Raw genomic sequence first — 226,429 nt, 5'->3', positions numbered from 1 at the left:
AGCTTTCGAGCCGCGGCGACGAGCGCGCGAAGCAGAAGGCGGCCAGAATGACGAAGGGCACCGTCGGCAGCAGCGGCAGGAAGGCGCCCAGCGCCCCGAGGCCCAACGAAGCCCAGCCGCTGACAAGAAAGAAATGCCGCTTCATCGCGCGCTGGCTTAGCGGAAATCATAGGCCGCGCCAGCCGGCAATCGTCGCCCAGCGAAAGCCGGGGCCGCTATCGGCATGGCGTAACGGTTGCAAGCGGCTCCGGCTTTCGCTGGGGCGGCGTTGGTCTATCCGCGTCCGATCAGCGCCTGCGCCATACGGTCGGCGACGTCCGACGCGGGGGTGCCGCTGGTCCGGCTCTCGGCCCAGATATCCGCGAGCCGTCCCGGAATCTGCCCGATGCGGCGCTCGACTTCTTCATGGCTGCCCTGCCCCAGATATTCGAGCGCGACGTTGATGATGCCGCCGGCGTTGATCACATAGTCGGGCGCATAGACGATGCCGCGATCGTGCAGGCGCTGGCCGTCGGCCTCGGTCGCGAGCTGGTTGTTCGCGGCGCCCGCGACGATCGACACCTTCAGTTTCCCGATGCTCTCCTCGGTCAGGATCGCGCCGAGCGCATTGGGGCTCAGCACGTCGGCCTCGACCTCCATGATCGCCGCCGAATCGGCGAGGTCGGCGCCCAGTTCCTCGGCAAGCGCCTTCGCGCGGGCGAGGTCGACGTCGGCCAGCGTCAGCACCGCGCCCTCGGCCGCCAGCCGCCGCGCGACCCCGGCGCCGACGCTGCCGACGCCCTGCACCGCGACGCGGACGCCGCTGGCGCTGTCGGCGCCCAGTCTTTCGCGAATCGCCGCCTTGATGCCCAGATAGACGCCGAGCGCGGTCAGCGGACTCGGGTTGCCGCCCACCTTGTCGCCAGCCGCCGGAAGGCCGCTGACATGGCGTGTCGCGCGCGCGATCTCGACCATGTCGGCGACCGACATGCCGACATCCTCCGCCGTGACATAGGCGCCGCCGAGCGATTCGACCGCACGGCCGAAGGCCGCGAGCAGTTCGGGGCTCTTCGCCTGCCCTTCCTCGGCCAGGATCACACCCTTGCCGCCGCCCAGCGGCAGGCCCGCCATCGCATTCTTGTAGCTCATGCCGCGCGACAGCCGCAGCGCATCGACGATGGCATCGGCCTTGTCGGGATAACGCCAGTATCGCACTCCACCAGCACCGGGGCCGAGATGCGTCGAATGCACCGCAACGACCGCCGTCAGGCCGCTCGTCCGATCGCGGAACATATGGACATGTTCATGATCGTCGAAATCGGCAAAATCCCAGACGGCGGACATGGCAGAACCTCATATTCAAAAATTGCGCACACGCGTAATAAAGAAACAGAGGTGTAAAGTCACGCCGTTTTGCGCCCGAGGGCGCGCGGTCGGCTCACATATCGGCCATCGCGCGCCGGGCAGCCATGCGCCGGGCATGATCGCCGAACTTTTCGCTGCCATAGGCCAGAGCCGAGATGCCGTTGACCTTCCACGGCTTGCAAAGTTTGCAACCGGCCCGCTGGTTTCGGGATCTGCCGCGTTTGTGATGCATGCGAAGTCTCCCCGACGACCGCCGGAACACCCGTCCGCAACCGTGAAAGCGGGTTCATTTGAACCTTAGGCTTCCGGTGCTTTTCGAGCTAAGTTCTTGAAAAGCTGGGGCGACCGATGGGACTTGAACCCACGACCCCCGGTACCACAAACCGGTGCTCTAACCAACTGAGCTACGATCGCCACATGCCGGGCGTAACGCCATCGACAGCGCGCGGCGATAGGCGGGGGACCGCTGTTCGTCAAGCATTGTTCGCGGGCGCCGCGGCCGGTAAAAGCCGCGGCATGGCTGGAAACGAGCATGTCGACATGGCGACCTCCGGCGCCGACCGCACCGCCGAGCGGCTGGCCGCGGTGCCCGGCATCCGGCGCGCGCCGAGCCCGAAGCTCGCGCAGTTCATGCTGCCGCATTTCCTGGATGCCGAAACCTGCGCCGCGCTGGTCGAGCGGATCGATGCGGGGGCGCATCCCTCGACCATCGCCGACCCCAATGGCGACACGGCGTTTCGCACCAGTTCGACCTGCGACCTCAATCATCGCGACCCGCTGGTCGCCGCGGTCAACCGGCGACTCCACGATCTCACCGGCATCGCGCCCGAATATGGCGAGCCGCTGCAGGGCCAGCGCTACGACGTCGGCGAGGAGTTCAAGGCGCACACCGACTATTTCGATCCGCACGGTGCCGATTGGGAAACCTTCTGCGCGGTGCCCGGCCAGCGCAGCTGGACGCTGATGATCTACCTCAACGAACCCGCGGCGGGCGGCGCGACGCGCTTCCTCGCCACCGGCAAGCTGCACCAGCCCGAAACCGGCAAGCTGCTCGCGTGGAACAATGTCCGCGCCGACGGCACCCCGAACCCCGACACGCTCCACCACGGGATGAAGGTGCGCAAGGGACGCAAATATATCATCACCAAATGGTTCCGCGAGCGGCCGTGGCCGTGGACGGACGGGGAACTGGGCTGACCGCCGAACAGCAGGGCCCGCCCGATCCGGAACCGCTTGCCCGAACCGGCGTTGAAAGAGCGTTCGGCAATCGCCGAAAGCCTTTCGCCCGCGCAGCGTCGCGGGTGCCATGATGGGAGGGTGGAATGACCGCACGAGCAGCCGTCCGCAGCACGGCGAAACGCAAACCGGAACAGCAGGCCAAGAGCGAGGCGATCGCGAAAGCCCGGGCGGTCGCGCCCGACGTGGCGGCGCGCATCGGCAGCACGCCGCGGACGAAATTCCGCGGCGACGCCGACATATTCGGCCGCCTGGTCGAGGATCACGACCGCCACCGCGCGCTGCTGGCGATGATCGAGGAGACCGAGGGCAAGTCGCCCGACCGCCAGCGACTGTTCCGCGAATTGACCAAGGAGCTGAAGGCGCATGCGGCGGCCGAGGAGCAGGCGCTGTGGTCGAGCGTGCTGCGCGATCCCGAGACCACCGACTTCGCGCGCCACGCGATCGCCGAGCACAAGGAGATCGACGACATGCTCGCCGACCTCGCCGCGCGCGACATGGCGTCGTCCGGCTGGCTGCGGCGGTTTGCGGGATTGAAGGACGAATATCTCCACCATATCCGCGAAGAGGAGCAGGAGCAGTTCGTCGCCGCCGAGGCGCATCTGAGCGCCACCGACGTCCGCTACATGCGCCGCGTCTTCAACCGCCGGAAGCGCGAGGAAAAGGCGGCCGCCAGGATCGAGCGGAAGATCAAGCTCAAGGACTGACGCATCGCGGCGGCGTTGCGCAGGATTTTCCGGCTACGCCCCTCCCCTCGTATATCCGCCAGCAAGTGCGGTCCTGCTCCCCGGCGTAAGCCGGGGTCCACGCGGAGGTAGCGCTACCCTTTCTGGACCCCGGCTTTCGCCGGGGAACGAGGCCCTGCAGGAAAAGGGACACCCCTCCCCCGGAGGGGAGGGATCGCTTCGAGCGCTTTACCGCACCAGCCGATACTGGAAGCTCAGCGTCAGCGTGTTGCCGACCTGCCCCGGCTCGACCGGCGCCTTGGCCATCTCCGCCTGCGCGACCATGCCGCGCGCATAGGGCATCGGCGGCTGCGGGCCCGAAAAGCCGCCTTCGCCGATCGACACCAGTTCGGCGCCGCGATAACCCGCGAGCCGCGCATAGTCGGCCGCCTTCGCCTCGGCCGCCTTGATCGCCGCGCCGCGCGCGCCGACCAGCATCGCGTCGGGGTCCTTCATCGCGAACCACGGCCCGTCGATATTGGTGCCGCCCGCCGCGACGAGCGTGTCGAGCAGTTCGCCGATCCGGTCGATCCGCTCCGTCGTCGCGCGCACGCTGTTCGTGACCTGATAGCCCAGGAAACGCGGCGGCTGGCCGTCGGTGCGATTGCTGTAATCATATTGCGGCGACAGGTTGATGCCGCTTGTCTGAATGTCCTCGGCCTTGATCCCGGCCTTCTTCGCCGCCGCGATCAGCTTGTCCATCGCCGCCGCATTCGTGCGCATCGCCTCGACCGCGGTCGGCGCGGTCGTCTGGACGCCGGCGCCGATCGTCGCCTGGTCGGGACGCGCCCGCACCTCTTCGTTGACGCTGAAGGAAAGAATGGGGCCCTGCGCCGTCGCTGTCGTCACCGTCGAACCTCCTGCCCCTTGCTGCGCGATCGCGGGCGCCGCGGCCGCCAGCATCCATCCGGCAGCCATAGCGGTGAGCATCTGCTTCGTCATTTCATTCTCCTGTTCACCGGAGGTCCGGTTCCTGATGATCGTCCCCCCCGTAACGCCGACGGAGCGAACCCGTTCCGGCCTTTGACCGCGCGGCGCTTGCATGAGGCTGAACGGACCGGTAGCGAGCCGTTCATCATGGCGGCTCCTATCTTATCCTACGAAGGACTCGGCCTGGTGCAGGGCACCGGCTGGCTGTTCCAGGATCTCGACATCTATATCGGCGCGCGCGACCGGCTGGCGCTGATCGGCCGCAACGGCGCCGGCAAGACGACGCTGCTCAAGCTGCTCGCCGGCTACATCGAACCCGACAAGGGCAAGCGCACCATCGTCCCCGGCACCCATGTCGTGCTGCTGGAGCAGGAACCCGACTTCACCGGCCATGCAACGCTGATGGACTATGCGACCAGCGGCGACCACGCGCCCGAGGCGCATGAAGTCGCGGCGATCGCCGACCAGCTCGGCATCGACATGGACCGCGCCGCCGCCAGCGCCTCGGGCGGCGAGCGCCGCCGCGCCGCCATCGCCCGCGCGCTCGCGCAGAACCCGGACGTGCTGCTGCTCGACGAGCCGACGAACCATCTCGACCTTGCGGCGATCGACTGGCTCGAATCCTGGCTGTCGCGCTTCACCGGCGCCTTCGTCGCGATCAGCCACGACCGTACCTTCCTGACCCGTCTGACGCGCCAGACGCTGTGGCTCGACCGCGGCAGCATCCGCCGCAAGGAAATCGGCTTCGGCGGTTTCGACGAATGGACCGAGGCGGTGTTTGCCGAGGAAGCCCGCGCCGCGCAAAAGCTGGATTCCAAGCTTCGGCTGGAGGCGCACTGGCTGGAGCGCGGAGTCACCGCGCGGCGCAAGCGCAACCAGGGCCGACTGGAAAAGCTCAAGGAAATGCGCGCGACGCGCGCCGCGATGATCGGCGGCCCCGGCGTCGCCAAGCTGGGCCTCGCCAACGACGACGTGCGGTCCAAGTCGGTGATCGTCGCGGAGAATATCTCCAAGACGTTCGGCGGCCGCACGATCATCAGGGATTTCACCTTTCGCGTCCAGCGCGGCGACCGCATCGGCATCGTCGGCGCGAACGGCGCGGGCAAGTCGACCCTGCTCAAGCTGCTGACCGGCGAGATCCGGCCCGACGAGGGCACGGTTACGCTTGCGCCGACGCTGGACGGCATCGTCATCGACCAGCAGCGCAGCCTGCTGTCGCCCGAAAAGAGCGTGCGCGACATCCTCGCCGACGGCGGCGACTGGGTCGACGTGCGCGGGGCGCGCAAGCATGTGCAGGGCTATCTGAAGGATTTCCTTTTCGACCCCTCGGTCGCCGAGGCGAGCGTCGGCGCGCTGTCGGGCGGCGAGCGCTCGCGTCTGCTGCTCGCGCGCGAATTCGCCCGCGAATCGAACCTGCTCGTCCTCGACGAGCCGACCAACGACCTCGACCTCGAAACGCTCGACCTGTTGCAGGAGGTGATCGCCGATTATCAGGGAACGGTGCTGCTCGTCAGCCACGACCGCGATTTCCTCGACCGCACGGTGACGGTGACGCTGGGTCTAGACGGATCGGGCAAGGTCGACATCGTCGCGGGCGGCTATGCCGACTGGGAGGCGAAGCGCAGCAAGCCGGCGGCCGCGAAGGCCCGAACCGCGACGGCCGACACGGCTCCGCCGCCACCGCCGCAGGCGCGCAAGAAACTGAGCTACAAGGACCAGCGCGACTACGACCTCCTGCCGGCCCGCATCGAGGAGATCGAAGCGGAAATGGCAAGCATCGAGACCGAACTGTCCGACGGCAGCCTGTTCACGCGCGACAATGCACGCTTCACCGCGCTGACGACGAAACTCGACACGTTGCGCGACGAAAAGGCGGCGGCGGAGGATCGCTGGCTGGCGCTCGCCGAGGAAGTCGAGGCACTGGGATAACGTCGACTTAGGGGTGGTAAGCGGCCATGGCCTTCTTGCGTCATCCCGGACTTGATCAGGGATGACGATCAGAGAGGTTCGCTTGCAGCCGCCCCCATCCGGAATCACCCTATCCCGTAAAACCGCGCCAGCCGGTCGAGCGCCAGCCCCAGCACCAGCTTGCCCGACCGCGCCGGCCAGCCGAGCGCCTTTTCCGCGCCGCCGATCCCCTCGCCCGCGCAGATCACGCGCCAGCAGATGTCGGCGAGCCCCGGCCCGACATGGTCGATCGCCGCGTGAAAGCGCCGGTGCGCATCGATCCGGGCGAGCGAGGCGTCCGATGCCCGCGCGCCGCCGCGGCTTTTCGCAGGCGGCGCCGCATCCCAGCGCATCGTCACCCGCGCCGCCAGCCCCGCGCGCTCATAATCGGCGCGCAGCCGTTCGCCCGCGGCAAGCTGCGGCGCGGTCAGCAACCCGCGCGCGGCGAGCCAGGCGATCGGGCTTTCGGCGACATTGACCGTGACATGCCGCATCACCTGCGGCCCCGTCTTGCCAGGATCGATCCGGTCGTCGGGATGGAGGCGGGTTTCGAGGCGGCGTGCGGTCATCGGCTTCTCCTTTGGGGTGTCCGGAAAGATTCGCGTTCAAACCGCGCTTGACATCTGGATATTTTGTAGGAAAGAAAAAACCGATTTGGTTATCGGAGCCGCACCATGATCAACAGCATCCGCACCGTCCGCCGCGCAAAGGGCCTGACGCTGGAAGAGGTCGCGCAGCGATGCGACCCGCCGACGACCGCGCAGACGATCGGCCGGCTCGAAACCGGCACGCGCACCCTTTCGCTCGGCTGGATGAACCGGATCGCGAAAGCGCTCGGCGTCGAGGCGGCCGAACTCGTCCGGCTTCCGCAGGACGCGCAGCTTACGATCACCGCGCTGCTCGGCGCCGACGGCGCGCAGGCACCGACGCGGGTCGAGCAGGCGCTGACCGCGCGGCCGGGCGAGGACATGGTCGCGGTGCGCGTCACCTCGTCGATCGGCGACTATCGCGCGGGCGACGAAATCTGGTGCCGGCGGATCGAGGGCGACTGGACGGCTGCGCTCAACCGCGACCTGCTCGTGCCGCGCCCCGCCGGGCGCTACATCTTCGCCCGCCTGCTCAACGTCGACGGCGAAAAGCTTCATCTGCTGCCGCTCGGGGTCGGGCAGCGGCAGCAGGTGGTGAGCAATCCGCTCTGGGCCGCGGTCGCGGTGCGGCTGATCCGCACGCTGTGAGGTTCGCTCCCATGTTCCAGCCTCTCGCCCTTGCGACCCCGGACCCGATCGGCAATTATTCCTTTTCCACAGGTAACCGTTCCCCGGCGAAAGCCGGGGTCCAGATGGCACAGCGCTGCCCCGTTTGGACCCCGGCTTTCGCCGGGGCACAGGCCCTTACTTGCCTGAAGGCTATGTACGCCGACCCGATCCGGGGGAAGCAATCCAGGGCGGTTCGCGCACGCTTGGGATTGCCGCGTCGCCTTCGGCTCCTCGCAATGACGCATTCCGTCTATCCGTCGCCGTGACGCTCCGTATCCTCTCGATCGCCACGCTGTTTCCCGACGCGGCGCGGCCGAACTTCGGGCTGTTCGTCGAAAGGAGCCTGCGCGCGCTGGCGCAGCAGCCGGGCATCGCCCTGACCGTCGTCGCGCCGGTCGGCCTGCCGCCCTTCCCGCTGTCGCTCCACCCGCGCTATCGCGCGCTGCGCAGCCTGCCGCGAACCGAGACGTGGAACGGCATCGCCGTGCATCGTCCGCACTTCCCGCTGATCCCGCGCCATGGCGCACGCTTCAACCCCGCGCTGGTGGCGCGCGCGGTGCTGTCGGCGGTGCGCGGCGCGGCGTTCGACGTCGTCGACGCGCAATTCTTCTATCCCGACGGCCCCGCCGCGATGCGGGTCGCGGCGGCGCTCGGCCTGCCCTTCTCGGTCAAGGCGCGCGGCGCCGACATCAGCCATTTCGGCCATGCCGCAGCGACGAAGGCCCAGCTGCTCGCCGCCGCCGACGGGGCCGCCGGGCTACTCGCCGTCTCCGAAGCGATGCGCCGCGACATGGCGGCGATCGGAATCGATCCCGGCAAGGTCGCGATCCATTACACCGGCATCGACGGCGAGCGCTTCCGCCCCGGCGACCGCGCCGCCGCGCGCGCGGCGCTCGGCATCGGGACCGATCCCGTCATCGCCACCGTCGGCGCGCTGATCCCGCGCAAAGGCCAGGCACTGGTGATCGAGGCGCTGCCCATGCTGCCGGGGGTGCACTATTGGCTTGCCGGCGCGGGGGAAGAAGAAGGCCGCTATCGCGCGCTTGCCGAGCGGCTCGGCGTCGCCGGGCGGGTCCACATGATGGGCCCGGTCGCCAACGCCGACCTGCCGACGCTCTATCGCGCCGCCGATGCGGTGGTGATGCCGTCGGTCAGCGAAGGGCTGGCCAATGCCTGGGTCGAGGCGCTCGCCTGCGGTACGCCGATCGTGATCAGCGACGCGGGCGGCGCGGCCGAACTCGTCGCTTCACCGGCCGCCGGGCGCATTGTCGAGCGCACGCCCGACGCCATCGCCGCGGCGGTGCGCGCAATCCTCGCGGCGCCGACCGGGCAAGCGGAGGTCGCGGCCAGCCTCGCCGGCCGCTTCGACTGGGACCGCAACGGCCGCGAACTCGCCGACCATCTGCGTCGCTGCGCGGGACGATAGGCCCCGCCGGGTATCAGACCACCGCGCCGTCGTCCGAGCGCGCGACACGCTCGGCGCCGCTGGTCGCGGCCGAGGTGCGCGGCACGAAGCTGTGCGGGCCGACCTTCAGCCAGACCAGCACCGGCGTCGACATCAGCACCGACGAATAGGTGCCGACGAACACGCCGAGCAGCATCGCGGCGGTGAAGCCGAAGATCACGTCCGGCCCGAAGACGAGCAGCACGCCCAGCGCCAGGAACATCGCGACGCTGGTCATCACCGTGCGCGACAGCGTTTCGTTGATGCTGAGGTTGAGCAGCGGAATAATTTCCATCTTGCGGTATTTCTTCAGATTCTCGCGAATCCGGTCATAGACGACGATCGTGTCGTTGAGCGAATAGCCGACGATCGTCAGCAGCGCCGCGACGCTGTTGAGATCGAACTGCAACTGCGTCACCGCAAAGAAGCCGAAGGTCAGCGACACCTCGTGGAACAGGCGGCCGAGCGCCCCGACGCCGAACTGCCATTCGAAGCGGATCCAGATGTAGATGGAGATGCCCAGCACCGCGAGCGCCAGGCTGATCGCGCCGGTTCGCAGCAGTTCGTCCGATACCTTGCCCGAAACGGTTTCAACCGCGCCCGTTTTCGCGTTGGGGAAAGCCTTGTGAATCCCGGCGACCAATTGCTCGCCGGCACGATCGGCGCTTTCCTTGTCGCCTTCGGGCAATCCCGTGCGGATGGACACCGCGCTGTCCGAACCGAATTGCTGGATCGTCGGTTCGCCGAGTCCGATCTTGTCCACCTCGCTCCGGATCTCTTCGATCGGCGGCATCGTGCCCACGAAATCGACGCGGACCGACTGGCCGCCGACGAAATCGACGCCCAGGTTCAACCCGCGCACCGCGACGAGCGCGATCGAGATGACCACGAGCAGGAAGCTCATGGTCGAGGCGACCTTCCGCCAGCGCAGAAAGTCGATGTTCGTATCGTCGGGGACGAGTTTCAGCAGGCGCATCGTTCAGCTCCCTCAGATATGGATCGCCGTCGGGCGCTTGGCGCGAAGCCAGTGCGCGACGAACATGCGCGTAACGGTGACGGCGGTGAAGACGCTGGTCACGATACCGATGGTCAGCACCACCGCGAACCCCTTGATCGGGCCCGACCCGAACCAGAACATCAGCGCCGCCGCGATGACGTTGGTGACGTTGGCGTCGAAGATCGCGCGGCTCGCCTCGGTATAGCCCAGCTCCACCGCCTGGAACGGCCGGCGTCCGCGTTTCAACTCCTCGCGAAGCCGCTCGTTGATCAGCACGTTCGCATCGACCGCGGCACCGATGGTCAGCACGAAGCCCGCGATGCCCGGCAGGGTCAGCGTCGCGTTGAACGCCGCCATGGTCGCGATAATCAGGAAGACGTTGAAGATCAGCGCGATGTTCGCATAAACGCCGAAGCGGCCATAGACGACGAGCATCAGCACCAGCACCGCGACGGTCGCGATGATCCCGGCGATCACGCCCTTCTCGATCGAATCGGCGCCGAGTTCGGGGGTCACCGTCCGTTCCTCGACCACCGTCATCTTCACCGGCAGCGCGCCCGAGCGCAGCGAGATGGCGAGCGCATTGGCGCTGGCGACCGAGAAGCTGCCCGAAATCTGCGCGCTGCCGCCTAGGATCGGCTCGTTGATCGAGGGCGCCGAAAGCACCTGGCCGTCGAGTACCATCGCGAAGCGCTTGCCGACATTCTGCGCGGTGACGCGCGCGAAAGTGCTCGAGCCCGCGGCGTCGAACCGGATCGTCACCACAGGCTGGTTCGACTGCGGATCATAGCTTTGCCGCGCGTCGATGAGCTGCTCGCCGCTGATCATCACCTGTCGGCTCAACACCTCGAAAGGCGCCCCGCCGCCTTCGCCCTTGGCATAAGGCACGATCTCGCTGCCGACCGGCACGCGGCCCTGCATCGCCTCGTTCGGGTCGGCGTTGGCGTCGACCATGCGGAATTCGAGCCGCGCGGTCTTGCCGATCAGGTCCTTCAGCGCCTTCGGGTCCTGAAGCCCCGGCACCTGGACGACGACCCGGTCGTCACCCTGGCGGATGATCGTCGGCTCGCGCGTGCCGAGCGCGTTGACGCGGCGGTCGATGATGTCGCGCGCGGTATCCATCGCGCGGCTGACCGCCTGTGCCTGCCCGGCGCGGGTCGGGGTCAGCACGATGCGCGTCGTGTCGACGACGTCGATGTTCCAGTCGCGCTGGCCGGTCAGCCCGGCGCCCTGCGTCTCGGCAAACAGCCGCTCGCGCGCGGCATCGAGCTTCGTCTGGTCGCGGACGAGGAAACTGATCTTGCCGCCCGCATTCGACAGTTCGCCGATCGCGATGTCGTCGTCGGCGCCGCGTTCGCCGCGCATCGCGGTACGCACCGTCTTTTCCATGTTGGCCAGCTGCGTCTTCTGCAGGTCGGCGACGTCGGCCTCGAGCAGAAGGTGGCTGCCGCCCGCAAGGTCGAGGCCGAGGTTGACCTTGATCTGGGCAAAGCCGGGAAGGCTTTCGAATGCCTTCGTCGGCAGGAAGCTGGGAATGGAAAAGAGGATGCCGGCCAGCAGGATGAGGCTGATGCCGAGGGTCTTCCAGCGCGGGAAATCGAGCATGACTGGGATTCCGTTGGTCTGGGCGGAAGCGGCGGTCGCCGCCGCCGCATCAGTCGTTGGCGGGCTTGCCGCCGGGCTGGAGAACGTCCGACAGGGTCGATTTGACGACCTTGATCTTCACGCCCTGCGCGATTTCGACATCGGCGAAATCATCGTCGACGCGCGTCACCTTGCCGACGATGCCGCCGCCGGTAACGACCTGGTCGCGCGGCTTCACCGCCGCGATCTTGGCGCGATGTTCCTTCATCCGCACCTGCTGCGGGCGGATCAGGAAGAACCAGAACACAACGAAGATCAGGACATAGGGCGCCAGCATCAGCAGGCTGGCGGCCCCGCCCCCCGATCCGGCCGCCTGGGTCAGAAGCAGTGTCGTCGACATGGATGAAAACTTTCCGTTCGAAAGCGCCGCCGCCCGCAGGAAGGGCCGGCGCATAGAAATCTGGCGCGGCGCCTATCACGCAGGGGCGGCGCGCGCAACCGGCGGCTTGAGCCCTCCCCGCGACAGGCCGCGGCAAGATGGGGACCGGACAGCGCCGATCAAGGGTCGCCATCCGTCCGTCGCATATCGCCTCCGGCTCTCCTCAGGAGAGCCTTGCATCGCCGGCCAAGCCGCGCTAGGGGCCTCGCCTGCCCAATCGGGCCGGTCGGGACGTAGCGCAGCCTGGTAGCGCATCACACTGGGGGTGTGGGGGTCGGAGGTTCGAATCCTCTCGTCCCGACCAATTTTCTTCGATTATATTCAATCGCTTATGCGAGTCCGCTTGGCGGCTGGACTTCGATTCGCGCCTATTCGCCACCCGCTGGTGGTGCACTGGTGGTGCGGTCAATCCAGAACACCTGGCCGCTCGGGAAGGCTCGTAAGCGCTCCCTTGTCGTCCGAATCCCGGAGGCCATCAACGGGGATCAATCCCCGGAAACAGGCATGTCCTGCCGCGCCGAAACGTAGAATAATATGGCGGCGCCCGGCGCGCAGAGGGCCACCAGCGCCGCAAGCGACCACCGCAAACCATCCGCGCCGAACAACAGGTCCGACATCAAGGCCACGCCAAGCGGCCCGAACGTCATGCCGATCAATCCGATAAGCAGATAATAGAGCGCCGCGGCCATGCCCCGTTGATGAGGCGGAATAGCCGCCTGAAAAGCCGCGATGCCGAGGCCGGAAGGCACGGTATAGGCGAACAGGCCCGCCGCCAGCCACGCGAGGGCCGCCGAGGCAGTGCTGCTGGCAAAGCCGAGCGCCATCAACGGAGCGACCAACGCCGCAGCGCCGGCGCATGCGATCAGCGAGGGCGTCCCCCACCGCGCCGGAATCCTGCCGGCGAGCCAGGCACCGAACAGCCCGCCGGCGCCGCCGAAAAGCAACAGCACCAGCCCGTATTGCAGACCGACCTCGCCCGGGGACATGCCGTAGCTCCGCATGAAGAAGGCGGGAATCCAGCCCAGAAGCCCATAGGCGAGAACGGCATAGAGCGTCATCGCCATCAGGAGCGGCCCCAGCGACCGGCGGTGCAGCCGCAGATGAGCGTAGAGCGATGGTCCGCCCTGCGGCTTGAGCGAAGCGCCGGATCCACGGCGCGGTTCGGTCATCGTCAGCGCCGCCGCCGTGACGATGAATCCGCCCGCTCCGACGATGATGAAGACAGCTTTCCAGGATGCGATGTCGCCGACGAACGGCATGGCGAAGCTTGGGGTCGATGCGACTAGAGCGACCACCAGGCCCCCGACAATCAGGGACGCGCCTGCGCCCATGCTCGATGCCGCGGTATAGACACTCATCGCCAGGGCACGCTTCTCCGGCGGAAAGGAGTCGGAAATCAGCGAGATGGCGGAAGGCGGCAAGGCAGCCTCTCCCGCGCCCACGCCCAGGCGCGCCGCCAGAAGCTGCCCAAAGCTATGCGAAAATCCGCACGCAACCGTGGAGGCGCACCAGATGGCGCTGCCGGCGGCGACGAGCATAGGGCGCGAGAAACGATCCGCCAGCCATCCGAAAGGCAGGCCGAGCAGCGTGTAGAGGAGCGCGAAGGCCACCCCCTGCAACAAGGCGAATTCGGTGTCGCTGAGATCGAGGTCCGCCTGGATCGGTTCGACGAGCAGCCCGATGAGCACCCGATCGACAAAGGAAATCAGATAGGCGGCAAACAGCACGGCGACCGTCCACCACGCCGTTCGACCGGGCGGATAGAGCGGAAGGGGTGCAGTGGGTGCGCCGTCGCCTTTCGTCATATGATGCCGCGCTCCAATGCGTCCCTGTGCCGCGGATCGGCGATCGCGATCAGACGCCGCCGCCGCTCGGCCTCATCGCATCCCTGCAGTTCCGTCGCACCGAATTGCGTCGCCACGACGTCGACGTCGGTGCGCGGCGTGGAAACGCGCGCGAGGGGCCGCGCCGTGATCCCGCTTGCGGACCCGTCGCCGGGACTCGCGTTGAGCGCGATTATGCTGCGTCCTCCAGGAGCTTGCGCCGCGGCCCGCGCGAAGTCGGGCTGTCCCCCGATCGCGCCGACGAAGCGTGATCCCGCCATCTCTCCATTCACCTGTCCCTGCAAATCGACGGACAAGGCACCGTTCACCGCGACCATATTGTCTTGTTCGATCGCCCCGAGGTGCGTTTCATCCACACCGGCCAGTTCGATGGCGGCATTACGTTCCACGAACCTGTAAAGGGCGGCATCGCCCATCACCGAACCGATCGTCGCGATTCCGGGCTTGCGGCTTTTCCGTGCGCCCGTGGCCGCGCCGCGCTCGATCAGGCCCGCCAATCCCTTGCTCAAAAGGCCGCTGTGAATGCCAAGGTCGCGGCGATCCCCGATAAGGTAGGTCAAGGCTTCGGGTACGCTGCCGACGCCCAGTTGCAAGGTCGCGCCATCCTCGACGTAAGGGGCAATATGGCCGGCGATCCTGCGTGCGACATCGTCGGGCGGATGTACCGCGAGTTCCGGCGGCGCGCGATCAGTCGGAACGATCACGTCGATATCCTCCGGCCCCACGGAGATGCCGTGCAGCGTAGGCAGCGCGCTGCTGACCTCTGCAATGACCACGCGCGCGTGACGAATGGCATCACGCAAATAAAGAGCCGTCAGCCCGAGCGAATATCTTCCGTCCGGTCGCGGCGGCGGCAAAGCGATCATCACGACATCGAAAACCATGCGGCGCGCGGCGAGCAATCGCGGAATGCGCCCCATGGAAACGGGTACGATGTCCAGCACCGCCGCGTCCGCGAGCCGCCGCGTCGTGCCCAACGCCCCATAGCTGCGAAAGCGGATGGCGTCGGCATGCTCGGCCCGAAACGTGCCGGCAAGGCCCATGCCGACGAAAACCGAGACGTCCGTCAGCGCGTATCGCTGCGCCAGAAAGGCTTCCGCAAGGGACCGGGGCTCGGACGCGCATTCGGCAAAGAGGACTGTATCGCCCGGACGTACGAGCGCCGCGAAATCAATCGCTCCAGGCGCGACGCGCCTCACCCCCGGTCACTCGCTCCGGTCGGCACAGCTTCGGCTTGCCTTACCGCAGGCCCGTCGATCACGAAGCGATCGGCCGACCTCCGCGCCAACTTGTCGATGACATCGAGGCCGTTCGCCGGCGCGGAGATGAGCAAATGGAGCGAGGGGGCGATCATGCCGCGGGCATACGGTGCATCAGCGCGGCCCGCTCACACACGGCCACCAGTTCATCGGCCTGATTATAAGCCTCGTGAACGAAGGTCACGATGCCCTGATCGGGGCGCGAGCCACTCTCCCGCTTGTCCTTGACGATCGTGACGACGCGAATCGTGTCGCCGTGAAAGACCGGCTTGGGAAAGCGCACGTCGGACATCCCGAGATTGGCGACCGTCGTGCCGAGGGTGGTATCATTCACGGTCATCCCGATCATCAGACCGAGCGTGAAGAGCGAGTTCACAAGAGGTCTTCCGAATTCGGTCGTCTTCGCGAATTCAAAGTCGATATGCAGCGGCTGAACATTCAGCGTCAGATTCGAAAAGAGCATGTTGTCATATTCGGTCACGCTACGCCGCCACGGATGCTCGAACCGCTGGCCGACCTCGAACTGCTCGAACCACAGGCCGCTCACAGGAGCGAATCCGCAAGGCGCAGCGCGATCGCGTCCTCCGACGCACCCAGTCCAGCCGCGGCATCGCCAAGCGTCGCGGTCGAGACCCGGCTGCCGGTGCGCTGAATGTCGCCCGCCAGCGTCCGCGCCGCGGCCAGCGCCAGCCACATGCGCGCATCGCCGTCCGCGACCGTTTCCGCCGCTTCGATCGCCATCGCACTCTCGGCCAGGCGAACATGGAAGGCGGGATCGTCCGACTGCCCCCCCGCAGCACTGGCAAGCCAGGCTTCATAGCTCGCCCGTACTGCCCCCAGCAGATCGCCGAGCTTTCCGGGCGGGGGTGCGGTCAGCCCGCGAGCGCCGCCCGCCTCGCCCCGCCTGGCTTCCGCACGGCCGATGATCGATCGCTGCACCTCGGACGCCCCCTCATAAATCGTCGTGGGCCGGGCGGCGCGAACGAGCGCCTCGATCTCCTGACCCACGATCACGCCGCGTCCGCCGTGGATCTGCTGGGAATCGTGGATCACCTCGAGCGCGGCTTCGGTCGCGAAAGCCTTGGCGATCGCGCCTTCGACGACCGTGCGCTGACCCGCATCGCGAAGCTGCGCGGCGCGTGCGACCAGGGCGGCCCCGCCGGCGACGAGCGCCGCCATGCGCCCCAGCTTGAGTCGGATGCCAGGCAGCGCCGCGAGAGGCGCGCCAAAGGCCTGGCGGCTTTTCGCCACGTCGAGCGCGAGATCCAGCGCGCGCCGCGCCATGCCGACGGTTGCCGCGCCAACCGACGGCCGGAAGATCTCCAGCGTGCCGAGGGAAGCCCGAAGCCCGTCGCCCGATTCCCCGAGCCGTTGCCTGTCGGACACCCTGCATTCGTCAAAATCGAGGTAGCCGATCGCGTGCGGAGCCTGGAGGTGGATATCGCCGCGCGCGGTGAAACCGGGAGTATCCTTTTCGATGAGAAAGGCCGTCACCGCGCGCCGGTCCTCTTCGCCGCCGGTCCGGGCGAAGGTGATATAGACATCGGCGTCGGGTGCGCCGGAAATGAACATCTTCGAGCCATTGATGATCCAGTCCTCGCCGTCCCGGCGGGCACGGGTCTTCATTCCGAGAACGTCGGATCCGCTGTGAGGTTCGGTCAGCGCAAAGGAAAAGAGCATGCTGCCCGACGTCAGACCCGGCAGATAGCGCGCATGCTGGTCATCGCTGCCCATGCGAAGGATGGCGCTGGTGCCAAGGCCCTGGATGGCAAAATGCGTATCTATCAGCGGCTCATGATAGCCGAAGCGTTCGCGCAGCAGGCACAACAGATGCGAATAGCGGTCGAGCTGGCCGGCACCGCCATAGGCCTCCGGGAGGGCCAGTCCGAACAGATTTTCCCTCGCCAGCGCTTCGATCAGCGGGCGACAGGTGCGGTCGTGTTCGGGCCATGAACGCACGATAGGCACAAGCGTGTCGCGACACAGCCGATCGACCCGATCGATAAGGGCTTGATCGTCCATATAAGCGGAAGCACCTGTTCGCGCAGTGGAATTCATGGGTTTCACCTCATTTGGCTTCGGGCGCGACGAGACCGGAACGCCCTGCCGCTTGACAGTGGATATCTACACATACTACTCAGTAGGTCAATAGCGATGCGGGGCTTGGTCGGGCATCGTGACAGCGACATTCGCGGCGCGAATGCCGGCAGCAAAGGGAGTAGAACGCTTGGCCCAAATGTCTGACGAACGGCTCTTGCATGCCTATCGGATCATGGAGCGTTCGATATTGCTCGAGCGCGCCGTGCTTCGCCTCATCGAGGATGGCACGGCTCGCATCTTGCTGCATTCGGGACGCGGGCAGGAAGCGATCGGCACTGGAACATGCGCTGCGCTGCGGCCGGACGACATGCTGTTCTACAGCCACCGCGGCGTAACCCAGCTGCTTGCGAAGGGCATGCAGGTCGGGCCGCTGCTGGGGGATTTCCTCGGCAGGGTGGACGGCGCGACGGGCGGCCTCGGGGCGGGCATCGTGCACGCCGTCGACCCCTCGCTTGGCCTGATGGGATCGAGCGGGACGCTCGGCGGCGGCTTCGTTCTCTCGGCGGGTGCGGCCCTTGGGGCTCGCAAGCTTGGCGACGACCGGGTCTCCGTCCACATTTTCGGCGAGGGGTCCGCAAATCGGGGGACCTTCCATGAAGCGGCCAATGCCGCAGCGCTTTGGAAGCTGCCGATGGTATGGCTTTGCGAGAACAACGGTTATTCGGTCTCGGTCGCGCATCGGGACGCGACATCCGTCGAAAATGTGGCGGACCGGGCGCTGGCATATGGAATGCCAAGCAAAATCGTCGACGGACAGGATGTAGAGGCGGTGCATGATGCCGTGGAGGAAGCGGTGGGCCGCGCACGGGCCGGCGATGGCCCCACGTTGATCGAGGCGAAAACCCTCCGCTTTCGCGGGCATTATGAAGGCGATCCCCAGACTTACCGCGACAAAGCGGAGTTGGAAGCGATGAAAACGCGCGATCCTCAGGCGATCGCGGCGCAGAGGCTTCTCGAAAGAGGTGTGGAACAGCATCGTCTCGACCAGATCCGGGCCGAGGAGGCAGAGGCGATGGAACGCGCTGTCGAGCATGCGCTATCGGCCGCCAAGCCCGGGCCCGAGCGAATTTTCGAAGGACTGTTGAGCGCGGGAGGCGCCGCATGAGCGAAGAGCCGGCCAATGGCGTGCGTACGCTGAGCTACCGCGCGGCGCTGCGCGAGGCGCTGATCGAGGAGATGCAGCGCGACGAGCGCGTTTTCATGATGGGGCAAGACGCCGGCCCATTCGGAGGCGTGTTCGGCGTCTCGAAGGGATTGTCCGACATGTTCGGAACCGATCGCGTCTTCGATACGCCGATTTCCGAAGCCTTCATCGTCGGCGGCGGCGTGGGCGCAGCGCTCGCCGGGGCGCGCCCGATCGTGGAACTGCAATATGCGGATTTCGCCCTGATCGCGATGGACGAAATCGTCAACAAGGCCGCAAAGTGGCGCTACATGCATGGCGGCAAGCAAACCGTGCCGCTCGTCATTCGCGCGCCCGAGGGCGTCGTCGGGGGACTTGGTCCCGAACATTCCCAATCGCTGGCACAATATTTCTGGCACAGCTTCGGCCTGAAGGTCGCGATGCCGGCGACGCCCGCCGATGCGAAGGGAATGCTGAAGGCGGCGATCCGGGACGACGACCCCGTGCTGTTTCTCGAAAACAAGTCCCTCTACAATCGACGCGGTCCGGTGCCCGATGGCGATTATATCGTGCCGCTCGGCGTTGCCGCGACGCTGCGCAAGGGCGATGCCGTGACCATCGTTGCCTGGTCGCGCATGGCCACCATCGCGCTCGAAGCGGCCGGGCTGCTGAACGATCGGGGCATTTCCTGCGAAGTGATCGATCCGCGGGGTATTCGTCCTTTGGATCTGGACGCCATCCTGGCATCGGTGAAACGCACCGGACGCCTCGTCGTCGTGCACGAGGGGCCGGTCACGGGCGGCCTGGCGGGCGAACTGGTCGCCAAGGTCGTGGAAAACTGCTTTGCGTCGCTTCACGCCGCCCCCGTGCGCGTGGGCGGAGTCGATACCTATGTGCCACAGAATCTCGATCTAGAAGGCTTGCTGACTCCGCCCGTCGCGGCGGTGGTCGATGCAGTCGAAACCGTGCTGGGCGCCTCTCGGATAAAGGGATGAACATGTTCGACATCAAACTGACCAAGCTCGGCCAAACCATGGAAGAAGGCACGGTGACGGCCTGGTTCAGAACCGTCGGCGAGCGATTCGAGGTGGGAGACCCGCTCTATGAATGCGAGACCGAGAAGGCGCTGACCGAAGTCGAGGCGACACGGGCGGGTATATTGCGCGAGATACTGGTGTCCGACGGGGATGTCGTCGAAGTGGGAACGGTGATCGCACGCGCCGACGAGGTGGACTAACATGGGCACCACGCTCGAAACGCTGGCGGGCGTACCCAAGGCCATGGCGGGCGCGATGGCGCGAAGCTGGTCGGAGATACCGCATTTTGCCGAAATCATCCTGATCGATGCCGCCCCGATGCAGGCACGCCTCGCGGCGGAACGCGCGCGGCTTGCGGACGATCCCGTCGCGCCGCGCATCTCGATCAACGATATCGTCGTCCATGCCGCCATAGCGGCGCTGGTCGAGGAGCCGGCCCTCAACGGCATATTCGCCAACGGCAAGATCGAAAGGCCCGACACGATTTCAGTCGCCGTCGCGGTCGCCACCGACCATGGGTTGATGACTCCCGTCCTGCGGGACGCGAACGACCTCACATTGCCCGAAATATCCGCCCGGATCGTCGAATTGCGAGCGGCCGCAGCCGCGCGGCGGCTGGCACCCGATCAATTCGAAGGCGCCGTGATGACGATTTCGAATCTCGGCGCTTATGGCATCGATACGGGCTTCCCCACCATCAACCAGCGCCAAAGCGCCTTGCTGTTCGTCGGCTCTCTGGCGCAGCGTCCCTTCGTGATCGATGGCGCCGTCGTCGCGCGGCCGACGATGTATCTGACACTCGCGTGTGATCATCGCATGGTCGATGGCCTTACGGCGGCGCGTTATCTCGCTTCGCTGCGCGGGCTTTTGACGGGAGCGGCCGAATGATGGGACATCTTGCGGGACGCGTCGCGGTGGTAACCGGCGCCGGACAGGGTCTGGGACGCAGCTACGCGATTGGTCTGGCGCGCGCGGGCGCGCGCGTCGTGGTCAACGACATCGGCCGCGCGGAAACCGATACGGGACCCGCGTCGACGGCGCATCTGGTGGCTAAGGAGATTTGCAACAAAGGCGGCGAGGCTGTCGCCAACACCGACAGCGTCGCCACCGCCGCCGGGGGACAAGCCATCGTCGATGCGGCAACAGAGGCTTTCGGGCGGATCGACATCCTCGTTTCCAATGCGGGGATCGAGCGCAATCAAAGCTATGCGAAATCCACCGCAAGCCAGTGGGACGACGTGATCGACGTCCACCTTCATGGCACGCACCATCTGTGCCGGGCCGCCTGGCCGAAGATGATCGAACAGCGTCACGGGCGGCTGATACTCGTGACGTCCCCCTCCGGCTTGTGGGGCAATTTCTCCCAGGCATCCTATGCGGCGGCGAAGATGGGCATTATCGGGCTCGCGAACGTCCTCGCGATCGAAGGCAGGCGCTACGGGATTCTCGTCAACAGCCTGGCGCCCATTGCGACGACTCCGATGTCGGAGCATCTCCTTTCGCCCGAATTGGCCGCGAACCTGTCGCCGGACAAGGTGACGCCCGCCGTTTTGAAGCTGGCGTCGGACGACCTCGAGACCAGCGGAGCCATCATCGTCGCGGGAGGCGACTGGTTCGCGTCGGCTCATATAGCCGTCTCTCCGGGCGCGCGGATCACTGGCGGCGACAGCCTGGAGGCGGTGTGGGACAAGGTCGTCTCGAGCGACGGCCTGCGTCCCGGCGCCCCGCTCGATCCCGATACGTTGCACCGGATGTTCGTCGGATAGCGACAGCCATCCCCTTCCCGCATGCGGCCGCGGCCGTCCGGACCGACCTTTTTGAACAGCGACAGGCGGATTGACCATGAATTTTGAGCTTAGCGATACCCAGAAAGAAGTGCAGTCGGCGGTACGAGCGCTCGCCGGAACATTCGATGATGCCTATTGGCGCGAGCGCGACGAGAAACACGAGTTCCCCTGGGATTTCTACAATGCCTTTGCCGAGAAAGGCTGGCTCGGAATTGCGATTCCGGAAGCCTATGGCGGCAGCGGCCTCGGCATCACGGAAGCCGCGATCCTGCTGCAGGAAGTCGCGGCCTCCGGCGCAGCCATGAATGGCTGCAGCCCCATGCATCTGAGCATCTTTGGCGTCAATGTCGTGGCCAAACATGGCTCTGAGGAGTTGCGGCGCTCGCTCCTTCCCCGCGTTGCGAGCGGCGAATGCCATGTCTGTTTCGCCGTGACCGAGGCCGATGCCGGCACGGACACCACACGCATCCGGACCTTCGCCCGGCGAACGGACAACGGCTATGTCATCAACGGCCGCAAGATCTGGATCACCAAGGCCCTCGATTCCGAAAAGATGATCCTCGTCACCCGGACGAAACCACGAGAAGAATGCGCGAAGCCCACCGATGGCATCACGCTGTTCCTGATCGATATCGACCGTTCGAAGATTTCGATCCGGCCGATCGAAAAAATGGGCCGCAATGCCGTGGCCTCGACCGAAGTCTTTATCGACGATCTCGAAGTACCTGCGTCGGCCCGCATCGGGAAAGAGGGAGAAGGGTTCCGCTATCTTCTCGACGGGCTCAATCCCGAGCGGATCCTGCTCGCGCATGAATCTCTCGGCATCGGTTACGCGGCGCTGCGCCGCGCTGTCCGCTATGCCAATGAGCGCGTCGTCTTCAACAGGCCGATCGGCGCCAACCAGGCCATCCAGCACCCGCTAGCCCAGGCCCATGCGAACTTGCAGGCCGCCGAACTGCTGGCGCGCAAGGCGGCATGGCTTTATGATCGCGGAGAGTCGTGCGGAGCCGAAGCCAATATGGCAAAGCTCCTTTGCGCCGATGCGGCCTTTTACGCCGCCGACCGGGCCGTCCAGACGCTTGGAGGTCTGGGCTATGCCGCGGAATATGACGTGGAGCGATATTTCCGTGAAGCGCGTCTGATGCGTATCGCGCCCATCAGCCAGGAAATGGCGCTGAACTATATCGCCCAGCAAGTGGTCGGCTTGCCGCGATCCTATTGAGGAGGCAGGCGTGCGCGAAGGGCTGTTTGACCGCATCGAGCAACAAGATTCCGAGCGCGTGGCCCTCATCGTCACGCACGACACAGGCGACGAGCCCGTCCGCTACGGCACGTTGATCGAAGCGGCGCGCTGCTGGGCCGCGCTATTTGCCGCCAGGGGACTCGAACAGGGCGATCGGGTCGCGCTGTGGCTTCCGAATATTGCCGCATGGCCGGCAATCGAGCTGGCCGCGGCCTATAGCGGAGTGGTCGTCGTCCCGATCAATACGCGGTGGCGCGCGACAGAAATCGGTCATCTGCTTCGTCGAACGCGACCAGCGTTGATCATCCGCCCGATGGACTTCTGCGACGTCGATTTCGACGGAATTCTGGCCGAAGCGGCTGGGGATGGTCCGCATGCGCCGGTTCTGAAGCTGCCCTTGACCGGTGCCGCGCCGCCACACGCCGACTTCGCCAAGGGGACCGCCCGGCGCCTGACCGCCGACGCCCCCATCAACCTGCTTGCAACGAGCGGTTCCACGGGACAGCCCAAATTCGCCGTCCACCGCCAGTCCGCGCTTGCCATACGCTTTTCCGCCGCAGGCCGCCGGTTCGACATCGAAGGAGGCGATCTCGTCCTTTGTGCGCTGCCTCTATGCGGGATCTGGGGCCTGGGCATTACCCTCGCCACGCTCATGGCGGGCGGAACCGCGGTGCTCATGCCCGTCTTCGACGCGGAAAAGGCCGGGAAGACGATAGAACGCCTCGCCGTGGCCCATGTGCACGGCGGCGACAACCTCATCCTTGCCATCATCGACGCCCTCGCCCCGTCGGCGTTACCCCTGCGATCCTGGCGCAGCTGCTATTTCGGCGCCTTCACCGGGCGATCGCCCGCGGACGTCATCGATGCCGTGGAGCGTTGCGGTCCCGGTCTGCGGGCCGCCCAAGCCTATGGATCCTCCGAAGCGCTGGCCTTCGTGGCGGGCTGCGGCCCCGAAGCCCCCCGCGCGCTTCGCGAACTGGCTGGCGGACCATTGCTCGACAGCGCGACCAGATTTCGTGTCGTCGACCCGGATTCGGGCGAGCCGGCCCGGATCGGCGGGCAAGGAGAAATCCAGTTGGCGGGGCCCACCGTGACCCAGGGCTATTTTGACGACTGCGACGCGTCCCGTGCGGCATTCACGCAAGACGGCTGGTTTCGCACGGGCGATCTCGGCGAGCGCGCTAGCGACGGCTTTCATTTCATCGCCAGGATGGGAGACGCCCTGCGCCTGCGCGGCACATTGGTCGACCCGTCCGAAATCGAGGCCGCCCTTTGCCTTCACCCAGCGGTCGACGAGGCCCATGTCGTCGGCGCGAAGCGGCCGAACGAAGGCGATGTCGCGGTGGCCTTCGCGCGTCTTCGTCCGGGCGCCGATGTCGCGGAAGCCGATCTGCGGTCGTTCGTCGCCTCCACACTCGCACGCTACAAGGTACCCGAGCGTATCGTGATGGATTTCGACATCCCGGTCACCGTCAGTGCGAACGCCACAAAGGTTCGCAAGGACATTTTGCGGGATGTCGCGGCCGGCTATCTCGCCGTGACGCCTTCCAGAATATAATCCACGATGATGTCGGCGATTTTGGCGCGCCCCTCATCGGTCGTCTGCTCACGATCAATGTACCACATCGTGGTCCAGTTGAGCGACCCCAGCAGCGGCTTGGCCAGCAGCTTTGCGTCGGTCTGGCGAAACACGCCGGTTTCCATCCCGCGTTCCAGCGTGGCGACGAACAGCATTTCGTAATTGCGCCTGATCTTCGCGATATCGCTTACGAAATCCTGCTGCTTCTCGTTCACGAACAAATCGGTCGTGGACAACAGCGTGACGCGCGTGAAGGCGAGATTCTCCATCACGATCAATGCGTGGCGCCGCGCCATCGCGCGAAGCGCTTCGACCGGGTTACCGGCTGCATCGCGTTCGGCCTGGACGGCGTCGAACATCATCTCCAGCACATGGCGATGGATGTCCATGAGGATATCCGCCTTGCTGCGATAATAATGATAGACGCGGCCCTTCGTCGCACCCATCTGATCGGCGATTTCGTCAATCGATGCCCGCGCATATCCAAGGCGCATGAAGGCGTCGGTGGCGGCGACCAGAATCTCCTGCCGTCCCTCTTCATTCCTGTTCGGCCGTGCTCTGGTCGCAACGCGTTTTCCGGACGGCTTGGGTTCTGTCATGTCAGTCAGCTTCGGTTCCCCCTCATGCTTATCTAGCGAGCGCTACTCCATCCCGCAAAGTCTTGTCGAGCAGGCTGACCACAAGACCAGCCTGCCCGCTTCAGAATTGGAACGAGATTTCCGCGCCATAGGTGCGCGGGGCGGCAAAGCGCGACACTTCGTCGTTCAGCGCATAGTTGACGTTGACGCGATAGGCCTCGTTCGTGAGGTTCCGGCCCCACAGGGCCGCCGTCCATCCATCCGCAGACTTGAAGGAGATGCGCGCGTCGAGAAGGCCGTAAGGCTTCTCATATTGGGCATTGGTCGGGAACCAGTAGGATTTGCCCTTGTGCGTATAGTTGGCGCGCAGGCTGATTTCATCCCCGTTCGCGCCGACCGGCAGGTCATACTGGAATCCAACATTATATTGCGATTTGGGAGTGCGCTGCAGGAATTTTCCGGTGTTGTCGTTGCCGAGCGAGTCGGTGAAATCGATATATTTCGTATCGAGCACCGTCAGGCTGCCGAACAGCTGCAATCCGGTGATCGGGATCAGCTGAGCCTCAAGCTCGATTCCCCGAATACGCGCATCGGCCGCGTTGTCGGTCACGCTGCAAAGGCAATTGCTGTCGGTCTGCGTCACCTGAAGGTCGCGGTAATCCATCTGGAACAGCGCGACGTTGAGGCGAGCGCGTCGGTCGAGAAAATCCCATTTGGCGCCAAGCTCGTAATTCTGGACGGTTTCAGGATCGTAGCTGATGCGCGCGGCGATGGCGTTTGCAGGCGTATCTTCAAATCCACCGCCCTTGTAGCCGGCAGAATAGGTCGCATAGACGAGGAAACGGGGCGTCGGCGTGAACTCCAGCGTGAACTGGGGCGTCAGCTTGCTCCAGCTGTCGCTATAGTCGGCATCGAAGGATTCTCCAGTAGCCAGCCCGACCCCGAGCGGCGACAGGGGCACCGTTCCGCCGGGATTGAAGCGGTCACCCGTCTCGACCGCCGTTCCGGCCACCCTTCCCCGCTTCTTGTCGTGCGAATAGCGAAGGCCCGCGACCGCGCGCAACGAAGGCGAGAAACGATAGCCAAGTTGGCCGAACGCCGCCCAGGTCTCGCTGATCGCATGGTTATGCCAGAGCGATTCGCCGGAAAGCTGATCGAGCGCCACCATCGGCACTTCGCCCCAGAAATGGTCGATCTTGGTGACATTGTCGCGCTGATGATAGGCGCCCACAATCCAGTCGAAACCGACATCCACCGGCTTGGAAACGATCCGCAGTTCCTGGGAGAACTGGCGCGCATCTTCGCTTTCGCCGACCGGCGTGGTGAACAGCGTGGGCGAAATAACGCCATATCCGTTGATGGGTCCGAGACCGGTCTGGTCATATTGGCTGTTGGCCTTGCCGTCCCGGTAGCCGATCACCGCTTCGATCGTGGCGATGTCGCCGAGGCCCTTGCTGATCTGCGCATTGACGCCGATGGCGTCGCGCACCATGCCCTGGGGCGTGGCGGCCGCATCGCCCGCGAAGATCGGATGCTGCGGCAACGCCTCACGGATCGTGAGCGGCCTGCCGCGCAGAGCCCCGATTTGCTCCCGTGCCGCGCTCCACGGTCCACGGCCCGCATCGGGCCCGTCGATAGCGATCTGCGCGATTCCGTTCGATTCGTCGTGGGTCACGTCAACGATCAGGCGTGCCCGAAAGTCTGAATCCTGCGGTTCGAACAGCAATTGTCCGCGAGCCTGGAGGCTGCGGACATCATCGAGGTTCCGATTGTTGAGGAGGTCGCGTGAATAACCGCTGTTGCGATGAGTCTGAAACGAGAACCGCGCCGCGACGGTATCGGACAGGCCCCCGGTCACATGCCCGCGAACCAGCAGGTCGTCCAGATTGCCATAGGATATGCTGAAGCTGCCGGACGGCGTGAAGCTGGGGCTGGCGGTGATGATGTTGATCGCACCGCCCACCACATTTCTGCCAAGCAGCACGCCTTGCGGGCCGCGCACCACCTCGACGCGTTCGACGTCATAAAGGTCGAAATTGAACAGCCCGGGGCGCCCGACGTAAACATCGTCGATGAAAATGCCGATTGACTGGTCGGCCGACGGCGAATCGAGCCGGGTGTTTGTGATGCCGCGAATGTTGAATTCCTGGTCGAGGCCGGAGATCGCGGTGAAAGACAGCGACGTCGTTCGTTTGGCGACGTCCTCAAAGCTCAGAATCCGGTCTTCCGCGAGCGTCTCGCCACCCAGGGCGCTCACTGCGATCGCCGACCGTTGCAGGCCGACCTCACGCTTCTGGGCCGTAACGACGATGTCCTGGAGCTGGTTGCCCGATCGATCGCGCTGAGCAGCCGGAGAGGATGCGTCCGCCGCGGAATCCTGCGCGACCGCAGGCACCGAAATCAGCCCCGCCGACAGAGCCAGGAGCGATGGTATGAGATGCTTCTGCATGTAAATTTCCTCCCACAATTGATTTCCGGACCCCATTATCTTCAGGATCAATTTTTATGACCTACTCAGTAGTATGTATTTTAAGCTACCCCTGTCAAGAGGGGTTGACGGACATTCCTGCGTCATACTACCCAGTAGGTCGTTATGAACAGCCGCACAGCCACTCCTGATAGCCCGCTTGCAGGGATTCGGGTCATCGACCTCGGCATGCTGCTCCCGGGCCCGGTTTGCGCTCTGCACCTGGCTTGGCTGGGGGCCGATGTCCTGAAAGTGGAGCCGCCCGGCGGAGAACCGGGCCGACATCTTTATGACGGCGCTTTTTTCGACAGCTACAATCGCGGCAAACGGTCCGTGGAGCTCGATCTGAAGCGGGACGAAGGGCGAGAGCGACTGCTCGATATCGCCCGCTCGGCCGACGTGGTCGTCGAAAACTTCCGGCCCGGTGTCGCCGACCGGCTCGGTGTCGGTGCGGATATGCTGCGGACATTGAACCCGCGGCTCGTCTATTGCGCGATCAGCGGGTTCGGACGAGGATCGCGTGAGACGGCTCCGGCCCATGACCTCAATTTTCTGGCGCGGTCGGGAGCACTCGCTCTCCCGACGACATGGTCGGGACAAGGGCGGCGATCGACCCGGCCCGCCATGCCTGTCGCCGACCTCGGCGGTGCCGCCATGGCGGTCCAGGCCATTCTCGCTGCGCTGATACAGCGGTCGCGGACGGGCGTCGGCGCCACGCTGGAAATCGCGATGCAGGAAGTCATGCTGCACTGGCTGACATGGCGGGCGTCAGCGCAAGAGCGTGGCGACGACGCGGCCTGGACGCGTTATCTGGAGCCCGCCAACGACATATATGAAACCGGCGACGGGCGCGCGATCGCGATCGGCGCCATCGAGCCGCGGCTGTGGCGCGCGCTGGTCAACGCCTTGAGCGAGGAAGGTTTCGTCTTTCCTGCGGGAAGCGAAGAATGGGACTGGCGCAAGCGCCGGGCCCAGGCCGCCGTTTTGGCCGATATCCTTTCGCGCGCCTTCGCCAGCCGCGGCATGGCGCAATGGATCGAGCGGCTAGAGCAAGCCGGCGTCCCGGCGGACCCCCTGCTCACCCCTTCGGAAGCGCTTGCGGACCCCTGGCTCAGCGAGCGCAGAATAGTCGCGGCCGATGGATGGCTCCGCCCCCCGCTGCCCGGTGTCGGGGATCTGGCGCCCGCTCCCGTGCTCAACAGCGAGCATATGGCGGTGCAGTCGGGCAAGGTCTGGCTGTAGAATGGATATCATGCAGACCATTGACGACATCGTGCGCCACTTCGCAGTTGCCACGCCCGACCACCCCGCGCTCAGCTTCGAAGGGCGCACACGCAGCTTCGCGCAACTCGAGCGCGACAGCAATCGCACCGCCGATCTGCTCGCCCGGCTGGGTGTCGCACAAGGCGATCGCGTCGCCTTTCTCGGCCGCAACCGTGCCGAGCATTTCGACGTTATATTCGCAGTCGCGAAGCTGGGAGCGATCTCGGTCGGCATGAATTGGCGGCTGAGCGCGGCTGAACTCGCCGCGCAACTGGAGGATTGCTCGCCGCGTGTCGCGCTGGCGTCGCGGGCGGCCATGGGGCTGCTCGACGACGCGTGCCGCGGGCTCAACGAACCTCCGATCCGTCTCGACTTCGACGACCCCTCTGCCGACGGCTACGCCCGCCGGATGCGATCCGCCGACGACGCTCCGCGGGCGCGTGTTTCCCGTCAGGGCGACATCTGCATGATCTGCTACACGTCGGGAACGACCGGCCATGCCAAGGGCGTCGCCTTCACCCATCAAAGCCTCTGGTCGATCATGCCCGGTGCCGCCGAGGCGTGGGCCTTTGACGAGCATAGCGTCAGCCTTGTCTGCATGCCGACCTTCCACACCGCCGGCGCCTGCTGGGGACTGCTCGCCCTCTCGTGCGGAGGGCATGACATACTGGTCTCGGAGTTCGAAGCGAATGCGGTCGCCGATCTGCTGGCATCGGAGCAGGTGACCAATGCAATGATGGCGCCCATCATGCTCGAGCAGGTGATCGGAGCCATCGAGAACAGTCCGCCACGCGACCTGTCGCGACTGCGCAAGATACTCTATGGCGCGGCGCCGATAACCGAACCGGTGTTGGCGCGGGCGCTGACCGTGCTGCCGTGCGGCCTCGTGCAAGGCTATGGCCTCACCGAAATCAACGGCACGATCACGATTCTCCGGTCCGAGGATCATGCGCTCGACGACGAACATCGCGGGCGCCTTCGTTCCGCCGGCACGGCGGTCCCGTGGGGCGACGTGCGGGTCGTGGACCCCGAAACCGACCGCGATTGCCCGAGGCACGTCGTCGGCGAGGTGTGGGGCCGCAGCCCCGGCATGATGGAAGGCTATTGGCGAAAACCCGAGGAAACGGCCGCGGTGATAACCGGCGACGGCTGGCTCCGGACCGGAGACGCCGGGTTTCTCGACGACGACGGCTATCTGTTCCTCACCGACCGCATCAAGGACATGATCGTGACGGGCGGCGAGAATGTCTATCCGATCGAGATCGAACATGTCCTGGCCGCGCATCCGTCCGTGGATGCCGTCGCCGTCATCGGCGTCCCCGACGCGCGGTGGGGCGAAGCGGTAAAGGCCATCGTGCTGCCGCGCGGCGAACGGCCCGACGAGGCGGAGCTGATCGCGTGGGCGCGCGAACGCATTGCCGCCTACAAATGCCCGAAATCCATCGATTTTGTTGAGGAAATGCCGCGCAACGCGTCCGGAAAAATCCTCAAGCGAACCCTTCGAGATATCTATTGGAGCGGCCATGAGCGGCGGATCAGCTGAGGTTCTCGCCGATGCATGCCTCGCCGGGCGGCGTTGTCTGGTCACAGGTGCCGGGAGCGGTATCGGTCGGGCCATTACGCTTCGTCTTGCTGCGCTCGGAGCGCATGTGACGGGGGTCGGGAGGCATCTTGAAACGCTCGAGGAAACGGCGAAGCAAGCCGGGGAGCGAGGCGGTTGCGTCGCGGCCGTCGCATGTGACGTGCGAAACGCGGACATGGCGGCCGAGATGATCTCGCAAGTGGCGGGGGATCATGGAATCGACCTGCTGGTGAACAATGCCGGTGGCCAGTTCTATGCTCCGGCGACGCAGATTTCGCGACGCGGCTGGGATGCCGTGATCGATCTCAATCTGTCCGCCGTCTTCAGCCTTATCCTTGCGGCGCACCCGCATCTGGCCAGACGCCGCGGCGCCGTCGTCAATATGTCGCTCACCGGCATAGATCGGGGCATCATGGGCGCCGCCCACGGCGTTGCAGCCCGCGCGGGCGTTCTCGGCCTGACGAGAACGCTCGCGCTCGAATGGGGTAGCCAGGGAATCCGCCTCAACTGCATCGGCCCCGGAATCGTCTTTACCGAGAATCTGGATCCGACGGCGCGGGAACGCGCGCTCGAAAGAATGGACGCCATCCCGCTCGGTCGCGGCACCGACACGCAAGCCATTGCAGAGCTCGTGGCCTTTCTCGCCAGCGACGCGGCGCAACTGATCACCGGACAGTTGCTGCAAATCGACGGTGGCGCGCATCTGGGTGCAGGCATTCACGCATGGGCGCCTGAAAAGGTCAGGGCATGACAGGACGTTTTGAAGGGAAAGTGGCGTTCGTCACCGGGGCGGCGCGAGGGCAAGGCCGGGCGGTCGCGGTCGCATTCGCCCGCGAAGGAGCGGATATTATCGCCCTCGACATATGCGGCGCGGTCGCACCGGATTCACCTTCCTCGATACCCGCCGATTTCGAAGAAACCGTCGCCGCCGTTCAGGCGCAAGGCCGGCAGATCGTCGCAAAGCACGGAGACATCCGGGATCTGGCGGCGATCGAGCATGCCATCGACTGCGGTGTCAAAACATTCAGCCGGCTCGACTTCGTGATCGCCAACGCCGGAATTTCCGGAATGGGTGCTTCCGACCAGTTGACGACAGAGCAATGGGACCGAATGATCGAGGTCAATCTTTCGGGGGCCTGGCGGACCTGCCGCGCCGCCATCCCCCATCTGCGCGCGACAGAAAATGGCGTGATCATTTTCACCGCCTCTGCCACCGGCATCAAGGCGCTTCCCGGCGTTTCGCATTATTCGGCGGCGAAGCACGGTGTCATCGGCCTGATGCAATCCCTGGCCGCAGAGTTGGGACCGAAATGGATACGCGTGAACGCGGTGTGTTCGACGACCGTCCGGACCCCGATGATAGAGCATGAGGCTCATTTCCGGCTGTTCAGACCGGATCTTGAGCATCCGACCGCTGCGGACATCGAGAAAGCTGCCGCGCGCATCAATATTCTGCCGACTCCATGGGTGGAAGCGGAGGATGTGGCGAATGCGATACTCTGGCTGTGTTCCGACGAGGCGCGTTTCATAACCGGCGTGGCGCTTCCGGTCGATGCCGGTTTCCTGATCAAGTGAGGATATGAAGGTGGGTCCAGTAGATATCCACGTGAGCGACGGGCTCGCATTCATTTCGGTCGACCATCCGCCGGTCAATGCCTTGAGCCTGACCGTTAGGCAGGGGCTGGCCCGGGCGATTGCGGCCGCCAATGCCGACCCTCTCGTGGACGGACTCATACTTCGGACGATCGGCAAGACCTTCATAGCGGGTGCCGACATCAAGGAACTTCAGCAAGGCATGCACCTGCAATCCCCGACCGTGCGGGATATCCAAGACATGATCGAGGCAGGCAAGCCCAGCGTCGCTGCCATACATGGAAGCGCTTTGGGCGGCGGCCTCGAACTCGCGCTGACCTGCACGTTTCGTGTCGGGCTCCCCGATGCAACGGTCGGTTTGCCCGAGGTCAAGCTCGGCCTGTTGCCGGGCGCGGGGGGCACGCAGCGCCTTACCCGGCTCTGCGGGCCACGGGTCGCGCTCGACGTCATACTTTCCGGCCGGCGCCTGGATGCAAAGGAAGCGTCCGATCTCGGCATATTCGACGCGATCGTGACCGACACCCACGAAGCACCCGCCCGCTTTCTGCGCGACCGGCTTGCCGCTGGCGACGTTCCGCCGCCGATTCTGGAAAGGAGCCACGCCATCGCAAACGTCGATGCCGCGATCTTCACGGATGCCCGGACGAACAATCGCAAGCGTGCTCGCGGGCGTCTGGCGCCGGATGCCATCGTCGATTGCATCGAGGCCGCATGCCGCTTGCCTGGGGCGGAGGGCGTGGCATTTGAACGAGCGCAGTTCGACGCGTTGCAGGGGGGCGAGCAGAACAGAGCGCTCGCCTACGCGTTTTTTGCCGAGCGCGACGCCGCCAAGGCGCTCGGAAGCAACCCTGCTCCGGCCTTGGAGGTGGCGCGGGCAGGAATCGTTGGCGGCGGACTGATGGGATCGGGCATTGCGGTCGCCCTTGCCAATGCCGGTATCGATGTCATTCTTGTCGACGTCGATCAGGATGCCACGTCGGCCGCGCAGCAACGGATCGCACAAATTCATGCGGGTGCGGTGGCACGCGGCGCGATGAGCGATGCGGCGCGCCACGCCGCGCAGAATCATATTCATTTTCATACCGACTATCGGAGCTTCTCTTCCTGCGATCTTGTGATCGAGGCCGCCCCCGAAAGGATGGCGATCAAGGAAAGCATTTTCGCGCGCCTTGGCGAGGTGACTCCCGCCCATGCCATCCTTGCAAGCAACACCAGTTCGCTGGACATCGACCGGATGGCAGCCGCGTCGAACCACCCGTCGCGGGTTATCGGCCTGCATTTCTTCTCGCCCGCGCACGTCATGAAGCTGGTTGAGGTCGTGCGGTCGGGCGCCAGCAGCCCGGAGGCGCTTTCCACGGGAATGGCGCTTGCCAGGCGGTTGGGAAAGGTTGCCGTGCTTGCGGGGAATTGCGATGGCTTCATCGCCAACCGCTCCCTTCAATTTTATACCGGCCAGGCCGAATTTCTGATGGAGCAGGGCGCCAGCCCGGAACAGATCGATCATGTGGCGGAAGCGTTCGGCATGCCTATGGGCCCGGTGGCCATGCGCGACATGGCGGGGCTAGACGTGGCCGCATTGGTACGATCCGTGAGAGCCAGGACGCTGCCGCCCGAGGAGCGGCTGTCCCCGCTGATCGAAAAGATGGTCGAGGCCGGGCGCCTGGGGCAAAAAAGCGGGGCCGGATTCTATCGATATGAAGGCCGAAAACGCATCACCGACCCCGAAGCCCTCGCCATTATCCAGGCAGCCGCGCGCGAGCTGGGGATCCGGCAACGAAGCTTCACCGACGAAGAGATTCGCGACCGTCTGTTCCTGCCGATTATCAACGAAGGCGCGCGCGAGATCGAGGAAGACATAGCGCTGCGCGCCAGCGATATCGATGTAGCGTGGGTCAACGGCTATGGCTTCCCGGCGCATCGCGGAGGACCGATGTACTGGGGCGAACAGACCGGGCTGGACCGCGTGGTTGCGATGGCGGAGCGCCTGGGTGCCGAGTTGGGCCCCCGATGGCAGCCGTCAGCGTTGCTCCGCCATGTCGCGGCAAGCGGCGGAGAATGGTCCCGAACCCTAGGCGGAAAGGATTGAGTCTTGCGTGAAGTAGCCATCGTCGCAACCGCCCGTACTGCAATCGGCAAGGCACACAAGGGCGCCTTCAACATCACCGAAGCCCCGGTGCTGGCCAGCCATGTGCTGAAAGCCGCGGTCGAACGTTCCGGCATCGATCCCGCGCGGATAGACGATGTCTATTTCGGCACGGCCCTTCAGCACGGCTCCCAAGGATCCAATCTTGGCCGGATGTCGATTTTCGCATCCGGTCTGCCGATCAGCATTCCCGCGATGACGCTCGATCGCAAATGCGGGTCCGGCCTGTCCGCAATCGCACTGGCGGCGCGGTCCATTATCGCCGACGATATCGACATAGCTCTGGCGGGTGGCATGGAGAGCGTCAGCCTCGCCATTCCGCAGGCGCCGCCCCCGATCCAGAACCGATCGGTCATTTCGGGACAACCGCACGCCTATATGGCCATGATCGAAACGGCCGAACTCGTCGCCGAGCGCTATGGCATTTCGCGGGACGCACAGGACGGCTTCGCGGCGGAGAGCCATCGCCGCGCCACGGAAGCAATCGAGCGCAACCTGTTCGCCGACGAGATTGTGCCCATAACCGTGGAACGCGCGCTTCGCTCCAGGGAAGGAATGGTTTCGGGTGTCGAGGAGGTCCGGATCGATCGCGACGAGGGTGTTCGTGGCGATACAACGAAAGAGGCGCTCGCCGGACTGAAGCCCGTGTTCCAGGGCGGTGAGTTGATCGCACAGGGACAGCATGTCACGGCAGGAAACGCCAGCCAGTTGTCCGATGGCGCATCGGCGCAATTGTTGATGGAGCGGTCGACCGCAGAGGCGGAGGCCAAAGAGATATTGGGCTTTTATCGGGGCTTTCAGGCGGCGGGCTGCGCTCCGGAGGAGATGGGCGTCGGTCCGATCCATGCCATCCCCAAGCTGCTGCAACGTGCGGGGCTCGGGATCGATGACATCGGATTATGGGAGATAAACGAGGCGTTCGCCAGCCAATGCCTCTATTGCCGCGACTTTCTGGGCATCAACGATGCTCGATTGAACGTCAACGGCGGCGCGATCGCAGTGGGGCATCCGTTCGGGATGACGGGAAGCAGGCTGGTGGGCCACGCCCTGCTCGAAGGTCGCCGCCGCGGCATACGCTGGGTCGTCGTATCCATGTGCACGGCAGGAGGGATGGGCGCGGCCGGCCTGTTCGAGGTGGCCGACTGAGGTTCGCGCCATGAGACAGGCTTCAGCGGAACGGCGAATCAGGACGCGAGAGAAGTTCGGATATGTCGTCGGCACTGAACGCCTGGCCGTTTTCCAGCACGAGCGTGAAATGTTCGCGGTCCTGCGGCGATGCCCGATGGAACGCGACAAGAATTTCGCGAAGCGGCCTCGCCGCTGGCAGATCATCTTCCAGCAGCGGCAATTCGATGCCGCTCTCTTCGTCATGCGCGCGCGTCAGCGTGCCGCGCAAATCCCAGATATGCCGATTATCCGTCATGCCCGATCCCTGATCTGAGTGCCGCCGCTCTGTCCGGCGCAGTGTGCGCAGCAGAAGATATCGTCGCCCTCTTCCACGCCATGTCCGATGATTCGACAGTCGCAATGGACGCAGCGCGGCGCCAGCGCTTCGATCGCGCATTCGAAACTGTCGAAGGTCGAGGTCTTCCCGCCGAGTTCGACGGTGAAGCTCTTGTCATAATCGTTGCCGCATTGATCGCAGATCGCCATCACAACCTCCTCTAATCGCTCCGGTTCGACTTCGCACGCGGCGTCGCCGGCCTGCCCTTTTCGCCGCGGTCCCGTCCGAGGCCAGCGGTCTCGGCCGACGCGCGCTGATCGGGCGGATAGTCCCCGGCCTTCACGATGCCGACATTATCGCGATCCTCGACATCCTCCCGCGGAAGTCCGCCCGGCGTCGGAGCGCCCTCGGCCTGCTCGGACCGGGCATCGCCGTCGGCGCGTTTGTCCTTTTCCGCCATCTTCGAGCTCCTGCGGGCGTTCCAAGATGCAGGAGAGACGCGCCCCTCGATGGGGGAGTTCCCCATGGAGCAAGGGGAGCGCCGCAAAAATCGGCAAAACTTCAAATGGATCAACTTGTGCGGACGCGCATTCGGTGCCGCCGATCAAGAATGAAAGGAAACCGAGGCCGACAAGACCCTCAACCGAACGAAACACATTGTCCGATATTCCGGTCGGCAGCGCGGGCCAGCACATGATGTCCCGCCGCAATGTCCTGCGCGGCGATGCCCAGCGATTTGTAGATCGTGATGTCGTCGTCGCTGCAGCGTCCCGCCACCTTGCCCAACGCGACCTCACCGATCTCGCCGAGGATATGATCGGGACCAATCAGACCCGCGGCGATCGCGCGCAGATATTCGCCGGCCTGGTTGAGCGCGGAATCCCGATAATCAACGAAGAAGCGCGACTTCGCGACCAGATCGCCATCGATCTCGGCGGTGCTCGGAATGCTTGAGCCCACGATGTTGAGGTGCGTGCCCGGTTCGATCCACGCTCCCGGCAGGATCGGTTCGGAGGCATGGGTCGTGGTGCAGACGATGTCGGCGCCCGCCACGGCATCGGCCACCTGTTCGACGGCGCGACAGCCGACATCATAGGTGGCGGCACAGGATGCGGCGAGAGCCTGCGCCTTCGCGGGATTGCGGCCCCAGATGCGGATGTCCGCGATCGGCCGGACGGCAATCATCGCCTCGACATGTCGCCTTGCCTGTTCGCCGGTGCCCAATATGGCCAGTCGCGTCGCTTCCCTGCGGGCGAGAAGGCGCGTCGCCATGCCGCTGGCGGCGGCCGTCCGGATCGCCGTGATCTCGGCGGCGTCGAGCAGTCCGACCGGGTGGCCGTGGCCGGTTTCGAACAGCACCAGCATCCCGAGATGCGACGAAAGGCCGGTGCCGGCATTGCGGGGGAAGAGGCTGAGCAGCTTGACCGCGTACATATCGGCGGTCGCCAGATAGCCCGGCATGATCCCGAGCGCACCGATGTCGCCGGGCATCGTCATGATGCTGCGCAGCGGCAGCAGCGATTGCCCTTCTGACACCGCGACCATCGTGGTTTCCATCAGCTCGATGCACGCCGACATCGGCAGCATTTCGCGGATTTCGGGACCGGACAAGACGCGCAGTTCGATGCTCATTCCACCCCCCGGTTCGTCGTCAAAGCGAAGCAACCGGAGTTCCGCCGGCATGCTGCTGGTCGGTTTGCCCTATACCAGCGCAACAAAAGCCCGCCAGCCATGCGAGCCCGACAATTCGCAAGGCACGCCGACAGCCAGGCTCGGGAGGGCGGAGGTCCCCGACGCACGACGACGTTGCTTGTCCAGGAGGAAAGGCTCGCTCACCGGACTGCCGGCTAGCCATCGGGACGGAAGCGGCGGCGTTCGGGGTCGCGCTCGCAGCGAAACCGGTCCCTGATCCGATCGTTGAAGAAGGTCCCCGCCGACGCCGCCCGACACAAGTCGTCGAACAGTTCCTCCGGAACGTCGAAATAGAAATAGATGCCGCTATTGCGAAAGCGGATGCAAAGGATGGACGTATCCGGATCGAACGCCGCGCGATCGATCATCGAGGATTGGTCGATCCGGCAGGTGCGCATTGCAGTCCCTATCCTTGCCCTACCCTGTCGAAATGAAGCCCTGCCCGAAAAGTTGCGATCGGGGTGCGGGCCGTCCGCGTCGAGCAACCGGGAGACGCGGCTTGCGTTGGTTGATCATGCAAATCGATATTTCGCGAACATGACGCCGCGCTGTTCCTCGACACTGTGGGGTGTTCGCCGCGGTCAGAGCGCGGGCAATGACGCGCGCGATGCCGCGCACGCCGCGGGCGCGGCGCGCATCCCGCTCGTCCCCGGGCTCATGCGGGGGGTCGGTTAGGCCATGGACATGCTCAGCCCCGATCTCCTCTGACCGATCGCCGGTGCCGTCGTCGCCGGTGCGGTGATCGGGGGCGAGCGCGAATATCGCGCGAGCCCGGCCGGACTGCGCACGCATATCCCCGTCTCGCTGTCGTGACGGCTTCGAGGAAGAGAAAGCCGAAGCCCTCGTCGCCGCGATCCGCGGGGACGCGGGCATCACCGGTTTCGACATCCACCCCCAGCAAGCTTGACGCACGACGGCGACGCCACACGCTCGTTAGACGGCCCCGACCCCGAGCCGTTCGGGCGCAAGATGGGCGGGTGCGATGCCCCAGTCGGTCAGACCCGCGGGCCATGCGCCGCCGGTGATGAGCACCTCGGCAATCGCGCTCATCGCCGGGGCGGTCTGAAGGCCATATCCGCCCTGACCCGCAAGCCAGAAGAAGCCGTCGGCGTCGGGGGCGAAGCCCGCGACCGGAACGCGGTCGTGCGTGAAGGTGCGCAGCCCCGCCCAGCTATGGCCGATCCGCCGGACGGCAAGCGACGTATAATGTTCGACCTTCGCCGCCGCGAGCGCGATGTCATATTCCTCCGGCTGGGCGTCGGTCGGCTCGCTCGGCACTTCGTCGACGGGGCACGCCAGCAGGCGCCCCGATTCGGGCAGCATGTAGAAATCGTCGACCGCGGTCTTGGTGAACGGCCAGTCGCGAACCTCCTGACCGGGCGGCGCGTCGAAGGCGATGATCGTGCGGCGCAGCGGTTGCAGGCCCAACGGCGCGACGCCCGCCAGCCGCGCGACCTCGTCACACCAGGCGCCCGCCGCGTTGACGAGGACGGGGGCGGCGAACCGATCGCCGGCCGCGGTGGTCGCGACCCAGGCCGCGCCGTCGCGGGCGATCGCGACGACGCGGGCGCCCGCGATCGACCGGCCGCCTTCGCGCTTGATCGCGGCGCGGTAATCCTGTTGCAGCGCCTCGCTGTCGAGGCGGCGCGCGGTCCGGTCGAGCACTGTGGCGACGATCCCGTCGCCGCCGCAACGCAGGACCGGCATGACGGCGCGCACGGCATCGGCGTCGAGGCGCTCGAGCCCGTCGCTATAGGGCCGCATCTCCGCCTCCAGCGCGTCGAGCCCGGCAAGCATCTCCGGCGGCGCGATGAACAGCGCGGAGGAAGGACGCGACAGCGCGGTGCCGTTGGCGCCCACGGTTTCGAAATGCGCGCGGCTGAACGCCGTCATCCCGCGCACCACCGATTTGCCGATGCCGAAATGATAATAGGTCGCGCTGCGGCCGCTCGAATGATAGCCAAAACCGTCCTCGGCCTCGAGCAGGATGGTCCGGCCGTGCGGGGCGAGCCGCGCCGCCGCGGACACGCCGGCGATGCCGCCGCCCACAATCAGGAAATCGGCGGTCTGCAAGTCTCACTCCTATGAAACGGTGGCCGGCGGCGGGCGCGGCACGGGTCTCGCCCGGCCTAGTTCGCGACGCGGATGATGCCGACGCCCTTCACGATGTCGATCCGCGTGCCGAAAGGCGCCGACAGCCGCTGGAGCCGTTCGAGGATGCGGGCGCCGGTTGCCGCGTCGGCCATGTTCGGCACGCCGCGCGCCGCGCCCGTCGCGGTGACGCCGAGGTCGATCGGATACAGGCGCACCTCGGTCAGCCGTCCGTCGCGGAAATGCGTAGTCGCGATCACCGATTCATAGAGGTTGGGATCGGAAAAGCTCTTCGCGTTGCGCGCCTGGAGCAGTTCGGGGGTCGTAACGCTGCCCGGCGTGACGCCGAACTGGTCGAACATGTCGGCGGGCACCTCGTCGAGCGAATTGTTCATCATCGCGAAGTTGCCGAGCGAATAGAAGATCGGCTTGCCCTTATAGATCTCGATACCGCGAAGCTGGTGCGGCCCGTGCCCCATATAGACGTCCGCGCCCGCATCGATGATCTGGCGGGCAAGACCGGGCGCGAAATCGGCAGGGGTCTGGCTGGCGTTGCCGGGTTCGTGATTGTGCAGCGAAAAGACGACGAAATTGCCGTTCTGCTTCGCCTGCCGCACCGCGAGCAGATTGGCGTCCAGATCCTTCCGGTTGAGATCGTAGCCGATCGTCATCGGGGTCGTCGGAGCATCGACCGCGCGAAAGTCGCGGCCCTTGATCCGCACCGTCGCGCCCGCCTTCGTTCCGGTGATGCGCGCCAGCACCGCAAGGTCGGCTTCGGACACCTGCCCGATCTCGGTGCTGCGGATCGTGTTGGCGCCGGGACGGCCCGGCACCCGGCCCAGCGGGTCGGCGGCGGGGGTCATGGGGGTGAAGGTCGTCGTCGCCGAAACGAGCGCGACGCGCCCCTGCGGCCCGTCATAATAGGCGGGCGCGCGCGCCTCTGCCATCGTCCGTCCGGTTCCGGCGCGCACCAGCTTCGCGGCGTCGAGCAGCTTCAGCGTCTCGATCATCCCCTCAACGCCCCAGTCGGTCGCATGGTTGTTGGCATGGCCGACGATATCGATGCCCATGGCGGCGACGTCCTTGGGCACTGCCGGATCAGCGAGCATCCAGGTCCCGCCCGATTCGGCCTGCGGCGACCCCTTGAAGGTCGCGAGGTCGAGCGCGGTGGTCTCGAAATTGCCGAAGGTCACGTCGGCACCGCGCAGGATGCGCAGCATTTCGGGTGCCTGCTTCTCCAGCGTCGCCAGCATCGGGCGCAGATAGATGAGGTCGCCGACGGCGGCGAGGCTGAAATCGCCCGCGATCGGCGTGCTGGGGACCGGCACGGTTTCGAGCGTCTGGCCGCCGCGCTGCTGGGCATGGACCGAAAGCCCGGTCAGCGCCGCCGCGGCCGATCCGGCCAGCAACAGGATGCGCAGGACCTTGGGGCAGGCAAAGGGACGGGCGAAATTGGTCGACATGCGGATGCTCCCCTGATGTGAAGCATAGCGAATAGGCGGCGGCGCTGACACCAACCTGTCACCGGTCAATCGGCGCGCAGAAAACGCACCGTCACGCACAATCCCCGGCCGCTCCGGCCGTCCGCCAGTTCGATCTGCGCGCCCATGCGCTGCGCCAGCGCGCGCGCGATCGGCAGGCCCAGACCGGTCCCCGTCGGCTGCCCGCGTCCCTGGATGCGGTAAAAGCGATCCCAAACCTTCTCACGCTCCGCCTCGGGAATGCCGGGGCCGTCGTCGTCGATCTCGACCAGCGGCCCGCGCGCGTCGTTCGTCAGGCAGACCGAGACCATCCCCCCGGGGCGGCTGTAGCGTATCGCATTGTCGAGCAGATTGCCGATCAACTCGGCGGCAAGCGTGGGCTGGCCCATTGCCATCACCGGACCCTCGCCCTCCTTTTCATAGCTGATGAGCCGGTCGGCCGAGGCCTGCGCGGCGCGCTCGCCCGTCACGCCGGCGGCGATGTCGGCGAGGTCGAACGGCTGCACCGATATCATCCCCTGATCCTCGCTCCGCGCGAGCGCGATCAACTGGCGCAGCAATTGTTCGAGCGTGTCGATGGCGTGCGGAATGTCGGTCAACGCCGCCTGCCCCTGCCGCGATTGCGGGCCATAGCGTTCGAGCACGTCGAGCTGCACGCGCACGACCGCAAGCGGCGTGCGCATCTGGTGCGAGGCGTTCGAGGTGAACTGGCGCAGCGATTCGCTCGCGCGTTCCAGCCGCGCCATCAGTCCGTTGAACGCGGCGACAAAGGGACGGATTTCGGTCGGGGTCGCCTCGTCCGCATCGAGCCGGACCGAGGGAGAGGCGGCGCGCCGTGCCGCCTCGACCTGTTCGGTCAGCGTGCCGAGCGGGCGCAGACCCCAGCGGATCGCCAGCCAGAACAGCAGGCCGGTCACGAACAGCGCCGTCAATCCGATCATCAGGACCTGCCGCAGGAAGGCGCGCTCGTGCGCCAGGCGGTCGTCGACATAATCGGCGATCTGGATCGCGATCAGCCGGTCGTCGCCGTGCGCGCGGCGAATTTCCATCGCGATCCGCGCGGGCTTTCCGTGCAATGTGCCATCGCGCAGATAGGCGGCCTGCGTCACCGCGCGCGCATCGGCGGGGTCGAGATAGCCGCGCACCAGCCGGGTCTGGCGATAGGCGTTGGTGAAGACCGTCGGGGGATGGCGGTCGATCGTGCCGTCGTCGGTCGGACTATAGTCGGCGGGCGGGCGCAGCGCCGCGTCGCCGGCGATCAGCCGCTCGCCGCGCCAGACGCTGTAATGCACGACCGGACGCGCGCGTCGCTTGAGCAGGTGAACCGCGAGCGGGATCAGCCGTTCGCGGTCGGCCGCCGGGCTGTTGTACGCGAGACTCAGGGTGCGCACCGAACCGATCAACACCCGGTCGACGGTATCGGCCTCGTTGTTGCGCGCGACCAGCGTCGTGATGATGCCGAAGAACAGCACGAGCCCCGTGAGCGGCAGGAGAACGGCGGCGGTCAGGCGAAAGCGCAGCGAGGGGGGAAGACGGCGCATCGGTCAATCGGTCTCGATCATATATCCGAGGCCGCGCACGGTGCGGATCGCGGGGCCCGACGGTTGCAGCTTGCGGCGCAGGCGCCCGACATAGACTTCGAGCGCGTTGGGCGTCACGGCATCGTCGAAATTGAAGACTTCCGCCGCCAGCCTTTCCTTCGGGATCACCTTGCCCGGCCGCCCCATCAGCGTTTCGAGCACCGCGAGTTCGCGGCGGCGCAGATTGATCGCCCGGCCGTCGAGCGTCACCGTCCGGCTCGAACGGTCGAACGACAGCGCGCCGATCCGCAGCACCGGGTCGGCGGTGCCCTGGCTGCGGCGGACTAGCGCGCGCAGGCGCGATTCGAGTTCGCGCGGACTGAACGGCTTGGCCATATAATCGTCGGCGCCGCGATCGAGGCCGGTGACCCGGTCGTCGATCATGTCGCGCGCGGTCAGGATCAGGATCGGCGTCGTCACCCCGCGTGTGCGCAGCGCCCCCAGCACGTCGAGCCCGTCCATGTCGGGAAGTCCCAGATCGAGGATGATCGCGCTGTAGGGCTCGCTTTCGGCGAGATGCAGCGCGTCTTCGCCATTGGCCAGGCAATCGACCGCGAAGCCGGCCGCCTCCAGCGAGGCGGCCATGCCGCGCGACAGGCGCTCGTCATCCTCCACCAACAGCACGCGCATGATCCGATTCCGCTTCGCCTCCTGCCCTGTTGCGATAGAAATTACGGCCAGCCTCTATCTCCGCATACGGAAATGTCACGCCCGGCTCCGATAATTTTCCATTCATTACCCGAAAGCCGGGCCGCCGTCGTTGGTGTCAGCTTCGTGACAGCGACCTCGATTAGGGAGGCGCGCTCGAACCTTGTCCGTAGCGCCACGGGAGAATCGGATATGAAGACCAGCCTGCCTCTGCTTGCGGGGGCGACCTTGGCCTTGTGCGGCGCGACGCCGGCCGTGGCTCAGGCGCCCGCGCCCGGCGACGCCGCCACCATTGCGCAGCTCGATGGACTGTTCGCACGCTGGGCGCGCGACGATACGCCGGGCTGCGCGATCGCCATCTCGCGGGGCGGACAGCCGATCGCGATGCGAAGCTATGGCATGGCCAGCCTCGAACTCGGGGTGCCTGCCACCGTCGACAGCATCTACGAAGCCGGTTCGGATTCGAAGCAATTCACCTCCGCCGCGATCCTGATGCTGGCGCGCGAGGGCAAATTGTCGCTCGACGACGATATTCGCAAATATCTTCCCGAAATGCCGGCCTATGCCGCACCGGTCACGATCGCGCACATGCTGCACCACACCAGCGGCCTGCGCGACTGGGGATCGGTTTCAGCGATCGAGGGCTGGCCGCGCAATTCGCGCACCGCGAACAACGATGACGTGCTGCGGATCGCCGCGCGTCAGGCCGAACTCAATTTCGCGCCGGGCAGCCACTATCTTTACAGCAACAGCAACTACAACCTGCTGGCGATCATCGTCGACCGGGTCAGCGGGCAGTCGCTCGCCGATTTCACCCGCGACCGCATCTTCGTCCCGCTGGGCATGACCAGCACGCGCTGGCGCGACGACCATGGCGATATCGTGCCCGGCCGCACCGGCGCCTATGAGTTCGAAGACGGCGTCTGGCGCAACGAACAGGTGATCGAGGACGCCTATGGCAATGGCGGCCTGCTCACCACCGTCGGCGACCTCGTCAAATGGCAGGCGGCGCTCGACAGCGATTTCTTCGGGCCGGGTTTCACCGCCCAGATGCAGCAGACGACGAAGCTCAACGACGGAACGCCGATCGCCTATGCGCTCGCGCTGGTGAATCTCGACCATCGCGGGCAGCAGGAGGTCGGCCATTCGGGGTCGACCGGCGGCTATCGGGCCTGGATGGCGCGCTATCCGGCGCAGCGGCTCGCCGTATCGCTGCTCTGCAACGCGGGCGATGCCGATGCGCCGGCGCTGGGGCGCGCGGCCGCCGATATCTTCCTGCCGCCCGACAACGCCAGGACCTATGTGCCGCGCGGCGCCGCCCCGACCGGTCTCTATGCCGACAGCGTGAGCGGCGCGCCGCTGCGTTTCGAGGTCGACGACAAGGGCGGCCTGCGCGCCGACGGCCGCGCACTCGTTCCGTTCGGGCCGGGGCGCTGGATGCTGCGCGAGGATATCTTCGCCTTCGGCGCGAAGGGCAGCCTGGTCCGCGAAACGCGCGAGGGGGAAAAGATTCCCTATCGCAAGGTCGACGCCGTGACCGCGCTCGATCCCGCGCCTTATGTCGGCCGCTTCTGCTCGGTCGAAACCGGAACCTGCCTCAGCTTCCAGGCCAGCGGCGGCCAGCTTGTCTACAGCGGTCCGCGCTGGACCGGCCAGCCGCTCGCACCGGCCTATCGCGACGTGTTCACCGGCGCCGCCACGCCGCGCGCCTCGCGCATTATCGTCAAGTTCCAGCGCGATGCCGCGGGTGCCGTCACCGCGCTCCGCTTCGGCGAGAACCGCGCCTTCGACCTGCTTTTCACGCGCGCGGACTGACCGCCGCTTTCATTCAACGACATTCAAAAAAGGGGAATATCTATGCGTAACGATCGGACCGGGTTGAAAACCCTGTTGATGGGCGGCAGCGCCGCGGCGGGGCTGATGCTCGCGCTGGCCTGCGGCGGCACGGCCGCGGCGCAGGAAGCCGGCGACGAGGGCGCCGCCGCCGATTCGGCGATCGTCGTCACCGGCTCGCGTATCGACCGCAAGGGCTTCGACGCACCGACCCCGACGACCGTCGTCGGCGAATCCGAACTGGCGCAGGGCGCGCGGCCCAGCATCGCGCAGGTGCTGAACGACCTGCCGCAGTTCCGCGCCACCGTGTCGCCGAACAGCACCAACGCCAACACCAATTCCAGCACTTCGGCGATGGACCTTCGCGGCCTGGGCGCCACGCGCACGCTGACCCTGCTCAACAACCGCCGCTTCAACGGCGCGTCGGACCTCAACAGCATTCCGCAGGACATGGTCAAGCGCGTCGAGATCGTCACCGGCGGCGCCAGCGCGGCCTGGGGTTCGGGCGCGATCGGCGGGGTCGTCAACATCATCCTCGACGACAATCTGTCGGGCCTGAAGCTGGGCGTCCAGAACGGCCTGTCGACGCGCGGCGACGGCTATCGCTACAGCATCAACGGCAGCTTCGGCACCGAGTTCGCGGGCGGCAGCGGCCATTTCATGATCGGCGGCGAATATCAGAACGACGAGGGCATCCTCAGCCGCAACGCGCGCAAGAATGTCGGCAGCGCCGACCTGTTCACGCCCGCCGGCAGCACCGAACAGATATTGATCCGCGACGTCAATCCGGCGAATACCGGCCTCGACGGCCTGATCACCACCGGTGCGCTCAAGGGCATGACCTTCGCGGCCGACGGCTCGCTGCGCCCCTATCAGTACGGCAGCATGATCAACGGCGACGGCACGCTGATGGTTGGCGGCGAAGGGCGCGGGATCGGCGACCAGAAGTCGCTCGCCAACCCCTATCAGCGCGTCAACGGCTATGCCCGCGCCAGCTTCGAGGTCGGCGACGCGACCTTCTGGATCGACGGGCTCTACAGCCGCATCTGGGCCAAATATCCCTTCTATGCCGAATATGGCAATTACACGCTGAAAGCTTCGAACCCCTATCTCGACGGCATCCGCAGCCAGCTCGGCGCGGGCGAGACGACGGTCAGGATCGGCCGCGTGTTCGAAGATTACGGCATGCGCACCTTCGATTACTACCGCCAGAACGTCGAGGGCGGCATCGGCGTCGACGGCAGCTTCGCCGACGGCGCGTGGCGCTATTCCGCCTACTACAACCATGGCGAACTGCGCAACATGCAGAGCTATCACAACCAGATCGTCGGCGCGAAGATGACGGAAGCGCTCGATGCGGTCCGCGTCGGCAGCGACATCGTCTGCGCGGTCGCGCTGACCGACCCGAACACCGCGTGCCGCCCGCTCAACATCCTGGGTGCCGGTCGCGCCGATCCGGCCGCGATCGACTATGTGTTCGGCGACCTCGCCAAGGTCGTCTACACGACCAAGCTCGACAGCATGGGCGCCAGCCTGCGCGGCGACCCCTTCTCGACCTGGGCCGGCCCGGTCTCGATCGCGTTCGGCGGCGAGGCGCGCTGGGAAAAGCAGGTGACGAACAGCATCGATCCCATCTCGACGGCGCGCGGGTTCAGCCGCTTCAACTTCTCGCCGCTCGACGGCGGGTTCAACGTGCAGGAAGGGTTCGGCGAAGTCGCGATACCGCTGCTCGACCAGCCGTTCAGCAAGCTCGATTTCAGCGCCGCCGCGCGCTACAGCCACTATAGCACCAGCGGCGGCATCTGGTCGTGGAAGATCGGCGCCACCGATCGCATCCTCGACAATCTGCTGCTGCGCGTCTCACGCTCGCGCGACATCCGCTCGGGCAGCCTTGCCGAACTGTTCACGACGCGCACGACCACCTTCTCGACGGTGTCCGAGAACGGCCAGTCGTACAGCGTCACGCGCTACGGCGGCGGCAACCCGAACCTGAAGCCCGAGATCGGCAGCACGCTGACGCTCGGCGCGGTCTTTACCCCGACCTTCCTGCCGGGCTTCAACCTCGCGGTCGATTATTTCGACATCAAGCTGCGCGATGCGATCACCTCGCCGAACGCCCAGGACGTCATCACCGCCTGCGGCAACGGCAACCAGAACGCCTGCTCGCAGATCACGCGCGACGGCCAGGGCCGCCCGACCGAGATCAACTCGACCTATCTGAACCTTGCACAGTACAAGACCAGCGGCGTCGATATCGAGGCGAGCTATCAGCAGCCGGTCGGCGGCGGGACGCTTCGCCTGCGGGCGCTGGCGACCTATGTGTCGAAGGTCGTGATCGACGACGGCATCTCGGTCATCGACCGCGCCGGCGACGTCGGCGACGTCACCTTCGGCACGCCGCACTGGCGCGGGACCGGCAGCGTCACCTATGGCGACGATCATGCGACCTTTACCGCACGCGTCCGCTACGTCGGCGGCGGGCAGTACAACCATCTGCTGAACATCTCGAACAACGACACCTCCGCCCGGGTCTATGTCGACCTCAATGCGCAGGCGAATATCGACGAGCGGTTCACGCTCTTCGCCAACGTCAACAACCTGTTCGATCGCGATCCGCCGCTGAGCCCCGCCGGATCGGTCCACTACGACTCGATCGGCACCTATGTGACGGTCGGCGCCAAGCTTCGCCTCTGACCCCCGATAGCATCGAGGCGAAGGGAAAGGTGGGCATCCCATGGGGTGCCCACCTTTTTGCCGTTCCGGCGCCGGGGCGAACGGGGGGCGGAGGTCTCGTCCCGCCACTCTGCCGCTTGGCTGCGCTAAGACCGCAACCACAAGCCCACGCGAACCCGCGTCATTCGTCCTGTGCGCGGTCGATCATGTCCATGAAATCGCGCGCCGAATCGCGGTCGGCCGCATCGGGAAAGGCGACTTCCAGATCGGGCGCTGCGCCCAGCATATAGAGCAGCGCCCACAGCGCAAAGCGGCGGCCCGCATGCGTCTCCAGCGCCAGATCAACGCGCATCCGCTCAGTCCCCGCCGCCAGCGCCGCGGGCGGAATCGCGCCCATGTCGCGGGTGCCGAAATAGCGAAAGAGCTGGTCGTCGAAATCCATGGCCGCGCCCTTGTGGCAGACCGCGCGCGATATTCCAACGCCGCGGCCGCCGCTCGGTTGTCTTCGGACGGGCCGCGGATTAGGGGCAGCGGGGTGAACAACAGCATCGAAATCGGAATCGACGAGCGCGGTCAGGGTGTGCGCATCGAGGTGCAGGAACTGCTCGCCACGCGCCTGCTCGTCCAGGGCAATTCGGGGTCGGGCAAGTCGCACCTGCTGCGCCGCCTGCTCGAACAGAGCGCGGGCCTCGTCCAGCAGGTGGTGATCGATCCGGAGGGCGATTTCGTCACCCTCGCCGACGCCTACAGCCATGTCGCGATCGACGCCGGCGACTATAACGAGCGCGAGATCGCGACGATGGGCGCACGCATCCGCGAGCATCGCGCCTCGGTCGTCCTCAACCTCGAAGCGCTCGATATCGAGGCGCAGATGGGCTGCGCCGCCGCCTTTCTGAACGCGTTGTTCGACGCGCCGCGCGAGCATTGGTTTCCCGCGCTCGTCGTCGTCGACGAGGCGCAGATGTTCGCGCCGAGCGCGTCGGGCGACGTGTCCGACGCGGTGCGCCGCGCCAGCCTGTCGGCGATGACCAACCTGATGTGCCGCGGCCGCAAGCGCGGCCTGGCCGGCGCCATCGCGACCCAGCGCCTCGCCAAGCTCGCCAAGAATGTCGCGGCGGAGGCAAGCAACTTCCTGATGGGGCGCACGTTCCTCGACATCGACATGGCGCGCGCCGCCGACCTGCTCGGCATGGAGCGGCGGCAGGCGGAGGCGATCCGCGACCTCGAACGCGGGCATTTCCTGGGCCTCGGTCCCGCGATCGCGCGGCGCCCGGTCGCGATCCGCATCGGCGCAACCGAGACGCGCAGCCGAGCGGGAACTCATAGCCTGCTGCCGCTGCCCGACGCCGAGCCGCAGGACATGCGCACGATGCTGTTCGCCGAGATGGAGAGCGCGGCGCCCCCGCCGGCGCCCCTGCGTCCCGTCCCGGTCGCCGCGGCCGAGGTGATCGAGCGCATCGCCCATCACGAAGCCGACGCGTCCGCCGCGGACGACATATCGGCGCCCGCGGCCGCCGACAGCATCGATGCCGGCGCGGTGGTCGAGGCGGTGCTGCGCGACATGCTCGGCGATGCCGAAAGCGCCTATCAGCCGGAGACGATCCTCTATCAGGATTTCTCGGTGCGTTGCCGGATGCAGCGCCTGCGCGCCGCGCCGTTCGACCTAGCCGAGTTCCGCCGTCGCTTCGCGCTGGCGAAGGGCGGCATCCTCGACCCGGCCGATCCGCACTGGCGCGACCTGCTCGGCGCGGCGGCGCGGCTGCCCGACGACATGCTCGCGCCCTTCCTGCTCATCGCCCGCGCGGCGATGGACGGGGCGCCCTGCCCCGACGAGGAAGCGCTCGGCCGCGCCTATGGGACGCGGTCGCAGGGGCGCGTGCGGCGGCTGCTCGACTATATGGAGAAACAGGGCGTCATCGTGGTGCGGTCGAGCTTCGGCGGCCAGCGCTCGGTCCACATTCCCGAACTCGGGCTGGCGACCGAAGCGGCCTGACCCGCCGTCCCTTCACGGCCGCAGCACGACCTTTCCGATCACCTCGCGCCGTTCGAGCATCGCGAAAGCCTCGCGCCAGTCGGCAAGGTCGAGGGCGGCGTGGACGTGCGGGCGGATCGTCCCCTCGGCCGCCAGCCGGTCGACCGCCGCGATATTCTCGACCCCTCGCGCGGGAAAGCGTCGGCCATATTCGCCAGCGCGCACGCCGACGACCGAAAACCCCTTGATCAGCGGGATGTTCGCCGAAACCGCGGGAATGCGGCCCGACGCGAAACCGACCACCAACAGGCGCCCGCCAAAGGCGATGCAGCGCGTCGATTCGTCGAACACGTCGCCGCCCACCGGGTCGAAGATTACATCGGCGCCGGCCCCGCCGGTCAGTGCCTTCACCGTGTCGCGGAACCCCGGATCGGCGGCGATCAGCGCATCGGGGGCGTAGAGGCGCGCGATTGCCGCGCGCTTGGCTTCGCTGCTCGCCGCCGCGATCACGCGCGCGCCGAGCGCCTTCGCAAGGTCGACCGTCGCCAGCCCGACACCGCCCGCAGCACCGTGCACCAGCACCCAGTCGCCGGGCTCGACGCGCGCGCAGCGAACGAGCGCGACATAGGCGGTCAGATAGGCGACCGGACAGGCGGCGGCGGCCTCCCATCCCAGCCGGTCGGGCTTCGGCCGCAGCGCGGCGGCCGGGGTGACGATATGTTCGGCCATCGCGCCAAAGCGGTTGCCGCCGACCACCGCGTCGCCCTTGTGCCAAGCCGTCACCCCCTCGCCGACGGCATCGACCTCGCCCGCGAATTCGAGCCCCGGAACGAAGGGCAGGTCGGGTTTGAGCTGATAGGCGCCGCGCGTCATCAGCAGGTCGGGGAAATTGACCGCCGCCGCGCGCACCCGCACTCGCACCTCGCCCGGTCCCGGCTGCGGCACCGGCAGGTCGGCAAGCGCGACGCCGGCATGATCGGGCAGCAGTTCGCGAACCTGCAACGCACGCATCAAAAAAGCCTTTCCTATATTATCCCTATATGGTTCGTTTTATGACTTCTAAAAACCACAGGAGTGAAACATGCCGAATGCCGATCCATCGACCTGCGATGCCGACACCCTGATCGATGCCGTCATCGACCGCGAGGGCCGATATGTAAACCACCCGGCCGACCGCGGCGGCCCGACCTGCTGGGGAATCACCGAAGCGGTCGCGCGCGCCGAGGGCTATGCCGGGGACATGCGCGCGCTGCCGCGCACGGTGGCCGCCGCCATCTATCGCCGCCGCTATTGGCTGCAACCGCGTTTCGACCGGGTCGCGCTGCGTGCACCGCGGATCGCGGCCGAACTGTTCGACACCGGCGTCAACATGGGCACCGCGACCGCGACGGGCTTTCTCCAGCGCGCGCTCAACGCGCTCAACCGCGGCGCGCGCGACTATCCCGATATCGCGGTCGACCGGCTGATCGGCCCGCGCACCCTGTCGGCGCTCGACGGCTTTCTCGCCGCGCGCGGCAAGGGCGGCGAGACCATCCTGCTCCGCGCGATGGAGGCGCTGCAGGGCGAACGCTACATCGCGCTCGCCGAACGCCGCCCGAGCCAGGAAGCCTTTCTCTACGGCTGGCTCGCCAACCGCATCGGGCAGAACTGACCCGATGCGATTCACAGTGAAGTTGCACGGATTCTCTTACGGAAAGGAACAATCGACATGAGCATCTTCGAAGGGCTGATCGGTCCCGTCGCGGGCCTGATCGACAAGATCATTCCCGATCCGGAGGCGCGCGACCGCGCCAAGCTCGAACTGCTGAAACTCGAAGGCAGCCAGGAACTGGAAACGATCCGCACCCGGATGAGCGCGATCATCGCCGAGGCCAACAGCGCCGACCCGTGGACCAGCCGCGCGCGGCCCAGCTTCCTCTACGTCATGTATGCGCTGCTGCTGTGGGCGATCCCGATGGGGCTGATCGCCGCAGCACGGCCGGAGATGGCCCAAGGCATCGCCGACGGCATGAACGCCTATCTCGCCGGCATCCCCGAATCGCTCTACGCGCTCTTCGGCACGGGCTACCTCGGCTACACCGCCGCAAGGGCATGGGGCAAAGCCAAGGGGATCGAAGGCTGATCGCCTGCGGGTAGGCTGCCTCCTCTCCCGCCTGCGGGAGGGGAGATCAGGCGCATGACTACCCCGCCAGCGCGGCCTTGACCGCCGCGACCGCGGCTTCGGCCGCGGCGCCGTCGGGGCCGCCGCCCTGCGCCATGTCGGGACGGCCGCCGCCGCCCTGCCCGCCGAGCGCCGCCACCGCCGCCTTGACGAGGTCGACCGCGCTACGGCTGCCCGCCTGATCGTCGGTCACGCCGACCGCGACCGAGGCGCGTCCGTCGTTGACCGCGACGAGCATCGCGACGCCGCTGCCGACCTGCTTCTTCATGTCATCGACCGCGCCGCGCAGCCCCTTGGGGTCGAGCCCATCGACGACCTGTGCCAGGAACTTCGTGCCGCCGACCTCGTCGACCGCCGGGCCGCCGCTTGCCGCGCCGCCGCCCCCGCTACCGCCGAGCGCGAGCGCCTTCTTCGCCTCAGCCAGTTCGCGCTCCGCCTTCCGGAGCGCCTCGGCCATCGCCGCGGCGCGCGCGGGCACTTCGTCGGGCGCGGTCTTGAGCGCCGCCGCCGCCGCCTTCAGCGCCTCGTCGCGCCCGATCAGCCACTGGCGCGCCGCTTCGCCGGTCAGCGCCTCGATGCGCCGCACGCCGGAGGACACCGCGCTTTCGCTGACGATCTTGAACAGGGCGATGTCGCCGAGCGCGCGGACGTGGGTGCCGCCGCACAGTTCGACCGAATAGCTGCGGTCGTCGGCCTTGCCCATGCTGAGCACGCGCACCTCGTCGCCATATTTTTCGCCGAACAGCGCCATCGCACCCGCCGCGATCGCATCGTCGGGGGTCATCAGGCGCGTCGACACCGGCTCGTTGGCGCGGATATGCGCATTCACCTGCGCCTCGACGTCGGCGATCTCCTCGGCGGTCAGCGCCTTGGGGTGCGAGAAGTCGAAGCGGAAGCGGTCCTCGGCGACGAGGCTGCCCTTCTGCGTGACGTGCGCGCCCAGCCGGTTGCGGAGCGCCGCGTGCAGCAGGTGCGTCGCGCTGTGATTGGCGCGGATGCGGTCGCGGCGCGCGGCATCGACGCTCAGCCGCACCGTGTCGCCGACCTTGAGACTGCCCGCCTCGAGCGTCGCCTGATGCGCGTGCAGCCGGCCGAGCGGCTTGCTCGTGTCGCGCACCGTCGCCTTCGCGCCGCCCAGCGTGTCGATCGTTCCGGCGTCGCCCATCTGGCCGCCGCTTTCGCCATAGAAGGGCGTCTGGTTGGTGAGCACGACGACGGTGTCGCCCGCCTTCGCCTCTTCGACCGGAACGCCGTCGCGAACGAGCGCGATCACCTCGCCCTCGCCCTCGGTCGAGGTGTAGCCGGTGAATTCAGTGCCGCCGTTCGCTTCGGCGAGGTCGAACCAGATTTCGTCCGACGCCTTTTCGCCGCTGCCCTTCCACGCCGCGCGCGCCGCTGCCTTCTGCTGCGCCATCGCGGCGTCGAAACCCGCGCGGTCGACCGCGATGCCCTCTGCGCGCAGCGCATCCTCGGTCAGGTCGTAGGGAAAGCCGTAGGTGTCATAGAGCTTGAAGGCGACGTCGCCGGGCAGCGTCGCGCCCTTGGCCATTCCCACCGTCGCCTCGTCGAGCAGCCGCAGCCCCTTGTCGAGCGTCTGGCGGAACTTGATCTCCTCGCGCTCGAGCGTTTCGGAGATCAGCGCCTGCGCGCGGATCAGCTCGGGATAGGCGGCGCCCATCTCGGTGGTCAGCGCCGGCAGCAGCCGGTGCATCAGCGGGTCCCGCGCGCCGAGCAGGTGCGCGTGGCGCATCGCGCGGCGCATGATACGCCGCAGCACGTAGCCGCGCCCCTCGTTCGACGGCAGCACGCCGTCGGCGATCAGGAAACTCGACGCGCGCAGGTGATCGGCGATCACGCGGTGGCTGGCCTGCGTCGCGCCCTCGGCCGGAACGCCGGTCAGGTCGACCGACGCGGCGATCAGCGCCCGGAAGGTGTCGATGTCGTAATTGTCGTGGACGCCCTGCAGCACCGCCGCAAGACGTTCCAGTCCCATGCCGGTGTCGATGCTGGGCCGCGGCAGGTCGACGCGCTCGCCGCCGGGCAGCTGCTCATATTGCATGAACACCAGGTTCCAGATCTCGATGAAACGGTCGCCGTCCTCTTCGGCCGATCCCGGCGGGCCGCCCCAGATATGATCGCCATGATCATAGAAGATTTCGCTGCACGGCCCGCACGGACCGGTATCGCCCATCGACCAGAAATTGTCGCTGGTCGGGATGCGGATGATCCGTTCCTCGGGCAGCCCCGAAATCTTGCGCCACAGGTCGAACGCCTCGTCGTCGGTGTGGTAGACGGTGGCGGTCAGCTTGTCGGCGGGCAGGCCCCACGTCTTGTGGACGAGGGTCCAGGCATGGTGGATCGCCTGTTCCTTGAAATAGTCGCCGAACGAGAAATTCCCCAGCATCTCGAAGAAAGTGTGATGGCGCGCGGTATAGCCGACATTGTCGAGGTCGTTGTGCTTGCCGCCCGCGCGGACGCACTTCTGCGACGAAGCCGCGGTGCTGTAGGGCTTCTTCTCCAGCCCCGTGAAGACATTCTTGAACGGCACCATCCCCGCGTTGACGAACATCAGCGTCGGGTCGTTGAACGGCACCAGCGGCGCCGACGGTTCGATATGGTGCCCTTCGCCCGCGAAATAGTCGAGGAAGGAGCGGCGGATGTCGTTGGTCGATGTCATGCGCGCGAATTAGGGATTTTGGCGCGGTGCGACAAGGTGATTAGTGGTCCGCACGATTATCGGCCTTCCATCCGTTCAGCGGCAGGCGCCTCCGCATCAGAAAGCCGTCGCGATCCCCTTGCCCAGATAGCAGGGAAGCTGGTGCAGCACGTCGGCCTTGGGCACGCCCTCCTCGATCAGTTCGGGCGGCACTTCGGAGGTATCGGTGCGCACGATGGTGAAGCCGGCGCCCGGCGCGGCGCGATGGACGACGACATAGCCGCAGTCCATCGTTCCATCCGCCCGGTCGCCCCGGAAATCGAACGCGGCATAGACGCCGGGCGGCTGCCCTGCGGGGTCGAGATACCAGCTCAGCCGCAGGATGCGCAGCCTCCCGTCGGCCCACAATGTGCCGCGCTTGCGCAGGTTCATCTCCCATTCGAGCCGCGGGCTCGACGCCTGCAGCGACAGGCGCAGCATCGCATAGGCCGCATCGTAATCGCGCTTCGCCAGCGCCGCGACATAGGCGGCGAAGCGGTCGATCGCCCCTTCCTCGTCGGCCGCGGCGGGCGCGAAGGCGACGCCTTCGGGCGCGACGACATCGCGCTCGACCTCCGGGCCGAGCTGCGGCGGCGCCGCCATCGCGGGGCCGGCCGCGAACAGCGCCGCGCCGATCGCCAATGCGATGCGCCGGACGGGAGCAGTATCAATAGCCATAATAGGCGCCGCCCTTGTCGCGCGCGCGGCGCCACGCCGGACGGTCGTGGCAGGCGTTCACGAACGCCGCCAGCTTCGGGTAGCGCGGCGCCATGCCCTGCATGATCGCGATCTCGGCGGGAAAGCTCAGCATGATGTCGGCGGCCGACAGGCTGTCGCCGATGAAATGGCCGTTCGTGCCGAGACGGCTTTCCATATAGGCGAAATGCGCATCGAGTTGCTGCACGATCCGCGGTTCGAGGACCGCCGCCGCCTCGCCGAGCCGCGCGGTGTAGATGCGCAGCAGGATCGGCGTCATCGCCGATCCCTCGGCGAAATGCAGCCATTCGAGATGGCGGACATGATCGTCGGTGCCGTGCGCGGGAACCAGATGCCCGCCGCCGTGCCGCTCGCACAGATATTCGACGATCGCCCCCGACTCGGTGATCACGCGGCCGTCGTCCTCGATCACCGGCGACTTGCCGAGCGGATGGACCGCCAGCAGTTCGGGCGGCGCGAGGTTGGTCGCCGGGTCGCGGTCATAGAAGCGGATGTCATATGGCGCGCCGATTTCCTCGAGCAGCCAGAGGATGCGCTGCGAACGGCTGTTGTTGAGGTGGTGGACGATCAGGCTCATCGATTCTCCTTTCGCGGCACGGTTTGTCCCTTTCGTCACCCTGAACTTGTTTCAGGGTCCATGGTCTGCCCCTCACCTGAAAGGCGGCGCAAAAGGAGGGGTCCGGCCATGGATGCTGAAACAAGTTCAGCATGACGAACGGATGAGGCAGCGCGCCGAACGCCAAATCCCAACCGACCATAGAACGCAATCGGGCTCGGATGGAAGCAATGTCGGGTCTGCGATGGGAAAACCTGCGAGGGATCGAGATCGGCAAAGCGGCGAAAGATCGAAGGTTACGCTCATCGGCTTTCGAAGCCGCGCGCGCGAACGAACCTTTCGGCCGCTCCCAGCCCCGTTTCGCCCGACCAGCCCGCAAGTGGCATCGCTCATCCGACATGATTTGACACAAAGGAGTGTTGCTAATGCGACTAATTCCTATTAGCGGACAGGAAGCCGCCGATGGGAGCGGCATTCACAGGAGCCCATTATGCGTGCCCGCCTTACCGGCCTGACCATTGCCGCGCTCGTCCCCTCTGCGCTCGCCGCCCAGACGAATGCCGGCGACGGCAGCGACGCCATGTCGAACGAGATCGTCGTGATCGCCACCGGCCAGAGCACCGCGTCGGCCAGCACCAAGACCGACACGCCGCTGATCGAAAATCCGCAGACGATCACCGTCGTCAATCGCGCCGAGATGGATATTCGCGCGGTCGATACGGTGTCCGACGCGCTTTCCTATGTCGCGGGGGTGCAGGCGCAGCCGCAGGGCAACGACAACCGGGTCGACGAGATCACGGTCCGCGGCTTCGGCGCCGGCGGCTTCGGCAGCAACAACAATTTCGTCGACGGTCTGCGCCTTCCCGCGGGGGGACAGTGGACGCGCCCCGCCTTCGACCCGTTCGGGTTGCAACAGGTCGATGTGCTGAAGGGTCCGTCGAGCGTCCTGTACGGCCAGACCGCGCCCGGCGGGATCGTCAACCTCGTTACCAAGAAGCCGACCTTCCGCGCGCATGGCGAGGTGCTGTTCCAGGGCCAGGCCTTCGGAGACCTCGACCGTGCGCGCCTGCTGGCGGGCGCCGATGTCGGCGCACCGTTGTCGGACAATGTCGCGGTGCGGTTCGTCGGCCTCGCCTCGCATGGCGAAACGCGCGCGAAGGACATGCCGAACTCGCGCTATTACATCGCGCCGAGCGTGACCTTCCGCCTCGGCGCCGACACGACATGGACGCTGCTCGGCCAGTATCAGCGCGACGAGGGCGCTTCGACCTTCCAGTTCCTGCCGATGCGCGGCACGCTCAACGCGTCGAACGGCAAGTATATCCCGCTCGACGCCAATCTCGGCGAGCCCGGCTGGAACGATTTCGACCGCGACCAGTATCTGGTCGCCTCCTTCTTCGAGCATCGCTTCGGCGACGGCTTCGCGATCCGCAACAACACGCGCTATACGAAGATCGACAGCTTCTATCGCGCGGTGGTGATGGGCGGCGACACGCTGACCGCCTGTCCCGCCAACATCCCCGGCTGCATTCCCGGCCAGACGATTCAGCGGCGCGCGGTGCAGGGGCGCGGCGAATCCGAAGGCTGGGCGACCGATACGCAGATCGAGGCGCGCTTCGCGACCGGCGCGATCGAACATGTCGTGCTGGGCGGCGTCGATTATTTCCACACCGACTGGTCGCACGACCGCGATGGCGTCGCGCCGGCGCTGGTGCTGCCGCTCCTCGACATTTTCGACCCCGTTCCGCGCGGTGCCTCGGGCTATGCCACGGCGCTGAGTCCGCAGATCTATGGCGGCGCCGTGTCGAAACAGACCGGCCTCTATCTGCAGGACCAGCTTTCGGTCGGCAATCTGCGCCTTTCGATCGGTGCACGCAACGACTGGGCGACCGACAATCTGTCGAACAGCTTGAACAACACGGGTTCTCGCCTGAAGGCGGAGGCCTTCACCTGGAACATCGGCGGCGTCTACCTCTTCGATTTCGGTCTCGCCCCCTACGCCAGCTATTCGGAATCCTTCCTGCCGCTGCAGAACGATCCGGTGACCAATGCCACCGGCCGCCCTTTCGTGCCGACGACGGGGCAGCAATATGAGTTCGGCCTGCGCTATCAGCCGCCCGGGCAGAACATCTATCTGACGCTTTCGGCTTTCCAGATCACGCAGCAGAACCTGCTGACGGCCGATCCGGCGGGGACCCGCTGCGGCCCGACCCTGACGCCCTGTCAGGTCCAGCTTGGCGAAGGACGCTATCGCGGGCTCGAATTCGAAGGCCGCGCGACGCCGACCGACGCGCTCACGCTGATCGCCACGGCGACGCGGATCAAGGCGAAGGTGACCGAAGGCGCGGCGGCGCAGATCGGCAATGCCCTGCCGCAGATTCCCGACTGGCAGGCATCGCTCTTTGCCGATTATCGCATCAAGGCCGGACCGCTCGACGGCTTCGGTTTCGGCGGCGGCGTGCGCTACACCGGGGACAGCTGGGGGCTCGTCAGCAACGACCCGCTCTTCGCGATCCCTTCCTACACGCTCTTCGACGCGTTCCTCCGCTACGACGTACCCGATTCGGGCCTGTCGCTCGCGGTCAACGTCCGCAACCTCGCCGACAAGCGCTATGTCGCGACCTGCACCGCGACGCAGGCCTGCTATTACGGCCAGGGCCGCACCGCGACCGCGCGCCTGCAATATCGCTGGTGACGATGGAGATTCATCGGATGCAAATCGAACGATCGATCCCGTCGCGGCGCGCGGCGCTGACGCTGCTCGGCGCCCTGCCGCTGGTGCTTGCCGGCTGCGGCAAGGCCGACGACAGGCGCAAGGCGGGCGCGGATGCCCCGCTCACCGACCTGCGCGACCGCCCGCTCGACCTGACGCTGCCTGCGACGCCGCTGACGATCGACGACGGCCGCTACCTGATCGCGCTGTCGCTGATCCATCCCGATCCGGTCAGCCTGCTGTCGGGGTGGTCGGGCGACGTCAACCGGATCAGCCCCGAACAGTATAAAGCCTATGTCGCGCGCTTTCCGAAGCTCGCCACGCTGCCCAGGACGCCCAACTCGTCCGACGAGTTCAGCGTCGAGGCGGTGCTCGCCGCGGCGCCGAAAGCGGCGGTCGTCTCGCTGGGTTCCGGCCCGACCGACGCGCAGGTCGCGCAACTGACCGGCGCCGGCGTCGATGTCGTCTTCATCGACTTTTTCTCGCACCCCTTCGAAAACCAGGCGCGCAGCCTGACCCTGCTCGGGCGCCTGATCGGTCGCGAGGAGCAGGCGGCGGCCTACAACAAATTCCGTCAGGACAAGCTCGACGTCATCAGCAAGCGCGTCGCCGCCATCCCCGCCGACAAGCGCCCGACGGTGTTTCTGGAGGCGCATGCCGGCAACGGCCCCGATTGCTGCAATTCGCCCGGCAAGGGCAACGTCGGCGACTATATCAGCTTCGTCGGCGGCAGGAATATCGGCGAGGATGTGATCAAGGCGCCGTTCGGCAAGCTCAACCTCGAATATGTCATCGACCGCAATCCGGACGTCTACATCGCCACCGGCGGCCCGCATCTGGAAAAGGCCGGCGGCTTCGTCGTCGGCCCGCAATATGACGAGGCGCGGTCGCGCGCGTCGCTGCGGAAGGTGACCGAACGCCGCGGGATCGCCAGCCTGTCGGCGGTGCGCGCCGGACGCGTCCACGGCCTGTCGCACCAGATGATCAATTCGCCCATCGACATCGTCGCGACCGAGGCGCTCGCCAGGTGGATACATCCCGACCTGTTCGGCGATCTCGATCCGCAGGCGACGCTCGACACAATCAACAGGCGGTTTCTCGCGGTCCCCTACACCGGAAGCTACTGGACCGATCTCCAGCCCTCCCCCGCTTCAACAGGAGAATGACATGGTTATGCGCAATGCCTTCAAACTGTCGGTGGCTCTCGTCACGCTAGCTGGTGCAACGGCCGCATGGGCGGAGCCGGCGGTCGACCGCTCGGTCAAGGTCGCTCCGGGCGGGCTCTACGAGATCGTGCAGAACGGCGCCGACAACGACATCTATATCGCAGCGGTCGGCCCGCGCGGCGAAGACAAGGGCGCGATCGTCCGCCTCGACGGCAAGACTCTGCAGCCGAAGGGGTCGATCGACGTCTCGACCAGCCCGCTCTACGGCCTCGCGATCAACCAGACCACGCAGACCCTTTACGGCACCGATACGCGCAACGGATCGGTATCGGCAGTCGACCTCGCAACGGGCAAGGTCGTCGGAACCGTCAAGGTCGGCGAAAAGGCCCACGTCCGTCAGGTCGCCGTCGATGAGGGCGCGAACAAGGTCTATGTCACCGTCGTCGGCGCGATGCGCGGCAGCGACACGCCCAGCGCCATCTGGGTGATCGACGGCAAGAGCAACACGCTCGACCGCGTCATCGCGGTGCCGGGCATTTCGCTCACCGGACTGGCGCTCGATCCGGCGAAAAAGCGGATCTTCTCGACCGGCATGAGCAGCAACGACGTGATCGTCCTCGACAGCGACAGCGGCGCGGTGAAGGCCCGCTGGCCGAGCGGCGGCGAGAATGCCATCAACGTTGCCTATGACGGCACGGCACAGCGCCTGTTCGTCGCCAACCAGGGCAACGGCGTGCTCGGCGTGATCAACGCAAGGGACGGCTCGCTGATCAAGGCGGTCCCCACCGGGGAAGGCGCGCTCAGCGTCGCCTACAACGGCGCCGTGGACCAGATCTATGTCGCGAACCGCCGCGCCGGGACGGTTAGCGTCGTCGATGCGAAAACCTATGAGAAGCTCGCCGATCTGGAAACGGGTACCTTCCCGCAGACGATCGCGATCAATCGCGCCGACAACAGCGTCTATGTGACGAACAAGGCGCGCGGCCTGCCGCGCGACGCCGCACCGGGGACGCCGCCGGTCGACGATCCGAAGGGCGACACGGTCACGCTGATCCGCCCCTGACCGGCCGCGGAAAGAATCGAAAGCCGCCCGATCCCAAGCGGAACGGGCGGCTTCCTTACAATATATCGTCGATCACCATGCGCAGCGACCCGCGCTCGCAATGATCGATGCGCGCCCGCACTCGCCAGACGTCGGCCAGCACCGCGGGCGTGATCGCTTCTTCGGGCGGCCCCGCGGCGGCCACCTGCCCTTCGGACAACACCACGACGCGGTCGGCGATCCGCGCCGCCGCCTGCAGGTCGTGAAGCACGAGCACGGCGATCATGTCCTGCTCGCGCGCCAGCGAACGCACCAGATCGAGCACGCGCACCTGGTGATTGAGGTCGAGCGCACTCGTCGGTTCATCGAGCAGCAGCAGGCGCGGTGCGCGCACGAGCGCCTGCGCGAGCGCCGCGAGTTGCCGCTGCCCGCCCGACAGCTGATCGATTCCGCGCATCGCCAGCGCTTCGATCCCGACCCGCCCGAGCACGGCCATCGCGCGCTCCGCCGCATCGCCACCATGGCCCTGCCCGGTGGGCGACGCTTCGAGCGCGCCGATCACCGTTTCGAGCACGGTGAGCGCGATTCCCTGCGGCAGCGTCTGCGGCATGTAAGTCACCGCTTTCGCACGGTCGGCGAGCGGCAGGCCGTTGAGTTCGTCCCCGTCGAGCCGGATCGAGCCGCGCGCGGGCGTCAGGCCGGCGAGCGCACGAAGCAGCGTGCTCTTCCCCGCCGCATTGGGGCCCAGCAGCGCGACCGTTTCGCCGCGCGCGATCGGCGGCAGCGACAGATGCTCGATCACCGCGCGGTCGCGATATCCCGCCGACAGGTCGGTGACCTGGATGCCGGCGCTCATGCCCCCTGCCTTCCGCTGCGAAAGATCAGGAACAGGAAGATCGGGACGCCGATCATCGCGGTCACGATGCCGACCGGCATCAGCACCCCCGGCACCAGCAGCTTCGACAGCGCCGACGCGACCGACATGATCGCGGCACCGGTGAACAGGCTGGCCGGCAGCAGATAGCGATGATCCTCACCCAGCAGCATGCGCGCGATATGCGGGCCGACGAGACCGATGAACCCGATCGCGCCGACGAAGGCCACCGCGGTCGCGGCCAGCAGGCTGATGCGAAAGAGCGACAGGAAACGCAGCCGCCCGACGTCGACCCCGAAACTCTGCGCCCGGTCCTCGCCGAGCCGGAGCGCGGTGAGCGCCCTGGCCGATGCCAGCGAAAAGGGCGCGACGGCGAGCAGGACGAGCGCGAGCACGCTGACATTGCTCCACGTCGCACGCGACAGCGACCCCATCGTCCAGAAGACGAGCTGCTGCAACGCTTCCTGCGACGAGAGGAACTGCACGAGCGAGGTCAGCGCGTTGAAGGCGAAGACGAGCGCGATGCCGAGCAGGACGAGCGTCTGTGCGCCCGCCGCGCGCTGCCGCGCGACCGCCTGAAGCAGCAGCATCGCGAGGAAAGCGAAGAGAAAGGCGTTGAGCGACACCATCCAGTCGGCCGCCCAGCTTCCCGCGAACGGCAGACCGATCCCCAGCACGATCGCCAGCGACGCACCGAAGGAAGCGGCCGACGACACGCCGAGCGTAAAGGGACTCGCCATCGGATTGTCGAGGATCGTCTGCATTTCGGCGCCCGCGAGCGACAGCGATGCGCCGACCATCACCGCCATCATAGCATAAGGCAATCGCACGTCCCAGATGATCGCCCGCTGTCCCGGCGTGATCCGGTCGGGATAGGCGATGCCGTACAGCACGTCGCGCGCCCCCATCCCCGACGGGCCGGTCACCAGATCGGCGACGAAAGCCGCCACCGCGATTGCCGCGATCAGCGCGATGACCATCACGCGCCGCCGCACCGTGCGCCGATAATCGACCAGCATGGCTTTCATCGTCGGAGAGGGTCCGGCTAACCGGATCATGACATTTTGTTTCCCTTGGATTGGCATGGGTTGATCGAACGGCGCATCGATGCCATCCGCCTTATTGAAAACCGCTCGCAATTCCAGCCCTAATCGGACCATGACCGCTTCCGCCACCCCCGCCACCGATCCACGCATCGCCGAATGCCTGTCGCTGAGCCTGCCGCGCGGGGATGCGGCCTATCGCGTCGACCTCCACGTCCCGGCGGGCGAAGCACCCGTCGGGGGCTGGCCCGCGATGCTGATGCTCGACGGCGAAGGCTGCTTCGCGACCGCGGTGGAAGCCTTGCGGCGGATGAGTCGCCGTCCCGACGCAACGGGAACCGGACCGATGATCCTGATCGGCCTGTCGTCGCCCGACCGCGACCCGCAGGACCGTCATCGCGAACGCGATTTCGGCGCGCGCGGCGGGGCGTCGGATTTCGCGCGTTTCGTCGAGGCCGATGTGTTCGCCGCCGTCGCGGCACACGCGCGGCTCGATCCGCGACGCCTGACCCTCTTCGGCCATTCGCTCGGCGGCTATCATGCGCTGTGGATGCTGGCGCATCGCCCGCATCTGTTCGCCGCGATCGCCGCGATCAGCCCGTCGATCTGGTGGGACCCCGAAGGCCTGCGCGACGCCTTGCGGAACGCACCGCTCGGCGGCCAGCGCGTCCTGCTCTGCGTCGGCGAGTGGGAGGAGGAACTGCCGCCCTGGCAGGCCGCGCGGCAGGACAGCGATGCGGTCCGCAACCGGCGGGCCGAGCGGCAGATGGTGGCGCGCGCCCGCGACATGGCGGCGCTACTCGCGGACCGTCTCGGCCCCGCGAACATCCAGTACCGGATGCTTGCCGAAGAAGATCATGCGTCGATCATATCCGCCGCCATCCCGCGCGCATTGCGGCTTGCGTCAGCGGCCGGGCGCTAGGCGACGTTTACATTCACGCGGCACATTTGATGGCTGCGACGAGATTGAGGAAGCCAGCGTAGTTTCTGGCGAGCTTGTCGTATCGGGTTGCGATGCGTCGGAAGTGTTTGATCTTGTTGAAGAAGCGTTCGATGAGATTACGTTCTTTGTAGAGATGGGAGTCGAAGCTGCGCCATTGCGCGGTTGTTCGGCGCCGCGGGACGACTGGTTTTGCGCCGCTGGCGGCGATGGCGTCCATGGCGCGCTGCCCGTCATATCCCTTGTCCGCGAGAACATGTCTGGCCTGCAATCCGTCGAGCAGGCCTTCGATCTGGGTGATGTCGTTGCGCTCTCCGCCTGTCAGGAGGAAGCGGATCGGGTTACCCAAAGCGTCGGTAGCAGCATGGATTTTGGTGCTCAGGCCGCCTTTTGATCGGCCCAGCGCGTGAGCTTCAAACCGATCTTCGGATCGATCGCTTTTTTTGGGGCACCGGCACTATGCTGATGCGCCCGCACGATGGTGCTGTCGACGAGGATGTACTCGAAGTCGGCATCATCGCTCAGCGCCGCAAAAAGCCGTTCCCAGACCCCATTGCGGCACCAGCGGTTGAACCGCTGATACACCGTGTGCCAGCGCCCGAACTCCTTCGGCAGAACGCGCCAATGCGCTCCCGACCGCGCCAGCCACAAGACCGCCTCGACAAACAGCCGATTGTCTCGGCCCGTCCGGCCAGGATCGCCTGCCTTGCCCGGCAAATGAGGTTCAATCCGCTCCCAAAGCGCGTCGCTTACTTCCTGTCGATCCATCCATGCCGACCTCCAAACAGCCAGCAGCTTGAATCACAATCCTGCGCCAATGGAAATCCTGAATGTAAACGAAACCTAGGGTCAGGACCCATTAATTTGCGGTTCGAGGTTTGAAGCGATTTCGTTCAGGGCGAGGAGGCAAGGCGTAGGAATATGTCGATATTTCAAGACTTGCCGACGAAGCCATGGACGAAATCGGTCAAATCCCGCAGGGACGCCGAAATGGCTTCGATCTCAGGCCCGCGCGGCCTTGCGGGTAGCGATGCTACCCGCTGCATCCGCCCGAACCCGATATCTTCGCCATTTCGACGCCTCGAACCGCAAATTAAGGGGTCCTGACCCTAAGGAACGGAGAACCGACATGCTGCTGCGCGACACGCCCAACCATTATGGATCGGTGACACGGCTGCTGCATTGGACGATGGCGCTGCTGCTGTTCTGGCAGCTCGGCGGCATGATCATGAAGAGCGTGCTCGGCCGCGTCCCGCTGATGAAATTCTGGGTCGGCACGCACGCATCGATCGGCGCCCTCATCCTCGCGCTCGTCGTCGTCCGCGCGCTTTGGGCGCTTCGCAACCGGCGGCGGCGCCCCACCTATTCATCGAATGCGATCGGCCAGGCGGCGCGCATCGGCCATATCCTCCTCTATCTGCTGATGATCGTCGTGCCCGCGCTCGCGCTGTTCCGCATGGCCGGAAGCGGCAAGGGGGTGACGCTGTTCGGCATCGAGTTCGCAGCACCGACGGGACAGGAGATCGCGTGGATGACCGCCCCCGCCAATGCGGTGCACGGCTTGCTGGCCTGGACGCTGCTTGCGCTGATCGCAGGGCACGTCGCGATGGTTCTGGTGCATCGCTTCGGGTGGCGGGACGACACGCTCTCCCGCATGATCGGCCGCCGCGTGGACGCCGCAGCGCCGCTGCAATCGAGTATGGACTAGCTCGCGGGGTCGTACATGAATTCGCGAAGCTCCTGCGCGCATCGACAGGCCGCCGCGATCTTGCTCGCCCACTCGACCGCATCCTCGCGGGACGGCAGTTCCAGCACCGTGAAGCCGCCCGTGAGCCCGCTGCCGGGATAGATTTCGGCCGACACCGATCCGTCGGCGGAGACCAGTACGGGCGCAACCTGCTCCGCTATCCCTCCGCCGAACACATAGACGCCGGCGGCCCTGGCTTCCTCGATCACCGCGTGCGCGTCGGCGGACACGATCGGGAACTCTGCGTCGGTGAGGACCAGGGCGTCGCTCGGAAAGGAGATGAGATATTTGGTCATCGCTTGAAGATGCATCGTGGGGGCCGCGACGGCAAGGGGCCCGGGGAGCGCGCGGACGGGAAACGAATGATCGGTGTAGACGCCGCCGCTTTTTTTCATCATCCTGTCTCCCGTCGCAACCTTTCGCCACGCGCCGACGAAGAGGAGAGCGGAAGAGAGTCCGGACGAGGCGCGCGCCCACCGTTCGAGTTGGAGAAGCCAGATGAAAATCCGGAACAAGATCGCGACGTCGTTCGGCCTCGGCCTGTTGCTGGCCGTCCTCCCCGTACAGGGCATCGCGGCCCTCCAGCAGGGCGCGAAGGCGCCCGACTTCACGCTGAACGCCGCGCAGGGCGGCAAATCCTTCAGCCTGACGCTGAAACAGACGCTGCGGAACGGGCCGGTCGTGCTCTATTTCTTCCCCGCCGCATTCACCCCCGGCTGCACGATGGAAGCCCATCTGTTCGCGGAAGCGAACAGCCAGTTCAATCAGTTAGGTGCCCGCATCATCGGCGTGACCGCAGGCAACATCGATCGCGTGGCGGAATTCTCCAAGTCGGAATGCCGCGACAAATTCGCCGTCGCGGCCGATCCGGGCGCCAAGGTCGCGGTCAAATACGACACCGCCATGCCGGGCCCCAACCAGACGCTCATCTCCAACCGGACGTCGTTCGTCATCGCACCCGACGGAACCATCCTGCTGAGCTACACCGACCGCAACCCGCAGGCGCATATAGAAAAGACGCTGGCTGCGGTCCGCGCATGGAACGCCAAGCGCGGCTGACCGCCGATCTTAAGCCGTGAGAACCGCGGTTTCTCAAGCGATATGGAGGGAGGCCGACAGCTTCGCCAGATCGGTTTTACGAATGTCGTATGAAAGATCGAGGACCTCGCGAACGCGTGCCGCGCCGATCAAGGGTGTCGCCAATACGGAAAATTTCCGGTCCAGCCTGTCATCGAGATCATTCGGTCCGATGTCCGCTTCGGACACGTCCCAAACCGCCTCGAGCATCGTATCATCGCCGATCCTGATGGTCGCCCTCGCGCCGAATATGCTGTCGAGATCGCCCACCACGCCGATTTTGCCGCGCAGGCGTCCGAGCGCCTCGTCGCCGGCGAGCATGTCGTTGAAAACGCCGATATCCGCCGTGTCATAACCGCCGAGCGTCAACGCGACGACCTGCCGCAGGCTGAATTTGGATTCGAGGCCGGTCGCCGGATTTTCGATATTGCAGACCTTGAGATGGCCGGCCGGAACCCGAAGTACGACGCTCTCCAAAGCGTCCGGGATCAGCCCCCGTTCGATCACCAACTGCCGGACCGCCTCGATGCTCGAATGCGTCAGGTAGCAGGAGGCGTGATATTTGAAGAGCAGGTGGTCGAGGCTCTCCCCGAATCGCGGCGCCCGCCAGTCGGCCGGAACCGGCTGGTGCGCCTGAGTGGCGAGAAAGCCCTGATCGGTTTCCAGACTTTCGCGATTTGCGGTCATTCCGCGCGCGGCAAGCCGGGCGGCAATGACGCCGGCCGACGCCGCACGGCCTGCGTGAAAGGGCTTGGCCATGGTCCCGAACATCGATTTCAGCCCCGCCGCCTGCGTCGCCGCCAGCCCGATCGCGTTTTCGGTTTCTTCCGGCGCGAGGCCCATCAGCACGGCGGATGCCGCCATCGCCCCGAACGCGCCGATCGTCGCCGTCGAATGGAAGCCATGGTCGTAATGGCCCGGCATGGCGAGCGTCCCGACGAAGCGCGCGGCGTCATAACCGGCGATGATCGCGCGGGCGAGTTCCTCGCCCCCCGCGTCCACCGTCTCCGCCACCGCCAGCGCGGCCGGGACCACGACTGTCGCCGGATGCCCGATGAACTGCTGAACATCGTCATAATCGAGAGCGTGACCGGTGGTGCCGTTGACCAGCGCCGCATCGGCGGCCGACGCCCGGCCGCCGCCCAGCACCGACGCCGCGCCTTCGGCGGATGCAAACTCGGCGCGGAGGATTTTCGCGACCGGCTCGGTCGTCCCCGCCAGCGCGACGCCCAGCCAATCGACAAGGATGCGGCGGGCGGCGGCATATTGCTCGTCCGTGGGACGCGCGTTCCCCGACGCCGTAATCGACCGAGCGAGCAAGGCAGTGAACGGTTGCGCGCCTGCCATCCGGCTTTCCGCGCTCATATGCGGATCGTTACGCATTTGAGCTGGGTATAATGGGTCAGCGCCTCGATCCCCTTCTCTCGCCCATAGCCGCTGTTCTTGTATCCGCCGAAGGGCGTCTCGATCCCACCAGCCATATATTCGTTGACGAAGACCTGGCCCGCCTCCAGCGCCGCGGCCATGCGGAGCGCGCGGCCGATGTCGCGGGTCCAGACGCCCGCGCCGAGCCCGAAATCGCTGTCGTTGGCGATCGCGACCGCCTGATCCTCGTCCTCGAACGTCAGCACGGTCAGGATGGGGGCGAATGCCTCCTCGCGCGCGATCCGCATATCAGGCGTCACGCCCGCATAGACTGCCGGTGCCGGGAAGAGCCCCTTGCCCGCCGCCGGTTCCGGCGGCTCGCGCGTCAGCCGCACCGCGCCCTCGGCCTTCGCCAGATCGTGGAACCGGCGCACGCGCTCGAACTGCGCGGCCGTGGTCGTCGCGCCGAAGACCGCGCCGTCCTGATCGCCATATCTGAGCGCATCGACCGCGGGGACGAGCCGGTCGAGAAAGGCATCATATATCGACGACTGGAGCAGCAGCCGCGTTCCCGCGACGCAGACCTGTCCCGCATTCATCGTGAAGGCGCGCACCGCGCCCGCCACCGCCGCGTCGAGGTCGGCGTCCGCGAAGACGATGTTCGGCGACTTGCCGCCCAGTTCCAGCGTCAGCGGGATGATCCGTTCCGCGGCGACGCGGCCGATCTCGCGGCCCGCCCGCACGCTGCCCGTGAACATGACCTTGCGAATGCGCTCGTGCGCGACCAGCGGTTCGCCCACCTCGCGCCCCGTGCCCAGCACGACGTTGACGACACCGGGCGGCAGGCCGCATTCCTCGACCGCAAGGCGCGCGACCTCGACCAGCGTCGACGGCGTTTCCTCCGACGGCTTGGCCACCACCGTATTGCCGACCGCCAGCGCCGGCGCGATCGCGCGCGCCGCCTGATTCAGCGGCGCGTTCCACGGCAGGATCGTCGCGACGACGCCAAAAGGCTCGCGGCGCGTGTAGCTGTGATAGGGCGCACCGATATTGATGACTTCGCCGTAGAAGATGTTCGCAAGGCCGCCGTAATATTCGAAATACTGGGCGGACATCTCGATCTCGCCGATCGCCTGCGCCATGACCTTGCCGGTTTCGCGCGCCTCCATCTCCGCCAGTCGCGCGGCATGGGCGCGGATCGCGCGGCCGATGTCGACGAGGATACGGCCGCGCTCCATCGGCCGCATGTCGCGCCACGCCGGAAAGGCGGCGCGCGCCGACTGGACCGCCCGGTCGACGATCTCCGCGCCGCCGAGCGCGACACGTCCGATCACTTCGCCCGTCGCCGGCGCCAGATTGTCGAGATAGCGCGCGCCCGGTTCGACGACCTCGCGACCGTCAATGAAATGGTGGCAATCCATCGTGCGATCCTTTCCCTTCGCATGACCCTATCGCTTTCGGCGGCGGCGCAAAACGGCCCGCGCGCTTCATCGCATATGCAATGGATCGTCCGGACGCATTCGGGCACGGACCTTTCTCCGCTATCCTCGCGCGACCGGGTCCGGACGGGCCCTATTCGATCGGGTGAGGGATGAACCAATGCAAAGCTGGACAATCGGCAAGGTCAGGATCAGTCAGGTCATCGAACAGATCGTGCCCGAAGGCATACCGGGCCTGATGCCCGATGCGACGCCGGAGGCGCTGCTGGCGATCCCGTGGCTCTACCCCGAATTCATCACCGAAAAGGGCGAGCCGAGCCTCAGCCTGCACGCCTTCATCCTCGACACACCCACGAAGCGGATCATGGTCGATACCTGCATCGGCAACGACAAGGACCTGAAGATCGCGCCGATCTGGGATCAAATGCAGACCGATTTCCTGGAGAAGATGAAGGCCGCGGGGTTCCCGCCGGAATCGATCGACGTCGTCGTCTGCACCCACCTGCACCTCGACCATGTCGGCTGGAACACGATCCGGGTCGACGGGCGCTGGGTGCCGACTTTCCCCAACGCGCGCTATCTGTTCGGGCGGGTCGAATATGATTTCATGCAGGCGACCCACCACAGTCCCGACGTCGACGAAGCCTGGCGCGAATGCAACGCCTCGGTCGAGCGGGAGTCGGTCCAGCCGGTGATCGATGCCGGGCTCGTCGATCTGGTCGAGGTCGATCACCGGATCACCGACGAAGTGTTTCTGACGCCGACCATCGGCCATACGCCGGGCCACGTCTCGATCGTCGTCCGCTCCGAAGACGAAAGCGCGATCATCACCGGCGACTGCGTTCATCATCCCTGCCAGCTCGCGCATCCCGACTGGGGCACCAACGTCGATGCCGACCCCGAAATGAGCAAAAGGACGCGCTGGAAGCTGTTCACCGACGCGACCGAGGACGGCTGCCTCGTCCTCGGCACGCATTGGACGGGCGCGGGCGGCGGCACGGTCGTGCGCGACGGCGATGCGTTCCGGCTGGAGTTCGAGCCGACCGTCCGGCTGCCCTGACGCCGTATCGCTTCGGCGCCCCGCACGGCCGCCGCCTTCGGTTCCACCGATGGCGGCGGCCTTTTTTCTGGCCCCGGACGAGGCAAAAAACGGGCGCAGCCACGCATGCGGCTGCGCCCGATCAGGCTGAGAGAAGGCGACAGGCGTCAGAAGTTGAAGCGCACCATCGCCCCCCAGGTGCGCGGATCGGCAGGCGCGAAGAAATCGAGCCCGAAGAAGGTCCGGAGGTCGAGACCGTAGAGATAATAATGCTTCTGGAACAGGTTCTTGACATAGAGACCGGCGGTGATCCGATCGTTGCTCCACAGCAGTTGGGCATCGACCTTCGCATAGCCGTCCTGGTGCAGACGCTCGTTGCCGATCGGGTCGCCAGGGAAGGATTCGCGGTCGTTGAACGGCGAGAACCACTGATGTCCGGTATAGGAGACACGCGGCAGGAATTTGAGGTCGCCGTCGCCGATCCGCGCCATCGTCCAGTCGATGCCGGCCTGGGCGGTCACGTGCGGCGCGAACGGCAGCTCATTACCCGCCAGATCGACGCCGACCGTCCCGCTCGCGACATCGCGGCCGAGCACGAGCTGATCGTATTTGCTGTGCAGTAATCCCAGCGACGCGTTGAACGACAGCGCGGGCGACACGCGGCCGTTGAGCTCCAGTTCCCCGCCATAGACGGTCGCCGAACCGGCATTGCGGAGGAAGCCCGTGAAGTTGATGACTGAACCGCCCCGGGACTGCCGGAGGCCATTTGGTTTAAGTTACGCAGCCATGGAGACGTCGTCCAGCATGGCGTAGTATCGTTCTTCGGCTTCAGCGGGCGGCATATTGCCGATGGGTTCCAGCAGCCGCCTGTTGTTGAACCAGTCGACCCACTCGAGCGTGGCATATTCGACAGCTTCAAAGGATCGCCACGGACCTCGCCGGTGGATCACCTCGGCCTTGTAAAGACCATTGATCGTCTCCGCCAAGGCGTTGTCATAACTGTCGCCAACACTCCCGACCGACGGCTCGATCCCGGCCTCGGCGAGGCGCTCGGTATATTTGATCGACACATATTGGCTACCGCGATCGCTGTGGTGGATCAGCCCGCCACGGTGGGCAGGACGGCGATCATGGATGGCCTGCTCGAGCGCATCCAGGACGAAGCTCGCATGCGCCGTCCTGCTGACCCGCCAACCGACGATATAGCGGGCATAAACGTCGATGACGAAGGCCACATAAACGAAGCCTGCCCATGTCGCGACATAGGTAAAGTCCGACACCCAGAGCATGTTGGGCGCCGGCGCATGGAACTGACGGTTCACCTGATCGAGCGGGCAAGGCGCGGCTTTGTCGCTGATCGTCGTACGCGCCGGCTTGCCCCGGATTACACCCTGCAAGCCCAGGTCGCGCATCAGCCGCTCGATGGTGCATCGCGCGACGGCGAAGCCCTCGCGGTTCATCTGTCGCCAGACCTTGCGCACCCCGTAAACGCCGAAGTTCTCGGCAAAAACACGGACCACCTCGGGCTTCAGATCCCGATCGCGCCGGGCACGATCTGATAGCCTTTCAGGATCTCGTCGCTGAGCGACCCGCTCGTGGTAAGTGGATGGGGCGATCGGCAGAACCCGGCAGATCGGCTCGACCCCATAAACCTCACGATGCTCATCAATGAAGGCAGTCATCGCCTGAACGGGCGGTCGAGCTCCGCCTGGGCAAAATATGCCGACGCCTTGCGCAGTATCTCGTTGGCCTGGCGCAGCTCGCGGTTCTCGCGCTCAAGGGACTTGAGGCGATCAGCCATCTCGGTCGGCACACCGGCGCGCTTGCCGCTGTCGACCTCGACCTTCTTCACCCACTCATGAAGCGTCTGCGGAACGCAGCCGATCTTCGCCGCGATCGACACGATGGCTGCCCACCGTGATGGATGATCGCCTTCGTGATCCAGGACCATCCGTACCGCACGTGCGCGAACCTCAGGCGCAAATTTGTTCGTTGTCTTACTCATCGTAGGCCCTTCCTCTCAGGAGTTAGGGCCTCCGGCAATCCCGGGGCGGTTCAGACCTCGTTGGTCTGCTGGTTCTTGTAATCATAATAGAAAGCCGCGAGCGAATAGCTGATCGCGCCGTCGAACAGCCGTCCCTTGCTGCCCACTTCATAGGCGTTGACCGTCTCCGGCTTGATATAGTCGAGCTGTGCGACGCTGGCGTAGGCGCCGCCGTTGAACGTCCCTCCGCGATAGCCGCGATTGTAGCTGGCATAGAGGATCGCCCCGCTGTCGAACTCGTAATTGAGCGCGAGGCGGCCGGTCAGCGCGCCGTCCTTGCCATATTGGGTCGGCACCGGCTGACCGTAATTTGCCGGGTCGGTGACGGTATAGACGATCGGCTCATAGTCATAGTCGCCGAAATAGGAGAGCGCATTGCGCAGCTTCGACTTGTCCCATGTATAGCGCAGCCCCGCCGTCAGCGTGAGCTGGTCGGTCAGCTTGTAGTCGGCCTGCGCGAAGATCGCAGTCGAACGGCGATCCTGGGTATAGCGCTGGTTGATCGAGAAGCCGCCCGTCGCACCCGTCACATCGGGCGGCGCACCGAGGTCGCGCAGGAAGAAATAGAGGCCGAGATTGTTGTTGGTCCGCGTCGTATCGGTCCCGTAATAGGCACCAAGCACCAGATCGAGGCGATCGGTCGACAGGTTCGCCCGCAATTCCTGATTGAACTGGTGGGTCTTCGACGACGGCGTATAATCGAGCAGGCTGAGCGGCTGCGCGTCGGCATCATTGTCGACGAGGAAATAGCCGCCATCGTAGCTGGTCAGCGAGTGAAGCGTGAGACTGTCGCTCGCCTCGTAGGAAATCTTGCCGAGGAAGCCATAGCTGTTGGTCCGGCGCTTGCCGGCATAGCCATATTCGACCTCGTAGAAACCCAGCCCGTCGCGCGTATAGCCGGTGATCGGATTGGCTCCCGACGGCGTCGCGCCGACCGAATGGAGCGCGCCCTGGGTCAGCTTGTCCTTTGATCCATAGGCCTTCAGCAACACGTCGAGTTCGGGCACCGGCTTCCAGCGGAGCTGGACGCGGCCCGAATAGCTCGTTCCGCCGTTCGGACTGGGTTTGCCGGGAATCAGATTCCTGAATGTCGGGTCGTTGCGATCGTAGTTGGCGGCGATGCGGATGCCGAGCTGGTCTTCGACCAGCGTCGTTTCCAGCGCGGCCTGTCCATGGAGGGTGTCATAATTGCCATAGCTCGCCTCGACATAGCCGCTGCTGCCCGACAGGTCCGGCTTGCGCGTGATCATGTTGATCGCGCCGCCCGTGGTGTTGCGGCCGAACAGCGTCCCCTGGGGACCGCGAAGCACCTCGATGCGTTCGAGATCGTAGAGCTGGGCGCCCTGGCTGGTACGTGACGCGATATAGGCATCGTCGATATAGACGCCGATCGGCGATGCCTGATTGGCGGAATATTCGTTGCCGACGCCGATACCGCGCAGCGAGAAATTGGGCTGCGTCTTGCCGTAGGCGCTGTTGATCTGGAGGTTCGGAACGACCGTCGCAAGCTGGCTGCTGTCGCTGACCCCCGCGTTGGCGAGCGCGGCGCCCGTTACCGCGGTAATCGCGATCGGGACCGAGAGCATCGATTGCTCGCGGCGCTGCGCGGTGACGACGATGTCGTCACTCGAGGTCGCACGAGCGACTTCGCTCTCGTCCGAAGACGTCTGGGCATGGGCAGGTGCCGCCATGATGAGCCCCAGTGCGGCCGATTGAAGCATTATGCTTTTGGTAAGCATCGCAAAACTCCCTCCCAAATCTCATGCTTCGCGCATGGAATATCTTGTGAATGATGGAACTTCATTTTCAGAAATTCAGAGAAACGGAGCCTGAAAAGGCGAAACAACTCCTCCTCCCGCAGCGCAGGATTATTTGGAAAACAGGATGAAGAGGTTGAAAATCAGTAGGAGTCGGCAGCCCTTTTCCAACCTTCTCCACTACGAAAGCACAATCGCCTCCGATGTGCGAGTATTCGGTGCCATCCGACGCGAACTCATCACAGACGTGATGAGATGGCGCTCTCAATCGACCGATTCATCGCGTCGGCGTGCTATCGCGGCCGCTGTAGCCTGCACACGTCGCGCATCGTCGAGGTGAAGCCGTTCGACCATCTGCCCGTCGATCTGCACCACCCCCTTCCCCGCATGGTCGGGCGCATCGAAAGCGGTGATGATGCGCTCCGCCCATCGCACCTCGTCGGGGGTCGGCGAATAGACGGCATTGCACGGATCGACCTGTCGCGGATGGATGATGGTCTTGCCGTCGAAGCCCAATACCAGACCCTGCCGACACTCCGCCTCGAAGCGGTCGATATCCTGAAAATCGTTGCAGACTCCGTCGAGTACGATCAGCCCATGCGCGCGCGCCGCGATGACGGCGGAGGTCAGGATCGGCAGGAAAGCGAGCCGGTCAGGCGTGAGCGCCGCGCGCATTTCCTTCGCAAGATCGTTGGTGCCCAGAACCATTGCCGCAAGGCGCGAGCCCTCCGCGGCGGCCGCGATGGCAGGCAATGCAACAACGGCCGCGCAAGTCTCGATCATCGCCCACAGCGACAGTCCCGCCGGCGCATCGCGGAGCAGTTCCCCACAGCGCGCGATGTCGGCGGCGCTGCCAACCTTGGGCACCAACACGCCGTCCGCGCCCGAGCGCGCAGCCGCGACCAGATCGTCGCGCCACCAGGGCGTGTCGAGTCCGTTGGCGCGGATGATCAGCTCGCGGTCCCCGAAACCGCCCTCCTGCGCCGCCGCCACGGCGGCGTTACGCGCTTCTTCCTTTCGCTCCGGCGCGACCGCGTCTTCCAGATCGAGGATGACGATATCGACCGGCAGTGTCCGCGCCTTGGCAACGGCCCTGGCATTGATCGCGGGCAGGTAGAGCGCGGTGCGGCGCGGCTTGAAAGGCAATCGCATGAAAGCGTCTCCGAACGGAAGTCAGCCGGCGTCGGCCAGAATCAGGTCAGCGGCGCGTTCGGCGATCATGATCGTCGGGGCGTTGGTGTTGCCGCTGACGACATAGGGCATGATCGACGCATCGATGACGCGCACGCCCGGTATGCCATGGACGCGAAGCCGGGGATCGACGACCGCGTCGGGGCCGGTCCCCATCTTGCAGGTACCGACAGGATGCATCACGCTTTGCGCATATTCGCGGACGTAGGACAGGATTTCGTCGTCGCTCTGGAGCTGTTCGCCCGGCCCGCATTCGCGCACGACCGCATCGCCGAACGCGCCGGTAGAGGCGATGCGGCGCATCCATCGGATGCCCCGCAGCAGGGTGGCGCGATCATATTCCTCGGTCAGATAGTTGAAGCGCAGCACCGGCGCCTGCCGCGGATCCTGCGGATTGAGAGTCAGCGTTCCGCGCGATTCGGGACGAAGCAGGATCGCCACCGCCTGTACCCCCGGATAGCTGTGCATCTTGAGTTGGCCTCTCGCGTTGAAATCGAAGCTCCAGGCGCGGAAGCTGATCTGGATGTCGGGCGCCGCCGCTTCGGGATCGGTGCGGATGAATGCCGCCGCCTGCGACGTTCCGAGCGACAGCGGTCCCGACCTCGTCAGCAGGTAGCGCACGCCGTTGAGATATTTGCGCACCCCCGACAGGGTCTTGTTGAGCGACATGCCCTCGCGCGTCTCGTAGTTGACCGGGGCGCTGATATGGTCCTGAAGATTGCGGCCGACGCCCGGCAGATCGTGGACGACCGCGATGCCGTTTTCGGCGAGATGCGCCGCCGGGCCGATCCCCGACAGCATCAGAAGCTGGGGCGAATTGATCGATCCGCCGCTCAGCAACGTCTCGCGCGCATAGGCGCGGTGCTCCTGACCACCCCGGACATAGCAAACGCCCCGCACCCGCCCGTCCTCGATGATCAGGCGGCTGACCGGCGCACGATCGAGCAGTTCGAGGTTGGGACGGCGCCGCGCCGGCCGGAGGAAGGAGTGGGCCGTCGAATTGCGCCGCCCCTCGCTGATCGTGAACTGATAGAGCTGGGCGCCCTCCTGCTGCGCGCCGTTGAAATCCTCCGTCGGCGGCAGCCCGGCCGCGCGGCCGGAATCGACGAAGGCGTCGACCACCGGGATGTCATAGGAAGCACGCGCGACGCGCATCGGCCCCGTCGATCCGTGATACTGGTCGACGAAATCGAGATTGGTTTCGGCGCGCCGGAAATAGGGCAGAACGTCGGCGGCCGACCATCCCGCATTGCCCTCCGCCGCCCACCGGTCGTAATCGAACCGATTGCCGCGGATATAGACCATGCCGTTGATCGCGCTCGATCCCCCCATCAGCATGCCGCGCGGGTGATAGACGCGCCGGCCGTCCAGCGTCGGCTCCTCTTCCGAATGATACATCCAGTTGAGCCTGGGATCGGTGTAGAGGAACGGAACTCCCGCCGGGGTGCGGACCCAGAAGCTTTCCTTGTCCGGCCCCGCCTCCAGCAACAGCACCCGGTGCTTTCCGCTCTCGCTCAGCCGATTGGCGAGCACGCAGCCGGCCGAGCCGGCGCCGACGATGATATAGTCATAGTGCTGCATGATCCGTCCGCCGGACCTGTCCGGCGCCTCCCGTCATTTCGTTCGCCGGCCATGATCATCGCCGCGGGGTCCCGCGCAAGCCGGGCACCCATCTCATTACATCTGCGATGGAATGGCGCCCCGCCGCCCGCCGCTCAGCGTCCCAGCAGATGGTCGGAAATGATCCGCAGCTGGATTTCCGACGTGCCCTCGAAAATCTTGGTCAGCCGCGCGTCGCGCCAATAGCGCTCGACGGCATAATGGGTGGTATAGCCGGCGCCGCCCAATATCTGCAGCGCGTCGCTGGTGACGCGCTCTGCCATTTCGGAGGCGAGATATTTGACCATCGACGCCTCGGCATCGCAGCGCCGCCCCGTGTCGATCTGATCGCAGACATGATACATGAGCTGGCGGCATGCCTCGATCTCGGTCGCCATCCGCGCCAGCTTGAACCTTATGTCCTGAAATTCGGCGATGGGTCGGCCGAACTGCTGTCGCTCCTTGGCGTAAGCGAGCGCATCCTCCAGCGCGCCGCGCGCGAGACCGATCGAGCGCGCCGCGGTGTGCGCCCGCGCGCGTTCGAGGCCGTGCGCGATCATGTAGAAGGCCTTGCCTTCCTCGCCCAGCAATGCCGAAGCGGGAACGCGCACGCCGTCGAACGCCAGTTCCCATGTCTTCCAGCCGAAATAACCGATCTTCGGGATCGGCGACCCCTGCACGCCCGCGGGCAATTCGCCGCGCGGCTTTTCGAGAACGAAGGCCGACAGCCCCGCATGGCGGCGCTTCGGGTCGGGATCGGTTCCGGTGCGCGCGATGACGGTGACGAAGTCGGCTCCATCGGCGAAGGTGCACCAATATTTGTTGCCGGTGATGATATAATCGTCGCCGTCGCGGACCGCGCGCGTGCTGATGTTGGCGACATCGCTGCCGGCGTTCGGTTCCGACATGGCGAAGGCACCGAGATATTCGCCGCGCGCGACGCGTGGCAGCACGTCGGCGCGCCATTCCTCGCTCATGCTTTCCATGCCGATCATGCTGTTGCCGCGCGCGATCAGGCTGCCGACGCTCATCCACGCGCGCGCCAGTTCCTCGGCGACAAGGCAATATTCGAACGCGCCCAATCCCAGGCCGCCGTATTTTTCCGGCACGACGATGCCGAAATAGCCAAGCTCGCCCATCTTGCGGATCAGATCGTCGGGGATGATCCCCTGGACGGGATCGAGCCGGTTCGCGATCGGCAGCACTTCGTTCATCGCGAAATCGCGCGCGCTTTCCTGAATCATCAGGCGTTCTTCGGTCATCCACCCCATTGCCAAGCTCCCGATCTCATGTCGTGCGGCGCTGCACCGGCGCCCTCGCTTCCCGTCTATGCGGATCGGCGTCCGGGCGCCACGCGACCACCCGCTTCATCGCATGTGTAATGGAAGGGTGCACGCAGCAGGTGCGAACTCGACAGCGAGGACAAAGCGCGCAAGACAAGGGGCATCGGACAGGACGGGCGCGAACCGCCGTCGCAGGGAGAGTGTAGCCATGCCTTCGACCGAGATATTGGACGCCTTGAACGCGGACCCGTCGGTCCAGCGAAGATTGCGATTCGCAAACTGCGTCTTGCGCATCGAGACCGGCGACCGGCGTTGGCTGCTGGCGCTGCGCGACGGAAAGGTCGCATCGGCGGCGGCCGACGAGACTGCCGACGTCACGATCCGGATCGCGCCGGAGGCCTGGGCCGCGTTCCAGCAACCGGTGCCGCCGCCGGGATGCCACGACATCTATGCGATGGCGGAAACGGGCCGCGCCGACGTGACGGGCGACTTCCTGACGCTGTTTCGCTATTCCTATGTCCTCAAGGACATTCTCCAGCAACTCGCAACCGGAAGGATGTTCGGATGACCACCGTCGCACCCTGTTTCGAACCGGCCGTCGGCCGCTACATCACCATCGACGTCGAGGGGCGCCGCAACCGCGTCTATGTCGAGCAGGCCGGCGAAGGCATTCCCCTGCTCTGCCTGCACACCGCCGGTGCCGACAGTCGCCAGTATCGCGCGCTGATGAACGACGAACGGCTGCTGTCCCAATATCGGGTGATCGCCTTCGACCTGCCCTATCACGGCAAGTCGTCGCCGCCCGAAGGGTGGGAGCGCGACGATTATCTGCTGACCAGCGACCGCTATGTCGCGACGGTGATGAAGGTGATCGAGGCGCTCGGCATCGACCGCCCCATCGTCATGGGCTGCTCGATCGGCGGCCGCGCCGTCCTGCACCTCGCGCTGCGCCACGGTCCGAAGTTCCGGGCGGCGATCGGTCTGCAATCGGGGCTTCATGCCGAAAGCGTCTTCAACGCCCAATATAGCGACGAAGCGATCATGAACCGCCCCGAAGCGCACGGCGGCGAGATGTGCTCGATGCTGATCTCCGGCCTGATCGGGCCGGAAGCGCCGCACAAGGACCGGTGGGAGACAATCTGGCATTATATGCAGGGCGGCCCCGGCGTCTTTGCCGGAGATCTCTATTATTATTTCGACGACGGCGACCTTCGCAACGGGCTGGTCGCCAATATCGACACCGCCGTCTGTCCGCTCTACCTGCTCAGCGGCGAATATGATTATTCGGCGCCGCCCGAAGCGGCGGAAGAGGTGGCGCGGCACGTCGAGGGCGCAAAGTACAGCCTGATGCCGGGCCTCGGCCATTTCCCGATGAGCGAAGACCCCGAGCGCTTCCTCGGCTATCTTCGCCCCGTGCTCGATGAAATCCGTGCCCGGGAAAGCAGTGTCGCGGCTTGAGATCGGGGCAGAATCGTCTTCGAACATGAGGCCGGGGAGGTCGGCACAGGCGACGCCCGGCGGCGATACGATCTAAGGGCCAAGGATCGTATCGCGCGAACTCGGCTCCTGCTGCGGCAGCGTGATGATTTTCAGCCGTTCGCTGGCATGGCGCAGTGCATCGACGATCATGTCATGCTTCGCCTCGATCCGCTCGACGGGAATGCCGACGCCCAGCGCCATCGGCATGAAGCCGCGCGGTGCGGGCACGGTCACGGCGATCGCCCCGAATTCCGGCGTGACGTCGCCGCGGGTCTGTGTGAAACCCTGCCGCCGGATCTGCTCGATGATCGCCATGAATTCGCTGACGCCGATCCGCAGCCGATCCTCGGTCGCCTCGGCGTTGCAGCGGTGCACCCAGCGCTGGATTTCGCCGTCGCTTTTCAGCGACAGCAGCATTCGTCCGACCGACGAGGCCGTGAGCAGTTTGTGCTGCCCCGCTTCCACACGCATCCCGCGCGGCTTCTTGAGCAGGATGGTCGCGATATATTGGGCATAGGGTCCGTTCTGGAGACCCAGAAAGACGGTTTCCTGCACTTCGCGCTGAAGGTCCGACAGGATCGCGGTCAGCGATCCCGCCTGGTCGAACTCGCGGTTGATCCAGCTACCGAGCAGCGCGACGCGGATCGTCGGCGCATAGGTGCGCCGGTGCGCGTCATAGGTGATGTAGCCCAGGTCGCGCAGATTGGCGAGCAGCATGCTGGTGCTCGCCTGCGGGATCGCGAGTTCGGCCGAAATGCGCCCCACGGTCAGCGGCTGCTGTCGGCGCGAAAACAGCTCGAACAGCGCGAGCGTCCGTTCCGCCGACTTCACCGACCGTGACATGTTCCTATCCTACATCCCTATGAGCTCGGCCTTGCGCAGCGTATTGCGCGTCAGGCGCAGCACCGCAACGTCGATCATCACGCCATCGACCTGCACCGCGCCCAACCCCGCGCTTTCGGCCTCGCGATAGGCCTGCTCGATCCGGCGCGCCCGATCGACTTCCTCCCGCGAGGGGCTGAACACGTCGAGAGCGGGCTGGATCTGCGACGGGTGGATTGCCCATTTGCCGACCATGCCGAGCGCCTTGGCGCGTTCCGCTTCCTGGCGATAGGCCGCGTCGTCCTTGAAATTGGCGAACGGCCCGTCGACCGCATCGATACCCGCGGCACGCGCGGCCATGGTGATGCGAAAACGGGCATAGTGGAAGATGTCGCCCGGATAACCGTCGGTCGATCCGATATTCTTCGTCTCGATTCCCTGCGATCCCGAATAATCGCCCATGCCGAAGATCAGCGCCTCCATCCGATCCGAACAGCGGGCGATCTCCTCGACATTCTGAAGCGCCTCGACTTCTTCGATCAGAACCTCGATGCCGATCCGCCTGTCCAGCGACAGCTTCTGTTCGAGCTGGCCGAGCATGCGATCGAGGAAGATCACGTCCGCGGCGCAATAGGGCTTGGTCAGCATGATCGTATCGACATTGGCGCCGGCGCCCTCGACGATCTCGATGATGTCGCCGTGGCACCATTGGGTGGTCACGTCGTTGATGCGGACGCAGCGGGTCTTGCCGCCCCAATCGAGCGTGTTCAGCGCGTGGACGATCTTCTGCCGCGCCTCGACCTTGGCGGATGGCGCAACGGCGTCCTCCAGGTCGCAAAAGACGTGGTCCGCAGCCGAGGCGGCCGCTTTCGCCAGCATCTTTTCGCTGCTTCCCGGGACGGAGAGCTGGGAACGGCGGGCACGCGCGGGCCGCTGGGTCATTCGGAATTCCTTTCGTTGGTATCAAAGCCGGCGGCCTCTCGGCGAGCGATCAGCCCTTCGATCTCGTCTTCGGTCAGGCCCGCCTCGATCAGGCGGACGCGGGTATGTTCGCCAAGGAAAGGCGCGCGCCGGCGCACCCCACCGGGCGTTGCGGTCATCTTGACGGGCACGCCCGCCACGGTGGCGTCGGGCTGCCCCGGCTCGTCCACCGTCACGATCATTTCGCGCGCGGCGAAATGCGGATCTTCGGCGATCTCGGCGATGTTCATTACCGGGCCAAAGGGCATGCGCCCGCCGAGCCGGACGACCAGTTCCGCCTTGGTGAAGCGCCGCGTGATGTCGCTGAGGATCGCAATCAGGCGCAACCGATTGGCCGACCGTGCATCCTGCCGCGCGAAATCGGGATCGGTCGCGAGTTGCGGCGCGTCGATCGCATCGCACAGCGAGGCGAAGAAACTGTCGATATGGGCCGCCAGCGTGACGAACCCGTCCGACGCGGGATACATGCCGAAGGGGCAGAGGAAGGGATGATGATTGCCCTCCGGCCCCGAAAGGACACCGTCGAACGATCGCTGCCACACGCTGCGCTCGCACACCGCGAGCACGGCGTCGGTCATCGCGACGTCGACGATCTGCCCCTCGCCGGTCCGCCGTGCATGGTGGATTGCCGCCAGCACGCCGAAGCCCAGCATCATGCCTGGTATGATGTCGCCCACCCCCGGCCCGACTTTCGTCGGCGTCGCGGCATCGGGCCCGGTGATCGCCATGATGCCGCCCATCGCCTGCGCGACGACGTCGAACGCCGGCCAATCCTGATAGGGGGAAGCCCCGGTACGCGGGTCGCCGAAACCGCGCAGGCATCCATAGACGAGCCGCGGGTTGATCGCGCGCAGCACGTCCCAGCCCAGACCCAGCCGGTCCATGGCACCCGGGCGGAAGTTCTCGACCACGGCGTCGGCGTCGCGGACCAGCGCCTTCAGCGCCCGCACGCCGCCCTGAGTCTTGAGATCGAGGACGACGCTGTCCTTGTTGCGCCCGATGCTTTGGAAATATCCCGAAAGCTTCCTTTCGCCTGCGGCTTGCGCCCTTCCGGCCGCGGCGCGGCTCATGTCGCCTTCGGGGCTCTCGACCTTGATGACCTCTGCACCCTGATCGGCGAGCATCATCGTGCCATAGGGCCCGGCCAGCATCTGCGTCAGGTCGATGATCCGGATGTCGGACAGCGCTCCGAAACGCGGCGCGCTCACCGGTCGCCCCAATGGCTCTTGCGCTTCAGCAGCACCGTGCGCTCGACCTCGGCGACCAACTCGTCATGCTGGTTGTAGCCATAATGCTTGAAAACGACGATGCCCGCATCGTCACGATCGGCGTCGCGCTTCTCCAGCACCTCCGAACAGGCATAGAGCGTATCGCCGTGCGTGACCGACTTCGTCAGCCGGATATTGTCGAGCCGCAGTTCCGCCAGCGCATTCTCGCAGCAATCCTGCGACGCAAGTCCCAACACCATCGAGAAATTGACCCCGCCATAGGACAATATCTTCCGGAACGGCGAATTCGCCATATGATGCTCGTTGAAATGCCCCTGCGCCGTGTTCATCACCATGTTGGTGATAAGGACGTTTTCGAGCGGGGTGATCGTCTTGCCGCGCTGGTGCCGGATCGCGTCGCCGACCGAAAAATCCTCGAAATAGTTGGCTGTGCCCGTCAGGCTCGACAGCTTGTCCATCACTCCGCTCCTTCGGGAAAGCGCCGCGCGACCAGGTTCGAGCGCCGGAAGGACACGATCCGTTCGCCCGCGTCGTCGAGGCCTTCCGTCTTCCAGGTCACGATACCGTTCGCCGGATTGCTGGCGGACAGGCGCGCCTCGATCGTCTCGCTACGCGCACGCAGCGTAATGCCGGGATAGACCGGGCGATGATAGTCGAGGTCGAACACGCCCAGGAACGGCCCGCCGATCTCGCTGCAATCCTCGACCGTCAGGCCGAGCACGACGTTGAACACCAACTGCGGGTTGACCACGATGTCGGGATGTCCATGAGCGACCGCATAGCTGCGATTGAAGTAAAGCGGATTGAAGGACAGGGTCAGGGTAGAGAAGAGCATGGTATCGCTCTCCAATATCGTCCGCCCCCAATGATGATCGAATCTTTGCCCCTCGTGGAAATCCTCGAACAGCCGCCCCTTTGCCCAAAGCTCCGCTCGCGCTCGCACGTCGTTCGACACGACTTCCTTCTCCTGCTGCCGCCGCACGCTTTGCGATGCGATGTTCGCGGGAAGGCGGCAAGGTGGCAAAGCGCGTTGCGGCCTTGTCATTACAGATGCGATGAGATCGCTGCATTGCGGCGCATGGACGGGATCGGAATCCATCGCCGAAACCGTAGGCAGGCACGATATCGCCATGACGGCCGACAATTGATGCGGGAGAAGCGTGCGTTTTGCGCTAGGTCATTTCGTTGCGGCTGCCATCGGCTATCAATCGGTTCGCCACGCCCGGGACCGGCCGCGATCAAGATAAGGGGAGATATGTATGAACGGCGCCGAAGCTCTGATTGAAACCCTGGCCCAGGCAGGCGTCGAAGTATGTTTCGCCAATCCCGGAACGTCCGAGATGCAGCTCGTCGCCGCGATCGACCGGCAGCACGGGATGCGCGCGATACTGGGCCTGTTCGAAGGCGTGGTCACGGGCGCGGCCGACGGTTACGGCCGCATGGCCGACAAGCCGGCGATGACCCTGCTCCACCTCGGCCCCGGCCTCGCCAACGGCCTTGCCAATCTGCACAATGCGCGGCGGGCCGGATCGCCCGTCGTCAACGTCGTCGGCGATCATGCGACCTATCATCTGCAATATAATTCGCCGCTGACCAGCGATCTGGCGGGCGTCGCAAGGCCGATGTCCGATTGGGTCAAGGCGTCGCGGTCCGAACGCGACCTGCCGCAGGCCGGTGCCGAGGCGATGGCGGTCGCCACCGCCTATCCCGGACGCATCGCGACCCTCGTCGCCCCCGCCAACCATGCGTGGACCGAGGGCAGCGCGAGCGTCACTGCGCGCCCGGCGCAGGCCGCGCCGACGGTCCCGGCGGCGGTGATCGAAGAGGTCGCGACACTGCTTCGCGAAGCCGATGCGCCGAAAGCGATCTTCCTGGGCGGACGCGCGCTGCGCGAAGGCGCGCTCGATCAGGCCGGGCGTATTGCAGCGGCGACGGGCGCGCGCCTGATCTGCGAGACGTTCCCCGCCCGGCTGCAGCGGGGGGCGGGCCGTGTTGCGGCGGAGAGACTCCCCTATTTCGGCGAACAGGCGCAGGAATATCTGCAGGATTTCAAGGCGATCGTCTTTTGCGGCTGCGAACCGCCGGTGTCCTTCTTCGCCTATCCCGGCAAGCCCAGCCGGCTTTCGCCCGATGGCGCGCGCACGGCCCGGCTCGCCTCCGCGGAAGAGGATGCCGAACGGGCGCTGACCGATCTCGCCGACGCGCTGGGCGCCCCGGCCGAGCCAGCGCTGGTCCAGCAGGCGGGAACGCCTCCCATCGACGGCGGCCGGCTCGATCCGGTGAAACTGGGTGCGGTCATCGCGGCCGCGCTACCGAAGGACGCGATCGTCACCGACGAGGCGAACACGTCCGGCATCGCGCTATTTCCGTATACGGCGGGCGCCGCGCCGCACGACTGGCTGACGCTGACCGGCGGCGCGATCGGGATCGGCCTGCCGCTCGCCGTGGGAGCGGCGGTGGCATGCCCCGATCGCAAGGTGATCGCGCTCCAGGCCGACGGCAGCGCGATGTATACCTGCCAGGCGCTCTGGACGATGGCGCGCGAAAAGCTCGATGTCACGACGATCCTCATCAACAACGGCAGCTATGCCATCCTCAACATCGAACTGATGCGCGTGGGCGTGCAGAACCCCGGCCCCAAGGCGCTGTCGATGCTCGATCTGCGCAATCCGGCGATCGACTGGGTTTCGATCAGCGAGGGCATGGGGGTGCCGGCACGGCGGGCCACAACGTCGGAAGAGCTACGCGAAGCGCTGGACGAAGCGCTGGCCGACAAGGGACCGCACCTGATCGAAGTCCTGATCTGACCCCACCATATCCCGCCGCCAGGAGACGCAACCATGCCACAGGACGATCTGCTCGACGCCATCAGGGCCATCGCGGGGGATGGCGGCGTCATCGCCGGTGCCGAACTTGCCAAACGGCCGGGCGACTGGCTCGGTTTCTCGTCCTGCATGGCCGCCGCCATCGTCCGGCCGCGCTCGACGGACGAACTGTCCCGGATCATGCGTCTGTGCCACGCGCGGCGCCAACCCGTCATCGCCGCGGGCGGGCTGAGCGGACTGGTCCACGGCACCGACGCGGCCGGCCACGAGCTGCAGATATCGTTCGAACGGATGCGCGCGGTCGAAGCGGTCGATCCGGTCGGGCGAACGATGACGGTCGAGGCGGGCGTGCCGCTGCAGGCCGCGCAGGACGCGGCGCTGGAGCACGATCTGATCTATGCGGTCGATCTGGGGGCGCGGGGGTCGGCCACGATCGGCGGTACCGTCTCGACCAACGCCGGCGGGAATCAGGTGGTTCGCTATGGCATGACGCGCGAGAATGTCCTGGGGCTGGAAGTCGTTCTCGCCGACGGCACGGTGCTGTCGTCGATGAACCATCTGCTCAAGAACAATGCCGCCTATGACCTCAAGCAGATGTTCATCGGCAGCGAGGGGACGCTGGGCCTCGTCACCCGCGCCGTCCTGCGGTTGCATCCCAGGCCCCTGACCACCGCCACCGCTTTGCTGGCGGTGGGCGATTTCGATGGCATCACCGGGCTGCTTTCGCTGTGCAGCGGCAGGCTCGGCGCCATGCTGACCTCGTTCGAGGTGATGTGGCAATCGCATTACCGGGCGATCGCGATCGACAGCGGGCGGCACCAACCGCCCCTCCCCGCCGGGCACGCCTATTATGTCATCGTCGAAGCGTCCGGCATGGACCCGGGGCGCGACGAGACGTTCTTCACGGCATTGATGGAGGAAACGCTCGCCGGCGGACTGGCCGCCGACGCGGTGATCGCGTCGTCGGGCGTCCAGCGTAGCGCGATCTGGGGCATCCGCGAGGATATCCCCGGAATCATGGAGGCGATGATGCCCTGCGCGGTGTTCGACGTGAGCCTGCCCGTGACGGCGATGCCCGATTATGTCGCGGGCCTGACCGCTTCGGTCGACGCCGAATGGGCGGGCCAGGGCAAGCTGATGGTGTTCGGCCATCTGGGGGACGGCAATCTGCACATCAGCGTCGCTCCGCGCCCGTGGAGCGAAGAGGCGCGCCACCGCGCGGAGGAACTCGTCTATCGCCCGCTCGAAGCGATCGGCGGATCGATCTCCGCCGAGCATGGCATCGGACTGGAAAAGCGCGCCTGGCTGTCTTCATCCCGAACCCCGGAAGAAATCGCCACCATGCGACTCCTGAAAGCCGCGCTCGATCCGCTGAATCTGCTCAATCCGGGCAAGGTCCTCATCCCCGACAGCGGAGCCTGACCAATTTGTGAGGCGGATGGTCCACTTAGGGAAGGAGGCTCAGCGCGAAGCTCCCCATCCGAGCGACGGCTCGACAACTTGTTCCGGTTATTCCGGCCGATTGAAGACGATCCGCCGTGGAGAAAATTATAGGAAAAAGATACTATTCCGCCGACAATTGGCAGGCGATCTTGACCCAGGAATCGCCGCCAATCTGTGTGCATGTGTTGATGGGTATCTTTTTTCCCTTCAACAGCACAAACGCGTTCTTGAACTGGGTCGGTGTCAGGCCGAATGCCTGCTCCGTCGTGCCGATCATTCGGCTTCCAACATAAACGATTCCTCCGGCGGGCTGTGAACTGATGCGCAATTTAACGGGCTCCTGCCGACCGCTGTTGAATATCCAGTCCAGAATGCCTGGAGCGCGGATCGCCGCTTGTGATGTGGCGATGCCTCCCAACAATCCCCCGAGGCTTCCGCTTAAGATATCGCCAAAATCGGGCTGGACGCGCTCGGCGTCCGGGAGGCTTTCAAGTCCATTCCACGAAAGCCGTTTCCAACGCGGGATGCGGACGGAGACGGGGGTATTGGCAATCAAAAGCTGTTCTGGCGCACAGACGCCTTGCGGTTCGCCGTGCGGCAATAAAAACAGAATTGGTGTTTCGATGTCTGCGGGCGCGGGGTGGTTCGCGCGGATCGTGACCTTCATGATAAGGCCGTACTTCACGCCGGTTGCCGACCGATACTGGTCGACTGGCAGGACCGTATCACTGCAAATAGTGCTGGCTTGAGATTCGATGACCAGGCCGAAGAAAGCACAATTATTATCCGGGGCGGGAATGCAGTTCACCCGCTCAACTTGCCGAAACTCCTGGCTGACCGCAGTTTTCAATGCAGCTTGTCGTTCGGCATAAGATGCAACGGGCTCCTGCGCACGCGCCCCGCCACCGCATCCCCCGAGAACCGCTAGCATCGCCAAATGGCATAATCGCATCAACCGCGCCCCCCTGTGCGATATCGGCCGTCCCGATAATAATGATGGACCACGGCGGTGAAAGACAAGATCGACAGCTGGGCAAGAAGGCCTATGCCTTCCCAATAGAGCCGCGATCTCACAAGGCCGAACTCGAACGGCATCAGCGTAAGTTGGACGCCGCTGTCATAGAGAAATCGGAGGCCGGAATAAAAGGTGACAAGAGCCGCCAGCATGGATGCGATAAGCATCGCGCCCTGGAATCGCCGATATCTGGGCTTCAGCGGCTGCCGAAACAACCACAGCGCCGCAACGACCAACCCCACCGACATGGTAATCATGACCTGTGTCAAGGAGGCGAAAAGATCGATCGCCTTTTCGGATGGCCTGATGTCGACCAGAATTTCAGGGGTAGCGGCGTCAGAAAGGGCCAGGAATGAAAGCGCCAGGACCGCGAGCATGGGAACAAAAAAGGCGACGCAAGCGACTATCCATCCCCAAAGCTCGATCGTCCGTTCGCCCACAATATTTCGCCTCCCATCCCCCCTTGTTCATCATCGTTCTGCAAGTCGTCAACTGCTATTCAAGAGCATTGCATTTGGGAACGGCAGGACCACTCGACTGAAATTCTGGAAACCCGAAATCCAGGCGATGGTTCGGCGATTCGCTCAGAAAAGTTCTGGAAACCAGCCGCTTACTGGGAGATCCCGGACATTGCCTTAAAAGGCCAAATGGTGCCCGGGGGCGGGATCGAACCACCGACACTGCGATTTTCAGTCGCATGCTCTACCAACTGAGCTACCCGGGCATCGCCGCCGCGGCTGACGGCCGGGCGGGAGAGCGGCGGCTATAGGCAGGGCTTTCGATCCTGTCCAGAGCCTTTGTGGCGTCCGTCACGCCTCTCAATCTTCGCTTTGCCGGCCGCCGTCGGCGCCGCCGTCCGGGGGCTGGTCGACGGGCACCCGATAGCCTTCGCCGAACCAGGCGTTGAGGTCGCGATCGCGGCAGCCGCGGCTGCAGAAGGGCTTGTAGGCCTCGTCGCGCGGCTTGCCGCACAGCGGGCAGCGCCGCGCCCTCGCCGAACGTTCATTGGGCATGGCCCGCTCCTTTTAACTGCGCATCGGCGGCGACCGTCACGGCGCGTCCGCTCTTCTTCTGCAAGGCATCGATCCAGTGTGGATGCGCGCCGATCCATTCGGCAACGGCCGGGCGCGTCACAAGTTGCAGCGCTCCCGTCCCCACCGCGCGCCCCGCCTGTCGCAGCAGCAACGCCGCATCGGTCGCGACCGGGTCGAATCGCACCTGCTCGATCAGCGACGGCCGTTCGCGCCGCCGCACGATCTGAAGAAAACCGAAGCCGTTGACCGCGGTGCGCTCGAAAGGCTGCGGCAACAGGGCATCGATCAGCCCGTCGATCGCCTGCCGCTCGGCACGCCCGGGCAAGGACGGAAAGTCGATGCCGATCGCGCCGCCGACGTCGCAGCAGCGCACGACATGCACCGCCGCCGCCGCGCCCGCCCTGGCGAGCGCAAGAGCGTCGCCTTCGCCGTCGATGTCGATCAGCAGCATCGCCGGGGTCGCATCGACCCACAGCGCCCCGCCCGCGAAAGGCCAGTATCCCGTGCGAACGCGGTCGATCAGTTCGGACCAGCCGGCCGCTTCGAGCCGGTCGGGCCCGGTCGCGGGCAGATCAGCGACGGGAATCCCGGTGGCGGCGATCCGCGCGCGCAGGTCGGGGCCCGGCGAAAGGTGGGTGCCGTCATCCGCCAGCCGCGCGCGCGGCGGCTTGTCGCGGCCGCGCTCGCGCAGCGCCATGCGGGTGATCTCGACCGTCAGGCGGCTGCCGAGCGGGACGCCCGGCGCGGAGATCGTCGCGACCGGCTCGCCCGGCGCGTCGAGCGCCAGCCGGCCCGGTTCGACGAGCCGTGCCGTCAGGATCGCCCCGACACGCGGTCCCTCGCCTTCGCGCTCGACCCGCGCCTCGACGATGCGGCCGTCCTCGACCAGCGCGGCGCGCGCCTCGCCGATCCCGGCCTCATAAAGCCACTTAGCCAAGCGGAATGCCTGCGGCGGTCAGCAGCGCCCGCGTCTCAAAGAGCGGCAGGCCGACGACGTTCGAATGGCTTCCCGACAGGAAGCGGACGAAGATTTCGGCGCGCCCCTGGATCGCATAGCCGCCCGCCTTGCCCATGCCCTCGCCGCTCGCGACATACCAGTCGATCTCGGCAGGGGTCAGCCGCTTGAAGGCGACGACGGTGTCGGCAACGCGCCCCCGCGCCCTGCCATCGGCATCGACGACGCAGACGCCCGAATACACATGGTGCCGGCGTCCCGACAGCAGCGCCAGCATGCGGCGCAGATCCGCCTCGTCGACCGGCTTTTCCAGAATGCGGCGGCCGACCGCGACCGTCGTGTCGCCGGCGAGCACGACCTCGTCCGCCGCCCGCTCGACCGCGCACGCCTTGCTTTCGGCGAGGCGCGCGACATAGGCGCGCGGGCTCTCACCCTTCAGCGGCGTCTCGTCGATCTCGGGGGCGGCGACGCGCGACGGCGTCAGGCCGATCCGCGCCAGCAGTTCGCGCCTGCGCGGCGATGTCGAAGCGAGGACCAGATGTCGCATGGGGGCGGGCATCGTCGCCGCACCGCTCATTTGAAGCGATAGGTGATCCGACCCTTGGTCAGGTCATAGGGGGTGAGTTCGACGAGCACCTCGTCGCCCACCAGCACGCGGATGCGGTTCTTGCGCATCTTGCCGGCCGTGTGGCCCAGAATCTCGTGGTCGTTTTCCAGTTTGACGCGAAACATCGCGTTCGGCAGCAGTTCGACCACCTGGCCGCGCATTTCCAGAAGTTCTTCTTTCGCCATCTATCCTCTGGGGGCTCGAATATTCGGATGCGCGCCCATAACGCCAAATCGGCGCAATGGAAAGCCATCTGTCGCGGGGGTGGCCTTCACGCCGAAGGCATGAAGAATTTGCTTCACGCAAAGACACAAAGAGGGTGCGCCGCCTTGCAAGCGTGCTTGCCGCCGCAGGCGGTCGTTTTTTAAAGCGCTGCGCGCATCATGCACGATGTCGCGGAGCGCAGTCGCCCTCTTTGTGTCTTTGTGTGAGATCTTTTATTTGGCGATTATATCGATTGCAAACGCAAGCGAGGACGCCGGCTTTGGGGTGGGAAGCGGACATTCGCCTGCCTTCCCCACCTTTGTCATTCCCGCGAAAGCGGGAATCCAGGGTATGCGTCGGCTGCCCCCACGCTGGATTCCCGCTTTCGCGGGAATGACAAGATTCTAAACATGCCGGCAGTCGCCTTCCGCTCGAAGGCCGGCGCCAGCGCGTTTGCAAAATACATAGTCGCCTTTATTTACGCCTTTGCGTGAGGCAAATCATCATGACACCAGCCTGAGTTTCCGGGCGATCCGCCAGCCCACCGTCTTTACCCGCGCATAGTCCGGCCAGCGCGGCGGCATCGTGGGGTTCAGGCCGAAACGCCGCAGCAGCGCGTTGGCGGCGTGCGCCTCGGACTCGCGATAACTCCATTCGCTGCGCCAGGTGATCGACAGCGAGATCGACGGCGCATCGCCGTTGGCGACGAAATGCGGGGCCATCACCGGCACCAGCACCGCGTCGCCGGGGCCGAGCGGCACCTGCTGCTCGCCGCCGCGAAAGGCGTCCTGCCACGGCAGGTTGCGATGGCCGCCGGTGTGATAGCGCTCATGCTCGCGCCGGTCGGCGAAGCGTTCGTCCCCCGCGGGCCAGACGTGCATCACCTTGCGACCGCGCAGTTGCAGCAGAATGTTGTGCTCGGGATCGAAATGATAGGGGGTGATCGACCCGGGCGACGAGATGAAGAGAAAGCCCTGCGGCATCAGCATGGCGCCGGTGCGCGGTGCGACGACCGGTTCGAGCTCGCCGAGCAAGTCCATCAACAGCGCGCGATAGCCGGCCTCCGTCTCGATATTCTTGAGCACCGCCCAGCTCCGGTTGGTCTCGATGGTGCGGATCGTCTCGCCGATCGACAGGCCGTTCGACGGGACGTCCTCGGGCCGGATGCCGACCGGCAGGTCGCCGGGATTATATTCGACATGCCCCGCGGGCAGGCTCTCGCCGAGCGCCGCCAACGCGCCCAGCGACAGCAACGGATGCTCATCGAGCCGATGGTGCAGCAATCCGGCCTGCGAGGGATAGAGTTCGGCCATGCGGTCGAGCGTCTCGGCAGGAAAGATCGGAGTGGCGATCGCCTGATGCATGGTCATGACGGGTCCTGTATTGCGTCGGAAGGGGTGGAATGCGGGCGCTTCCAGCGCCGCCAGATCGCCTCGATCCGGGTCAGCGCGTCGAAGCGCCAGCGATCGGGCGCGGCGGACAGCGGCACATTGACCCAGACCAGCCGCCGGCGCTCGCGCCAGATGCTGTCGATCATCGGATGATGCGGCACCGCGCAACTGTCGACCCAGTCGATCGCCGGATCGGCGAGCAGGTCGAGATTCTCGCGCTGGAGGAGGACGCCGGGGGAGAAGCGCGCATAAGCCTCGTCGAACGCCGTCTTGAACGAGAAGCCGCCGGGTGGGCAGAGGAAATGGATCAGCATCGCGAGCGGCCGGCCGTCGAGATCGAGCGCGCTCATCGCGAGCCGGTCGGTGGCGACAGCGCCCGCCAGCGTCGCGCGAAACCAGGCCTCGGTCTCGCCATGGCTCGCGAGCGCCGACCCGGCGCGCCCCTTCCAGCCGCGCATCTCGAGGTCGAGGAAGGCGTCGATCCACGGGTCGAGCGGCTCGTCCGGCCGCCAGCGGCGAAAGGCAAGCTCGCCCTGATCTGCGAGACGCTTCGTCTGCCGGCGCAATTCCTTGCGCTTCTTGGCGCGCACGGCGGCCTGCCAATAGGCGTCGGGCGACAGGCGGCTGTCGAGCAGCGCGCGTTCCTCGCGGTGGACGATTTCGACCGCACGGCCGCGCCCCTGCGCCACATCGGCGAGCGCGCGGTGCAACGGCCCGTCCTCGGTCAGGCGCGGCAGGTGGACCAGCGTTCTCGCCCAGGGCGCGGCGTCGCACCAGCCGAGCAGGATCGACCAGAACAGCCGCTCGAACCCCGCGCGGACCAGCGGCAGGCCCAGGAAATGGTTGGGGTGCGCCCAGCCGATCGCATGGCGCAGCGGCAGGCGGCCGTACCGGTCCGCCGGCGCGAGCGGCATCACGCCGATCACCGGCCCGCCGTCGCCGTCGCGCACCATCACCAGCCGCGCCCGCCGTTCGGGGTCGAGCAGATGGAGCGCGGGCTGCAGGCACCAGCGTTCGGCAAAGGGGTTGGGTTCGCTCGCCTCGTTCGCCAGCGCGTCCCACGACGCCGCCAGTTCGGGCGACAGCGACAGCGGATCGACGACGCGCACCGCCAGCGGCGCGGCGTCCTCGTGCGTCGCCACATCGTGGGCCGGAAAGGCGGGATAGACCGTCATCGGCGGCGAGCCTGACAGCAAGTCGTTAAGATGACGTGGCGATTCATGCGACGGATTTTCCGTAGGCCGATCTTCAGCCGTCACAATCCGAACAGCTTCGCCAGCGACTTTTCGAGCATGAAGAACTGCCAGATCAGCCGGCCGTGATCGCGGCGGCCTGCCTGGTGCGCGGCGACGATGCGTTCGATTTCCGCCATGTCGAACCAGCCCGACCGCGCCAGCGTCGACGAGGTCGCGAGCGCGCGCGCCTGATCGGCGAGCGCGCCGCGGAACCAGTGCGACACCGGCGTCACGAACCCCATCTTCGGCCGATAGAGGATGTCGTGCGGCAGGTAGCGCTCCATCGCCTGCTTGAGGATCGCCTTGCCCGTTCCGCCCTTGACGCGCATCGCGGCGGGCAGCGCCGCGGCGAATTCGACGAGGCGATAGTCGAGCAGCGGCTCGCGCGCCTCCAGCCCGACCGCCATGCTCATCCGGTCGGTCTTGGTCAGGATGTCGCCGGGCAGCCAGATCTTCAGATCGGCATATTGCGCGCGGTCGAGCCGCTCGCGCGCCGGTGCCTCGACCATCGCCTTCCAATAGCGCGCCTCGGCGACATGATCGCCGAGCGCCCGTTTCGCGGCGTCGTTGAACAGCCGCGCGCGCTGGGCGGGACCGGTGACGCCGACCGCCTCGGCATAGGCTTCGGCCCCGCCTTTCGACAGGCCGGCGAGCGTCGCGCGGGCACGCAGCGGGCGCGGCGCCCAGTCCATCTGCGGCCAGACGCGCGCGAGCGGACCCAGCAGGTTGCGCCGCAGCACCGCCGGGATCATCGCGCGCAGCCGTTCCTCCTGATGCTGGAACACCAGCCGGCGATAGCCCGCGAACGCCTCGTCCGCGCCGTCGCCCGACAGCGCGACCGTCACCTCCTCGCGCGCCAGTTCGCACACGCGGTAGGTGGGAAGCGCGCTTGCGTCGGCGAAGGGTTCGTCGAACATGTCGGCGATCCGATCGACCAGCGCGAAATCGGCCGCCGCGACGGTACGCGTGCGATGGTCGGTGGCGAACCGCTCGGCGATCTGCTGCGCATAGGCGGTCTCGTCGAGCGCCGCCTGGTCGAAACCGATGGTGCAGGTCCTGACCGCCCGCGCGCTCGCCTCCGCCATCAGCGCGACGACCGCGCTGCTGTCGACCCCGCCCGACAGGAACGCGCCCAGCGGCACGTCGGCGACCATCCGGTCGGTGACGGCGGCGCGCATCAGGTGGACGAGATGCTCGGCCGCCTCGCCTTCGCTGGCGCGGATGCGGTTCGAAAAATCGGGCGACCACCAGCAGGAGGGCGCGGGAACGGCCTTGCCGCGTTCGAGCATCAGATAGTGGCCGGCGGGCAGTTTCTCGACCCCCGCGACGATGCAACTGTCGTCGGGAACATAGCCGAGAGCGAGATAATCCTCGACCGCGGTCAGCTTCGCCTCGCAGCGCAGCAGCGGGTGGCGGAGCAACCCCTTGAGCTCGGACGCAAAGGCGATCGAACCGTCGGACAGGCGCGCATAATGCAGCGGCTTCACGCCCAGCCGGTCGCGCGCGAGGAACAGGCAGCCGCGCGCATGGTCGTGGATCGCAAAGGCGAACATGCCGTTGAGTCGCGACAGGCAATCGGGCCCCCATTGCCGCCACGCGGCGATGATCACCTCGGTATCGCCGCTGGTGCGGAAGCGATGGCCGCGATCCTCCAGCTCGGCGCGCAGCGCGCGGAAATTATAGATTTCGCCGTTGTAGGTCAGCGTCACCGCCTCGTCGTCGCTCGCCATCGGCTGCGGGCTGCCCGCGATGTCGATGATCGACAGGCGCAGGTGGCCGAGCCCGACCCCCGGCGCGGTCCAGTCGCCCGATCCGTCGGGGCCGCGATGCGCCATCGGGTGCAGCATCGCGCGCACGCGCGCCGGGTCGACGGGCTTCGCCGTTTCGAGATGATAGATGCCCGCGATCCCACACATGGATCAGGGCCTTAGCGGTTTTCGAGAGCGCGGTCAGCCATCGCCTGCGCTCCGCCCGACGCGGAAAGGAAATCGGCGATCGCATCGCGCCCGCCCTGCCCCGCCTCGCTCGACACGATCAGCGACAGCGCGCGCGGGTCGCCGCCGAGCAGCCGCGCCCGCAGCCCGGCCAGCTTCGCCGCGCGCGCGCTGCCGGTCGCGCGCCCGTCGACGACATACCAGGTCGCGGCGTCGCGAAGCACCGGGCCGGGGTGGAGCAGCCGCTCGGTCCGGCCGCCGTCCACCGGGGCAAGCGCCGCGCTCCACGCCCATTTGCTGGCGGGATCGACCGCCCCCTGTCCGAAAGCGACGACCTCGCGCCCCTCGGCCTGCCGCTCGTAACCGCCGATCGCGACCGCAACGCGCCGCCCCTTCGCATCGGCGAAATGGCGCAGCAGGCGCTGGTCGGCGCCGTCGAAACGCGGCCCCCAGCGCAGGCCCTGCGCCGCCGCCGCATGCCAACCGGCGGGCGTCTCGACCGGCATCGTCGCCGGCAGCGGCGCCGAACGCCCGCCGACCAGCGCGGCCCAGCCGATGAACAGCAACGGGATCGCCAGCGCGACCGGCAGGATGGCCCGGCAGTCGCCGCGATAGCGCACAGGCCCGCCGAGCCGCGAGACGTCGACCGCCGCATCGCCGGCCGGGCGGTCGAACCAGCGGCGCGCGCCCAGCATCACCGCCAGAATCACCAGACCGAAGAAGATCCAGCCATAGAAGATATGGTCGATCCCCGCCGCGCGCTCGATTCCCCAGATTTCGGCGGCGACCATCGTGCCCCAGGCGCGCAGCGCGTTGGCGAGAACCGTCGCGGCCAGCGCGATAGCGACGAACAGGACGCGCCGCGGCCAGCTTCGGAAGCAAAGATGCGCCGCGAACACCGCATAGGCGAGCATCGCGATCAGGAAATTGACCCCCGAACAGGCTTCGGCCACCTCGAAGAAACCGGCGCGCGTCGTGATGAACACGCCCTCCATATGCGCTTCGAGCCCCGACAGATGCAGCAGCGCGACGCTGATATGCGCGGTGAGCGTCTGGAGCAGCGGCACCAGTTCCTCGCCGAGCGGCACGAGGAGCAGCGCATAGCCGAGCGGAAAGAGCAGCGCGCGAACCACTTTTTCGCCGAGCGTCGCGCCGACCGCTCCCTGCAGCATCAGCACAAGGCCGAACTGTCGCAGCAGCGCCACCCCCGCCGCCTCGCCGACCAGCCAGACGCATGCCGCACCCGCGAGCCAGCCGACCGCCGGCCACCAGAAGGCCGGCGTCAGCGTCTTCAGTTGCGGCCAACGCTGCGCCACCAGCCAGCCGATCATCGGCACCATCAGCAGGCAATGGGTGAAGGTGGAACTATGCCACCAGATGCCGACCAGATCGGCCAGGTCGCGCGCGAAAAGCGCGAGGATCGCCCCCGCCAGTAATGCCAGCGCGGCCAGATGTCTCCGCCACCCCGTCATCGCGCCGTCAGTCCCAGCAGATCGCCGAGCGGGGCCAGCCGCGCGTCCCAGCCATAGCGCGCGATCATCCGCGCGCGCGCGGCGGCGCCCATCGCCGCGGCCGCCTGCGGATCGTCGAACAGACGGACGACCGCATCGGCCATCGCCGCCGCATCGTCGGCGACCAGCAACTGATCGCCGCGGACCGCGTCGATCCCCGTCGCGGCGGCGGCGCTGGCGACGACGGGCCGCGCCATCGCCATCGCCTCGAGCAGCTTGTTCTGCACCCCGCGCGCCAGCAGCAGCGGCGCGACGACGGCGTCGGCGGCGGCCAGCCACGGCCGCACGTCGGGCACTTCGCCGGTGACGGTGACGCCGGGCTGGCCTTCGAGCGCGCGCACCGCATCGGTCGGCGCCCGGCCGACGATCGCGAAACGCGCCTGCGGATGCCGCCGTCGGATCAGCGGCAGGATATCGGCCGCGAACCAGCTTACCGCATCGACATTGGGGCGATAATCCATCTGGCCGGTGAACACGGCAAGCGGCCCCTCGCCCGCCCCGACTTCGGCCAGCGGCAGCGCGGGGTCGAAGCGATCGGTGTCGATACCGTTCTCGACCGCGTGCACCTTGTCGGCATCGACCTCGCTTTGCCGGCGGAACAGCGCCGCCTCCGCCTCGCTGACGAACAGACTGGCATCGGCGCTGCGCGCGACCTTGGCTTCATAGGCGCCGAGCACCCGCGCTTCGCGCGCATGAACCCAGTGGAGCGGCTGGCGCGCGTCCTGCTGTGCGTAAGTGGCGAATTTGGCCGAATCGACATCGACGAAATCCATGATGACCGGACCGTCGAACCGCTTCGGCAGATATTGCGCCATCTGGCCCGAAAAGCCGACGATATGCGTGACCCGGCCGCTCGCCAGAAGCCCGCGCACATGCGCGGCAAGCGCACTGCTGCGGAACAGCCGGTTCGACACCGGCTCGCCGCGCAGCACGGCCTGCGCCAGCGCCACCGGTCGCGACACCTTGCGAACCTCGATTGCCAAACTTTTGCAAAGCGGGGTCATTTTCTCACGCGCCACCGCTGCATCCGCCACATCGTCGGCGAGCGCGGCAACATGCACCGGTGCCCATTTCGCCAGTGCCTCGAACATGTGCCAGCTTCTGATCCGGTCGCCGCGATCGGGCGGCCACGGCGCGCGATGCACCAGGAACAGGATTTCAGCCATCGGGAAAAGGCCGTCGAGGGGCAGGCATCTATCCCAACCCCCGCGCGATCAGCGGTCCGATGCGGTTGGCGGCCCACAGGGGCATCTTCTTCCACAGATCGACCTGCAATCGGTATTTCGCGCTGGTGGGATTGGTGTCGCGCGGCGTCTCGCCCGACGCCAGCCAGCGCGCATAGACAAGCGGTCGCGGCTCGAACCCCCAGTTCTTCTTGTAGGCGAACGGCCCGGTGCCGACTTTCGAGCGGCCGAAATCGAAGCGCGTGCACCCCTTGGCGCGCGCATGCCCCATCAGCGCATAATACATCAGCTCGTTCGCGCGCAGCGCCCGCGCCTCGGCCAGCCCGCCGCCCCAATAGGGCATTACGGCGCCGCGCCAGTAGAGGCTGAGTACGCTCGCCACCGCGCGGCCATTCTCGCGCACGGTCAATATGTCGGCATCGTCGCCAAAGGCGTCGAGCACCGCGTCGAACAACCGTTTCGGGAAAACCGGCGTTCCCAGATTGCGCACGCTCGTCGCATAGACGCGATAATGGTCGCGCCGTTCGGCTTCGTCCCGGCCCGTCGTCACGGTCAGGCCGCTTTCGAGCGCCTTGCGCACCTCGGCGCGCTGCTTGCGCGGTATGGCGAGCAGTTCTGCGGCATCGTCGGCCGCCAGATCGCGCGCGAAACCGGCGTAGACGCCATCCTCGCGCGTCCATCCTTCCGCCATGGGCAGCACGCCGCCGCGCAATTCGACCGAAGCCACGCCCAGCGACCGCGCGACATCGGCCGCCCCGTCTGCCAGCGTCGCCGCGACGGCGTCATCGTCCGCCAATATCCCGCCATCGACGGCAAAGCCGGTCGCGACGAGCGCTTGGCCGAACAGCGCCGATCGGACATGATGAAGCGGCAGGATGCCGGTCAGCGCCCCTGTCGCGTCGCGCGCCGCGACCAGGTGGCACCGATGTCCCGTCGCCGCGGTCACCGCCTCGCACCACATGCGGCTGTGGAAAGGCGTCGCGGCGGGATGCGCCGCGACATAGGCGTCCCACGCCGTCGCTTCGCTGAGCGGCGCGGCCGAAACGCCCGGCGCTGCGGCTGGATGGGTGGGGGCGTTCATGCCGCGGCGCGCCACGGCCGCGCGCGGTCCTGCTGCGCGGGAAGCAGCGCATCGGCTCGCGTCCATTCGAAATCGGCGAGCAGTTGCTTCAGCTTGCCAGCCATGGCCGACAAGCCGCTGTAATGTCGTATCTTCGATTTCAGCGGCGCGTCGGTCACGCGCGGCTGGCCGGGGTCGATCTCCCACGGGTGAAAATACAGGATGGCCGGATGCCCCTCGGCATTCATCCGCCGAATCGCCCAGCGCGTGAAGCCATAGGGCAGCAGGCGCATGAAGCCGCCGCCGCCCGCCGCGAGCGTGCGGCCAAAGGCGCGCGCCGTCGTCACCGGCCATTCGACAAGCTCGCTGTCCGCGACCGGCCGCCATGCGTGGCGCGGACTTTGCGGCCAGCCATAATGATCGTGGACGACCGGCGCGACGCTGCTCGAATAGGCATAGCCCTGTTCGGCAAGGATCGGATGAGCCCACGGCGTGCGCGCGTCGATCGAAAAGCTCGGCGCGCGATAGCCGCGCACCGCGACGCCGCCCAGGTCCTCGAGGATCGCGCGCGCTGTCTTCAGGTCCGCGGCGAAGTCGTTTGCGCTCATCTGAAAGACGCGCTTGTGGTCGTAGCCGTGGCTCGCCAGTTCGTGTCCCGCCGCGACGATCCGCCGGATCAGCGCCGGGTAGCGCTCGGCGACCCAGCCCAGCGTGAAGAAGGTGCCGTGGACGCCGGCTTCGGCGAACATCTGCAGCACCGCGTCGCAATTCGCCTCGACCCGGCATTCGAGCGTCGGCCAGTCGGCGCGGTCGATCGTGCGCTCAAAGGCGCCGACCTGGAACCAGTCCTCGACATCGACCGACAGGCCGTTCCGCATCGTTCTTCACCTCATGAAACCCATAGCCGGGAATCGTGGCTGCGTCAGGCCGCCCATACCTGCGACCGCGCCGGATTGGGCGCATTCTCGGGATCGCGCTCGACCCATTCGATCAGCAGGTCAAGCACCCGGCGCAGCGCGTCGTCCTGTTCGCAGACGCGTGCCTCGAGCTGCGCGATCTGTTCGCGCAGGGCGGCAAGCTGCTCGGGATCGACCGCCGGCGGATCGGCGGCGACCGGTGCGGCAAAGGGCGCCGCGTCGGGCGCGGCCGGCGGCCATTCCGTCGGCGCCGCGGGCGCGGCGACGGGCGCCATCGCGGCGGCAAGTTCCACAACCTCCTCGACCGGCGCCGGCGCCAGCGTCGCTTCGTCGATGCCGCGGTCGGCCTCGATCTCGGCGATCACGCTGCGGACATGATGCCCCGAAATCCGGTTCAGTTCCTCGACCGCGCCGAACAGCAGCAGGCGGCTGACCAGCACGTTCAGCTTGCGCGGCACGCCGCCGCTGTAATCGAAGATCAGCTCGAACGCCTCGGGGCTGAAGCTCGGGTTGCCCGTCCAGCCGACCTTGCCCAGCCGGTGCAGGATATAGGGCTCGACCTCCTCGGGCTCCATCGGGTCGAGGTGATGCGTCGCGATCACGCGCTGGCGCAACTGCTCCAGCGTCGGCGAATGGAACAGGGTCTGGCGGAACTCCGGCTGGCCGAGCAGGAAGATCTGGAGCAGCGAATGCCCGCCAAGCTGGAAGTTCGACAGCATCCGCAGTTCTTCGAGCGCGGAGATGGCGAGATTCTGGCCTTCGTCGACGATCAGCAGCGTGCGGCGGCCCGCGCGCGCCTGCTCGCGCAGATATTGTTCCATCGCGCGGATCAGTTCGGCCTTGCTCTGCCCTTCCCACTCCAGGCCGAACTGCTCGGCGACCAGGCGCAGCAGATCGTCGCCCTCGACCTGCGTCGACACCAGCTTGACCGCGGTCAGCCGGTTGGCGTCGATCGTGTTCATCAGGTGGCCGACCAGCGTCGTCTTGCCCGCGCCGACGTCGCCGGTGATGACGATGAACCCCTCGCCCTGCGCCAGGCCATAGCCGAGGTACGACATCGCCTTGCGGTGCGTGCCGCTCTCGAAATAGAAGGCCGGGTCGGGCGTAAGCTGGAACGGACGCCCGCTGAAGCCGTAAAATTGATCGTACATCGTCTATCCCCGGGAGTCTGGATCAGAAATTATAGCGCAGGCCGACGAGCGCCGAACCGATAAGCTGGCTGTTGAAGCCGTCCTGGTCGAACGCATTCAGCGCCGCCGCCGCGGTTCCGGTCAACCCGCGCCAGAATCTACGCGAATAAGCCGCCGAAACCCCACCCGACCGCACATCGCCGGCCCCCGGCGCGCCATTGTCGAAATAGTTGACGTAACCCGCAAGGCTGAGGCTTGCATCGGCGCCGAGTTCGCGGCCCGCCGACAGGAAGAGATAATAGCTTTCATCCTTCACACCGTCGAAATCGGCGATCGCCGACAGTGCCGGTGCCAGCAAGCGTCGCTGGTCATAGCCGACACCGACGCCATAGGTCCAACGCCCGTAGCGCGAAGAGTACATCGCCTGAACGCCGCGGCTGCGGAACTGGAACGCCGTTGCGCTGCCGAGCTGCGGATTGAGGCATCCGGCGCTCTGCTGGCCGAAGACACAGGGATTGATGTCGCCACCGACCGGGTTGCGCGACGGGTCGAACTGGGTCGGGAGCGCGGCAAGCCCGCCCGACAGGCCGCGTCCGAAGCTGGAAAGGCCGTCATAGAGGCCGACCTGCACCAGCGTCGCGTGATCGGGACGATAGGTGAAGCTGCCGGTATAAATGGTATCGCCATAACGGCGGCCGACGCGCGCGGTCAGCGAGGTGCGGCGGCTCGGCTGCCACATGACGCCTGCGTCCCAGATCAGCCCGTCGGTATCGAAGGAAAGCTGGCGCGGGCTCGATTTGTCGGTGACGTAGCGGCCATTGGCGTCGAGAACCGGAATGCCGTTCGTGTCGAGCACAGGGTCGCGCTGACCGATCTCGATGTCCTCATAGCCGACACCGCCAAGCAATGCGACGGTCGGGCTGATCGGGACGGTGATGTCGGCGCGCGCATATTTGCCTTCGAAGCGCTGGTCTAGTTGGCTTGCATCCTCGCGTTCGTAGCCGCCCGAAAGCTGCCAGCCGAAGGGCAGATTGCCCGGCCGCTGGCCGATGCTGGCCCACGCCGCATGGTTCGTCGAGCTGTCGAAGACATTCTGCCGCGCAGCACCGCCAGGCAGTAGCGCGGGCGCCTCTACGTCTACTTTGGTGTAACCAAAGCGATAGCCGGCCCCGATGTCGAGATCGCCAATGCGCTGCACCAGTGTCGGGCCGGCGTAGAATGAATAGAGGTTTGCGACGTTCGTGGCGCGGCCGTTGAAGATGCCGTTGTCGGCGCCCTGCCCGTCGGCACGCGTTCGCGTCGCGAGCGCGCCGCCTTCGAGGTTGAGGCCGCGCACGAGTTCGAGCCGCCCGCGCGCCAGACCGCTGATGATATCCTGATCGCTGTAGCCGCGCGATTCGGCGAACTGATGCTCGTAGCGCAGCGTTGCCGCCAGCTCGGCGCGGCGGGTGACGATCGCGGCGTCGACCCCGGCCGCAACGGTCGTGTAGGTCAGCACGTCGCCGCCGCCCTTGAGCTCGGCGGTCAGCACCTGCCCGATTTCGAGATAGGGCGACACGTCGACCTTCTTCTGTCCGCGCGACCGCGAACCCGCGCCGGCTGCGGAAGGCGCAGCGGGGGCCTCGTCCGCCTCCGGACCGCCATCGCCCGAAAATTGCGCGTGCGCACCGGTCGCGGTGCCGGCGAGCAGCAGCGCTGCGATCGCGCCCACGCGGCGCAAGCTGGTTGTGCGCATCATGACGCGCCTCCCTGTCCGTAATAGGTGCCGAAGCGGCGACCGCCCGGTGAATATTTGACGCCGTTGAGCAGCAACTGAACGTGCGGGCAGGCGCCCATCAGTCCGATCGCGTCGCGCAGTGCCGATTCGAGCGTTTCGTCGGCGCGCACGATCATGATGAGCTGCCCCACATGGCCGGCGAGCACCGCGGCCGGCGATGCCGCCAGCACCGGCGGCGAATCGAAGATGATGATGCGCCCCGGCGCACCCGCTTCGAGCTGGGCGATCAGCGCCTCTGTGCGCGCGGAGGCGAGCAGTTCGGTATCGTGCGTATGCTGCGTTCCGGCAGGCATGACCTTCAGCCCCGGAATGTCGGTCTGGATCAGGCAATCGCCGAGCGTCAGATGCGGATCGGCGAGCGCGTCCATCAGGCCCGGCCCATCCTCCAGCCCCAGCGTTTCGAGCACGCTCGGCTTCGCGATGTCGGCATCGACGAGCAGCACGTCATGATCGGCCTCGACCGCGAGGCTGAGCGCGAGATTGACCGCGGAGAAGGTCTTGCCCTCGCCCGGATTGGCCGAAGCGATCAGCACGCGGTGGCCGCGCGGCACGACCGGGCGGTTCGCCGTTCCCGCGAAGTTGCGGATCAACTCGCGCTTCACGATACGATATTCCTCGGCGATCCCGGTGACGGGCGCGCCGGGCACGATCATGCCGCGCGCGGCAAGCCGCTCGCGGTCGATCGTCCCCTGGCGCGTCGGCACGACCGCGGGCGCGGCCTTGGCGACCTCCTTGCGCGGCGAAGGTTTCGCCGGCGCGGGATCGATCGCGGGGGCGGCCTCGACCACGGCTTCGGGAGGCAATGCCTCCGCCTGCGGCGTTTCGGCGGCGGGCGCCGGCCGGGCCTTCGCCTTCTTCTTCTCGGGCTCGGGCGGCAGCTTCGATACGTCGATCGTCGGCGCGTTCGCCGCGGGGTCGAGGCCGAACATGTCGGCGGCGCGTTCGAGCAGCGACGGCGGGCGCTTGACGGGGCGTTGGTCGTTCATGTCCTTCTCCCCGCTCACGCGACCATGCCGCGCTGGACGAACTCGGCGACGAGCAGCAGGGCGTAGAGGCCGACGAGCGCGCCCGCCCCGCCCGCGAGCCACATCAATCGCTTGCGTCGTTCGACATGCCGTTCGGGCGTCACCACCTCGGTGATCGAGCCGATCACCGGCAGTCCGCTTGCGCGTTCGAGCTTGCCCGCCGTCGCGTAGCTGGTGCGGACCTGCGCGAGGCCAAAGGCCACGCCGATGCCGCCGGCAAGACCCGCGAGCAGGACGCCGGTCAGGAACAGCGGGCGATTGGGCGCGGCGGGGCTGGTCGGCTTGGTCGGCGGATCGAGCAGCTCGACGCGGATCGCGTCGGTTTCCGTCTGCACGTCGCCGCGGAGGCGCACCTGCTCGCGCTGCCCGAGCAGCTTGTCATATTGTGCCTTGAGCGCGGTATACTCGCCGTTGATCCGGTCATATTCCGCCGCGATGCCGGGATTCTGGATCTGCTGCGACGTGATCCTGGCGATATCGGCGGTCAGTTGCGCCTTGCGCGCGCTCAGCGCGCTGACGGTGGCCTGCCGCTCGGCACGCATGGCGGCGAGCGAACCATAAGCCGGGTTCTGCGCGTTGCCGGCGCTTCCGCCGCTGCCTTCGCGATCCGCCTGCGCCTTCAGCGAGGCGATCTGGCTCTTGAGCGCGACGACGTCGGGGTGCGCATCGGTCAGCCCGCGCGCGCGCATCGCCGACAGTTCGGCCTGCGCGCCCGCCAGCTGCTGGCGCGCGACGCCGCCGCCGGTGGCACCGAGACCCGGCACGTTGATCGTCGCCGGGGTCGAGGCGAGCTGGCCGTTGGTCGCGGCAAGCGCAGCCTGCGCGGCAACGAGCTGCGTGTCGATCTGACCAAGTTCGGCGCGCGCCGCTTCGACGCGCTGCGCGGGCGAGCCGGCGCCGGCGGGAATCAGCCCGATGTTCTGCGCCTCGAAGGCCGCGCGCCGACCCTCGACCTCGCGCAGCGCCTTTTCCCGGTCGGCGATCTGCGAATCGAGGAATTTCAGCCCCTCGCGCGCGTTCATGCGCCCGCCGCGCAACTGGTCGTCACGGAAAACGGTTATCAGGCTGTCGAGTACCCCCGAAGCCAGCTTGGCATTGTCGGCATCCGACAGGCTGCCGACGGCGACGCTCGACGTGATCTCAAAGATATTATCCTGTTGCGGAACGATCTTGATGCTCTTCTGCAACATGCCGACCGCCCCGGCCCGCTCGCGCTCGCCCGCGCCGACGGGCAGCAAGCCCGTCGTCACCGCGACCTTTTCGAGGTTGCGCGCGCTGGTCAGCGTCTCGCGAATCTGATCGATCCGCTGACGGCCGCCGAAACCGGCGGTCGTATCGTCGGGCAGGATCTGGTTGATGTCGACGAGCAGGCGCGCCCGCGAATCGTAGCGATTCGGGATCGAGGCGATCGCGAGCCAGCCGAGGATGCAGATACCCCAGGCGACGCCCAGCACCAGCCACCGGCGTGTCCAGACGCTGTGCAGCGCCAACCGCAGTTCGTCATATAGACCATTCATCGCCGGGGTTCAGTCCTTCGGATCGGGGGGCAGGGTCGGCCGTCCATGTCAGAACATGCTTTCGGGAATGATGATGACGTCGCCCGGCTGAAGCTTCACATTGGCCTTGATGTCGCCGCGCTTGATCAGATCGTTGAGGCGCAGCGCATATTCGTGCTGCTTGCCGCTTCCCTTATCGTAGCGCACGAGCCGCGCCTTGTTGCCCGCGGCATATTCGCCGAGACCGCCGACGGCGATCATCGCGTCGAGCACGGTCATGTTGGCGCGATAGGGAATCGACGCCGGCTTCTCCGTCGCGCCGACGATGCGCACCTGCTGCGAGAAGGTGCTGTTGAAGCTGGTGACGATGACGCTGACGATCGGGTCGGTGATATATTGGCCGAGCGCCAGCTTGATGTCCTGCTGAAGCATCGTCGGCGTCTTGCCGACCGCGGGCATGTCGGTGATCAGCGGCGTCGTGATCCGCCCGTCGGGACGCACCTGGACCTTGCCGCCGAGTTCCGGATTGCGCCACACGAAAATCTGCAGTTCGTCGAGCGGCCCGATGATATATTCCTCGCCCGGCCCTTCCTGGTTCGCGACGAAATTGGCGCTCGGCAATTGCGGCGCGGTTCCGGCGCTCATGCAGCCGGTCAGCGCGGTCGCGGCGATGCCGGAAACCAGCGCGGCGCGGGCGGCGCGGAGCGAGGGGAAGGATCGCATGTTCATATCACCTTTCGCATAGCCGGGCGCCCTCGCGGGCCCGGAAACGCGCCGGAACCCGCAATGACATCCATTGCGTCGGGGTCAGCCATGCTCGAAAAGGGTGAACATACCGTTAGTATTGGGGTAGGTTCGCGCCGCGCTTGTCGCAAACTGTCCCTGTTCGGAACAGAAATCGCCGTCTAGACGAGCATTTCGCGCGCCGGTCCCTGGCCGAGAAAAGCTGCCGGGCTCGCCGTGGCGCCATAGGCGCCCGCCTGAAAAAGCGCAACAAGATCGCCGACTTGTGCCGCGGGTAGCGCAACCTGATCGCCCAGCCGATCGAGCGGCGTGCACAGACAGCCCACTACCGACACCGTCTCGGCCGGCTCGCCGCCGAAGCGGTTGGCAAGCGCGATCGGATAGTTGCGCCGGATCACGGTGCCGAAATTGCCGCTTGCCGCCAGTTGATGGTGGAGTCCGCCATCGGTGACGAGGAAGGTTTCGCCGTGGCTGACCTTGCGATCGACGATCCGCGTCAGGTAGACGCCGGCTTCGGCGACGAGCCAGCGGCCAAGTTCCATCGCGAAGCGGCTGGTCGCCAGCACCGGATCGCGCGCCGCCAGCGTATCGGCGAGTGCGGCGCCGACCGCCACAGCATCCACCGCGGTATCGCCGGGAAAATAGGGCACGCCCATACCGCCGCCGATGTTGACGAGCGGCGGCGGCGCACCGACGTCGTTCGCCAGCCGCGCCGCGAGCGCCACCGTCTGCCCCTGCGTCTCCGCGATGGCGGCGGCGTCCAGCGCCTGCGATCCGGCGAAAATGTGGAAACCCCGCCAATCGGCACCGGCGTCGATCAGCCGCCGCACCAGCGCCGGGACCTCCGCCGCATCGACGCCGAACGGCTTGGCGCCGCCGCCCATCTTCATCCCCGATCCCTTGAGGTCGAAGTCGGGATTGACCCGCACCGCCAGCCGCGGCGTGATGCCGAGCCGCGCGGCGACAGCGAGCGCGCGGGTCGCCTCGCCCGCCGATTCGAGGTTGAGCGTCGCGCCCGCCGCGATCGCCGCTTCCAGTTCGCGGTCGCGCTTGCCGGGTCCGGCAAAGCTGATGTGTTCGGCCGCCATGCCGCTCGCCAGCGCGGCCCGCAATTCGCCGCCCGAGGCGACGTCGAACCCGTCGACCCGCTCCGCCATGAAGGCGAGCAATGGCGGATAGGGGTTCGCCTTCATGGCATAGTGAAGCTGCACCGTTTCGGGAAATGCGGCGCGCCATTCGGCGATCCGCGCCGCCAGCAGCGCGCCGACATAGACGAACAGCGGCGTGTCGCCCGCAGCATCGGCAAGCCGGTCCGCGCGCGCGCCCCCGATCAGCAGCATGCCGTCGGCGTCGGCGGCGAAGCCGGGCGGGATCGGGCCGTGCGGCTTCATGCCGCCACCTGCCGCGTCCAGTCCGCAGCGATCGCGACGCGGTCGAGCTTGCCGTTGGGATTGCGCGGCAGAGTGTCGCGCCACTCGATCGTCTGCGGCTGCATGAAGTTGGGCAGCGTCTGGCGCAGCCACGCCGCCAGCCCGTCACGATCCGCATCGCCCCCCCTGCCGCGCACGATCAGCACGATCGCGGCGCCGAGCCGCGCATCGGGGATGCCGAAAGCGACCGCCTCGTAAACAAGGCCGGAGGCGACGGCCGCATCCTCGACCTCGGTGGGGCTGACGCGATTGCCCGCAGTCTTGATCATCGCATCGTCGCGGCCAACGAAGGTCAGCAGGCCCTCGGCATCGCGGCGCACGGTGTCGCCCGACCAGACCGCGATGCCGCCATGGCGCGAGGCCGGCGGTGCGGGGCGAAAACGCTCTGCGGTGCGTTCGGCGTCGCGCCAGTAACCCTGCGCGACGAGCGGTCCGCAATGCACCAGTTCGCCCGGCTCGTCGTCGTCGGTCACGCTGCCGTCGGGGCGGCACACCAGGATTTCGGCATGGGGGATCGCGCGGCCCATCGAGGTCGGATGCGACGCCACGAGCGCCGGGTCGAGCCAGGTCGACCGGAACGCCTCGGTCAGTCCGTACATCGGGTAGATGGCGGCATTCGGAAAGGTGTCGCGCATCGCATCGATGAGCGTCGGGGTCAGCGCGCCGCCGCTGTTGGTCAGGCGGCGCAGCAGGGCGGCAGTATCGGCGGGCCAGTCGCTTTCGACGAGTTGCACCCACAGCGGCGGCACCCCCGCCAGCGTCGTTGCGCGGTATCGCGCCACGGCCTTCACCACGTCGCGCGGGGTCAGATAGTCGAGCGGCGCGACCGCCCCGCCCGCGTACCAGGTCGAAAGAAGCTGGTTCTGGCCATAGTCGAAGCTGAGCGGCAGCACCGCAAGCACGCGGTCGTCGGGCGCGATCTTCAGATAGGAGGCGACGCTCTCTGCCCCCAGCCACAGGTTGGCGTGGCTCAGCATCACGCCCTTGGGACGCCCGGTCGATCCGCTGGTGTAGAGGATCGCGGCCAGTTCGTCCGTTCCGGCCCGCGAGGGCGGCAGCGCCGGCCCGTCCGAATCGATCGCCGTTTCGGCGGCCTTCAGATCCTCGAACGCGCAATCCGCCGGCCGGCCGTCGCCGAGCATGTCGGCGCGCGGCGCGTTGGTGACGAGCAGCGTCGCACCGCTGTCGGCCAGTATATGCGCGACCTGCGGTCCCTTGAGCAGCGGGTTGACGGGCACATGGATCAGCCCGGCGCGCGCCGCGGCGAGCGGCATCAGGCAGATCGCCCGCGTCTTCGCGCCCCAGCTTGCGACGCGCTCGCCCGGACCGCCCGCGCGCTCGCGCAGCCAGGCGGCCAGCCGCCCGACCCCGGCATCGAAGTCGGCGAAGGACAGGACGCGCTCGCCGATCAGCAGCGCGGGCGCGTCGGGAACGCCGCGCAGCGCGAGATGGTCGATCGGATGCGACGGAGGATTTTCGATCTTGGTCATCGGCTGTTAGGAGACGGGTGATAGAGCGCGCGACCATGCAAGGGAACGGTGAACATCCCGCTAATGATGCGAAACGCCCCCCGGCGCGGGGCGCTGGCTTCGCCTCGCCCTTCGACCGCGAAGAGTGGTTCGATCTGCTCGCGGCGCATGGCTTTGCCGGTGCGGGACGCCATGACGCGCGCGGCACGGCCGGCGACACGCACGCCCTCCTGCCCCTGCGCATCGAACGGCCGGGCCATTATGCCGGGCTGACCAACTGGTACAGCTTCGCGATCCGGCCGCTCTACACCGGCGATGGCGACCGCCCGGCGGCGCTCGCGGACCTGTTCGCGGCGCTGCGCCGGCGCGCCGTGCGGCTGACCCTCTACCCCGTTCCCGATGCCGAACAGGAGGCCGTCGCCTCCGCGTTGCGCTCGGCGGGCTGGTGGGTGAAGGCCGGCCCGAAAGGCGACCGGCACTGGCTCGACCTGTCGGGTCTCGATCATGACGGCTGGTGGGAGAGCCGCCCCGGCGCGCTGCGCAGCACCGTCCGGCGCAAGGCGAAGAAGGGCGTGGTCGACATCGAACTGTTCACCGCCTTCGACGCCGACGCGTGGGCGGCCTATGAAGCGATATACGCCGCGAGCTGGAAGCCGGAGGAAGGCGACCCCGCGCTGCTGCGCGCCTTTGCCGAGGCCGAAAGCGCGCGCGGTACCTTTCGCATGGGGCTCGCGCGCATCGAGGGCGCGCCGGTCGCCGCGCAATATTGGACCGTCGAGGACGGCACTGCCTTCATCCACAAGCTCGCGCATGTCGAGGACAGCCTGAAAGCGTCGCCGGGGACCTTGCTGTCGGCGGCGCTGTTCCGCCACGTCATCGAAGTCGACCGCGTGTGCCGGGTCGATTTCGGCACCGGCAACGACGCCTACAAGCGCGACTGGATGAACCGGCACGAACCGCTGTGGCATATCGAGGCTTTCAATCCGGCGCGCATCGCGGCATGGGGACCGGGACTCAAGGCTTTTGCGCGTTCGGTCCTCGGGCGCGAATGAGGATCAGGATCGTGACCGAACCCGTCGATACCCAACTTCGCGCCCTGCTCGCCGACATCCTCGGCCTGGGCGAAGAGCGCGCCGCCGCGCTAACCGCCGACAGCGGCCTGTTCGGCGAACTGCCCGAATTCGATTCGATGGCGGTCGCGACCGTCCTCACCGAGATGGAAGATCGCCTCGGCATCCTGATCGACGACGACGAGATCGACGGCGAGATATTCGAAACCTATGGCCACCTGCTCGCCTTTGCCGAGCGCAAGGTTCGAGGTTCATAGGATAGGCGGGGGCGCATGGACGGTCATCGGCTGCGCATAGACCCCGCCGGAACGCCGCGCGCGACCGTCCTGTTCGTCCCGCCGCTATTCGAGGAAGCGAACCGCACGCGCCGCACGCTGGTGCTGGCGATGCGCGCGCTGGCGGCCGACGGATTCGCCGCGCTGCTGCCCGACCTGCCCGGACAGAATGAAAGCCTGACCCCGCTCGTCGAGGTCGATCTGGCGCGCTGGATCGAAGCGCTGGCCGCGGTCGCAGAGCGAATCGACGGCCCGCTGATCGTCGCGTCGCTGCGCGGCGGCTGCCTGGTCGATCATCGCGCCAAGGCCGCGGCCCATTGGCGGCTGGCCCCGGTCGCCGGCGCGTCACTGCTCCGCACGCTGCTGCGCGCGCGCGTCAGTGCCGACCGCGAGGCTGGAAAATCCTCGTCGCTCGAAAACCTGCAAGCCGAAGCGCGCAATGCCCCGCTGCTGCTCGCAGGCAATCTGCTGTCGCCCGCGATGATCGCCCAGCTTGGCGGCGCCGAGGTCCAGGCGGTCGCGCCGTTGCGCAGCCTCACACTCGGCAGCGGCGATGGCGCGCTGCCGGGCACGCCATTGTGGCTGCGCGCCGAGCCGGGCGAGGATGCCGCGATGGCGCACGCGATCGCCGCCGACATCGCGGCCTGGGGGGCGGCATGCGGCATCAGCTGAGTTTTGCCTGCGAGGGTGCGGCGCTTGCTGCGACGCTCGACGACGCGCCGGGAACGAGCGGGCTGCTGATCGTGTCGGGCGGCAACGAAATCCGCAGCGGCGCGCATCGCGGCATGGCGATACTCGCGCGGCGGATTGCCGACGCCGGTCATCCGGTCTTTCGCTTCGACCGCCGCGGCATCGGCGACAGCGAGGACGATAACGGCGGCTTCGAGTCGAGCGCCCCCGACATCGCCGCCGCCATCGCCGCCTTTCGCACCGCGGCGCCGCAGGTCGCGCGGATCGTCGCCTTCGGCAATTGCGACGCGGCGAGCGCGCTGCTGCTCCATCAGCCGCTGCCGCTCGACGCGCTGATCCTTGCCAACCCGTGGACCTATGATGCGGAAGCCGACGACGAAGCGGACGCCGAACCGGCGCTGCCGCCGGCGGCGGCGATCCGGGCGCGCTATCTGTCGCGGCTGAAAGACCCCAAAAGCCTGCTCAGGCTGGTGAAGGGCGAGATCGATCTTCGCAAGCTGGCGCGCGGCCTGTCGGCGCTCGGCAGGCGGAAGCCGGAAACGGCTCCCGACAGCCTTGCCGCGCGGCTCGACAAGGCGATGGCGGCGCTTCCCTGCCCCGCCACGATCCTGCTCGCCACGGGCGACCGGACGGCACAGGCATTTGCGGAGAATTGCAGGCCGGACGCGCTGCCGGTCGAACGGCTCGACAGCGCATCACACAGCTTTGCGGGTGCGGATGGCGACTGGCTGGCGACACGGATATTGGAAAGACTGGGCTGACGTCCGGTTCGGGACAAGGAACTGCCCGTTCCAAAATCGTCATGCTGAACTCGTTTCAGCTTCCATGGCCAGCGTCGACAGGTAACCGTTCCCCGGCAAAAGCCGGGGTCCAGCTACGTGCGCCTGCCTCGCATGGACCCCGGCTTTCGCCGGGGATCACCAACGTCCCTGTCTCAGGGGTATAAACACCAGACAAGTTCAGGGTGCCGACGAAATCTGAATGTCAGCTTTGACCGAAGCCTCTCCGTTCGGGCTCCGTTTACGCATCCACCGTGGCGCGATACTCCGCCTCGGCAAGGAAGCGTTCGGCGTCGAGGGCGGCCATGCAGCCCATGCCTGCCGCGGTCACCGCCTGGCGGTAGACCTTGTCGGTCACGTCGCCCGCCGCGAAGACGCCGGGAACGGCGGTCAGCGAGGTGCCGGGCGTCACCTGCAGATAGCCGTCATCGTCGAGCGGCAGCTTGCCGACGAACAATTCGGTCGAGGGTTTGTGCCCGATCGCGACGAAGCCGCCGTCGGTGGGCTCGTGGCTCGCTTCGCCGGTGACGGTGTCGATCAGGTCGACACCGACCAGCCCCGCGGCGCCTTCGCCCGCGACGAAGCGATCGACCTTCTTGTTCCAGATGACCTTGATCTTCGGATTGGCGAGCAGCCGGTCCTGCAATATCTTTTCGGCGCGCAGCGAATCGCGACGGTGGATCAGCGTCACGTCGTCGCTGTGGTTGGTGAGGTAGAGCGCCTCCTCGACCGCGGTATTGCCGCCGCCGATCACCACCACTTTCTTGCCGCGATAGAAGAAGCCGTCGCACGTCGCGCAGGCCGACACGCCCTTGCCGCCCAGTTCCTGCTCGCCGGGAACTCCCAGCCATTTCGCCTGCGCGCCGGTCGCGATCACCAGCGTTTCGGCGACATAGACGTCGCCGCCGTCACCGATGAGCCGGAAGGGGCGTTGCGACAGGTCGACGTCGACGATCGTGTCCCAGATCATGCTGGTCCCGACATGGACCGCCTGCGCGGTCATCTGTTCCATCAGCCAGGGGCCCTGAATCACCTCGGCGAAACCGGGATAATTTTCGACGTCGGTGGTGATGGTCAACTGGCCGCCGGGCTGGAGCCCCTGGACCACGATCGGCTGCATCCCGGCACGCGCGGCATAGATGGCGGCCGACAGGCCCGCCGGACCCGAGCCGAGGATGAGCATCTTGGTGTGGTGAGTGGTGGGCATGATCGTCCTGTTGCTGCGTGATCGATGAGCGTTTCGACCGTCTCTTCGACAATCGAACCGCCCGGTCAGATGGGTGTTGCCAAGCGCGCTAGCAAGGGACAGGCTGCGCGCCAAGGGGAGAGAGACAATGGCTAGCTGGTGGGACCGTCACGCCGTACCGCGCCTGATCCGCTGCGCCTGTTCGCAGGGTCAGATCATGAAGGCGCGCAGCAAGGTCGTCCCGAACGCGTCGGGCGACGTGCTGGAACTCGGCTGCGGTGGCGGCATCAACATGGAATTCTATGATTGGAGCCGGGTCTCCAGCTTCACGGGCCTCGACCCGTCGCCCGAGCTGCTCGCCATGAGCCGCGCCGCGGCGCAGGAGCGCGGGATCGAGGCGACGATCGCGGGCGGGGTCGGCGAGGCGATGCCCTTCGACAGCGGACGCTTCGACACCGTCGTCACCACCTTCACCCTGTGCTCGGTCGCTGATCAGGCGGCGGTACTGGCGGAGATTCGCCGGGTTCTGAAACCCGGTGGCACCGCGCTGTTCCTCGAACATGGCGGCGCACCCGACGCGGGGGTCGCGAAATGGCAGCGGCGGATCGAGCCGGTGTGGAAGCGCATCGGCGGCAATTGCCACCTGACGCGGCCGATTTCCGACGCCTATGCCAAGGCCGGCTTTGCGGTCGATCGACAGGCCGCGCACTATATGCCCAAGACCCCGCGCCCGTTCGGCTGGATCGAATATGGCGCGGCGCGTGCGGTGGGGTGAGGTAAGGATTGACGGAAAGGGACGTTGCCCGGCCTCGCGACCATTCATGGAGCCGGAAGGCCGGCCACGGCAAAATTCTTCCAGAGCCGCGGCCCGATCAAGCCGTCGGATCGGCAGCTTCGTCAGCCAGCACCAGAGGCATGACCGTGGGAAGAGGGGTGCCTCGTTCCCCTTTGAACCGGCTTCGTCGATAGCGACTTTGATACTCGCGCCTCTGTTTCGTCACCTCGTAAAGGACGATGCCAGAACTGGTTCCAAGGTTGAGGCTCTCTATCATGCCGAACATCGGGATCGCGATGCACATCTCGCTACGCTCTACCGCGATGTCGCTGATCCCACGTTTTTCATTACCGAACCACACGGCGAGCTTGGTATGCCGGGTGTAATCGCCTTCATGAAGATAAACGCTTTTCTTTCCCTTTACTTGGGGCGAGGTCGCAACTGAAACAAAGCCCTGCTTTTCCAGGTGATCGAGGCATTCGGCCGTGCTGTCGAAGCGTTTGACGAAAGTCCATTTGACGGCAGACACCGAAGTCTGGGAGAGCGACTTACGCGAGCGCATGTCCTGCCAATCCTCCGGAAGGGCTTTGCGCGGATCGACGATATAGACTTTTTCGACGCCAAGCGCGTTCACATTGCGAATGACGGTCCCGATATTCCGGATGTCGGACGGGCTTTCGATAACGGCGATCAGATTCTTGCAGCGGAAGGATTTTATGGCATCCGCCCGTTCACGAACCGACGGCTTCGACTTGCTTAGCTCGATCATTTCCATCTAAACAACCTAACATGGTCGAAAGAGGCTGCAAGGATTGACCTGAAGCCGTGTCCCGCACATGTCCACGCCAAATCGCGCGCATCTCTACGCCTTCTCCCCCATCTCCACCAGCCCGTGGCCGACGCCGACGCGCTCGTCGAAGACGAAGCAGTTTCCGTGCCAGCGGCTCTCCGCCTCGGGCACCTGTTCGAGATAGGCGAGGATGCCGCCCTTCAGATGGACCACGTCGGCGACGCCCTCGCGCTTCAGGAAGGCGGTCGATTTCTCGCAGCGAATCCCGCCGGTGCAGAACATCGCGACGCGCTTGCCCGCGAAGCGATCGGCATTGGCGCGCCACCAGTCGGGAAAATCGCCGAAACTGCGGGTGCGCGGGTTGATCGCGCCGTCGAAACTGCCGTAGCCGACCTCGAAATCGTTGCGCGTGTCGATCAGCACCGTGTCGGGATCGTCGACCAGCGCGTTCCAGTCGGCGGGATCGACATAGGCGCCGACCTCGCGCGCCGGGTCGATTCCCGGCACCTTCATCGTCACGATTTCCTTTTTCAGCCGGACCTTGAGGCGCCCGAAGGGCATCGCCGCCGCCATCGAATATTTGACGTCGAGGTCAGCGCAGCCGGGAAGCGCGCGGATATGCGCGACGACCGCGGCGATACCGGTTTCGCTGCCCGCGATCGTCCCGTTGATGCCTTCGCGCGCCAGCAGCAGCGTGCCCATGACCCCATTGGCGGCGCAAAGCTCCAGCAAGGGCTGGCGCAACGCGGCGGGATCGTCGAACGGCGCGAAGCGATAGAGGGCGGCGACGGTGAAGCTCATGGCCGACGCCCATAGCCGCGCGGCCAGGCGATTTGAAGATCAGGCGGCCGCGACGACACCATGCCGCAGAAAAGGCCGGACAGCCGCCATCGCGCGCTCGACATAAAGCGCCTTCTCGCCGACCGGCGCGACATAGTGGAGCGCCTCCTCCGCTGCGGCTTCGTCCGCAAGGCGCGCGATGACCCACGCAGCGAGATATTGCGAGGCGAGACAGCCGCCCGCGGTCGCGACATTGCCGTGCGCGACGAAGGGCGCGTCGAGTACCTCTACCCCCGCCTCGATCACCCAGGGCTTCGTCGTCAGGTCGGTGCAGGCGGGAAGATCGCCGATCAGTCCCAGCTTCGCGAGCAGCAATGTCCCCGAGCATTGCGCGCCGACAAGCTGGCGTGCCGGATCGAGCCGGATCCGGTCGAGGATCGCCGGATCGGCCGCGATTTCGCGCGTGCGGACGCCGCTGCCGACGATGACGGCATCGGCCTCTTCAGCATATTCCAGCGGCTTCTGCCGGTCGATCGCGACGCCGTTCATCGAGGTCACGCGCGCCGTCGGTGCCGTAATATGCGCCGCCCATCCCTGTCCGCGTAGCCGGTTGAGGATCGCGGCGGCGATGAACGAATCCAGTTCGTTGAAGCCGTCGAACGTCAGCACCGCGATCTGCATGGGAAACTCCATCGAATGAATGAGACGGAAGCCCTACAGGACTCACCCCCACATTCAAATCTTCGTCACCCTGAAGGTCAACGCTGCGCTACGCCGCCTTCTTCGCCTGCCGGAAGCTGTGCAGCAGCGGCTCGGTATAGCCCGACGGCTGGACCGTGCCCTCGAAGATCAGCGCCCGCGCCGCGCGCCAGGCGATGCCGTCGGGCGTCAGCGTTTCGTAGAGCGGGTCGCCGGCATTCTGCGCGTCGACCTTCTTTGCCATGCGCGCGAGCGCGGCATCGACCTGATCGGCGGTGCAGACGCCGTGGAGCAGCCAGTTGGCGATCGCCTGGCTGCTGATCCGCAGCGTCGCGCGATCCTCCATCAGGCCGACGTCGTCGATGTCGGGCACCTTCGAGCAGCCGACGCCCTGGTCGATCCAGCGCACGACATAGCCGAGGATGCCCTGGCAATTATTGTCGAGCTCGCGCGTCACCTCCGCCTCGCTCCAGTTGCGGCCGGTGGCGACGGGAATGGCGAGCAGGCGGTCGAGCGGCGGCACCGCCTCGCCCGCGATCTCCTTCTGACGCGCGAACACGTCGACGGCGTGATAGTGGAGCGCGTGGAGCGTCGCGGCGGTCGGCGACGGCACCCAGGCGGTGTTCGCGCCCGACTTCGGATGGCCGATCTTCGCCTCCAGCATCGCCTTCATCATGTCGGGCATCGCCCACATGCCCTTGCCGATCTGCGCCTTACCCGACAGGCCGCAGGCGAGGCCGATGCGGACGTTGCGATCCTCGTAGGCGGCGATCCAGTCGCTCGCCTTCATCTCCCCCTTCGGGATCATCGGGCCGGCGTGCATCGAGGTGTGGATCTCGTCCCCGGTGCGGTCGAGGAAGCCGGTGTTGATGAAGACGATGCGATCCTTCACCGCTTCGATGCAGGCGGCAAGATTGGCGCTGGTGCGGCGCTCCTCGTCCATCACCCCGACCTTCACGCTGTGGCGCGCGAGACCGAGCATGTCCTCGACCGCGTCGAACAGGCGGTCGGTGAAGGCACATTCCTCCGGCCCATGCTGCTTGGGCTTGACGATATAGACGCTGCCCGCGCGGCTGTTGCGCAGCGTGCCGAGCTGCTTGAGGTCGTGCAGCGCGCACAGGCTGGTGATCACCGCGTCGCAAATCCCCTCCGGCGCCTCGCCGCCGCCCGGCAGGCGGATCATCGGGGTGGTCATCAGATGACCGACGTTGCGCACAAACAGGACCGCGCGGCCATGCAGCGTGAAGGCGGTGCCGTCGGGCGCGGTCCATTCGCGGTCGGGCGCCATCGCGCGGGTGACGGTCCGGCCGCCCTTGTCGAAGCTTTCGACGAGGTCGCCGCGCATCAGGCCGAGCCAGTTGGCATAGCCGAGCACCTTGTCCTCGCCATCGACCGCGGCGACCGAATCCTCGAGGTCGATGATCGTCGTCAGCGCGGCCTCGATCACCACGTCGGCGATTCCCGCCGGGTCGGTGCGACCGATCGGGCTGGCGGGGTCGATCACCAGTTCGATGTGCAGACCGTTGTGCCGCAGCAGGATGCCGCCGTCGCGCGTGCCGACAAGCTGCGCGGGGTCGGCGAGTTGCGGTTCCCCGCCCTGCCAGTCGGCCCACGAACCGGCGGCGAGCGGCACGGCTTCGTCAAGGAAGGCCTTGGCGCGCGCGATCACCGCCGCGCCGCGCTCAGGGTCGTAGCCGCCGGGCTTCGCCGCCGGCGCGTCGAGCGCGTCGGTGCCATAAAGGGCGTCGTAGAGGCTGCCCCAGCGCGCATTGGCAGCGTTCAGCGCGAAACGCGCGTTGAGCGCGGGAACGACGAGTTGCGGGCCGGCCATGGTCGCGATCTCGGGATCGACATTCGCGGTGCCGACCTGAAATGGCGCTGGCTCCGGAACGAGATAGCCGATCTCGCGCAGGAATGCCTGATAGGCGGCGGGATCGTGCGCTTCGCCCTTGCGGGCGTCGTGCCAGGCATCGATCTTCGCCTGCAAATCCTCGCGCCTGGCGAGCAGCGCGGCATTCTCGGGCGCGAACCGGCCGAGCAGCGCCGCGAAATCGGCCCAGAAGCGATCGGGATCGAGCCCCGTTCCCGGCAGCGCCCGGGTTTCGAGAAAATCGGCCAGACGCGAATCGACGGAAAGGCCGTGGCGATCGAGAAAATCAGTCATGCAAGCACCCTTTGGTCGGCGCGAACGCGCCAGTGGACCCGGGGAGGAAAGGGCCGCCGCCCTATGGCGCGAATGGCGGGGCTTGGCAATGGGGCGGTGGGTCGAAAGAAAAGGGATGGGAGGGTGCCGACGCCGGTCAGGCGGCGCCGCGCACCGGCGTCGGCGGCAGATCGCCCAGCGCAACGCAGACCCGGTTCCTACCGCCCGACTTTGCCCGGTAAAGCGCCGTGTCGGCGCGATGGAGCAGGTCGGGCAAAGTCTCCGGCGGCATCCATTGGGCAACGCCGAAGGACGCGCTGAAACGGCGGTCGACGCCGAGCACGGGCAATTCCGCCGACGCAAAGGCGGCGCGCACCGCCTCGGCATAGAGGCGCCCGTCGGACAGCAGCGCGGCAGGCAGCAGCACGGCGAACTCCTCGCCCCCGACGCGGCCGACGATTGCTTCGGATGGAGCGGCTTCGGTCAGCATCGCGGCGAAGTGCGCGATCACGCCATCGCCCGCGGCATGGCCGAAACTGTCGTTGATCTGCTTGAAATGGTCGAGGTCGGCTGCAATCAGCGCCGCTTTGCCCTCCCGCGCAAGCGCCGCTTCGGCATGGCGTTCGAAACCGCGGCGGTTGAAGACGCCCGATAGCGGATCGGTTTCCGAGCGGGCGATCATCTCGGCCGTCGTGTCGCGCATGGTCACCAGCAGCATGACGAGACCGGTCGCGATCAGCACCACGACGCTGCCGCTTTGCGAGATCGCGGCATAAGTCGTCGCCATATAATCCTGCGGCGTGCGGGCCGTCCCCACCAACATCGCGAACAGCGGCTTGAGCAGGTAAAGGGTCGCCCCGACCGCCTGCAACACGACGAGCAGCAGATCGAGCGGTTGCCGGCGCCCCGAGCGCCAGATCATGATGCCGAAGAGCGCTTGCATGGCGAAATAGGGAAGCTGGTAGAGCACCAGCCGCGACAGCGAGCCATAGGTCATGCTGAAGACGACCGGCACCAACAGGACCGTGACAATCCAGATCGCGGCCATCGCGGTCCACGGCGGCTCGACGCGGTAATGGCGCGCGACCCCGATCAGCGCGAAGCTGAGCGCGGAAAGGAAAACGAGGAAGATGGCGATGCTGACCGGCACCGGATCGGCCTGTTGCCGGAGCAGGAATTCGAGGCCGGCGTTGACGATTCCGACGCCGCAACCGAGCGCCAGCCACCATGCGCCGCACGCGCTCCGGTTCGTCGCCGCGACAACGGTGAAGGCCACGGCAAAGATGCCCGCAACGGCCATGTTTATGCCAAGCACGAAAGCAGCTGTCATCGACCCACTCACCATTGGTCCGCACCGCGTAGCGAGGCGGCCACCAAATTTTGGTTAATGGCACGATCGGCAGTCGGCTTCCCTGGAGGCTCTACTGGCAGGATTATTGGGCATCAGTGACTTACGGTATCGTGCCGACAAAATGCCAGGCTGGGGGTGCAAAAGCCCCCCGCCCCCCGCTATAGGCATGCAATGATCGCCCTTACTGCGAGCGAAATCGCGACGCTCGAACGCGCCGCCGATGCCCCGATGCTGGCCGCGGTCGAGGCGTGGGCGGCGGTGAACAGCGGTACCGGCAATCTGGCGGGGCTGAAGACGATCGCGGGGATGCTCGCCGACGCCTTTGCCGTCCTGCCGGGCACGGTGCGGCTGGTCGAGCCCGATCCTGTCGAAAGCCTCGACGCGGCGGGGCAGGTCCAGACGATCGTGCGCGGCGATCATCTCCATGTCCGCGTGCGCCCCGACGCGCCGGTGCAACTGCTGCTGACCGGCCATATGGACACGGTGTTTCCGGCCGATCACCCGTTCCAGTCACTGACATGGCGCGAACCCGGCGTGTTGAACGGTCCCGGCACCGCCGACATGAAGGGCGGAATCGCGGTGATCCTCGCGGCGCTGACCGCGCTCGAAGCGTCGCCGCTCGCCCCGCGCATCGGCTATGACGTGATGATCAACAGCGACGAGGAAACGGGAAGCCACGCCTCGGCCGCGCTGATCGCCGAACTGGCGAAGGGCAAGGCGGCGGCGCTCACCTATGAGCCCGCGCTTCCCGACGGGACGCTCGCCGGCGCACGGCCGGGCAGCGGTAATTTTTCGGTGTCGATCCACGGCCGTTCGGCGCACGCCGGGCGCAACCCCGAGGAGGGACGCAACGCGCTGATCGCCGCGGCAGACCTCGCACTCCGGCTGAACGCGCTGAAATCGCCCGATCTCAAGGTCAACCCCGCGAAGATCGACGGCGGCGGACCGAATAACGTCGTTCCCGATCAGGCGATCCTGCGCGTCAACATGCGCCCTGCGACCCCCGATGCGATGGCGGCGGCCGAAGCGGCGCTGCGCGATGCCATGGCAGCGGTGGCGCGGGAGCATGACGTGCATTGCCACCTTCATGGCGGTTTCAACCGGCCGCCCAAGCCGCTCGACGAGCCGGCAACGCGGCTGTTCGAACTGGTGCGCGATTGCGGCGCGCTGCTGGGGATCGCCATCGACTGGAAGGCGACGGGCGGCGTGTGCGACGGCAACAATATCGCCGCCTGCGGAGTGCCCGTGGTCGACACGATGGGGCCGCGCGGGGGCGCCATCCATTCGGCCGACGAATTTCTGATCGTCGACAGTTTGCCCGAACGCGCGCGGCTGTCGGCGCTGACCATGCTCAGACTGGCGGAACGGGGGACAGCGTGAATTATCTGATCCGGGCGGCAAAGCCGGGCGACCTGCAGAGCATCTATGAAATGGCGAAGCTGACGGGCGGCGGCTTCACCAACCTGCCCCCCGACCGGCAGGCGCTACGGTCCAAGCTCGAACGCGCCGAGGCGAGTTTCGCGCGCGAGGAGGATGCGCCGGGCGACGAACTCTATCTGATGGTGCTAGAAGAGGTCGAAACCGGCGAGGTGCGCGGCACCTGCCAGATTTTCGCGCAGGTCGGGCAGCACTGGCCCTTCTATTCCTATCGCATCGGCACCGACAGCAAGCATAGCGAGCAATTGGGCCGCACCTTTCACGCGCAGGTGCTGATGCTGAGCAACGACCTGCACGGCGCGAGCGAGGTCGGCGGACTGTTCCTGCACCCCGCGGCGCGCGCGGGCGGGCTCGGCCTGCTGCTCGCGCGGTCGCGCTATCTGTTCATCGCGCGGCATCGCGCGCGTTTCGCCGATCGCATCCTCGCCGAATTGCGCGGGGTGATCGACGAAGCGGGCGGCTCGCCCTTCTGGGACGGAGTCGCGGGCAAATTCTTCGGGATGAGCTTTCAGGAGGCGGACCAGTTCAACGCCGTTCACGGCAACCAGTTCATTGCCGACCTGATGCCCAAGCATCCGGTCTATATAGCGATGCTGCCCGACAGCGCGCGATCGGTGATCGGCGTCCCGCATCCCAGCGGCCGCGCCGCGATGCGGATGCTGGAGAATGAAGGCTTCGCTTTCGAAAATTATATCGACATCTTCGACGGCGGCCCGACGATGACCGCGCGCACCGATCAGGTCGCGAGCATCCGGAACGCGCGGCATGTCGAGGTGACGGGAATTGCGGAGAGCGGCGAGGACGCGCTGATCGCGACCGGCCGCCTCGCCGATTTCCGCTGCTGCTTCGGACAGGTCGGTGCGGATGGGACGATCGATGCGAAAAGCGCGGGGCTGCTGGGCATCGGCAAAGGCGCCGAGATCAGCTGGATCGGGCGGTAGTAGGAAACTGCATCCCTCCCCTGAAGGGGAGGGGCTCAGGAAAGAAAACCATGCTCACCGAAATCAACTTCGACGGCATCATCGGCCCCACGCACAATTACGCCGGGCTCAGCCGCGGCAACATCGCCTCGGCCAGCAATGCCGGCGACGTGTCGCAGCCACGCGCCGCGGCGCTGCAAGGGATCGAGAAGATGCGGCACAATCTGGCGCTCGGCCTGCCGCAGGGATATTTCATGCCGCTCGACCGGCCCGACGCGGCGTGGCTCGAAACGCTCGCCACCACGCTCGACGAGGTCGAGCCGCACCTGCGCGCACAGGCGTGGTCCGCCTCGTCGATGTGGGCCGCCAACGCCGCAACCGTGTCGCCGGCGCCCGATAGCGACGACGGGCGATGCCATCTGACCATCGCCAACCTCGTCACCATGCCGCACCGCAGTCACGAATGGCCGGGCACGCTCGCGCAGCTTCGCCTTGCCTTCGCCGATCCGGCCTTCGCGGTCCACGGTCCCGTGCCGGCTCCGTTCGGCGACGAGGGTGCGGCGAACCATATGCGGCTGTGCGCGGGGCATGGGGCGCCGGGGGTGGAGATCTTCGTCTATGGCATCGGCGGCGGCCGCTTTCCCGCGCGCCAGCACCTCGACGCATCGAAGGCGATCGCGCGACGGCACCGGCTCGATCCCGCGCGCACGCTGTTTCTTCGCCAGTCGGACATGGCGATCCAGGGCGGCGCCTTTCACAACGACGTCGTCGCGGTCGCCAACGAGCGCGTCCTCTTCACGCACGAAACGGCGTTCGAGAACCGCGAGGAAGCGCATGCCGCAATCCGCGCCATCTTTCACGAAGTCGAAATCGTCGAGGTTCCGGCCAGCGCGGTGAGCCTGCCCGAGGCGATCAGATCCTATCTGTTCAACGCCCAGCTCGTCAGCCTGCCCGAAGGCGACGGCATGGGACTCGTCCTGCCGACCGAGGCGCGCGAGACGCCGAGCGTCTGGACCTGGCTGGAGGCGCATGTCGCCGGCAACGGCCCGATCCGCAGGCTGCTGCCCGTCGATGTGCGCCAGTCGATGGCGAACGGCGGCGGCCCCGCCTGCCTGCGGCTGCGCGTCGTTGCCGATCCGGCAACCGTCGATCCGCGCTTTCTGGCCGACGAGGCGAAGCTCGACCGTATTGCCGCGGTGGTCGCGGCGCATTGGCCCGAGGCGATCGCGCCGGGAGACCTTGCTTCGGCGGCGCTGGTCCGCGACGTCCGACGTGCCCGCGCGGCGTTGCTGGACGCGATGGACTTCGGCGAACTGGTATAAGGCGGCGCTCTTCCCCTTCCCTTGCGTGTCGGGTTAACTTACAGTTTACCATCGGCCCGCGGCATCGATTCCCCGATTTGCGCCGCTGGCACGTCCCTTGCTTCGGATGGCGGCGATGCTGATGGTGATGTTGAAGAAAATCGGACGGCTGTTCGTCATCAAGACGCGCTTCGAGGCGTGCCTGATCATCTACGCGCTCGGCGTGGGGGCGATGGCGCGCGGGATGATCTATCTGGACCAATATCCCGGTATCGGCGGCAAGCTGCTGCTCGCTGCGTGCAGCGGCTCGGTATTCCTCGCGGGCGCCAAAATCTTCGACTGCCTGCGCTACGAGAAAGCGGCCAGAGCGGCAGCGGACGGCTGAAATACCGCCGCGCGGCAAACCGCGGCGGCGAAGGCGGACCCCTTTCGCCCCGCGTCAAGCTGTGCCAAGGCGTGTGCTATGAGCAGGATCAGCGGGCGGCCGTCCGTCAGCACCGAACATGTCTATGGCCTGACGCTGCGCGTCGCGCGCTGGCGTGCGGGCAAGGGCGGACCACCCCTGCTGTTCCTCAACGGGATCGGCGCCGACATCACCGCGGCCGCGCCGCTGCTTGCCCGGATCGGCGAGCGCGAGGTGTGGACGCTCGACATGCCGGGAGTCGGCGGCTCGCCCGACGCGCTGCTACCCTATGCGGCGCCGACGATGGCGGCAACGGTCATGGAGATCGCCGACCGCTTCGGGCACCGACAGCTCGACCTCGCCGGTTTCAGCTGGGGCGGCGCGCTGGCGCAGCAGGTCGCGGTGCAATTTCCCGGCCGAATCCGCCGCCTCGTGCTGATGGCGACCACCCCCACCGTCGCGGCGCCGGGGATCGGCTGGGCCGCGCTGCTCGACGACGATATGCTCGCGAGCGGCCTGCGGCTGCCGACCGCGACGCCGCTCGGCCTGTCCTATCAGGCGATGGCGATGGCCGGATGGACGAGCGCGCCGATGCTGCCCCGGCTGAGGGCGCTGCCGACGCTGGTGCTGATGGGCGAGCGCGACGGCGTGGTGCCCGCCAGCCACGGCCGGGCGATTGCCGACCTGATCGAAGGCGCCACGCTGGAAATCGTGCCAGGGTCGCACCTTTTTCCCTTCACTCACGCCACGTCGGTCGCGGCGCGGATCAGGGCGTTTCTCGACCAGCCGGCGCGGGCGGAGCAACGAGCCGCCGCTTGAGGAAATCGGCGATCGCGGTGGCGGTCGCGTCGGGCGCCTCCTCCATCGGCAGATGGCCGACGCCGTCGAGCATCACCACCTCCGACCCCGCGATGCGTTCATGGAAAGTCTGCGCCGCGCTGGGGTTTATCAACCGGTCCTGCTTGCCGAACAGGATCAGCGTCGGTGCCGCGATCGCGCCGATGCGGTCCGCCATCGCGGGTTCGCGGTCGAGCGTCGCACGCAGCGAGGTCGCCTCGCGATTGCCGGGGAAGCGCAGAAGATTCCAATAGCGGTCGATCATCGCGTCGGTGACGATATCCTGCCGCTCCACCGATCCGCGCAGCGACCGTTCGACCAGCGAGCGCGGCGTGATCTGCGCCGCCAGCCAGCGCCCGAGCGGATATTGCAGCAGGCGAAAGCCGATGTTCGACGGCGGAGGCTTTTCACCGGCGCGCAGCGGCATCCCCGCGGCGTCGAGCAGCAGCAGCGCGTCGATGCGATCGGGACGAGCGAGCGCATAACGCCATGCCACCCAACCGCCCATCGAATTGCCGCCGAGCACGAAGCGATCGAGATCGAGCCGCGCGGCAACGACATCGACCGCGGCGATCATGCCGTCGGCGCTATAGTCCTTGTCGGGAGTGCCGCCGGTCAGACCGTGCCCCGGCAGGTCGAGCGTGACGATGCGATAGCGATCGCCCAGCCGCCGGACCAGCGGCTCCCACGTCTGAAGGCTGCTGTTCGACCCGTGCAGCAGGACGAGCGCCTCCGCATCGCGCTTTCCCTGATCGCGATAATGGATGCGCTGCCCCGCCGGCCCCACCGCAAACTGTGCGTCCGCGCCGCCATATCGGGCGATCATCGCGTCGCGATCGGTGTCGGGGGTGCGCAGGGCGAGGAACAGCGCGACGAGCGCGAGCAGCAGCCCGAGCGGAATCAGGACGCGCTTGCGGCGTAGCAAGGGCCGCCGCGGCGGCAGCGGTTCGAACTCGTCCTCGTCGATCATTACGCCTCCCCAGACCCCCGCCGACCCTAACGTGCCGGAACGGCACGTCAATCGGCGGCGGTCGGGAAAGGATCGGGAGCGGACGAGGTTGCCGGCGTCAGCCGACGCGCTGGACCGCGCCCTTGTGCGCGCCGACGCCGCCGCGACGCGGCCGGAAACGGCGCTTGCGCTGGGGCTGTGCGCCCTCGCCCGCCGCTTCGCGGCGCGGACCGCGCGACGGGGCGCCGTCCGCCTTCTTGCGCAGCGCATCTTCGCGCTGGCGCTGCGGATCGCGGCCCTTGCCGCCGGTATTGCGCGGCGGCTGGGCGGGCTTGGGCAGGTTACGAACCATCTCCGTAAAGCCGTCGGGCAGCGAAACCGGCTCGGCGCGGGTCCGCGTCACGCGTTCGATGTCACGCAGATAGGTGCGCTCGTCGGGCGCGACGAAGCTGATCGCGATGCCCTCCGCCCCAGCGCGCGCGGTGCGGCCGATCCGGTGGACATATTGTTCGGGGACGTTCGGAATCTCGAAGTTGATGACATGGCTGACTCCGGACACGTCGATGCCGCGCGCCGCGATGTCGGTCGCGACGAGCAGCCGCACCTGCCCAGAGCGGAAGGCCTGAAGCGCCGTGGTGCGCTGTCCCTGGCTCTTGTTGCCATGGATCGCAAAGGCGTCGATCCCCGCGCCTTTCAGATGGCGGACGACGCGGTCGGCGCCGTGCTTGGTGCGCGTGAAGATCAGCGCGCGGTCGATTTCCTCACTGCGCAGGACGTGATGGAGCAGCGCCTGCTTCTCCTTCTGCTCGACGAAGGTGACGCGCTGGCGGATCTTTTCCGCGGTCGTCGCCTGCGGCGCCACCGAGACGGTGACGGGGTCGTGCAGGAACTGCTGCGCGAGCGCCGCGATCTCCTTCGGCATCGTTGCCGAGAAGAAGAGATTCTGGCGCTGCTTCGGCAGGATCTTGGCGACGCGGCGCAGCGAATGGATGAAGCCCATGTCCATCATCTGGTCGGCCTCGTCGAGGACGAAGATTTCGACGTCGTCGAGGCGCAGCGCGCGCTGGTCGACCAGGTCGAGCAGCCGGCCCGGCGTCGCGACGAGGATGTCGACGCCCTGCGACAGGTCGCGAATCTGGCGATTGATCGGCACGCCGCCGAACACCGTCGCAACACTGAGCTTGGTGAAACGGCCGTAGTCGCGGCAGCTCTGCGCGATCTGCGCCGCCAGTTCGCGGGTCGGCGACAGGACGAGCATGCGGCAACCGCGCGGAGTGCGCGGGCGCGGGTTCGACAGCATATAGTCGAGCGAAGGCAGCGAGAAGGCCGCCGTCTTGCCGGTGCCGGTCTGCGCGATACCGCACAGGTCGCGCCCTTCGAGCAGAACGGGGATCGCCTGGCTCTGAATCGGCGTCGGCTGGGTATAGCGCTTGGCCGTCAGCGCACGCTCGATGTCGGCGTGGAGGCCGAAGTCTTTGAATTCCATTTTGATAATCTACTCACGATAAAGCCGTGGACGCGCCGCAAAACGGCCGCGCACGGCGGGCGGGTTCGAAACGACCCGCGTGAAAGGGTGCCTCAAGGGACTCAGCGCAACCGGCTCGTCCAACCCTGTCGCGGGCGGGAAAATCACGCTGCCGGTGGAGGGCGGCCTGCTGCCGCCATGCTGCGCTGCACAAGCATATGGCGGATATTGCGCAAAATTGCAAGATGATTGCGTGAACCCGAAGCCTCGTCCAAAAACCCGTTCGCCCCGAGCTTGTCGAAGAGCCGTTCTTTCTTCATTGCTAATCGAAAGAAAAGAACAGGGTTTCGACAAGCCGAGCACGAACCGAGGAGATTCAGGTGCCCGAAAACATCATCGTCATCGACGAAGGCACCACCTCGACGCGCACGATGCTGTTCGCCGCCGACGGCACGCCGCTGGGTGGCGCACAGCGCGAGTTCCGGCAGCATTATCCCGGCCCCGGCCTGGTCGAGCATGATGCCGAGGAAATCTGGCAGGCCACGCTCGCCTGCACGCGGACGATGATCGACAAGGCGGGCGGCGCCGACCGGATCGCCGCGATCGGCATCACCAACCAGCGAGAGACGGTGGTGTTCTGGGACCGGGCGACCGGCGCACCGCTTGCGCGCGCAATCGTCTGGCAGGATCGGCGCACCGCCGCCGCCTGCGCCGCGCTCAAGGAAGCGGGGCACGAAGCGACGGTGCAGGAGCGCAGCGGCCTGCTGCTCGATCCCTATTTTTCGGGAAGCAAGATCGGCTGGGCGCTCGAAAACTGGCCGCAGTTACGCGAAGCGGGCGACCGGCTCGCGGTCGGAACGATCGAATCCTATCTCGTTTTCCGCCTGACCGGCGGCGTCCATGTCAGCGATGCGACCAACGCGTCCCGCACGCTGCTGATGAAGATCGACGGGGCGGGCGGCTGGGATGCCGGTCTGTGCGACCTGCTGGGCGTACCGATGGGCCTGCTGCCCGAGATCGTGGGCTGCACGACCCGGGTCGGCGCCACCGATCCCGCGCTGTTCGGCGGCGCCATTCCGATCTGCGGCATGGCGGGCGACCAACAGGCGGCGACGATCGGCCAGGCGTGCCTTGCCCCCGGCCAGACCAAGGCGACCTTCGGCACCGGCGCCTTCATCCTGTCGGCGAGCGGAGAGACGCGCCCGCATTCGGCGAACCGCCTGCTGGCCACGGTGCTGGTGCAGGAAGGCGACCGGCGCAGCTATGCCCTCGAAGGATCGGTGTTCGTCGCCGGCAGCCTGATCCAGTGGCTGCGCGACGGATTGGGACTGCTCGCGAGCGCCGGCGAGAGCGAAGGACTGGCCCGGTCGGTGTCCGACAATGGCGGCGTCTATCTGATCCCTGCCCTGTCCGGGCTCGGCGCCCCGCACTGGCGCCCCGATGCGCTCGCCGCGCTGTCGGGGCTCAGCTTCGCAAGCAGCAAGGCGCATGTCGCGCGCGCCGCGCTCGAGGCGCAGGCCTATCAGGCGCACGACCTCAAGACCGCCTTCGCGGCCGACGGCGTCGACTGGGCCGACCTTCGCATCGATGGCGGCATGGCAGCGAACAACTGGATGGCGCAGGATCTGGCCGACATGCTGGGGCTGGTGGTCGAACGTCCGGACTTCGTCGAAAGCACGGCGCTCGGCGCCGCAATGCTGGCCGCGACGGGCGCGGGCCTGTATCCGAACCTTGCCGAGGCGGCACGGACGATGCGCGGCCGCACGACGCGCTTCACCCCGGCGCTCGACGCGCAGAAACGCGAAGCGCGCCTTGCCGGGTGGCAAAGCGCGCTTGCGAAGATTCTGACGGCGTAGAGCCCTCCCCTGAAAAGAGAGAGATCGGGGTGGAGGCCGCGATAAGGCGCGATGCTCCGATGCCCACCCCGCTGCGACTGGCGAACAGGTTCGCAAGTCCCGCTGCCCCTCCCGCGAGCGGGAGGGGAAAAGCGCTTTAGCGCTTGAGGGTGAGGCCGCCGAAGCGCTTGTTGAACTTCGCGACCTGGCCGCCCTGATCGAGCAGGCGCTGGTTGCCGCCGGTCCATGCCGGGTGCGCGGTCGGGTCGATGTCGAGCGTCAGCACATCGCCTTCGCTGCCCCAGGTCGAGCGCGTCTGATATTCGGTGCCATCGGTCATCTTGACCGTGATCATGTGATAGTCGGGGTGAAGGTCTTTTTTCATCTCGTCTGCTCCTGTGCCGCTGGTTTCCGACCAGCCGCGTGAGTCTGTGCGCCCGGAGACGCGAAGCCCGCGCCTTTAGGGGGCAATGGGGGGAAATGCAACACCCGACCCCTCTCTCTGGCGTCACGCCGGACTTGGACCGGCATCCATTCTCGCCGCGCCCGCGATGAAGTGCCGAATGGCCCCCCGATCAAGTCGGCGTTTATACCCTTGAGACAAGGACGCTGGTGATCCCCGGCGAAAGCCGGGGTCCATGCGAGGCAGGCACACTTAGCTGGACCCCGGCTTTCGCCGGGGAACGCTTACCTGTCGAAAGGGGATAATTGCCGATCAAGTCCGGGGTGACGATGCAGCAGGGTCAGCCTCTTATTCCTCCGGCGGGTCGGCGATCATCGCGGTGAACTGGCACTCGGTCGCCACCTGTCCGTTGAGCATCGCCTTGCCCTCGAACTTGCAGATGGTGCGTTTCGCCTGAAGGATCGTGACGTGCAGGTCGAGCAGGCAGCCCGGCTCGACCGGCTTGCGGAATTTCACCCCGTCGATGCCCATGAAATAGACGAGCTTACCGGTGCCGGCGAGCCCGAGCGACTCGATCGCCAGCACCCCACCCGCCTGCGCAAGCGCCTCGACGATGAGGACGCCCGGCATGATCGGCCGGCCGGGGAAATGCCCCTGAAAGAAGGGCTCGTTGATCGTCACCGCCTTGACCGCGTGGATCGACCGGTCCCTGACCATCGATTCCACCCGGTCGACGAACAGCATCGGATAGCGATGCGGCAACAGGCTGAGGATGCGCCGGATGTCGACCGGCCCCAGCGTTTCCGCAGCCTGTTCGCCGTCGCTCATCGGCTTAACGCGTCGTCGGCTGGCTGCCGTTCGCCGGCGCCGCCGGAGCGGCCGTGCCCTGCTGCGCGCGCGCGGCGTCCATCAGCTGCTGGTTGCGCTGCTGGACCAGCTGGCCGGGCTGGTAGCCGGCCGGCGGCGTGATCGTCACGCTCGGCAGGATGCGGTTGAGCTCGGTCACGACGGCATCGGTGATGTCGACATTGGTCTCGCGCGCCAGAACCGCATCCGGATTGAGCAGCAGATCGACCTTCTTCGCGGTCATCGCAGCCTTGATCGCCTCGTTCATGCGGACGCTGATCTGATCCTCGACATAGGCGATGGCGAGATCGACCGGCGCGCCGATGCGGCCGAGTTCCTCGCTGGCGGACTGGCGCTTGTCCTGCACCGCCTTCGCCGCCGCCTGAAGCGCTGCCTGGTTCTGCGGCGTCTTCTTCGCTTCCTCGTTATACTTGGCTACCAGCACGTTGAGCTCTGCCTGCAGCGTCTGGCCGCGCGATTCCTGCTGGTCGATCTGCGCCTTGTAGGTGGTCTGGATCTGCTGCGACGCGGTGGTGAAGGCGTTCGACTTGGCGGCGGCCACGCGCACGTCGGCGACCGCCGTGGAGCGCGCCTGCGCGGCGGCGGGCGCAGCGAACATCGGCGAGACCGAAAGGCTGGCGATCGCCAGCGCCGAAGCGACAAAAATTTTCTTCATCAGAATTGGGTTCCTACGTTGAATGAGAAGCGTTTGGTATCGTCACCCTCTTCTTTTCGGAGGGCATAGGCGAAGTCGATGCGGAACGGACCGAAGGGAGAATTCCAGTTGACCCCGGCGCCGATCGCGACGCGCGGCATCCAGGTATCGCCATAGAAGCGTTCCTCGAACGGTGCGAGGGCCGAGAAGCCGTTCGCGGTATCGCAGGTCTGATATTGACCGGAAGGGGTTCCGTCGGCGTTGGGCGTTTCGGTCGCGAACACCCGCTGCCCGGTGGCCGCGTTGCGACAGAGATATTTGGTCAGGCCAAAGCCCGGCGCGTTCGGATCAGTCTCCCGGAAATCGGCGAGCGTCGTCAGCGTCGGGCGCTTAACGCTCCACACCGACCCGACGTCGAGGAACACCGACGGACGCAGCCCCAGTTCCTTCGCGCCGGTGCCGAGCGGAATGTCGACCTCCAGACGGCCCTGATAATAAGCGCGGCCGCCCAGCGAGTCGTCGATCCGGCCGTTGCGTTTCGACAGGCTGGTGTCGAGGATCGGGTTCGCCGGGTCGGTCAGGTCGACATTGCCGTAGCGGATGACGCGCGGGCCGACGCCGCGGATGTCGAAGCCGCGCATCTGCGGTTCGCCCAGGAAGAAGCGGTCGGTCAGGCGCACCTTGTCGCTGGTCGGCGTCGGGCGCCCGCCGAGCGGATAGATATAGCCGCCCTCTGCCGACACATTGAGGATGAAGCGGCTGCCGAGGTTGAAGTGCTTGCTCGCCGCGGCCCGGGTGCGAACATATTTGACGCTGCCCCCCAGCCCCGCAAAATCCTGGCTGATGCTGAACGACTGGCCGCGCGTCGGGCGCAGGCGATTGTCGCGGTCGTCATAAGCGAGCGTGAAGCCGACGAGCGAGGTCGTGCGCTTGCCGATCGCATCGCACAGATAGCGACCCGCAACCAACGGATCGCACTCGCCGCCGAAATAATAAAGTCGCTCGTCGAGCGAAACATCGTCGTAATTGAGGCTGTAACGTCCGAAGAAGGACATGAACTCGGTCAGCGGCACCCCGGCGTTGAGCTGGAAGCCCGTCGTCGTCTGCTCGAAGGTCGTCTGGCGATCATTGCCGATGAAGTTGAACGAATTGAGGTCGCGGCGATAGATGCTGCCGCCGATCGAGATATTGCGGTCGAACAGATAGGGCTCGGTAAAGCCGAGCTCGATCGACTTGGAATAGCTCGAATAATTGACCGACGCCGACAATTGCTGCCCGAGACCGCGGAAGTTGCGCTGGCGGATCGATGCCTGGAGCAGGAAGCTTTCGATCGACGAGAAGCCGGCCGAGAGCGACAGTTCGCCGGTCGGCTTTTCCTGGACATTGGTTTCGAGGACGATGCGGTCGGGTTCGCTCCCTTCCTTGCGGTCGATCTCCAGATTCTCCTGGAAATAGCCGAGGCTGTTGATGCGGTTCTGGGTGCGCTTGATCCCGAAGCTGTTGAAGGCGTCGCCCTCGTTCAGGCGGAATTCGCGGCGAACCACCTTGTCGTGGGTCAGCGTGTTGCCGTTGACGTCGATCCGCTCGACATAGGTGCGCGGGCTTTCGGCGACGTCGAAGGTGATCGACATCGTCCGGTTGTCGGGATCGCGGCGGAACTCAGGGTTGATGTCGGCAAAGGCATAGCCGAACAGGCCCGCGGTCTCGCTGAGGCTTTCGACCGTGTCCTCGACCTGCTTGGCGTCGTACCAGTCGCCGGTGGTCATCGGCAGCAGGCGCTTCAGCGTCTCCGGCTGGAAATCGCGGATCTGGCTCTTCACGTCGATGTCGCCGAACTTGTACCGCTCGCCCTCCTCGACGACATAGGTGATGATGAAATCCTGCTTGTTGCTCGTCAGTTCGGCGACAGCAGAAATGACGCGGAAGTCCGCATAGCCGTTCTGCAGGTAGAACAGTCGCAGCTTCTGCTGGTCATAGGCGAGGCGGTCGGGATCGTAGGTCGTATTCGACGACAGGATGGTGAGCAGCCCCGATTCCTTGGTCGCCATCTCTCCCTTGAGTTCACCGTCGCTGAATTTCTCGTTGCCGATGATGTTGATCTGGCGGACCTTCGATTTCGGTCCCTCGTTGATCTCGAACACCACGTCGACGCGGTTCTGGTCGAGCGTGACCATCTTGGGATCGACGGTCGCGGCGAAACGACCCTGGCGCTTGTAGAGTTCGATGATGCGCGCGACATCGGCGCGGACCTTCGACCGGGTGAAGATCTGGCGCGGCGCGAGCTTGATCTCGGGCCGAATCTTGTCTTCCTTCAGGCGCTTGTTGCCTTCCAGGATGACGCGGTTGATCACCGGGTTTTCGGTGACCTGGATGGTCAGCGCCCCATTGTTGTCGGTGATCTGGAAATCCTTGAACAGCTCCGTCGCCGCAAGGTCCTTGAGCGCCTGGTCGAGCGTCGCGCGGTCATAGGGCTGGCCGACGCGCAGGCGGAGATAGGAGAGGATCGTCTGCGCCTCGAGCCGCTGGTTGCCCGTCACCGTGATCGACTGCACGGTCGAGGCCGCGGGCACCGCTTCCGGCGAGGGGATCGGAACCGTCGGGGCCGGAACAACCGGCGGCGCGACTTCCTGCGCCAGCAGCGCGGCGGGCCATGCCAGCATCGTCCCCGCCATAAGGAGAGCCGACACCTGCGCCCGCGCCATAGATTTGTGTGAAGCCACGCTGTTCATCCCGCAAAAATAACTCGAAGCGATCAACCCGCCGAACGCGGACCTGCGCGCTCTCCTGCCCCAGACCGGCTATCCAATCAAGCGGGCGATCCGATCCCACAGGCCGAATGAGCCCAAATCGTTGAAAGTCACGACCAGCATCAGGGTCACGACCACCGCAAAACCAAATCGAAAGGCCCATTCCTGCGCCTGCAGCGGCGCCGGGCGCCGCCGGACCGCTTCATAGGCATGGAAGAGAAGATGGCCGCCATCGAGCATCGGCAATGGCAACAGGTTTATGAACCCCAGATTGATGGACACGAAGGCGATGAAGAAGATCAGCGACGCCACGCCGAGCGTCGCCATCTCGCCCGACTGCTTCGCGATCCGCAGCGGCCCGCCCATATCCTTGACCGAGCGCTGGCCAGTCACGAACTGGCCGAGAATCTTGCCGGTCATCCGAACAAGGCCCCAGGTCTGCGCGGTGCCGGCAGTCAGCGCCTCGACCGGTCCGACCGTGGTATAGACCGGCGCCACCGGGCGGATGCCGATGATCGCGCGCTCGGCCTTGTTCCCGAAGCGATCGGTCTCGGTCACGATCCGCGGGCGCAGCGTGAGGGTCCGCTGCTCGCCGCCGCGCTCGATCCCGATTTCCACCGGCCGGCCGAGGTCGAAGGCAACGGCCATGGGGATGTCCATAAAATCCTCGATCGCACGTCCGTTGATCCGGGCAATGCGGTCGCCGACCTCGAGTTGCGCCTTGTCCGCCGCGCTGCCCGCTTCGATCGCGCCGATCACCGGCGGGGTCGTCGCGACGCCGTAAACCATGGCAAAGGCCGCGAAGATTGCGATGGCGAACAGGAAATTGGTCAGTGGCCCGGCGAGGACGATTAGCGCGCGCTTCCACACCGGCTGCGCGGGAAAGCTGTGCGCGCGCTCGGCCTCGGGCAGCGATTGCCATTCGGCATCGGGCTGGCTCACCGCATCGCGGTCGCCGGCGAACTGGACATAGCCGCCGAGCGGCAGCCAGCCGACCTTCCATTCGGTGCCGCGCCTGTCGGTCCAGCCGAATATCCGGCGCCCGAAACCGATCGAGAAGGTGTCGGCCTTCACCCCGCACCAGCGGCCGACGATATAATGCCCATATTCGTGCACGAACACGAGCGGCCCGAGGACGATCAGGAAGGCGATCAGATAGAGCCAGGGCGGCACGTCAAGCATGTTCGAGCTGGTCCACAAAATGCTGCGCGGTCGTGCGCGATGCGGCATCGACGCTGAATATGTCCTGAAGCGATGCCGGCACCGCCGGCGCATCGGCGTCGAGCACCCGCTTTACCGTATCGACGATCGCGGGAAAGGCGATGCGTCCGCCGAGGAAAGCGGCGACGGCCGTCTCGTTCGCGGCATTGAGCTGCGCCGGTCGCGCGCCGCCTTCTGCAATGGCGGCTCGGCAGAGCGCAGTCGCGGGAAAGCGCGCCTCGTCGGGCGCCTCGAAATCGAGCCGGGCGATGGCGGGAAGGTCGAGCGGCGCGCACGGCGTGGCCATGCGCTGCGGCCACGCAAGTGCAGAGGCAATCGGGATGCGCATGTCGGGCGAGCCGAGCTGCGCGAGCGTCGAACAATCGACATATTCGACGAGGCTGTGGATCACCGACTGCGGATGGACGAGGATTTCGATCCGATCGAGGCCCACCGGAAAGAGGTGATGTGCCTCGATCAGTTCGAGCCCCTTGTTCATCATCGTCGCCGAATCGACGCTGATCTTCGCGCCCATCGACCAGTTGGGATGCGCAACCGCCTGCGCCGGGGTGACGTGTGCCATCGCTTCCGCCGTCATGGTGCGGAAGGGACCGCCGCTCGCGGTCAGGATGATCCGGCGCACCTGCTCGATGCGTCCGCCCGCCAGGCACTGGAAGATCGCATTATGCTCTGAATCGACGGGCAGGATCGTCGCACCCGACGCGCGGGCGGTCGCGGTCATCAGCGCACCCGCGGACACCAGCGCTTCCTTGTTGGCGAGCGCGACGTCGGTGCCCGCTTCGAGCGCAGCCATCGTCGGCGCGAGGCCGGCGGTGCCGACGATCGCCGCCATGACGAGATCGGCCGGGCACCGCGCCGCCTCGACGAGTGCGTCGGCGCCCGCCGCCGCCTCGATGCCCGTTCCGGCCAGCGCAGCCCTCAGCGCCGGATAACGCGTCTCGTCGGCGATCACCGCGACGTCGGGCCGGAATTGGAGCGCCAGCTTCGCGAGTTCGGCGACGTCGCGGTTCGCGGTCAGGACCGTCACCCGCCATGCCTCTCCATCGCGGCGGACGAGATCGAGGGTCGACTGGCCGACCGACCCCGTGGCGCCGAAGAGCGAGAGGCGGCGCGTCATCTCAGCCCGCCGCCCGCACCGCGATCTGTCCCGCGAAAGCCAGTGCGCCGAGCACCAGCGCCACCGGCAGCAAGCCGTCGACACGGTCGAAGATGCCGCCATGGCCGGGAATCAGGCTGCCCGAATCCTTGACGCCGGCGCGGCGCTTCATCCAGCTTTCGCCCAGGTCGCCGAGTTGTGCGAGCAGCCCCATGAACAGGCCGATCCACAGCGGAATGCCGACGACCCCCGCGCGGTCGCCGATCGTCGCGCTGGCCACCAGCGCCGCGATCATGCCGCCGAACAGTCCCGACCAGGTCTTCGACGGACTGATCGCCGGAGCAAGCCGGGCGCCCCCGAAAGCGCGGCCGGCGAAATAGGCGCCGATGTCGGTCGCCCAGACCATGCCGAATACCCACAGCGCCGCGGTGACGCCCAATTGGTCGCGGATATGCCAGAGACCGCCCACCGCGCCGAGCACGAGCAGCGGACCGAGCAGCGTCAATGCCCCGCGTGCGCCGCCGCCGAGCGACATGGCGCGGACGAGCGCGAACCATTCGACGAGCAAAAGCGCCGCGCCGACAAGGAGCAGCAGCCCGAAGGCGATGCCGCCGAACCACAGTGCCGCGCCCGCGATCGCGAAGAGGACGATCGCCGAGCCGACGCGGACGCCCAGATCCGATTTTGCTGCCGCCATCGTCACAATCCCCCGAAGCGGCGTTCGCGCCGCGCAAAATGGTCGAGCGCCGCCCGCAGGTCGGCCGGCTTGAAATCGGGCCAGAGCGTATCGGTGAAATAGAGCTCGGCATAGGCCGATTGCCAAAGCAGGAAATTCGACAGCCGCACCTCGCCCGAGGTCCGGATGAGCAGGTCGAGCGGCGGCAGGCCGGCCGTGTCGAGGTGGGCCTCGATCGCCTGCGCGCTGATCCCGCCCTCTGCGGCGGCCGCGCGCGCGGCGCGCACCAGTTCGTCCTGCGCGCCATAGTTGAGCGCGACGGCCAGCGTCGTGCGGCTGTTCCCCGCGGTGCGCGCGATCGCATCCTCGATCAGCGCGACGACGTCGGGCGCCAGCGCGCGCCAGTCGCCGATGACCTTGAGCCGGACGTCGTTGGCGGCGAATTCGTCGAGATCGCTCAGGATGAAGCGCTTCATCAGCCCCATCAGATCGCTGACCTCTTCCTCGGGCCGCTTCCAGTTTTCCGAGGAGAAGGCGTAGAGCGTCATCGCCTCCAATTCCATCTCGGCCGCGGCGCGTACGATGTTGCGCACCGCCTCGACCCCGGCCTTGTGGCCGGCGACGCGGGGCAGAAAGCGCTTCTTCGCCCAACGGCCATTGCCGTCCATGATGATGGCGACATGCCGTGCGCCGTGGGAGGGGGTGGTCACGAGAGCGCCTTCAGAATCCGTTCGTGTCGAGCGAAGTCGAGACACCCGTCAGCATCGCGCAACGAGGATGGGCATCTCGACTTCGCTCGATGCGAACGGAAGAGAGGCGGGGACGGGAGGGCACTAGCCGAGGATTTCCTTTTCCTTCGCGCTCGCGGCGGCGTCGATTTCGGCGATGACCGAATCGGTCAGCTTCTGCACCTCGGTCTCCGACCGCTTGCGCTCGTCCTCGCTGATTTCCTTCTTGTTCTCGTCCTGCTTCAGCGCGTCCATCCCGTCGCGGCGGACGTTGCGCACCGCGACGCGGGCCTTTTCGGCATATTGGCCGGCAAGCTTCGACAGTTCCTTGCGGCGCTCCTGCGTCATCTCGGGGATCGGCAGGCGCAGCACCTGACCGTCGACGATCGGGTTCAGGCCCAGGCCGGCAGCGCGGATCGCCTTGTCGACCGGGCCGACGTTCGACTTGTCCCACACCTGCACCGACAGCATCCGCGGTTCGGGCGCGCTGATCGACGCAAGCTGGTTGAGCGGCATGTGCGAGCCATAGACCTCGACCGTCACCGGATCGAGCAGCGCCGTATGCGCGCGGCCGGTGCGCAGCCCCGCAAGGTCGTGCTTGAGCGATTCGACCGCGCCGTGCATGCGGCGATCGAGGTCGGCCTTGTCATATTTCGCCATCGTCTTGTCCTCTTCTATGCAGTCTCAGGCCGCGTCGCCCACGACGGTGCATACGCCATCGCCTGCCAGCACGCGGGCCAGATTGCCGGGTTCGCGGATGTTGAACACGACAATCGGAATCTGATTGTCGCGGCACAGCGCCACCGCGCTCGCGTCCATCACCTTCAGATTGTCGGCAAGCACGCGGTCGTAGCCGAGCCGGTCGTAACGCACCGCCGTCGGGTCCTGCTTGGGATCGGCATTATAGACGCCGTCGACGCTGGTGCCCTTCAGCAGTGCGTCGCACTTCATCTCCGCCGCGCGCAGCGCCGCGCCGCTGTCGGTGGTGAAATAGGGCGCGCCGACGCCGGCGGCGAAGATCACCACCCGCCCCTTTTCCATATGGCGTTCGGCGCGGCGGCGGATGACGGGCTCGCACACCTTGTCCATTTCGATCGCCGACTGGACACGCGTCTCCACGCCGAGCTGTTCGAGCGCATTCTGCATCGCCAGCGCGTTCATCACCGTCGCGAGCATCCCCATATAGTCGGCCTGCGCGCGGTCCATGCCCTTCGCCGCGCCAGCCATGCCGCGGAAGATGTTGCCGCCGCCGATGACGAGGCAGATTTCAAGGCCGCGGTCCTTCGCCGCCTTGACCTCGGCCGCCATGCTCGCGACCGTGTCGGGGTCGATCCCGAACGGCGTCGTGCCCATCAACGCCTCGCCCGACAGCTTGAGCAGGATGCGTTTCATGCCGGGCAATGCCATGTCGAGGAGAACCTTCACCAAGGGGTCGAAAAACCAATGGCGCGCACCCTAGTCAGAGTGCGCGCCATTGCCAAGCGGACTGCCGCACCGATCGGGCGGCAGCCGCGGATCGTCATCAGCGGCCGGCGGCAGCGGCGACTTCGGCGGCGAAGTCGCTCTCTTCCTTCTCGATGCCTTCGCCAAGCTGGAAGCGCACGAAGCCCTTGAGGGTGATGTCCGCGCCGACGTCCTTGCCGGCGGCGGCGACGACTTCGGCGACCGGGGTCTTGCCGTCGATCACGAAGGGCTGCGACAGCAGCGCGTTTTCCTTGCGGAACTTGGCGATCGTGCCGTCGACCATGCGCGAGACGATATCGGCGGGCTTGCCCGACTGGGCGGCCTTTTCCTCGGCGATCGCGCGCTCGCGGGCGATCAGTTCGGCGTCGAGTTCGTCGCCGTTGAGCGCGAGCGGGTTGGCGGCGGCGACGTGCATGGCAAGCTGCTTGCCAAGCGGTTCGAGGACATCGGCGCCGGCGCTCGATTCGAGCGCGACGAGCACGCCGATCTTGCCGAGACCCGGCGCGGCGGCATTGTGGACATAGCCGGTGACGACGCCCGAGCCGACCGAGAGGATGGCGACGCGGCGGAGCGACTGATTCTCGCCGATCGTGGCGATGTTCTGCGTCAGCGCCTCGGCGACGGAGCCGCCCGCGGGATAGGCGGCGGCGCCCAGCGCGTCGATGTCGGCGATGTCGCCGGCCAGCGCAACCTGGGTCACGTCGCGGACGAAGCCCTGGAACTGTTCGTTCTTGGCGACGAAGTCGGTCTCGCTGTTGACCTCGACCATCGCGCCGCGGGTGCCGTCGGTGACGACGCCGACCAGCCCCTCGGCAGCGACACGGCCGGCCTTCTTGGCGGCGGCGGCAAGCCCCTTGGTGCGCAGCCAGTCGATCGACGCTTCGATGTCGCCGTCATTCTCGGCGAGCGCCTTCTTGCAATCCATCATGCCCGCGCCGGTGCGTTCGCGCAGTTCCTTGACGAGGGCGGCCGTGATCTCAGCCATGGGGTGATCCTTTCCAAAAGGGGGCGGGCCATCGGATCGGCCCGCCGCTGCGCCGCGCGCATGGCGGCGCGACAAGACAGGAGGATGACAGGGACGGCGCCTGTCGCGGCGCCGGCCCGTCACGCAACGCGCTTACGCGTCGCTCTGACGCTCGGTTTCGGCAGCCGCTTCGGCCGGAACCTGCTCGTCCTCGGTCGCCGGGGCCTCGGTGAGCACGGGCTCGGCGATCGGCTCGACCGCCGCGCCGAGGTCCTCGCCGCGATCGACGCGCGCCTGCTGGCCGCCGCGGGTCGCCGCCTGGGCGACCGCTTCGCAGTAAAGGCGGATGGCGCGCGCGGCGTCATCGTTCGCCGGAACCGGGAAGGCGATGCCGTCGGGCGAGACGTTCGAATCGAGGATCGCGACGACCGGGATGCCCAGGACATTCGCTTCCTTGATCGCCAGCTCTTCCTTGTTCGCGTCGATCACGAACATCACGTCGGGAATGCCGCCCATGTCGCGGATGCCGCCAAGGCTCAGTTCGAGCTTGTCGCGCTCGCGCGTCCTGTTGAGCACTTCCTTCTTGGTGAGGCCCGAGGTGTCGCCCGCAAGCTGTTCCTCGAGCGTCTTGAGGCGGCGGATCGAATTGGAGATCGTCTTCCAGTTGGTGAGCATGCCGCCCAGCCAGCGGTGGTTGACGAAATGCTGACCCGATGCGCGCGCGGCGTCGGCGATCGGCCCCTGCGCCTGGCGCTTGGTGCCGACGAACAGCACCTTGCCGCCCGCAGCCGCGGTCGAGGAAACGAAGTCGAGCGCGCGCGCGAAGAGCGGCACGGTCTGCGACAGGTCGAGGATGTGGATGCCGTTGCGCGCGCCGAAGATATACGGCTTCATGCGCGGGTTCCAACGGTGGGTCTGGTGGCCGAAGTGGGCGCCCGCTTCGATAAGATTCTGCATCGTGACGACAGGTGCCGCCATGGTCTTTCTCCTTCCGGTTAGTCCTCTGGAAGGCAAGAACCGAGACATCCGCGAAGGGATGGACCCGGCACCGGTATGTGCGCCTTCCATGTGGAATGCGCGGGCCGTTAGCCGCATCGCCGCCGGGAATCAAGGAAAAAGCCACTGCCGGGTGCACGCCCGCCGCATGAACGCCGGGCGCAGTCAAAACGATTCATCGACGATAAGCACCGCTTCATCGCAGGATGATTGAGAACATATCATGAACATGGAACGAAGCGGATAGCGAAACCGTCATGCCGATGCGGGAGGTTTCGCAGACCGAAACCGAAAGGACAAGTCGATGCTTCAGGTCGCTGCCGCTCTCCTCTTCACCCTTGCTGCGGGGCTTGGTCTCGCCGTGATCCTGGCGATGCTGACATCGAACGGCGATGCGATCCTTTCGGCGCTTGCGGGCGACGGAGCTTTCCCGGCCGACGGCGTTCCGGCCTCCCCGGCTCCGGCCGCCGCGACGACGCGCCAGCGCCCTGCCCGCCGCCTTCCCGTCCGTTCGGTTTCGCGCGCGATGGCCGCGCAGCCGCTGCTCAGCCGCGCCGCCTGACCCGCGCATAGCTCGCGATGCCGAACGGCAGCAATGCGACATAGATAACGCAGATCGCGAGCAGGCTGTGCCAGGGTGCGGTGACGAGCGCGGCGCCGAGCAGACCGACGCCGGCGAGCGCGAAAAGCCGCCACGAGCGACGCAGACGGATCGACGACCAGCCATAGGTGGGGATCGCGGAGATCATCAGCATCGCGATGGCGAGCACCCACGGCATCACGACATACCATTCGCGGAACAGCGTCTCGCCGGTCACCAGCCACAGATAGACGGGAACGAAGGCCAGTCCGGCCCCGGCCGGCGCCGGAATGCCGGTCAGAAAACCCGCCGCCTTGTGCGGCTGGACATCGGCGTCCATGCGCGAATTGAAGCGTGCGAGGCGCAGCGCGCAGCACACCGCGAGCGCCAGCGCCGCGGTCCAGCCGAATTTCGGCGCATCCTGCAGCGACCAGAGGAACATCACCATCGCCGGCGCGACGCCGAAGGCGATCACGTCGGACAGCGAATCGAGCTCGGCGCCGAAGCGGCTCTGGGCGCGGAGCAGCCGCGCGATGCGTCCGTCCATCCCGTCGAGCACCCCCGCGAAGATGATCGCGGCGAGCGCCTTTTCCCACTCCTCGCCGATCGCGAAGCGAACCCCCGTCAGCCCGAAGCAGAGCGCCAGCGCCGTGACCGCGTTGGGCGCGAAGGCGCGCAGCGGCAGGCCGACGATCCGGCGTTCGGCTGCATCCGCCTGTCGATCGGCACCATCCATCGCCGCCGCCCCTATTGCCCGATGCCGTCGATCGTCTCGGCGTGCCCGATCCGCGCGATGACGGTTTCGCCCGCCAGCGCGCGCTGGCCGAGCAGCACCTGCGGCGTCGTGCCCGCGGGCAGATAGACGTCGACGCGGCTGCCGAAACGGATCAGCCCGACGCGCTGCCCGGTCGTCACCTCGTTCCCCATGCTGACGAAGGGCATGATCCGCCGCGCGACGAGACCCGCGATCTGGGTGAAGCCGATCCGCACCCCGTCGGCGCGCTCGACGACAAAATGCTGGCGCTCATTCTCCTCGCTCGCCTTGTCGAGGTCGGCGTTGACGAACTTGCCGGGGATATAAACGAGCTTGCGCAGCGTCCCCGCGACCGGGGTGCGGTTGATATGGACGTCGAAGACGCTCATGAAGATCGACACGCGCAGCATCGGCGCGTCGCCGAGGCCGTCGGGTCCGGCGATCTCGATCGGCGGCGGAACCTCTGCGATCTGGGTGACCAGCCCGTCGGCCGGGGCGATGACAAGGTCGCGCGCCGTCGGGGTCACGCGCACCGGATCGCGGAAGAAGGCGGCAACCCAGATGGTCAGGCCGAACATCAGCCAGCCGGCGATCTCCCAGCCCAGCAGCCAGAAGCAGAGGGTGACGACGCCCGCGATCAACAGGAACTTGCGCCCCTCCGGATGGATCGACGGCCAGCGCCACTTGATGCCGCTGCCGGGACGGTTCGAGGAAATGGTGGAGGACATAGCGGTCTTTCTAGGGGGGCGGTTCCAAAGAGACAATCGAGTTGTGCAATCGTTCCGCGCCTCGCCCGATCAGGCGCATCACCACGGCGGTTGAACAATCGGGCCGCATTGCCTAAGGCGCCCTGCAATTCGACTCCCCACAGGAAAAGGCACGCACATGGGCAAGATCAAGGTAGCCAACCCGGTCGTCGAACTCGACGGCGACGAAATGACCCGGATCATCTGGCAATGGATCCGCGAGCGGCTGATCCTGCCCTATCTCGACATCGACCTGCACTATTACGATCTCGGCATAGAGGAGCGCGACCGCACCGATGACAAGATCACCGTCGAAGCGGCGAACGCGATCAAGAAGCATGGTGTCGGCGTCAAATGCGCAACGATCACCCCCGACGAGGCCCGCGTCGAGGAATTCGGCCTGAAGAAGATGTGGAAGTCGCCGAACGGCACGATCCGCAACATCCTGGGCGGCGTCGTCTTCCGCGAGCCGATCGTGATGAAGAACGTGCCCAGACTGGTTCCCGGCTGGACCGACCCGATCGTCGTCGGCCGCCACGCCTTTGGCGACCAGTATCGCGCGACCGATTTTCGCGTTCCCGGTCCCGGCAAGCTGCGCATGGTGTTCGAGGGCGAGGACGGCACCGTCATCGACGAGGAAGTGTTCCAGTTCCCGTCGTCGGGCGTCGCGATGGGCATGTACAATCTGGACGATTCGATCCGCGATTTCGCGCGCGCCAGCCTCAACTACGGCATCGCGCGCCAGTGGCCGGTCTATCTGTCGACCAAGAACACCATTCTCAAGGCCTATGACGGCCGCTTCAAGGACCTGTTCGAGGAAATCTATCAGACCGAATTCAAGGCGAAGTTCGACGAACTGGGCATCACCTATGAGCATCGCCTGATCGACGACATGGTCGCGTCGGCGCTGAAATGGTCGGGCAAGTTCGTGTGGGCCTGCAAGAATTACGACGGCGACGTCCAGTCGGACACCGTCGCGCAGGGCTTCGGCTCGCTCGGCCTGATGACCAGCGTGCTGATGACCCCCGACGGCAAGACGGTCGAATCGGAAGCCGCGCACGGCACCGTCACCCGCCACTATCGCATGCATCAGCAGGGCAAGGCGACCTCGACCAACCCGATCGCGTCGATCTTCGCGTGGACGGGCGGGCTCAAGCACCGCGGCAAGCTAGACGGCACGCCCGAGGTGACGCAGTTCGCCGACGACCTCGAAAAGGTCTGCGTCGCCACGGTCGAAAGCGGCAAGATGACCAAGGACCTCGCGCTGCTGATCGGTCCCGACCAGAACTGGCTGACCACCGAAGGCTTCTTCGAGGCGATCGTCGAGAATCTCGACAAAAAAATGGGCGGCTAACCAACCAAAAAAGTTGAGATACGACCGGCCGACCTGCATAAGGTCGGCCAATGGTCACCGAAGCCGAAACATCCGCCATCGGCAACGCCCTCGTCGTGCTGGGCGCGGCGGGCGTCGTCATACCCGCCTTCGCGCGCTTCCGCATCTCGCCGGTCATCGGCTTCATTCTCGTCGGGCTGCTCGTCGGGCCGTCGGGGCTGGGAAGCTTCACCGCCGATTATCCCTGGCTGAGGCACGTCACCATCTCGTCGCCGAACGATATCGCGCTGTTCGGCGAGCTCGGCATCATCCTGCTGCTCTTTTCGATCGGCCTGGAGCTTTCGTTCCGCCGCCTCTGGCAACTCCGCAAGCTGGTGTTCGGGATCGGCGCCGCCGAGCTGTTGCTGGGCGGGGCGATCCTCGGCACGGCGCTGATGCTGGTCAGCGATCAATCGACGGCGTCGGCCTATGGACTGGGCATCGCGCTCGCGCTGTCGTCGACGGCGCTCGTCCTGCCCATCGCCGGTACCCAGTCGGCGGTCGGCCGCGCCTCCTTTTCGATGCTGCTGTTCGAGGATCTGGCGCTCGTCCCGATCATCTTCATCCTCGCGGCCCTGTCGCCGGCGGCGTCGGGCGACAGCGCCGAACTGCTGCTGACCACGCTGTGGCAGGGGGCGCTGGTCGTCGCGTCGCTGGCGATCGGCGGCTGGTTCCTGCTGCCGCGCATCTTCGCGCAGGCAGCGCGCGCCAAGGATCCGGAACTGTTCCTGGCCGCCAGCCTGCTCGTCGTCATCGTCGCCGCGCTGGCGACCGCGGCGGTCGGCCTGTCGCCGATCGTCGGCGCGCTGCTCGCCGGGCTGATGATCGCCGAGACCGAATATCATACCGAGGTCGAGGCGATCACCGCGCCGTTCAAGGGACTTGCGCTCGGCGTGTTCCTGATCAGCGTCGGCATGGGGCTCAATCTGCGGACGATTGCCGGACTGTGGCCGCAGCTCATCGCCGCGGTGGTCGGCGTGGTGCTGATCAAGGCGGTCGTCACCGCCGCGCTGCTGCGTTTTTCGGGCGCGGCGCGGCGCGGCACCGCGGCCGAGGTCGGGCTGTTGATGGCCAGCCCCTCGGAAACCACGCTGATCGTGCTCGCGACCGCGCTCCAGGCACAGATCATCAGCCGCACCACCGCCGAATTCTGGCAGCTCGTCACCGCGATCGGCCTGACCATAACGCCGCTGCTCGCACGCGTCGGCCACGACATCGCCCGGCGCATCGAGATACGGGTCGCCGAAGCCGAAGCCGACGACGACGGACCGCCGCCGCGGCGCACCGTCGTCGTCGGCTTCGGCCGCGTCGGGCGCATCGTCGCCGGATTGCTGAAAGAGCATGAGCGCCCCTATATCGCGGTCGATGCCGACATCGACGCCGTCGCCGCGGCGCGGCGCGATGGTTTCGCGGTGCGCTTTGCCGACGTCGGACGGCCGGGCAGCCTCGACCGGCTGGGCATCGACACCGCCGAAGCGGTCGTCCTGACCATGGACGACCCGGTGCAGCAGCTTCGCATGACGCGGCGGCTGCGGCGCAAATATCCCGACCTGCCGATCATCTCTCGCGCGCGCGGCGCCGACCATGCCGCTGCCCTCTATCAGGCCGGCGCCACCGATGCCGTTCCCGAAACGCTCGAAAGCTCGCTTCAACTCGCCGAAGCGGTGCTGATCGACCTCGGCGTCGCGATGGGGCCGGTGATCGCGTCGATCCACGACGTGCGCGCGAAGATGCGCCACGACATCATGACCAAGGGTCACCTCGACCGCGAACCGCGCATCCAGAGGCTGCGGCCGTTGCCCGGCGAGGACGGCTAGGGAGCAGGTCCTTTTCCGCTATTGCCCGCCGGCCCGTCCATCCGCGCGGCCAAGCGCCGACGCATCGGCGAGCGACATTCCCTGCGGCAGGACGACCCCCGACCACTGGCGGTCGGGCTTCAGATAGCGCCGCGCGAGACGCTGGATGTCGGCCGCGGTGACGGCGGAGATATCCTCCCCGATCGACAGCGCCGCCGCGGCCACGCGCGGGTCACGGGTCGCGCCTTCGAGCAGGAACATCCAGTAGAGATTGCCCGTCGAGGCGCGCGCGACCTGCTCGCGGATCGGGCCCGCATTGCGCGCCAGTTCGTCCGCGCTCACCGGTCGCGCGACGAGGTCGGCGGCGATGCCGCGGGCGATCGCATAGAAACGGTCGATGTCCTTCGGCGCCAGCAGACTGCCGACCAGCAGATAACCGCCGCTGTCGAAGGCGGTCGGCCAGTGGCTGTCAACGACGGGCCCGTAGCTGGCCCCCTGCTCGGCGCGCAGCCGATCGAAGAGCCGGTCGTTGAAGATCGCCGCCAGCACGTCGAGCGCGCGCGCGTCGCGCGGCGCCGTGAGACCGCCGCCCGTCGGCCACGCCGTCATCGCCGCCGCCTGCCCACGCTCGCCGCGGTGATAGGCGATCATCGGCGTTTTGCTGTGTTTCGCGAAAGCGACCGCCTGCCCTTCGGGCGGTGCAAGCGGGCTGCGCGGCGGCAGCTCCCCCAGCGTATCGGCGAGGATCTGACGATAATCGACCGAAGAAAGATCGCCGAACAGCTGCACCTCGATCGGCCCGCTCGCGAGCCGCGGTTCCCAGAAGCTGCGGAAAGCCGCGGGCGTCAGCGCCTCGATCTGCGCCTTGTCGGGCGCCGCCCAGCGCGCGTCCCCGGCGGTCAGCCAGCCGCGCAGATTGCGGTCGAGCACCGCATTGGGCGTCGCGTCGTTGACGTCGTAACCGGTCAGAAAGCCGACGCGCAGCCGCTCGACCGGCGCCGCGTCCCAGCGTGGGAAGGCAAGCTTGCCGGCGATCAGCTTCATCTGGTCGGCGAGGTCGGCGGGCCTGCTTTCCGCCGCCAGCTCGAAGGCATCGTCGTCGATATCGAAATTGAGCTGAATCTGCCGCCCGTTGGTGATCTGGTCGATCTCGTTCTGACCCCAGGGACCGATGCCGCTCGCGACCAGCGCATAATCGCCCGTCCACAACAGATTGGGCGCGTCGGCGGCAACGCTGCGATTGCCCGAACCAAAGCGGACGTTGACGCGCACCTTGCCGGGCTCGACCGCATTGTTCGACACCAGCGCGGTCACGCCGTTGGCGAACTCGATCCGTTCGGCCCGCAATCCGGGAATCTGCGTCGCCGACACGATCGTACCGGGCTGGCCGATCGCGGGCAGCTCGCCGATGTCCACCTTCGCTACCGCCAGCCGGTCATCGCGAATCTGTGCGGGGACGGCGAGCGCGGCGAGCAGCGCCTTGTCCCCGCCCTCGACCGCCGTCGGCGTCGTCAGCACGACGCGCGTCACCGGCGCCGCAAAGATCGCGCGGCTGATGTCGAGCATCACCTGCGGCGTCGCCGAAGCACGGATCGCCTTGAACATGTCGACCTGCCCCTGCGGGCTGGTCACGGTTTCGCCAATGTCGACCGCTCGCACCATGTCGTCGGCCAGGCGGGCGCCGGGTTCGTTGCGCGCATTTTCGAGCTCCTTGGCGAGAAACGCCTCGATCTCGTTCGCCTCGCGGTCGATGTCGGCCTGCGACGGCGGCGTCTGGACCGCGTCGGCAATCACGCCGCGCACATCGGCAAGCGCGGCCTTCCAATCGCCGAGCGGCACGATCTGCGCCATGGTCACGTCGGCGCTGCGGCTGACATATTCCTGCCCGACCGTGGCGACGAGGTAGCTGCCGCCGCTGCGCGCCCGGTTTTCGAGCCGCCGGTTGACGAGCGCCTGCGCCAGATATTCCAGATAGAGGCGCCGCGTATTCTCAACCGTGTCGATCCGCTTCTTCCACGGACGGATCATCGCGAGCGTCAATGCCGCGGGCTGGCCCGGCTCGACGATCTCGCGCGCGACCGCCGCCTTGGGGTCGGGTGTACCGAAATCGGGCGGCGTCGGATTCGGTCCATCGGCGCTCCAGTCACCGAAATATCGGGCAATCAGCCGTTCGAATTCCGCCGGATCGGCATCGCCGACAATGACGATCACTGCGCGGTCGGGGCGATACCAGCGATCGTGAAACGCCGCGACGCTGTCGGCGCGCGCACCGGCGAGCGTTTCCTGGGTGCCGATCGGCGAGCGGTCGGCAAGCGGCTGGCCGGCGAAGAGATGGGCGTTGGTGGCATCGGCGATGCGCTTTTGCGGCCCGTCCGATTCGCGCAGTTCGGAAACCACGACGCCGCGCTCTGCCTCGACCGCGGCCGCCGAGATGCGCGGCTCGCGAATCATGCCCGACAGCAGCTTCATGCTTTCATCGAGATTGGCGGCCGTCACGCTGGGAAGATCGAGTTGATAGACCGTCTGCGTCGGCGTCGTCTGGGCGTTGGTGTCGCTGCCGAAGGAGACGCCGAAGCGTTGCCAGATGCGCTTCGCCTCGCCATCGGGAATATGGACCGATCCACGGAAGGTCAGATGTTCGAGGAGGTGGGCGAAACCGCGCTCCTTCTCGGTCTCGAACAGCGAGCCGACATCCATCCGCACCCGGATCGACACTTGCCCCGGCGGGACGCCGTTATTGCGGACCGCATAGCGCAGCCCGTTGGCAAGCGTGCCGAAGCGCCACCCTGCGTCGCGCGGAATGTCGCTGCCGGCATAGAGCCAGTCGTCGCCAGCGGCCTGCACGGAGGAAAGGGCAGAGGTCGCCGCCTCCTGCGCCGGAGCATGCGCGGGCGCGAGCAGCAGCGCGGCGGTCGCGCATGCAGCCAGCAGAACGGAAAAGCGACGCAACACGGCGCGCGTGGGAGAAATTGACATCGGGCCAGTGTATCGCCTTCAAACCTTGCTGGCCACTGAACCGTCGCCCTCTTGTCCCCGGAAAGACATCGGCCTAGCCAATCGGGATGGAACAGCAAGCCGCCGCCCCGCTCGCCGCGCTCGTCCAGATGACGAGCGGCATCGACCCCGATGCGAATCTGGCGACGATCGACCGCGCGATAGCGGCGGCCGCGGCGCAGGGGGCTTCGATGGTCTTCCTGCCCGAAATGTCGCTATTGCTCGACCGCGATCGTCAGCGGTCGGCGCCGCATATCCGGCGTGAAGCGGACAGCGCTTGGCTGCCTGCTTTGCAGGCGATGGCGCTGCGCCATGGCATCTGGCTGCACAGCGGTTCGATGCCGCTGCTCGCCGACACGGGCGACCGGCGCGTCAATCGCAGCCATGTCATCGCCGCCGACGGCAGCATCCGGGCCCGCTACGACAAGATCCACATGTTCGACGTCACGCTGCCGTCGGGCGAGAACTGGACCGAATCGGCAGCCTATGCCGGCGGCGACGCGCTGATCGTGGTCGATACGCCGCTCGGCCGACTGGGGCTGAGCATCTGTTTCGACCTGCGCTTTCCCGAACTCTATCGCGCGCTGGTCGACCGCGGCGCCGAAGTGATCGCGATTCCCGCCGCCTTCACCGTGCCGACCGGCGCGGCGCATTGGCATGTCCTGCTCCGCGCGCGCGCGATCGAAACGGGCTGCCACGTCATCGCGGCGGCGCAGGGCGGCACGCACGCCGACGGGCGCGCCACCTATGGCCACAGCCTGGCCGTCGATCCGTGGGGCCGCATTCTGGCCGAGATCGTCGAGACCGGAGGCGACCCGACGCTCGCGCTGGCACCCATTGCGAAAGAGGCTCGGCGGGAAGCCCGGACCGCCATCCCCTTGGCGCGCTCGCGCGCCGCGCGGCGGGCGACAATCGACAGCGTTTGCGCAGGAGATCGGAACGACTGACGGTTTCGGAAATGCCGGGGCCGTTCAAGCGCGCCGCAAACGGCGCTGCCCTTCCGGCAGTCAATGAAAATGCTTGCTTCGATCTTTAGAGCGGCGTGCGATAAATCGGAATCGTGCCCAATCCGTTCGTGCTGAGCTTGTCGAAGGGCAGTTATTTCTTTCGGCGCTGCCGACGGAAGAACGGTGCTTCGACAAGCTCAGAACGAACGATGACGGGGTGTCGCGGATCAAACACATGCCCCTCCGGATTCTGATGACTTTGGATTGCCCACTTGGTCATTGCGAGCGGAGCGAAGCAATCCAGAGCGGTTACCGCACGCTCTGGATTGCCGCGCGGCTTCGCCGCTCGCAATGACGAGTCCTTCTGATGTCATCATGTTCCAGCAACGACAGCATCGGCGGCAATGCGACGGCACGCGAAGCGTCACGATGCATGAACGCCGTCAGAAACCGACGCAGTCGCGGACACCAGATATGCAAACGGCCCCGAGCAGGAGCTCGAGGCCGTTCGGAAACTGGTTCCGACAAGAGCCGCGATTACGGGCTGGTCGGGTTGTCGTCGTTGTTGTCCGAAGCGATCACGATGCCGACAACGATGGCAGCCAGGGCGAGAAGGCCGATGATCCAACCGCTCCCCGTGAGTTCGCTTTCGCCTTCGGCGGTCGAGGTCGCACGAGCCCCGTCGAACGCGGCAGCCGCAGGAGCAGCCGAAGCCACGACCGGAGCCGCAATCATCGAGGTCGCCGCGAGGGAGACCGCAGCTTTCTTAAGCAGATTCATCTTATTCTCCGTCCACTGGATCAATGGTCTTGTCGAATCACACCAGAAAGCTCTCGCTCCCGATCTGGTTCTGCAATGCCCTCCTAGGCGTAACCATCGGCAATTGCAATGCTGTTTTGGCCTAGCCGATCATTTCCTATCAAATTGCTAATGCACCGATAAATAGACCGGTATCAGCTGCGCCGCGCACGCTCGAAGGCTTCGGAAGTCACCGGATATCCGAGCCCTTCCGGGATGCACAGATACGGCCGTCCACCGCGATCTTCGATCCAGGGTGTGATCAGCTCGATCGGATACTCCTCTGCATGTCTTGCAAAATCCTCGAAATCCGTCCGCTGCGCCAACCGCTCCAGATTGCGCCGAGTCGGAAAGATCACCGATGCCTCCCCACGCTCGGCCATCGCCAGCGTCGCATGCGCACTCGCCCAGAAAATCTGGCTGTGCTCGGCCTCTTCGACGGTGAGTTCGTGGCCGTGGGCGGGGGCCGGCACCGCATAGAAGCGCGTGTCGAAGGTCCGCGCCTCCTTGAAATTGGGGCACCAGCGCGCGAAGGGCACGAGCGCGTCGAGCGCGATCCGCTCGTCGCGCGACGCCAATATGTCCGACAGCAGCGTCCCGCCCAGCAACGCCCGCCGCACGGCCGCGATTTCGCGGTCGCGCAGCCCGTCCCAGCCGACCGCGAGCCCCGTCTCCTCGATCGTCTCGCGCAGCGCGGCAACCCGGGCCGCGCCCTCGGGATCGTGCGGCGCAAAGCCGTGACGCTCGGCAACCAGATAATCGTCGGGATCGATCCGCCCGCCCGGGAACACCAGCGCGCCGGCGGCAAAGGCCATGTTCGTTGCGCGCTTCACCATCAATATCTCGTCGGGACCGCCGTTGTCGGAAGGCCGCATGATCACGAGCGTCGCGGCGGGGATCGCTCCCTCGGGCACCGGCGGCGACGCATAAGGTCGCAAGGTGGAATCATTCATGGTCCAGGCGATACGCCGCGTGCCCGCGCTTGTCATCCCGGCATTGCGGGGACGCCCCTGCAGGTGCAAGATGGCGCCTACAGCGCTACAGCGGGAGCGGACCGTTGGGAATCTTGGAGATATTGGGAGTCGCCGGAAGCCTGAGTCTGCTGGCGGGATGGCGGCTCTATCTGACGATCCTCGTCACCGGCATCGCGATGCATTTCGGCTGGTTGCCGCTGCCCGAACATCTGAAGGCGCTCCAGATCCTGGCCAACCCATGGGTGCTGGGCGTTGCCGCGATCGGCACCCTCGCCGAATTCCTGGCCGACAAGGTGGCGTGGGTCGATTCGATTTGGGACGGGGTTCACGGCATCGTCCGCCCGCTCGGCGGCGCGCTGCTCGCGCTGGCGCTGGTCGACTCGTCCAACCCGGCCTGGCAGGTGGTGGCCTTTCTGCTCGGCGGCGGCGGCGCGCTGCTGAGCCACGGCGCGAAGGCGACGACACGCGCGGTCGTCAACGTCAGCCCCGAGCCCTACAGCAATGCGGCCGTTTCGACCGGCGAAGACGTCGCTACGAGCGGGCTGCTGGCGCTCGCCATCGCTTATCCTCCGCTTGCCATTGGGATTGCGGTGCTTCTGGCGGTTGCGGCGGTGATTGTCATCGTGGTGCTGCGCCGTCTGCTTCGCGGCATCAGGACGACGCTGAAGCAGGCGCTGGGCGATGCGCCGCCTGGGGCTGTGTGAGCGTCAGGGTGCGAGGAGTTCCTTGAGCGGTATTCGGGTGTCGGCGAGCTGCCCGGGGGTTGCCAGCAGCCCCGCGGTGACGATCATGCGGCCCTGGACATAGTCCTTAGTCGCATTGACGCAGTCGATCGCGATCACCCTGCCCTGCTTCAGATAGACGACCGAGAAGCTGCGCGTCGCGGGGTCGCCGCGCAGAACCGCCCGGTCGTGCCCGGTCGACAGGCCCGCGGTCTGGAGCTTGAGGTCGTACTGGTTCGACCAGAACCACGGGATCGCATGATAGGGCGCCTCGTCGCCGCAAATGCCCTTGGCGACGACATTGGCCTGGTCATTGGCGTTCTGCACCGATTCGAGCCGGATCACCGCGCCTTCGGCAAAGGGGTTTTCGTGCGCCGCGCAGTCGCCGATCGCGTAGATGTCGGGAAGGCTCGTCTTGCAATGGCGGTCGACGAGCACGCCGTTACCACCCTCGGCACCCGCCGCGAGCAGCGGCTCGACCGCCGGGACGATGCCGATGCCGACGATGACGAGGTCGGCGGGGATGACCTCGCCGTCCGACAGGCGAACGCCGGTGACATGCGCCTCGCCCTCGATCGCCTCGACGCAGACGCCGAGCCGGAGGTCCACCCCATGCTCGCGATGCTCCTTTTCGTAGAAGCGCGACAGCGCCTCGCCCGCGACACGCGCGAGCACCCGGTCCTGCGCCTCGAGCAGCACGACCTTCTTGCCCGCCTTGGTCAGCACCGCCGCCGCCTCGAGCCCGATATAGCCGCCGCCGATCACCACGATCTGCCTCGCCGTCTCCGACGCCGCCTTCATCGCATCGGCATCGGCGCGGGTGCGCACCCCCTGCACTCCCGGCAGGTCGCCGCCCGGGATCGGCAGCATGCGCGGCGCGCCCCCCGTCGCCCAGACGAGCTTGCCGTAACCGATCGTCTCGCCGCCGTCGGTCGTGACGGTGTGCGCCGCCGGGTCGACGCTGACGACGCGCGTGCCGAGCAGCATCGTCACGTCGCGCTCGTCCCAATATCTGGCCGGACGCAGCTGGATGCGCTCGAATTCCTTCTCGCCCGCGAAATATTCCTTCGACAAGGGCGGGCGCTCATAGGGAAGCTCCGGCTCGTCGCCGACAATCGCAATGCTCCCCGCAAACTTCTGCGTCCGCAGCATCACCGCAACCTGCGCACCGCCGTGACCGCCGCCCACAATCAATACCTCAAAATACATCGATAACGCTCCTGCCCCCGGGGTCGCGCGTCCCTTGCATGGCCGGCAAGTCGTGACAAGCCGGGCGCGGCTAGAAGCGCTTCCTTGCGGTCAGGCTCAGCGTGCGGCCGAGCGGGTCGATTTCGTTGCGGCTGTAGCCGGAGGGCACGCGGCCGTCGGCGAGCGTCACCCGGCGGTATCCGTTGAAGAGATTGCGGACATCGACCGAAATCTTGAGACCGTTCAGCACGCCTTTCTTGCCCGGCAACGCGAACAGGCGTTCGGGTTCGACGAACGCGGACAGGTTGAAGGTCAGCGGCGGTTTGAACCGGAAGGCCGCATCCGCATCGTCGGCCGCGCTGCGCAGGCGCCCTGGGCTGCTCCAGTTGCCGCTGAGGTTCGCGCCGATGCCGCGCTTGCCCACCGAAAGCTGCATCGACAGATTGTGGCGCGACTGCCCGCCGGCGCGAAGCTGGTCGATCGCGGGGAGACCGGAGCGCGTGAGCAATTCGCTTTTCAGGCGGTAGCGGTGGTTGAGGGAGACGCTGATTTGCAAAGGTTCTGGCGCGGCCTTGCTGCGTTCGCCCGCGCGCGCCTGCCCCAGGCGCAGCGCGATGCCGGAGGAGAGTTCGGCGTCGGTATCGCGGGCGATGTTGATCGCGCGGGCATCGACGGCGACCAGCCGCCCCTCCGCATCGCGCGTCACGCGCTCGGGAAAGGCCGCCTCGATCGCGGGCGTCAGCTCGGGGAACCCCGCAACGCCGCCCTTCGCGACCGACTGGCGATAGCCGAGGTTGAGCGTCAGCGCCTGGCCGCCGAGCGGCCGCAGCGTCGCGGCCAGCGACACGCTCTGCCGGCTGCCGCCGCGCAGGTCGGGATTGCCGCCGGTGATCCACAGCGGCTCGGCGACCTCCTGCCGCGCATAGTCGAACACGCGGGTCACGGTGGTGACGATCGGCGCGTCGAGCTGGTCGAAGGACGGCGCGGCCTCGGCGCGGTCGATCGACCCGCGAAGCTGGACGATGGACCACGGCGACCAGCTGACATTGGCGCCATAGCGCTTTTGCGCGCGGCTGCCCGTCATCGCCTGCGTGCTGGCGGACAGGTCGAGCGACAGGTCGCCGAGCCACGCCGGCCCCGCCTCCCCGCGCCGCGCGATCGGCAGGCTGAGCGTCATCTGGCCGCTCGTCTGGTGACGGGTCGTGCGGCGCTCCACCGCCCCCGCGTCCCCGCCGCCGTCACCTTCGCCCCCGCCCTCCTGCCAACTATGCGAGCGGTTGCGGCTGGCGTTGGCGGTCAGGTTCCAGACCATCGGCCCGGCGGGCAGGTCGATGATGGTCTTGCGGACGTTGAGCCGCGCGCTGAGATTTTCGCTGCGCGTCCGGCCGCGCGTGGCGAGCAGCAGCGATTCGTCCCACGGGCCATAGGGGTCGAAGGCCGCGTCGGCGGCGATCGCCTGCTGAATGCGCGCGCGGTCGACGCCGGTCTCCAGCAGGTTGCTCGACCAACCCCGCGCATAGTTGATGCCGAAATTGGTCTGCCAGCTTCCGATACTGCCGTTCAGCGTCAGCGACGCGCCGAGCGCGGTCGAATCACTGGCGTTGCGCAGCGCGCGCTCGCCCGCGAAGGGGCGGGTCAGCAAGACATCGTCGGCGAAGGGCGACCAGGGGCTTCCCGCCGGGATCAGCACCGACACCATCGGCAGGCCGCGTTCCCCCTCGCTGCTGCTGCGGCTGGCGTTGAGGTTCAGCGAGGCGGTGAAGGCGCCGAGCGGGCGGGTGACGCCGATGGCGAGCGAGGCGGTGCGGCGCGACGATTGCAGCGTTTCATAGGCGTTGGGATCGACGGGGTGGAGCGCGTTCGCGGTCGCGGCGAAATCGGCGAGGCCCGGCACGCCCGCCCCCGCCCCCCCACTTCCCGGCGCGCCCGCCAGCCATTCGGGCGGGATCGCGGCGGCGGTCACCGGCTCCCCGGCGATCAGGCTGAGCGCGGGGTCGATCTCTCCGCCGTCGGGGGCGGAGACGAAGCCGACGCTGTCAAAGACCCCGTCGCGCGGCGGCAGCGCGCGCGCGCTCTTGCGAAAGGCGCTGTCGGCGCCGATCCGCGCCGTGGCGTTCCAGCGCATATCGCCGTCGATCGCGGTGCGCCGCGCCGACAGCTTGCCGCCATACTGACCGCCGGCGGTCGCGAAATCGACCCCCGCATCGGCGTTCCACATCGAGAAATGCTTTTTCAGGACAAGGTTGACGACGCGCTTGCCGGCGGGTTCGCCATATTGTGCCGCGGCCTCCGGCTTCAGCACCGCCACCCGTTGCAGCGCCTCGGCCGGGTAGGAGAGGATCGAGCGGTCGAAGCCCGCGGGCTTGCCGTTGATCAGGATCACCGGCTCCTCGCCGCTCGGATCGATGAAAGGCGACAGGCGGGCCAGCAGGTCCTGGATGCTGTCGGCGCCGTGGCTGGCGATTTCCTCTTCGTCGAACTCGCTCTCCGCCGCGACCTTCGCCTCGCCATAGCGGTCGGCGGTGACGACGATCTCGTCGACCTCATCCGACTGGCGCGGCGGCAAAATAACGCCGGGCGGGGCAGTTCCTTGCGAAACCGGCCCCGCCGCGACGTCCCCCTTATCGGTTTCGGCATGGGCGGGGGCCGTAGCAACGGTCATGCCCAGCAACAATGGGGTGGAAACTCGTTTCAGCGCAAACACATTGCGATGCCCGCCTGACCATTTTATCGAGACCGCGCCGAAGGCGGTTCACCGTCGCTGGCCCGGAAAGGGCCGCACCGTGGCAGCGGTGCGGCCAGTAGTATCCGGTGGATGATGGGATGTTCCGATCGACTGTGATCGGAACATCCTCCCTAACAAAAATTAGGGTGCAATAGCGTATTCCCTACTGAATCCGAGTGGTCTCATCTTCATCGCTAAACAAATCGGCGGTGATATAACCACATCCCGTCATTTGATCGACCTGAGCATTAATTTGCTGAACGCCATAATTTTCAGCCGCCACGGTAACTGTGCCAGCGTCACATGGCGTACCCATACCAATTTTAATCAGCAAGCTATCGAGAACAATAGTCTCCGAATCGACAACCTCACCAGATCCACCGACAACAGAAATAAACTGACAATCAAAATCGGAGCGACTAGGATCGTTAGTTCCAGAAAGATCAGTAATTATATTGTAATTATCAATATTTTCATGGCCTAAACCATGATCATCGTCCAAAGTTGCCGTGAGAATCAAATAGCACTGAAGGTTTCCAAGTGAAGCATCGCCCTCAAGAACGAGGGGGTTGGCTGTGCTGTAAATATGATCAGGAAGCATGGTCTGCGCGGAAGCCGCGACAGGGGCCATCACGAGTGCAGTGGCACCAATGAACGATGCAATTGATTTAATCATTTTCCTTCTCCCAGTTAGTTTAATTGAAATGTAAAATTGCCTTTTGAATAAAATATGATGCTTATTTCAATAAGATTAACTCCTTTCCTAGTTTATTCATGACATAATAAGTTCAGAATGACTTACTTATTTGAAATCCAATCAATCTTGGATCAACTGTGAATACATTTGCTGTTAGAGAACTATCATCGCTGTTCAGGAATATGTCAGTTATGGAATCCCTATTAAGAATATTTTTCACATATAACTGAAACCTTAGCCCGCTATCGGGTCGTTCGACATATAGAGATAAATTGATGTTGCTCCACGATTTGAGCCTATCTATTTCCGAGTTATATACTCTGGCCCAGCTTTTACCCTGGACATAATAGTCAGCTCTTAGAGTCGTTTCCCACTCACCTACTGGGATCATATATTGAGCGCCCAAGCTCAGAGTCCATCGGGGCGCATTCGGGAGTTCGTTTCCGCCGAGTTGCGCCATAATGCCGCGCCCACCATTCGGCGCATCAACCGCTGGATCAAAGCTAACGCCGTAAACCATAGCCATGAGTGACCCAGGCTTAAAATCGCCCAAGTAGTTGCCGCCGCAGAGTTTGTTCAAATCTGATGCAGTGTCAGGTCTCGTACTAGATACGATTTTTTCCAGAACTGCGACGGGAACGATGCAATTTGAAGCCAATTGTAACCAAGGCTTGACAACCGCATAATTGGGATCGCCCTGTGTCCGATTCATCACATCTATCGACTCTTGACCCTTCCCAATCTTACTCTTCAGGAAGCCTACATTGGCATCCATTTTGAATCTGCGACTCGGTCGATATGCCAACTCGATGTCAGCACCCCACATTTCGGCGTCGAAATTTTCATTTAGTGCCAAGCGGTCAACGATTTGCGACACTTGGTAGCCGCCATAATCATAATAGAAAGCGCTGGCGCTCACGGTCAGCTTGCGATCAGCGAATGCGCCCTTCAGCCCGATCTCAAACGCATTGAGTCCTTCGGGGCCGAATGTCGCTGGATGATCAAAAACCTGCAATCGAGTGGGGTCGAAACCGATGGGCGGTGGATTAGCTCCGCCACCTTTATATCCTCGCGCATAAGAGCCATAAACCAAGAGATCATCTGCAAAATCCACATACGGTTTCCAATCGACAACCAGTCGACCAGTCATGCGTCCCCAGCGCTGGATGATGTCAGGATCTGCAACCAGTCCTTTTCCTATGAGCCCGCCCCCGAGCGTCCCAGGCGCTAGCAAAAGTTGCGACTTGTAAGGAGTTGCCGTTTTTTTATCGTGGGTATAGCGAAGTCCTGCCGTCAGTTTCAGATTTTCGGTTAAATTATAGTAAACTTCTCCATAAATTCCATAAGACTCCGTTTTAGAAACATTTCTGCTTCTAAAATAATTGTGTCCATCCCCGTCTATTTTTTCAATTGGATTATAATCCACATATGCACAATTTTGAAAATTTACAACAGCCACTTCACAATCAACTAGATTATTACCTATACCGGATGTCGAGAAAATGGTGTGAGAAAGGGCAGTAAAAAGATTATTAAAAACGAAATAATCTTCATCTATTTTGAATTTTGTATAATTAGCTCCGATGTTGAAATTGACACTACCACCCAAATCTGATTGCAATCGAATCTCTTGATAATACTGCTTACTTTTTGCCCTTACCATATCCATTCCCAAGAGCTTCGAGGAAGCCCCCAATTGCGGATCATCGAAAACCCCTCCAGGCGTCATCCCCTCTTGCCATGCGTTTGGCCGTCTTAAGGAGTTGAACAATCCAGAGCTATCATTCCAGACATCATTGGAAACAAATCTATAATAATCCTGCGTAGAATAGTAATTATCTGTGGTATATAATGATTGAGATGATAGTTTAATATTATCTACAATACCAATATCAATGTTAAACTGGTATACGTCGTTCTTAGCTCTGAATACTGGATCTAATTGAGTGTTGATCTCTCTAAGATTGCGAGATTGAGATACGCCTTCATAGGGGTCAACTCCTCCATCTATTAATGTTACGCGTTGCCTGGTCGCCGTGACATTAGTCGTATAGCCTAAAACAACTGGCCCAGCGCCAATTACGTGTGGCATTGATAGGCCATTAGGTACGCCAAAAGCGCCGTCATCATAGATCGATTTGGGCAGACATCCTTGGCTTAAGGCCCCACGCGTACCTGGCAAAGCGCTGATGTCCGCGTTACCGATCCTAGAGGGGCCGGGGTCTCGGTGGCATAATTGCTTACCGGTTCGCGAGCGATTGTCGTTCTCGTAAAAATGCTCCCAGATCGCGTTGACGCGGAAATTGTCGCTCGGCTCCCACGCGGCACTGACGCGCGTCGACCAAAGATCGCGGCCGTTGACGCGGTTTCCGGTGTAGGTGTTGACATCATAGCCGTCACGGCTTGTCCACGCGCCCGCCGCGCGCACCGCCAGCGTGTCGCCCAGCGGCACATTAACCATCCCGCTCGCACGCATGGCCTTGTAATTGCCGGTTTCGAGTTTCAGGTCGGCCGCCGCGTCGCCCGGCCTGGCGATATTGGGGATCATGTTGACGACGCCACCGGTGGCGTTGCGGCCGTAAAGCGTGCCCTGCGGGCCGCGCAGCACCTCGACGCGCGCGACGTCGAAATATTCCTGTTCGAACAGGCGATTGCGGATGAGGGGAGCGTTGTTAAAGCTGATGGCGACGGCGGGATCGGTGGAAACAGCCAGCGCCTTGGTCCCGATGCCGCGGATCGAGAAATTATAGCTGGCGAAATTGCTCTTGGAGAAACTGACGTTCGGCACCGCGCGCAACAGTTCCGAACCGCCTTCGATCTTCCGGTCGTCCAGCGCGTCCCCCGACAGCGCCGTCATCGCGATCGGCACGTCGATGATCTTCTCTTCGCGCTTCTGCGCCGTGACGACGATTTCGCTGTCGGCGCCCGCCGGCTCAGCGGCAGATGCGCGGGGCTGGGCGGCGTTTCCCACGGGCGTCACGACGAAGATGCTGCCATCGCGGCGATAGGTCAGGCCGGTGCCCCGCAGCAATATGCGCAGCGCCGTTTCGGGATCGGCGCGATTCTTGACTCCCTGCGTCATCTTGCCGCGCACGACCGCGGTGTCCGCCATCACGGTCATGCCGTTCTGCAGCCCGAAATCCTTCAGGGCACGGCCGAGCGGTTGCGCTGGAATATTGTAATTGACCAGGCTGTCGCGCGCGGCGGCGGGCGTCGCGGTCAGGACCAGACCGCCAATAGCGACGCTCCCCAAAAGAATGTGCTGTAATGCAGACGCACGAAGACGCATGTGTTTACTCTCCCCTGTTATAGTTATCGGGGCTCGACTCTACACATGATCCACCCCGCCACTAACATAGACGTAAATTGCGCTCGGGAGGGGGGTCGGGCTTCGAAATTTTTTTTGGGGCGCGGTTTCGGCGGGGGGTGGGGAACTGCCACCCGCTCACCTTCGTCATCCCGGACTTGATCCGGGATGACGATTAAAAAGTCCGGGATGACGATTAGGGCATCGTGCGTTAAATCTGCAATGCCTCTTATCCGTTCGTGTCGAGCGAAGTCGAGACACCCATCGGCGTAACGCAAGGCCGATGGGTGTCTCGACTTCGCTCGACACGAACGGGACGGTGAGTCAGATTTAAGGCTCGATGCTCTAAAAAGTCCGGGATGACGATTAACGAGGGGGCGGGAAAGATATTTCGCGCCCCGACCCCCCTGTTTGCCGTCGCGCGCGTCTACTCCGGTAAGCGCACGCAAGGCGCGACACGATCGTGGACGTTACGAATGACGGGTGAGACGGGCGATGGCTGGCATCTCCTGCCCTTTCGGGGCATGGGTTGATGATGGCTGCGCGGCGCGAAGACCCCGATATCGGCGCATGGATGACGACCTATGGCCCGGGTCTTCGGCGATATTTCAGGCGCCGCGTTTCCGAAGCGGATGTCGACGATCTGGTGCAGGATGTTTTCCTGCGGCTGCAATCGGCGCGGCTGAACGCGGCGATCGACAATGTCGAAGGCTATCTGTTCGCCACCGCGCACAATGTGCTGGTCAGCCGCTACCGCGAACAGGCGGCGCGCGTCACCCTGCTGCATGAAGAATGGAGCGACAGCCTGGGAGGCAGCGACCCGCTGTCCCCCGAGCGCATCGCCATCGGACAAGAGGAATATCGACGCGTGGTCACAGCGATCTGCAATCTGCCGCCGCGGACGCGCGAAGCCTTCGAACTGCACCGGTTCGATAATCTGACCTATCCGGCGATCGCGGAACGCATGGGCATCAGCCGCGAGTCCGTGAAGGACCTGATGCACCGCGCGCTCGTCCGCATCGCCGAAGAGATGGAGGCCGGCCAATGAGCGGCGACCGATCCACCGGGCGCGCCGCGCTTCGATCCGAAGCCGCGCACTGGTATAACCAGCAGCTTTCCGGCGACATGACGGCGGAGGAGGAATATCGCTTTCAGGACTGGATCGGCCAGTCCGCCGCGCACCGCGACGCCTATCGGTCGATCGACCGCGCATGGACCATCGCCGGCGCCGCCGCGTCGGACCCCGCCCTGTCGGGCGCGGCCTCCCCATATGGCGAGCCGGACGGCGAGGACGCGCCGGCGTGGGGCTGGCGCGGATGGGGAAAGAGGCTGGGCCGGCGGCGGGGGCTTGCGCTTGCCGCTTCCGTCCTGCTGACGGTCGGGATCGGCTGGACCACCCTGCCCGGCCTGCTGTTCACCGAGCGCGACCACGCCGCGCAGGCTTTCCAGACCGAGACGGGACAGCGGACCACGATCACGCTTCCCGACGGATCGGTCGTGACGCTCGATTCCGACACCGAGATGCGCTTTGCCGACGCCCCGGACCAGCGCCGCGTCGACCTGGTCCGCGGCCGCGCCTTCTTCCAGGTCGCCAGCAACCGCGCCCGGCCCTTCATCGTCAACGCCGACGGCAAGACGGTGCGCGCGGTCGGGACCGCCTTCGAGGTCAGCATGGACGGGGGCGAAGTGGCCATCGTCCTGGCCGAAGGAAAGGTCCGGGTCGAAGAGCCCGCGACCGGCCCCGGAAACGGCACCGACATGACCCCCGGCCGCCAGCTGGTCATCAGCCCGGACCGCCGCTGGACGCTGAGCAACGTCGATGTGAAGAAGGAGACGAGCTGGACCGAGGGGCGGCTCGTCTTCATGCACGACCCGCTGTCGAAGGCGGTCGCGGAGGTCAATCGCTATTCGACGCGAAAGCTGACGTTCAAGGACGGCAGCATCCCCGACAAGCAGATCGTCGGCGTCTTCTCGGCCGGGGACATCGACGGCTTCGTGAAGGCGCTCGAGCTCTATGGCATAGCGAAGCGCGTTTCGACGACGAGCGACGAGATCATCCTGACCGAAGATTGATCGGCGGTTCGAGCCGGACGGGATGATGCGCCGGATCACCGGCGCACCGTTCCGGATTCAGCGCGCCCGGCTCCAGACCTTGGTCCGGCAGAAGACCGCCGCCTTGCACCCCTTCACTTCCAGCTTCCCGTCGGCCCGCAGGGTGAGAGAGCCCTTTGCGGCGCCGTCGCCCGTCTCCGGATCGTAAAGCGGGCCACCCTTCCATTCGCGCGGGCCGCCTTCGAAGCCGCGCAGGACGACCAGCCCCTTCAATCGCCGGTCGCGCAAGGCGCGGTCGGGGTTCTTCACGTCGCGCTGGTCGGGATTGGCACGCAGGGGAGCGGCATCGTCCACCTTGCCGCAGATAGCCGCGCCGCAGCGATACAGCTCGACGCGCCCCCCCTGGCTGCCGGTCGACCACAGACCGGTGATGGCGCCGCTCCCCTGCTGCGCGGCGGCCACGGTCCCTCCCCCCGTGGCCGCGATCAGGATCGTCATCAGGATCGTCTTTTTCATGCTGCCTCTTTTCCGCTCCGAGTCTGTCACGACGTCGTTTTCTTTCCTGAAAGAAAGACGAATAGTTCGACAGAATTGAGGCAAGCCGGCTTGAATCCGGCGCGCGGCGCCTTCCCGTACTCTCTCAGAAAAATCGGGCCGATGCTTGCCGGGAGCAAGCGCGGCATCGGCCCGAGGTTACCCAGTGGAGTGGGTGGAGAGGACTCTAGAATCTTTTGGCGATGCTGAACCCGATGATGCGCGGATCGAGCGTGAAGACGTTGGTCGTCAGACCGGTATCGTCGCTGTTCAGGAAGGAGTCGGTGATCGGCGACTTGTTGAAGACATTCTTCACATAGGCCTCGAACGTCAGGTCCTCGGGACCTTCGACACGAAGCGAAAGATTGAAGTTGGTCCAACTACGCAGCCGGTCGTAGGGGTTGCTGTTATAGACACGAGCCCAGCTCTTCGCCTGCCAATAGGCGTCACCACGGATCGTCGCGCTCCAGTCCTGATCGAAATCGACTGTGTACTGTGCGCCCAGATTGGCCGTCCAACGCGGCGAGTTAGGCAGTTCATTACCGCTGAGATCGGCCTTTAGACCGGCCCCGCCGTTCAATTCCGGATAGTTGTTGAAATCATAGCGTGCACCACCAAAGGCAGGATCAGTAATGAGCGGTGGGAAGAGCCCGCCGATCAAGCCTTTCACCCCACCGCACATGCCATAAAATTGGACAAGGCCCTGCCTCGTTCTGGCCCATTCCGCTGCAACATGCGTAGGAATAACGCAATTCGATGGCAGCTGCATCCACGGTTTTACAAGCGTATAGTCAGGATCGCCCTGGGTACGATTCATGATGTCGATCGATGTCTCGCCCTTGCCGATCTTGGTGCGGAGATAGCCGAGATTGGCGTTAATCCGAAGATTGCGCGTTGGTGCGAACACCGTCTCGAATTCCAGCCCCCATACCTTAGCATCGAAGTTCTCGTTTACGGCCGTCCGATCCCTGATCTGGGAAACCTGATAATCCTTGTAATCATAGTAAAAGGCAGAGGCGTTCAACGTGAGCTTTCCGTTCAACAACGTGTTTTTGGCGCCGATTTCGAAAGCATCGACGAATTCTGGCTCGAAGGTCGGACCATATTCCACGGCTGTCAGCGTCAGAGGCGGGAACATCCCGAAAGTCTTGTAAACGTTGAAAACGTTCTCAGGCATTCCATCGGCGAGCGCGTTGGCTATAAATTCTTCCTCGGTCGCGAAACCTGGACTGGGGGGGTTGGCGCCACCCCCTTTATAGCCGCGCGAATAGAAGCCGTAGAGCATCGTATCATCGGTGAATCCCAAGTACGGCTTCCAATCGAGGCCAACTCGCCCTGTCCATTCACTCCATTTTTGTTTGATAGCTGACTTCTCGGGATATCCGGAAGAAACAGTCCCACCGGCGAAAATGCTCCGCGCTAACAAAACTTGCGACGGAACCGGGATAAACGTCTTGCGATCTTCCGTGTAGCGAAGGCCTGCAGTCAATTTAAGGTTGTCGCGGATGTTCCAATAAACTTCTCCGAAAAGTGCCGAAGATTGGAGTTTGTACGGATTTTTGGAACGGAAGTAATTGTGGCCATTCCCATCGATACTTTCGATTGGGTTAGGATCGACGTAAGGACAATAGGCAAGAGGATTGCTCGCCTCGACAGGTTGACTGCTGCCCTGGGTATTTGGGCATACAGATGGATCCCATGGGACGCCACTAAAGTATGTCGAATTATTGAACCCGCCTCCCCAGGCCATTGCGCTCAGGACATTGTACATGACATAATAGTCATTTAACGTCTTAAATCGCGTATAATTTGCTCCGAAGCTGAAATTAAACGGTCCATCGAAAGATGATTGCAGTCGGATTTCTTGGTTAAATTGCTTTGATTTCGCCTGGCTTATATCAAGCCCTGCGAGCGTGTTCGAGCATCCAATCTGGGGATCGCAGAATATTCCACCAGGTATCATATCTTTATATTCGCTCGGCCCTACTCCCTTGTGGAGAACTAATCTGCTCGTATCTGTAAATATTGGAAGGCTGGTAAAACGATTATAATCTTGTAATGAGTACACCTTGTCGGAATTATAGGCTGTCTGGGATGTAAAAGTCAGTTCCGGCGTGACATCGATATCGATATTGAACTGGAGGAGATCAGCTTTCGCGCGGTACCTCGGATCGCGGATCGAGTTGACTTCTCGCAGGTTGCGAGACTGCATAAGGCCGCCATAGGGGTCGATAGGCTGGATAACAGATTGAAAGCCACTGGACTTGTCTGGATCTACCCCGATACCCAGCCCCGCGTCCTTGTACGCCACGCCTGCTAGGATGAAACTATAGGATAAGCCGTTGGGCGTACCAAAGGCGGCATCATCATAAAGACTTCCAGGCTTGCATCCCTGGCCAAACAGCGCCCTGCGAATTTCGGGGGCTATGTCTTGCAGCGCTCCATCGGCCAGATCGACCCCGCCGACATGCGTCGGACCATCGTCACGATGGCAAAGCTGCTTGCCAGTACGCGAGCGATTGTCGTCTTCGTTGAACCGCTCCCAGATCGCACTCGCGCGAAACCAGGGTGCCGGCTCGAACGCAACCGATGTGCGAAGTGACCAGAGGTCGCGGCCGTTGATGCGGTTCAAGGTCTTGCAGGGTCTCGCTCTAGCTCCGGTGATGATCGGCGGATACATGGCGATCAATTACATGCTCGGCGGGACGGCGAGTAGCACCTCGGACCCGCAATTTGCCTGCCTCAGTCGCTATGACGGGGCGATGCCGCAGCTCGTGCAGAGCGTGAAACAGAATTTGCGTGATGGCCTGCTGCCGGTTTGATGGACACCGAGATAGGTTCATTCAGGCTACCCCAGCTTCGCGTTCGAAGTCGATAGGACTGAGGTAACCCAGGGTCGAGTGACGCCGGGTCGGGTTGTAGAAGCATTCGATATAATCGAACACGTCGGCCTTCGCCTGCGCCCTCGTGCGGTAGACCTTCTTCCCGATCCGCTCGGTCTTGAGCGAGGAGAAGAAGCTCTCCATGGCGGCATTATCCCATACATTGCCGGACCGGCTCATCGAGCAGGTGACCCCATTATCGGCCATGAGCCGCTGGAACTGCTCGCTGGTATATTGGCTTCCCTGATCCGAGTGATGCAGCAGCGCGTCGGGCTTGCCGCGCCGCCAGATCGCCATGATCAGCGCGTCGGTGACGAGCTGTGCCGTCATGTTGACGCTCATCGACCATCCGACCACCCGGCGCGAGAACAGGTCGATCACCGCGGCGACATAGAGCCATCCCTCGGCTGTCCAGATATAGGTGAAGTCGGCCACCCACTTCTGGTTCGGCCTGTCGGCCGTGAACTGGCGATCGAGCACGTTGCCGGCGATGACCGAGCGATCGCCATGATCCTTGGGAAGCCCGCGTCGCCGCGGCCTGGCTCGCAGACCCTGTGCCCGCATGAGCCGTTCGATCCGGTGCAGGCCGCAGGATATCCCGTCGGCCAGCAGGTCGTGCCAGACACGGCGCGCACCATAGGTGCGATAGCTTCCTACATGGCTGGCGCGGACCTTCGCACCGATCACCTCGTCGTCGCGGGCACGCTGCGACGGCGGGCGGATCAGCCAGGCATGGAAGCCGCTTCGCGAGACACCGAGCGCCCCGCACATCCATGCCACCGGCCAGATCCCTCGGTGCTTCGCGATGAACTGGAACTTCATATCGAGTCCCTCGCGAAGTAGGCGGCGGCTTTTTTTAGGATGTCGCGCTCCGCCTTCAGCTTGGCCAGCTCGCGCCGCAGGCGATCGATCTCCATCTGCTCCGGCTTCATCTGACCGTGACCGGGAAAGGCATGACCCGGATCGGCGGCAAGCTCCCGAACCCATTTACGCAGCACGTTCGCATGCACATCCAGATCGCGCGATGCCTGGGCGATCGTCACCCCGCGTTCGCGGATCATCCTCACCGCCTCAAGCTTGAACTCGCGGCTGAACTTCCTTCTTTGCATTGTGGACCTCCGATAGGTGGAAACACCCTATCTCGGTGTCCACCAAACCGGCAGCAGGCCATGACCCCGGAAGCTTCCAACTCATTCGGACTATTGCCAAGCCAGTCGGCGATGACGGTGTGCAGCACATCTGGATGAGCTTCCGTGCCCGGAATGGTTTTGGCGGCGTCAATGTCAGCGCCGCGACTGGGGCGGTGGGTCATCCAAGCTGCACGCTACTCAATTGGCGGATCATCGAGAGATAGCATGAGAGCAGCCGATGCTTGCATCTTGTAACGCAACGCGATACAGTGCGACATGATAATCGGATTTCGGCACAAGGGACTTGAAGCCTTTTTTCGCACCGGCACGACGAAGGGCGTTCAGGCTCCCCATGTGAAGAAGCTCCGAAACATTCTCGGCTTGCTCGATGTCGCGACAGGGCCGGATGACATGAACCTGCCGTCCTTCAAGTTGCACCCGCTGAAGGGAAACTTGAAAGGCCATTGGTCGATCTGGGTCAACGGCAACTGGCGTGTCACCTTCCGGTTTGTCGGCACCGACGCCGAACTTGTCGATTATCAGGATTACCATTGAGGCGATGACGATGATGCACAATCCTCCCCACCCCGGCGAATTGCTCCGCGATGAGGTCATCACAGCGTTGGGTCTGTCCGTCACCGAGGCAGCCCACCGGCTCGCCCTGTCGCGGGTTGCCCTGTCGCGTGTGCTGAACGGCAAGGCCGCGATCAGCCCCGATCTGGCCGTGCGGCTTGAGCAGGCAGGTGCAAGCACCGCTCGGGCGTGGCTTGCCATGCAGGCGAACTATGACCTGTGGTGCGCACAGCAGCACGAGCAGCCGCCCGTGCGTCGATTGCAGGATGCCGCCTGACAGATCGGCCCTAACCTCTGATAATCTCTATTATCAGAGCCTACAAATGGGAGAAAATCATGTCTCCCATTGTGCAATTAATTGCAAACATGCGTCGAGCGGAGTGTGTCCCGCCCGTCAAATCGTTCAGGCCGTGGGGCGGCCCCTTGATAGCCGCCGCCCGGACACCTTCCGCCGTTCCGAAACCCAGCAGCTTGCGAAGGCCCAGTCCGCCATTAGCCTGGCCGGAGCGCGGAACAACTGATTGCTAGGCTTGGGCGCAATCCGCGAGGATAAGCCTTTTCGCTTGTCCGCTGGCGGCCTCAATTTTCGAGGCCCAAAACTTGAGTTCCTTATTAGCGGAAACCGTATTTCCATGCAGTGACCATGAGAGGAAGCCTCGTTTACTATCGGGGAAACTATCTCCCGGACGGAAAGGAATAACCTTATCAAGTTCCCTTATGAAGGCTCTTCCATTCCCACTTATCGAATTATATCTGGTGATACTGCCTGAAAATTCTTCGACATCCGGGTTCAAATCCCTCGTGTTAACCCATTCGCTAGTTGATTGATCGAAGGTAACAAGTTCGGATCGGGGCCTTTCCAGCGTAACTTTTGCGACACCATTATCAATGGCACGGTGAGCGCGTTGCAAGCTCCCCTCCATGGTTTCCGCAAGCTGATCAAAAAATGTTTCGTCCATTGTGAGCGCGACTTTTTGCACGGCTGGCGTTTCTGGTGCACGAAATACACCCGTCGCCTTTGCAAAAGCAGTCTTCATGAAGTCATAGAAAACAACCCCAGCTAATGCACCCGTTACCGGATATGCTTCTACAATTGTCACTATGTCATATAAAACACTCCCCCTGCGAGGTGCGCCGAAATACATTTCAGCACCCCGCAACGCGGTAGCGCGGGATACAATTTCCCCCGTCATATATGCGTGGACAGCGATTTGCATAGATTGTGCAAAGCCATAAAATGACGTTGCGCCATCATATAAGTCCAACCCGTTCGTTTCGACTGTATTGCCACTGAACCGCAGTTTCAGCCCATACTTTCCTAGTTCTGTCATTATCCCCCCAGTGTTTTTCTAAAAAGGCACCTCGTCATCGTCCGTATCGAACGCCGCTACCTGCTGGCGCTCCTTTTGGCGCATATCCGGGATTGCCTTGAATGGTTCGCGGGGCGGCAATAGACGCTGGCGCTCTTCATCCTCCAGCTTCTCCGTCCCAATGGTTTCCGAGATTGAATGAACAATCTTTGTCACGCTATCAAACGCGCCACCCAAGTCGTTTGCCGATGCCGCGACCAATGCCACCAGCATCATAGCTTGTGCGAGGTTGAACCGCTTTTTCGCCAATTCAGCTTCAAAATCGGCAATCTTCTCCATCAACGCCCGCTTGCGCTTTTCCGGGATATTGGCCGCGTCGATTTCCGCCTTCAAGCGCTCAATATGATGCTGGATACGTTCACGGCCCGGCCCTGAAATCGCAACGCTGTTGCGCCTGTCCCGTCTCGCTCTCTGTGTGCGTATCTGGACAAGACGATATTCCACCGCACGCGTAAACTCTGCGTATTCCCAATGGATGTTGTTCTCTTCGTGCAGGCTAAACCCAATATTGGGAATGTTAAGCTGTTCAGCTAGCGCCGTTATCTCATTCATATATCCCGCAAGATTTTCAAACGGCAGATTGTCATTCTGATCGCGTTCTTGACTTAAAAGGCGCTGGCGCGAAATGCCTTCTAACTTCGCAAACGCATCCCCATCGTCGTCCGGTAAATCATCAAAATCTTCATCTTTCAAAAAGGCCATTATTCCCCCGACGATCTTAATCGGCTTTATCGACCGTAACGACGACCTTGCCATCTAGCTCATTAAGTAGAGTATCCACCCGGCCTAACCGTTCTATGAGATCGGCAGGAACGCGGGTTTCCAGCGCCCGGACCCGCGTGCGCAACGCTTCTAGCTCGCTGGCCTGATCTACAGCCGGAGCAGGCTGACCCGCACCATCCCTAAAGCTCGCCTCCAGCCGAAACACGATTTCGCTGTTTAACGTCCGGTTATTTTCTTGGGCGGCATCCACGATCTTCCGCCTTAGATCGGCAGATAGGCGAACTTTCATATCCGGCGGTGTCTTTTCCATGGGGTAGCATTACCCCCACAGAGGGGTTGACAGCAACCCCATTCATAAATACCCGTTATGGGGTGTTTAATGCCCCATAAGGAGATCGCTAGATGAAAATCTGTGACATAAAGCTGCGCCTGCCCGCCGACCTGAAAGCTATGCTGAAGGAACGCGCCGACGCCAATCACCGGAAGATGAACGGCGAGATTATTGCCATTCTGGAGCGCGTCCTTACCAGCCAGCGGGAGGCCGCATAATGTCTGAACCCCGCCGCGCCGTCATCTACGCCCGCTATTCAACTGACATGCAAAGCGAAAAGTCGATTGAAGATCAGATAGACCTTTGCCGGGCCTATGCCGCCCGCGAAGGGCTGGCCGTTGTCAATGTCTTCGAGGACCGAGCCGTGTCGGGGACTTCCATGCACAACCGTCCCGGCATTCAATATCTGATGGAACAGGCCCAGCAGGGCCGCTTTGATGTCGTGCTGGCCGAAAGCATGAGCCGCATAGGCCGCGATCAGGAAGACCGTGCAGCCGTCCGCAAGCGGCTCCACTTCAACGGCATCACGCTGATGACACCCAGCGATGGCGTCGTTACCGCCCTGACCGATGGCATCCGCGCCGTCATTGACAGCCAGTATCTCGAAGACCTGAAAGGCATGATCCACCGGGGCATGACTGGCTTGGTCAAACAGGGGAAATCGGCGGGCGGCAAGTCTTACGGCTACACCCCCGATCCTGCCGCCAAGGGCGAACTGCTGATCGTCGAGGATGAAGCCATAATTGTCCGGCACATTTTTCAGTCCTACGCCAAGGGCGTTTCCCCCAAAGCGATCTGCCACGGGCTGAACGAAAGGCATATCAAGCCACCACGGGGAGGCGGACATTGGCACCCTTCTGCCCTTCATGGCATGGAAGCGCGGGGCAGCGGCATCTTGCGAAACCCCATCTATGTGGGGCGACCTGTCTGGAACAAAAACAGGATGATGAAAGACCCTGATACGGGCAAGCGCGTGTCGCGGCCAAACCTGCCAGAGAAACGGGTTCATCAGGACGCCCCGCACCTTCGCATCATTCCCGACGAGCTATTTGCTGCTGTTCAGGAGCAGCTTGCAGCCCGCTCCCATCGCCAGCGGGAAGAGAACATGGGGGCGCATAAGCGTCCGCAATATTTGTTGTCCGGCCTGCTGAAGTGCGATGCTTGCGGTTCGGGCATGGTCCGTTGTGGCCGGGACAAGTCCGGCAGGACCCGGCTCCAATGCTCCCTGCATCGCGGCAGCAGGAGTTGCCCGAACCCCAAGAGCTTCTATGCCGAGGACGTGGAAGCCTTGGTTATGGACAGCCTCACCAAGGAACTGGCCAGCCCGTCGCAAATCTACGAATATGCCAAATCCTATATGGGCGAACGCCGCTCCAAGGCTGCACATGAAGGCCAGCGGCGCAAGGTGATCGAAAGCCGTCTGAAGGCCATCGAAAAGGAAAACGCCAAGCTGGTGGACCTGATGATTGGCGGCATTGGCGATGCCGAGACGCTGGGGGCCAAGTCTAAGGAACTTGGCCGGGAACGAGACGATTTACGGATTGAGCTGGCCAGTCTTCCCGAAGCCAGCAACATTATCGTGCACCCGTCCGCAATCCAGCATTTCGCCCACAAGCTGGCAGGCTCCCGCGCTAAGCTGGAATACGCCTTGCACATGCTGGACGACATGGGGGAGCTTCAGGAACTTGTCCGGGACGTGATTAAATCCGTCACCCTGTCGAAGGACGAGGACGGCGCAACGGGCATCTATGTGGAAAGCTATCTGGAACCGTTCCTTGCGGAACCGGGCATCCCCCGGAAGGCCTATCGTCATCCGGGGGTTATACCGTTGGTAGCGGAGGAGGGACTCGAACCCCCGACACGCGGATTATGATTCCGCTGCTCTAACCGGCTGAGCTACTCCGCCCCGAAAGACCGCCCGTGGGCGAGCCGCGCCTATAAGCAGGCGGTCTGCGCCGGTCAATATCGTCCGCGCATGCCGCGAAAATTCCTTTCAAACGCCGTTTCCCACAGTCCGTCGCGGTAATGGTGGGCGGCGAGGCCCGCGATCGTCAGCGGCCGGGCCCGGAAATCGCGCCGCAGTTCGGCGAGCAGCTTGCGCGCCGCTGCTGGATCGGCCTTGTTCTGGACCGTGATGTGCAGGCGCGGCGTGCCGCGGTCCTGCGCGGCGAGCAGGCCCGCGAAACGGTCCGCGATGCGCGCCCGGATCTCCAGCAGGGTGGGGCTTTCGACGCGAAATGCGACGCCGCGATCGAGCAGGTAGATGTCCGAAACACGTGCCACCGGCGGCGGCGTGTCGGCGACGATGGCGCGGATCAGCCGGGCGAGTTCGTCGAGGACCGATGGCGGCAGATGATGGAACAGCGTGATATGCGCCGCCACGCGATTGCGGCTGGGCGGATAATGGGCGGTCCGCAGCGCGTCGAAGAAGCGCTGGTCGGCCGCGCCCGTCGTTGCGGTAACGACGACGGGCGCGGCGCCAGAGGCCCGGACGGGAGGGGGATTGCCCGGGTCGCCAGTCACGAGAAGGGATGGGCGCGGCGGGAGGGGGGATGGCCATCGTCCATGGGACGCCCTTTCTCGATGTCGGGCGCTTTCGGCCAATCCTTTGCGGCAATCCAATCGATTTCCTGGGTCACAATGATCGCCTGCGCCGATGAGAGCGAAAAAGCGCCCCGTTACAAACTGTTCCAGAAGCGATGCAGCGCCGCCGCGACCGCTTGCGGGCGTTCGGCGATCGCCCAATGCCCCGCATCCTCGATGACCGTCAGCGGCGTGCCAGTGCGGGCGGCATAGCGCTGCGCCACCGCCAGAGCGACATAGGGATCGTTCGCGCCCCAGATCAGCGCGCCCCGCGCGGGAAGGTCCGGAAGGTCGCGCGCCCAGTCGTGCCGGAAGCTGAGCCCCTTCGCCGAGCGGTAGAGGCGCAGGATCGCGCGGCGCTTGTCCCTGCCCGCCCATTGCCGCGCCTCTTCCTCCGCTATGGCGGCGGGAAGCCCCTGCGCGGCGAGTCCCTTCGCCAGCGCTGCCGGCCGGCTCAGCGCCATGAACAGTTCGCCGAGCAGCGGCGTGTTCCAGATCCGCGCGATGCGGTGGCCGCGATAATCGGGGTCGATCACGGCGTTCGACACCGCCCAGCTTCGGATGAGGTCGGGGCGCAACATCGCGACGCGCTGCGCGATCAGGGCGCCCCAGTCGTGGCCGACGATGTCGATCGGGCCATGCGCGCGCGCCAGCGCCGCCGCCTCCCCCACCGCCCAGTCGGCATAGGCCTCTTTCGTCGCGGGGAAATACGCGGGCAGCGGGGCCGTGAAGCCGGGCAGTGCGGGCGCCGCGACCGGCGCATCGCCGAGGTCGAGCGCGTCGAGTAGCGGGCGCCAGACCGCAGGGCTGTCGGGAACGCCGTGGAGGAAGAGTTTCGCGGTCGCCATCGTCGCTTCGCCTTTCCTTCGCCCTTCCGAACGCGCGGCCCTATCCGTACGGCGCAAGGCTGCCAGCCGTCCCGGCTTTCGCCGCGACGGCGCTTGTCCTACATCTCCCCGCGCTCGCGCCGGATCTCATACCATTTCTGCACATTGGCATTATGCTCGGACAGCGTGCGCGCAAAGATATGGCCGCCGTCGCCCTTGGCGACGAAGAAGAGATAGTCGTTGGGTTCAGGGTCGAGAACCGCCGCGATCGACGCCTTGCCGGGATTGGCGATCGGCCCCTTCGGCAGACCGACCATCGCATAGGTGTTGTAGCCGTTCACCGCCTGGATTTCGGACCGCAGGATACGACGGCCGAGCGGCTTACCCCTGGTGATCGGATAGATGATCGTCGGATCGGCCTGCAGCTTCATGCCGACCGCGAGCCGGTTGGTATAGACGCCCGCGACGGTGCGACGCTCGGCGGGGACGCCGGTTTCCTTCTCGACGATCGAGGCGAGCGTGATCGCCTCGCCCCGGTCCTTCGCCGCGGTGCGCGGGGTGCGTTTCGCCCAAAGCTCGGCAAAGGCCTTGTCCATCGCCGCCTGCATCCGCTTCAGCACCGCGGCACGGCTTTCGCCGGTGGTGAAGGCATAGGTATCGGGCAGCACGCTGCCCTCCGCGGGCACCGCCACCTCGCCCGTCAGGCGCGGTTCGGCCATCAATCGCTCCCACACCATGATCGAGGGCATGCCTTCGGGAATCATCACGAAGCGCTGCACGGTCTTGCCCGACTGCAGCAGCGCGAGGATATCGCCGGCGCCCATGCCCTTCTTCACTTCATATTCGCCGGGTTTGATCGGCTTGTCAGAGCCGAGGAAGCGCGCCCGGTTGCGGAAGGCGGACGCCGACGCGACGCCAGCCTTCTCGAGGATCTCGCCCGCCTTCGCGATGCTCGCGCCCGGCGGGATGACGACCACCGTATCGCGCGGCGCGCCGCCCGAGCAGGCGGCGAGCAGCAGCGCGAAGATCGCAATCGTCAGCCAGCGAAACGGACGCACCCAAGTCTCCCGTCAGTCCTTGCCCGGCGGCCTAAAGCCACAAAAGCCTCGCTTGTGCAGCATGCTTTTGTGTCCTTTGCGGCTTTAAGCCGGGCCCGGTCGAGCGCACGCGCCTGCTAAAGCATGGCGGCGCAATGTAGGAAAGAGGTTTCAGTCCGGCTCGAGCTACTCCTCGACCGCCTTGACGATCAGGCTGGCGTTGGTGCCGCCGAAGCCGAAGCTGTTGTTGAGTGCGGCGCGCACCGGGCGCTTCCTGGCCTCGTGCGGGACGAGATCGACGCCCTCGGTCCCCTCGTCGGGGTTGTCCAGGTTGAGCGTCGGGGGGACGATCTGGTCGCGGATCGCGAGGATGCAGAAGATCGTCTCGACCGCGCCGGCGCCGCCGAGCAGGTGGCCGATCGCCGACTTGGTCGAGCTCATCGACACGTCGCTGATCGCGTCGCCGAACAGGCGCTTGACCGCGCCGAGTTCGATCGTGTCGGCCATCGTCGAGGTGCCGTGCGCGTTGATATAGTCGATGTCGTCCGGGGTCATGCCCGCCTTCTTCAGCGCCATCTCCATCGAGCGATAGGCGCCGAAGCCGTCGGGGTGCGGCGCGGTGACGTGATAGGCGTCGCCCGACAGGCCGTAGCCGACCACCTCGGCATAGATTTTCGCGCCGCGCGCCTTCGCATGCTCATATTCCTCGAGCACGACGACGCCCGCGCCCTCGCCCATCACGAAGCCGTCGCGATCCTTGTCATAGGGGCGGCTCGCCTGTTCGGGGCGGTCGTTATAGCTCATGTTGAGCGCGCGCGCCTGCGCGAAGCCGGCGATGCCGATCGGGCAGATCGTCGACTCGGCGCCGCCCGCGAGCATGATGTCGGCGTCGCCGTCCTTGATCATCCGCGCCGCGTCGCCGATCGAATGCGCGCCGGTCGAGCAGGCGGTAACGACGGCATGGTTGGGGCCCATCAGCCCGTATTTGATGCTGACCTGACCCGAGATCAGATTGATCAGGCGGCCGTGGACGAAGTGCGGGCTGACGCGGCCGGGGCCCTTTTCGGCGAGCAACAGGCTCTCGCTCTCGATGCCCGGCAGGCCGCCGATCCCCGACCCGATCGAACAGCCCGCGCGCAGCTTCTGCTCGTCGGTCATCTCGGTCAGGCCGGCGTCCTCGATCGCCTGCCCGGCGGCGTCGATGCCATAAATGATGAAAGGGTCGACCTGGCGCTGCACCTTGTGATCGACGCGCTTCATCGGGTCGAAGCCATATTCGTGATCCGCCGGCTTCACCTCGCACGCGATCGTGCATTTCTGGTCCGACGCGTCGAAGCGGGTGATCGTCCCCGCGCCCGACTTTCCGGCGATCAGATTGGCCCAGCTCGTTTCGACGTCGCCGCCCAGCGGCGTCACCAAACCCAAACCCGTCACCACAACCCGGCGCATAGTCATTCCTTTCGTCGGGCCTCGCCTCTTCGGGGCGCGGCATCATCTTTGTCGGGGCATGCCCAAAAAAAAGGCTTCCCGGCCATGGCGCGCAAGCGCTGGGAGCCGGGAAGCCGGAAACGCGTGGGCGGCGTCGCCGCCGCGTCCGGCCGCGCCGGACCGAACGGGCCTAGCCCTTGTTCGCTTCGATATAGTCGATCGCATCCTTGACGGTGGCGATCTTTTCCGCCGCATCGTCGGGAATCTCGACGCCGAATTCTTCTTCGAACGCCATCACCAGTTCGACGATATCGAGGCTGTCGGCGCCCAGATCGTCGATGAAGCTCGCTTCCTCGGTGACTTTGTCGGCTTCGACGCCCAGATGCTCGACGACGATCTTCTTAACCTTTTCGGCCGAATCGCTCATGCACAGTTCCTTTTTTCTGACTGTCTCGTGAATGTTGGAATTTGCCCTAGTGTCCGTCAGCGGGGCTGGCAAGAGGCTGGCGTCGCGACCGCGGCCAGGCGCCGCATCGACACACCGCCCCCGGACAAGGCGCAGGCCGACCGTCGCCCCCTTTCTGCTGTTCGGCCACCTGTCCCCGGAAATAGGGGGTAGAGCCGCCGGCTTCAAGGACGAACCCACGGCCGATCGCGATGATCATGCCCCCGGAAAGCGGCGCGGGCCGTATTCCGGTCAACCGCGCGGGGTGGCCAGCACCACGCCCGAATCGCGCAGCGCCGCCGCGGCGTGCCCGACCACGGCGGGCGTAATCATGAACTGGCCGAGCACCTTTTCGGGCGCTGTGTCTTCCGGCTGCCGCGTATAGGTCAGCAGGCGCTGCCAGAGCTGGCGCGCTTCGGCCAGCCGGCCCTGCCGCGCCAGGACGATCGACCGCACGACCAGATATTGCGGCTCCATGTTGCTGGGCGACGGCATGCCGTCGAGGATGGCGCGCGCCTCATCGACTTCGCCGCGCTGCGACAGCACGAACGCAAGCGTGACCGCCGGAACCCCCGCATAGCTGGCGTCGAGCGCGAGCGACCGGCGCAGCAGCGCCTCTCCATTGTCGCCGACGCTGCACGTCAGCTTGAACAGCCCGATGAAGCCGGCCATGTCGGGATCATAGGGATTGAGCCGGACCGCGGCATTGCCCATCGCCTCCCCCGCGGCGCAATCGCCGGCATAGAAATGGGCGCGCGTGATCGCGAACAGGCCGGCCGGCGTGTTCGGACCGTTTTCATAGGCGCGCTCGGCCAGCCCGCGCGCCTCGGCGAAGATCGCCTTGCCCTGCGGCGTCCCCCGCTGCGGCCCCCAGTCACCGAACCGAAGCCAGGACAGCGCATTGAGCAGCACCGGGTCGCGCGGCGCGCGCTCGACCGACGCGCGCAGGCAGTCGCCGACCCTACGCGCCCCTTCCGCGGTGCGATTCTGCCGCATCCGGCTGAACTGGGCCAGACAGGGGTAGCCGGGAGCGTAATCGTCGGGCTGACGGCGGAGCTGGTCGCGAACGATCACCCCGTAATCGCCGGCGATCTGGGCGATCGCGGGCTCGAGCTGACCGAATTCGGGCACGTCGCCGTCATTCACCCGCACCTGCGTCGACCAGATGGCCCGCTGGTCGGCGACGCGATTGAGCACCAGCGTTACATCGACCGGCCCCTCGACCGTCCGCACCACCGAACTGTCGAGTCGGTAATCCGCGCGGTCGCGCCGGTCGTCCTCGCGGCTCCGCGCGCTCAGCAGGTCGACGAACTCGAAGCGGCGGATACCGTCGCGCAGCTTGCCGTCGAGCGCGCGCGCCAGCGCCCGCGAAACCGCGCTCTCCCCCGCTTCGGGGGCGCTGATCTCGACCAGCGGCATCGGGTCGATATTGCCCTGGAATACCGCCTGCTGCCCGCGCCAGGCCCACCATCCCGCGAGCGCCGCGAGCCCCGCCAGAACGAGCACGGCGAGCAGGACAGTGCGGCGTCCGCGCCGCAAACGCGCCGGGGGCAACGCGGCGGCTTCGTGCGAAGGCGTCGCGACCGGGTCGACCGATGCCGCGGCGGACGCTTCCGCAGCATTTTCGGCGGAGCGGGCCGGCGGCGGCGCGGCACGATGCTGGACGACGATTTCATAACTGCCCTGCGGAACGCGCAGGCGGTGCACCCAAGGCGTATCGGCATAATAGCGGTCGAGCAGGTTGCGCAGGCGCCCGACCATGACGCGGGGATAGCTGTCGAGCGAGGGATCGAAATCGTGGCTGCGCCCCAGCGCCTCGGTCGCGATCTCATAGGCCTTGGGCGCGCTCCGCGCGCCGCGCAGCCGGTGATCGGCCAGATATTGCAGCAATCGCGACAACACCGGCGAGCGAACGAACAGCGGTGATTCGAGCAGGCGGCGCAGCTCCTGTTCGACGATCCGGTCGCCGGCGTCGCTGCTCTCCGACTCGTTCGTTCCTGTATGATTCATTCTACCCTCGATGCTCCCCGACGAGCTGCTGCGGTAGATACGCCAATCCCGGAGCACGACCAGACACCGTTACGGCCATGTAACGGTAACAGATAGGCCGGAACGCGCCATGCTGAAAATTGGTTCCCGCCAATCCGGCCAAAATCCGGTGAAACAATCTTAGCATTTGGTTATCAAGTAGCGACAACCCGCTACGTGACCCCATGTAACTATCATTTCCCCGTCACCGCTGCCACCTTTCAATCGTCGCGGTGCCCCCCACAACACCGTGGTCTGGTCTGAGACATGTTCTCAGTTCGACGAATTGAAGCCGGTGGGTTGAAGAATGCGAGCTGGTCCCTGGCATTCTTCGCAACACCTGTCGGCTTCATACACTGAGACTTTGCCGGAGGGGACATAGCCCCACCTGTGCCCCCTCCGGCAGGTCCGCTCTCCCCCCTCATCACCACGATCAGAAGCGTGTCCGGACTTGTCCGGTCCGCGCCGTATCCCGCAATATCGGGCGTCGGCGCCAATCCGTCGTGCGATGAAAGGGCGCCGGCTCGTGCCGACGCCCATGGTGCTGCCGAAACGCTTCGGCTCAGCTTTAGCTTTTCGTCGCGGCGCCGGCCTGACACGGGCCGGTGTGCGTGCTGACCACCTGCATCACCATTTCCATGTCGCCGCCGGTCGGGATCTTGCCCTTGGTCGTGATGGTCACGTCGCTCTTCTTCGCTTCCATCGTTCCGGCCATCGCCATGTCCATCGTCTGGCCGTTGGCGGTGCAGGTGCCCGCGACGTCGATCTTGCCGCCAGCGACATCCTTCTTCGACCATTTGCATTCGCCGCCGTTGCCCGAACCTTCCTTGGCGAGTTCGGCCGCGATATCCTCCTTGTCGACCTGTTCCTGCGTGAAGCACTGGTCCATGCCGCTCGCGCCTTCGACCATCTGCTTCATGCCGGCCTTCATCTCGTCGGGCATGCCGGGGACCTCGAACTTGACCAGCTTGACCTCGGTCTTCCAGTTGCCTGCCTCGCGCTTCACCGGGCCGTCGCTGTTTGCCGACTTGCTGCATCCCGTCACCGCCATGGCAACGCCAAGGGCCGCGATCGTCACAAATTTCCTCATATATTCCATCCTTCTGCTGGATTGGGCGATAACCCCGATGCGATCCATTTGGTTGCCGTCACGCCACGTTGTCGTGGCAGGCAAACGATACCATATTCCTCGTGATGGCAATCCAGATTCGCACCTCGCTCGACGAAATCGACACCAGCGGCGATTATGTCCCGCACCGCCCCGCACGTCCCGACAAGGTCGAGGGCGGCAAGCGCTTCGAACTGGTCAGCGACTATCAGCCCGCCGGCGACCAGCCGACCGCGATCCGCGAACTGGTCGACACCGCGCGCGCGGGCGAGCGCGACCAGGTGCTGCTGGGCGTCACCGGATCGGGCAAGACCTTCACCATGGCCAAGGTGATCGAGGAATTGCAGCGCCCCGCGCTGATCCTCGCGCCGAACAAGATCCTCGCGGCGCAGCTCTATGGCGAGTTCAAGAGCTTCTTCCCGAACAATGCGGTCGAATATTTCGTCAGCTATTACGACTATTACCAGCCCGAAGCCTATGTCCCCCGCTCCGACACCTACATCGAGAAGGAGTCGAGCGTGAACGAGGCGATCGACCGCATGCGCCACTCGGCGACGCGCGCGCTGCTCGAACGCGACGACGTGATCATCGTCGCCTCTGTATCGTGCCTTTACGGCATCGGGTCGGTCGAAACCTATTCGGCGATGATCTTCGACCTCAAGAAGGGACAGGTCGTCGACAGCGGAGAGATCATCCGCAAGCTGGTGGCGCTGCAATACAAGCGCAACGATCAGGCCTTTTCGCGCGGCAATTTCCGCGTCCGCGGCGACAGCCTGGAAATCTTTCCCTCGCACTATGAGGATATGGCGTGGCGCGTCAGCTTCTTCGGCGACGAGATCGAGGAAATCACCGAGTTCGACCCGCTGACCGGAAAGAAGATCGCCAACCTGAATTATGTCCGCGTCTTCGCCAATTCGCACTATGTGACCCCCGGTCCGACCCTGAAACAGGCGAGCGAGGCGATCCGGCACGAACTGGCCGAACGGCTGAAGGAACTGGAAACCGAAGGACGGCTGCTCGAGGCGCAACGGCTGGAACAGCGCACCAATTTCGACCTCGAGATGATCGCGGCGACCGGAAGCTGCGCGGGAATCGAGAATTACAGCCGCTTCCTGACCGGCCGCCTGCCGGGCGAGCCGCCGCCGACCCTGTTCGAATATCTGCCCGACAACGCGCTGCTGTTCGTCGACGAGAGCCATCAGACGATCCCGCAGATCGGCGCGATGTCGAAGGGCGACCACCGCCGCAAGATCACGCTGGCCGAATATGGCTTCCGCCTCCCCTCCTGCATCGACAACCGGCCGCTGCGCTTCGCCGAATGGGATGCGATGCGGCCGCAGACGGTCAGCGTCTCGGCCACTCCCGGCACGTGGGAAATGGACCGTACGCAGGGCGTCTTCGCCGAACAGGTGATCCGCCCGACCGGGCTGATCGACCCGCCGGTGATCATCCGCCCGGTCGAGGAGCAGGTCGACGACCTGATCGCCGAGGCCAAGGCGACCGCGGCGCAGGGGTATCGCACGCTCGTCACCACGCTGACCAAGCGGATGGCCGAAGACCTGACCGAATATCTGCACGAGGCGGGGCTGAAGGTCCGCTACATGCATTCGGACGTCGAGACGCTGGAGCGTATCGAGATCATCCGCGACCTGCGGCTGGGCGTGTTCGACGTGCTCGTCGGTATCAACCTGCTGCGCGAGGGGCTCGACATTCCCGAATGCGGGCTGGTCGCGATCCTCGATGCCGACAAGGAGGGCTTCCTGCGCAGCGAAACCAGCCTCGTTCAGACGATCGGCCGCGCGGCGCGCAACGTCGACGGGCGCGTCATCCTCTATGCCGACCGCATCACCGGCAGCATGGAGCGCGCGATGCGCGAGACCGACCGTCGCCGCGAAAAGCAGCAGGCGTATAATACCGAACACGGTATCACGCCGACCACGATCAAGCGCAATATCGGTGACATCATCGCGCATGTTGCGTCGAAGGATCAGGTCACGATCGACCTGGGCGACAACAAGCCCGACCATATGGTCGGCCACAATCTGCGCGCCTATATCGCCGAGCTCGAAAAGAAGATGCGCGACGCCGCCGCCGACCTGGAGTTCGAGGAAGCCGGCCGCCTGCGCGACGAGATCCGCCGGCTGGAAGCCGACGAACTGGGCCTGCCCCCGGACGAACAGGTCGCACCGCGCGTGGGACGCTCGAACGAAGGCAAGCCGGGAACGCGCAAGGGACGCTTCGGGAAGCAGAGCAAGACGAAGTGGGGGCGGTAGGCGATTGAATTGCCGCGCCTGGCGCATGGGTGTCCGCTAGCGGACACCCGTCACGATCCGATCCGAAACTATGAATGAGCGGCGGCCAAGGACGGCAGCGGATCAGGATTGGGTTGACATGAGCGATAATGTCTCGTATAAAGGACAAGTGATCGAAGTTCGGCGAACGCGTCAGTTCGATAAATGGCTCCGCGCTTTACGGGATCGTCGGTCCCTGTTGCGGATTGCCGACAGGCTGAGGCGCTTTGCATCCGGCCATGCGGGCGACACGAAGCCGGTCGGCGATAGTGTGTACGAGTTGAGGCTCGCATTCGGGCCGGGATATCGAATCTATTATATGTGGCGCGATAGCACGCTGGTACTTCTGCTGATCGGTGGCGACAAGGATAGTCAGGCGCGCGATATTGCGAAGGCCAAGGAACTGGCAAGGAAAGCAGACAATGGGATTGAAGACGACGCGCTTTGACCCGGCCGACTATATCGAAACGGCCGAGGATATCCGTTTCTACCTCGAAGCAGCGATGGAAGGGAACGACCCCAAGCATATCGCCTGCGCCATCGGCGATGTCGCCCGTTCCAAAGGCATGAGCGAAATCGCTCGCAAAACGGGCCTTGGCCGGCAGGCGCTTTACAATGCGTTGTCGGAAAACGGCAACCCGACACTGGAAACGCTGACCGCCGTGCTGGACGCGCTCGGCCTGCAATTGTCGGTGCAACCCAAAAAGGCCGCCTGACCGCTTCGACAAAAGGACGATCCCCGCCGACGAGCGCCCTTGCTCCCCTCCCGTGCGCTGCCTAGGGTCCGCGCGCAACTGGGGAGAATGAGATGAAATCTGGTCTGTCGCTGATCGCCTTGGCGCTTGCCTTCGCAACGCCCGCCATGCTGCATGCCGAGGATGCCCCCGCTGACAAGGTAAAGGCGGAAAAATCCACCGACTATGAGCCGCAGGTTCGCACGACGAAGCTGTCGGGCACGTTCGGGGGGCAGCGCGTCGCCTATGCCGCGACGATCGGCGAAACGATCCTCAAGAACAAGGACGGCGTGCCCGAGGCCGCGATCGTCACCACATCCTATGTCAGGGAACCGCGCGATCCCAGCCGCCCGGTGACCTTCCTGTTCAACGGCGGCCCCGGTTCGGGTACCGTGTGGCTGATGATGGGCGCCTTCGGTCCGAAGCGCGTGGCGATCCCCAGCGACGCGCGCGACGACGGCGCTCCGCCCTATCCGATCGTCGATAATCCCGATTCACTGCTCGACGTCACCGACATCGTATTCATCGATCCCCCGGGCACCGGCTTTTCGCATCTGATCGGCAATGCCAAGCCCGAGGATTATTACGGCGTGACGCAGGATGCGAAGGCGGTCGCCGAAGTGATCCGCCGCTGGCTGAACGACAATGGCCGCTGGAACAGCCCCAAGTTCCTGGGCGGCGAAAGCTATGGCACGACGCGTTCGGCGGCGGTCGCCAACCAGTTGATGAACGTCACCTACAATGACGTCGGCCTCAACGGCATCATCCTGATCTCGACCGTGCTCGACTTTGCGGCCGGGTCCGACGCGCCGGGCAACGAGCTGGGCTTCATCACCAACCTGCCCTCGATGGCCGCAACCGCGCTCTATCACGGCAAGGCGAGCGCATCGTCGGTCGAGCAGTTCGTCGAGGAAGCGCGGCAATGGGCGATCGGCCCCTATGCCGCGGCGCTGCTGAAGGGGCAGAAGCTGCAGGGCGACGAGCGCGCGCAGATCCGCCGCGAGCTTTCGCGCTTCACCGGCCTGTCCGAAACCTTTCTGGAAAATGCCGACCTGCGCGTGACGCCGGGCCGTTTCTACAAGGAATTGCTGCGCGATCGCGGGCTGACCGTCGGACGGCTCGACAGCCGTTATACCGGCCGTGACTACGACAATGCCGGCGAAGAGCCCGACAACGATCCCAGCTTCTATGGCATCGACGCGAGCTATACCGCCGCGATCAACAGCTGGTCGCGCGAAACGCTGGGGTTCAAGACCGACCGCGAATATCAGTCGATCGGCGGCATCGGGCGGCTGTGGGACTGGCGCATCGGCGGGCGCGACACCAACGCCTATCTGAACGTCGCGCCCTATATCGGGCAGGCGCTGCGCGAGAACAGCGGACTGCGCGTGTTCGTCGGACAGGGCTATTACGACTTCGCGACGCCCTTCTTCGCCGCCGAATATTCGCTGTCGCGCACCGGCATCCCGCAGGACCGCGTCGAATATCAATATTATGCCGCGGGACACATGATGTATATCCGCGACGAGGACCGCCACAAGCTGGCGTCCGACATCCGCGCCTTCATCCGCGCGCGGTAAGGAAATGGACAGGGGCGCTTGATCGGCGCCCCTTTTCCGTTCAGCGCAGAACGCCCGCTGCCGCCTGTCGCCGCGCGTAGATGAAGAGCGCGATCGCGATGATCCAGACGCCAGCATAGAAGACCATGGGGAACGTCCCGAACAGGCGCTCCAGATCGCCATAATGCAACCCGAACTGATAGAAGCTGCTGACCGCAAGCCCGACCAGCGAGGCGGCGAACGCCGTCACCGCATGCCGGCTGCGCGCGAGCAACAGGATCGACCCCAGCACCGCGCCCCAGACGCCGAGCGCCCAGCCGGCGCTGGCCCATAGCGGAAAGCCGTGGAAATAGGCCTGCTGCTCGGGCGTGAAAGCGCTCAGATAATCGGCGTTGCGCAGCTTGGTCATCGTATAGTCGAACGCACCGATGGCGTTCCACAACAGGGTGAGAATGCCGACGATCCACAGATGGAACGGCGCCTTGCCCATTTCGCTCATATCTTCCTCCCTCCCCCGGAAAAGACGGAGCGATATCTATCATGTCCCGCTTGGCAAATCATCACCCAAGCACGATATGGCCGGCATGTGCGTCGTCGCCCTCGCCCGCCACGTCCATCCCGACTGGCCGCTGATCCTTGTCGGCAACCGCGACGAGTTTCATGCGCGGGCCGCCGCGCCGCTCGCGGAATGGGGCGACGGCAGCGGCATCATCGCCGGACGCGACCTGCAGGCGGGCGGAACCTGGCTGGGGGTGCATCCCGCAAGCGGGCGCGTCGTCGTCGTCACCAACGTCCGCGGCGCCCCGCCCGATCCCGGCCGTGAATCGCGCGGCGAACTGGTCGCCGACCTGCTGCGTGGTGACGGGCACTTCGCCGACCCGCAGTGCGCCGACCTCGACCGCTTCAACGCCTTCAACCTGCTGACGGTCGACCGGGGCGGCGCGCGGCTGCTGACCAACCGGCCGGAACCGCGCGTCGAAAGGCTGACGACGGGAATCCATGCGCTGGCGAACGAGCCGACCGACAGCCCATGTGCGCGGGCGACACGCCTGCGCGCGGCGCTGGCGTCAGCAACCGCGGCGGCGGCCGATCCCGAAACCTTGCTCGACATGCTCGTCGCGGACGACGCCCCGGCGCTGTTCCTGCACGGCGAAGCCTATGGCACGCGCTGTTCGACCCTCGTCGCCATCGCGGCGGACGGACGCGCACATATGGTCGAGCGCCGATACGAAGCGGGCGGCCGCCCCATCGGAACGACCGCCCTCGATTTTCGTACCGGTTTCTGAAGCCGCGGCGTCGGCCTACTTCGGCGCGAGCACCATCAGCATCTGGCGGCCCTCGGTGCGCGGATGCGCCTCGACCTTCGCGATCTCGGCGGTCATTTCGGCCACCTTCTGCAGCACGGCGAGGCCGAGCTGGGTGTGGCTCATCTCGCGGCCGCGGAAGCGCATCGTCATCTTGACCTTGTCGCCCTCGCCCAGGAAGTCGAACACCTTCTTCATCTTCACTTCGAAGTCGTGGTCGTCGATGTTCGGACGCATCTTGATCTCCTTGATCTCCTGCGTCTTCTGCGTCTTGCGGGCGGCATTGGCCTTTTTCTGGGCTTCGTACTTGAACTTGCCCACGTCGAGGAACTTGCACACCGGCGGGTCGGCGTTGGGGGAAACCTCGACCAGGTCGAGGCCGACCTCGGCCGCCTGTTCGATGGCTTCGGCAGTCAGCATTACGCCCAGATTTTCGCCTTCCTCGTCGATCACGCGGACCTTGGGAGAGGCGATGAACTCATTGTATCGCGGGCCGTTCTTCGGCGGCATAGGCGCCAGCGGGCGGCGGGTCATGGGCGGGCGTATAGCTGTATCTCCTCACATCATTTCGACAGGCACGCGGGCGCCCATGCGAAACATGGGCGGATGCGCGCACTGTCCATATAGTGAACGGGCGCGCGCCGTAAAGGCCGCGCGTGCCGATCGGGCGACACTTTCCGCCCGACTGTGGCGCCTATGCCACGCCCCGGCGCGTCACCATTTGGCCGGGGCGGGATCGACGACGCGGAAACCGCCGGCGCCCACCTCGCTGACCTCAAGCGCGCGAACCGCGATGCCGCGATTGTTGAATCGGAAGATGCCGTCGATACCGCCGAAACCGTCGGCCGCGAGCAGCCGGTTCACCGGAAAGGCGGTGCCGGGTTTCCAGTCGCGCGCGATGCGCACGGTCAGCAGCACCGAATCATAACCGAGGCTGGCGAGCCGATAGGGCGCCTTGCCGTAGCGGGCACGATATTTGGTCGCGAGCTGGCCGTAGAGACCGTCGGAAACGCTGGCGAACCACGCGCCGCGCATCGCTGCGTTGCTGCCGAGCGAGGCGTCGGTATTCCACAATTCGGTACCCAATATCTGCTTGCTGCCCGCGCCCTTGACGATCGGCACGGCGCGGATCGCATTGCCGCCGACATCGGCGATCAGCACCGCGTCCATCGCACCACCATTGGCGAGCCGCCGCGCCGCGCCGGTCAGCGCCGTCGCGGTGCGATCATAGGTTTCGACCGCGACCAGCGTCCCCCCGGCTTCGCGCACCGCGTCGCGGAACGCGGCCGCCGCGCGGTCGCCATAGACATTCTTGGGCACCAGCGCGCCGAAGCGCTGATGCCCCTTGCCGCGCGCGAAGGCGACGACGCGCTCGACCGACTGGCCCGGCACGAAGCCCAGGATGAAGACGCCGTTGCCCGCGACCCCGCTGTCGTTCGAGAAGCTGAGCACGGGCACCTTTGCCGCGCGCGCGATCGGCGCGACCGCCGCGACATCCTCGCTGAGCAGCGGACCCAGGATCAGGCGATTGCCATCGGCGACCGCCTGCCGCGCCGCCGCCGCGGCGCCGAGCGCCGTGTCGTAGGTGGTGATGCGAACCTTGTCGGCGCGCGTGTCGAGCAGCGCCAGCGTCGTCGCATTGGCGATCGCGGTGCCGACGTCGGCATTCGCCCCCGTCTGCGGCACGAGCAGCGCGACGCGGTGGCGATCGGTGTCGGTCGGCAGGCCAGGGCCCACGGTCTCGTCGGGGTTTTCGGGCGGCGGCGGCGCCGCGGGACCGCCCGATTTGGGCACGACCTGGCAGGCCGCGAGCAAGCCGCCGAGCGCCAGCGTCGCCATTCCACGCAGCAACCGGCGCCGCCGCAACGCATTGTCTTGGCGCTTGACGACGCTTTCTGCCATTTTCGGCGACATGCCGGATTCGACCATTTCTCAATCTCCCTTGCCCGGTCTCTATATCGTGGCGACCCCCATCGGCAACCTCGGCGACATCACGCCGCGCGCTGCGGCGTTGCTTGCCCGCGCCGACGTGATCGCCGCCGAAGACACGCGCGTGACGGCGAAGCTGCTGTCGCACCTGGGTTTGCGCGTTCCGATGACCCCCTATCACGACCATAGCGACGAACGCGCGCGCGCCGCGCTGGTTGCGCGCATGGAAACCGATGTGGTGGCGCTGGTGTCGGACGCGGGCACGCCGCTGATCTCCGATCCGGGGTATAAACTGGTGCGCGATGCGCGCGCGGCGGGGCGGCGCGTCACCACCCTGCCCGGCCCCTGCGCCGCGATCGCGGCGATCACCCTGTCGGGCCTGCCGAGCGACCGCTTCCTGTTCGCCGGCTTCCTGCCGTCCAAGGCCAAGGCGCGCGGCGAGGCCATCGCCGAACTCGCCGGGCTGCGCGCGACTTTGGTCTTCTATGAAAGCGGGCCGCGCCTCGCCGCGACGCTCGCCGCGCTGACCGAGGGACTCGGCAACCGCGCCGCGGCCGTCGCGCGCGAGATCAGCAAATTATACGAGGAATGCATCACCGGCTCGCTCGGCGAACTGGCCGCACGCTATGCCGACGCGCCGCCGAAGGGCGAGATCGTCGTCATGGTCGCGCCGCCCGCCGACGACGCCGTCGAAGAGGCCGACGACGCGGCGGTCGACGATGCGCTGCGCACCGCGCTTGCCGATCAGCCGGTCGCCAAGGCGGCGAAGGCGGTCGCCAAACGCTATCGGCTCGACCGTCACACCATTTATGCCCGCGCGCTGGCGCTGAAGGACGAGGCGTGAACCGCGCGGTCGCCGAAGCGCGCGGCCGCCGCGCCGAAAATCGCGCCGCGTGGTGGCTGCGGCTGCACGGTTGGCGGATATTGGCCCGGCGGCTGCGCGTTCGCGTCGGCGAGGTTGATCTGGTCGCGCGGCGCGGGCGGACGGTCGCCTTCGTCGAGGTCAAGTGGCGCGACCGCGCCGCCGACCTCGACTTCGCGATCGACGCCTGGCGGCTACGCCGCGTCGCGGCGGCGGCGGAAATGCTCGCCCCGCGCTTCTCGCGGCCGGGCGACGCCATCCGTATCGACGTGATGCTGCTTGCGCCGCGGCGTTTGCCTCGCCATCTGGTCCACGTCTGGCAGCCCTGACGCGGCTCGCCTGGAAATTCGGTCGCCCCGGAAGGAGAATGAGATGACCCTGCGCGCCGCAGTGCAAATGGACCCGATGGACGGCATCAATATTGCCGGGGACAGCAGCTTTGCGCTGATGCTGAAGGCACTCGAACGCGGCCACACCCTCTATCATTACGACGTGCGTGGCCTGACATGGGAAGCGGGACGGCTGACCACTCCGGCGCATCCGGTGCTGGAGGTGAAGCGCGTGAAGGGCGACCATTACCGGTTCGGCGACCCCGTCACCCTCGACCTCGGCCGCGATGTCGATGTCGTGCTGATGCGGCAGGACCCGCCGTTCGACCTCGGCTATCTGACCGGCACCTGGCTGCTCGAGCGCATTCGGGACGAGACGCTGGTGGTCAATGATCCGGTGTCGGTTCGCAACGCGCCCGAAAAGGTGTTCGTGCTCGACTTTCCGCAGTTCATGCCGCCGACGATGGTCACGCGCGACCTGAACGCGGTGAAGGATTTCCACGCGCGGCACGGCGCGCTGGTGATCAAGCCGCTGCACGGCAACGGCGGCAAGGCGGTGTTCCGCATCGACGAGGCGGGCACCAATCTGGGCGCGCTGGTCGAACTGTTCGGACAGGTCTGGCCCGAACCCTTCATGGTGCAGCAGTTCCTGCCGAGCGTCAGCGAGGGCGACAAGCGCATCGTCCTGATCGACGGCGAGGTCGCGGGCGCGATCAACCGCAAGGCGGGCGAAGGCGAGTTCCGCGCCAACCTGGCGGTCGGCGGCTATGCCGAAGCGGCGGCGCTGACCCCGCGCGAAGAGGAAATCTGCGCCGCGCTCGCTCCCGCGCTCCGGGAACGCGGGCTGATCTTCGTCGGCATCGACGTGATCGGCGGCGAATGGCTGACCGAGATCAACGTCACCTCGCCCACCGGCATCGTCGCGATCGACAAGTTCAACAACAGCGACACCGTGGGGATGATCTGGGACGCGATCGAGCGGCGGGTCGGGTGACGGGTTCGATGACAGACGCGGATCGAACCGCCCTCCCCTCGCGTTAAGCCCCGCATGACCGATTTCATTCTCGATCTGATCCAGGCGTGGGGCTATTTCGGCATCTTCGTCCTGATGCTCCTCGAAAACGTCTTTCCGCCGATCCCGTCCGAGGTGATCATGGGGCTGGGCGGCGTCGCGGCCGCGCAGGGGCGCTTCGATTTCTGGACGCTCGTCGCGGTCGCCGTCGCGGGGACGACCGCGGGCAACTGGGTATGGTACGCGATCGGCCGCTGGATCGGCTATGAGCGGCTGAAGCCCTTCATCGACCGCCACGGCCGCTGGCTGACACTCGACTGGCGCGAGGTCGAGCGGCTGCACGCCGGTTTCCTGAAATATGGTCCCGGCATCGTCTTCGCGGCGCGCTTCATGCCCGTCGCGCGGACGATGGTGTCGCTGCCCGCGGGCATGGTGCGGATGAACCAGGCGAAATTCCTGCTGTGGACCGCCGCCGGATCGACGATCTGGATCGCCGCGCTGGCGGGCGCCGGGCAATGGTTCGGCAAGCGCTTCGCCGCGATCGAGCAGCTGGTCGGGCCGCTCGCGCTGATCGCGATCGGAACATTGATCCTGTTCTACCTGTGGCGCGTCGTCACCTGGAAGCCGCAGCGGCCCGGCGACTGAACGCCGGTCAGGCGCGCGGGTGCGCGTTGCGGTAGATGTCGAGCAGGTGCGCGGCGTCAACCGCAGTATAGACCTGCGTCGAAGCGAGGCTCGCGTGGCCGAGCAGTTCCTGTAACGACCGCAGGTCGGCACCGCCGGCGAGCAGATGCGTCGCGAAGCTGTGGCGCAGCGCGTGCGGTGTCGTGCGCTCCGGAAGCCCAAGGGCGCGGCGCGCCGACCGCACGCTCGCGCGCACGACGCCGGGCTGGAGCGGGCCGCCGCGCGCGCCGAGAAACAGCGGCGCCTCTTTCGCGATCGGCCATGGGCAGGCCTCGACGTAACGCGCTACCGCGGCGGCAACCGCGGGCAGGATCGGCACGATCCGCGTCTTGCCGCGCTTGCCGGTGACACGCAGCGTCTCGCCGAACGGGAGCGCGGCGCCGGTCAGCGACAGCGCTTCGCCGATGCGCAGCCCGGCGCCATAGAGCAGCAGCAGTAGCGCGAAATCGCGCGCGCCCGTCCAGCCCTGCCGGGCATTGTCCTCGACCTCGTGTGCAAGATCGAGCGCCTGGTCGGGCGCGACGGGGCGCGGCAGCCCCTTGCGGACGCGCGGCCCGCGCATCTGCGGTACGCTGGCATTCGAACCGCCGACGAAGCGCAGGAAGGTGCGGATTGCGGAGAGTTCGCGCGCGGCCGACGCGTTGCCAAGCCCCCCGGCGCGGCGCGCGGCCAGATAGGCGCGCAGGTCGCCGGCGGAGAGCGACCGCAGCATCGCCGCATCGACCGCACCGCCGCGATGCTCCATCAGGAAGGCGCAGAAACGCTCGGCCGTCGCGACATAGGCGCGGCGCGTATGCTCCGACCGGCGCCTTTCGTGCGCCAGATGGGCGTGCCAGTCGCGGATGATGTCCTGCGGCAAATCCGGATTCCGTTCGGGCTGAAAGGGCTTCGGAGGGCGAGTCTAGCCGGTCCGCACCACTTCCGAAAGAATCGAGTCGAGCAGCAATATCCCGGCGTCGGTGACCGCCAGCCGGTCGCCCTCCTGCCCCATGAGCCCCTGTCTCGCCAGTCGCGCCACCGCCCCCGCATCGATGAAGGCATCGCGTGCCAACCCGCTGCGCACTTCGACGCGCGTCAGGTCGACGCCCTCGATCAGGCGCAGGCCCATCAGCATCGCCTCGGTCGCGCGCTCGTGCGGCGGCAGGTCGGTTTCGACCTTCAGACCGTGGCCGTTGCGCGCGACGGCGGACAGGAAATTCTCGGGCTTGCGGTGCCGCTCGGTCGCCTGCGCGAGTCGCCGCCCGTGCGCGCCGGGGCCGATGCCGGCATAATCGCCATAGCGCCAATAGGTCAGGTTGTGCCGGCTCTCCTCGCCGCGGCGCGCGTGGTTCGACACTTCGTAGCGCGGCAGGTCGGCCGCGCGCGTCGCCGCCTGCGTCGCGTCGAACAGATCGGCGGCAGCATCGCCGTCGGGGATGACGAGATCGCCCTTCGCCGCGAGGGTGGCGAAGCGCGTCCCCGGCTCGATCGTCAGCTGATAGAGCGACAGATGGCCGGTGCCGAACGCCAGCGCCTCGGCAAGCTCCGCCTCCCACGCGGCGAGCGACTGGCCGGGACGCGCATAGATGAGGTCGAAACTGACGCGCGCGAAATACGCCTGCGCCGCGGCGATCGCCCGCCGCGCCTCGTCGCCGCTATGCGCCCGGCCCAGAAATTCAAGGATTTGCGGGTCGAAGCTTTGAACCCCTATCGATACGCGATTGACCCCGGCAGCGGCGAGCGCGGCGAAATTGGCGACTTCGACCGAATTGGGGTTCGCCTCCAGCGTGATCTCGCAATCGTCGGTCAGCCCCCACGCCGCGTCCGCCGCCGCGATCACCGCCGCGACCGTCTGCGGCGGCATCAGGCTAGGGGTGCCGCCGCCGAAGAAGATCGACGAAACCTTGCGACCCGGCAGCAGCGCCGCCTCGTGCCGCAGGTCGGCGAGCAACGCGTCGCGCCATGCCACTTGATCGACGCGCTCGCGAACATGGCTGTTGAAGTCGCAATAGGGGCATTTCGACACGCAGAACGGCCAGTGGACGTAAAGGGCGAGCGGTTCGGCCATGGGGAGCGATATAGGGCGCGGCGCGCGAATGTCAGCCGGCGATCAGGCGCCGGATATGATCGCGCACATCGTCCGGCCACTCCGCGATCAGACCGTCGAACGCCGCGCTATCGTCGCGGTACAGCGCGCGCAGCGCCTCTTCATAGCCCGGCAGGTTGCCGCACATATGGCTCATGAAATGATAGGCGGCATCCTTGCGCTTGCGACCGTCACCGGGCGCCCGGCTCGCAGCCTCGACCAGTCGGCGCAGCGCGGCGGAGGCGCCGCCGGGCTGCTCCGCCAGCCAGTCCCAATGCCGCGGCAGCAGCGTCACCTCGCGCGCCTTGACGCCGAGTCTCGGGCGACCCACCGACGGTGCCGGCGCGGTCGTCGCGGCGTCCCAATAGTCGAGGTCGACCGGCTTGCCGGTCGCATCGTCGAAAACGAGGATCGCGCCGAGGTCGCCCGGATAGCGCTCCTCCAGCCGTTGCCGGACGATCATGCGCGACCCCGATACGAGTGATGTGGCGCCAAGGAAGGCGGTTACGGTTTGAATATCTTGTTGCATGCCGGCCGATTACACCCGGATAAAATTGGGGTCAATAATATCCGGGTAAAATAAGCGATCAGCCGAAAACACCCGCCACCAGCTTCGCAAACGCATCGGCGCGGTGGCTGATCGCGTGCTTCTCGGTCGGGTCTATTTCCGCATAGGTCTGTGGCTTGCCGGACGGAACGAAGACCGGGTCATAACCAAAGCCCAGCGTGCCGCGCGGCGGCCAGGTCAGGCTGCCCTGCGCGCGCCCCTCAAAAACCTCGGCATGACCGTCGGGCCAGGCGAGCGCGAGGGTGCAGACGAAGCAGGCGCTGCGGTCGACCCCCGGTCCCTGTTCGGCGAGCAGTCCCTCGACCTTGCCCATCGCCATATACCAGTCGCGGCCGGCCCAATCTTTTCCCGGCTCGCCCTCGAACCATTGGCGTTCGGCCCAGTCGGCGGTGTAGACGCCCGGACGCCCGCCGAGCGCCGCGACCTCGAGTCCGCTGTCGTCGGCAAGCGCCGGCAGGCCCGCGGCGGAGGCGCTGGCGTGCGCCTTGAGCAATGCATTCTCGACGAAGGTCGTGCCCGTCTCGGCCGGCTCTGGCAGGCCGAGGTCGCCCGCCGACACCGAATCGATGCCATAAGGTGCGAGCAACGCCCGGATTTCGCGCACCTTGCCCGCATTATGGCTGGCGATGACGAGTTTGCCGGGAGCGAGTTTGCGGGTCACGTCAACGCCCCACCGCCTTCGCCTGCGCGGTGAAAATCTCGGTGCAGCCGATGCGGGCGAGGCGCAACAGGCGCAGCAGGCCTTCCTCGTCATAGGTCGCGCCCTCGGCGCTCGCCTGCACCTCGACGATCTGCCCCTTGCCGGTGAGCACGAAATTGCCGTCGGCCCCCGCGGTCGAATCCTCGTCATAGTCGAGGTCGAGCACCGCGGTGCCGTTGTGGATGCCGCACGAGACGGCGGCGACCTTGTCTTCGATCGGATCCTCGGCGATCGCCTTGGCGGCGAGAAGCTTGTCGACCGCGAGGCGCAGCGCGACCCACGCGCCGCTGATCGCCGCGGTGCGCGTCCCGCCATCGGCCTGGATCACGTCGCAGTCGAGTACGATCTGCCGCTCACCGAGCTTCTTCATATCGACGACGGCGCGCAGGCTGCGCCCGATAAGCCGCTGAATTTCCTGCGTGCGGCCCGACTGCTTGCCCTTCGCCGCCTCGCGGCTGCCGCGCGTGTGGGTGGCGCGGGGAAGCATGCCATATTCGGCGGTCACCCACCCCTGCCCCTTGCCGCGCAGGAAGGGCGGCACCTTTTCCTCGACGCTGGCGGTCACCAGCACCTTGGTGTTGCCGAAGGCGACCAGGACGCTGCCCTCGGCGTGAATGGTGAAGTCGGTTTCGATCGCGATGGGGCGCATCTGGTCGGGCGCGCGGCCGGAAGGGCGCATGTCGTATGTCTCCTCGTGAAGCTGTGCCGGCGCTTAGCGGCGTTGGCGTTCCGGCGCCACCCCTGCAATGCTTGCCCCCGCCCCGCCCCATCCCTAAATCTGCTTCCATGACCACGCCGCCGATCATCGAACTGACCACGCGCGCGCGCGACGTGTTCCGGCTGGTGGTCGATGCCTATCTGGAGACCGGCCAGCCGGTCGGATCGCGCACGCTGTCGAAACTCGCGACGCTCAACCTGTCGCCCGCCTCGATCCGCAACGTGATGCAGGACCTCGAGGAACTCGGCCTGCTCGCCAGCCCGCACACCAGCGCCGGGCGCCTGCCCACCGAGCAGGGGCTGCGCCTGTTCGTCGACGGGATGATGCAGGTCGCCGAACCGTCAGCCGAGGATCGCGCGCAGATCGAGGCGAGCCTGGCCGAGGGCGGGCCGATCGAAAGCGCGCTCGCGCACGCGACCGCCGCGCTGTCGGGCCTGTCGGCCTGTGCTGGGCTGGTGCTGGTTCCGAAGCACGAGCGGGTGCTGAAGCAGGTCGCCTTCGTCCCCATGTCCGACGAGCAGGCGCTCGTCGTCCTCGTCGCGGCCGACGGGACGGTGGAGAATCGCGTCATCGCGATCCCGCCGGGCCTCCAGCCCTCGACGCTGGTCGAGGCGGGCAATTATGTGTCGGCGATGCTTGCCGGCCTGACGCTGGCCGAGGCGCAGGCCCGCGTGCGGCGCGAACTGGAGGCCGAACGCATCGCGATCGACCGCGCCGCCGCCGACCTGGTGTCGCGCGGGCTGGCCATCTGGTCGGTCGACGGCACCGACCGGCCGGTGCTGATCGTGCGCGGTCAGGCGAATCTGCTCGACGAAAGCGCGGTCGGCGACCTCGACCGCGTGCGCCTGCTGCTCGACGAACTGGAGACGAAGCAGGACATCGCGCATCTGCTCGACAGCGCGCGCGAGGGCAGCGCGACGCGTATTTTCATCGGGTCGGAGAACAAGCTCTTTTCGCTGTCGGGTTCGTCGGTTATCGCCGCGCCCTATCATGGCAGCGACGGACGCGTCGTCGGCGTCGTTGGAGTAATCGGTCCGACACGCTTGAACTATGCGCGCATCGTACCCATGGTGGACTTTACCGCACAATCGCTCTCCAGACTGATACGATAGGGTTATGACGAACATCGAAAACGATACGCCAGTCGAAGACGGCCAGACCGAAGACTCCGCCGCCATCGAAACCCCGGCCGCAGAGCCGCAGGACGAGACGGCAAAGCTCGCCGAACAGCTTGCCGCGGTGCAGCAGGACCTGCTCTATGCGCGCGCCGAAACGCAGAATGTGCGCCGCCGCGCCGAAAAGGAGGTCGCCGACGCGCACGCCTATGCCGCGACCAAGTTCGCGCGCGACATATTGTCGGTCGCCGACAATCTGGGTCGCGCGCTGGCCGCGGTCAGCCCGCAACAGCGCGAGGACGAGACGTTCAAGGCGTTCGTCGCCGGTCTGGAAGCGACCGAGCGTGAGTTGATGGGCGTCTTCGAACGCCACGGCATCACTCGCATCGCCGCGATCGGCCTGCCGCTCGATCCGAACCAGCATCAAGCGATGCTCGAAGTGCCGAGCGACAAGGAGCCGGGCACGATCGTGCAGGAAATGCAGGCGGGCTACATGATGAAGGATCGCCTGCTGCGCCCCGCGATGGTCGGCGTGGCGAAGAAGGCGGATTGACGAAAACGCTCTCCCTTTGGGGAAGAGGGATGCGCAGCCTTGGCAACTCGTTGCCTGGGCGAAGCTGGGTGAGGGTTCAGGCGCTGGCGCAATAGCTCTCCCCCGCTGCGACTAGCGAACAAGTTCGCAAGTCTGCTGCCCTCTCCCCAAGGGGAGAGAGGAATTATGCCGCCTTGCGCATCTTCGCGAGCTTCTTCAGCACCATCTCGCGCTTCAGCCGCGACAGATGGTCGATGAAGAGAATGCCCTCCAGATGGTCGTGCTCGTGCTGGATGCACGTCGCCATCAGGCCGGTCATGCGTTCCTTGTGCGGCTGGCCGTCGGCGTCCTGCCATTCGACCGTCACCTCGGCGGGGCGCGTCACCTCGGCATATTGCTCGGGGACCGACAGGCAGCCTTCCTGATTGACGCTGTGCTCCTCCGAAAAGTCGGAGAAGACCGGGTTGATGAAGACGCGGGGGTCGCGAATCACCCGCTTCCCCTCTTCATCCTCGGGATCGGGTTCCTGAAGATCGATCACCAGGATGCGCTTCGGCACGCCGACCTGGATCGCGGCCAGCCCGATGCCGGGGGCGTCGTACATCGTCTCGAACATGTCGGCGACCAGCGTCTTCAGTTCGGCGTCGAACGTCTCGACGGGCTTCGAAATGACGCGCAGCCGCGGATCGGGGGTCTCTATGATGGGTAGCAGGGCCATGGGCGGGAGGTATGAACTCGCGGGCCCGCCGTCAACCCACCGGCCGCCGCGCGCGAAGAGCCTGCGCGAGCGTCCCTTCGTCGAGATAATCGAGCTCGCCGCCGACCGGCAGGCCGTGCGCGAGCTGGGTCAGGCGCACCGGAAATGATTCGAGACGTTCGGCGAGATAATGCGCGGTCGTCTGCCCCTCCAGCGTCGCGTTCATCGCCAACACCACCTCGTCGATGCCGCCCGCCGCGACGCGGGCGACGAGTGCGTCGATGCTCAGATCCTGCGGCCGCACGCCTTCGAGCGCCGACAGACGGCCGCCGAGGACATGATATTTGCCGGGGAAGAGCCGCGCCTTGTCGAGCGCCCATAGGTCCGACACCTCCTCGACCACGCACAGGCTGCGTGCGTCGCGGCGCGGGTCGGCGCAGATCGCGCAGGGATCGTGCGTATCGACATTGCCGCAGACGGTGCAGGTGACGAGCCGTTCGGACACGGTCTGGAGCGCGGCGAGCAGCGGCGCGAAGGCGCTTTCGCGTTTCTTCATCAGGTGCAGCACCGCGCGCCGCGCCGACCGCGGCCCGAGGCCGGGAAGCCGGGCGAGTTGCTGGACGAGGGCTTCAATCTCTTGCGATGCCATGACGGATGGTCTTAAGCGGCGCGCTGGAAATAACAATCACCTCCCCACCCGTTCGGGCTGAGCTTGTCGAAGCCCCGTCCTTATTCGGACGACGGCAAAGGGAAGAACGGCCCTTCGACAAGCTCAGGGCGAACGAAAAGGATGGGCCCGCAACCATGCGCATCGCCTTCATGGGAACGCCGCCCTTCGCGGTGCCGACGCTCGCCGCTCTGCACGCGGCGGGGCACGAGGTTGTGGCGGTCTATACCCAGCCGCCGCGCCCCGCGCGGCGCGGGAAGAAAGTGCAGCGCAGCGCCGTGCACGACTGGGCCGAGGCGCACGGCCTGCCCGTGCGCACGCCGAAAAGCCTGAAGGGCGCCGAGGAGCAGGCGGCGTTTGCGGCGCTCGACCTCGATGTCGCGGTGGTCGCCGCCTATGGCCTGATCCTGCCGCAGGCGGTGCTCGATGCGCCGCGCGCCGGGTGCCTCAACGTCCATGGCTCGATCCTGCCGCGCTGGCGCGGCGCGGCGCCGGTGCAGCGCGCGATCCTGGCGGGCGATGCCGAGACCGGGGTGACGATCATGCAGATGGACGCCGGGCTCGACACCGGTGCGATGCGGCTGATCGGACGCACGCCGGTCGATGGGAAGACGGCGGGCGAACTGACCGACGAGCTGGCGGCGATGGGCGCCCGGCTGATGGTGAAGGTACTAAGCGACCTCGATGCTTTTGCGCCCGAACCGCAACCCGACGCGGGCGCGACCTACGCCGCGAAGATCGACAAGAGCGAAGCGCGGCTCGATTTCCTGACCAGCGCGGTGCAGGTCGAACGGCAGATTCGCGCGTTCAACCCCGTCCCCGGCGCCTTTTTCGAACTCGACGACGAACGGTACAAGCTGCTCGCCGCCGAGGTCGTGCATCCGGCCGACACGGTCGCGGGCGCGACGCCGGGCATCACGCTCGATGATGCGCTGACGATCGCCTGCAACCCCGGCGCGATCCGCGCGACGCGAGTGCAGCGCGCGGGCAAGCCGGCGATGGACGCCGCCGAATTGCTGCGCGGGCGCCCGATCGCGAAGGGGGTGCGGCTGGCATGAAAGCGACCTCACTCCCTCACCACCCCGGACCTGATCCGGGATCCCGCTGCCGGGCGGCGCATAGCGGGACCCCGGATCAAGTCGGCATATATATCCCTCAGGCAAGTGGTGAGCTGTTCCCCGGCGAAAGCCGGGGTTCATGCGAGGCAGCGCCGTGCCATCTGGACCCCGGCTTTCGCCGGGGAACAGTGACTTGTCGAAAAGGGATAAGTGCCGATCAAGTCCGGGGTAACGGCAAGAAGGTTAGGCGCGTCCGATGACCCGCTTCGCTCTCACCATCGAATATGACGGCCGCCCCTTCATGGGCTGGCAGCGGCAATCGCACGGCCCCAGCGTCCAGCAGGCGCTGGAGGAGGCGGCCGCGCGCATCACGGGCGAGGCGGCGACGGTCCATGGCGCGGGGCGCACCGACGCCGGGGTCCACGCGATCGCGATGCGCGCGCATGTCGACATCGCCAAGCCGTTTACTCCCTTTCGCCTGATGGAGGCGCTGAACGCGCAGCTTCGCCCCGCCCCCGTCGCGGTGCTGGCGTGCGAAGCGGTCGCCGACGATTGGCACGCGCGCTTTTCGTGCCTGGGGCGCGCCTATGAATATCGCATCGTCAACCGCCGCGCGCCGCTGACCTGGGACAAGGGGCTGGCGTGGCAGTTCGCCAAACCGCTCGACGCGCAGGCCATGCACGGCGCGGCGCGGGCGCTGGTCGGACGGCATGATTTCACCACCTTCCGGTCGGTGCACTGCCAGGCCGAAAGCGCGGTGAAGACGCTCGACCGACTGAGCGTCAGCCGGCACGGCGACGAGGTGATCGTCGAGGCGGCGGCGCGCAGCTTCCTGCATCACCAGGTGCGCTCGATGGTCGGATGCCTCGTTCTCGTTGGGCAGGGAAAATGGTCGGCGCGCGACCTGAAAGCCGCGCTCGACGCGGCGGACCGCAGCGCGCTCGGGCTCAACGCGCCGCCGGATGGGCTTTATTTCGTGGAAGCGAAATATCCGTAACAAAGGTCGCCTCCGCGAAGGCGACGCATGAAAAAAGGGCGGCCCCGCGGGACCGCCCTTTTCGCTTGTCGGAATGCGGCGGGTTTAGCCCACCTTCTCCACATAATATTTCGGCGCATGCTCGTTGAGAATCTGGAGGATCTTCGCCTGCGCGGTCTTTTCGTCGCTTTCCTCCATCGCGGCGAGTTCGCGCGCGAGTCGGCTCGACGCCGCTTCGAAGATCTGGCGCTCCGAATAGCTCTGCTCGGGCTGATCGTCGGCGCGGAACAGGTCGCGCGTCACCTCGGCGATCGACACGAGGTCGCCCGAGTTGATCTTCGCTTCATATTCCTGCGCGCGGCGCGACCACATGGTGCGCTTCACCTTCGGCTTGGTGGTGAGCACCTGCAGCGCTTCCTTCAGCGTCTTGTCCGACGACAGCTTGCGCATGCCGACGCCTTCCGCCTTGTTGGTCGGGACGCGCAGGGTCATCTTTTCCTTTTCGAAGCGCAGGACATAGAGTTCGAGCTGCATGCCCGCGATTTCGGACTTCTGCAGTTCGATGACGCGCCCCACGCCATGTTTCGGATAAACGACATAGTCACCGACTTCAAAGACGAGCGTGTTTGCGGACATGCAAGTTCCTTTCTGTGGCCTTGCCGAGACGGGAAAAGCGCCAAAAGCCGGGTGCCTCCGCCCTCGCAGCGAGGGGGAACGAAGCAGTTCGGGCGGCGCTCGCCAGTCTATGACGACAAGGGATAGGCTCCATCGGAAACGACGAAAGCGCCCCCGGCCCAGCGGCGGGAAGAGGCAAACTGTCGGCGTGATGATAGATAGTATAACAGAGTCGCAACAAAATTGCCAGCCCCGCACGGAAATCCGCGGTTGGGCGCCTTGACGACCGGATCGACGCGTTTCAGGTTGAGACTGAATCACAGATAGGGATGCCGGCATGAAAGAGCAAATATGGTGGGTTACGGGCGCCTCGTCGGGGATCGGTGCGGCGCTGGCGCGCGGCCTGTTCACGCGCGGCGCAAGGCTGATCCTGTCGGGACGCAATGTCGCGGCGCTCGAGGAAGTGGCGAAGGATTGCGGCGCGGGCACGATGGTCCTGCCGTTCGAGGCGACCGATTTCGACGCGCTGCCGCGACTCGTCGAAGAGGCGTGGGGCTGGTGCGGCCGTATCGACGGGCTGGTGAACAACGCCGGCATCTCGCAGCGCAGCCTGGCGATCGACACCGATTTTTCGGTCTATGAAAAGATCATCGCGGTCGACCTGCTGGCACCGATCGCCCTTACCCAGCAACTCCTGCCGCGCATGATGGGTGCGGGCGGCGGCCAGATCGTCGCGATTTCGAGCGTCGCGGGGATCGCGGGCGTGCCGCTGCGCAGCGCCTATTGCGCCGCGAAGCACGGGCTGATCGGCTATCACGATAGCGTGCGCGCCGAAAACGAGCATCTGGGGCTCAAAGTACTGGTGGTCGCGCCGGGATCGGTCGCGACCAACGTCAGCCGCAACGCGCTCAACGCCGACGGCAGCGTGCGCGGGGAAAGCGACGCCGCGATCGACAACGGCCTGTCGCCCGAAACCGCGGCCGCGCAGATTCTGGACGCCGTCGCGCAGGGCAAACGCGAGATCGTCGTCGCGGAGGGCCCGGAGGCACAGATCGCCGCGCTGCGCCGCAGCGATCCCGACGCGCTGTTCGATCGGATGAGCGCGATGGTCCAGGCCGGCTATGCGAAACAGATGAAGGCCGAGCGCTAAGTCGACCCCTATCGTCATTACGAGCGGAGCGAAGCAATCCAGAGCGGTTTACGCAAGCTCTGGATTGCCGCGTCGCCTTCGGCTCCTCGCAATGACGAAACAAAGAAAAAGCCCCGCCGGATCACTCCGGCGGGGCTTTCTTTCACCCGGGACGGGAAGCGATTACATCGCGTGTCCCGCCAACGCCGCGAGCAGCAGCAGCGCGACGATGTTGGTGATCTTTATCATCGGGTTGACGGCCGGACCCGCGGTATCCTTGTAGGGATCGCCGACGGTGTCGCCGGTCACCGCGGCCTTGTGGGCTTCGCTGCCCTTGCCGCCGTGGTTGCCGTCCTCGATATATTTCTTGGCATTGTCCCACGCGCCGCCGCCCGAGGTCATCGACAGGGCGACGAACAGCCCGCCGACGATCACGCCGAGCAGCAGGGCGCCGAGCGCGGCAAAGCCGTTAGCCTGCCCCGCAACCGCCGAGATGACGTAATAGACGACGATCGGCGCCAGCACCGGCAGCAGCGAAGGAATGATCATCTCCTTGATCGCTGCCTTGGTGACGAGGTCGACCGTGCGCGCATAGTCGGGCTTCGAGGTGCCCGCCATGATACCGGGATCGCCTGCGAACTGTTCGCGCACGTCCTTGACCACGTCGCCCGCCGCGCGGCCGACGGCGGTCATCCCCATCGCGCCGAACAGATAGGGCAGCAGCGCGCCCAGCAGCAGCCCCACGATGACGTACGGATTTTCGAGGCTGAAATTGACCGTTAGATCGGGGAAGAATTCCCGAAGGTCGGTCGTATAGGCCGCGAAGAGAACCAGTGCAGCAAGCCCCGCCGAACCGATCGCATAGCCCTTCGTCACCGCCTTGGTCGTGTTGCCGACGGCGTCGAGCAGGTCGGTCTTTTCACGGACCGAATCGTCGAGGCCCGCCATTTCGGCGATCCCGCCGGCGTTGTCGGTCACCGGACCATAGGCGTCGAGCGCGACGACCATGCCGGCGAGCGCGAGCATCGCGGTCGCGCCATAGGCGATGCCGATCAGGCCCGCGAGCTGATAGGCGATGATGATCCCCGCGACGATGACGAGCGTCGGCAGCGCGGTGGCTTCGAGGCTGATCGCGAGGCCCTGGATCACGTTGGTGCCGTGGCCCGTTTCCGAAGCCTTGGCGATCGAGCGCACCGGACGGAAATTGGTGCCGGTGTAATATTCGGTGATCCAGATGATCAGGCCGGTGATGACGAGACCGAGCAGCGAGCAATAGAAGAGCGCGCGGCCGGTGAATTCGGTGCCCGCAATCGTCGCGTTCATGTCGCCGAGGACATAGCCGGTCGAAATCCAGATCGCCGGAACCGCCAGGATCGCCGAGACGAGGAAGCCCTTGTACATCGCGCCCATGACGTTGTTCGACCCGCCGAGGCGGACGAAATAGGTGCCGATGATCGAGGTGATGATGCACACGCCGCCGATCAGCAGCGGCAGCGCCATCAGGCCCGGCAGCAGGTCGCCCGCGCCCTTGAGCAGCAGCGCGGTCAGCACCATGGTGGCGCCGACGGTGACGACATAGGTTTCGAAGAGGTCGGCGGCCATGCCCGCGCAGTCGCCGACATTGTCGCCAACATTGTCGGCGATCACCGCGGGGTTGCGCGGATCGTCCTCCGGAATGCCGGCCTCGACCTTGCCGACGAGGTCGGCGCCGACGTCGGCGGCCTTGGTGAAGATGCCGCCGCCGAGACGCGCGAAGATCGAGATCAGCGAGGCGCCGAAGGCGAGCGCGACGAGGCCGTCGACGACCGTGCGGTCGTCGCCGCCGACCGTCCGGCCCATCTGGACCGTCAGCACCCAGTAGAAGACCGCGATCGCGAGCAGCGCGAGCCCGGCCACCAGCAGGCCGGTGATCGCACCGGCGCGGAACGCCAGCGTCAGACCCGCCTGCAGCCCCTTCTGCGCCGCCGCGGCGGTGCGGACGTTCGAGCGGACCGAGATGTTCATGCCGATGAACCCGGCAACGCCGGACAGGATCGCACCGATGGCGAAGCCCGAAGCCGAAATGGGACCGAGCGCCCAGAGGACGATCGCCGCGACGACGACGCCGACGATGGCGATGGTGCTGTACTGGCGCTTCAGATAGGCCTGCGCCCCTTCCTGGATGGCGCCTGCGATTTGCTGCATCTTTTCATTACCGGCCGAGGCGCCGAGCACCTGGCGGGAGGTAATGAATCCATAGAGCACGGCCAAAAGGCCGCACGCTATCGCGATCAAAACCGGATTCATGCGTGTCTGTTCCTTCCCCATTGAAGGAGGCGGACACAGGCTGGCAGTCGAGACGTCCGACTTGTCGATGCCGGTTCGCTCTTTCCCCTGATGCGACCGCCCCAATTGGTGGCGGGGTTATGGGAAGAAAGGCGGCCAAGGGCAAGCCTGGTTTTTCGGCGCCTCCGCCTCGTCCCGGATCAGTGCATGAAACCGAGCCGGTCGGGCAGTGCGACGCGCTGCGCTCCGTCGATCACCACGATCCCTTCGCCGACCCCGGCGTGGCCGATCGGGGTCACGGCGATATTGAGCGCCTCCGCCGTTGCACGGATGACGGCGCCGGCATCGGGATCGGCGGCGAACAATAGCTGATAATCGTCCCCCGCCGTGGTCGCCGCCAGCCGCGTGTCGAGCACGTCGGGGCGCACGGCGAGCAGCGCCGCCGACAGCGGCACCGCATCGAGCCGCAGCGTGATCCGGCAACCGCTCGCCGTCGCCATCCGCTGCGCGTCGATCAGCAACCCGTCGGACACGTCCATCATGGCGCGGACATGCGGCGCGAGCGCCTGCCCCAGTGTGAGCTGCGGCTGCGGGCGGCTATAGGCGGCGAGACACGTCTCGTTGGCGTCGATCTCCCCAAGTCGCATCGCGAGGCCGGCCCCGGCGTTGCCGATCGTCCCGCTGACCCAGAGCCGGTCGCCGGGCTTCATGCCGTTGCGCGACGGCGCACCCTCGGCCGGCGCCCGGCCGATGGCCGTCAGACCGAAGCTGCGCGGTGCCCCCGCCGGAACGCCGACGGTATCGCCTCCAAGCAGGGGCAGGCCGTAGCGGCGCAGCACGATGTCGAGTCCGTCGGCAAAGGCGGCGTCCCAGGCCGCATCGCCCGCCAGACTATAGCCGAGCAGCACCCCGACCGGCGTCGCGCCCTTCGCAGCCAGGTCGGAAAGGTTCACCGCGACGAGCTTCCATGCGACGTCCTGTGGGCGCTCGTCGGGGAGGAAATGCACGCCCTCGACGATCATGTCGTGGGTGAGGACGAGATCGCCCAGCACGGCGGCGTCGTCAGCGAGCCCGCGCGCAGCGGGATCGGTCGCGATGCCGCGCAGGCGGGCGATGAAATCGGCTTCGGTCACAACACAAACCCCGTTCGCCCTGAGCTTGTCGAAGGGCCGCCCTTTCCCTTGACGTCGCTAAAAGAAGGACGGGGCTTCGACAAGCTCAGCCCGAACGGCTGAAAGAACGGTTCACCCCTTCGCCCGCACATCCTTGCCGATCGCATCGAGCAGACCGTTGGCGAACCCTGCCTCGCGCCCGTCGAAGAAAGCCTTTGCGACATCGACATATTCGCTGACCACCGCGCCGACCGGCACATCGCCGCGCGCGATCAGTTCGTAGGCGCCGGCGCGCAAGATCGCTTTCATCGTGCGGTCGAGGCGGTCGAGCGTCCAGCCGCTCGCCAGCCGCGCGGCGATCGCGGCGTCGACCTCGGCCTGGCGCGCGAGCGCGCCCTTCACGATGTCGTCGAAGAAGGGGACGTCGGCCTCCACATATTCGGCATCCTCGATGATGGCGCCGATGCGATGCTGGTGGAATTCATGGAGCAGCTGTGCCGTAGGCGTGCCCTCCATCTCATGCTGATACAGCGCCTGCACGGCGGCGAGCCGTGCGGCGGAGCGGGACTGGGCGCGTTTGTTCATGGCTTTGCCTGTTCGAGTCTGTTCTGGACGCTGAGCGCATGGGCGGGAAGCCCCTCGGCCTCGGCGAGCGCGACCGCGGCCGGACCGATCGCCGCCAGCGCGCCCTCGTCGAGTGCGAGGAAGCTGGTGCGCTTCATGAAGTCGGCGACCGACAGCCCGCTCGAAAAGCGCGCACGGCGGCCGGTGGGGAGGACATGATTGGGGCCGGCGACATAATCGCCGATCGCTTCGGGCGTCTGGCGGCCGAGGAAGACCGAGCCGGCGTGGCGCACCTTGGCGAAGAGCGCGTCGGCTTCGGCCGCATCGACCGCGAGTTCGAGATGCTCGGGCGCGAGCCGGTCGCACAAGGGGATCGCGTCGGCCAGCGTCGGCACGATAACGATCGCGCCATTGGCATCCCAGCTCGCGGCCATCGTCCCCGCGGTGGCGAGCGTCGGGATGACTGTGGCGACCGCCGCCGCTACCGCATCGGCGAAAGCATTATCATCGGTGAAGAGGATCGACTGGCTCGTCGGGTCGTGCTCGGCCTGGCTGAGCAGGTCGGCGGCGATGACATGCGGGTCGTTCCGGGCGTCGGCGACGACGACGATCTCGCTCGGACCCGCGACCATGTCGATGCCGACGACACCGTAAAGCTGGCGCTTCGCCTCGGCGACCCAGGCGTTGCCGGGGCCGGTGACGACATCGACGGGCGCGATCCGATCGGTGCCATAGGCAAGCGCGGCGACCGCCTGCGCGCCGCCGACGCGCCATATCTCGTCGACGCCGCCGATATGCGCCGCCGCCATGACGACGGGATTGATCGTGCCGTCGGGTGTCGGCGTGACCATCACGATGCGCTCGACCCCTGCGACCTTGGCGGGAAGGATGTTCATCAGCACCGACGAGGGATAGGCGGCGCGTCCGCCGGGAACATAGACCCCCGCCGCATCGACCGCGCGCCAGCGCGCGCCGAGCCGCGCGCCCGCCGCGTCGCGATAGTCGCGGTCCGCCGGACGCTGCGCTGCGTGATAGGCGCGGATGCGCTCCGCTGCGAGGTCGAGCGCCGCGCGCAGGCCGGGCGCGAGCGCGTCATAGGCGGCGGCGCATTGCTGCTTCGAGATGCTCCAGCCGCTCGCGTCGAGGTCGAAGCGGTCGAAGCGGCGCGTATAGTCGGCCAGCGCCGCGTCGCCTTCCGCCTTCACCCGCGCGATGATCGCGGCCACGTCGGCCGAGACGCCCGAATCGCTTTCGCGCCGGTCGTCGACCAGCGCGTCGAAGGCGGCACGAAAACCAGGAGCGGAGGCGTCGAGCCGTCGCACTCAATTTCCTCCGGCGGGACTCGACACGGCCTCGCGGAACCGTTCGACCAGCGCCGGCACCTCGGCCGAGCGCAGCTTGAACGCCGCGCGGTTGACGATCAGCCGCGCCGACACCTCGCTGATCACCGTCTGTTCGGCGAGTGCGTTCTCGACCAGCGTGCGCCCCGTCGAGACGAGGTCGACGATATGCGACGCGAGTCCCAGCTTCGGCGCGATTTCCATCGCGCCGTTGAGCTTGATGCATTCGGCCTGGATGCCCTGCCCCTCGAACCAGCGGCGCGTCGTCGCGGGATATTTGGTCGCGACGCGGATATGGCTGGCGCCCCCGAAGTCGGCGGCGCCCGGCGGCGTACTGCCCGCCGGCCCGGCGAGCGACAGGCGGCAGTGGCCGATGCCGAGATCGACGGGCGCGTAAAGTTCCGAATAATCGAACTCGTCGATCACGTCGGACCCGACGATGCCGAGTTGTGCCGCGCCGTGCGCGACGAAGGTCGCGACGTCGAACGCGCGCACGCGGATCAGCGAGACATGCGGCTGGTTCGTCCCGAACACCAGCGCGCGGCTCTTCTTGTCGAAGAAATCCGCCGCGGGCTCGATGCCGACGCGCGCGAGCAGCGGCAGCGCCTCGTCGAGGATGCGTCCCTTGGGGATGGCAAAGATGATCGGTTCGGGCATAAGCACCGCGCCCATAAGCGGCGACGGGAGAAAGGGCAATGAGCGAGCGCTACGAGTTCATCGACATCGGCGCGACCGGCGCCGATGCGGTGCGCACCGCCTTCAGGAACCAGGTCGCCTATTGCCGCGCCGCCGACGCCCCCGTGACGGCGCGGATCGTCGCGGCGCTCGCGACGCTGATCGACGCGCCCGCGACCGGATTCGCCCGGCGCATGGCGGAATGGCAGGGCGCGCCGCTTGCCGACGCGCTGCCGCTGCGCGCCGCGGGCGGGCTGCATGCGCTGCACTTGTCGGGCGCCGCGCCCGAGCTTGCACCCATCTATGCCGATGCCGACGACATCAACGACGCCGCGATCGTCGCCGGAGTCGTCCAGCGGCAAGAGGCGGCGCTGCTGCCGTGGCTCGACGGTCCGCCGCAAACCAACGAGGCGGGGCGGTCGTCGAACTTCATCGCAGCGATGCTGTGGCTCGCCGAGCAAGGCCTGCCGCCGCGCTTCGACTGCCTCGAAATCGGGTCGAGCGCGGGGATCAACCTGATGATCGACCGTTATCATTACGATCTGGGCGGCGTGCATGTCGGACCTCGACCCGGCGCCATGGCCTTCACCCCCGAATGGCAGGGAAACCATCCGCCGCAGCTGCCGATCGAGATCGCGGCCCTGAAGGGATGCGACGTCGCACCGGTCGACCTGACCGATCCCGCGCAGGCGCTGCAGCTCAAGGCCTATATCTGGCCCGAGCATGCGGTGCGCTTCGCACGCATGGAAGCGGCGATCGCTGCCGCGCGCGAAAGGACACCGGATCTCGTCCGCGCCACCGCCGCCGATTTCGTCGAGGCCGAACTGAAGAAGCCGCAGGCCGCGGGCACGACGCGCGTGCTAATGCACTCGATCGTCTGGCAATATGTGCCCGAGAACCAGCAGATGCGCGTGACGACCGCGATGGAGGAAGCCGGCGCCGAAGCGACGCCCGACCGCCCGCTCGCCTGGATCGCGCTCGAAGCCAACCGCACCGTGCATCATCACGAACTGGTCGTGCGCCATTGGCCCGGCGGCGAAGCGGGCCGCCTGCTCGCGCGCTCGCACCCGCATGGCGCGTGGATCGAGTGGACCGGATAATCGGAAACGCGCGAACGGTTTTCAGGCGCTCGCCGCCGCGATCGGATTCGCCCCGGCCAGCAAGCTTCGGCATTCGGTGAAGACGCCGCCCAGCACGCTGCGAATCTCGTCCCATACCTGCCGCTCGTCGGCGGCATCGGCGGGAACGCTTTCGGCTATCACGTCGATCGTCGCATCGACCAGCCCGCGATACCAGTCGAACGATACCTGGAGCGTGAACTGATGATGCGGAACCGAATTTTCGAGCAATATTTCGATCTCGGTTGGGCGTTCGAGGCAATACATCAGGCAATAGAGGCAGTTGTCGACCATCTCGTGCTCCAGCGCCGAGGTCCGCCCCATTCCGTGCCGCTCGAAACTGGCCGCGGCGTCGGGGTGCCGCGCATAATAGCGCGCCATCACCACCGGCGTGATGTCGCCGATCGCGTCGGCCGCTCGCGTCAGGCTGCGATCGAGCAATTCCAGTTTTTGCGCACGGTCCATCTCCAACCTCTCCTTTTTTCAAAGGAGTATTTCAAATGCGGGTTTTAAGGCAAGCGTTATGCGCACCGGGATGATGCGCACGCGTCAGAGGCGCGCGGCGATCTCCGCCAGCATGTCGTGCACAGGCGTCGGCGCGGCGGGCGCATCCCAGCCCGCCTCGAGCGCGGCAACGCGTTCGAACAGCCGCTCGCTCGCCATGACGACGCGGGCGACCGGGGCATCGAAGCGGGCGCAGACAGACCAATCGGCCAGGACGGGATCGCCGATACGCGCGGCGCTGTCGTCGGGTCCGGCCCCCGGATCGCCGGCGATCATCGCGCGGCGGTGGAGCAGCCAGGCGATGATATGCATCAGCCGCGCCGTCGTCTTGAGCGATTCGCAGGCGAGCCCGACTTGAAGCAGGCCATCGCCGCCCGGATCGCGCATCGCTGCAAAGGCCGCATGCGCCTCGTCGGCGAGCAGCATCGCTTCGACATAGAGATTTTCGACCTGCGCGCGATGAACCGGCCGGCCGATTCCGCGCATGCCCGACTGCCGCTCGTCCATCGCGCGGCCATGCCACGGTCGCGGCGCGCACCGCAACGCCGCTAACCATCTTTCCGGCGCGCGACCGGACGGATCAGGCGATGATGTCGGGCAGAAGCTGATCCTCGCACCATGCGATCTCGTCCCGCAGCCGCAGCTTGTGCTTCTTCATCCGGGCGAGCTGGAGCTGGTCGGGAACCGCCGCCGCGGCGAGCGCGATGATCGCCGCATCGAGGTCGCGATGCTCGGTTCGAAGCCGTTCGAGGCGCTGGGCGATGTCTTCCGGATTCACGCCCGTCTCCTGCCACGGCCACCGCTGGTCCGCAACGGGGACCGGCCGGCCGAATCGTCACGACTTTCGGGGCAATTCATGTTTTACTCGGCCCTGCCCACCCGATTCGAAAAGGAGAAGGCCTCATGAGCACATCGCACCTTTCTGCCCTGAAGTCCCGTCACGCGGACCTCGACGCGAAAATTGCGAATGAAGAACGGCGCCCATCGCCCGATGCGGCCCTGCTGGCGCAGATGAAAAAGCAGAAGCTGAAAATCAAGGAAGAGATGCTCGCGTTCGATTGAGCGAGCCCCCGACTGCTACCGCCGGCTGATGCCTTCCATCGCGAAGCGCGTCAGCGCGGGCGGTAGAAAGGCCCCCGGTTGAGCGCTGAAATGTGCGGGGGAACCTCCATTTTGCGAACCACCTGACGGCGCACCGCCTGCGGATCGACCGGCCGGTCGAACGCGACGCCGAACTTGCCGTCGCCGATCCAGACGATCCGCCCCGGCACCGGGCCGATGTTGCGCAGATCGACTTCGACCGCCCCGCCCTGTTCAAGCCCCCTGATCCGGCCCTGCACCTCGGCGAGCATGCCGCCCGCCGACAGGTTGCGGACGCGGACGAGCACCGTATCGGACGCCCCCGCGAATTGCAGCCGCGCCTGCATGAACAGGCTGTCGCGGTCGGCGCTTCGCGACAGCGCCGCCACTTCCTCGTCGACCGATGTGTGTTCGTGGGATTCCATGCGACCCGTTCCCCCGTTTGATTCAGGGGATGAATCTAGGCAGCAGCCCTTGCGATATTGTAAATGGCGCCGACGCCTTTCGGCCCCGCCGCAATCAATCCTCGCGCGAAATGCGCTCGTTGCGCTCGTGGCGCTCCTGCGCTTCCAGCGTCATCGTCGCGATCGGGCGCGCCTGAAGCCGCGCGAGCGAGATGGGTTCGCCGGTGACCGCGCAATAGCCATATTCGCCTTCGTCGATGCGGCGGATCGCGGCGTCGATCTTGGCGATCAGCTTGCGCTGGCGGTCGCGGGTCCGCAGTTCGATCGCCCAGTCGGTCTCGCTCGACGCGCGGTCGGCAAGATCGGGCTCGCGCAGCGGACCGTCCTGCAGATGCGCCAGCGTCGATTCGGCTTCGGAAAGGATCGACTTCTTCCAGGCGAGCAGGAGGCCGCGGAAATAATCCTGCTGCCGTTCGTTCATGAACGGCTCGTCCTCGTTGGGGACATAATCCGAATCGAGATTGGACCTGGCTTCGCGGAGGGCGTCGGCGCCAACATCGGCAATCTTGGTCGGCATAAGGGGCTCTCGCGTCCTTTCCTGTCGCCTTGCCGCCGAAATGGCGGTCCAAGGAATGCGCCGCGCCTATAACCAGCCGCAGGTTGGGACACAAGCGCCAAGGACCGATAGGCAGCCCCGGGTGAAGCGCCGCTGAACCGGTCCGACGCTCTCCACAAGCCCACCGCGCCCACCCATTCGATCGCCCGGCCGTTTACCAATGGACATGATTCGGTAAAAATCGTGCTGTTTTGGGACAAAGTAGCGCTTTAGAGTTGATTTCGATCCCATTTTCCCGCTCTCGGACAGGCAAACGCGGTTAACGCAATTGCCGTGTTCACAAAGCATTGGCCTTTTGCTCTTAGTGAAAGGCGCAATCGGTGCCGGCGGCAGCGCTGGGGGCACCTGCAACGGGAAAAGAGAGAGAAACCTATGTCTGTCCGAATGGCCCTCGCAAAGCTTTGTGCCTGCACATGCGGCGGCGCGATCATCGGCACCGGCGCGATGCAGGTCGCCGACGTGCCGCGAGCGAAGGCGCAGACGGTGCAGAACTGCTGCACCAAGAAAGTGGTGCGCAAGCGGCACGTGGCGCGCAAGCCGGTGAAGCGCGTCCGCCGCGTGGTCACGACGAAGCGGATCATCCGCACCGCCACCCCGCAGACGCAGGTGGTGACGCAGACGGTTCCGCTGCCCCCCATCCCCTATGCGCCCTTCCCGCAGCGCGGCGGCTTCGAAGGCGGCGGCGGCGGCGGTGGAGTCACCGTGATCGGCGGCGGCTTCGGCGGCGGTTTCGGCGGCGGCTTCTTCGGGGGTTTCTTCGGCGGCAGCAGCGGCGGCGGGAGCAGCGGCAGCGTCGTCATTACCTCGACAACCACGGGCGGTCTCAGCTCGACCACCAGCAGCACCTCGGGCGGGGTTTCCACTTCGACCGGCGGGGTCAGCACCTCGACCTCGACGGGTGGCGTCAGCACGTCGACCGGCGGCGTTTCGACTTCGACGGGCGGCGTCTCAACCTCGACGGGTGGCGTGTCGACCTCGACGGGCGGGGTCAGCACTTCGACCGGCGGCGTTTCGACCTCGTCGGGCAACGTCAGTTCCTCCTCTTCGAGCAGCAGCAGTTCCTCTTCGTCGAGCAGCAGTTCGTCCTCCTCGTCGTCGAGTTCCTCCTCGTCGGGCGGCGGCAGCTCGTCGAAGGGCGGAAGCTCGCACGGCGGGTCGTCACGCGGCGGCAGCTCGCATGGCAGTTCGTCCCACGGCGGATCGTCGCATGGAAGCTCGTCGAAGGGCGGAAGCTCGCACGGCAGCTCGGGCTGGGGCGGCTCGTCGGGCGGATCGGGCGGTTCGGGCAGCAGCTCGTCGAGCAGCAGTTCTTCCTCTTCGTCGTCTTCCTCGTCGTCGAGCGGTTCGAGCGGCGCGTCGACCTCGACCGGCGGCGCATCCTCGTCGTCGAGCAGTTCTTCCTCCTCGTCGTCCTCGTCGAGCAGCAGTTCGTCGAGCGGCGCGACCTCGTCGGGCGCGACGGGCGGCAGCAGCAGCTTCGGCGGATCGACGGGCAGCTCGTCATCCTCGTCGAGCAGCAGCTCCTCGTCGTCGTCGAGCAGTTCCTCTTCTTCGAGCTCCTCGTCATCGTCGAGTTCGGGCGGCAGCACGAGCAGCGGGTCGTCGGGCGATCCGACCCCGGTGCCGGCACCGCCGATGATGCTGCTGTTCGGCGCCGCCGCCGCGGCGCTGGTGATGCGCCGCCGTGCGGCCAACCGCGACGGCGACGACAGCGAAGCGGCGTAACGGGCCACTGGCGGCAGACGGCCTCGCGCCGGATGCCGAATGATGGGGGCCGTCCCTTGGGGCGGCCCCCTTTTTCGTGGCGGTCATGATTTCGGCCCCGGGATCGCCCTGCGTCATCATTGCGAGCGGAGGGGCGAACACAGGCTTGCACCGCCCGCTCCGCGCCGCCATAGCGCGGCCATGCACGATATCCGCCTGATCCGGGACGACCCCGCCGCGTTCGACGCGGGCCTCGCGCGCCGCGGCCTTGCCCCCCTGTCCGAAATCATCCTGGCCGCCGACGCCGCGCTGCGCGCGTTGCAGACCGACATGCAGGCCGCGCTCGCGCGCCGCAACGAGGCGTCGAAGGCGATCGGCCAGGCGATGGCGCAGGGCGACACGGCCACCGCCGAAACGCTGAAGGCAGAGGTCGCGGCGCTGAAGCAGTCGCTCCCCGAACAGGAAGCCGCCGAGCGCGCGCAGCTTGCCGCATTGCAGGACAGCCTCGCCGCGCTCCCCAACCTGCCCGCCGCCGACGTTCCCGACGGCGAGGACGAGGAAGGCAATGTCGAGATTTCGCGGTGGGGCACCCCGCGTACCTTCGCCTTCACGCCGCGCGAGCATGCCGATTTCGCCCCCGCGCTCGGCCTCGATTTCGAGACCGCGGCGCGGATGTCGGGTGCCCGCTTCGCCTTTCTGAAAGGGTCGATGGCGCGGCTCGAACGCGCGCTCGGCCAGTATATGCTCGACCGGCAGACCGGCGAGGCGGGCTATCGCGAATGCGCGACGCCGCTGCTGGTGCGCGACGAGGCGGCATTCGGCACCGCGCAGCTTCCCAAGTTCCGCGAGGACCTGTTCCAGACCACCGACGGCCGCTGGCTGATCTCGACGTCGGAGATGAGCCTGACGAACGCGGTGCGCGAGGAGATATTGCCCGAGGCCGACCTGCCGCTGCGCATGACCGCCCTCACCCCCTGCTTCCGGTCCGAGGCGGGCGCGGCGGGGCGCGACACGCGCGGCTATATCCGCCAGCACCAGTTCTGGAAGGTCGAGCTGGTGTCGGTCACCCGCCCGGAGGACAGCGACGCCGAACTCGAACGCAAGACGCGCGCCGCCGAGGCGATCCTCGAGGCGCTCGAGCTGCCCTATCGCCGGATGCTGCTGTGCGCGGGCGACATGGGCTTTTCGGCGCGCAAGACCTATGACCTCGAAGTGTGGCTGCCCGGCCAGGGCGCCTACCGCGAGATTTCGAGCTGCTCCAACTGCGGCGATTTCCAGGCGCGGCGCATGAACACCCGCTTTCGCCGCGAGGGCGCGAAGGGCAACGAGTTCGTCCACACGCTCAACGGCTCGGGGCTGGCGGTCGGGCGCACGCTGGTCGCGATCCTCGAAAATTATCAGCTGGAGGACGGCAGCGTCGATATTCCCGCGGCGCTGTTGCCTTACATGGGTGGGGTCACGCGGCTGACACCCATCACCTGACTACCCTCGTCACCCGGCCTTGGGCCGGGTGACGAAAAGAGAAAGAAACCAAGGTGCGCATCCTCCTCACCAACGACGACGGTTATCATGCCCCCGGCATGGCGGTGCTCGAAGCGATCGCACGGCAGCTTTCGGACGATATCTGGGTCTGCGCCCCGTCGGAGGAGCAGTCGGGCGCCGGCCATTCGCTGACGCTGTCCTATCCGGTGCGCGTCCGCCAGCATGGCGAGCGGCGCTGGTCGTGCACCGGCACCCCGACCGATTCGGTGATGATCGCGATCGGCAAGCTGATGCCCGAAAAGCCCGACCTGATCCTGTCGGGGGTCAACCGCGGCGCCAATCTGGGCGACGACATCACCTATTCGGGCACGGTGTCGGCGGCAATCGAGGGGGCGCTGGCCGGCATCCCGGCGATCGCGCTGAGCCAGGTCTATGCGCGCGAAGGCATGGGCGACACCGTTCCCTTCGGCGCGGCCGAGGCGTGGGGGGCGAAGGTTCTGGCGCCCCTGCTCGCGATGCGGATGGCGCCGCGGACGCTGATCAACGTCAACTTCCCGGCCGTCCCCGCCGACGCGGTGCGCGGGATCCGCGTCGTCCGGCAGGGCTTCCACGACTATAGCCGCGGCTCGATCGTCGAGGGCGTCGATCCGCGCGGCTACACCTACTACTGGTTCGGGCTGCACGGCATCGAGCATTCGCTGGGCGCCGACAGCGACCTCGAGGCGATCGACGCCGGCTATATTTCGGTGACGCCGCTGCAACTCGACCTGACCCACGACGCCTCGCTCGCTGCGTTGCGGAGCGCCTACCAGGGCTGAGCGGAAGAGAGGCGATGCCGATCCGACGCTTGATACATTGGCACGATCGCTCTTGAATATAACACATCGTGTCCCCGCGCAGGCGGGGGCCTATGGCTGTGGGGATTCGGGTTTCGGCACGGTTTTCCCTTCCGCCGCCCTGACCTTGTTTGGCAATGATCCCTTTTCGACAAGTCACCGTTCCCCGGCGAAAGCCGGGGTCCAGGTGGGGCAGCGCCGCCTCGCATGGACCCCGGCTTTTGCCGGGGAACAGTTCCTGATTTGCCTGAAGGACATATGCGCCAACTTGTTTCAGAGCCTGCCCCGGACCCGATCAGAGGGTCCATGGTCCCCCCTCGCCTGAAAGTCGGCACAGAAGGGAAGGTTCGGCCATGAATGCTGAACGAGTTCAGTATGACGGACGAGGCAGCGCGCCGAACGCCGACTCCCCATAGACCATAGAGCGTCTTGACGCCGACGCCGGCTTTGCTTTGCGCTGGGCTCCCGCCTCCGCGGGAGCACACGAGTATTTTCGCGATCCGCTTCGCTGAAACGGGCGTCCCATGCCCTCCGATCGCTCAGTTTCTGTTCCGAAATGAAACAGATGGCTGGTGTTCGCTGCCTGGCTTTGGCAAGGAAGCGGTGTGGGGGCGCTTATTCACCGTATCGGGCCGCTTGTGGGCGCGGCATTGCTGGGCGGCTGTATTCCAGCGGCCATGTCGCCGACGCCGCGCGCGACCGCACCGGTAGCCAGCGCGTCGGCGCCGTCTACCGCGCGTGACGATTTCGAACGGCGCTCGCTGGGCGAGGTCGTTGGCGGCGACGCGCGGCAGACCTGGACGCTGAAACCCGTCACCGCCGACGCGCGCGCGGTCACGGCCGGCACCTATACCGTGCGGCCGGGCGATACGCTGCGCGCGATCGGCGCGATGACGGGCGCGGGTTCGGAGGCGATCGCGATGGAGAACGACCTCGCGCCGCCCTACACGCTGCATCCCGGCCAGACGCTCCGCGTTCCCGCGGGCCTCTATCATCGCGTCGCGGCGGGGGAGACGGGCATCGGCATCGCACAGGCCTACGGTGTCGACTGGGGGGAGGTCGTCACGATCAACGCGCTCGGCGAACCCTATATCCTGCGCGTCGGCCAGCGGCTGCGCTTGCCGGCCGAGGCACGGGCCCAATCGCCGCGTGCCGTCGACGTGGCGGCACGCGCGGCATCCTTCACGCTCGACATCGACGACATCGCGACGGGCAGCCAGCCCGCGCTCGCCGAAAGCGGGCGCCCTGCAGCGGCCAGCGCGGTGCCAAAACACCCGGTGACGACGGCAATCGCGGCGCCGGCCGCCTTTTCCGGCCGCTTCCGTTGGCCGCTCGCCGGTCCGGTCATCGCCCGCTTCGGTCCGCTGGCGCCCGGCAAGGTCAACGATGGCATCAACATCGCCGCGGCGCAGGGGACGCCGATCCACGCCGCGGCGGACGGCGTCGTCGCCTATGCCGGCGACGAGATCGCCGTCTATGGCGGCCTGATCCTGATCGACCACGGCGGCGGCTGGATGAGCGCCTATGGCCACGCAGGCGAAATCGCGGTGCAGCGTGGGCAGGCGGTGAAGGCCGGCACCGTGATCGGCCGCGCCGGCGCGAGCGGCCAGGTCCAGTCGCCGCAACTCCATTTCCAGCTCAGGAAGAATCGGTTACCTGTCGATCCGATGAAGCAGTTGCCGCCCCGATAGCCGCCGATGGCCAGACGACTACCCCGGAGCGTCCAGCGCCAGTTCGACGTCCTGCGCCGCGCGACCCGCTGGCCGATCTGGGCCGACTTGGTCACGCGGCTGGGTGTCGCCTTCCTGCTGATCGGGATCGCGGTGGCGATCCACTGGGTCGGGCGCGACGGGCTGGTCGATCACGAGGACGGTGCCATCAGCTTCCTCGATGTCGTCTATTTCACGATGATCTCGGTCACCACCACCGGCTTCGGCGACATCACCCCGGTGTCCGACCGGGCGCGGCTGGTCGAGGCGGTGGTGGTCACGCCGATCCGCATCGCCGTGCTCTTCATCTTCGTCGGCACCGCCTATCAATTCGTCCTCAAACGCACATGGGAAAAATGGCGCATGGCCCGCATCCAGGCAAAGCTCACCAACCATATCGTCGTTCTCGGCTTCGGCGTCAGCGGCAGCGAAGCCGTCAAGGAACTGATCGTGCGCGGCACCGATCCGTCGAAGATCGTCGTCATCGACCCGGCGCGCGGGCGCGTCGCCGCCGCCGAGCACATGGGCTGCAACGTGATGGAGGGCGACGCGTCGAACGACGACACGCTGCTGCACATCCGCATCAACGAAGCGAAGAGCGTGCTCGTTTCCGCCGGGCGCGACGACACATCGATCCTGATCGTGCTCACCGTGCGCCATCTCGCGCCGCACGTTCCGATCAGCGTCGTCATCCGCACCCAGGACAATGAATTGCTCGCGCGGCAGGCGGGCGCCAACAACGTCATCAACCCGGTCAGCTTCACCGGCCTGCTGCTCGCGGGGTCGGCCGAGGGCGCGCATGTTGCCGACTATATGGCCGACCTCGCGGCTGCCGGCGGCCGGGTGCAGCTGAGCGAGCGCCGGGTCAGCCCCGAGGAGATCGGCCGCGGCCTCGACACGCTCGCCAGCGGCGGGCGCGGCCTGCGCCTCTATCGCGGCGGCAAGCCCTACGGCTTCTGGGAACCCGAAGCCCAGGCGCTGCAGGCGGGCGACCTGGTGGTCGAGGTCGTCCCCTGCAAGGACAGCGAAGCGCAGGCGTAGCCCGCCCGACGCGCGACAATCCCCGTATACTACTGCGTCGCGGTTTCAATTTGCCGCATGGCGGAAAGCCCATGAACCGCCTGCAACGGCGCCTTGGCGCGCAAAATGCCGACGGAATGTAAAAAGGCGCTTGCTTTTCTCGCGAATGACTCGCAATAGCGCGCCATTATTTCCATCATGGATCAAAAAGGGGGCATGAATGTCATTCTTGCGTTTGCGTGAATCACTGGCGGCAGCGGCGCCGGCCTATCTGGCTCTGGGTTGCTTCGGCCTCGCCGTTTCGCCCGCGGCCGCCCAGGACAACGGATCGGAAGCGAAGGCGCCGCGGCTCGGTGGGGTCACCGTGACCGACACCGCGATCGACGACGAAGGCTATAAGGTCGACCGTCCGTCCTCGCCGAAATTCACGCAGCCGCTGCGCGACACGCCCCAGACGATCCAGGTGATCGACAAGCAGCTGTTCAACGAACAGGGGGCGACGACGCTGACCGAGGTGCTGCGCAACAGCCCCGGCGTCGGTACCTTCTATGCCGGCGAGAACGGCAATACGACGAGCGGCGACGCGATCCGCATGCGCGGCTTCGACACGTCGAACAGCATCTTCGTCGACGGCATCCGCGATCTGGGCTCGATCTCGCGCGACATCTTCAACACCGAAGCGGTCGAGGTTCAGAAAGGACCGGCGGGCACCGACAATGGCCGCACCGCACCGACGGGCGCGATCAACATGGTGTCGAAGCGGGCGTCGCTCGAAAGCGCGCTGTCGGGCACGCTTTCGGTCGGCGTCGACGGGCAGAAGCGCGTGACGGCCGACGTCAACCAGACGCTGGGCGACCAGAGCAACAGCGCGTTGCGGCTGAATGTCCTGTGGCAGGACAGCGATGTTCCCGGCCGCGATCATGTCGAGAACCAGCGGCTCGGTCTCGCCGCCTCGCTCGGCTTCGGTCTCGAAACCGCGACCCGCGCCTGGCTCAATCTGCTCTATGTCGATCAGGACAATATTCCCGACGGCTATGTCCCGACGATCGCCCTCCCCGGATGGCAGCCCCAGTCCGGACAGGAAGCGCTGGCCGGCCATCCCGTCGATTCAAGGAATTTCTACGGCACGCGCAAGGATCATGACGACGTCAGGGCGCAGATGGCGACATTCATCGTCGAACATGATTTCTCCGACAATGTGCGGCTGTCCAACGTCGCGCGCTGGGGCGAGACCAGGCAGGATTATCTGCTGACCGCATTCATGTCGACGAACGCCAACATCGTCGGCGATCCTGCGAATCCCAACGACCTGTCCGCCTATACGATGACGCGCGGCAACCCCACGATCCGCGATGCGCGAAACCGCATCCTGACCGACCAGCTCAACCTGCGGGCCGATTTCGCGACCGGGGCGATCGAGCATAATCTGAGCGTCGGTGCCGAGATCACCAGCGAAAAGCAGATCACCTACGGCCACAGTTCCTCGGGCACCCTGCCGGTCGCCAATCTCTACGATCCCGACTGGAACGACACGAGCAACTACACCCATTCGCGCAACGGCACCGCTTCGCGGGGCAAGACGAATACGCTGGCCTTCTATGCCTTCGACACCGCGAAATTCTTCGACGGGCTCTTGCTGGTGACCGGCGGCATTCGCCTCGATCATTACAAGACGACCTATGTCAGCACGGCCGTCTGCAACAACGGAACCGGCCGCGGCGCCGTGCCCTGCGGTACCGCGCCCGTAGGCTCGATCGTGACCACCGCCGACCTGACGGCCAAGGACACGCTGTTCAACTGGAAGCTGGGAGCGGTGCTGAAGCCCAGCGAGCCCGTCAGCCTCTATGTGAACTATGCGCTGTCGCAGCAGCCCCCGGGCGGCGACAACTTCACCCTGGCCACTGGCAACAGCGCCAACAACCCGGACTTCGCTCCCCAAAAGGCCAAGACGATCGAGGCCGGCGTCAAGCTGGACGCACTGGACGGCGCACTCGCCTTCAACGCGGCGGTGTTCCAGACCAAGGTGCTGAACGAGGTCAACGCCGCCGACCCGTCCGACATCCAGAGCGGATCGAAGCGCGTGCGGGGCTTCGAACTGTCGGTCGTGGGCAACATCACCGACGACTGGTCGATCTCCGCCGGATACGGGCATCAGAAGACCAAGGTCACGAACGGCGGCGCGGTCGCCGTCGACGGCAGCACCGGCCTGACCTACGCCCCCGACGACAGCTTCTCGTCATGGACCAGCTATCGCGCGCCCTTCGGGCTCGAGATTGCCGGCGGCGTCCGCTACACCAGCGGAATGCGGCGCGGAACCGACGGCGCGGCCGGCACGCCGCCCCGCACCCAGGGCTACACGGTCGTCGACGCGCTGCTGGGCTATGCGGTCAACGACAATGTCACGCTGCGGGTGAATGCCTATAACCTGTTCGACAAACATTATGTCGCGGCGATCAACAAGAGCGGCTATCGCTACACGCCGGGGCAGCCGCAAACCTTCCTGTTCAGCGCCGACTTCCGTTTCTAGGTCGGCGCGGAACGGGCCTGGGCGGGGGACGTGGCGCGCCCCCGCCTTCGCCGTTTGAAAGGATCTGGATCGGCATGTTGCTGCATATTCCGAACATCCTGTCGGCCGAGGAGGTGGCGGCGGTCCGCGCCCGGCTCGACGACGCCGAGTGGACCGACGGGCGCGAGACGGTCGGAGCGCAGGGTGCCCGCGTCAAGCGCAACGAGCAATTGCCCGATAACCTGCCGCTGAAGGCCGAACTGGGAGCCACGGTGCTCGCCGCGCTGCAGCGATCGCCGCTGTTCTTCGCCGCCGCGCTGCCGCGCAAGATCCTGCCGCCGCGCTTCAACCGCTATGCGGGCGGCGGCGAATATGGTTTCCACGTCGACGGTGCGGTGATGCGTCTGGGAGAGGGCGAACATCTGCGGTCGGACCTGTCCTGCACCCTCTTCCTCAACGATCCGACCGACTATGAGGGCGGCGCGCTGGTCATCAGCGATACTTATGGCGAGCATCGCGTCGCGCTGCCAGCGGGGGACGCCATTCTCTATCCTTCGAGCAGCCTGCACCGCGTCGAACCGGTGACACGCGGCGCGCGCATCGCATCCTTTTTCTGGATTCAAAGCCTGGTGCGGGACGAAAGCCTGCGGCGAATGCTTCTCGAACTGGATACGGCGATCCAGAAACTCACCCTCGATGGGGCCGATAATGATGCTGTCCTTCAACTCACCTGCGTCTACCACAACCTGCTGCGACGCTGGTCGGAAACCTGAACGCGAGGCCCGAGAGCGCTTCGCCGCCGTGCCCCTGCCCCGGTCCGTCCGCCCGGTCGAGGCGGCCGGAGGGCCCGGCGGCGCCGTGCATCGCTATGGCGAGGCATCGCGCCCCAACCCGATCGCCGCCGGACTGGCGCTGTTGCTGACCGCGGTGCTGATCGCCGCGCTCGTCCACAGCGGGATTCGCCACGCGCACACGAAGGCGACCAGGCTGGCGGTGGTCAACCTGTCGATGGCGCCGCCGCCGCCACCGCCCGCACCCGCCGAGACGCCGCCGCCGCCGCAGCCGCGCGCCACCATGCCGCAGCCGCTGGTCGTGCTGCCCAATCCCCGGCCGTTGCAGATTGCGGTTCCCGACCCCGAACCGGCCGCGCCGATCGCGGTTTCCGTTCCGGCCGCTCCCCCGGCGCCGCCCGCTCCGCCGGCACCGCCGTCGACGATCCAGGCCGACGACCTTGCGACGCGCATGCTGTCGGGGCCTCCGCCGCGCTATCCGACCGAAAGTCGCCGCCACCGCGAGCAGGGAACGGTGCTTCTGTCGGTGACGCTGGGCGTCGACGGATCCGTCGCGGCGATCAGCGTTGCGCGAACCAGCGGCTTTCAGCGCCTGGACGAAGCCGCGCTGCGCGCGGTGCGGAAATGGCGCTGGGCGCCGACCATCCGCAACGGCGAAGCCGTGCGCGTCAAGGGCGTCGTCGAAATCCCCTTCATCCTGCGCGGATAGGGTATCAATCGAGCATCGCGCGCCACGCGCGCGACACATATTCGCGCTCGTCCGCGATCAGGCAGGCAGCGAGCCCGTGGGCGTCGGCCATGTCGAGCGCCGCCGCCGGCCCGGCGACGGTCAGCGCGGTCGCCCAGCCATCGGCCATCATGCAACTGCGATGGATCACCGTCGCCGACGTTATGCCGTTGCGGATCGGCAGACCGGTGCGCGGATCGAAGCTGTGCGAGTAGCGGCGGCCCTCTATCTCCAGACCACGCCGATAATCACCCGACGTCGCCACCGACAGGTCGTGCAGCGCAATGCGCCAGGGCAGCCCGTTCCAACCGGGCGGCGGCTCGACATCGACCCACCATGGATGACCGTTGGGCCTGATCCCCTCGCCCCGCAGTTCGCCCCCCACCTCGATCAGGAAATGGCGTACGCCGGCGTCGCGCAGCCGCTCGGCCGCGAGGTCGACGCCATAGCCCTTGGCGATGCCTGACAAATCGAGCGATGCGCCCTCCTCGCGGCGCAGCTTCCCGGCCTGCCGGTCGAAGGCGATGCCGCCGCGCGGCGCGGCGATCGAGGGGTCCGGGCGCGCCGCCACCGGCCCCGCGCTGCCGAAACCCCACGCCTCGGTCAGGCGCCCCAGTCCCGGATCGAAAGCGCCGCCGCTGGCGTCGGCGATGGCGAGCGCCGCCTCGACGACCTGTAGCAGTTCGGAAGGGACCGCCTGCCACGCCCCGGCCGGGGCGCGGTTGAAGCGCGACAGGTCGGAGTCCGGCTCCCACTGGCTCATCTGCGCGACGACGAGATCGAGCGCGCGCTGGACGACGGCCGCCGCATCGCGCGGCGGCGCGACGGCCTGCAGGCTCCAGTCGGTCCCCATGCTGGTTCCCGAAAAGCGCTCGATCCCCGCCGGCGCATCGCGCTTCGCAAAGGCGGCGGGGGTCAGCGCCCGCGGGATGAGGACGCGGTCGTTCAGGGCGCCATCACCTCGAGCGTCGTGACATAGCTCGCCCGGCGCTGCGGCTGGGCCGGCGCCGCGCCCTCTTCGCCCTGCTCGGCACGCGGCGTGGTGACGTTGACCCAATAGAGGCCCGCCTCGGGCCACGTCACCGTGACGCGGCCGTCGGCACCGGTCGTCAGGTCGATCTGACCGAGCTGGTCGCGATAGCGGATGCCGCCGGGGATCACGGTCACCGTCAGGCCCGCCGCGGGCTTGCCGTCGAGCAGGAACTGGAAGGTCGCCGCCTCGCCCGCATAAAGGTCGTTCGGATGCGTCACCGGGACCAGTTCGATCCCCTTGCCGGTCGTCTGGAACACCGTCGTCGTCGGTTCGCCGACGGTGACGAAAATCTCGTTGCGGTTGTTCGATTCCGCCGTCCGCACATTGGTCGCGCCGGCGGGCAGCCGCTCGGCAAGGTTGGCGGTGGTGGTGCCGCGCGGCAGGCGCTCGGTCTTGCCGTTCAGGTCATAGCTGCCCATCAGCGCGTCCGACGCGGTTCCGATCTTCCACGTCCCCTTCTGCGTCAGATGGACGTCGAACGTGCTGCGATAGCGGCCGGTCGAACCATGCTCGATCTGCGCCTCGCTGCCGTCGGGCGCCCAGGCCTTGATCCCGTCGAGCCGCAGCGGCTGGTGCTCGAAATAGAAGAGGTCGTTCGACACCGCCGCATCGACCGTGACCCAGACGTCATCGCCCGACAGCACGGTCGCCGACGGCATCATCCACTGCCGATGCGCGCTTGCCGGCGTCACGGCCAGCGCCGACAAGGCGATCGTCGCCGCCAGTCCCAGGATTCGCTTCTTCATCGTTCGCCCTTTCGTATCAACGGAATGAGATGGAGACGGCGCCCAGCTCGCTGGTGCCCGCGGCGCGGCCGCCCGCGCCCGCCTTCGCCGGCCAGGTGAAGGGGATGCGCAGCAGCTCGCGCCCCCCGACCTCGCGCGCCGCCTCTATGACCAGCGTATATTGCCCCGGCACCGTCGCGCCGAGCTGCGCGCGCGAAAAGCTGACCTTGTGCGTCCCGGGTGCACGCGTCGCGCCAGTGACGCCGTTCGCGGGAAAGGTCATCGAGCGGCCCGACACGCGCCACCACTGGCGAACGTCGCGGAGCCATTTCGTGCCCTCGCCATTCTTCATGTCGTAATCGTACCAGACCGCGACCGTCTTGGCCGGGGCCCCCTCCTTCTCCACCCAGATGGCGACATAGGGCCGATGATATTCGGCGACCTTGAGCCGCGGGATGGTGACGGTCACGTCCATCGTGCCCGGCGCGGCGGCCAGCGCCGGGGCCGCGAGTACGGCTGACAGCGTTCCGCCGATCAGGATCGTCCGCATGGGTGAAGTCATGGCTGTTGCCCTCCTAGTGAATAGAGACGATGGCGATTGCGGCGGGGATCGCAAGCCCGGCCGCGACGATCGGCCAGGTCGATCTGCGCTTGGCCGCGTGAAGCTGAAGCAGGAACAGCCCGGTGATCGCGAAGACCAGGCAGGCGAAGGCGAAGATGTCGATGAACAGGCTCCACGCGCCGCCCGAATTGCGCCCCTTGTGCAGGTCGTTGAGGTAGGAGATCCAGCCGCGGTCGGTAATCTCCGCGCTGACAGCACCGGTGGCGCGGTCGATCGCGACCCAGGCGTCGCCGCCCGGACGCGGCGCGGGCAGATAGACTTCGCCGTCCGACCATTCGGCATCGGCCGACACCTTGACGGGGAAATGCGCCTCGACCCACGCGGCGACGGACGGGGGCAGCGGCGCCTTTTCATCCGCCTCGCCGGCGGGGGCCGCCCTGGCGAGCTGATCGAGCAGCGGGGGGGGCAATTGCGCCGTCCGCGCCGACACCTGCGGCGCCGCCTCGATATCGGCGGCATGGTTCAGCGTGAAGCCGGTGACCGCGAACAGCAGCAGCCCGATCAGACAGATCGCCGAGCTCATCCAGTGCCACGTGTGAAGCTGTTTCAGCCAAAAAGCCTTGCGCCCGCGCTTCGGACCGGCTTGACGTGACGATGATCGGGACATGATAGGCGAAAGGTTCCGTTGCACAGCGCGATGGCAGTCGCCCTATCCAGAACGATTCTCAATAGCAACAGAGAGATTGTCGCAAATCCTCTCAAATTCCGCGAAATGAGGCCGGTCAACTTCGATAGCTGTCCGCTGCTGGCGGCCGGAAGGATCACCGTCTTTGTGAGGAGCCGTAGGCGTCGGAGCGACCTCCAGCCATCGGCTTGCCTTGCCGATGGCCGGAGATCGCTTGCCCGGCCGGCGTCGGAGGACGGCTTCGGTCAGCCCCCGATCGTTGCAGCCTGACGCCGCGAATTCTGCGGCGGCGTTTCGGGCTCGGCCGGCAATTCGGCCGCAGGCCGGACGGTCATCCCCAGCGCCGCGGCGACGCCGGCCCCATAGGCGGGGTCGCAGCGGGTGCAATTGTCGATGTGCCGCTGCTTGATGAAGGCCGGCGCATCGCCCATCGCCCGCGCCGTATTGTCGAACAGCACCTGCTGTTGCTCCGGGCGCATCTGCTGGAACAGCTTGCGCGGCTGGGTGAAATAATCATCGTCGTCGTCGCGGAAATTCCAGTGCGCCGCGTCGCCGCTGATGCGCAGCGGCGGTTCGCCATAGTCGGGCTGCTGCTGCCACTGGCCGAAGCTGTTCGGCTCGTAATGCGGGCGGCTGCCGTAATTGCCGTCGACCCGTCCCGCGCCGTCGCGCTGGTTGCTCATCACCGGGCAGCGCGCGGCGTTGACCGGAATCTGGTGATAGTTGACCCCGAGCCGGTAACGCTGGGCATCGGCATAGTTGAACAGGCGCGCCTGCAGCATCCGGTCGGGCGACACGCCGATTCCCGGCACCAGGTTTGACGGCGCGAAAGCGCTCTGTTCGACATCGGCGAAGAAATTGTCCGGATTGCGGTTGAGTTCGAACTCACCGACCTCGATCAGCGGATAGTCCGCCTTGTACCACACTTTGGTCAGGTCGAAGGGGTGGAAGCGATAGGTCTCGGCATCGGCCTCCGGCATGATCTGGACATACATCGTCCATTTCGGGAAATCGCCGCGCTCGATCGCCTCGTACAGGTCGCGCTGGTGCGATTCGCGGTCGCCGCCGACCAGCGCCGCCGCCTCCGCATCGGTCAGGTTCGCGATGCCCTGCTGGGTCCTGAAGTGGAACTTGACCCAGAAGCGCTCGCCCGCCTCGTTCCAGAAGCTGTAGGTGTGGCTGCCGAAACCGTGCATGTGGCGATAGCTTTTCGGGATGCCGCGGTCGGACATCACGACGGTCACCTGGTGGAACGCCTCGGGCAGCAGCGTCCAGAAATCCCAGTTGTTGGTGGCGCTGCGCATGTTGGTGCGCGGGTCGCGCTTCACCGCCTTGTTGAGGTCGGGGAATTTGCGCGGGTCGCGCAGGAAGAAGACCGGGGTGTTGTTCCCCACCATGTCCCAATTGCCTTCCTCGGTGTAGAATTTCAGCGCGAAGCCGCGGATGTCGCGCTCGGCGTCGGCCGCGCCGCGCTCGCCCGCGACGGTGGTGAAGCGCGCGAACATCTCGGTCTTCTTGCCCACTTCGCTGAAGATTTTCGCGCGGGTGTAGCGGCTGATGTCGTGAGTCACGGTGAAGGTGCCGAAGGCGCCCGAACCCTTGGCGTGCATGCGCCGCTCCGGGATCACCTCACGCACGAAATTGGCGAGTTTCTCGTTGAGCCACACGTCCTGGGCGAGCAACGGGCCGCGCGGGCCGGCGGTCAGGCTGTCCTGATTGTCGGGCACGGGCGCGCCGAATGCCGTCGTCAGATGGGAAACCGGGCACTGGCCGGCGTCGGGATGCGTCTTGGTCATGGCAGTTCCTCCTCTCGAAATGGCGATACCCCCTGTTAGACCGGCAAGCTCAATTCATCAGCTTCATAAAAATCGTCATTCTCATCGAAAAAGTCGATCAAGATTGATCGCAACGCAAGGTAAGGCTGATGAACCCGGGCAGTTCCTTCGAACTATCCGCGCAGGATTTTCGCCATGGCCTTCCCGCGGGCCAGTTCGTCGACGAGCTTGTCGAGATAACGGATCTCCCGCATCGTCGACTCCTGAATCTCTTCGAGACGAACGCCGCAAATCACGCCCGTAACCAGCGATCGCAAGGGATTCATTCGAGGCGCCTGGGCGAAGAAATCCTCGAAGCTCGTCTGCTTCGCCAGTCGATCGTCCAGCGCCTTCTGGCTGTATCCCGTCAGCCAACGGATGATCTCGTCCACCTCGGCCCTGGTGCGCCCCTTTTTCTCCGCCTTGGCGATATAGTGGGGATAAACGCTCGCGACGCTGACCGAATAGATGCGATGCTTCGCCATGCGTCCTCCTCCGTCGCCATGAGCCGCGCGCCGGCTGCGCCGACCGATCATAGCATGAGAGGGAGGTTTGACCGCTATGGTGAACTCGGCCTGCTCTATGTCGATCTCGACATCGCCTTACCGGACGGAGAACGGTCGAATGGCCGGAAGCGGGCTTCGTCCGCGTCCGGCCACGAAGCGGGAATGGCGCACGGCTGCCGCCGCGCCAAATGCGGGCGCCTATCGGAACTTGAAACTCATGTTGACGCCATAGGTCACGGGCATGCCGGCAAACCGGATCACCGCATCTCCGCGCCGCGCCCGCCGACTTATGGCAAGACCTGGACGGGCAAGATCGCGCTGGCGTCGGCGCTGTTCAAGCAACCGCGACCACGGCCCGAAAAATAACCGCCGGCGGCTACTTCCCCTGTGTGGCCAGGACGCGCAGGATGTTGCCGCTCCACATCTTCTCGATATCGGCGTCCGAATAGCCTGCCTGCTTCAGCCGTTCGGTGACCTTCGGCAGCGCCGAAATATCCTCGATCCCCTTCAGCCCGCCGCCGCCGTCCCAGTCAGCTCCGAAGCAGACATGATCGACGCCGCCGACCTCGATCGCGCGCAGCACCATCTTCATATAATCCTCGAAGTCCGCCGCCCACATCGTTTCGGTCTTGTCGAGTTCGCGCCACTGGCGCGTCAGTTCGGCCTGCGCTTCGGGGGCCAGTTCGCCGATCCGCTCATAGTCGGCGAACAGCTTC

At 65.9% G+C, this 226,429-nt stretch carries 217 protein-coding genes, 4 tRNA genes, 1 pseudogene and 1 other annotated feature (2 of these 223 running past the window's edge); of the genes and pseudogenes, 83 read left to right on the top strand and 139 right to left on the bottom strand.

Annotated features, from left to right (window positions below; genetic code table 11):
• The 3 genes from C3E99_RS05715 to C3E99_RS05705 all read right to left on the bottom strand — a co-directional run.
• Positions 1–145, bottom strand: partial view of a YbaN family protein gene (locus tag C3E99_RS05715; protein ID WP_067110067.1) — the beginning only. It extends 209 nt beyond the left edge of the window; 145 of the gene's 354 nt are visible here — the first part of the coding sequence; the start codon lies at positions 143–145; the stop codon falls past the left edge of the window.
• Between the two features lie 128 nt (positions 146–273).
• Positions 274–1,323 (bottom strand): Glu/Leu/Phe/Val family dehydrogenase, encoded by a 1,050-nt coding sequence (locus C3E99_RS05710; protein WP_076075809.1) that lies wholly within the window; start codon positions 1,321–1,323, stop codon positions 274–276.
• Positions 1,324–1,681: 358 nt separating this feature from the next.
• Positions 1,682–1,758 (bottom strand) — tRNA-His (locus C3E99_RS05705).
• Positions 1,759–1,860: 102 nt separating this feature from the next.
• Between C3E99_RS05705 and C3E99_RS05700 the strand changes: the two genes are divergently transcribed.
• Both C3E99_RS05700 and C3E99_RS05695 read left to right on the top strand, forming a co-directional pair.
• Entirely contained in the window at positions 1,861–2,541 is a 681-nt protein-coding gene (locus tag C3E99_RS05700; RefSeq protein WP_234002618.1) for a prolyl hydroxylase family protein, read from the top strand.
• 125 nt (positions 2,542–2,666) lie between these two features.
• A complete protein-coding gene (locus C3E99_RS05695) occupies positions 2,667–3,287 on the top strand; it encodes a hemerythrin domain-containing protein (RefSeq protein ID WP_083675108.1) in 621 nt (206 codons plus the stop codon).
• Positions 3,288–3,494: 207 nt separating this feature from the next.
• On the opposite strand, the gene C3E99_RS05690 is transcribed toward C3E99_RS05695, so the two are convergent.
• Entirely contained in the window at positions 3,495–4,247 is a 753-nt protein-coding gene (locus tag C3E99_RS05690) for an SIMPL domain-containing protein (protein ID WP_234002617.1), read from the bottom strand.
• A 135-nt stretch (positions 4,248–4,382) separates the two neighbouring features.
• On the opposite strand from C3E99_RS05690, the gene C3E99_RS05685 reads away from it, so the two are divergent.
• The gene (locus tag C3E99_RS05685; RefSeq protein ID WP_076075811.1) at positions 4,383–6,164 is read left to right on the top strand and encodes an ABC-F family ATP-binding cassette domain-containing protein; all 1,782 of its coding nucleotides are present in this window, start codon (positions 4,383–4,385) and stop codon (positions 6,162–6,164) included.
• A gap of 104 nt (positions 6,165–6,268) precedes the next feature.
• On the opposite strand, the gene C3E99_RS05680 is transcribed toward C3E99_RS05685, so the two are convergent.
• Complete coding sequence (locus tag C3E99_RS05680; protein WP_311879805.1) at positions 6,269–6,751, bottom strand: DUF6456 domain-containing protein; 483 nt, start codon at positions 6,749–6,751, stop codon at positions 6,269–6,271.
• Between the two features lie 105 nt (positions 6,752–6,856).
• Here C3E99_RS05680 and C3E99_RS05675 point away from each other — a divergent pair, with 105 nt between their 5' ends.
• Positions 6,857–7,417, top strand: coding sequence for a helix-turn-helix domain-containing protein (locus C3E99_RS05675; protein WP_076075814.1), 561 nt, complete (start codon positions 6,857–6,859; stop codon positions 7,415–7,417).
• Between the two features lie 283 nt (positions 7,418–7,700).
• A complete protein-coding gene (locus C3E99_RS05670; protein WP_076075817.1) occupies positions 7,701–8,864 on the top strand; it encodes a glycosyltransferase in 1,164 nt (387 codons plus the stop codon).
• 13 nt (positions 8,865–8,877) lie between these two features.
• On the opposite strand, the gene secF is transcribed toward C3E99_RS05670, so the two are convergent.
• Genes secF through yajC form a run of 3 tightly spaced genes read right to left on the bottom strand, consistent with a single transcriptional unit; the run spans position 8,878 to position 11,863 of the window.
• Positions 8,878–9,858 carry a protein translocase subunit SecF gene (gene secF, locus C3E99_RS05665; RefSeq protein ID WP_076075819.1) on the bottom strand — a complete coding sequence of 327 codons (981 nt, stop codon included), beginning with the start codon at positions 9,856–9,858 and terminating at the stop codon, positions 8,878–8,880.
• A 12-nt stretch (positions 9,859–9,870) separates the two neighbouring features.
• Positions 9,871–11,484 (bottom strand): protein translocase subunit SecD, encoded by a 1,614-nt coding sequence (secD, locus tag C3E99_RS05660; RefSeq protein ID WP_076075822.1) that lies wholly within the window; start codon positions 11,482–11,484, stop codon positions 9,871–9,873.
• A 49-nt stretch (positions 11,485–11,533) separates the two neighbouring features.
• Positions 11,534–11,863: a preprotein translocase subunit YajC gene (gene yajC, locus C3E99_RS05655; protein ID WP_067105717.1), complete on the bottom strand. Its 330-nt coding sequence runs from the start codon at positions 11,861–11,863 to the stop codon at positions 11,534–11,536.
• 266 nt (positions 11,864–12,129) lie between these two features.
• Here yajC and C3E99_RS05650 point away from each other — a divergent pair.
• A tRNA-Pro gene (locus C3E99_RS05650) sits at positions 12,130–12,206 on the top strand.
• A gap of 181 nt (positions 12,207–12,387) precedes the next feature.
• Here C3E99_RS05650 and C3E99_RS05645 read toward each other — a convergent pair.
• The 4 genes from C3E99_RS05645 to C3E99_RS05630 all read right to left on the bottom strand — a co-directional run bounded on the left by C3E99_RS05645 (position 12,388) and on the right by C3E99_RS05630 (position 17,027).
• Positions 12,388–13,707 carry an MFS transporter gene (locus tag C3E99_RS05645; RefSeq protein WP_104959529.1) on the bottom strand — a complete coding sequence of 440 codons (1,320 nt, stop codon included), beginning with the start codon at positions 13,705–13,707 and terminating at the stop codon, positions 12,388–12,390.
• Entirely contained in the window at positions 13,704–14,945 is a 1,242-nt protein-coding gene (locus C3E99_RS05640; RefSeq protein WP_104959528.1) for an acetyl-CoA hydrolase/transferase family protein, read from the bottom strand. Before C3E99_RS05640 ends, C3E99_RS05645 begins: the two co-directional genes overlap by 4 nt.
• A 151-nt stretch (positions 14,946–15,096) precedes the next feature.
• Positions 15,097–15,552: a MaoC family dehydratase gene (locus C3E99_RS05635; protein ID WP_104959527.1), complete on the bottom strand. Its 456-nt coding sequence runs from the start codon at positions 15,550–15,552 to the stop codon at positions 15,097–15,099.
• On the bottom strand, positions 15,549–17,027 hold the full coding sequence (locus tag C3E99_RS05630; RefSeq protein ID WP_158682144.1) for an acyl-CoA dehydrogenase family protein: 1,479 nt from the start codon (positions 17,025–17,027) through the stop codon (positions 15,549–15,551). The genes C3E99_RS05635 and C3E99_RS05630 overlap by 4 nt, the downstream gene beginning before the upstream one ends.
• 214 nt (positions 17,028–17,241) lie before the next feature.
• Between C3E99_RS05630 and C3E99_RS05625 the strand changes: the two genes are divergently transcribed.
• The 7 genes from C3E99_RS05625 (at position 17,242) to C3E99_RS05595 (ending at position 23,853) form a co-directional block, all read left to right on the top strand.
• The gene (locus C3E99_RS05625; RefSeq protein ID WP_158682142.1) at positions 17,242–18,210 is read left to right on the top strand and encodes a thiamine pyrophosphate-dependent dehydrogenase E1 component subunit alpha; all 969 of its coding nucleotides are present in this window, start codon (positions 17,242–17,244) and stop codon (positions 18,208–18,210) included.
• Positions 18,207–19,223 carry an alpha-ketoacid dehydrogenase subunit beta gene (locus C3E99_RS05620; protein WP_104959524.1) on the top strand — a complete coding sequence of 339 codons (1,017 nt, stop codon included), beginning with the start codon at positions 18,207–18,209 and terminating at the stop codon, positions 19,221–19,223. Before C3E99_RS05625 ends, C3E99_RS05620 begins: the two co-directional genes overlap by 4 nt.
• Positions 19,224–19,225: 2 nt before the next feature.
• Positions 19,226–19,465 (top strand): biotin/lipoyl-containing protein, encoded by a 240-nt coding sequence (locus tag C3E99_RS05615; protein ID WP_158682140.1) that lies wholly within the window; start codon positions 19,226–19,228, stop codon positions 19,463–19,465.
• Between the two features lies 1 nt (position 19,466).
• On the top strand, positions 19,467–20,153 hold the full coding sequence (locus C3E99_RS05610; RefSeq protein ID WP_104959522.1) for a 2-oxo acid dehydrogenase subunit E2: 687 nt from the start codon (positions 19,467–19,469) through the stop codon (positions 20,151–20,153).
• Positions 20,150–21,031 (top strand): SDR family NAD(P)-dependent oxidoreductase, encoded by an 882-nt coding sequence (locus tag C3E99_RS05605; RefSeq protein ID WP_199775069.1) that lies wholly within the window; start codon positions 20,150–20,152, stop codon positions 21,029–21,031. Before C3E99_RS05610 ends, C3E99_RS05605 begins: the two co-directional genes overlap by 4 nt.
• Before the next feature lie 76 nt (positions 21,032–21,107).
• Positions 21,108–22,274 carry an acyl-CoA dehydrogenase family protein gene (locus tag C3E99_RS05600; RefSeq protein ID WP_104959520.1) on the top strand — a complete coding sequence of 389 codons (1,167 nt, stop codon included), beginning with the start codon at positions 21,108–21,110 and terminating at the stop codon, positions 22,272–22,274.
• A 10-nt stretch (positions 22,275–22,284) separates the two neighbouring features.
• Positions 22,285–23,853, top strand: a complete 1,569-nt coding sequence (locus C3E99_RS05595; RefSeq protein WP_104959519.1) for an AMP-binding protein — start codon at positions 22,285–22,287, stop codon at positions 23,851–23,853.
• Here C3E99_RS05595 and C3E99_RS05590 read toward each other — a convergent pair.
• Both C3E99_RS05590 and C3E99_RS05585 read right to left on the bottom strand, forming a co-directional pair.
• Positions 23,823–24,473 carry a TetR/AcrR family transcriptional regulator gene (locus C3E99_RS05590; protein WP_104959518.1) on the bottom strand — a complete coding sequence of 217 codons (651 nt, stop codon included), beginning with the start codon at positions 24,471–24,473 and terminating at the stop codon, positions 23,823–23,825. The genes C3E99_RS05595 and C3E99_RS05590 overlap by 31 nt on opposite strands.
• Before the next feature lie 100 nt (positions 24,474–24,573).
• Positions 24,574–26,901, bottom strand: coding sequence for a TonB-dependent receptor (locus tag C3E99_RS05585; protein ID WP_158682138.1), 2,328 nt, complete (start codon positions 26,899–26,901; stop codon positions 24,574–24,576).
• Positions 26,902–27,045: 144 nt separating this feature from the next.
• Between C3E99_RS05585 and C3E99_RS05580 the strand changes: the two genes are divergently transcribed.
• Genes C3E99_RS05580 through C3E99_RS05555 form a run of 6 tightly spaced genes read left to right on the top strand, consistent with a single transcriptional unit; the run spans position 27,046 to position 34,646 of the window.
• Positions 27,046–28,161: a CaiB/BaiF CoA transferase family protein gene (locus C3E99_RS05580; protein ID WP_104959516.1), complete on the top strand. Its 1,116-nt coding sequence runs from the start codon at positions 27,046–27,048 to the stop codon at positions 28,159–28,161.
• On the top strand, positions 28,058–29,725 hold the full coding sequence (locus C3E99_RS05575; RefSeq protein WP_104959515.1) for a long-chain-fatty-acid--CoA ligase: 1,668 nt from the start codon (positions 28,058–28,060) through the stop codon (positions 29,723–29,725). Before C3E99_RS05580 ends, C3E99_RS05575 begins: the two co-directional genes overlap by 104 nt.
• Positions 29,706–30,515, top strand: coding sequence for an SDR family oxidoreductase (locus C3E99_RS05570; protein WP_104959514.1), 810 nt, complete (start codon positions 29,706–29,708; stop codon positions 30,513–30,515). Before C3E99_RS05575 ends, C3E99_RS05570 begins: the two co-directional genes overlap by 20 nt.
• A complete protein-coding gene (locus C3E99_RS05565; RefSeq protein ID WP_104959513.1) occupies positions 30,512–31,339 on the top strand; it encodes a mycofactocin-coupled SDR family oxidoreductase in 828 nt (275 codons plus the stop codon). The genes C3E99_RS05570 and C3E99_RS05565 overlap by 4 nt, the downstream gene beginning before the upstream one ends.
• A gap of 31 nt (positions 31,340–31,370) precedes the next feature.
• Complete coding sequence (locus tag C3E99_RS05560) at positions 31,371–33,443, top strand: 3-hydroxyacyl-CoA dehydrogenase NAD-binding domain-containing protein (RefSeq protein WP_158682134.1); 2,073 nt, start codon at positions 31,371–31,373, stop codon at positions 33,441–33,443.
• Positions 33,444–33,446: 3 nt separating this feature from the next.
• Complete coding sequence (locus C3E99_RS05555; protein WP_104959511.1) at positions 33,447–34,646, top strand: thiolase family protein; 1,200 nt, start codon at positions 33,447–33,449, stop codon at positions 34,644–34,646.
• Between the two features lie 22 nt (positions 34,647–34,668).
• On the opposite strand, the gene C3E99_RS05550 is transcribed toward C3E99_RS05555, so the two are convergent.
• From C3E99_RS05550 to C3E99_RS05530, 5 genes are all read right to left on the bottom strand, one after another.
• A complete protein-coding gene (locus tag C3E99_RS05550) occupies positions 34,669–34,923 on the bottom strand; it encodes a hypothetical protein (RefSeq protein WP_104959510.1) in 255 nt (84 codons plus the stop codon).
• Positions 34,920–35,153: a hypothetical protein gene (locus C3E99_RS05545; protein WP_104959509.1), complete on the bottom strand. Its 234-nt coding sequence runs from the start codon at positions 35,151–35,153 to the stop codon at positions 34,920–34,922. The genes C3E99_RS05550 and C3E99_RS05545 overlap by 4 nt, the downstream gene beginning before the upstream one ends.
• Before the next feature lie 11 nt (positions 35,154–35,164).
• Positions 35,165–35,404 (bottom strand): hypothetical protein, encoded by a 240-nt coding sequence (locus C3E99_RS05540; RefSeq protein ID WP_104959508.1) that lies wholly within the window; start codon positions 35,402–35,404, stop codon positions 35,165–35,167.
• A gap of 179 nt (positions 35,405–35,583) precedes the next feature.
• Entirely contained in the window at positions 35,584–36,576 is a 993-nt protein-coding gene (locus tag C3E99_RS05535; protein WP_199775068.1) for an ornithine cyclodeaminase family protein, read from the bottom strand.
• Positions 36,577–36,791: 215 nt separating this feature from the next.
• Positions 36,792–37,034: a KTSC domain-containing protein gene (locus C3E99_RS05530; RefSeq protein WP_234002615.1), complete on the bottom strand. Its 243-nt coding sequence runs from the start codon at positions 37,032–37,034 to the stop codon at positions 36,792–36,794.
• Positions 37,035–37,347: 313 nt separating this feature from the next.
• On the opposite strand from C3E99_RS05530, the gene C3E99_RS20280 reads away from it, so the two are divergent.
• Positions 37,348–37,449, top strand: a complete 102-nt coding sequence (locus C3E99_RS20280) for an MgtC/SapB family protein (protein WP_104960323.1) — start codon at positions 37,348–37,350, stop codon at positions 37,447–37,449.
• A gap of 120 nt (positions 37,450–37,569) precedes the next feature.
• Here the strand turns inward: C3E99_RS20280 and C3E99_RS05515 are convergent, their stop codons facing one another.
• From C3E99_RS05515 to C3E99_RS05500, 4 genes are all read right to left on the bottom strand, one after another.
• The gene (locus C3E99_RS05515; RefSeq protein ID WP_076075824.1) at positions 37,570–38,709 is read right to left on the bottom strand and encodes an NAD(P)/FAD-dependent oxidoreductase; all 1,140 of its coding nucleotides are present in this window, start codon (positions 38,707–38,709) and stop codon (positions 37,570–37,572) included.
• A gap of 56 nt (positions 38,710–38,765) precedes the next feature.
• Positions 38,766–40,190 carry a CapA family protein gene (locus tag C3E99_RS05510; RefSeq protein ID WP_083675109.1) on the bottom strand — a complete coding sequence of 475 codons (1,425 nt, stop codon included), beginning with the start codon at positions 40,188–40,190 and terminating at the stop codon, positions 38,766–38,768.
• A gap of 65 nt (positions 40,191–40,255) precedes the next feature.
• Positions 40,256–41,749 (bottom strand): sensor histidine kinase, encoded by a 1,494-nt coding sequence (locus tag C3E99_RS05505; protein WP_076075827.1) that lies wholly within the window; start codon positions 41,747–41,749, stop codon positions 40,256–40,258.
• Positions 41,750–41,752: 3 nt separating this feature from the next.
• Positions 41,753–42,418 (bottom strand): response regulator, encoded by a 666-nt coding sequence (locus tag C3E99_RS05500; protein ID WP_067105752.1) that lies wholly within the window; start codon positions 42,416–42,418, stop codon positions 41,753–41,755.
• 210 nt (positions 42,419–42,628) lie between these two features.
• Here C3E99_RS05500 and C3E99_RS05495 point away from each other — a divergent pair, with 210 nt between their 5' ends.
• Together C3E99_RS05495 and C3E99_RS05490 are read left to right on the top strand one after the other, a co-directional pair.
• Entirely contained in the window at positions 42,629–44,251 is a 1,623-nt protein-coding gene (locus C3E99_RS05495) for a serine hydrolase domain-containing protein (RefSeq protein ID WP_076075829.1), read from the top strand.
• 42 nt (positions 44,252–44,293) lie between these two features.
• Positions 44,294–46,963 carry a TonB-dependent receptor plug domain-containing protein gene (locus tag C3E99_RS05490; RefSeq protein WP_076075832.1) on the top strand — a complete coding sequence of 890 codons (2,670 nt, stop codon included), beginning with the start codon at positions 44,294–44,296 and terminating at the stop codon, positions 46,961–46,963.
• 160 nt (positions 46,964–47,123) lie between these two features.
• On the opposite strand, the gene C3E99_RS05485 is transcribed toward C3E99_RS05490, so the two are convergent.
• A complete protein-coding gene (locus tag C3E99_RS05485) occupies positions 47,124–47,384 on the bottom strand; it encodes a hypothetical protein (protein WP_076075835.1) in 261 nt (86 codons plus the stop codon).
• 93 nt (positions 47,385–47,477) lie between these two features.
• Here C3E99_RS05485 and C3E99_RS05480 point away from each other — a divergent pair, with 93 nt between their 5' ends.
• Positions 47,478–48,935, top strand: a complete 1,458-nt coding sequence (locus C3E99_RS05480) for an ATP-binding protein (RefSeq protein WP_076075838.1) — start codon at positions 47,478–47,480, stop codon at positions 48,933–48,935.
• A 12-nt stretch (positions 48,936–48,947) separates the two neighbouring features.
• Here C3E99_RS05480 and C3E99_RS05475 read toward each other — a convergent pair whose 3' ends face one another.
• A complete protein-coding gene (locus C3E99_RS05475; RefSeq protein WP_076075841.1) occupies positions 48,948–49,925 on the bottom strand; it encodes an NADPH:quinone oxidoreductase family protein in 978 nt (325 codons plus the stop codon).
• A gap of 70 nt (positions 49,926–49,995) precedes the next feature.
• Here C3E99_RS05475 and C3E99_RS05470 point away from each other — a divergent pair, with 70 nt between their 5' ends.
• Together C3E99_RS05470 and C3E99_RS05465 are read left to right on the top strand one after the other, a co-directional pair.
• Complete coding sequence (locus C3E99_RS05470; RefSeq protein ID WP_076075844.1) at positions 49,996–50,565, top strand: glycoside hydrolase family 108 protein; 570 nt, start codon at positions 49,996–49,998, stop codon at positions 50,563–50,565.
• 57 nt (positions 50,566–50,622) lie between these two features.
• Positions 50,623–51,036 carry a holin family protein gene (locus tag C3E99_RS05465; protein ID WP_067105766.1) on the top strand — a complete coding sequence of 138 codons (414 nt, stop codon included), beginning with the start codon at positions 50,623–50,625 and terminating at the stop codon, positions 51,034–51,036.
• A 58-nt stretch (positions 51,037–51,094) separates the two neighbouring features.
• On the opposite strand, the gene alaS is transcribed toward C3E99_RS05465, so the two are convergent.
• The 3 genes from alaS to C3E99_RS05450 form a co-directional block, all read right to left on the bottom strand.
• A complete protein-coding gene (alaS, locus tag C3E99_RS05460; RefSeq protein WP_104959507.1) occupies positions 51,095–53,752 on the bottom strand; it encodes an alanine--tRNA ligase in 2,658 nt (885 codons plus the stop codon).
• A 96-nt stretch (positions 53,753–53,848) separates the two neighbouring features.
• A complete protein-coding gene (locus tag C3E99_RS05455; protein ID WP_076075851.1) occupies positions 53,849–54,448 on the bottom strand; it encodes a hypothetical protein in 600 nt (199 codons plus the stop codon).
• Positions 54,438–55,064, bottom strand: a complete 627-nt coding sequence (locus tag C3E99_RS05450) for a glutathione S-transferase family protein (RefSeq protein ID WP_076075854.1) — start codon at positions 55,062–55,064, stop codon at positions 54,438–54,440. Before C3E99_RS05450 ends, C3E99_RS05455 begins: the two co-directional genes overlap by 11 nt.
• A 469-nt stretch (positions 55,065–55,533) precedes the next feature.
• On the opposite strand from C3E99_RS05450, the gene C3E99_RS05445 reads away from it, so the two are divergent.
• Genes C3E99_RS05445 through C3E99_RS05435 form a run of 3 tightly spaced genes read left to right on the top strand, consistent with a single transcriptional unit; the run spans position 55,534 to position 59,985 of the window.
• Positions 55,534–57,738, top strand: a complete 2,205-nt coding sequence (locus tag C3E99_RS05445) for a TonB-dependent siderophore receptor (protein WP_076075857.1) — start codon at positions 55,534–55,536, stop codon at positions 57,736–57,738.
• 17 nt (positions 57,739–57,755) lie between these two features.
• On the top strand, positions 57,756–58,922 hold the full coding sequence (locus C3E99_RS05440; protein ID WP_076077941.1) for an ABC transporter substrate-binding protein: 1,167 nt from the start codon (positions 57,756–57,758) through the stop codon (positions 58,920–58,922).
• A gap of 1 nt (position 58,923) precedes the next feature.
• Positions 58,924–59,985, top strand: a complete 1,062-nt coding sequence (locus C3E99_RS05435) for a YncE family protein (protein WP_076075859.1) — start codon at positions 58,924–58,926, stop codon at positions 59,983–59,985.
• Positions 59,986–60,040: 55 nt separating this feature from the next.
• On the opposite strand, the gene C3E99_RS05430 is transcribed toward C3E99_RS05435, so the two are convergent.
• Both C3E99_RS05430 and C3E99_RS05425 read right to left on the bottom strand, forming a co-directional pair.
• Positions 60,041–60,820, bottom strand: a complete 780-nt coding sequence (locus C3E99_RS05430; RefSeq protein WP_076075862.1) for an ABC transporter ATP-binding protein — start codon at positions 60,818–60,820, stop codon at positions 60,041–60,043.
• Positions 60,817–61,896, bottom strand: a complete 1,080-nt coding sequence (locus C3E99_RS05425) for a FecCD family ABC transporter permease (RefSeq protein WP_076075865.1) — start codon at positions 61,894–61,896, stop codon at positions 60,817–60,819. The genes C3E99_RS05430 and C3E99_RS05425 overlap by 4 nt, the downstream gene beginning before the upstream one ends.
• A gap of 100 nt (positions 61,897–61,996) precedes the next feature.
• On the opposite strand from C3E99_RS05425, the gene C3E99_RS05420 reads away from it, so the two are divergent.
• A complete protein-coding gene (locus C3E99_RS05420; RefSeq protein ID WP_158682132.1) occupies positions 61,997–62,803 on the top strand; it encodes an alpha/beta hydrolase in 807 nt (268 codons plus the stop codon).
• A 13-nt stretch (positions 62,804–62,816) separates the two neighbouring features.
• Here the strand turns inward: C3E99_RS05420 and C3E99_RS05415 are convergent.
• Positions 62,817–63,589: pseudogene (locus tag C3E99_RS05415) on the bottom strand (IS5 family transposase).
• A 361-nt stretch (positions 63,590–63,950) separates the two neighbouring features.
• On the opposite strand from C3E99_RS05415, the gene C3E99_RS05410 reads away from it, so the two are divergent.
• Positions 63,951–64,529 carry a cytochrome b gene (locus C3E99_RS05410; protein WP_076075871.1) on the top strand — a complete coding sequence of 193 codons (579 nt, stop codon included), beginning with the start codon at positions 63,951–63,953 and terminating at the stop codon, positions 64,527–64,529.
• Here the strand turns inward: C3E99_RS05410 and C3E99_RS05405 are convergent.
• Positions 64,526–64,966, bottom strand: coding sequence for a YciI family protein (locus tag C3E99_RS05405; protein ID WP_234002613.1), 441 nt, complete (start codon positions 64,964–64,966; stop codon positions 64,526–64,528). The genes C3E99_RS05410 and C3E99_RS05405 overlap by 4 nt on opposite strands.
• A 100-nt stretch (positions 64,967–65,066) precedes the next feature.
• Between C3E99_RS05405 and C3E99_RS05400 the strand changes: the two genes are divergently transcribed.
• On the top strand, positions 65,067–65,627 hold the full coding sequence (locus C3E99_RS05400) for a peroxiredoxin (RefSeq protein ID WP_076075873.1): 561 nt from the start codon (positions 65,067–65,069) through the stop codon (positions 65,625–65,627).
• A 33-nt stretch (positions 65,628–65,660) separates the two neighbouring features.
• Here the strand turns inward: C3E99_RS05400 and C3E99_RS05395 are convergent, their stop codons facing one another.
• Positions 65,661–66,992 carry an MmgE/PrpD family protein gene (locus C3E99_RS05395; protein ID WP_234002663.1) on the bottom strand — a complete coding sequence of 444 codons (1,332 nt, stop codon included), beginning with the start codon at positions 66,990–66,992 and terminating at the stop codon, positions 65,661–65,663.
• Between the two features lie 14 nt (positions 66,993–67,006).
• A complete protein-coding gene (locus C3E99_RS05390) occupies positions 67,007–68,431 on the bottom strand; it encodes an aldehyde dehydrogenase family protein (RefSeq protein ID WP_104959504.1) in 1,425 nt (474 codons plus the stop codon).
• A gap of 178 nt (positions 68,432–68,609) precedes the next feature.
• Between C3E99_RS05390 and C3E99_RS05385 the strand changes: the two genes are divergently transcribed.
• Complete coding sequence (locus C3E99_RS05385) at positions 68,610–69,509, top strand: MBL fold metallo-hydrolase (RefSeq protein ID WP_104959503.1); 900 nt, start codon at positions 68,610–68,612, stop codon at positions 69,507–69,509.
• A 146-nt stretch (positions 69,510–69,655) separates the two neighbouring features.
• On the opposite strand, the gene C3E99_RS05380 is transcribed toward C3E99_RS05385, so the two are convergent.
• From C3E99_RS05380 to C3E99_RS05355, 6 genes are all read right to left on the bottom strand, one after another.
• The gene (locus C3E99_RS05380) at positions 69,656–70,222 is read right to left on the bottom strand and encodes a TonB-dependent receptor domain-containing protein (protein WP_104959502.1); all 567 of its coding nucleotides are present in this window, start codon (positions 70,220–70,222) and stop codon (positions 69,656–69,658) included.
• Positions 70,223–70,264: 42 nt separating this feature from the next.
• Positions 70,265–71,493 (bottom strand): IS3 family transposase gene (locus C3E99_RS05375; RefSeq protein WP_104959501.1). Its coding sequence is split into 2 segments (ribosomal slippage): positions 70,265–71,205 and positions 71,205–71,493, totalling 1,230 coding nucleotides; the frame shifts between segments, so codons are not numbered across the junction.
• Positions 71,096–71,212, bottom strand: a sequence feature (AL1L pseudoknot). (Overlaps the previous gene by 117 nt.)
• 50 nt (positions 71,494–71,543) lie before the next feature.
• On the bottom strand, positions 71,544–73,271 hold the full coding sequence (locus C3E99_RS05370) for a TonB-dependent receptor (protein WP_104959500.1): 1,728 nt from the start codon (positions 73,269–73,271) through the stop codon (positions 71,544–71,546).
• Positions 73,272–73,553: 282 nt separating this feature from the next.
• The gene (locus tag C3E99_RS05365; protein ID WP_104959499.1) at positions 73,554–74,441 is read right to left on the bottom strand and encodes an HpcH/HpaI aldolase/citrate lyase family protein; all 888 of its coding nucleotides are present in this window, start codon (positions 74,439–74,441) and stop codon (positions 73,554–73,556) included.
• Between the two features lie 21 nt (positions 74,442–74,462).
• Complete coding sequence (locus C3E99_RS05360) at positions 74,463–76,061, bottom strand: GMC family oxidoreductase (protein ID WP_067105797.1); 1,599 nt, start codon at positions 76,059–76,061, stop codon at positions 74,463–74,465.
• Positions 76,062–76,195: 134 nt separating this feature from the next.
• Complete coding sequence (locus C3E99_RS05355) at positions 76,196–77,341, bottom strand: acyl-CoA dehydrogenase family protein (RefSeq protein ID WP_234002612.1); 1,146 nt, start codon at positions 77,339–77,341, stop codon at positions 76,196–76,198.
• Positions 77,342–77,648: 307 nt separating this feature from the next.
• On the opposite strand from C3E99_RS05355, the gene C3E99_RS05350 reads away from it, so the two are divergent.
• Positions 77,649–77,930: a hypothetical protein gene (locus tag C3E99_RS05350; RefSeq protein ID WP_067105801.1), complete on the top strand. Its 282-nt coding sequence runs from the start codon at positions 77,649–77,651 to the stop codon at positions 77,928–77,930.
• Positions 77,927–78,820, top strand: a complete 894-nt coding sequence (locus C3E99_RS05345) for an alpha/beta fold hydrolase (RefSeq protein ID WP_104959498.1) — start codon at positions 77,927–77,929, stop codon at positions 78,818–78,820. Before C3E99_RS05350 ends, C3E99_RS05345 begins: the two co-directional genes overlap by 4 nt.
• 72 nt (positions 78,821–78,892) lie before the next feature.
• Here C3E99_RS05345 and C3E99_RS05340 read toward each other — a convergent pair whose 3' ends face one another.
• From C3E99_RS05340 to C3E99_RS05320, 5 genes are read right to left on the bottom strand one after another with little or no spacing between them, the layout of a single operon-like run.
• Positions 78,893–79,684, bottom strand: coding sequence for an IclR family transcriptional regulator (locus tag C3E99_RS05340; protein WP_104959497.1), 792 nt, complete (start codon positions 79,682–79,684; stop codon positions 78,893–78,895).
• A gap of 9 nt (positions 79,685–79,693) precedes the next feature.
• Positions 79,694–80,605 carry an HpcH/HpaI aldolase/citrate lyase family protein gene (locus tag C3E99_RS05335; protein ID WP_067105807.1) on the bottom strand — a complete coding sequence of 304 codons (912 nt, stop codon included), beginning with the start codon at positions 80,603–80,605 and terminating at the stop codon, positions 79,694–79,696.
• Positions 80,602–81,852 (bottom strand): CaiB/BaiF CoA transferase family protein, encoded by a 1,251-nt coding sequence (locus tag C3E99_RS05330; RefSeq protein WP_199775067.1) that lies wholly within the window; start codon positions 81,850–81,852, stop codon positions 80,602–80,604. Before C3E99_RS05330 ends, C3E99_RS05335 begins: the two co-directional genes overlap by 4 nt.
• Positions 81,849–82,331 carry a MaoC family dehydratase gene (locus C3E99_RS05325; protein WP_104959496.1) on the bottom strand — a complete coding sequence of 161 codons (483 nt, stop codon included), beginning with the start codon at positions 82,329–82,331 and terminating at the stop codon, positions 81,849–81,851. Before C3E99_RS05325 ends, C3E99_RS05330 begins: the two co-directional genes overlap by 4 nt.
• A complete protein-coding gene (locus tag C3E99_RS05320) occupies positions 82,331–82,855 on the bottom strand; it encodes a MaoC family dehydratase (RefSeq protein WP_234002611.1) in 525 nt (174 codons plus the stop codon). Before C3E99_RS05320 ends, C3E99_RS05325 begins: the two co-directional genes overlap by 1 nt.
• Positions 82,856–83,132: 277 nt before the next feature.
• Here C3E99_RS05320 and C3E99_RS05315 point away from each other — a divergent pair, with 277 nt between their 5' ends.
• A complete protein-coding gene (locus C3E99_RS05315; protein WP_104959495.1) occupies positions 83,133–84,680 on the top strand; it encodes an acetolactate synthase large subunit in 1,548 nt (515 codons plus the stop codon).
• A gap of 33 nt (positions 84,681–84,713) precedes the next feature.
• Positions 84,714–86,120, top strand: coding sequence for an FAD-binding oxidoreductase (locus tag C3E99_RS05310; protein WP_104959494.1), 1,407 nt, complete (start codon positions 84,714–84,716; stop codon positions 86,118–86,120).
• 142 nt (positions 86,121–86,262) lie between these two features.
• Here C3E99_RS05310 and C3E99_RS05305 read toward each other — a convergent pair whose 3' ends face one another.
• From C3E99_RS05305 to C3E99_RS05200, 21 genes are all read right to left on the bottom strand, one after another.
• Positions 86,263–87,078 carry a hypothetical protein gene (locus C3E99_RS05305; RefSeq protein ID WP_158682128.1) on the bottom strand — a complete coding sequence of 272 codons (816 nt, stop codon included), beginning with the start codon at positions 87,076–87,078 and terminating at the stop codon, positions 86,263–86,265.
• Between the two features lie 14 nt (positions 87,079–87,092).
• A complete protein-coding gene (locus C3E99_RS05300) occupies positions 87,093–87,596 on the bottom strand; it encodes a hypothetical protein (protein ID WP_158682126.1) in 504 nt (167 codons plus the stop codon).
• Between the two features lie 208 nt (positions 87,597–87,804).
• Positions 87,805–87,880, bottom strand: a tRNA-Phe gene (locus C3E99_RS05295).
• A gap of 94 nt (positions 87,881–87,974) precedes the next feature.
• On the bottom strand, positions 87,975–88,169 hold the full coding sequence (locus C3E99_RS05290) for a DNA gyrase inhibitor YacG (protein ID WP_076075882.1): 195 nt from the start codon (positions 88,167–88,169) through the stop codon (positions 87,975–87,977).
• On the bottom strand, positions 88,159–89,127 hold the full coding sequence (locus C3E99_RS05285; RefSeq protein WP_076075884.1) for a ribonuclease: 969 nt from the start codon (positions 89,125–89,127) through the stop codon (positions 88,159–88,161). Before C3E99_RS05285 ends, C3E99_RS05290 begins: the two co-directional genes overlap by 11 nt.
• Complete coding sequence (locus C3E99_RS05280; RefSeq protein WP_076077946.1) at positions 89,120–89,692, bottom strand: Maf family protein; 573 nt, start codon at positions 89,690–89,692, stop codon at positions 89,120–89,122. Before C3E99_RS05280 ends, C3E99_RS05285 begins: the two co-directional genes overlap by 8 nt.
• A gap of 26 nt (positions 89,693–89,718) precedes the next feature.
• Positions 89,719–89,937: a translation initiation factor IF-1 gene (gene infA, locus C3E99_RS05275; protein WP_010162480.1), complete on the bottom strand. Its 219-nt coding sequence runs from the start codon at positions 89,935–89,937 to the stop codon at positions 89,719–89,721.
• A 522-nt stretch (positions 89,938–90,459) separates the two neighbouring features.
• On the bottom strand, positions 90,460–91,326 hold the full coding sequence (locus tag C3E99_RS05265) for a cupin-like domain-containing protein (protein ID WP_076075887.1): 867 nt from the start codon (positions 91,324–91,326) through the stop codon (positions 90,460–90,462).
• Positions 91,323–92,522 (bottom strand): GNAT family N-acetyltransferase, encoded by a 1,200-nt coding sequence (locus C3E99_RS05260; RefSeq protein ID WP_076075890.1) that lies wholly within the window; start codon positions 92,520–92,522, stop codon positions 91,323–91,325. The genes C3E99_RS05265 and C3E99_RS05260 overlap by 4 nt, the downstream gene beginning before the upstream one ends.
• A gap of 80 nt (positions 92,523–92,602) precedes the next feature.
• The gene (locus tag C3E99_RS05255) at positions 92,603–94,498 is read right to left on the bottom strand and encodes an XrtA/PEP-CTERM system amidotransferase (protein WP_076075892.1); all 1,896 of its coding nucleotides are present in this window, start codon (positions 94,496–94,498) and stop codon (positions 92,603–92,605) included.
• 11 nt (positions 94,499–94,509) lie between these two features.
• Positions 94,510–95,988, bottom strand: a complete 1,479-nt coding sequence (xrtA, locus tag C3E99_RS05250) for an exosortase A (protein ID WP_104959490.1) — start codon at positions 95,986–95,988, stop codon at positions 94,510–94,512.
• Positions 95,985–97,193, bottom strand: a complete 1,209-nt coding sequence (locus C3E99_RS05245) for a TIGR03087 family PEP-CTERM/XrtA system glycosyltransferase (protein WP_076075898.1) — start codon at positions 97,191–97,193, stop codon at positions 95,985–95,987. The genes xrtA and C3E99_RS05245 overlap by 4 nt, the downstream gene beginning before the upstream one ends.
• Before the next feature lie 28 nt (positions 97,194–97,221).
• Positions 97,222–98,292 carry a FemAB family XrtA/PEP-CTERM system-associated protein gene (locus C3E99_RS05240; RefSeq protein WP_076077949.1) on the bottom strand — a complete coding sequence of 357 codons (1,071 nt, stop codon included), beginning with the start codon at positions 98,290–98,292 and terminating at the stop codon, positions 97,222–97,224.
• A complete protein-coding gene (locus tag C3E99_RS05235) occupies positions 98,289–99,149 on the bottom strand; it encodes an XrtA system polysaccharide deacetylase (RefSeq protein WP_067111576.1) in 861 nt (286 codons plus the stop codon). The genes C3E99_RS05240 and C3E99_RS05235 overlap by 4 nt, the downstream gene beginning before the upstream one ends.
• Before the next feature lie 44 nt (positions 99,150–99,193).
• The gene (locus C3E99_RS05230) at positions 99,194–100,339 is read right to left on the bottom strand and encodes an XrtA/PEP-CTERM system-associated ATPase (protein WP_076075901.1); all 1,146 of its coding nucleotides are present in this window, start codon (positions 100,337–100,339) and stop codon (positions 99,194–99,196) included.
• A gap of 22 nt (positions 100,340–100,361) precedes the next feature.
• Positions 100,362–102,056: a hypothetical protein gene (locus C3E99_RS05225; protein WP_104959489.1), complete on the bottom strand. Its 1,695-nt coding sequence runs from the start codon at positions 102,054–102,056 to the stop codon at positions 100,362–100,364.
• Positions 102,053–103,081, bottom strand: coding sequence for an AAA family ATPase (locus C3E99_RS05220; protein ID WP_076075904.1), 1,029 nt, complete (start codon positions 103,079–103,081; stop codon positions 102,053–102,055). The genes C3E99_RS05225 and C3E99_RS05220 overlap by 4 nt, the downstream gene beginning before the upstream one ends.
• Before the next feature lie 14 nt (positions 103,082–103,095).
• Complete coding sequence (locus C3E99_RS05215; protein WP_067111588.1) at positions 103,096–104,637, bottom strand: XrtA system polysaccharide chain length determinant; 1,542 nt, start codon at positions 104,635–104,637, stop codon at positions 103,096–103,098.
• Positions 104,638–104,685: 48 nt separating this feature from the next.
• A complete protein-coding gene (locus C3E99_RS05210; protein WP_067111617.1) occupies positions 104,686–105,339 on the bottom strand; it encodes an XrtA/PEP-CTERM system exopolysaccharide export protein in 654 nt (217 codons plus the stop codon).
• 182 nt (positions 105,340–105,521) lie between these two features.
• A complete protein-coding gene (locus C3E99_RS05205; RefSeq protein ID WP_076075907.1) occupies positions 105,522–106,751 on the bottom strand; it encodes a pyridoxal-dependent decarboxylase, exosortase A system-associated in 1,230 nt (409 codons plus the stop codon).
• Positions 106,748–108,280, bottom strand: coding sequence for an acyl-CoA ligase (AMP-forming), exosortase A system-associated (locus tag C3E99_RS05200; RefSeq protein WP_076075910.1), 1,533 nt, complete (start codon positions 108,278–108,280; stop codon positions 106,748–106,750). Before C3E99_RS05200 ends, C3E99_RS05205 begins: the two co-directional genes overlap by 4 nt.
• A gap of 35 nt (positions 108,281–108,315) precedes the next feature.
• On the opposite strand from C3E99_RS05200, the gene C3E99_RS05195 reads away from it, so the two are divergent.
• From C3E99_RS05195 to C3E99_RS05180, 4 genes are read left to right on the top strand one after another with little or no spacing between them, the layout of a single operon-like run.
• On the top strand, positions 108,316–109,311 hold the full coding sequence (locus tag C3E99_RS05195) for a GNAT family N-acetyltransferase (RefSeq protein ID WP_076075912.1): 996 nt from the start codon (positions 108,316–108,318) through the stop codon (positions 109,309–109,311).
• An 11-nt stretch (positions 109,312–109,322) separates the two neighbouring features.
• Entirely contained in the window at positions 109,323–109,586 is a 264-nt protein-coding gene (locus C3E99_RS05190; protein ID WP_234002610.1) for an acyl carrier protein, read from the top strand.
• 15 nt (positions 109,587–109,601) lie between these two features.
• A complete protein-coding gene (locus C3E99_RS05185; protein WP_067111604.1) occupies positions 109,602–110,276 on the top strand; it encodes a hypothetical protein in 675 nt (224 codons plus the stop codon).
• The gene (locus C3E99_RS05180) at positions 110,261–111,055 is read left to right on the top strand and encodes a hydrolase 1, exosortase A system-associated (RefSeq protein WP_067111607.1); all 795 of its coding nucleotides are present in this window, start codon (positions 110,261–110,263) and stop codon (positions 111,053–111,055) included. The genes C3E99_RS05185 and C3E99_RS05180 overlap by 16 nt, the downstream gene beginning before the upstream one ends.
• 259 nt (positions 111,056–111,314) lie before the next feature.
• On the opposite strand, the gene trxB is transcribed toward C3E99_RS05180, so the two are convergent.
• Positions 111,315–112,280, bottom strand: a complete 966-nt coding sequence (gene trxB, locus C3E99_RS05175; RefSeq protein ID WP_067112046.1) for a thioredoxin-disulfide reductase — start codon at positions 112,278–112,280, stop codon at positions 111,315–111,317.
• A gap of 127 nt (positions 112,281–112,407) precedes the next feature.
• On the opposite strand from trxB, the gene C3E99_RS05170 reads away from it, so the two are divergent.
• On the top strand, positions 112,408–113,034 hold the full coding sequence (locus C3E99_RS05170; protein WP_076075918.1) for a class I SAM-dependent methyltransferase: 627 nt from the start codon (positions 112,408–112,410) through the stop codon (positions 113,032–113,034).
• A gap of 97 nt (positions 113,035–113,131) precedes the next feature.
• On the opposite strand, the gene C3E99_RS05165 is transcribed toward C3E99_RS05170, so the two are convergent.
• From C3E99_RS05165 to C3E99_RS05145, 5 genes are all read right to left on the bottom strand, one after another.
• A complete protein-coding gene (locus C3E99_RS05165; RefSeq protein ID WP_234002609.1) occupies positions 113,132–113,809 on the bottom strand; it encodes a TrmH family RNA methyltransferase in 678 nt (225 codons plus the stop codon).
• An 87-nt stretch (positions 113,810–113,896) separates the two neighbouring features.
• Positions 113,897–114,625 carry an oxygen-dependent tRNA uridine(34) hydroxylase TrhO gene (gene trhO, locus C3E99_RS05160; RefSeq protein WP_104959488.1) on the bottom strand — a complete coding sequence of 243 codons (729 nt, stop codon included), beginning with the start codon at positions 114,623–114,625 and terminating at the stop codon, positions 113,897–113,899.
• 39 nt (positions 114,626–114,664) lie between these two features.
• Complete coding sequence (locus C3E99_RS05155) at positions 114,665–115,285, bottom strand: DJ-1/PfpI family protein (RefSeq protein WP_067112040.1); 621 nt, start codon at positions 115,283–115,285, stop codon at positions 114,665–114,667.
• Between the two features lie 88 nt (positions 115,286–115,373).
• Positions 115,374–117,467, bottom strand: coding sequence for a malate synthase G (locus C3E99_RS05150; RefSeq protein ID WP_104959487.1), 2,094 nt, complete (start codon positions 117,465–117,467; stop codon positions 115,374–115,376).
• Between the two features lie 136 nt (positions 117,468–117,603).
• Positions 117,604–118,746, bottom strand: coding sequence for a GGDEF domain-containing protein (locus C3E99_RS05145; protein ID WP_234002608.1), 1,143 nt, complete (start codon positions 118,744–118,746; stop codon positions 117,604–117,606).
• A gap of 222 nt (positions 118,747–118,968) precedes the next feature.
• Between C3E99_RS05145 and C3E99_RS05140 the strand changes: the two genes are divergently transcribed.
• From C3E99_RS05140 to C3E99_RS05120, 5 genes are all read left to right on the top strand, one after another.
• Entirely contained in the window at positions 118,969–120,177 is a 1,209-nt protein-coding gene (locus C3E99_RS05140; RefSeq protein ID WP_076075929.1) for a hydrolase, read from the top strand.
• Positions 120,174–121,175 carry an arginine N-succinyltransferase gene (locus C3E99_RS05135; protein ID WP_076075932.1) on the top strand — a complete coding sequence of 334 codons (1,002 nt, stop codon included), beginning with the start codon at positions 120,174–120,176 and terminating at the stop codon, positions 121,173–121,175. Before C3E99_RS05140 ends, C3E99_RS05135 begins: the two co-directional genes overlap by 4 nt.
• 50 nt (positions 121,176–121,225) lie before the next feature.
• Positions 121,226–122,476 carry an N-succinylarginine dihydrolase gene (locus C3E99_RS05130; RefSeq protein ID WP_076075935.1) on the top strand — a complete coding sequence of 417 codons (1,251 nt, stop codon included), beginning with the start codon at positions 121,226–121,228 and terminating at the stop codon, positions 122,474–122,476.
• A gap of 121 nt (positions 122,477–122,597) precedes the next feature.
• On the top strand, positions 122,598–122,840 hold the full coding sequence (locus tag C3E99_RS05125) for a hypothetical protein (RefSeq protein WP_082737456.1): 243 nt from the start codon (positions 122,598–122,600) through the stop codon (positions 122,838–122,840).
• A 78-nt stretch (positions 122,841–122,918) separates the two neighbouring features.
• Positions 122,919–123,677 (top strand): alpha/beta fold hydrolase, encoded by a 759-nt coding sequence (locus C3E99_RS05120; protein ID WP_076075938.1) that lies wholly within the window; start codon positions 122,919–122,921, stop codon positions 123,675–123,677.
• On the opposite strand, the gene C3E99_RS05115 is transcribed toward C3E99_RS05120, so the two are convergent.
• The 3 genes from C3E99_RS05115 to C3E99_RS19655 form a co-directional block, all read right to left on the bottom strand.
• On the bottom strand, positions 123,625–124,665 hold the full coding sequence (locus C3E99_RS05115) for an alpha/beta fold hydrolase (RefSeq protein ID WP_076075940.1): 1,041 nt from the start codon (positions 124,663–124,665) through the stop codon (positions 123,625–123,627). The genes C3E99_RS05120 and C3E99_RS05115 overlap by 53 nt on opposite strands.
• 97 nt (positions 124,666–124,762) lie before the next feature.
• On the bottom strand, positions 124,763–126,130 hold the full coding sequence (locus C3E99_RS05110) for a DEAD/DEAH box helicase (protein ID WP_076075942.1): 1,368 nt from the start codon (positions 126,128–126,130) through the stop codon (positions 124,763–124,765).
• 143 nt (positions 126,131–126,273) lie between these two features.
• Positions 126,274–126,429, bottom strand: a complete 156-nt coding sequence (locus C3E99_RS19655) for a hypothetical protein (protein ID WP_158682124.1) — start codon at positions 126,427–126,429, stop codon at positions 126,274–126,276.
• Between the two features lie 60 nt (positions 126,430–126,489).
• Between C3E99_RS19655 and C3E99_RS05105 the strand changes: the two genes are divergently transcribed.
• Positions 126,490–127,965 (top strand): glycerol kinase, encoded by a 1,476-nt coding sequence (locus tag C3E99_RS05105; RefSeq protein ID WP_104959486.1) that lies wholly within the window; start codon positions 126,490–126,492, stop codon positions 127,963–127,965.
• A gap of 136 nt (positions 127,966–128,101) precedes the next feature.
• On the opposite strand, the gene rpmE is transcribed toward C3E99_RS05105, so the two are convergent.
• The 12 genes from rpmE to rpsB form a co-directional block, all read right to left on the bottom strand.
• On the bottom strand, positions 128,102–128,329 hold the full coding sequence (gene rpmE / locus C3E99_RS05100; protein ID WP_067112011.1) for a 50S ribosomal protein L31: 228 nt from the start codon (positions 128,327–128,329) through the stop codon (positions 128,102–128,104).
• Positions 128,330–128,695: 366 nt separating this feature from the next.
• Positions 128,696–129,175, bottom strand: a complete 480-nt coding sequence (fabZ, locus tag C3E99_RS05095) for a 3-hydroxyacyl-ACP dehydratase FabZ (RefSeq protein ID WP_076075948.1) — start codon at positions 129,173–129,175, stop codon at positions 128,696–128,698.
• A 4-nt stretch (positions 129,176–129,179) separates the two neighbouring features.
• Positions 129,180–129,869 carry an OmpH family outer membrane protein gene (locus C3E99_RS05090; protein ID WP_104959485.1) on the bottom strand — a complete coding sequence of 230 codons (690 nt, stop codon included), beginning with the start codon at positions 129,867–129,869 and terminating at the stop codon, positions 129,180–129,182.
• Positions 129,869–132,577: an outer membrane protein assembly factor BamA gene (gene bamA, locus C3E99_RS05085; RefSeq protein WP_067184565.1), complete on the bottom strand. Its 2,709-nt coding sequence runs from the start codon at positions 132,575–132,577 to the stop codon at positions 129,869–129,871. Before bamA ends, C3E99_RS05090 begins: the two co-directional genes overlap by 1 nt.
• 69 nt (positions 132,578–132,646) lie before the next feature.
• Positions 132,647–133,777, bottom strand: coding sequence for an RIP metalloprotease RseP (rseP, locus tag C3E99_RS05080; RefSeq protein WP_067184567.1), 1,131 nt, complete (start codon positions 133,775–133,777; stop codon positions 132,647–132,649).
• The gene (locus tag C3E99_RS05075) at positions 133,770–134,933 is read right to left on the bottom strand and encodes a 1-deoxy-D-xylulose-5-phosphate reductoisomerase (RefSeq protein ID WP_076075956.1); all 1,164 of its coding nucleotides are present in this window, start codon (positions 134,931–134,933) and stop codon (positions 133,770–133,772) included. The genes rseP and C3E99_RS05075 overlap by 8 nt, the downstream gene beginning before the upstream one ends.
• A 1-nt stretch (position 134,934) precedes the next feature.
• Positions 134,935–135,609: a phosphatidate cytidylyltransferase gene (locus C3E99_RS05070; protein ID WP_076075958.1), complete on the bottom strand. Its 675-nt coding sequence runs from the start codon at positions 135,607–135,609 to the stop codon at positions 134,935–134,937.
• Between the two features lie 2 nt (positions 135,610–135,611).
• Positions 135,612–136,256, bottom strand: a complete 645-nt coding sequence (uppS, locus tag C3E99_RS05065) for a polyprenyl diphosphate synthase (protein WP_067111636.1) — start codon at positions 136,254–136,256, stop codon at positions 135,612–135,614.
• A 165-nt stretch (positions 136,257–136,421) separates the two neighbouring features.
• Positions 136,422–136,976 carry a ribosome recycling factor gene (gene frr, locus C3E99_RS05060; RefSeq protein WP_076075964.1) on the bottom strand — a complete coding sequence of 185 codons (555 nt, stop codon included), beginning with the start codon at positions 136,974–136,976 and terminating at the stop codon, positions 136,422–136,424.
• 24 nt (positions 136,977–137,000) lie between these two features.
• Positions 137,001–137,723, bottom strand: coding sequence for a UMP kinase (gene pyrH / locus C3E99_RS05055; RefSeq protein WP_067111641.1), 723 nt, complete (start codon positions 137,721–137,723; stop codon positions 137,001–137,003).
• Positions 137,724–137,838: 115 nt separating this feature from the next.
• Positions 137,839–138,765 (bottom strand): translation elongation factor Ts, encoded by a 927-nt coding sequence (gene tsf / locus C3E99_RS05050; protein WP_067184572.1) that lies wholly within the window; start codon positions 138,763–138,765, stop codon positions 137,839–137,841.
• 132 nt (positions 138,766–138,897) lie between these two features.
• Positions 138,898–139,722, bottom strand: a complete 825-nt coding sequence (gene rpsB, locus C3E99_RS05045) for a 30S ribosomal protein S2 (protein ID WP_104959484.1) — start codon at positions 139,720–139,722, stop codon at positions 138,898–138,900.
• 322 nt (positions 139,723–140,044) lie between these two features.
• Between rpsB and C3E99_RS05040 the strand changes: the two genes are divergently transcribed.
• Complete coding sequence (locus C3E99_RS05040; RefSeq protein WP_076075969.1) at positions 140,045–140,302, top strand: hypothetical protein; 258 nt, start codon at positions 140,045–140,047, stop codon at positions 140,300–140,302.
• Here C3E99_RS05040 and C3E99_RS05035 read toward each other — a convergent pair.
• Both C3E99_RS05035 and C3E99_RS05030 read right to left on the bottom strand, forming a co-directional pair.
• Positions 140,286–141,056 (bottom strand): CDP-alcohol phosphatidyltransferase family protein, encoded by a 771-nt coding sequence (locus C3E99_RS05035; protein ID WP_076075972.1) that lies wholly within the window; start codon positions 141,054–141,056, stop codon positions 140,286–140,288. The genes C3E99_RS05040 and C3E99_RS05035 overlap by 17 nt on opposite strands.
• A gap of 11 nt (positions 141,057–141,067) precedes the next feature.
• On the bottom strand, positions 141,068–141,802 hold the full coding sequence (locus C3E99_RS05030; RefSeq protein ID WP_076075975.1) for a phosphatidylserine decarboxylase: 735 nt from the start codon (positions 141,800–141,802) through the stop codon (positions 141,068–141,070).
• Between the two features lie 157 nt (positions 141,803–141,959).
• Here C3E99_RS05030 and C3E99_RS05025 point away from each other — a divergent pair, with 157 nt between their 5' ends.
• Both C3E99_RS05025 and C3E99_RS05020 read left to right on the top strand, forming a co-directional pair.
• The gene (locus tag C3E99_RS05025; RefSeq protein WP_067111658.1) at positions 141,960–143,174 is read left to right on the top strand and encodes an NADP-dependent isocitrate dehydrogenase; all 1,215 of its coding nucleotides are present in this window, start codon (positions 141,960–141,962) and stop codon (positions 143,172–143,174) included.
• 50 nt (positions 143,175–143,224) lie between these two features.
• Complete coding sequence (locus C3E99_RS05020; RefSeq protein WP_104959483.1) at positions 143,225–145,009, top strand: cation:proton antiporter domain-containing protein; 1,785 nt, start codon at positions 143,225–143,227, stop codon at positions 145,007–145,009.
• Positions 145,010–145,027: 18 nt separating this feature from the next.
• Here the strand turns inward: C3E99_RS05020 and C3E99_RS05015 are convergent, their stop codons facing one another.
• Positions 145,028–147,964 (bottom strand): M16 family metallopeptidase, encoded by a 2,937-nt coding sequence (locus C3E99_RS05015; protein WP_104959482.1) that lies wholly within the window; start codon positions 147,962–147,964, stop codon positions 145,028–145,030.
• Between the two features lie 86 nt (positions 147,965–148,050).
• Here C3E99_RS05015 and C3E99_RS05010 point away from each other — a divergent pair, with 86 nt between their 5' ends.
• On the top strand, positions 148,051–148,929 hold the full coding sequence (locus C3E99_RS05010) for a carbon-nitrogen hydrolase family protein (RefSeq protein WP_067111667.1): 879 nt from the start codon (positions 148,051–148,053) through the stop codon (positions 148,927–148,929).
• Positions 148,930–149,466: 537 nt separating this feature from the next.
• Here the strand turns inward: C3E99_RS05010 and C3E99_RS05005 are convergent.
• Positions 149,467–149,709, bottom strand: a complete 243-nt coding sequence (locus C3E99_RS05005) for a hypothetical protein (RefSeq protein ID WP_076077951.1) — start codon at positions 149,707–149,709, stop codon at positions 149,467–149,469.
• Positions 149,710–149,882: 173 nt separating this feature from the next.
• Positions 149,883–150,680, bottom strand: a complete 798-nt coding sequence (locus C3E99_RS05000; RefSeq protein ID WP_076077954.1) for an NUDIX hydrolase — start codon at positions 150,678–150,680, stop codon at positions 149,883–149,885.
• 104 nt (positions 150,681–150,784) lie between these two features.
• Here C3E99_RS05000 and C3E99_RS04995 point away from each other — a divergent pair, with 104 nt between their 5' ends.
• Positions 150,785–151,405 (top strand): DUF4126 domain-containing protein, encoded by a 621-nt coding sequence (locus tag C3E99_RS04995; protein WP_076075980.1) that lies wholly within the window; start codon positions 150,785–150,787, stop codon positions 151,403–151,405.
• 3 nt (positions 151,406–151,408) lie between these two features.
• Here the strand turns inward: C3E99_RS04995 and C3E99_RS04990 are convergent, their stop codons facing one another.
• The 4 genes from C3E99_RS04990 to C3E99_RS04980 form a co-directional block, all read right to left on the bottom strand.
• Positions 151,409–152,632 (bottom strand): NAD(P)/FAD-dependent oxidoreductase, encoded by a 1,224-nt coding sequence (locus tag C3E99_RS04990; protein ID WP_104959481.1) that lies wholly within the window; start codon positions 152,630–152,632, stop codon positions 151,409–151,411.
• A gap of 70 nt (positions 152,633–152,702) precedes the next feature.
• A complete protein-coding gene (locus C3E99_RS04985; RefSeq protein WP_158682122.1) occupies positions 152,703–155,273 on the bottom strand; it encodes a TonB-dependent receptor in 2,571 nt (856 codons plus the stop codon).
• Positions 155,274–155,499: 226 nt separating this feature from the next.
• Positions 155,500–156,012 (bottom strand): hypothetical protein, encoded by a 513-nt coding sequence (locus C3E99_RS19650; protein WP_158682120.1) that lies wholly within the window; start codon positions 156,010–156,012, stop codon positions 155,500–155,502.
• A gap of 112 nt (positions 156,013–156,124) precedes the next feature.
• Entirely contained in the window at positions 156,125–159,322 is a 3,198-nt protein-coding gene (locus C3E99_RS04980) for a TonB-dependent receptor domain-containing protein (RefSeq protein ID WP_104959479.1), read from the bottom strand.
• 550 nt (positions 159,323–159,872) lie between these two features.
• Between C3E99_RS04980 and C3E99_RS04975 the strand changes: the two genes are divergently transcribed.
• Both C3E99_RS04975 and C3E99_RS04970 read left to right on the top strand, forming a co-directional pair.
• Positions 159,873–160,388, top strand: coding sequence for an RNA polymerase sigma factor (locus C3E99_RS04975; RefSeq protein WP_067108402.1), 516 nt, complete (start codon positions 159,873–159,875; stop codon positions 160,386–160,388).
• Positions 160,385–161,413 (top strand): FecR family protein, encoded by a 1,029-nt coding sequence (locus C3E99_RS04970; protein WP_076075983.1) that lies wholly within the window; start codon positions 160,385–160,387, stop codon positions 161,411–161,413. The genes C3E99_RS04975 and C3E99_RS04970 overlap by 4 nt, the downstream gene beginning before the upstream one ends.
• Before the next feature lie 57 nt (positions 161,414–161,470).
• Here the strand turns inward: C3E99_RS04970 and C3E99_RS04965 are convergent, their stop codons facing one another.
• Both C3E99_RS04965 and C3E99_RS04960 read right to left on the bottom strand, forming a co-directional pair.
• Complete coding sequence (locus tag C3E99_RS04965; protein WP_076075984.1) at positions 161,471–161,908, bottom strand: DUF2147 domain-containing protein; 438 nt, start codon at positions 161,906–161,908, stop codon at positions 161,471–161,473.
• Positions 161,909–162,113: 205 nt separating this feature from the next.
• Positions 162,114–164,558, bottom strand: a complete 2,445-nt coding sequence (locus C3E99_RS04960) for a TonB-dependent receptor domain-containing protein (protein ID WP_158682118.1) — start codon at positions 164,556–164,558, stop codon at positions 162,114–162,116.
• On the opposite strand from C3E99_RS04960, the gene C3E99_RS19645 reads away from it, so the two are divergent.
• The gene (locus C3E99_RS19645; RefSeq protein ID WP_158682116.1) at positions 164,548–164,748 is read left to right on the top strand and encodes a hypothetical protein; all 201 of its coding nucleotides are present in this window, start codon (positions 164,548–164,550) and stop codon (positions 164,746–164,748) included. The genes C3E99_RS04960 and C3E99_RS19645 overlap by 11 nt on opposite strands.
• A gap of 21 nt (positions 164,749–164,769) precedes the next feature.
• On the opposite strand, the gene C3E99_RS04955 is transcribed toward C3E99_RS19645, so the two are convergent.
• Positions 164,770–165,917, bottom strand: a protein-coding gene (locus C3E99_RS04955) for an IS3 family transposase (RefSeq protein WP_104959270.1) whose coding sequence is annotated in 2 segments (ribosomal slippage) — positions 164,770–165,659 and positions 165,659–165,917 — 1,149 coding nt in all. Because the reading frame shifts where the segments join, the coding sequence is not laid out codon by codon here.
• Positions 165,918–166,214: 297 nt separating this feature from the next.
• Between C3E99_RS04955 and C3E99_RS04950 the strand changes: the two genes are divergently transcribed.
• Both C3E99_RS04950 and C3E99_RS04945 read left to right on the top strand, forming a co-directional pair.
• Positions 166,215–166,493 carry a type II toxin-antitoxin system RelE/ParE family toxin gene (locus C3E99_RS04950; RefSeq protein WP_104959477.1) on the top strand — a complete coding sequence of 93 codons (279 nt, stop codon included), beginning with the start codon at positions 166,215–166,217 and terminating at the stop codon, positions 166,491–166,493.
• Between the two features lie 4 nt (positions 166,494–166,497).
• A complete protein-coding gene (locus tag C3E99_RS04945) occupies positions 166,498–166,788 on the top strand; it encodes a HigA family addiction module antitoxin (protein ID WP_199775066.1) in 291 nt (96 codons plus the stop codon).
• Between the two features lie 247 nt (positions 166,789–167,035).
• Here the strand turns inward: C3E99_RS04945 and C3E99_RS19640 are convergent, their stop codons facing one another.
• The 3 genes from C3E99_RS19640 to C3E99_RS04935 are packed head-to-tail and all read right to left on the bottom strand — an operon-like array spanning position 167,036 to position 168,914.
• Positions 167,036–167,842, bottom strand: a complete 807-nt coding sequence (locus tag C3E99_RS19640) for a DUF7946 domain-containing protein (RefSeq protein ID WP_158682114.1) — start codon at positions 167,840–167,842, stop codon at positions 167,036–167,038.
• 18 nt (positions 167,843–167,860) lie between these two features.
• The gene (locus tag C3E99_RS04940; protein ID WP_104959476.1) at positions 167,861–168,583 is read right to left on the bottom strand and encodes a hypothetical protein; all 723 of its coding nucleotides are present in this window, start codon (positions 168,581–168,583) and stop codon (positions 167,861–167,863) included.
• 16 nt (positions 168,584–168,599) lie between these two features.
• Complete coding sequence (locus tag C3E99_RS04935; RefSeq protein ID WP_104959475.1) at positions 168,600–168,914, bottom strand: Arc family DNA-binding protein; 315 nt, start codon at positions 168,912–168,914, stop codon at positions 168,600–168,602.
• A gap of 92 nt (positions 168,915–169,006) precedes the next feature.
• On the opposite strand from C3E99_RS04935, the gene C3E99_RS04930 reads away from it, so the two are divergent.
• Both C3E99_RS04930 and C3E99_RS20340 read left to right on the top strand, forming a co-directional pair.
• A complete protein-coding gene (locus C3E99_RS04930) occupies positions 169,007–169,153 on the top strand; it encodes an Arc family DNA-binding protein (RefSeq protein ID WP_104959474.1) in 147 nt (48 codons plus the stop codon).
• Complete coding sequence (locus C3E99_RS20340) at positions 169,153–170,808, top strand: recombinase family protein (protein WP_442800480.1); 1,656 nt, start codon at positions 169,153–169,155, stop codon at positions 170,806–170,808. Before C3E99_RS04930 ends, C3E99_RS20340 begins: the two co-directional genes overlap by 1 nt.
• Here the strand turns inward: C3E99_RS20340 and C3E99_RS04915 are convergent.
• From C3E99_RS04915 to C3E99_RS04880, 8 genes are all read right to left on the bottom strand, one after another.
• Positions 170,765–170,841: transfer RNA gene (locus tag C3E99_RS04915), tRNA-Met, on the bottom strand. The genes C3E99_RS20340 and C3E99_RS04915 overlap by 44 nt on opposite strands.
• 53 nt (positions 170,842–170,894) lie before the next feature.
• Complete coding sequence (locus tag C3E99_RS04910) at positions 170,895–171,458, bottom strand: 2'-5' RNA ligase family protein (protein WP_076074813.1); 564 nt, start codon at positions 171,456–171,458, stop codon at positions 170,895–170,897.
• A 155-nt stretch (positions 171,459–171,613) separates the two neighbouring features.
• A complete protein-coding gene (locus tag C3E99_RS04905) occupies positions 171,614–172,366 on the bottom strand; it encodes an alpha/beta fold hydrolase (RefSeq protein WP_076074811.1) in 753 nt (250 codons plus the stop codon).
• Between the two features lie 98 nt (positions 172,367–172,464).
• Positions 172,465–173,403, bottom strand: coding sequence for an endolytic transglycosylase MltG (mltG, locus tag C3E99_RS04900; protein ID WP_104959473.1), 939 nt, complete (start codon positions 173,401–173,403; stop codon positions 172,465–172,467).
• 165 nt (positions 173,404–173,568) lie between these two features.
• Positions 173,569–174,831, bottom strand: coding sequence for a beta-ketoacyl-ACP synthase II (gene fabF, locus C3E99_RS04895; protein ID WP_076074806.1), 1,263 nt, complete (start codon positions 174,829–174,831; stop codon positions 173,569–173,571).
• 169 nt (positions 174,832–175,000) lie between these two features.
• Entirely contained in the window at positions 175,001–175,237 is a 237-nt protein-coding gene (locus C3E99_RS04890) for an acyl carrier protein (RefSeq protein WP_003039428.1), read from the bottom strand.
• Between the two features lie 270 nt (positions 175,238–175,507).
• Positions 175,508–177,265: a tetratricopeptide repeat protein gene (locus tag C3E99_RS04885; RefSeq protein WP_076074803.1), complete on the bottom strand. Its 1,758-nt coding sequence runs from the start codon at positions 177,263–177,265 to the stop codon at positions 175,508–175,510.
• A gap of 586 nt (positions 177,266–177,851) precedes the next feature.
• Positions 177,852–178,373 carry a DUF3617 domain-containing protein gene (locus tag C3E99_RS04880; protein ID WP_158682112.1) on the bottom strand — a complete coding sequence of 174 codons (522 nt, stop codon included), beginning with the start codon at positions 178,371–178,373 and terminating at the stop codon, positions 177,852–177,854.
• 104 nt (positions 178,374–178,477) lie between these two features.
• Between C3E99_RS04880 and uvrB the strand changes: the two genes are divergently transcribed.
• The 4 genes from uvrB to C3E99_RS04860 all read left to right on the top strand — a co-directional run bounded on the left by uvrB (position 178,478) and on the right by C3E99_RS04860 (position 182,996).
• Positions 178,478–180,664: an excinuclease ABC subunit UvrB gene (gene uvrB, locus C3E99_RS04875; RefSeq protein WP_076074798.1), complete on the top strand. Its 2,187-nt coding sequence runs from the start codon at positions 178,478–178,480 to the stop codon at positions 180,662–180,664.
• Between the two features lie 118 nt (positions 180,665–180,782).
• Complete coding sequence (locus tag C3E99_RS04870; protein ID WP_234002606.1) at positions 180,783–181,130, top strand: type II toxin-antitoxin system RelE/ParE family toxin; 348 nt, start codon at positions 180,783–180,785, stop codon at positions 181,128–181,130.
• Positions 181,105–181,398 (top strand): addiction module antidote protein, encoded by a 294-nt coding sequence (locus C3E99_RS04865; RefSeq protein ID WP_067108372.1) that lies wholly within the window; start codon positions 181,105–181,107, stop codon positions 181,396–181,398. The genes C3E99_RS04870 and C3E99_RS04865 overlap by 26 nt, the downstream gene beginning before the upstream one ends.
• Positions 181,399–181,490: 92 nt before the next feature.
• Positions 181,491–182,996 carry a S10 family peptidase gene (locus tag C3E99_RS04860; protein WP_076074796.1) on the top strand — a complete coding sequence of 502 codons (1,506 nt, stop codon included), beginning with the start codon at positions 181,491–181,493 and terminating at the stop codon, positions 182,994–182,996.
• Positions 182,997–183,036: 40 nt separating this feature from the next.
• Here C3E99_RS04860 and C3E99_RS04855 read toward each other — a convergent pair whose 3' ends face one another.
• A complete protein-coding gene (locus C3E99_RS04855; protein ID WP_076074793.1) occupies positions 183,037–183,474 on the bottom strand; it encodes a hypothetical protein in 438 nt (145 codons plus the stop codon).
• An 85-nt stretch (positions 183,475–183,559) separates the two neighbouring features.
• Between C3E99_RS04855 and C3E99_RS04850 the strand changes: the two genes are divergently transcribed.
• Entirely contained in the window at positions 183,560–184,261 is a 702-nt protein-coding gene (locus tag C3E99_RS04850) for an NRDE family protein (RefSeq protein WP_076077707.1), read from the top strand.
• 15 nt (positions 184,262–184,276) lie between these two features.
• Here the strand turns inward: C3E99_RS04850 and infC are convergent, their stop codons facing one another.
• Together infC and C3E99_RS04840 are read right to left on the bottom strand one after the other, a co-directional pair.
• Positions 184,277–184,813: a translation initiation factor IF-3 gene (gene infC, locus C3E99_RS04845; RefSeq protein ID WP_067108361.1), complete on the bottom strand. Its 537-nt coding sequence runs from the start codon at positions 184,811–184,813 to the stop codon at positions 184,277–184,279.
• Positions 184,814–184,993: 180 nt separating this feature from the next.
• Positions 184,994–186,118 carry a penicillin-binding protein activator gene (locus C3E99_RS04840; RefSeq protein WP_234002661.1) on the bottom strand — a complete coding sequence of 375 codons (1,125 nt, stop codon included), beginning with the start codon at positions 186,116–186,118 and terminating at the stop codon, positions 184,994–184,996.
• A 73-nt stretch (positions 186,119–186,191) separates the two neighbouring features.
• Here C3E99_RS04840 and rsmI point away from each other — a divergent pair, with 73 nt between their 5' ends.
• From rsmI to C3E99_RS04820, 4 genes are read left to right on the top strand one after another with little or no spacing between them, the layout of a single operon-like run.
• Positions 186,192–187,052: a 16S rRNA (cytidine(1402)-2'-O)-methyltransferase gene (rsmI, locus tag C3E99_RS04835; RefSeq protein ID WP_076074791.1), complete on the top strand. Its 861-nt coding sequence runs from the start codon at positions 186,192–186,194 to the stop codon at positions 187,050–187,052.
• Positions 187,049–187,399 (top strand): YraN family protein, encoded by a 351-nt coding sequence (locus C3E99_RS04830; RefSeq protein WP_067108355.1) that lies wholly within the window; start codon positions 187,049–187,051, stop codon positions 187,397–187,399. Before rsmI ends, C3E99_RS04830 begins: the two co-directional genes overlap by 4 nt.
• A gap of 43 nt (positions 187,400–187,442) precedes the next feature.
• Entirely contained in the window at positions 187,443–188,393 is a 951-nt protein-coding gene (gene gshB / locus C3E99_RS04825; RefSeq protein WP_076074788.1) for a glutathione synthase, read from the top strand.
• Positions 188,394–188,447: 54 nt separating this feature from the next.
• On the top strand, positions 188,448–189,056 hold the full coding sequence (locus C3E99_RS04820) for a DedA family protein (RefSeq protein WP_076074786.1): 609 nt from the start codon (positions 188,448–188,450) through the stop codon (positions 189,054–189,056).
• Positions 189,057–189,063: 7 nt separating this feature from the next.
• Here C3E99_RS04820 and C3E99_RS04815 read toward each other — a convergent pair whose 3' ends face one another.
• The 5 genes from C3E99_RS04815 to rph are packed head-to-tail and all read right to left on the bottom strand — an operon-like array spanning position 189,064 to position 193,107.
• The gene (locus C3E99_RS04815; protein WP_076074784.1) at positions 189,064–189,954 is read right to left on the bottom strand and encodes a tyrosine recombinase XerC; all 891 of its coding nucleotides are present in this window, start codon (positions 189,952–189,954) and stop codon (positions 189,064–189,066) included.
• 42 nt (positions 189,955–189,996) lie between these two features.
• Positions 189,997–191,142, bottom strand: coding sequence for a radical SAM family heme chaperone HemW (hemW, locus tag C3E99_RS04810; protein ID WP_104959472.1), 1,146 nt, complete (start codon positions 191,140–191,142; stop codon positions 189,997–189,999).
• A 31-nt stretch (positions 191,143–191,173) separates the two neighbouring features.
• On the bottom strand, positions 191,174–191,689 hold the full coding sequence (locus C3E99_RS04805; protein ID WP_083675057.1) for a DUF2239 family protein: 516 nt from the start codon (positions 191,687–191,689) through the stop codon (positions 191,174–191,176).
• A 58-nt stretch (positions 191,690–191,747) separates the two neighbouring features.
• Positions 191,748–192,389 (bottom strand): RdgB/HAM1 family non-canonical purine NTP pyrophosphatase, encoded by a 642-nt coding sequence (gene rdgB / locus C3E99_RS04800; protein WP_076074779.1) that lies wholly within the window; start codon positions 192,387–192,389, stop codon positions 191,748–191,750.
• A 1-nt stretch (position 192,390) separates the two neighbouring features.
• Entirely contained in the window at positions 192,391–193,107 is a 717-nt protein-coding gene (gene rph, locus C3E99_RS04795) for a ribonuclease PH (protein ID WP_076074776.1), read from the bottom strand.
• Positions 193,108–193,214: 107 nt separating this feature from the next.
• On the opposite strand from rph, the gene hrcA reads away from it, so the two are divergent.
• Positions 193,215–194,258, top strand: coding sequence for a heat-inducible transcriptional repressor HrcA (hrcA, locus tag C3E99_RS04790; RefSeq protein WP_076074773.1), 1,044 nt, complete (start codon positions 193,215–193,217; stop codon positions 194,256–194,258).
• A 4-nt stretch (positions 194,259–194,262) separates the two neighbouring features.
• Entirely contained in the window at positions 194,263–194,814 is a 552-nt protein-coding gene (grpE, locus tag C3E99_RS04785; RefSeq protein ID WP_076074771.1) for a nucleotide exchange factor GrpE, read from the top strand.
• 163 nt (positions 194,815–194,977) lie between these two features.
• On the opposite strand, the gene def is transcribed toward grpE, so the two are convergent.
• Both def and recR read right to left on the bottom strand, forming a co-directional pair.
• A complete protein-coding gene (def, locus tag C3E99_RS04780; RefSeq protein WP_076074768.1) occupies positions 194,978–195,511 on the bottom strand; it encodes a peptide deformylase in 534 nt (177 codons plus the stop codon).
• 31 nt (positions 195,512–195,542) lie between these two features.
• The gene (gene recR, locus C3E99_RS04775) at positions 195,543–196,139 is read right to left on the bottom strand and encodes a recombination mediator RecR (protein ID WP_076074766.1); all 597 of its coding nucleotides are present in this window, start codon (positions 196,137–196,139) and stop codon (positions 195,543–195,545) included.
• Between the two features lie 155 nt (positions 196,140–196,294).
• Between recR and fmt the strand changes: the two genes are divergently transcribed.
• Positions 196,295–197,215 (top strand): methionyl-tRNA formyltransferase, encoded by a 921-nt coding sequence (fmt, locus tag C3E99_RS04770; RefSeq protein WP_076074763.1) that lies wholly within the window; start codon positions 196,295–196,297, stop codon positions 197,213–197,215.
• Between the two features lie 256 nt (positions 197,216–197,471).
• A complete protein-coding gene (gene truA, locus C3E99_RS04765) occupies positions 197,472–198,212 on the top strand; it encodes a tRNA pseudouridine(38-40) synthase TruA (RefSeq protein WP_076074759.1) in 741 nt (246 codons plus the stop codon).
• A gap of 84 nt (positions 198,213–198,296) precedes the next feature.
• Here the strand turns inward: truA and C3E99_RS04760 are convergent, their stop codons facing one another.
• Complete coding sequence (locus C3E99_RS04760; RefSeq protein ID WP_067106297.1) at positions 198,297–198,827, bottom strand: CarD family transcriptional regulator; 531 nt, start codon at positions 198,825–198,827, stop codon at positions 198,297–198,299.
• A gap of 316 nt (positions 198,828–199,143) precedes the next feature.
• Between C3E99_RS04760 and C3E99_RS04755 the strand changes: the two genes are divergently transcribed.
• Positions 199,144–199,956: an SDR family NAD(P)-dependent oxidoreductase gene (locus C3E99_RS04755; protein WP_076074756.1), complete on the top strand. Its 813-nt coding sequence runs from the start codon at positions 199,144–199,146 to the stop codon at positions 199,954–199,956.
• 162 nt (positions 199,957–200,118) lie between these two features.
• Here C3E99_RS04755 and C3E99_RS04750 read toward each other — a convergent pair whose 3' ends face one another.
• The 5 genes from C3E99_RS04750 to hisG form a co-directional block, all read right to left on the bottom strand.
• Positions 200,119–202,221: a sodium-translocating pyrophosphatase gene (locus C3E99_RS04750; protein WP_067106292.1), complete on the bottom strand. Its 2,103-nt coding sequence runs from the start codon at positions 202,219–202,221 to the stop codon at positions 200,119–200,121.
• A 179-nt stretch (positions 202,222–202,400) separates the two neighbouring features.
• Positions 202,401–203,333 carry a thiamine-phosphate kinase gene (gene thiL, locus C3E99_RS04745; RefSeq protein ID WP_076074753.1) on the bottom strand — a complete coding sequence of 311 codons (933 nt, stop codon included), beginning with the start codon at positions 203,331–203,333 and terminating at the stop codon, positions 202,401–202,403.
• A gap of 111 nt (positions 203,334–203,444) precedes the next feature.
• Positions 203,445–203,897 (bottom strand): transcription antitermination factor NusB, encoded by a 453-nt coding sequence (gene nusB / locus C3E99_RS04740; RefSeq protein ID WP_076074750.1) that lies wholly within the window; start codon positions 203,895–203,897, stop codon positions 203,445–203,447.
• Positions 203,894–205,198, bottom strand: coding sequence for a histidinol dehydrogenase (gene hisD / locus C3E99_RS04735; RefSeq protein WP_067182546.1), 1,305 nt, complete (start codon positions 205,196–205,198; stop codon positions 203,894–203,896). The genes nusB and hisD overlap by 4 nt, the downstream gene beginning before the upstream one ends.
• Positions 205,199–205,873, bottom strand: coding sequence for an ATP phosphoribosyltransferase (gene hisG / locus C3E99_RS04730; protein WP_104960315.1), 675 nt, complete (start codon positions 205,871–205,873; stop codon positions 205,199–205,201). It lies immediately after the preceding gene.
• A gap of 38 nt (positions 205,874–205,911) precedes the next feature.
• On the opposite strand from hisG, the gene C3E99_RS04725 reads away from it, so the two are divergent.
• Positions 205,912–206,991: a DUF2332 domain-containing protein gene (locus tag C3E99_RS04725; protein WP_076074748.1), complete on the top strand. Its 1,080-nt coding sequence runs from the start codon at positions 205,912–205,914 to the stop codon at positions 206,989–206,991.
• Between the two features lie 21 nt (positions 206,992–207,012).
• On the opposite strand, the gene C3E99_RS04720 is transcribed toward C3E99_RS04725, so the two are convergent.
• From C3E99_RS04720 to C3E99_RS04710, 3 genes are all read right to left on the bottom strand, one after another.
• A complete protein-coding gene (locus C3E99_RS04720; RefSeq protein WP_076074745.1) occupies positions 207,013–207,474 on the bottom strand; it encodes a hypothetical protein in 462 nt (153 codons plus the stop codon).
• Positions 207,475–207,558: 84 nt separating this feature from the next.
• Positions 207,559–207,999 carry a DUF1465 family protein gene (locus C3E99_RS04715; protein WP_067106309.1) on the bottom strand — a complete coding sequence of 147 codons (441 nt, stop codon included), beginning with the start codon at positions 207,997–207,999 and terminating at the stop codon, positions 207,559–207,561.
• Positions 208,000–208,093: 94 nt separating this feature from the next.
• A complete protein-coding gene (locus C3E99_RS04710) occupies positions 208,094–208,291 on the bottom strand; it encodes a YdcH family protein (protein WP_076074743.1) in 198 nt (65 codons plus the stop codon).
• A gap of 125 nt (positions 208,292–208,416) precedes the next feature.
• Here C3E99_RS04710 and C3E99_RS04705 point away from each other — a divergent pair, with 125 nt between their 5' ends.
• Complete coding sequence (locus tag C3E99_RS04705) at positions 208,417–208,575, top strand: YdcH family protein (protein WP_076074740.1); 159 nt, start codon at positions 208,417–208,419, stop codon at positions 208,573–208,575.
• 50 nt (positions 208,576–208,625) lie between these two features.
• On the opposite strand, the gene C3E99_RS04700 is transcribed toward C3E99_RS04705, so the two are convergent.
• From C3E99_RS04700 to C3E99_RS04690, 3 genes are all read right to left on the bottom strand, one after another.
• On the bottom strand, positions 208,626–209,018 hold the full coding sequence (locus C3E99_RS04700; RefSeq protein WP_104959471.1) for a PilZ domain-containing protein: 393 nt from the start codon (positions 209,016–209,018) through the stop codon (positions 208,626–208,628).
• Between the two features lie 94 nt (positions 209,019–209,112).
• Entirely contained in the window at positions 209,113–209,574 is a 462-nt protein-coding gene (dksA, locus tag C3E99_RS04695; RefSeq protein WP_067106274.1) for an RNA polymerase-binding protein DksA, read from the bottom strand.
• Positions 209,575–210,254: 680 nt separating this feature from the next.
• Positions 210,255–211,346 carry a hypothetical protein gene (locus C3E99_RS04690; RefSeq protein ID WP_199775065.1) on the bottom strand — a complete coding sequence of 364 codons (1,092 nt, stop codon included), beginning with the start codon at positions 211,344–211,346 and terminating at the stop codon, positions 210,255–210,257.
• A gap of 172 nt (positions 211,347–211,518) precedes the next feature.
• Between C3E99_RS04690 and serS the strand changes: the two genes are divergently transcribed.
• The 7 genes from serS (at position 211,519) to C3E99_RS04655 (ending at position 220,370) form a co-directional block, all read left to right on the top strand.
• Positions 211,519–212,799, top strand: coding sequence for a serine--tRNA ligase (gene serS / locus C3E99_RS04685; protein WP_076074735.1), 1,281 nt, complete (start codon positions 211,519–211,521; stop codon positions 212,797–212,799).
• Between the two features lie 53 nt (positions 212,800–212,852).
• Positions 212,853–213,617 carry a 5'/3'-nucleotidase SurE gene (gene surE / locus C3E99_RS04680; RefSeq protein WP_076074732.1) on the top strand — a complete coding sequence of 255 codons (765 nt, stop codon included), beginning with the start codon at positions 212,853–212,855 and terminating at the stop codon, positions 213,615–213,617.
• Positions 213,618–214,312: 695 nt separating this feature from the next.
• Positions 214,313–215,326 carry a M23 family metallopeptidase gene (locus tag C3E99_RS04675; RefSeq protein ID WP_076074729.1) on the top strand — a complete coding sequence of 338 codons (1,014 nt, stop codon included), beginning with the start codon at positions 214,313–214,315 and terminating at the stop codon, positions 215,324–215,326.
• 6 nt (positions 215,327–215,332) lie between these two features.
• Complete coding sequence (locus C3E99_RS04670; protein WP_067106266.1) at positions 215,333–216,385, top strand: potassium channel family protein; 1,053 nt, start codon at positions 215,333–215,335, stop codon at positions 216,383–216,385.
• A 199-nt stretch (positions 216,386–216,584) separates the two neighbouring features.
• Positions 216,585–218,891: a catecholate siderophore receptor Fiu gene (locus C3E99_RS04665; protein WP_104959470.1), complete on the top strand. Its 2,307-nt coding sequence runs from the start codon at positions 216,585–216,587 to the stop codon at positions 218,889–218,891.
• Between the two features lie 74 nt (positions 218,892–218,965).
• Entirely contained in the window at positions 218,966–219,643 is a 678-nt protein-coding gene (locus tag C3E99_RS04660; RefSeq protein ID WP_067106262.1) for a Fe2+-dependent dioxygenase, read from the top strand.
• A gap of 28 nt (positions 219,644–219,671) precedes the next feature.
• On the top strand, positions 219,672–220,370 hold the full coding sequence (locus C3E99_RS04655; protein WP_234002604.1) for an energy transducer TonB: 699 nt from the start codon (positions 219,672–219,674) through the stop codon (positions 220,368–220,370).
• Between the two features lie 4 nt (positions 220,371–220,374).
• Here C3E99_RS04655 and C3E99_RS04650 read toward each other — a convergent pair whose 3' ends face one another.
• The 6 genes from C3E99_RS04650 to C3E99_RS04625 all read right to left on the bottom strand — a co-directional run bounded on the left by C3E99_RS04650 (position 220,375) and on the right by C3E99_RS04625 (position 225,692).
• Positions 220,375–221,241, bottom strand: coding sequence for an FAD:protein FMN transferase (locus C3E99_RS04650; protein ID WP_076074725.1), 867 nt, complete (start codon positions 221,239–221,241; stop codon positions 220,375–220,377).
• A 92-nt stretch (positions 221,242–221,333) separates the two neighbouring features.
• Complete coding sequence (locus C3E99_RS04645) at positions 221,334–222,167, bottom strand: DUF4198 domain-containing protein (protein WP_067106260.1); 834 nt, start codon at positions 222,165–222,167, stop codon at positions 221,334–221,336.
• A gap of 16 nt (positions 222,168–222,183) precedes the next feature.
• On the bottom strand, positions 222,184–222,708 hold the full coding sequence (locus C3E99_RS04640) for a DUF2271 domain-containing protein (RefSeq protein WP_067106258.1): 525 nt from the start codon (positions 222,706–222,708) through the stop codon (positions 222,184–222,186).
• A 13-nt stretch (positions 222,709–222,721) separates the two neighbouring features.
• On the bottom strand, positions 222,722–223,375 hold the full coding sequence (locus C3E99_RS04635) for a PepSY-associated TM helix domain-containing protein (protein ID WP_067106256.1): 654 nt from the start codon (positions 223,373–223,375) through the stop codon (positions 222,722–222,724).
• A 263-nt stretch (positions 223,376–223,638) separates the two neighbouring features.
• On the bottom strand, positions 223,639–225,189 hold the full coding sequence (locus tag C3E99_RS04630) for a catalase (RefSeq protein ID WP_067106253.1): 1,551 nt from the start codon (positions 225,187–225,189) through the stop codon (positions 223,639–223,641).
• Positions 225,190–225,341: 152 nt separating this feature from the next.
• A complete protein-coding gene (locus tag C3E99_RS04625; protein ID WP_076074722.1) occupies positions 225,342–225,692 on the bottom strand; it encodes a DUF2200 domain-containing protein in 351 nt (116 codons plus the stop codon).
• On the opposite strand from C3E99_RS04625, the gene C3E99_RS04620 reads away from it, so the two are divergent.
• A complete protein-coding gene (locus C3E99_RS04620) occupies positions 225,681–226,079 on the top strand; it encodes a hypothetical protein (RefSeq protein WP_158682110.1) in 399 nt (132 codons plus the stop codon). The genes C3E99_RS04625 and C3E99_RS04620 overlap by 12 nt on opposite strands.
• Before the next feature lie 10 nt (positions 226,080–226,089).
• On the opposite strand, the gene C3E99_RS04615 is transcribed toward C3E99_RS04620, so the two are convergent.
• A protein-coding gene (locus tag C3E99_RS04615) for a dipeptidase (protein ID WP_076074720.1) crosses the window boundary here: on the bottom strand, positions 226,090–226,429 show its 3' portion. Its footprint extends 839 nt past the window's final position; the window shows 340 of its 1,179 coding nt (coding positions 840–1,179); its start codon lies off the right edge, out of view; the stop codon is at positions 226,090–226,092.

The organism is Sphingopyxis sp. MG (assembly GCF_002953155.1).
Lineage (GTDB): Bacteria > Pseudomonadota > Alphaproteobacteria > Sphingomonadales > Sphingomonadaceae > Sphingopyxis > Sphingopyxis granuli.
This window is presented reverse-complemented; position numbering and strand designations above follow the sequence as displayed.

Coding starts and splice junctions, on each gene's coding strand:
- C3E99_RS05710 (WP_076075809.1), bottom strand. CDS start 1,323: ATGTCCGCCGTCTGGGATTTTGCCGATTTCGACGATCATGAACATGTC.
- C3E99_RS05700 (WP_234002618.1), top strand. CDS start 1,861: ATGGCTGGAAACGAGCATGTCGACATGGCGACCTCCGGCGCCGACCGC.
- C3E99_RS05695 (WP_083675108.1), top strand. CDS start 2,667: ATGACCGCACGAGCAGCCGTCCGCAGCACGGCGAAACGCAAACCGGAA.
- C3E99_RS05690 (WP_234002617.1), bottom strand. CDS start 4,247: ATGACGAAGCAGATGCTCACCGCTATGGCTGCCGGATGGATGCTGGCG.
- C3E99_RS05685 (WP_076075811.1), top strand. CDS start 4,383: ATGGCGGCTCCTATCTTATCCTACGAAGGACTCGGCCTGGTGCAGGGC.
- C3E99_RS05680 (WP_311879805.1), bottom strand. CDS start 6,751: ATGACCGCACGCCGCCTCGAAACCCGCCTCCATCCCGACGACCGGATC.
- C3E99_RS05675 (WP_076075814.1), top strand. CDS start 6,857: ATGATCAACAGCATCCGCACCGTCCGCCGCGCAAAGGGCCTGACGCTG.
- secF (WP_076075819.1), bottom strand. CDS start 9,858: ATGCGCCTGCTGAAACTCGTCCCCGACGATACGAACATCGACTTTCTG.
- secD (WP_076075822.1), bottom strand. CDS start 11,484: ATGCTCGATTTCCCGCGCTGGAAGACCCTCGGCATCAGCCTCATCCTG.
- yajC (WP_067105717.1), bottom strand. CDS start 11,863: ATGTCGACGACACTGCTTCTGACCCAGGCGGCCGGATCGGGGGGCGGG.
- C3E99_RS05645 (WP_104959529.1), bottom strand. CDS start 13,707: ATGACGAAAGGCGACGGCGCACCCACTGCACCCCTTCCGCTCTATCCG.
- C3E99_RS05630 (WP_158682144.1), bottom strand. CDS start 17,027: ATGGACGATCAAGCCCTTATCGATCGGGTCGATCGGCTGTGTCGCGAC.
- C3E99_RS05625 (WP_158682142.1), top strand. CDS start 17,242: ATGTCTGACGAACGGCTCTTGCATGCCTATCGGATCATGGAGCGTTCG.
- C3E99_RS05620 (WP_104959524.1), top strand. CDS start 18,207: ATGAGCGAAGAGCCGGCCAATGGCGTGCGTACGCTGAGCTACCGCGCG.
- C3E99_RS05615 (WP_158682140.1), top strand. CDS start 19,226: ATGTTCGACATCAAACTGACCAAGCTCGGCCAAACCATGGAAGAAGGC.
- C3E99_RS05610 (WP_104959522.1), top strand. CDS start 19,467: ATGGGCACCACGCTCGAAACGCTGGCGGGCGTACCCAAGGCCATGGCG.
- C3E99_RS05605 (WP_199775069.1), top strand. CDS start 20,150: ATGATGGGACATCTTGCGGGACGCGTCGCGGTGGTAACCGGCGCCGGA.
- C3E99_RS05600 (WP_104959520.1), top strand. CDS start 21,108: ATGAATTTTGAGCTTAGCGATACCCAGAAAGAAGTGCAGTCGGCGGTA.
- C3E99_RS05590 (WP_104959518.1), bottom strand. CDS start 24,473: ATGACAGAACCCAAGCCGTCCGGAAAACGCGTTGCGACCAGAGCACGG.
- C3E99_RS05585 (WP_158682138.1), bottom strand. CDS start 26,901: ATGCAGAAGCATCTCATACCATCGCTCCTGGCTCTGTCGGCGGGGCTG.
- C3E99_RS05580 (WP_104959516.1), top strand. CDS start 27,046: ATGAACAGCCGCACAGCCACTCCTGATAGCCCGCTTGCAGGGATTCGG.
- C3E99_RS05575 (WP_104959515.1), top strand. CDS start 28,058: ATGGATGGCTCCGCCCCCCGCTGCCCGGTGTCGGGGATCTGGCGCCCG.
- C3E99_RS05570 (WP_104959514.1), top strand. CDS start 29,706: ATGAGCGGCGGATCAGCTGAGGTTCTCGCCGATGCATGCCTCGCCGGG.
- C3E99_RS05565 (WP_104959513.1), top strand. CDS start 30,512: ATGACAGGACGTTTTGAAGGGAAAGTGGCGTTCGTCACCGGGGCGGCG.
- C3E99_RS05550 (WP_104959510.1), bottom strand. CDS start 34,923: ATGACGGATAATCGGCATATCTGGGATTTGCGCGGCACGCTGACGCGC.
- C3E99_RS05545 (WP_104959509.1), bottom strand. CDS start 35,153: ATGGCGATCTGCGATCAATGCGGCAACGATTATGACAAGAGCTTCACC.
- C3E99_RS05540 (WP_104959508.1), bottom strand. CDS start 35,404: ATGGCGGAAAAGGACAAACGCGCCGACGGCGATGCCCGGTCCGAGCAG.
- C3E99_RS05535 (WP_199775068.1), bottom strand. CDS start 36,576: ATGAGCATCGAACTGCGCGTCTTGTCCGGTCCCGAAATCCGCGAAATG.
- C3E99_RS05530 (WP_234002615.1), bottom strand. CDS start 37,034: ATGCGCACCTGCCGGATCGACCAATCCTCGATGATCGATCGCGCGGCG.
- C3E99_RS05510 (WP_083675109.1), bottom strand. CDS start 40,190: ATGTCGACCAATTTCGCCCGTCCCTTTGCCTGCCCCAAGGTCCTGCGC.
- C3E99_RS05505 (WP_076075827.1), bottom strand. CDS start 41,749: ATGCGCCGTCTTCCCCCCTCGCTGCGCTTTCGCCTGACCGCCGCCGTT.
- C3E99_RS05500 (WP_067105752.1), bottom strand. CDS start 42,418: ATGCGCGTGCTGTTGGTGGAGGATGACGAGCGCCTGTCGCGCGGCATG.
- C3E99_RS05495 (WP_076075829.1), top strand. CDS start 42,629: ATGAAGACCAGCCTGCCTCTGCTTGCGGGGGCGACCTTGGCCTTGTGC.
- C3E99_RS05490 (WP_076075832.1), top strand. CDS start 44,294: ATGCGTAACGATCGGACCGGGTTGAAAACCCTGTTGATGGGCGGCAGC.
- C3E99_RS05485 (WP_076075835.1), bottom strand. CDS start 47,384: ATGGATTTCGACGACCAGCTCTTTCGCTATTTCGGCACCCGCGACATG.
- C3E99_RS05475 (WP_076075841.1), bottom strand. CDS start 49,925: ATGCGTGCGTTGCAGGTTCGCGAACTGCTGCCCGATCATGCCGGCGTC.
- C3E99_RS05470 (WP_076075844.1), top strand. CDS start 49,996: ATGCCGAATGCCGATCCATCGACCTGCGATGCCGACACCCTGATCGAT.
- C3E99_RS05465 (WP_067105766.1), top strand. CDS start 50,623: ATGAGCATCTTCGAAGGGCTGATCGGTCCCGTCGCGGGCCTGATCGAC.
- alaS (WP_104959507.1), bottom strand. CDS start 53,752: ATGACATCGACCAACGACATCCGCCGCTCCTTCCTCGACTATTTCGCG.
- C3E99_RS05455 (WP_076075851.1), bottom strand. CDS start 54,448: ATGGCTATTGATACTGCTCCCGTCCGGCGCATCGCATTGGCGATCGGC.
- C3E99_RS05450 (WP_076075854.1), bottom strand. CDS start 55,064: ATGAGCCTGATCGTCCACCACCTCAACAACAGCCGTTCGCAGCGCATC.
- C3E99_RS05445 (WP_076075857.1), top strand. CDS start 55,534: ATGCGTGCCCGCCTTACCGGCCTGACCATTGCCGCGCTCGTCCCCTCT.
- C3E99_RS05440 (WP_076077941.1), top strand. CDS start 57,756: ATGCAAATCGAACGATCGATCCCGTCGCGGCGCGCGGCGCTGACGCTG.
- C3E99_RS05435 (WP_076075859.1), top strand. CDS start 58,924: ATGGTTATGCGCAATGCCTTCAAACTGTCGGTGGCTCTCGTCACGCTA.
- C3E99_RS05430 (WP_076075862.1), bottom strand. CDS start 60,820: ATGAGCGCCGGCATCCAGGTCACCGACCTGTCGGCGGGATATCGCGAC.
- C3E99_RS05425 (WP_076075865.1), bottom strand. CDS start 61,896: ATGATCCGGTTAGCCGGACCCTCTCCGACGATGAAAGCCATGCTGGTC.
- C3E99_RS05420 (WP_158682132.1), top strand. CDS start 61,997: ATGACCGCTTCCGCCACCCCCGCCACCGATCCACGCATCGCCGAATGC.
- C3E99_RS05410 (WP_076075871.1), top strand. CDS start 63,951: ATGCTGCTGCGCGACACGCCCAACCATTATGGATCGGTGACACGGCTG.
- C3E99_RS05405 (WP_234002613.1), bottom strand. CDS start 64,966: ATGATGAAAAAAAGCGGCGGCGTCTACACCGATCATTCGTTTCCCGTC.
- C3E99_RS05400 (WP_076075873.1), top strand. CDS start 65,067: ATGAAAATCCGGAACAAGATCGCGACGTCGTTCGGCCTCGGCCTGTTG.
- C3E99_RS05395 (WP_234002663.1), bottom strand. CDS start 66,992: ATGGCAGGCGCGCAACCGTTCACTGCCTTGCTCGCTCGGTCGATTACG.
- C3E99_RS05390 (WP_104959504.1), bottom strand. CDS start 68,431: ATGGATTGCCACCATTTCATTGACGGTCGCGAGGTCGTCGAACCGGGC.
- C3E99_RS05385 (WP_104959503.1), top strand. CDS start 68,610: ATGCAAAGCTGGACAATCGGCAAGGTCAGGATCAGTCAGGTCATCGAA.
- C3E99_RS05370 (WP_104959500.1), bottom strand. CDS start 73,271: ATGCTTACCAAAAGCATAATGCTTCAATCGGCCGCACTGGGGCTCATC.
- C3E99_RS05365 (WP_104959499.1), bottom strand. CDS start 74,441: ATGCGATTGCCTTTCAAGCCGCGCCGCACCGCGCTCTACCTGCCCGCG.
- C3E99_RS05360 (WP_067105797.1), bottom strand. CDS start 76,061: ATGCAGCACTATGACTATATCATCGTCGGCGCCGGCTCGGCCGGCTGC.
- C3E99_RS05355 (WP_234002612.1), bottom strand. CDS start 77,341: ATGACCGAAGAACGCCTGATGATTCAGGAAAGCGCGCGCGATTTCGCG.
- C3E99_RS05345 (WP_104959498.1), top strand. CDS start 77,927: ATGACCACCGTCGCACCCTGTTTCGAACCGGCCGTCGGCCGCTACATC.
- C3E99_RS05340 (WP_104959497.1), bottom strand. CDS start 79,684: ATGTCACGGTCGGTGAAGTCGGCGGAACGGACGCTCGCGCTGTTCGAG.
- C3E99_RS05335 (WP_067105807.1), bottom strand. CDS start 80,605: ATGACCCAGCGGCCCGCGCGTGCCCGCCGTTCCCAGCTCTCCGTCCCG.
- C3E99_RS05325 (WP_104959496.1), bottom strand. CDS start 82,331: ATGGACAAGCTGTCGAGCCTGACGGGCACAGCCAACTATTTCGAGGAT.
- C3E99_RS05315 (WP_104959495.1), top strand. CDS start 83,133: ATGAACGGCGCCGAAGCTCTGATTGAAACCCTGGCCCAGGCAGGCGTC.
- C3E99_RS05310 (WP_104959494.1), top strand. CDS start 84,714: ATGCCACAGGACGATCTGCTCGACGCCATCAGGGCCATCGCGGGGGAT.
- C3E99_RS05290 (WP_076075882.1), bottom strand. CDS start 88,169: ATGCCCAATGAACGTTCGGCGAGGGCGCGGCGCTGCCCGCTGTGCGGC.
- C3E99_RS05280 (WP_076077946.1), bottom strand. CDS start 89,692: ATGCGACATCTGGTCCTCGCTTCGACATCGCCGCGCAGGCGCGAACTG.
- infA (WP_010162480.1), bottom strand. CDS start 89,937: ATGGCGAAAGAAGAACTTCTGGAAATGCGCGGCCAGGTGGTCGAACTG.
- C3E99_RS05265 (WP_076075887.1), bottom strand. CDS start 91,326: ATGACCATGCATCAGGCGATCGCCACTCCGATCTTTCCTGCCGAGACG.
- C3E99_RS05260 (WP_076075890.1), bottom strand. CDS start 92,522: ATGACGGTCTATCCCGCCTTTCCGGCCCACGATGTGGCGACGCACGAG.
- C3E99_RS05255 (WP_076075892.1), bottom strand. CDS start 94,498: ATGTGTGGGATCGCGGGCATCTATCATCTCGAAACGGCGAAGCCCGTC.
- xrtA (WP_104959490.1), bottom strand. CDS start 95,988: ATGACGGGGTGGCGGAGACATCTGGCCGCGCTGGCATTACTGGCGGGG.
- C3E99_RS05245 (WP_076075898.1), bottom strand. CDS start 97,193: ATGGCTGAAATCCTGTTCCTGGTGCATCGCGCGCCGTGGCCGCCCGAT.
- C3E99_RS05240 (WP_076077949.1), bottom strand. CDS start 98,292: ATGAACGCCCCCACCCATCCAGCCGCAGCGCCGGGCGTTTCGGCCGCG.
- C3E99_RS05235 (WP_067111576.1), bottom strand. CDS start 99,149: ATGCGGAACGGCCTGTCGGTCGATGTCGAGGACTGGTTCCAGGTCGGC.
- C3E99_RS05230 (WP_076075901.1), bottom strand. CDS start 100,339: ATGTACGATCAATTTTACGGCTTCAGCGGGCGTCCGTTCCAGCTTACG.
- C3E99_RS05225 (WP_104959489.1), bottom strand. CDS start 102,056: ATGATGCGCACAACCAGCTTGCGCCGCGTGGGCGCGATCGCAGCGCTG.
- C3E99_RS05220 (WP_076075904.1), bottom strand. CDS start 103,081: ATGAACGACCAACGCCCCGTCAAGCGCCCGCCGTCGCTGCTCGAACGC.
- C3E99_RS05215 (WP_067111588.1), bottom strand. CDS start 104,637: ATGAATGGTCTATATGACGAACTGCGGTTGGCGCTGCACAGCGTCTGG.
- C3E99_RS05210 (WP_067111617.1), bottom strand. CDS start 105,339: ATGCGATCCTTCCCCTCGCTCCGCGCCGCCCGCGCCGCGCTGGTTTCC.
- C3E99_RS05205 (WP_076075907.1), bottom strand. CDS start 106,751: ATGAAGCCGCACGGCCCGATCCCGCCCGGCTTCGCCGCCGACGCCGAC.
- C3E99_RS05200 (WP_076075910.1), bottom strand. CDS start 108,280: ATGACCAAGATCGAAAATCCTCCGTCGCATCCGATCGACCATCTCGCG.
- C3E99_RS05195 (WP_076075912.1), top strand. CDS start 108,316: ATGCAAGGGAACGGTGAACATCCCGCTAATGATGCGAAACGCCCCCCG.
- C3E99_RS05185 (WP_067111604.1), top strand. CDS start 109,602: ATGGACGGTCATCGGCTGCGCATAGACCCCGCCGGAACGCCGCGCGCG.
- C3E99_RS05180 (WP_067111607.1), top strand. CDS start 110,261: ATGCGGCATCAGCTGAGTTTTGCCTGCGAGGGTGCGGCGCTTGCTGCG.
- trxB (WP_067112046.1), bottom strand. CDS start 112,280: ATGCCCACCACTCACCACACCAAGATGCTCATCCTCGGCTCGGGTCCG.
- C3E99_RS05170 (WP_076075918.1), top strand. CDS start 112,408: ATGGCTAGCTGGTGGGACCGTCACGCCGTACCGCGCCTGATCCGCTGC.
- C3E99_RS05165 (WP_234002609.1), bottom strand. CDS start 113,809: ATGGAAATGATCGAGCTAAGCAAGTCGAAGCCGTCGGTTCGTGAACGG.
- trhO (WP_104959488.1), bottom strand. CDS start 114,625: ATGAGCTTCACCGTCGCCGCCCTCTATCGCTTCGCGCCGTTCGACGAT.
- C3E99_RS05155 (WP_067112040.1), bottom strand. CDS start 115,285: ATGCAGATCGCGGTGCTGACGTTCGACGGCTTCAACGAACTGGATTCG.
- C3E99_RS05150 (WP_104959487.1), bottom strand. CDS start 117,467: ATGACTGATTTTCTCGATCGCCACGGCCTTTCCGTCGATTCGCGTCTG.
- C3E99_RS05145 (WP_234002608.1), bottom strand. CDS start 118,746: ATGGCCGTTGCGGGCATCTTTGCCGTGGCCTTCACCGTTGTCGCGGCG.
- C3E99_RS05140 (WP_076075929.1), top strand. CDS start 118,969: ATGATCGCCCTTACTGCGAGCGAAATCGCGACGCTCGAACGCGCCGCC.
- C3E99_RS05130 (WP_076075935.1), top strand. CDS start 121,226: ATGCTCACCGAAATCAACTTCGACGGCATCATCGGCCCCACGCACAAT.
- C3E99_RS05125 (WP_082737456.1), top strand. CDS start 122,598: ATGGTGATGTTGAAGAAAATCGGACGGCTGTTCGTCATCAAGACGCGC.
- C3E99_RS05120 (WP_076075938.1), top strand. CDS start 122,919: ATGAGCAGGATCAGCGGGCGGCCGTCCGTCAGCACCGAACATGTCTAT.
- C3E99_RS05115 (WP_076075940.1), bottom strand. CDS start 124,665: ATGATCGACGAGGACGAGTTCGAACCGCTGCCGCCGCGGCGGCCCTTG.
- C3E99_RS05110 (WP_076075942.1), bottom strand. CDS start 126,130: ATGGAATTCAAAGACTTCGGCCTCCACGCCGACATCGAGCGTGCGCTG.
- C3E99_RS19655 (WP_158682124.1), bottom strand. CDS start 126,429: ATGAAGAAAGAACGGCTCTTCGACAAGCTCGGGGCGAACGGGTTTTTG.
- rpmE (WP_067112011.1), bottom strand. CDS start 128,329: ATGAAAAAAGACCTTCACCCCGACTATCACATGATCACGGTCAAGATG.
- fabZ (WP_076075948.1), bottom strand. CDS start 129,175: ATGAGCGACGGCGAACAGGCTGCGGAAACGCTGGGGCCGGTCGACATC.
- C3E99_RS05090 (WP_104959485.1), bottom strand. CDS start 129,869: ATGAAGAAAATTTTTGTCGCTTCGGCGCTGGCGATCGCCAGCCTTTCG.
- bamA (WP_067184565.1), bottom strand. CDS start 132,577: ATGAACAGCGTGGCTTCACACAAATCTATGGCGCGGGCGCAGGTGTCG.
- rseP (WP_067184567.1), bottom strand. CDS start 133,777: ATGCTTGACGTGCCGCCCTGGCTCTATCTGATCGCCTTCCTGATCGTC.
- C3E99_RS05075 (WP_076075956.1), bottom strand. CDS start 134,933: ATGACGCGCCGCCTCTCGCTCTTCGGCGCCACGGGGTCGGTCGGCCAG.
- C3E99_RS05070 (WP_076075958.1), bottom strand. CDS start 135,609: ATGGCGGCAGCAAAATCGGATCTGGGCGTCCGCGTCGGCTCGGCGATC.
- uppS (WP_067111636.1), bottom strand. CDS start 136,256: ATGGACGGCAATGGCCGTTGGGCGAAGAAGCGCTTTCTGCCCCGCGTC.
- frr (WP_076075964.1), bottom strand. CDS start 136,976: ATGGCGAAATATGACAAGGCCGACCTCGATCGCCGCATGCACGGCGCG.
- pyrH (WP_067111641.1), bottom strand. CDS start 137,723: ATGGCATTGCCCGGCATGAAACGCATCCTGCTCAAGCTGTCGGGCGAG.
- tsf (WP_067184572.1), bottom strand. CDS start 138,765: ATGGCTGAGATCACGGCCGCCCTCGTCAAGGAACTGCGCGAACGCACC.
- rpsB (WP_104959484.1), bottom strand. CDS start 139,722: ATGGCGGCACCTGTCGTCACGATGCAGAATCTTATCGAAGCGGGCGCC.
- C3E99_RS05040 (WP_076075969.1), top strand. CDS start 140,045: ATGCTTCAGGTCGCTGCCGCTCTCCTCTTCACCCTTGCTGCGGGGCTT.
- C3E99_RS05035 (WP_076075972.1), bottom strand. CDS start 141,056: ATGGATGGTGCCGATCGACAGGCGGATGCAGCCGAACGCCGGATCGTC.
- C3E99_RS05030 (WP_076075975.1), bottom strand. CDS start 141,802: ATGTCCTCCACCATTTCCTCGAACCGTCCCGGCAGCGGCATCAAGTGG.
- C3E99_RS05025 (WP_067111658.1), top strand. CDS start 141,960: ATGGGCAAGATCAAGGTAGCCAACCCGGTCGTCGAACTCGACGGCGAC.
- C3E99_RS05020 (WP_104959483.1), top strand. CDS start 143,225: ATGGTCACCGAAGCCGAAACATCCGCCATCGGCAACGCCCTCGTCGTG.
- C3E99_RS05015 (WP_104959482.1), bottom strand. CDS start 147,964: ATGTCAATTTCTCCCACGCGCGCCGTGTTGCGTCGCTTTTCCGTTCTG.
- C3E99_RS05010 (WP_067111667.1), top strand. CDS start 148,051: ATGGAACAGCAAGCCGCCGCCCCGCTCGCCGCGCTCGTCCAGATGACG.
- C3E99_RS05005 (WP_076077951.1), bottom strand. CDS start 149,709: ATGAATCTGCTTAAGAAAGCTGCGGTCTCCCTCGCGGCGACCTCGATG.
- C3E99_RS05000 (WP_076077954.1), bottom strand. CDS start 150,680: ATGAATGATTCCACCTTGCGACCTTATGCGTCGCCGCCGGTGCCCGAG.
- C3E99_RS04990 (WP_104959481.1), bottom strand. CDS start 152,632: ATGTATTTTGAGGTATTGATTGTGGGCGGCGGTCACGGCGGTGCGCAG.
- C3E99_RS04985 (WP_158682122.1), bottom strand. CDS start 155,273: ATGACCGTTGCTACGGCCCCCGCCCATGCCGAAACCGATAAGGGGGAC.
- C3E99_RS19650 (WP_158682120.1), bottom strand. CDS start 156,012: ATGATTAAATCAATTGCATCGTTCATTGGTGCCACTGCACTCGTGATG.
- C3E99_RS04980 (WP_104959479.1), bottom strand. CDS start 159,322: ATGCGTCTTCGTGCGTCTGCATTACAGCACATTCTTTTGGGGAGCGTC.
- C3E99_RS04975 (WP_067108402.1), top strand. CDS start 159,873: ATGATGGCTGCGCGGCGCGAAGACCCCGATATCGGCGCATGGATGACG.
- C3E99_RS04970 (WP_076075983.1), top strand. CDS start 160,385: ATGAGCGGCGACCGATCCACCGGGCGCGCCGCGCTTCGATCCGAAGCC.
- C3E99_RS04965 (WP_076075984.1), bottom strand. CDS start 161,908: ATGAAAAAGACGATCCTGATGACGATCCTGATCGCGGCCACGGGGGGA.
- C3E99_RS19645 (WP_158682116.1), top strand. CDS start 164,548: ATGCGGTTCAAGGTCTTGCAGGGTCTCGCTCTAGCTCCGGTGATGATC.
- C3E99_RS04950 (WP_104959477.1), top strand. CDS start 166,215: ATGATAATCGGATTTCGGCACAAGGGACTTGAAGCCTTTTTTCGCACC.
- C3E99_RS04945 (WP_199775066.1), top strand. CDS start 166,498: ATGACGATGATGCACAATCCTCCCCACCCCGGCGAATTGCTCCGCGAT.
- C3E99_RS19640 (WP_158682114.1), bottom strand. CDS start 167,842: ATGACAGAACTAGGAAAGTATGGGCTGAAACTGCGGTTCAGTGGCAAT.
- C3E99_RS04940 (WP_104959476.1), bottom strand. CDS start 168,583: ATGGCCTTTTTGAAAGATGAAGATTTTGATGATTTACCGGACGACGAT.
- C3E99_RS04935 (WP_104959475.1), bottom strand. CDS start 168,914: ATGGAAAAGACACCGCCGGATATGAAAGTTCGCCTATCTGCCGATCTA.
- C3E99_RS04930 (WP_104959474.1), top strand. CDS start 169,007: ATGAAAATCTGTGACATAAAGCTGCGCCTGCCCGCCGACCTGAAAGCT.
- C3E99_RS20340 (WP_442800480.1), top strand. CDS start 169,153: ATGTCTGAACCCCGCCGCGCCGTCATCTACGCCCGCTATTCAACTGAC.
- C3E99_RS04905 (WP_076074811.1), bottom strand. CDS start 172,366: ATGGCGACCGCGAAACTCTTCCTCCACGGCGTTCCCGACAGCCCTGCG.
- fabF (WP_076074806.1), bottom strand. CDS start 174,831: ATGCGCCGGGTTGTGGTGACGGGTTTGGGTTTGGTGACGCCGCTGGGC.
- C3E99_RS04890 (WP_003039428.1), bottom strand. CDS start 175,237: ATGAGCGATTCGGCCGAAAAGGTTAAGAAGATCGTCGTCGAGCATCTG.
- C3E99_RS04885 (WP_076074803.1), bottom strand. CDS start 177,265: ATGAATCATACAGGAACGAACGAGTCGGAGAGCAGCGACGCCGGCGAC.
- C3E99_RS04880 (WP_158682112.1), bottom strand. CDS start 178,373: ATGAGGAAATTTGTGACGATCGCGGCCCTTGGCGTTGCCATGGCGGTG.
- uvrB (WP_076074798.1), top strand. CDS start 178,478: ATGGCAATCCAGATTCGCACCTCGCTCGACGAAATCGACACCAGCGGC.
- C3E99_RS04870 (WP_234002606.1), top strand. CDS start 180,783: ATGAGCGATAATGTCTCGTATAAAGGACAAGTGATCGAAGTTCGGCGA.
- C3E99_RS04865 (WP_067108372.1), top strand. CDS start 181,105: ATGGGATTGAAGACGACGCGCTTTGACCCGGCCGACTATATCGAAACG.
- C3E99_RS04860 (WP_076074796.1), top strand. CDS start 181,491: ATGAAATCTGGTCTGTCGCTGATCGCCTTGGCGCTTGCCTTCGCAACG.
- C3E99_RS04855 (WP_076074793.1), bottom strand. CDS start 183,474: ATGAGCGAAATGGGCAAGGCGCCGTTCCATCTGTGGATCGTCGGCATT.
- C3E99_RS04850 (WP_076077707.1), top strand. CDS start 183,560: ATGTGCGTCGTCGCCCTCGCCCGCCACGTCCATCCCGACTGGCCGCTG.
- infC (WP_067108361.1), bottom strand. CDS start 184,813: ATGACCCGCCGCCCGCTGGCGCCTATGCCGCCGAAGAACGGCCCGCGA.
- C3E99_RS04840 (WP_234002661.1), bottom strand. CDS start 186,118: ATGGCGACGCTGGCGCTCGGCGGCTTGCTCGCGGCCTGCCAGGTCGTG.
- rsmI (WP_076074791.1), top strand. CDS start 186,192: ATGCCGGATTCGACCATTTCTCAATCTCCCTTGCCCGGTCTCTATATC.
- gshB (WP_076074788.1), top strand. CDS start 187,443: ATGACCCTGCGCGCCGCAGTGCAAATGGACCCGATGGACGGCATCAAT.
- C3E99_RS04820 (WP_076074786.1), top strand. CDS start 188,448: ATGACCGATTTCATTCTCGATCTGATCCAGGCGTGGGGCTATTTCGGC.
- hemW (WP_104959472.1), bottom strand. CDS start 191,142: ATGGCCGAACCGCTCGCCCTTTACGTCCACTGGCCGTTCTGCGTGTCG.
- C3E99_RS04805 (WP_083675057.1), bottom strand. CDS start 191,689: ATGCAACAAGATATTCAAACCGTAACCGCCTTCCTTGGCGCCACATCA.
- rph (WP_076074776.1), bottom strand. CDS start 193,107: ATGCGCCCTTCCGGCCGCGCGCCCGACCAGATGCGCCCCATCGCGATC.
- hrcA (WP_076074773.1), top strand. CDS start 193,215: ATGACCACGCCGCCGATCATCGAACTGACCACGCGCGCGCGCGACGTG.
- grpE (WP_076074771.1), top strand. CDS start 194,263: ATGACGAACATCGAAAACGATACGCCAGTCGAAGACGGCCAGACCGAA.
- def (WP_076074768.1), bottom strand. CDS start 195,511: ATGGCCCTGCTACCCATCATAGAGACCCCCGATCCGCGGCTGCGCGTC.
- recR (WP_076074766.1), bottom strand. CDS start 196,139: ATGGCATCGCAAGAGATTGAAGCCCTCGTCCAGCAACTCGCCCGGCTT.
- fmt (WP_076074763.1), top strand. CDS start 196,295: ATGCGCATCGCCTTCATGGGAACGCCGCCCTTCGCGGTGCCGACGCTC.
- truA (WP_076074759.1), top strand. CDS start 197,472: ATGACCCGCTTCGCTCTCACCATCGAATATGACGGCCGCCCCTTCATG.
- C3E99_RS04760 (WP_067106297.1), bottom strand. CDS start 198,827: ATGTCCGCAAACACGCTCGTCTTTGAAGTCGGTGACTATGTCGTTTAT.
- C3E99_RS04755 (WP_076074756.1), top strand. CDS start 199,144: ATGAAAGAGCAAATATGGTGGGTTACGGGCGCCTCGTCGGGGATCGGT.
- C3E99_RS04750 (WP_067106292.1), bottom strand. CDS start 202,221: ATGAATCCGGTTTTGATCGCGATAGCGTGCGGCCTTTTGGCCGTGCTC.
- nusB (WP_076074750.1), bottom strand. CDS start 203,897: ATGAACAAACGCGCCCAGTCCCGCTCCGCCGCACGGCTCGCCGCCGTG.
- hisG (WP_104960315.1), bottom strand. CDS start 205,873: ATGCCCGAACCGATCATCTTTGCCATCCCCAAGGGACGCATCCTCGAC.
- C3E99_RS04725 (WP_076074748.1), top strand. CDS start 205,912: ATGAGCGAGCGCTACGAGTTCATCGACATCGGCGCGACCGGCGCCGAT.
- C3E99_RS04720 (WP_076074745.1), bottom strand. CDS start 207,474: ATGGACCGTGCGCAAAAACTGGAATTGCTCGATCGCAGCCTGACGCGA.
- C3E99_RS04715 (WP_067106309.1), bottom strand. CDS start 207,999: ATGCGCGGAATCGGCCGGCCGGTTCATCGCGCGCAGGTCGAAAATCTC.
- C3E99_RS04705 (WP_076074740.1), top strand. CDS start 208,417: ATGAGCACATCGCACCTTTCTGCCCTGAAGTCCCGTCACGCGGACCTC.
- C3E99_RS04700 (WP_104959471.1), bottom strand. CDS start 209,018: ATGGAATCCCACGAACACACATCGGTCGACGAGGAAGTGGCGGCGCTG.
- dksA (WP_067106274.1), bottom strand. CDS start 209,574: ATGCCGACCAAGATTGCCGATGTTGGCGCCGACGCCCTCCGCGAAGCC.
- serS (WP_076074735.1), top strand. CDS start 211,519: ATGCACGATATCCGCCTGATCCGGGACGACCCCGCCGCGTTCGACGCG.
- C3E99_RS04675 (WP_076074729.1), top strand. CDS start 214,313: ATGTCGCCGACGCCGCGCGCGACCGCACCGGTAGCCAGCGCGTCGGCG.
- C3E99_RS04670 (WP_067106266.1), top strand. CDS start 215,333: ATGGCCAGACGACTACCCCGGAGCGTCCAGCGCCAGTTCGACGTCCTG.
- C3E99_RS04665 (WP_104959470.1), top strand. CDS start 216,585: ATGTCATTCTTGCGTTTGCGTGAATCACTGGCGGCAGCGGCGCCGGCC.
- C3E99_RS04660 (WP_067106262.1), top strand. CDS start 218,966: ATGTTGCTGCATATTCCGAACATCCTGTCGGCCGAGGAGGTGGCGGCG.
- C3E99_RS04650 (WP_076074725.1), bottom strand. CDS start 221,241: ATGGGGACCGACTGGAGCCTGCAGGCCGTCGCGCCGCCGCGCGATGCG.
- C3E99_RS04645 (WP_067106260.1), bottom strand. CDS start 222,167: ATGAAGAAGCGAATCCTGGGACTGGCGGCGACGATCGCCTTGTCGGCG.
- C3E99_RS04640 (WP_067106258.1), bottom strand. CDS start 222,708: ATGACTTCACCCATGCGGACGATCCTGATCGGCGGAACGCTGTCAGCC.
- C3E99_RS04635 (WP_067106256.1), bottom strand. CDS start 223,375: ATGTCCCGATCATCGTCACGTCAAGCCGGTCCGAAGCGCGGGCGCAAG.
- C3E99_RS04630 (WP_067106253.1), bottom strand. CDS start 225,189: ATGACCAAGACGCATCCCGACGCCGGCCAGTGCCCGGTTTCCCATCTG.
- C3E99_RS04620 (WP_158682110.1), top strand. CDS start 225,681: ATGCTTCGCCATGCGTCCTCCTCCGTCGCCATGAGCCGCGCGCCGGCT.
- C3E99_RS04625 (WP_076074722.1), bottom strand. CDS start 225,692: ATGGCGAAGCATCGCATCTATTCGGTCAGCGTCGCGAGCGTTTATCCC.